Origin of the sequence: Dyadobacter sp. CY327 (assembly GCF_021390415.1) — a bacterium.
Lineage (GTDB): Bacteria > Bacteroidota > Bacteroidia > Cytophagales > Spirosomataceae > Dyadobacter > Dyadobacter chenhuakuii.
On the sequence record NZ_JAJUXJ010000004.1, the window covers coordinates 288,357 to 462,335 of the forward strand.

The 173,979-nt window shown below is 45.9% G+C and carries 144 protein-coding genes, 1 other RNA gene, 3 pseudogenes and 1 riboswitch (1 of these 149 cut by a window edge); of the genes and pseudogenes, 75 read left to right on the top strand and 73 right to left on the bottom strand.

What is annotated here, in order from left to right; all coding sequences use genetic code 11:
• From ppk1 to LZG74_RS12945, 25 genes are all read right to left on the bottom strand, one after another.
• Window positions 1-906, bottom strand: partial view of a polyphosphate kinase 1 gene (gene ppk1 / locus LZG74_RS12825; RefSeq protein WP_233796970.1) — the beginning only. The gene continues 1,131 nt to the left of window position 1, outside the view; only the first 906 of its 2,037 coding nucleotides appear in the window; it begins with the start codon at window positions 904-906; its stop codon lies off the left edge, out of view.
• A gap of 3 nt (window positions 907-909) precedes the next feature.
• The gene (locus LZG74_RS12830) at window positions 910-2,139 is read right to left on the bottom strand and encodes a Pycsar system effector family protein (protein ID WP_233796971.1); all 1,230 of its coding nucleotides are present in this window, start codon (window positions 2,137-2,139) and stop codon (window positions 910-912) included.
• A 37-nt stretch (window positions 2,140-2,176) separates the two neighbouring features.
• Complete coding sequence (locus tag LZG74_RS12835; RefSeq protein WP_233796972.1) at window positions 2,177-4,573, bottom strand: GAF domain-containing protein; 2,397 nt, start codon at window positions 4,571-4,573, stop codon at window positions 2,177-2,179.
• An 83-nt stretch (window positions 4,574-4,656) separates the two neighbouring features.
• Window positions 4,657-5,943 (bottom strand): NAD(P)/FAD-dependent oxidoreductase, encoded by a 1,287-nt coding sequence (locus tag LZG74_RS12840; RefSeq protein ID WP_233796973.1) that lies wholly within the window; start codon window positions 5,941-5,943, stop codon window positions 4,657-4,659.
• Window positions 5,944-6,048: 105 nt separating this feature from the next.
• Window positions 6,049-6,780 carry an isoprenylcysteine carboxylmethyltransferase family protein gene (locus tag LZG74_RS12845; protein WP_233796974.1) on the bottom strand — a complete coding sequence of 244 codons (732 nt, stop codon included), beginning with the start codon at window positions 6,778-6,780 and terminating at the stop codon, window positions 6,049-6,051.
• Window positions 6,777-7,523 (bottom strand): carboxy-S-adenosyl-L-methionine synthase CmoA, encoded by a 747-nt coding sequence (gene cmoA / locus LZG74_RS12850; RefSeq protein ID WP_233796975.1) that lies wholly within the window; start codon window positions 7,521-7,523, stop codon window positions 6,777-6,779. Before cmoA ends, LZG74_RS12845 begins: the two co-directional genes overlap by 4 nt.
• A 157-nt stretch (window positions 7,524-7,680) precedes the next feature.
• Window positions 7,681-8,253: a DUF4833 domain-containing protein gene (locus LZG74_RS12855; protein WP_233796976.1), complete on the bottom strand. Its 573-nt coding sequence runs from the start codon at window positions 8,251-8,253 to the stop codon at window positions 7,681-7,683.
• A 15-nt stretch (window positions 8,254-8,268) separates the two neighbouring features.
• Window positions 8,269-9,177, bottom strand: coding sequence for a PfkB family carbohydrate kinase (locus LZG74_RS12860; protein WP_229204234.1), 909 nt, complete (start codon window positions 9,175-9,177; stop codon window positions 8,269-8,271).
• A 58-nt stretch (window positions 9,178-9,235) separates the two neighbouring features.
• Window positions 9,236-9,946, bottom strand: coding sequence for an HAD family hydrolase (locus LZG74_RS12865; protein ID WP_233796977.1), 711 nt, complete (start codon window positions 9,944-9,946; stop codon window positions 9,236-9,238).
• Between the two features lie 86 nt (window positions 9,947-10,032).
• On the bottom strand, window positions 10,033-11,046 hold the full coding sequence (locus LZG74_RS12870) for a lysylphosphatidylglycerol synthase transmembrane domain-containing protein (RefSeq protein WP_233796978.1): 1,014 nt from the start codon (window positions 11,044-11,046) through the stop codon (window positions 10,033-10,035).
• Window positions 11,027-11,992, bottom strand: a complete 966-nt coding sequence (locus LZG74_RS12875; RefSeq protein ID WP_233796979.1) for a CDP-alcohol phosphatidyltransferase family protein — start codon at window positions 11,990-11,992, stop codon at window positions 11,027-11,029. The genes LZG74_RS12870 and LZG74_RS12875 overlap by 20 nt, the downstream gene beginning before the upstream one ends.
• Window positions 11,992-12,861, bottom strand: coding sequence for a hypothetical protein (locus LZG74_RS12880; RefSeq protein ID WP_233796980.1), 870 nt, complete (start codon window positions 12,859-12,861; stop codon window positions 11,992-11,994). The genes LZG74_RS12875 and LZG74_RS12880 overlap by 1 nt, the downstream gene beginning before the upstream one ends.
• Window positions 12,862-12,926: 65 nt before the next feature.
• Complete coding sequence (locus LZG74_RS12885) at window positions 12,927-13,640, bottom strand: sugar phosphate nucleotidyltransferase (protein ID WP_233796981.1); 714 nt, start codon at window positions 13,638-13,640, stop codon at window positions 12,927-12,929.
• Between the two features lie 28 nt (window positions 13,641-13,668).
• Complete coding sequence (locus LZG74_RS12890; RefSeq protein ID WP_233796982.1) at window positions 13,669-16,239, bottom strand: DUF5686 and carboxypeptidase-like regulatory domain-containing protein; 2,571 nt, start codon at window positions 16,237-16,239, stop codon at window positions 13,669-13,671.
• Window positions 16,240-16,364: 125 nt separating this feature from the next.
• On the bottom strand, window positions 16,365-17,390 hold the full coding sequence (locus LZG74_RS12895; RefSeq protein WP_233796983.1) for an NAD(P)-dependent oxidoreductase: 1,026 nt from the start codon (window positions 17,388-17,390) through the stop codon (window positions 16,365-16,367).
• Window positions 17,387-18,508 carry a hypothetical protein gene (locus LZG74_RS12900; protein WP_233796984.1) on the bottom strand — a complete coding sequence of 374 codons (1,122 nt, stop codon included), beginning with the start codon at window positions 18,506-18,508 and terminating at the stop codon, window positions 17,387-17,389. The genes LZG74_RS12895 and LZG74_RS12900 overlap by 4 nt, the downstream gene beginning before the upstream one ends.
• On the bottom strand, window positions 18,505-19,710 hold the full coding sequence (gene spt / locus LZG74_RS12905; protein WP_233796985.1) for a serine palmitoyltransferase: 1,206 nt from the start codon (window positions 19,708-19,710) through the stop codon (window positions 18,505-18,507). The genes LZG74_RS12900 and spt overlap by 4 nt, the downstream gene beginning before the upstream one ends.
• A 448-nt stretch (window positions 19,711-20,158) precedes the next feature.
• Window positions 20,159-23,305, bottom strand: a complete 3,147-nt coding sequence (locus tag LZG74_RS12910; protein WP_233796986.1) for an efflux RND transporter permease subunit — start codon at window positions 23,303-23,305, stop codon at window positions 20,159-20,161.
• Window positions 23,306-23,326: 21 nt separating this feature from the next.
• Complete coding sequence (locus LZG74_RS12915) at window positions 23,327-24,376, bottom strand: efflux RND transporter periplasmic adaptor subunit (RefSeq protein WP_233796987.1); 1,050 nt, start codon at window positions 24,374-24,376, stop codon at window positions 23,327-23,329.
• Window positions 24,377-24,415: 39 nt separating this feature from the next.
• On the bottom strand, window positions 24,416-25,732 hold the full coding sequence (locus LZG74_RS12920; protein WP_233796988.1) for a TolC family protein: 1,317 nt from the start codon (window positions 25,730-25,732) through the stop codon (window positions 24,416-24,418).
• A gap of 63 nt (window positions 25,733-25,795) precedes the next feature.
• Window positions 25,796-26,407: a TetR/AcrR family transcriptional regulator gene (locus tag LZG74_RS12925; RefSeq protein WP_233796989.1), complete on the bottom strand. Its 612-nt coding sequence runs from the start codon at window positions 26,405-26,407 to the stop codon at window positions 25,796-25,798.
• Between the two features lie 157 nt (window positions 26,408-26,564).
• Window positions 26,565-27,794, bottom strand: coding sequence for an acetate/propionate family kinase (locus LZG74_RS12930; protein WP_233796990.1), 1,230 nt, complete (start codon window positions 27,792-27,794; stop codon window positions 26,565-26,567).
• Entirely contained in the window at window positions 27,791-29,884 is a 2,094-nt protein-coding gene (gene pta, locus LZG74_RS12935; RefSeq protein WP_233796991.1) for a phosphate acetyltransferase, read from the bottom strand. Before pta ends, LZG74_RS12930 begins: the two co-directional genes overlap by 4 nt.
• Before the next feature lie 53 nt (window positions 29,885-29,937).
• Entirely contained in the window at window positions 29,938-30,933 is a 996-nt protein-coding gene (locus LZG74_RS12940) for an FAD:protein FMN transferase (protein WP_233796992.1), read from the bottom strand.
• A gap of 171 nt (window positions 30,934-31,104) precedes the next feature.
• A complete protein-coding gene (locus tag LZG74_RS12945) occupies window positions 31,105-31,293 on the bottom strand; it encodes a hypothetical protein (protein WP_026631695.1) in 189 nt (62 codons plus the stop codon).
• A 224-nt stretch (window positions 31,294-31,517) separates the two neighbouring features.
• Between LZG74_RS12945 and LZG74_RS12950 the strand changes: the two genes are divergently transcribed.
• Entirely contained in the window at window positions 31,518-31,664 is a 147-nt protein-coding gene (locus tag LZG74_RS12950; protein WP_233796993.1) for a hypothetical protein, read from the top strand.
• Between the two features lie 53 nt (window positions 31,665-31,717).
• Complete coding sequence (locus LZG74_RS12955) at window positions 31,718-33,322, top strand: amidase (protein ID WP_233796994.1); 1,605 nt, start codon at window positions 31,718-31,720, stop codon at window positions 33,320-33,322.
• A gap of 18 nt (window positions 33,323-33,340) precedes the next feature.
• Here the strand turns inward: LZG74_RS12955 and LZG74_RS12960 are convergent, their stop codons facing one another.
• A complete protein-coding gene (locus LZG74_RS12960; protein WP_233796995.1) occupies window positions 33,341-34,798 on the bottom strand; it encodes a hypothetical protein in 1,458 nt (485 codons plus the stop codon).
• A gap of 274 nt (window positions 34,799-35,072) precedes the next feature.
• Here LZG74_RS12960 and LZG74_RS12965 point away from each other — a divergent pair, with 274 nt between their 5' ends.
• Window positions 35,073-36,785: a hypothetical protein gene (locus LZG74_RS12965; protein WP_233796996.1), complete on the top strand. Its 1,713-nt coding sequence runs from the start codon at window positions 35,073-35,075 to the stop codon at window positions 36,783-36,785.
• 150 nt (window positions 36,786-36,935) lie between these two features.
• Window positions 36,936-38,186 carry an asparagine synthetase B gene (locus tag LZG74_RS12970; protein ID WP_409014479.1) on the top strand — a complete coding sequence of 417 codons (1,251 nt, stop codon included), beginning with the start codon at window positions 36,936-36,938 and terminating at the stop codon, window positions 38,184-38,186.
• 40 nt (window positions 38,187-38,226) lie between these two features.
• Here LZG74_RS12970 and LZG74_RS12975 read toward each other — a convergent pair whose 3' ends face one another.
• Window positions 38,227-38,751 (bottom strand): GNAT family N-acetyltransferase, encoded by a 525-nt coding sequence (locus LZG74_RS12975; RefSeq protein WP_233796998.1) that lies wholly within the window; start codon window positions 38,749-38,751, stop codon window positions 38,227-38,229.
• A 122-nt stretch (window positions 38,752-38,873) separates the two neighbouring features.
• Between LZG74_RS12975 and LZG74_RS12980 the strand changes: the two genes are divergently transcribed.
• Both LZG74_RS12980 and LZG74_RS12985 read left to right on the top strand, forming a co-directional pair.
• Entirely contained in the window at window positions 38,874-39,086 is a 213-nt protein-coding gene (locus LZG74_RS12980) for a DUF2281 domain-containing protein (protein ID WP_233796999.1), read from the top strand.
• Window positions 39,086-39,481, top strand: a complete 396-nt coding sequence (locus LZG74_RS12985) for a type II toxin-antitoxin system VapC family toxin (RefSeq protein WP_233797000.1) — start codon at window positions 39,086-39,088, stop codon at window positions 39,479-39,481. The genes LZG74_RS12980 and LZG74_RS12985 overlap by 1 nt, the downstream gene beginning before the upstream one ends.
• 11 nt (window positions 39,482-39,492) lie before the next feature.
• Here the strand turns inward: LZG74_RS12985 and lpxB are convergent, their stop codons facing one another.
• Together lpxB and LZG74_RS12995 are read right to left on the bottom strand one after the other, a co-directional pair.
• Window positions 39,493-40,602, bottom strand: a complete 1,110-nt coding sequence (lpxB, locus tag LZG74_RS12990) for a lipid-A-disaccharide synthase (RefSeq protein ID WP_233797001.1) — start codon at window positions 40,600-40,602, stop codon at window positions 39,493-39,495.
• 20 nt (window positions 40,603-40,622) lie between these two features.
• Window positions 40,623-41,042, bottom strand: coding sequence for a 6-carboxytetrahydropterin synthase (locus LZG74_RS12995; protein ID WP_233797002.1), 420 nt, complete (start codon window positions 41,040-41,042; stop codon window positions 40,623-40,625).
• Between the two features lie 104 nt (window positions 41,043-41,146).
• Between LZG74_RS12995 and rfaD the strand changes: the two genes are divergently transcribed.
• From rfaD to LZG74_RS13010, 3 genes are all read left to right on the top strand, one after another.
• Complete coding sequence (rfaD, locus tag LZG74_RS13000; protein ID WP_233797003.1) at window positions 41,147-42,112, top strand: ADP-glyceromanno-heptose 6-epimerase; 966 nt, start codon at window positions 41,147-41,149, stop codon at window positions 42,110-42,112.
• Between the two features lie 95 nt (window positions 42,113-42,207).
• Window positions 42,208-43,659 (top strand): Fe-S cluster assembly protein SufB, encoded by a 1,452-nt coding sequence (gene sufB / locus LZG74_RS13005; RefSeq protein ID WP_026631702.1) that lies wholly within the window; start codon window positions 42,208-42,210, stop codon window positions 43,657-43,659.
• A gap of 107 nt (window positions 43,660-43,766) precedes the next feature.
• Window positions 43,767-46,037, top strand: a complete 2,271-nt coding sequence (locus LZG74_RS13010) for a cation:proton antiporter (RefSeq protein ID WP_233797004.1) — start codon at window positions 43,767-43,769, stop codon at window positions 46,035-46,037.
• A gap of 5 nt (window positions 46,038-46,042) precedes the next feature.
• Here LZG74_RS13010 and LZG74_RS13015 read toward each other — a convergent pair whose 3' ends face one another.
• Window positions 46,043-46,939, bottom strand: coding sequence for a 1-aminocyclopropane-1-carboxylate deaminase/D-cysteine desulfhydrase (locus LZG74_RS13015; RefSeq protein ID WP_233797005.1), 897 nt, complete (start codon window positions 46,937-46,939; stop codon window positions 46,043-46,045).
• A gap of 40 nt (window positions 46,940-46,979) precedes the next feature.
• Here LZG74_RS13015 and LZG74_RS13020 point away from each other — a divergent pair, with 40 nt between their 5' ends.
• The gene (locus LZG74_RS13020; RefSeq protein WP_233797006.1) at window positions 46,980-48,011 is read left to right on the top strand and encodes an RluA family pseudouridine synthase; all 1,032 of its coding nucleotides are present in this window, start codon (window positions 46,980-46,982) and stop codon (window positions 48,009-48,011) included.
• A gap of 47 nt (window positions 48,012-48,058) precedes the next feature.
• Complete coding sequence (locus LZG74_RS13025; protein ID WP_233797007.1) at window positions 48,059-48,502, top strand: GNAT family N-acetyltransferase; 444 nt, start codon at window positions 48,059-48,061, stop codon at window positions 48,500-48,502.
• 2 nt (window positions 48,503-48,504) lie between these two features.
• On the opposite strand, the gene trmD is transcribed toward LZG74_RS13025, so the two are convergent.
• The 10 genes from trmD to fabG form a co-directional block, all read right to left on the bottom strand.
• The gene (trmD, locus tag LZG74_RS13030; RefSeq protein WP_233797105.1) at window positions 48,505-49,176 is read right to left on the bottom strand and encodes a tRNA (guanosine(37)-N1)-methyltransferase TrmD; all 672 of its coding nucleotides are present in this window, start codon (window positions 49,174-49,176) and stop codon (window positions 48,505-48,507) included.
• Entirely contained in the window at window positions 49,166-49,729 is a 564-nt protein-coding gene (gene rimM, locus LZG74_RS13035) for a ribosome maturation factor RimM (protein ID WP_233797008.1), read from the bottom strand. The genes trmD and rimM overlap by 11 nt, the downstream gene beginning before the upstream one ends.
• 88 nt (window positions 49,730-49,817) lie before the next feature.
• A complete protein-coding gene (locus LZG74_RS26400; RefSeq protein WP_233797009.1) occupies window positions 49,818-50,582 on the bottom strand; it encodes a 30S ribosomal protein S16 in 765 nt (254 codons plus the stop codon).
• A 141-nt stretch (window positions 50,583-50,723) separates the two neighbouring features.
• Window positions 50,724-52,244, bottom strand: a complete 1,521-nt coding sequence (locus LZG74_RS13045; protein WP_233797010.1) for an OmpA family protein — start codon at window positions 52,242-52,244, stop codon at window positions 50,724-50,726.
• A 55-nt stretch (window positions 52,245-52,299) separates the two neighbouring features.
• Window positions 52,300-52,707, bottom strand: an RNA gene (gene rnpB, locus LZG74_RS13050) — RNase P RNA component class A.
• Between the two features lie 108 nt (window positions 52,708-52,815).
• Window positions 52,816-54,156, bottom strand: coding sequence for a DUF4403 family protein (locus LZG74_RS13055; protein ID WP_233797011.1), 1,341 nt, complete (start codon window positions 54,154-54,156; stop codon window positions 52,816-52,818).
• A 94-nt stretch (window positions 54,157-54,250) separates the two neighbouring features.
• Window positions 54,251-55,234, bottom strand: coding sequence for a Smr/MutS family protein (locus tag LZG74_RS13060; RefSeq protein WP_233797012.1), 984 nt, complete (start codon window positions 55,232-55,234; stop codon window positions 54,251-54,253).
• A 58-nt stretch (window positions 55,235-55,292) separates the two neighbouring features.
• Entirely contained in the window at window positions 55,293-56,273 is a 981-nt protein-coding gene (locus tag LZG74_RS13065) for a DUF2279 domain-containing protein (RefSeq protein WP_233797013.1), read from the bottom strand.
• Window positions 56,260-58,335 (bottom strand): VWA domain-containing protein, encoded by a 2,076-nt coding sequence (locus LZG74_RS13070; RefSeq protein ID WP_233797014.1) that lies wholly within the window; start codon window positions 58,333-58,335, stop codon window positions 56,260-56,262. Before LZG74_RS13070 ends, LZG74_RS13065 begins: the two co-directional genes overlap by 14 nt.
• Before the next feature lie 26 nt (window positions 58,336-58,361).
• Window positions 58,362-59,108 (bottom strand): 3-oxoacyl-[acyl-carrier-protein] reductase, encoded by a 747-nt coding sequence (gene fabG, locus LZG74_RS13075; RefSeq protein WP_233797015.1) that lies wholly within the window; start codon window positions 59,106-59,108, stop codon window positions 58,362-58,364.
• A 146-nt stretch (window positions 59,109-59,254) separates the two neighbouring features.
• On the opposite strand from fabG, the gene LZG74_RS13080 reads away from it, so the two are divergent.
• The 4 genes from LZG74_RS13080 (at window position 59,255) to LZG74_RS13095 (ending at window position 63,874) form a co-directional block, all read left to right on the top strand.
• Window positions 59,255-59,968 (top strand): SDR family oxidoreductase, encoded by a 714-nt coding sequence (locus tag LZG74_RS13080; RefSeq protein ID WP_233797016.1) that lies wholly within the window; start codon window positions 59,255-59,257, stop codon window positions 59,966-59,968.
• Between the two features lie 192 nt (window positions 59,969-60,160).
• A complete protein-coding gene (locus tag LZG74_RS13085) occupies window positions 60,161-61,195 on the top strand; it encodes an isoaspartyl peptidase/L-asparaginase family protein (RefSeq protein WP_233797017.1) in 1,035 nt (344 codons plus the stop codon).
• 109 nt (window positions 61,196-61,304) lie between these two features.
• Entirely contained in the window at window positions 61,305-62,768 is a 1,464-nt protein-coding gene (locus tag LZG74_RS13090; RefSeq protein WP_233797018.1) for an alpha-L-fucosidase, read from the top strand.
• Between the two features lie 140 nt (window positions 62,769-62,908).
• A complete protein-coding gene (locus tag LZG74_RS13095; protein WP_233797019.1) occupies window positions 62,909-63,874 on the top strand; it encodes a sugar phosphate isomerase/epimerase in 966 nt (321 codons plus the stop codon).
• Between the two features lie 100 nt (window positions 63,875-63,974).
• Here LZG74_RS13095 and LZG74_RS13100 read toward each other — a convergent pair.
• From LZG74_RS13100 to LZG74_RS13110, 3 genes and pseudogenes are all read right to left on the bottom strand, one after another.
• Window positions 63,975-64,214: pseudogene (locus tag LZG74_RS13100) on the bottom strand (Txe/YoeB family addiction module toxin); the annotation flags it as partial.
• Between the two features lie 17 nt (window positions 64,215-64,231).
• On the bottom strand, window positions 64,232-64,438 hold the full coding sequence (locus tag LZG74_RS13105; protein WP_233797020.1) for a hypothetical protein: 207 nt from the start codon (window positions 64,436-64,438) through the stop codon (window positions 64,232-64,234).
• Window positions 64,439-64,505: 67 nt separating this feature from the next.
• Window positions 64,506-65,663 carry a substrate-binding domain-containing protein gene (locus tag LZG74_RS13110; RefSeq protein WP_409014477.1) on the bottom strand — a complete coding sequence of 386 codons (1,158 nt, stop codon included), beginning with the start codon at window positions 65,661-65,663 and terminating at the stop codon, window positions 64,506-64,508.
• Between the two features lie 361 nt (window positions 65,664-66,024).
• Here LZG74_RS13110 and LZG74_RS13115 point away from each other — a divergent pair, with 361 nt between their 5' ends.
• The 6 genes from LZG74_RS13115 to LZG74_RS13140 all read left to right on the top strand — a co-directional run bounded on the left by LZG74_RS13115 (window position 66,025) and on the right by LZG74_RS13140 (window position 78,048).
• Window positions 66,025-69,051, top strand: a complete 3,027-nt coding sequence (locus tag LZG74_RS13115; protein WP_233797022.1) for a TonB-dependent receptor — start codon at window positions 66,025-66,027, stop codon at window positions 69,049-69,051.
• 30 nt (window positions 69,052-69,081) lie between these two features.
• Window positions 69,082-70,575, top strand: coding sequence for a RagB/SusD family nutrient uptake outer membrane protein (locus tag LZG74_RS13120; RefSeq protein ID WP_233797023.1), 1,494 nt, complete (start codon window positions 69,082-69,084; stop codon window positions 70,573-70,575).
• A complete protein-coding gene (locus LZG74_RS13125) occupies window positions 70,575-71,507 on the top strand; it encodes a hypothetical protein (RefSeq protein ID WP_233797024.1) in 933 nt (310 codons plus the stop codon). The genes LZG74_RS13120 and LZG74_RS13125 overlap by 1 nt, the downstream gene beginning before the upstream one ends.
• A complete protein-coding gene (locus LZG74_RS13130; protein ID WP_233797025.1) occupies window positions 71,504-73,501 on the top strand; it encodes an FAD-dependent oxidoreductase in 1,998 nt (665 codons plus the stop codon). The genes LZG74_RS13125 and LZG74_RS13130 overlap by 4 nt, the downstream gene beginning before the upstream one ends.
• Window positions 73,502-73,651: 150 nt before the next feature.
• Complete coding sequence (locus LZG74_RS13135; protein WP_233797026.1) at window positions 73,652-76,219, top strand: glycerophosphoryl diester phosphodiesterase; 2,568 nt, start codon at window positions 73,652-73,654, stop codon at window positions 76,217-76,219.
• A gap of 107 nt (window positions 76,220-76,326) precedes the next feature.
• A complete protein-coding gene (locus LZG74_RS13140; protein ID WP_233797027.1) occupies window positions 76,327-78,048 on the top strand; it encodes a sodium:solute symporter family protein in 1,722 nt (573 codons plus the stop codon).
• Here the strand turns inward: LZG74_RS13140 and LZG74_RS13145 are convergent.
• Together LZG74_RS13145 and LZG74_RS13150 are read right to left on the bottom strand one after the other, a co-directional pair.
• Entirely contained in the window at window positions 78,005-78,415 is a 411-nt protein-coding gene (locus LZG74_RS13145; protein WP_233797028.1) for a putative toxin-antitoxin system toxin component, PIN family, read from the bottom strand. The genes LZG74_RS13140 and LZG74_RS13145 overlap by 44 nt on opposite strands.
• Window positions 78,412-78,648 carry a hypothetical protein gene (locus tag LZG74_RS13150; protein ID WP_233797029.1) on the bottom strand — a complete coding sequence of 79 codons (237 nt, stop codon included), beginning with the start codon at window positions 78,646-78,648 and terminating at the stop codon, window positions 78,412-78,414. The genes LZG74_RS13145 and LZG74_RS13150 overlap by 4 nt, the downstream gene beginning before the upstream one ends.
• Window positions 78,649-78,704: 56 nt before the next feature.
• Between LZG74_RS13150 and LZG74_RS13155 the strand changes: the two genes are divergently transcribed.
• The 9 genes from LZG74_RS13155 (at window position 78,705) to cobA (ending at window position 91,823) form a co-directional block, all read left to right on the top strand.
• A complete protein-coding gene (locus LZG74_RS13155) occupies window positions 78,705-80,732 on the top strand; it encodes a glycoside hydrolase family 2 protein (RefSeq protein ID WP_233797030.1) in 2,028 nt (675 codons plus the stop codon).
• 73 nt (window positions 80,733-80,805) lie between these two features.
• Window positions 80,806-83,082: an FAD-dependent oxidoreductase gene (locus LZG74_RS13160; protein ID WP_233797031.1), complete on the top strand. Its 2,277-nt coding sequence runs from the start codon at window positions 80,806-80,808 to the stop codon at window positions 83,080-83,082.
• Between the two features lie 180 nt (window positions 83,083-83,262).
• Window positions 83,263-84,381, top strand: a complete 1,119-nt coding sequence (locus LZG74_RS13165) for a sulfite exporter TauE/SafE family protein (RefSeq protein ID WP_233797032.1) — start codon at window positions 83,263-83,265, stop codon at window positions 84,379-84,381.
• An 80-nt stretch (window positions 84,382-84,461) separates the two neighbouring features.
• On the top strand, window positions 84,462-85,649 hold the full coding sequence (locus LZG74_RS13170) for a PLP-dependent aspartate aminotransferase family protein (RefSeq protein ID WP_233797033.1): 1,188 nt from the start codon (window positions 84,462-84,464) through the stop codon (window positions 85,647-85,649).
• Between the two features lie 24 nt (window positions 85,650-85,673).
• Entirely contained in the window at window positions 85,674-86,378 is a 705-nt protein-coding gene (locus tag LZG74_RS13175; RefSeq protein ID WP_233797034.1) for a phosphoadenylyl-sulfate reductase, read from the top strand.
• Window positions 86,379-86,440: 62 nt separating this feature from the next.
• Window positions 86,441-87,394 (top strand): sulfate adenylyltransferase subunit CysD, encoded by a 954-nt coding sequence (gene cysD, locus LZG74_RS13180; RefSeq protein ID WP_233797035.1) that lies wholly within the window; start codon window positions 86,441-86,443, stop codon window positions 87,392-87,394.
• Window positions 87,395-87,485: 91 nt separating this feature from the next.
• Complete coding sequence (locus LZG74_RS13185) at window positions 87,486-88,730, top strand: sulfate adenylyltransferase subunit 1 (protein WP_233797036.1); 1,245 nt, start codon at window positions 87,486-87,488, stop codon at window positions 88,728-88,730.
• Between the two features lie 14 nt (window positions 88,731-88,744).
• Window positions 88,745-90,973 (top strand): HEPN domain-containing protein, encoded by a 2,229-nt coding sequence (locus LZG74_RS13190; protein ID WP_233797037.1) that lies wholly within the window; start codon window positions 88,745-88,747, stop codon window positions 90,971-90,973.
• 79 nt (window positions 90,974-91,052) lie between these two features.
• Window positions 91,053-91,823 (top strand): uroporphyrinogen-III C-methyltransferase, encoded by a 771-nt coding sequence (gene cobA, locus LZG74_RS13195; protein WP_233797038.1) that lies wholly within the window; start codon window positions 91,053-91,055, stop codon window positions 91,821-91,823.
• Here cobA and LZG74_RS13200 read toward each other — a convergent pair.
• The gene (locus LZG74_RS13200; RefSeq protein WP_233797106.1) at window positions 91,820-92,116 is read right to left on the bottom strand and encodes a hypothetical protein; all 297 of its coding nucleotides are present in this window, start codon (window positions 92,114-92,116) and stop codon (window positions 91,820-91,822) included. The genes cobA and LZG74_RS13200 overlap by 4 nt on opposite strands.
• Window positions 92,117-92,269: 153 nt before the next feature.
• Between LZG74_RS13200 and LZG74_RS13205 the strand changes: the two genes are divergently transcribed.
• From LZG74_RS13205 to LZG74_RS13255, 11 genes are all read left to right on the top strand, one after another.
• Window positions 92,270-93,169, top strand: a complete 900-nt coding sequence (locus LZG74_RS13205; RefSeq protein ID WP_233797039.1) for a lysophospholipid acyltransferase family protein — start codon at window positions 92,270-92,272, stop codon at window positions 93,167-93,169.
• A 101-nt stretch (window positions 93,170-93,270) separates the two neighbouring features.
• A complete protein-coding gene (locus LZG74_RS13210; protein ID WP_233797040.1) occupies window positions 93,271-94,185 on the top strand; it encodes a lysophospholipid acyltransferase family protein in 915 nt (304 codons plus the stop codon).
• The gene (locus tag LZG74_RS13215; protein ID WP_233797041.1) at window positions 94,178-95,161 is read left to right on the top strand and encodes a glycosyltransferase family 9 protein; all 984 of its coding nucleotides are present in this window, start codon (window positions 94,178-94,180) and stop codon (window positions 95,159-95,161) included. The genes LZG74_RS13210 and LZG74_RS13215 overlap by 8 nt, the downstream gene beginning before the upstream one ends.
• Window positions 95,162-95,201: 40 nt before the next feature.
• Window positions 95,202-96,110, top strand: coding sequence for a carbon-nitrogen hydrolase (locus LZG74_RS13220; RefSeq protein WP_255699229.1), 909 nt, complete (start codon window positions 95,202-95,204; stop codon window positions 96,108-96,110).
• A 781-nt stretch (window positions 96,111-96,891) separates the two neighbouring features.
• The gene (locus tag LZG74_RS13225; protein WP_233797042.1) at window positions 96,892-100,050 is read left to right on the top strand and encodes a SusC/RagA family TonB-linked outer membrane protein; all 3,159 of its coding nucleotides are present in this window, start codon (window positions 96,892-96,894) and stop codon (window positions 100,048-100,050) included.
• 31 nt (window positions 100,051-100,081) lie between these two features.
• Window positions 100,082-101,560: a SusD/RagB family nutrient-binding outer membrane lipoprotein gene (locus tag LZG74_RS13230; RefSeq protein WP_233797043.1), complete on the top strand. Its 1,479-nt coding sequence runs from the start codon at window positions 100,082-100,084 to the stop codon at window positions 101,558-101,560.
• A 39-nt stretch (window positions 101,561-101,599) separates the two neighbouring features.
• Window positions 101,600-102,082, top strand: a complete 483-nt coding sequence (locus LZG74_RS13235) for a hypothetical protein (RefSeq protein ID WP_233797044.1) — start codon at window positions 101,600-101,602, stop codon at window positions 102,080-102,082.
• A gap of 106 nt (window positions 102,083-102,188) precedes the next feature.
• On the top strand, window positions 102,189-103,379 hold the full coding sequence (locus LZG74_RS13240; protein WP_026628192.1) for a histidinol-phosphate transaminase: 1,191 nt from the start codon (window positions 102,189-102,191) through the stop codon (window positions 103,377-103,379).
• A 193-nt stretch (window positions 103,380-103,572) separates the two neighbouring features.
• Window positions 103,573-104,667: a hypothetical protein gene (locus LZG74_RS13245; protein WP_233797045.1), complete on the top strand. Its 1,095-nt coding sequence runs from the start codon at window positions 103,573-103,575 to the stop codon at window positions 104,665-104,667.
• A 22-nt stretch (window positions 104,668-104,689) separates the two neighbouring features.
• Window positions 104,690-105,277, top strand: coding sequence for a hypothetical protein (locus tag LZG74_RS13250; protein WP_233797046.1), 588 nt, complete (start codon window positions 104,690-104,692; stop codon window positions 105,275-105,277).
• A 132-nt stretch (window positions 105,278-105,409) separates the two neighbouring features.
• Window positions 105,410-106,468 (top strand): agmatine/peptidylarginine deiminase, encoded by a 1,059-nt coding sequence (locus LZG74_RS13255; protein WP_233797047.1) that lies wholly within the window; start codon window positions 105,410-105,412, stop codon window positions 106,466-106,468.
• A gap of 145 nt (window positions 106,469-106,613) precedes the next feature.
• Here the strand turns inward: LZG74_RS13255 and LZG74_RS13260 are convergent, their stop codons facing one another.
• A complete protein-coding gene (locus tag LZG74_RS13260; RefSeq protein WP_233797048.1) occupies window positions 106,614-107,423 on the bottom strand; it encodes a glycoside hydrolase family 25 protein in 810 nt (269 codons plus the stop codon).
• A gap of 158 nt (window positions 107,424-107,581) precedes the next feature.
• On the opposite strand from LZG74_RS13260, the gene LZG74_RS13265 reads away from it, so the two are divergent.
• Complete coding sequence (locus LZG74_RS13265; RefSeq protein ID WP_233797049.1) at window positions 107,582-107,962, top strand: hypothetical protein; 381 nt, start codon at window positions 107,582-107,584, stop codon at window positions 107,960-107,962.
• An 85-nt stretch (window positions 107,963-108,047) separates the two neighbouring features.
• Here the strand turns inward: LZG74_RS13265 and leuS are convergent, their stop codons facing one another.
• A complete protein-coding gene (leuS, locus tag LZG74_RS13270) occupies window positions 108,048-110,855 on the bottom strand; it encodes a leucine--tRNA ligase (RefSeq protein ID WP_233797050.1) in 2,808 nt (935 codons plus the stop codon).
• 252 nt (window positions 110,856-111,107) lie between these two features.
• Here leuS and LZG74_RS13275 point away from each other — a divergent pair, with 252 nt between their 5' ends.
• The 3 genes from LZG74_RS13275 to LZG74_RS13285 all read left to right on the top strand — a co-directional run bounded on the left by LZG74_RS13275 (window position 111,108) and on the right by LZG74_RS13285 (window position 114,547).
• Window positions 111,108-111,776, top strand: coding sequence for a porin family protein (locus LZG74_RS13275; RefSeq protein ID WP_233797051.1), 669 nt, complete (start codon window positions 111,108-111,110; stop codon window positions 111,774-111,776).
• Between the two features lie 163 nt (window positions 111,777-111,939).
• The gene (locus LZG74_RS13280) at window positions 111,940-113,430 is read left to right on the top strand and encodes a helix-turn-helix domain-containing protein (RefSeq protein ID WP_233797052.1); all 1,491 of its coding nucleotides are present in this window, start codon (window positions 111,940-111,942) and stop codon (window positions 113,428-113,430) included.
• A 157-nt stretch (window positions 113,431-113,587) separates the two neighbouring features.
• The gene (locus tag LZG74_RS13285) at window positions 113,588-114,547 is read left to right on the top strand and encodes a sterol desaturase family protein (RefSeq protein WP_233797053.1); all 960 of its coding nucleotides are present in this window, start codon (window positions 113,588-113,590) and stop codon (window positions 114,545-114,547) included.
• Here the strand turns inward: LZG74_RS13285 and LZG74_RS13290 are convergent.
• Both LZG74_RS13290 and LZG74_RS13295 read right to left on the bottom strand, forming a co-directional pair.
• Entirely contained in the window at window positions 114,540-115,703 is a 1,164-nt protein-coding gene (locus tag LZG74_RS13290; RefSeq protein ID WP_233797054.1) for an acyl-CoA dehydrogenase family protein, read from the bottom strand. The genes LZG74_RS13285 and LZG74_RS13290 overlap by 8 nt on opposite strands.
• 14 nt (window positions 115,704-115,717) lie before the next feature.
• Complete coding sequence (locus LZG74_RS13295) at window positions 115,718-115,930, bottom strand: type II toxin-antitoxin system HicB family antitoxin (protein ID WP_233797055.1); 213 nt, start codon at window positions 115,928-115,930, stop codon at window positions 115,718-115,720.
• A gap of 350 nt (window positions 115,931-116,280) precedes the next feature.
• Between LZG74_RS13295 and LZG74_RS13300 the strand changes: the two genes are divergently transcribed.
• Window positions 116,281-116,718 (top strand): hypothetical protein, encoded by a 438-nt coding sequence (locus LZG74_RS13300; RefSeq protein ID WP_233797056.1) that lies wholly within the window; start codon window positions 116,281-116,283, stop codon window positions 116,716-116,718.
• A gap of 4 nt (window positions 116,719-116,722) precedes the next feature.
• Here LZG74_RS13300 and LZG74_RS13305 read toward each other — a convergent pair whose 3' ends face one another.
• Window positions 116,723-117,646 carry a sugar phosphate isomerase/epimerase gene (locus LZG74_RS13305; RefSeq protein ID WP_233797057.1) on the bottom strand — a complete coding sequence of 308 codons (924 nt, stop codon included), beginning with the start codon at window positions 117,644-117,646 and terminating at the stop codon, window positions 116,723-116,725.
• Between the two features lie 108 nt (window positions 117,647-117,754).
• On the opposite strand from LZG74_RS13305, the gene LZG74_RS13310 reads away from it, so the two are divergent.
• The 6 genes from LZG74_RS13310 (at window position 117,755) to LZG74_RS13335 (ending at window position 126,749) form a co-directional block, all read left to right on the top strand.
• Entirely contained in the window at window positions 117,755-119,341 is a 1,587-nt protein-coding gene (locus LZG74_RS13310) for an NAD(P)/FAD-dependent oxidoreductase (RefSeq protein WP_233797058.1), read from the top strand.
• Window positions 119,342-119,480: 139 nt separating this feature from the next.
• Complete coding sequence (locus tag LZG74_RS13315) at window positions 119,481-119,720, top strand: DUF2442 domain-containing protein (RefSeq protein WP_233797059.1); 240 nt, start codon at window positions 119,481-119,483, stop codon at window positions 119,718-119,720.
• Between the two features lie 30 nt (window positions 119,721-119,750).
• Window positions 119,751-120,404 (top strand): CoA pyrophosphatase, encoded by a 654-nt coding sequence (locus LZG74_RS13320; RefSeq protein WP_233797060.1) that lies wholly within the window; start codon window positions 119,751-119,753, stop codon window positions 120,402-120,404.
• A 169-nt stretch (window positions 120,405-120,573) separates the two neighbouring features.
• Window positions 120,574-123,402, top strand: a complete 2,829-nt coding sequence (locus tag LZG74_RS13325) for a DNA gyrase/topoisomerase IV subunit A (protein ID WP_233797061.1) — start codon at window positions 120,574-120,576, stop codon at window positions 123,400-123,402.
• Window positions 123,403-123,588: 186 nt separating this feature from the next.
• Window positions 123,589-124,182, top strand: coding sequence for a vancomycin high temperature exclusion protein (locus LZG74_RS13330; RefSeq protein ID WP_026628205.1), 594 nt, complete (start codon window positions 123,589-123,591; stop codon window positions 124,180-124,182).
• Window positions 124,179-126,749, top strand: coding sequence for a DUF5686 and carboxypeptidase-like regulatory domain-containing protein (locus tag LZG74_RS13335; protein WP_233797062.1), 2,571 nt, complete (start codon window positions 124,179-124,181; stop codon window positions 126,747-126,749). The genes LZG74_RS13330 and LZG74_RS13335 overlap by 4 nt, the downstream gene beginning before the upstream one ends.
• A gap of 4 nt (window positions 126,750-126,753) precedes the next feature.
• Here the strand turns inward: LZG74_RS13335 and LZG74_RS13340 are convergent, their stop codons facing one another.
• Together LZG74_RS13340 and LZG74_RS13345 are read right to left on the bottom strand one after the other, a co-directional pair.
• Window positions 126,754-127,734, bottom strand: coding sequence for an ABC transporter ATP-binding protein (locus LZG74_RS13340; protein WP_233797063.1), 981 nt, complete (start codon window positions 127,732-127,734; stop codon window positions 126,754-126,756).
• On the bottom strand, window positions 127,734-128,306 hold the full coding sequence (locus tag LZG74_RS13345) for a nitroreductase (RefSeq protein ID WP_233797064.1): 573 nt from the start codon (window positions 128,304-128,306) through the stop codon (window positions 127,734-127,736). Before LZG74_RS13345 ends, LZG74_RS13340 begins: the two co-directional genes overlap by 1 nt.
• 170 nt (window positions 128,307-128,476) lie before the next feature.
• Between LZG74_RS13345 and LZG74_RS13350 the strand changes: the two genes are divergently transcribed.
• Window positions 128,477-128,797, top strand: coding sequence for a heavy metal-binding domain-containing protein (locus LZG74_RS13350; RefSeq protein WP_233797065.1), 321 nt, complete (start codon window positions 128,477-128,479; stop codon window positions 128,795-128,797).
• A 349-nt stretch (window positions 128,798-129,146) separates the two neighbouring features.
• Here LZG74_RS13350 and LZG74_RS13355 read toward each other — a convergent pair whose 3' ends face one another.
• Complete coding sequence (locus LZG74_RS13355; RefSeq protein ID WP_233797066.1) at window positions 129,147-129,605, bottom strand: GNAT family N-acetyltransferase; 459 nt, start codon at window positions 129,603-129,605, stop codon at window positions 129,147-129,149.
• Window positions 129,606-129,705: 100 nt separating this feature from the next.
• Here LZG74_RS13355 and LZG74_RS13360 point away from each other — a divergent pair, with 100 nt between their 5' ends.
• Window positions 129,706-130,422 (top strand): YebC/PmpR family DNA-binding transcriptional regulator, encoded by a 717-nt coding sequence (locus tag LZG74_RS13360; RefSeq protein ID WP_233797067.1) that lies wholly within the window; start codon window positions 129,706-129,708, stop codon window positions 130,420-130,422.
• Window positions 130,423-130,425: 3 nt separating this feature from the next.
• Here the strand turns inward: LZG74_RS13360 and LZG74_RS13365 are convergent, their stop codons facing one another.
• Window positions 130,426-130,872 carry a transcription elongation factor gene (locus LZG74_RS13365; protein WP_233797068.1) on the bottom strand — a complete coding sequence of 149 codons (447 nt, stop codon included), beginning with the start codon at window positions 130,870-130,872 and terminating at the stop codon, window positions 130,426-130,428.
• Between the two features lie 161 nt (window positions 130,873-131,033).
• Between LZG74_RS13365 and LZG74_RS13370 the strand changes: the two genes are divergently transcribed.
• The 4 genes from LZG74_RS13370 to rlmB all read left to right on the top strand — a co-directional run bounded on the left by LZG74_RS13370 (window position 131,034) and on the right by rlmB (window position 135,068).
• Window positions 131,034-131,954, top strand: a complete 921-nt coding sequence (locus LZG74_RS13370) for an aspartate carbamoyltransferase catalytic subunit (protein WP_233797069.1) — start codon at window positions 131,034-131,036, stop codon at window positions 131,952-131,954.
• A gap of 121 nt (window positions 131,955-132,075) precedes the next feature.
• Window positions 132,076-132,966, top strand: coding sequence for an SDR family oxidoreductase (locus LZG74_RS13375; protein ID WP_233797070.1), 891 nt, complete (start codon window positions 132,076-132,078; stop codon window positions 132,964-132,966).
• 147 nt (window positions 132,967-133,113) lie between these two features.
• Window positions 133,114-134,319 carry a GWxTD domain-containing protein gene (locus LZG74_RS13380; protein WP_310589322.1) on the top strand — a complete coding sequence of 402 codons (1,206 nt, stop codon included), beginning with the start codon at window positions 133,114-133,116 and terminating at the stop codon, window positions 134,317-134,319.
• A complete protein-coding gene (gene rlmB / locus LZG74_RS13385; RefSeq protein ID WP_233797072.1) occupies window positions 134,295-135,068 on the top strand; it encodes a 23S rRNA (guanosine(2251)-2'-O)-methyltransferase RlmB in 774 nt (257 codons plus the stop codon). Before LZG74_RS13380 ends, rlmB begins: the two co-directional genes overlap by 25 nt.
• Window positions 135,069-135,397: 329 nt before the next feature.
• Here rlmB and mnmA read toward each other — a convergent pair whose 3' ends face one another.
• On the bottom strand, window positions 135,398-136,501 hold the full coding sequence (mnmA, locus tag LZG74_RS13390) for a tRNA 2-thiouridine(34) synthase MnmA (RefSeq protein ID WP_233797073.1): 1,104 nt from the start codon (window positions 136,499-136,501) through the stop codon (window positions 135,398-135,400).
• 131 nt (window positions 136,502-136,632) lie between these two features.
• Complete coding sequence (locus tag LZG74_RS13395; RefSeq protein ID WP_233797108.1) at window positions 136,633-137,676, bottom strand: hypothetical protein; 1,044 nt, start codon at window positions 137,674-137,676, stop codon at window positions 136,633-136,635.
• Window positions 137,677-137,732: 56 nt separating this feature from the next.
• Between LZG74_RS13395 and LZG74_RS13400 the strand changes: the two genes are divergently transcribed.
• From LZG74_RS13400 to LZG74_RS13420, 5 genes are all read left to right on the top strand, one after another.
• Window positions 137,733-138,323, top strand: a complete 591-nt coding sequence (locus tag LZG74_RS13400; RefSeq protein WP_233797074.1) for a molybdenum cofactor guanylyltransferase — start codon at window positions 137,733-137,735, stop codon at window positions 138,321-138,323.
• The gene (fdhD, locus tag LZG74_RS13405) at window positions 138,313-139,161 is read left to right on the top strand and encodes a formate dehydrogenase accessory sulfurtransferase FdhD (protein WP_233797075.1); all 849 of its coding nucleotides are present in this window, start codon (window positions 138,313-138,315) and stop codon (window positions 139,159-139,161) included. Before LZG74_RS13400 ends, fdhD begins: the two co-directional genes overlap by 11 nt.
• Window positions 139,158-139,526, top strand: coding sequence for a DUF7009 family protein (locus LZG74_RS13410; RefSeq protein WP_233797076.1), 369 nt, complete (start codon window positions 139,158-139,160; stop codon window positions 139,524-139,526). The genes fdhD and LZG74_RS13410 overlap by 4 nt, the downstream gene beginning before the upstream one ends.
• Window positions 139,527-139,528: 2 nt before the next feature.
• Entirely contained in the window at window positions 139,529-141,841 is a 2,313-nt protein-coding gene (locus tag LZG74_RS13415) for an FdhF/YdeP family oxidoreductase (protein WP_233797077.1), read from the top strand.
• A gap of 175 nt (window positions 141,842-142,016) precedes the next feature.
• A complete protein-coding gene (locus LZG74_RS13420) occupies window positions 142,017-142,787 on the top strand; it encodes a glycerophosphodiester phosphodiesterase family protein (RefSeq protein ID WP_233797078.1) in 771 nt (256 codons plus the stop codon).
• 97 nt (window positions 142,788-142,884) lie between these two features.
• On the opposite strand, the gene metX is transcribed toward LZG74_RS13420, so the two are convergent.
• A complete protein-coding gene (gene metX / locus LZG74_RS13425; RefSeq protein ID WP_233797079.1) occupies window positions 142,885-143,934 on the bottom strand; it encodes a homoserine O-acetyltransferase in 1,050 nt (349 codons plus the stop codon).
• A gap of 123 nt (window positions 143,935-144,057) precedes the next feature.
• Window positions 144,058-144,165, bottom strand: a riboswitch (SAM riboswitch).
• 139 nt (window positions 144,166-144,304) lie between these two features.
• Between metX and LZG74_RS13430 the strand changes: the two genes are divergently transcribed.
• The 3 genes from LZG74_RS13430 (at window position 144,305) to LZG74_RS13440 (ending at window position 147,713) form a co-directional block, all read left to right on the top strand.
• Entirely contained in the window at window positions 144,305-145,234 is a 930-nt protein-coding gene (locus LZG74_RS13430; protein WP_233797080.1) for a M20/M25/M40 family metallo-hydrolase, read from the top strand.
• Between the two features lie 10 nt (window positions 145,235-145,244).
• Window positions 145,245-146,795, top strand: a complete 1,551-nt coding sequence (treA, locus tag LZG74_RS13435) for an alpha,alpha-trehalase TreA (protein WP_233797081.1) — start codon at window positions 145,245-145,247, stop codon at window positions 146,793-146,795.
• A gap of 126 nt (window positions 146,796-146,921) precedes the next feature.
• Window positions 146,922-147,713: a PhzF family phenazine biosynthesis protein gene (locus LZG74_RS13440; RefSeq protein ID WP_233797082.1), complete on the top strand. Its 792-nt coding sequence runs from the start codon at window positions 146,922-146,924 to the stop codon at window positions 147,711-147,713.
• Here the strand turns inward: LZG74_RS13440 and LZG74_RS13445 are convergent.
• A complete protein-coding gene (locus tag LZG74_RS13445; RefSeq protein WP_233797083.1) occupies window positions 147,710-148,582 on the bottom strand; it encodes a DMT family transporter in 873 nt (290 codons plus the stop codon). The two genes, LZG74_RS13440 and LZG74_RS13445, sit on opposite strands and share 4 nt — an antisense overlap.
• Window positions 148,583-148,682: 100 nt before the next feature.
• Here LZG74_RS13445 and LZG74_RS13450 point away from each other — a divergent pair, with 100 nt between their 5' ends.
• Window positions 148,683-150,050 carry an OmpA family protein gene (locus LZG74_RS13450; RefSeq protein ID WP_233797084.1) on the top strand — a complete coding sequence of 456 codons (1,368 nt, stop codon included), beginning with the start codon at window positions 148,683-148,685 and terminating at the stop codon, window positions 150,048-150,050.
• Window positions 150,051-150,656: 606 nt separating this feature from the next.
• Here LZG74_RS13450 and pth read toward each other — a convergent pair.
• Window positions 150,657-151,217, bottom strand: coding sequence for an aminoacyl-tRNA hydrolase (gene pth, locus LZG74_RS13455; RefSeq protein WP_233797085.1), 561 nt, complete (start codon window positions 151,215-151,217; stop codon window positions 150,657-150,659).
• A 66-nt stretch (window positions 151,218-151,283) separates the two neighbouring features.
• On the opposite strand from pth, the gene pyrR reads away from it, so the two are divergent.
• The gene (gene pyrR, locus LZG74_RS13460) at window positions 151,284-151,823 is read left to right on the top strand and encodes a bifunctional pyr operon transcriptional regulator/uracil phosphoribosyltransferase PyrR (protein WP_026628231.1); all 540 of its coding nucleotides are present in this window, start codon (window positions 151,284-151,286) and stop codon (window positions 151,821-151,823) included.
• 8 nt (window positions 151,824-151,831) lie between these two features.
• On the opposite strand, the gene LZG74_RS13465 is transcribed toward pyrR, so the two are convergent.
• Window positions 151,832-153,382 carry a hypothetical protein gene (locus LZG74_RS13465; protein ID WP_233797086.1) on the bottom strand — a complete coding sequence of 517 codons (1,551 nt, stop codon included), beginning with the start codon at window positions 153,380-153,382 and terminating at the stop codon, window positions 151,832-151,834.
• Window positions 153,383-153,543: 161 nt separating this feature from the next.
• Here LZG74_RS13465 and argS point away from each other — a divergent pair, with 161 nt between their 5' ends.
• From argS to LZG74_RS13485, 4 genes are all read left to right on the top strand, one after another.
• Window positions 153,544-155,322, top strand: a complete 1,779-nt coding sequence (gene argS / locus LZG74_RS13470) for an arginine--tRNA ligase (protein ID WP_233797087.1) — start codon at window positions 153,544-153,546, stop codon at window positions 155,320-155,322.
• A 135-nt stretch (window positions 155,323-155,457) separates the two neighbouring features.
• Complete coding sequence (locus tag LZG74_RS13475) at window positions 155,458-156,015, top strand: glutathione peroxidase (RefSeq protein WP_233797088.1); 558 nt, start codon at window positions 155,458-155,460, stop codon at window positions 156,013-156,015.
• Window positions 156,016-156,087: 72 nt separating this feature from the next.
• Window positions 156,088-156,465 carry a DUF5618 family protein gene (locus LZG74_RS13480; protein ID WP_233797089.1) on the top strand — a complete coding sequence of 126 codons (378 nt, stop codon included), beginning with the start codon at window positions 156,088-156,090 and terminating at the stop codon, window positions 156,463-156,465.
• 23 nt (window positions 156,466-156,488) lie between these two features.
• Window positions 156,489-157,382, top strand: a complete 894-nt coding sequence (locus tag LZG74_RS13485) for a 1,4-dihydroxy-2-naphthoate polyprenyltransferase (RefSeq protein WP_233797090.1) — start codon at window positions 156,489-156,491, stop codon at window positions 157,380-157,382.
• 6 nt (window positions 157,383-157,388) lie between these two features.
• Here LZG74_RS13485 and LZG74_RS13490 read toward each other — a convergent pair whose 3' ends face one another.
• The 7 genes from LZG74_RS13490 to LZG74_RS13520 all read right to left on the bottom strand — a co-directional run bounded on the left by LZG74_RS13490 (window position 157,389) and on the right by LZG74_RS13520 (window position 166,228).
• Window positions 157,389-159,170 carry an SGNH/GDSL hydrolase family protein gene (locus tag LZG74_RS13490; protein WP_233797091.1) on the bottom strand — a complete coding sequence of 594 codons (1,782 nt, stop codon included), beginning with the start codon at window positions 159,168-159,170 and terminating at the stop codon, window positions 157,389-157,391.
• A 74-nt stretch (window positions 159,171-159,244) separates the two neighbouring features.
• On the bottom strand, window positions 159,245-159,694 hold the full coding sequence (locus LZG74_RS13495) for a DUF4920 domain-containing protein (RefSeq protein ID WP_233797092.1): 450 nt from the start codon (window positions 159,692-159,694) through the stop codon (window positions 159,245-159,247).
• A 28-nt stretch (window positions 159,695-159,722) separates the two neighbouring features.
• Window positions 159,723-163,175 carry a PKD domain-containing protein gene (locus LZG74_RS13500; RefSeq protein WP_233797093.1) on the bottom strand — a complete coding sequence of 1,151 codons (3,453 nt, stop codon included), beginning with the start codon at window positions 163,173-163,175 and terminating at the stop codon, window positions 159,723-159,725.
• 19 nt (window positions 163,176-163,194) lie between these two features.
• A complete protein-coding gene (locus LZG74_RS13505) occupies window positions 163,195-163,815 on the bottom strand; it encodes an ATP-binding cassette domain-containing protein (RefSeq protein WP_233797094.1) in 621 nt (206 codons plus the stop codon).
• Between the two features lie 41 nt (window positions 163,816-163,856).
• Window positions 163,857-164,756 carry a class A beta-lactamase, subclass A2 gene (gene bla, locus LZG74_RS13510; RefSeq protein ID WP_233797095.1) on the bottom strand — a complete coding sequence of 300 codons (900 nt, stop codon included), beginning with the start codon at window positions 164,754-164,756 and terminating at the stop codon, window positions 163,857-163,859.
• Between the two features lie 30 nt (window positions 164,757-164,786).
• Window positions 164,787-165,992 (bottom strand): hemolysin family protein, encoded by a 1,206-nt coding sequence (locus LZG74_RS13515; RefSeq protein WP_233797096.1) that lies wholly within the window; start codon window positions 165,990-165,992, stop codon window positions 164,787-164,789.
• A complete protein-coding gene (locus LZG74_RS13520; protein WP_233797097.1) occupies window positions 165,989-166,228 on the bottom strand; it encodes a hypothetical protein in 240 nt (79 codons plus the stop codon). The genes LZG74_RS13515 and LZG74_RS13520 overlap by 4 nt, the downstream gene beginning before the upstream one ends.
• Window positions 166,229-166,465: 237 nt before the next feature.
• Between LZG74_RS13520 and fbaA the strand changes: the two genes are divergently transcribed.
• Complete coding sequence (gene fbaA, locus LZG74_RS13525; protein WP_233797098.1) at window positions 166,466-167,545, top strand: class II fructose-bisphosphate aldolase; 1,080 nt, start codon at window positions 166,466-166,468, stop codon at window positions 167,543-167,545.
• An 83-nt stretch (window positions 167,546-167,628) separates the two neighbouring features.
• Here fbaA and LZG74_RS13530 read toward each other — a convergent pair whose 3' ends face one another.
• The 3 genes from LZG74_RS13530 to LZG74_RS13535 all read right to left on the bottom strand — a co-directional run bounded on the left by LZG74_RS13530 (window position 167,629) and on the right by LZG74_RS13535 (window position 170,607).
• Window positions 167,629-169,479, bottom strand: coding sequence for a gliding motility-associated C-terminal domain-containing protein (locus LZG74_RS13530; protein ID WP_233797099.1), 1,851 nt, complete (start codon window positions 169,477-169,479; stop codon window positions 167,629-167,631).
• Window positions 169,480-169,766: 287 nt separating this feature from the next.
• Complete coding sequence (locus LZG74_RS26545) at window positions 169,767-170,048, bottom strand: PIN domain-containing protein (protein WP_409014480.1); 282 nt, start codon at window positions 170,046-170,048, stop codon at window positions 169,767-169,769.
• Between the two features lie 295 nt (window positions 170,049-170,343).
• Window positions 170,344-170,607, bottom strand: coding sequence for a helix-turn-helix domain-containing protein (locus LZG74_RS13535; RefSeq protein WP_310589323.1), 264 nt, complete (start codon window positions 170,605-170,607; stop codon window positions 170,344-170,346).
• 39 nt (window positions 170,608-170,646) lie between these two features.
• Between LZG74_RS13535 and LZG74_RS13540 the strand changes: the two are divergent.
• Window positions 170,647-170,892 (top strand): annotated as a pseudogene (locus tag LZG74_RS13540) (class II fructose-bisphosphate aldolase); the annotation flags it as partial.
• A 64-nt stretch (window positions 170,893-170,956) separates the two neighbouring features.
• Here LZG74_RS13540 and LZG74_RS13545 read toward each other — a convergent pair.
• Complete coding sequence (locus tag LZG74_RS13545) at window positions 170,957-173,281, bottom strand: gliding motility-associated C-terminal domain-containing protein (protein ID WP_233797100.1); 2,325 nt, start codon at window positions 173,279-173,281, stop codon at window positions 170,957-170,959.
• Window positions 173,282-173,441: 160 nt separating this feature from the next.
• Entirely contained in the window at window positions 173,442-173,747 is a 306-nt protein-coding gene (locus LZG74_RS13550) for a helix-turn-helix domain-containing protein (RefSeq protein WP_233797101.1), read from the bottom strand.
• Between LZG74_RS13550 and LZG74_RS13555 the strand changes: the two are divergent.
• Window positions 173,741-173,979 (top strand): annotated as a pseudogene (locus tag LZG74_RS13555) (class II fructose-bisphosphate aldolase); the annotation flags it as partial. The gene LZG74_RS13550 and the pseudogene LZG74_RS13555 overlap by 7 nt on opposite strands.

Consider the following 173,979-nt stretch of genomic DNA (forward strand, 5'->3'; position numbering starts at 1 on the left):
AGGCCATTTGGGATATGTCTCGGCAGGCGGGCTTACCGGCAGCGACGCCAGATCTTTGAGATTATGATAACGGCCTCCCTGCACAACGGAAGCGCTTTTGAGATCAAAAAAAGAGATAATATTCTGCAAATGCCGCAGCGGCAGCCCTGGCTCGAACAGCAACCTCGTAGCAAAACCCAGCTCCCGCTTGATCAGTTGTTTTTCAAATTTTTCGGCAATGTCGTCCCCGTCTTCATCCATCATGTCCAGCTCGGCATCCCGCGTTACTTTAATGTTGAAAGATTGCATACTGATAGCTTCCGGAAAAAGACTTTTCAGGTTGCGCTTGATAATGTCCTCGAGGAAAATAATGTAATCCTGCTTCTCCCTTGTGATTTTAAGGAACCGGCTCAGGTTACCGGCAGGAATGTTGACCAGCGCAATCCGCTCCTTATCAGCCGAATATTGCAAAATAACTACGAGATATAGCTGATTGTTTTCGGGGAAAAACAATGTACTTTTTTCCAGGACAACAGGTTGTAAGAAACCCGCAACCTGCGCAAAGAAATAATCGTCGGCAACATTCGCAATGTCGCTAGGAATTCCATTCTTGTAGCAAAAATGTACGCCGAGTTGGCTCAGCGAAGGAATAACCGATTCGCTTAATATCCTTCCGAACTCGTCCTGCTGCTTGTTAATCATCGTCCCGGCTTTGCTGTAAGCATCCTCGTTGCGGTCCAGGATCTCCTTTTTTTGCAGGTAAGGCATCCGGACCCGGTAAAATTCGTCCAGGTTGGAAGAGAAAATCGAAAGGAACCGGATACGCTCCATCAACGGAACAGCCTCGTTGGCAGCCTCTTGCAAAACACGTCCATTAAAGGAAAGCCAGCTGATATCACGGTTGAAATAGCGGTACTTTTCCATCATTGATCAATGTTCAAAAAGTGCGGAGGCAAACACAAAAGCTATGACGGACACGACTATACCGAACATAAATACATTGTAAGCAATGCGCAGCAACCTGTATTTCCGGCCCAGCACAACGCCCTGGGAATATACATCCTTAGTTAAACTTCCATATAAAAACTCGCGGTCGTTCATCATGCGCTGCATGCCATTGGAATAATCATTATACGACATCCGGTAAAAATTCCCGAAAAACAGCAGGTTCACGTTTTTGGTATCAATATCCTCCTGTGTGAATGTGCCGTGCGGGATCGTCGGACGTGTGGAAAGGATTGAAAACACCATGGTGATCATGCAAATCGTCAGCAAAAGCATCGTAGGAATGATCAGGTAAGTGTTGTCTTCCAGTTTCCGGATGAGGACGCTTAGCAGGACGGAGATAATGATAGACGTGGTCGTGATCATGATATGAGCCTTATTATCAGCCATATCACTTAACCTTTGATGGTTATTGGAGCTGATCCGGAACATTGTTTCAATGCCTTTGTCGGGCCGGTCATTTTTTATCTTTCTGAGATCGGTGATTTCCGGTGCTGTTGCGGGAGTAAACGTATCGGCAACCGTTTCAGTAACCGGCTCTTCTACCGCAGGTAATGATTCCAGCTCCTTTTCTTTCAGCTTTTCAATGTTCTTGCGTTTTTGCTTATCCAGCACGTCACGGCAGTAATCGGTTTGGAATGTGTGCGATTCCAGCAATGCAATGGTGCTTTTGCGCCATTGAGCTTTGTCCATTTTTTTGCCGGCACGCTGCTCTGCTTCTTTCCTTACCAGCTTGTTCCAATCCGAAAATTCCGGCGTTCCGAAATGAAACAGGTCGGCGTCACAAACCACTTGTTGCAGGAAGTTTTTTGGATTTTGTGGCCATATGGTCGCCAGAATGCAGCCTTCCACTTCCGCAATGATGCTCTCATCCACTTCCTCCGACCGCAGAAGCTCGGCGGCAAGTGCAGCTCCGCGTTGCTCATGACCAGCCGCATCGCCGGTGCTGTAACCCGTATCATGGAACCAGGCCGCGGTAACGACAATGAATGTTTCCTTGTCCTCCAACCGGTAATGATTGGCTATTTTGACTGCATTGGATACAACGGCTTCGGTATGCACCAGGTTATGGTAACTGAGTTGCGCCAGTTCTTTGGTACCAAAAAAATGATGGACATAATGCCTCACCTTGTCAAGCCGATGGTTGTAATTCATAGAGGTTCAGAGTTTTATTACCGCATTCCTTATTGCATCAGAGCCACTCGGAGTCGAGGTTAACCCCCACCCTGAGCGCCTTCAATCCTGTAACGCCCTGCAATTCTTCCAGATCGAGAAATTCAAGGTCACTATTTAAAGTCTTTTTCTCCTGTAAATACCGGATATAACCGACATATTCTTCGGCAGATTTACTATTAAAATAAACCAGCGCTATTTTCCCGGGTTGTGTAAGGCGCTCGCCGGTCCCTTTGACGTGGACTTTGTCGATGCGTTTTTTAATAACCTGATAACGAATATTGTACGCACCTTCCACATCAAAACGTCTTTCATCGTCGCGGAAGCTGATATCAATGCTGCTGGAATGTATGAAAATCAACTGCGTGGTTTGCAGCGGTTTTTCCATCTGGGGAATCAGCGAATTTGTGATTTTCGAAATGGCTGCCATGGAAGTCAGCTGCCAGAGCCTGATGTTTTTAAGATACAGCTCGCTAAATTTCTTTTCAGGCTCTATCGACTGGCCTATATAGATATCGTATTCGATTCCATCCGTCCTGAACTTTTCAAAATAGCAGGGGTAAGATTGTTGAATTTCCTTTCTGAACAGGTCCAGATACAGGTTTACCGACGAGTTGACCGTTTGCATAGAAGCTTCAAGCGCACGCCTGTTCGAAAAAGCAGCACCGGTATGTTCGTCTGTTATCTCAAAATACTTGTCAATAACATCCACCAGTTCCTCATTGTCATCATCCGTCATACCGGAGGCCGATTGAAAAGCCCGGGCTTCCTTGAAATGCAGCAGGAAAGGATGTGCTTCGTATTCGAGGAAATCCCGCACACGCATTTCATCGCTGTCCGTGGAGTCACTGTTGATTTCTTCGATCCATTTTTTACATTTATAGATCATTTCATCGGCCAGCCCGAATCCCAGTTTCTGCTTTAATATCGTAAAGGTTTCTATCAATAAGTCAAATTGTAAGTGCAAATCATCCCGTAACGCTGCATTTCTTTCGAGTGTAGAATTTCTGATATCGATGGCCCCGTACAGCGGATACACATTCCTGAACTGGATATTTTCAATGGTTGGCGCAGGCAGGCTGAGGGATTTGTCACGCAAGTAATGCCACGCCGTTTCCCGGAACCGCCACTGCACCGCTGGCTGTAATGAAGTGAATTTCTCCCTGATCACATTGTCGATCTCTACATTGAATTCATCAATGTAATATTTCATCATTTGCCCGATGAACGGAAGCGCTGCATCCAGCCGCGCCAGCACGCGCTCATCGATCGCCTTCTGGGATTTGGAATACACTTCCAGCACACCGATGGCTTTACTATCATAATATACCGGCAGCAAGGCATATGATTCTACGCCATCAGCTTTGAGCGTGCGGATGAAATCCATCTTGCTTTCATCTTCCAGAGCCAGATTTCTCATAAACACCACCTTAGGGGCCTGAAAATACTGATTGGCCATAGACAAATACATGTCTTCGGCCTTATCATTTTCGAGCGCCGCGGTCATCAGCTTGCTGAAAAGCACGGTACTGCGGTCAAAAACCAGTTTTTTGTTTACCCGCAGCACGGGTAACAGGCCAAAATCAATGTCCGAATTACATGCCAGCATTTTCAGCGCATTGGTAATATTGCTGAAATAGGTGTTCGCGTCGTAGGATGCGCGATCCAGGATGGCACTTTTAATGTTATCAACGGCATGCTCTGCCGTTACATCCGTGAATGTAATAACGGAAAAGCCCTCAAACCGGAACATGGTAAGGGGAAGCAACTGGCTCAGGACATCTATTTCGCTGGATTCCTGCCACTCCTTCCGGATTTCTTCCACATCAATTTCAGGAAGGCTTCCCTTGGCATATACGTCTGCAAAACGGGTGTCCAGATTTGCACGGTAATATCGTTTCAGGCCGGTCTTGTCGTCGTTCAGCGCAATGATCAGGTCGTTTTCATGCATGGGCGGAAAATGATAAAGCCGTTCGAGGATGAACGAGTAAAGCTTTTTCATCTTCTGCTTCACATTGATCGCGGTTTTATCCGCGATCTCGCACCGGACGCAGCCGGAATTATCCGTCATCAGCTTATAAAAGCCTGATGTGCCGTAAAATACGACAGGGCTTACAGGCGTGCTCAGCGCCCAAAAAACTTCATCTTCGTTCGTAACGGGCGGCATCAGCATGCCATAGACCAAACTCAGTTCTTCCTTGAAATCCGCAATGTTGTTGAGATCAATGTCCGCGGAAAATGCCGGATTAGACCGAAGCCTGTCCAGCACCATGGAGAAGAATGTTTTTTTGACTGTTTGTTCCTGACCTGCTTTCTCTTCCAGGAAGTTTATAAAATTCCTGAATGAGACGGAAGAATCGATTTTCTGGAGACCGTATGGTGCATCTTGGATTACATCAATAATCTTCGGTTCCATTATTATTATTTTTAAAAAGCGCTCACTTACAGACGGTCGCCAAAAGTCCGCGTTTTTTGTTAAACTCCAATGTTAAATATTAATTACTCTTTCAAAACAGGCTCTGCAACCTTCTGAGTAACAGATGGCTTAATGATCATCCGCAGCGACTGGTCTTTGGTGAAATAAGCCACCATCCAGTTATACAGCGTCTTGATCCGGTTCCGGTGATTAATCAGCGAGACAAGGTGTATAAACAGCCAGGCAAGCCAGGCGATCACGCCTTTGAAATGCAGCTTAGGCGACGGCATGTCCACAACGGCCTTTGCGCGGCCTATAATGGCCATTGAGCCTTTATCGTGGTAAGTAAACGGTCTTAAAGCCTGATTTTCTGCTGCTCTTCTGAAATTTTGCGCCAACGCTTTACCTTGCTGAATGGCCACTTGCGCAACCTGCGGGTGCCCGTTTGGAAAGTTAGGGTCTGTTTGCTGCAAGCTGGCGTCTCCAATAGCGTAAATGTTATACGTCCCGACAAGCTTGTTATATGCATCCACCAGCATTCTCCTGCCACGCCCATAGGCTTCCGGGGGAATGCCTTCGAACACTTTGCCCGTCACACCTGCCGCCCATATCAATGTTTTCGCTTCAATGCATTCACCTTCACTGAAACACACCTTATCGTCAACAAAATCTGATACGTGGGTGTTCAGCTTTATCTTCACGCCGAGCTTTCTTAAAGCCTCGTAAGTATCTTTTTGAGAAGCAACGCTCATCGGGGAAAGCAATGCATCGCCGCCGTCGACCAGGTATATTTCGCTTCCTTTTCCGGCCAGTTCGGGGTATTCTTTTCTTAAAATGCCGTTACGCATCTCGGCGAACATCCCTGAGATTTCCACGCCCGTAGGCCCGCCACCGGCAATCACTACGGTGAGGAGCTTTCTGATTTCTTCCGGATCCTCGGAAATTGTAGCCTGCTCCATCTGCTGCAAGAGCCTGTTGCGCATGCCTATGGCATCCTCCACCGTTTTCATCGGCGTAGCATTGCGCTTGACATTCTCCATACCGAAAAAATTCGTTTCTGCGCCGGTGGCAAACACCAGGTAATCATATTCCAGCTCGCCGTTTGAAAGGATAATCTTGTTTTCGGTGGTTACCACGCTTTGCAGCTCACCCAACCGGAAGAAGAGATTTGGTTTTCCCCTGAAAAGCTTTCGGAAAGGGTAGCTGATGCTGGACGGCTCTAAAAACGCCGTGGCAACCTGATAAATCAGCGGCGGGAAGAAATTGTAATTGTTCTTATCGACAAGTGTTACTTCAAACTTATTGCTTTTGGCCAGATCAAGCGCCAGATTCACACCGGCAAATCCGCCACCTACGATTACAATTTTCATAATGCTTACTGTTTATTAGGGGGTATCGTTTTTAATTATTTGTGCCGCGCTGATCGGCAAACAGTCTGCAAGCTTACCCCAAGTAAGATTATCAAAAGAGGCACGCTAGGCCAGGCTGTCGGTCATTTTCCCCGATTTTTTCAAATATTTGATATAACCATAAACCAGGCCGAGAAAAACACCTATGCCTATGAAAAGTTTGATACGCGTATCGCTGTCCGGCGTCAGCTCGGGATATCTGAACAAAATGATGGCAGTGATCCCCATTAACCAGACGAACAACGTGTTATATTCCTTTAAAATCCATCGCTTATAATTAAAACGCATGTCATTGAATGTCTCCGACATGCCGCTGAAATTGATGATCCAGCGATTCACTTTCCTGCAATAATTGTCGAAATCAGCGCCAAACTTGTTGCGTAAAAAATTCTCTTCGGCCAGCACGATCGCCTGATATATGAACAAAAAAGACGGCATAACAATGCCCACATAAACCAAAGAATTTGACAAAATACCGACCCCCAGCAACATTAGGATATTTCCAACATAAAGCGGGTTTCTGCAATGCTTAAAAATGCCTTCTGTCACCAGCTTCTCCGCGTAAACCCTCCTGTCGCGTCCGCCGCGGATAATGTATGCAAGGCCAATCGTAATGCCCCGGATTATTTCACCAGAAAATGTCACTAACAGGCCCAGAATGATCGGAAACAAATAATACTTCTCTCCAAAATGCTCCGGCTTGAACAGCAAAGGTGAGGGTAAGAATAAAAGCAGGTAAAGAAAAATGAACAAAATGTTTCTGAACCTGAAAAAGAAATTGCCAATAGTGACCATCATTTTTTATAAGCGATTAGACCTGAAAAATTATACCATTTGAAGAAAGTTTCACAATCTCCAAAGCCCGTTTCCTTTAATAAAAGCAGGTTTTCAGACAGCTTATAAGGAATCAGAACATTTTCCAGGGCCTCCCTTTTCTGCGAAATTTCCATCTCGCTGTAATGGTTACGGCGCTTATAATTGTAATAATATTTGATAAAATCACGATTGAAAACCGTGCTCTCTGCCAGCACTTTTTCCACCAAAAGCAACACGCCGCCGGGATTAAGTCCCTCGTAAATGTTGCGCAATAACCGCTCTCTGTACAGCGGCCTCACGAATTGTAATGTAAGGCAGAGGATCACAACGGACGCATTCTTGATCGGCAGCTTTTCGTGTAAATCGCCTGTTAACAGCTCATAAGGACGGACAAAACCCGCTTCCTTTAACTTTACATCACATTTGTCCAGCATTTCTGTCGACTCGTCGATGCCGATAAACCGGATGTCCGAAGGAATGAGCTTGTCCACTTCAATCATTGTGGTGCCCGTAGAGCAGCCCAGATCGTAAACAGAACTTCCTTCTTTGGCGTGATCCGCCGCAATTTCACCCAACATGCGCTGCATCTCGTTATAGAACGGGACGGATCTGCTGACCATGTCGTCAAAAACTTTTACAACTGTTGTACCGAATTTAAAATCGGATACTTTGGTAATTTCATCTTCAAAAACATTGTCGCGCTCGGGATGCGGAGATTCGGTCATCGTTAGGTTTGCGTTATTTAGGTTCGCTATCAGTTAGCTCCAACAAATATCCTGCCATCGGGCAGGGAAAAAGCAATGGAGTGGAATTCAGCCATAAAAATGGTAAATAAAAAATAAATTCCATTCACTAACGTGCACTTGCCTAATATAAACCGCATCAAACCGGCTTAATCCGCTGCACTACCGTCTTGCCGGTAGCCGTCTCAGTTCCTTTGAGTTCAATATAAAGTACATTGGGCGACCAGAACGTTCCCCCGTCGATCCGGATAAAAACCCGGCTCAGGATGCATTCTTTCTTGTTGATATTTGCATAAACGTGATACTCGTTCTTGCTGTCTTTCCTCAAATAAAGCGGCAATTTTGAGTACGCCACGGACCGCAGCTCGTAAGTAGCATTTCCGATAGCCTTGGAATTAATTCCGTATGCAAATTTTCGTTGCAGGTAATTCAGATCCTTCTTCTCGCCGCCATCGGCGTACTTCATCCAGAACGCATCAACAGGATTCTTTTGACTTAACCGACCCTGTTCGTCCATGTTAAGGTGGTAAATAATTGTATTCGCATTGGGATCACGCTGAATGTAGAAAAGCAATCCCGGGATGTTCTTTGGTACTGGAAATTCATCGGGCTCCGCAACGGCTTCCTTTGAATATTTATTAGCAGAATAACTTCCTGAATACGAACACAGCAGCAGGCTCAAAGCCAGCATCATTCTAACTGCGTTTTTCATGACTATTGTTGAGTACTATTGATAAATTGCCTGGGCAATCATTTCACGGTCACATTCTCCATATTGAAGCACTTCTTCAACCATTGCGGCATTCCCCGAAAATGGCCCGGACGACTGGATCTTCAAAGTGGCCATCGCCGCTCCGAACTCACCCGCTTCCTGTACGCCTGCTCCCTGAATTCTTTTGCTCAGATAACCAGCCATATACGTATCCCCGCAGCCCGTAGCATCCACGATGGCTGTTGGCTTATAGGCCGGAATCCGGAAAAAATCATTGTCTACATAGATCAGTGAGCCTTTGCTGCCCAGTGTGATGATCACTTCTTTTACACCAAGGTCCGCCAGATATGCAGCGCCCTTGCGCACGTCGCTGGTGCCGGTCACCACTTCCATTTCAAACTCATTGGCTTTGAGGATCGAAACATGCGGAAGCGCTTCTTTTTTATCGGCCCAGTCTTTATACAAAACCTTCTGATCTTTTACATATCTTAAATAACCCTGAATGTCCAGTGAAACCGTGCCCTTAGCGGCCAGCGATTTCAAAAGGTCCACAGTGATATCATCCGAAAGCAAGGGCCCTAAATGAAATATCCTGGCCTCAATGTCAGGCATTTGCGTGGTGGTGAATGGCGCCGCCTTATGCAGCACATTCTGTTCGCGGTGATCCTGGTTGGCACTGTAGATATTTTCAAAATACACGGTAAACTCACTCGGCTGCGAGAAGATCTGGATGTTTTCATCCCTTAATGCAGATAAAATATGGTTCTCTTTCTCAGCCAGCGCCGTTACCAGCATATAGTCCACATCGAATTGGCGCAGAGCCTTCGAAAAGTAAAACGAAGTGCCGCCGGGCATGAATTTGACTGACTGGGCAGTTACCACTTTATCCAAAGTAATGTGCCCTATGGTACAAATGTCGTACATGTTTTTTTTCAATTTAATTTTATCAAGGCTTGTGTCGGTGCCCGATAAAAGTTGACAACTAGCCCAAATTTGTAATGCTGTCCGCTATCCGGGCAAAATCGGTAATCTCAGCATCCGCATCCGAAACTTTAAAATCCGTATCGGCCTCATCCCACCCTTTCACATTCAGCCAGATCGTTTTGCAGCCTAATGACTTGGCCGGCTGAATGTCTTTGGAATAAGAATCCCCGATCACCACACATTCCTGAGGAGACAGTGCCAGCTGATCAATGCCAAGCTGGTAAATTTGCGGGTTGGGCTTCCGGACGCCAACGACAGCAGATTCAACAACAGCCTGGAAATAATCCCTTATGCTGAAATCCTCCAAAACGTGATTGATGTTCCCGTAAAAATTGGAAACCATCACAAGCGGGTATTTTTGCGCCAATAGTGCCAAAACCGGCGCTGCTTTTTCAACATTAGTGCGCGCAAATTGGTTACATTCCGTGGCGATGAGCCTTATTGCCTCATCTTGAAGAACAAATCCTTTTTCTTTCAAAAAACTGAATTGCTGCTCCACTTTCAGAAACAACACATCATAAAACACGTGGTGCGGTTCAATGATCGGCTTGATCGCTAATGCTCTCTCGCCGAATTTATATGCCTCCGCAAATGCATCCCGGTCCACATTTACCTGGTTACGCTGGTAACTTTCCCACAAAACATTGGCCCAATGCAGGCCGTTGGTATCGATCGTACCGCCGTAATCAAATAAAATCCCTTTAATCATATTGTACTTTGGCTGTCGGCAACCGGCTTGGGCCTTTTTTTAAATTGATATATATTATTAATGACCCTAACCCGCTGAGGGCCCTTTCACTCAACTAATGCAGCTTCCTGCTTTACTTTCGACTTCTTGGTAATCAGGGCTAATCCAATGATAATCCAGACAATTTCACGGATCCGCATTACGATGCCAATAAAGATGCCTTGTGATGCTGCAAATCCTACGCTGCTGAGTGCCAGTGCCAGCCCGCCTTCCCTTGTGCCGAGTTGCATGGGGAAGAAGAATATCAGGTTGGCAAAGAGCGACGATCCTGAGCTGATGATCAGCGATTCCGACAGCGACATGCCTAATCCAATGGCGTGGGCCGTGAAAAAGATCTCTGCACAGCCGATGACCCTTGCTACGAATTCATAGAACAACGACAGGTAAAAAACGTTTCTCCTCTCGGCATATAAAATGCGGATCTGTTCATCGACCTCGTATAATGTCTCAGAGTTCTTTAATGCAAATGCCCTCGCCTTGGTTTTGACAATAGGTATCTTTTCCAGAAGCCGGAATGTGCTGACAGTAAATCCCTTTTTATAAACATTGATAAACCAGTAACCTAAAACCAGCCCCGTCACGAGCAGAATCCCACATCCGGCCAGCATGACATTGTTCAATGGCACAACGGCTACAATCAGAACAATGGAAACGAGCCAGAAAATGACGTGCGAAAACATGTGCATTAAGCTGTATAACAAAACCGAAGAAGTTGCTTTCTGAATCCCTAATGCAGGTTTCAGTTCTAAAATCCGGTAAGGTTCCCCGCCCAGCGCCACAAAGGGCGTAATATAGTTAATCGCATATCCCGAAACTGTCAGTTTCAAAACCGACCAGAACGAGAGATTGCTTTCAGGTAAATTCGGCTCGCGGATGATCGAACGAAAGGCAAGCGCATTCAGGATGTAGATCACCAGCCAGCTCCCGATCACGGGAATGAACCAGATGCCTGTCCTGCTGATATTTTCCCAAATCACAAGCGGTCCCGTGCCGTAGATCATATAACCTAACGACAAAATGCCGATCGCCATGAAGAGGGCTTTATACGCCTTGGAACTCATTCGTTTTTTCAGTCAAAATCTTTTGATAAAAATAACGGCTCACTTTCTCCTGGTTCACGATCATGTAAATCAGGATCGGGTTCAGGACAAACATATCGAAGAAGAAATAAATCCACGATTGGTCCAGAAACAGCCATAAGAACAGAAAAAGCACACGTGTGTTGAACTGAACAATGTTGGTATACTTCATCAAGGGCTTGTTATGCGCCCTGAAATCGGTTACCAGCGCTGTGGGCAAGCCATTTTTGTATTTTTCACGCACCAAAGTCAGGAGCTTTTGCAAATGGGGTGAGAAGCTTTCCTGCAACTTGGTGTAGTTCAGGTAAGTACGGGCGATGAATTTCATCCCAAAGTTCTTGCGCCAGGTAAGGCTGTCGTATTCTGCCTGCAAGTCGCGGCTGTTGTCGAGCTCGCTTCCCGATGTTCCTTTGATAAAGAACAAATGCACATTGCGATAGTAATCCGCCATTGCCGACTGGACCACATGTGACGCGCCCGCGAGCACACCCGGAACCCAAATCCACGCGCTCCAACCCTCATTCATGCTCCTGAGACAGATCGCAATGTGAATGGCAATGAACCAAAAATCACCAGCGGCCCCGTCCAGAATCCTTCCTAACCGGCTTTTATCATTCGTCATCCGCGCAAGTTGCCCGTCCGCACTGTCCAGCGAATTGGCAAAAACGAGCAGCAGCATCCCGATCACATTGATCCACAATTCCTGATAATAAAACAGGATCCCCGCCGCAACGCCGAAGAAAATACTGATAATCGTAACCGGATTGGGCCTCAACCCTATTTTGGCACAAAACAATGCGATCTGATAGCCGATCGGGCGGTAAAACCAAATGTCGATCTGCTCCTCTGTATCGTTGGATTTCAGTGAGCTTTCAAATGCGGATGGCGCTGGTTCGGGAGCGGCGTTGTGCTTTATAACTGGATCCATTAATTGCTTTTTGTAAATTTCTCGTATATAATGCTGGCAATGTGTCCGGCTGCTTTGTCACGGCATGGCGCGAAACTCGGCCAGTCGTTCAGATCAATAATGCGGAAACTGCCGTCTTTTCCTATAATGGCGTCACCGCCGTAAATATCTATTCCAACTGCTCCTGATGCGTCCGTAGCAACCTGCTGCAAACGTCCCGCATCAAAGGGATAATAAGCCGATGCGCTGTTAATGTTTTGGTATTCAACATATTTATGATGGTTGTTATCATAAGGATAAAACCAAAAGAAAAAGTCCGTCCCGCGCACGCCGTAAAATTTCACGAGGTCACCGATCAAATGTTTGCTGATCACCGCATCCGGAATGTCCCGCAATGCATATTCCCGCAAAATCTCCCTCGCTTCTTCACGCGAGGCTGCAAATGAAACGTCCTCTTTGTGTATCGCGTGAAAATCGCCTCTTTTGATCCAGTAACCTTTCCCTGTAATGGCATCAAAAACATCGTCGCCTGTGTAATCCGTTGGCACAATGTAGCTTTCGGCTACGGGAATGTTATTTTGGTTTAAAGCATTTGTCAGGTTCGTGCGAAAGCAATTTTCTATTCCGAATGCTGAGTTAATGACCTGTGCACCGTTTTCTTCCAACGCCTGCAATTTTTTAACCACTTCTTTCTGGCGGGCCATCGTGAAGATATGCCGCTCGGCGATATTTTCATTTTTCAAAAAATCGTCCTCAAAACTGATTCTCACTTTGCATCCCATTTTTTCTAATTCCTTTGCTGTCAAAGAAAAAATCGCATCGTCATTTCCAATGTGGTTAGGCGAGAACTTGCGGTTCCTCGGAACGCCTAAGATATTTAATTCACTCATTTACGCTGCGGCAGGCCAAACGCTCCTGCCTTTATTTGGTGTCGGTTACTCAATTAATTTTTCAATCAAACAGCTGCTTCCGGGCTCAAAAAAAGCTCGGCTGTTGCAATGTCCTGCACATGGTCCACGTCCACAATTTTGGAAAACGGATAGGCTTTCAGATGAATGTTGTTTTCCAGCAAACTGCGCTGAAAGTTCCGCATCCGGCTTACTCCGCCATTCACGGCATCATTGACCAGCGCAATAGCCTCTTTTCTCAAACAATAAATTCCGCCCGAGATGAAGCTTGTTTCCGTCGTATTTTTATCCGTGAAAGCGGTAATGTTCCCGGCCTCGTCAATAGTTACGTACAAAGGACTTTCGTCGTCGATGAATGTGGTTACAGCCATGAGGCCTCCCAATTCTTCATTTCCCGCAAATTCCTGAATGTAGGCTGTGAACTCTTCTTCTTTAAAAACAGTGTCTGTTGTCGTCAGGCAAATTTCTTTCAGTTCCGGGTCGCTGCCGAACAGTTCAAAAACACTGTGCAGCGAACTCGGTGTTGATTTTTTCACAATATGAATCGGCAATGTCAGGCTAAGCTCGTTCAAATGACTTTCCAGCACGGCTGATTCTTCATTGATAATGATCATGATTTTTTCAGCATCATTCCGCATGAAAATCCCTATCAGCCTGTCTATCAGCATTTCGCCATTCAGCGTCACCATGGGTTTTGGGAGTTTGAAACCCTCCTTTGCCAATCGTGATCCTTCTCCGGCCGCTATAATTGCGTAGTTCATATTATTGGTGTCTTTTTCTAAACCTCTCTTAAAAATCAAGCCTGAACCGTGCCCTTATCCCCCATTCTGAAACATTCGGATTGTCGAGATAGGTGAAACGTTTCACCAGATCGACGCGTAACAGCTTGAAAATGTTTGCTATACCCACGCTTCCCTCAATGTAAGGCTCGCGCGACAATGTGTAACTGATCGGCTTGCCGTTCTCATCTACGGGAAAGCGGAAAAGTGCAGGGTTATTGGCCGGGTTGTTTTCGTCCCTGAGCCCGCCCATAAGTCCTTTGAAGCTGAAAACTTCTCTCAGTTTCAGCTTTTTCAGCAACGGGATTTTATTAAATAAAAAGCCGTTCATATAATACTGCACATCCAGACTCGCATAATGATCGCTCACGAATTCCAGGAAGTTCATCAGGTTATAGCTGTTGAGCTGGTAAGCGTAAGTCTGGTTGGCACGGTGAATGGTAAGCAGCGGGAAAAGAACGTTTTTACCAAAAATGTAACTTCCCTCAGCCGTCACATCTGCATAACCAAATTGCGACAGGTAAACCCGTTTTGCAATGTTCGCTGAAACATTATGATAGCGGTTCTGACCTTCAAAAACGCCTTTCAAACCCGCATTATAGCGTACTGTGAAGATCGGATATTTGTTAATGATCGGCGTGCGATACAGTTTTCCCTGGTAATATTGCTCATGCGGCGCATAGCGTAATTCCAGGTTGGCTTCTGTGTTACTTAATCCGCCCACATTCTGCAATTCGCCTTCACTATTCAGTTTTTCGTATCTTAAAATTCCGGCTGGCGTCTGTCTCCAATTGGTAAAACCAATTTTGTAAGAAAAGCGGCTTTCAAACTCGCGGACATATTCGAGCTTGTACACATCATTGTAAAGCCAGCGGTTGTTGTCACCTCTTTTGAATGATAAAAGGAAGTTATCTTCCTGCACAAACTGCAAATCCTGGCCCGGAATCTTGGTGTCGCGCTGGTAACTGGCGCGGATGTAATTCAGCGGGAAATGGTAAACAGACTTGTTATTGAAAGAATAAGTGCCGCTCAGGAAATATTTCCATTTCTGGTCTTTAAAACCATAAGCCGCATAAGTTTCAATGTAAAAGCGCTTGCTGAAATCCGTGGTCGTGCGTCCGCCGAAACGAAGCCTGAAACCTTCCACGGGGTTGAAACTGTAAAACGTGTTCACCGGCCCCACTTCTACTTTGCCAAAAGACTTGTAACCTGACAATAATAGGGTGGCAATGTCCATCGTACGGCGGAAGGATGGAATCGTTTGCAGCGTGTCCACATTTCTGTAAATATTCAGCTCCATTTTTTCCAGCGGCAAATGTCTCGCGCCTGCCCAGAATGCTTCGCCCGTTTTTACGTCGGGATTGAATGCAACCTCCTCACTCGGCCCGCTGTAAACGCTGTCCGGGCGGGTTTGATTAACCGTGTAATTTTTGAAATTCACCACACGCTGCCCATAAAACCCGGCATTTTTCTCGCCTAAGGCGAATTCCATGCCCAATGTTGTCTTGGTCGGGTGATAGCGTCCGTCGGGTCCTTTTTCATATTCCAGACGTGCTTCGAGGTCACGCATGAAGTTGAGGTTAATGTCTTTATTAACCGTCAGATATGCATTTTGGACACCATAATTTCCGTCCAGTGTAATGTACAGCTTACCTTCAAAAAGCATATCTGTCTTGTTTCTTGGAACAAAACCCAGTTCAACAAGCCATGGCGTTTCGGTCTTGATCGTGTCGCGGATGAAGAATTTGTAGAATGTAGGCGCCGAATTTGCGATCGGGCTCAGCAATAGGTTGGTGGCGATGGAAATGTCATTTTCATACAAATTGACATCTTCATATAACCTGTTGAAATAGGCGCTCAAACCATCATTATCCACAAATTTCGCATCAAACTCTGCCCTTCTGTTGGCCAGCACCCATTGTTTTTTGGTATATGGATTTTTGCGGAAATAAATCTGCGAAAGCTTTTCCTGAATGTAAGCCGGCAGCATATTCTTTCCGCCCATGGCCGTAGAATCCTGATCTTCGAAAAGGAACTGATAATTTTTGAAAATACGTTTTTCCTTGAAATTGTCCGACAGGTTGCTCAGTGCGAAGGAGATCTTTTCGTACTGCTCATATTCCACAAAGTCATTGGCGGCCATTTTGTTCTGGTCCTTATGCGCAATCACTTCGCGGATCAGCTGAACAGCCGGGTTATCCTTGTTGCGGTAACGGCCTCTTCCCTTAATGGTCACTTCTTTGAGCATGGACGCATCCACAGCCAGTTTCACATTGATCACTTGCTCAATGCCGGGCGTGATGGGTTTTTCAACGCTGAGATATCCTACGTATGTGAACTTTACGGTTTTATATTCTTCACGCAATGTCATTGCGTATTTTCCGTCTGCGTCGGAGGCTGTTCCCATGGTCGTGCCAGGGATCAGGACGGATACGAAAGGCAATGTTTCGCCTGTTTTCGCGTCGGTAACGGTTCCTTTAATTGTCGTGGTGCTTTGCGCTATGGCAGTTCCGGAAAGGGTCTGTACGAGACAGAGGATCAGGGAAACTTTTAACCATACCGACTTACTTATTGTTTTCATTTGTGAACGTCATAACGTATTTTTCATGGATGCGTTTTTAATAAATCGTGCAGACTGCGGAGCCCGGAAGCCCGAAGGCCCGGACGCTCAAAACCCAGCACGATGATCAATCCGGCATTCGATTGCTAAAGCCACTTATTTTCTTTGTACCACATCAGGGTTTCCTGCATGCCCTGCCGTAAGTCGTATTGCGGCGCGTAGTGCAGGCTGTTTCTGGCTGCTTCAATGCTGCAGATCCAGTTTGAAGCCGTGAGCTCTTTGAGTTTTTCCTTGTTCAAAACCGGGGTTGCGGCGGTGAATCCGTAAACGAAGTCCAGGAAGCCGGCCATCAATTTTACCAAAGGCAATGGCAAATGTGCCCTGAAAATGTTCTTGCCGCTGATTTCCCGGAACCGGTCTGCGAATGCATAACGGTCGTAAGCTTGCCCGTCGGAAATGTTGTATACTGTTGTTTCGCGCTGGTTTTCCAGCATTGCAGCCATGGTGGCGGCCACAAGATCTTTGACATATACGAAGCTCAGCCGCTGCGGGCCCTTGCCTATATATGCATCCAATCCATTGTTCAGTGTTTTGAAAAGAATAAACAAATCCTTTTCACCGGGACCGTAAACGGCAGTCGGACGGATAATGGTTAACGGTAAGCCGCTCACCTGCGCGAGATATTGCTCGGCCAGCAACTTGCTTTTGCCATAATCGGTCACAGGAATGGGCAATGTTTCCTCTGTAATGGGCTGTTGCTCAGCATAAGCAAGCGGACCGATAGCAGCCAGGCTGCTCAGAAAAACAAAGCGTTTCAAAGGAATATTGGCTGACATTGCGGCCTGTGCCAGATGCAGAGAATATTCTGCATTGACTTTGTTGTAAACGGCCGTTTTTTTAGCCTTGGTCACTCCTGCTGCGTGGATAATGTAGGAATAGCCTCCATCTTCCAGTAATTCTGTTAAGGTATCCCTTGACTCAAAGTTCGTATTCACAAACGTCAGCGGGCCTTTCCCGGTTTTTCCCGAATCGCCTTGCAGCTTTTTCAGAAAGGTCAGGTCGCTGGAAGGCCTTACTGCTGCGTGCACTTCCATGCCTGCTTCCAGTGCTGCTTCTACCAGGTGAAACCCGATGAAACCGCTGGCCCCCGTTATGAATACTTTCTCTTTCATATTGCTTTTTCCAGCAGTCTGTACCGTTTGTACAGCTTGCCGTTGATCTGTTCAATGGCGTGGTTCATGAGATAATTGCCTTCCAGCATCCATGAACATTCGCCACCTGTGACTTTTGTGCCGTAAGTGTTTTTGATGATATGGCCGTATAAACAGGCTTCTATGCCCATTTTGCGGTAACCTTCAATCACACCCAATGTCAGCACGCGAATGCGGGTTATATTTTTTTTGCCAAACAGTAATTTAAAAATTCCGGTCGGCAGCAAACGTCCTTTTTTAATCTTGATCTGGATCTGGTTAATGTCGGGGATGCCCAACACGAAACCGACCAGCTTGTTATCCTTTTCTGCAACGAGACAAAAATTGGGATCAAGGACCAGTTTCAGGTCATTGGCCAGGTAATCGAATTCCTTTTCGGTCATCGGAACAAAGCCAAGGTTCTTGTCCCAGGCGCTGTTGTAAATTTCCCGGATCTTCACCACCTCGTTTTTGAAATCTTTCAGATTGATCTTGCGAATGGTGATCCCGCTCCTTTTGAGCCTTCCTTCCAGCGCTTCGATCATCCTTACCGACTTATCGTTCGCCTCGTTCACATTGATCTCGTAAGCAAGCAGGTCCGTCTTTTTCACAAGTCCTGTATTTTCGAGCAAAGGCACGTAATACGGCGGATTGTAAGGCATCATCGCCATCGGCGGCCGGTCGTAACCTTCTATCAGCAGGCCCACCGTATCATTGGTCGACAAATTCACCGGCCCGATCAGGTTATCCGCTCCTCTTTCCTTCACCCACTCAGCCGCCTGCCCGATGAGCAGATCGACCACTTCCTGGTCATCAATCGTGTCAAAAAATCCAAAAAAACCATCTTTTCTGCCTGTAAACGCATTATGATTGCGGTTATCAATCGCCGCAACCCTACCCACAATCTTATCTCCGTCGTACGCTAAAAACAGCTTAACCTCCGAATGTTCATAAAAGGGATGCTTCTTCGGAGAAAGCATATCTCTTTGCGCGATAAAGAGCTCGGGAACGTAATTGGGATTTTCCTTATATAATTCGTGGGGAAAATCAATGAACAGTTCCAGGTCTTTGGGAGAGTTTACGTGGGCAATGCGCTTCATAGTTTTGCGGTTACAGCTTCGGGACAGATCTGACGATATATTTTAGCCATTTTATCAACTGCTTCTTCAATCTGCCCAAAAGTGTGCGTCGCCATCAGCGAGAAACGGATAAGCGAATCTTCCGGACGAACCGCTGGTGAAACCACCGGGTTCACGAACACGCCATCTTCCTGCAACAGCTTGGTCATCAGGAATGTTTTCTCGTTATCGCGGATGTAAACCGGCAGGATCGGGCTTTCTGTTTTGCCCAGGTCGAAACCGTTTACCAGCAACAATTCTTTCGCATATCTTGTATTGGCCCAAAGGCGTTCAATGTGATGCGGCTCGGATTCAATGATGTCCAATGCTGCCAATGTGCTCCCTACGGCTGCCGGCGTCATACTCGCACTGAACATAAGGGACCGTGCGCGGTGTTTCAGGTAATCGATCGTGGCTGCATCGCCGGCAATAAAGCCGCCCAAAGAAGCAAGCGATTTGCTGAATGTTCCCATGATCAGATCAGTAGTCTCGGTCAGGCCGAAGTAGGAAGCTGTTCCTGCTCCGTTTTTGCCGATAACACCTAGGCTGTGTGCGTCATCCACCAAAACCGAAGCGTCAAACTCAGCTGCGATGGCATTCAATTCAGGAAGTTTAACGATATCGCCTTCCATGCTGAAAATTCCGTCCGTAGCGATCAGCTTCACGGCTTCTTCCGGCAAAAGGCTCAGTTTTTTCCTGAGGTCTTTCATATCATTGTGCGCATACTTGATCACTTTTGAGAAAGACAACCGGCAACCGTCAATGATGGAAGCATGGTCGCTTTCGTCCAGGATCAGGTAATCGTTACGGCCCGTAAGGCTTGACAATGCACCTAAATTCGCCTGGTAACCCGTGCTGAAAAGCACCGAAGCTTCTTTTCCGGTGTAAGCGGCCAGCCTTCTTTCCAGTTCCTCGTGAATGTCCAGCGTTCCGTTCAGGAATCGCGAACCGGCACATCCGCTTCCGTATTTCTGAACCGCTTTTTGCGACGATTCAATAATGTAAGGATGCGAGGTCAATCCCAGATAAGAATTGGATCCAAACATAAGGACCGGCTTACCATTGATGATCACTTCCGTATCCTGCCCGGATTCGATGGGGCGGAAATAGGGATAAAGACCTTTGGATCGAATGTTAGCCGCGTCTTTAAATTCGGCGATGCGCTTATTTAATTTTTTACCCATAAGTAATTAATGTCAGAATCAACAGCTTCTTTTAGTGGGGTGCCTGGTGGCTTTCAAGCCGAGGCTGTGGGGGTGATCAGAGCGATCAGTTGGTATTGTAGTGGTTATTTTCCATGCTAATTTTTTTAGAACTTGAGTTTGATAAAAATGTCAGTTTCAGTCGCCGCGGCCTTTAATTTCACTGTTCTTAAACTACACTCCGGCCGCAACATTTTACCGGAATTTATCTACTGGCATTCAAAGTTAAAAGGTAAACCCGATACCTGCCATACTAGTTCATCAAATTCCCTATTCATTTTGCATTTTACCGTTAACATGAAAAAAAACTTTTTGCACTTTTCATCCATTTAGCCCCTAAAACGCCAAGTTCTGACCAACTTGCCTTTCAGTTTTTCAAAATGGGGAACTTTATCAAACAGTAATTTTTTCATGTTAACGTTTATCCCAACTACGCTTCTTCCACCACTATACTTTTGGTTACCGCGCCCGACCGGAATTTAGCGGATGACCACTTTTCCGCCACTCTGTCGACCAGGTAATACATCATTGGCACGAGATAGATGGTTAAAAGCATTGAACTGGTCAGTCCGCCTATTAAAACCCATGCCAGCGAATTCTTCCATTCTGCCCCTGCGCCGGTTGCCGTTGCAATAGGCACCATACCGATCACCATCGCAATGGTCGTCATCAGAATCGGACGAAGACGCTCTTCTCCTGCGATCAGGATCGCTTCCCGGAACGGCACGCCCAGCTCTTTTTGCTGATTTGCAAAGTCGACGATCAGAATTGCATTTTTAACTACAAGCCCGATCAGCATCAGCATTCCCAAAAGGGCAAAAATACCGATGTTCGATGATGACAATGCAAGTGCCAGAAGCGCCCCGACAACGGCCACCGGAATCGAGAACAACACCACGAGCGGATAAACAAAACTGTCGTAAAGCAGCACCATGATAAAGTATACCAAAACCAACCCCGCCAGCATCGCCAGCCCCAGTGAACCAAAACCTTCGCTCTGGTTTTTTGCGTCGCCTCCCCATGTCAGAATAATGTCTGATGGAAGTGGCTTCTCTACTAACCCGGCTTGAATATTGCTCACCAATGTTCCCGATCCAATCCCTAATGTATTAGCGGTTACAGTTACGGATGAACGACGGTTCTTGCGCTCCACAATCGACGGTCCGTTGCTAAGACTCACGTTTGCGAATTCGGCCAGGCGCACCGGACGCTTCGCGGCGGGACTGTAAAAATTAATGTTTTTGACGTCATCCGGGTTTTTCCGGTCGAACGCGTCCAGCATGATGCGTATCTCGTAATCTTCACCGCCATCCCGGTATTTGGAATCGTCATTTCCCGCAAATGCATTCTGCATGGTCGCACCCACAGTCTGAATGTCCAGACCAAGCTTCGCCATTTTTTCGCGGTCAATTTCGACCCTTACTTCGGGGTTACCTGCCTCGACGGACACATTCACGTCGTTTGCGCCGGGTGTTTTTCTTAATCTGTTAGCCAAGTCATTGGCAGAAACCAGGATCTTATCCAGATCATCGCCGCTCAGGAAAATCTCGATCGGAGACGCGCCGGAGTTCACCATTCCCACAGCTGCGGAGTTGAATTCCACGCCTGCGAATTTTTGTTCCAATTCTTTCCGAACAGCAAGCATGTAATCCTCAGTCGGTTGTGCATTCTTGCGTTCTTCTGCGGGGATCAGTTCTACTGTCAATTCGGTTCTGTTCGTCTCGCCGCGGCCGGAGCTGTTCAAACCTGTGCTCGCTCCGCCAACATTAGCGAAGATCGTTTTCACTTCCGGTTTTTGTCTTAAATAATCCTCTATTTGTCTGGATGTGAGGTTATTCTGTTGCAATGAAGCACTTTTATCCAATTTCATGGTCAGCAGAAACTTACCCTGATCACCTTCGGCCACGAACTCTGAACCAATGATTCCCAGGCTCATTACCCAAACTGTCATTCCAAAAATCGCTATCAAAATCCCTGAAAACGCCAGCTTATGGCCAAGCACCCACTGCAAACTGCCGTGATACCATTTGGTCATCTTGGTAAGGCCTTTTTCAAACCATAACAAGAAAGCCTGTACGGGATTTTTAGGATCCAAATGTTCGATCCGCGCCATTTTGGAAGTCATCCAGGGCGTAAGCGTAAAACTTACCAGTAAGCTGACCATAGTCGCAAATGCAACTGTTAAGCTGAATTGACGAAGCAAATCGGCGATTACCGAGTTCACAAATGTGATCGGAACAAAAACCACCACAATTACCAGCGTAATCGCCAATGCCGCAAACCCAATTTCGGTAACCCCTTCAATGGTCGCATCCCAGCGGTTTTTGCCCATTTCGAGATGTCGCTGAATGTTTTCCAGGATTACAATCGAGTCATCGACCAAAATCCCGATCACCAGCGAAAGTGCCAGTAAAGTCATCAGGTTCAGCGAGTAACCCATCAAATACATAAAAAGGAAAGCCGCGATCAATGATGCCGGCACCGACACCATTACAATGAATGCATTCCGGAAACTGTGCAGGAACAACAGCATTACCGCAGCCACCAGGATTACCGCAATGATCAAGTCATGCGTTACGGCTTCCACGGATTCCAATGTAAAAATGCTGCTGTCGTACGCGATCGCAAATTTCACCTTGTCCTTTGCATTCGTTTTTTCAATCTCCGAAAGCTTCGCCTGAATGGATTTGCTGATCTCCACCGCATTGGCGTCCGATTGTTTTTTTACAAACAACCCGATCCCGTTGATGCCATTGTAACGGCTAATGCTTTCTGCGTCAGTAAGTCCGTCGGTAATGTTGGCAACGTCGCCCACGCGGATGGGACTGCCGGTTACTGGCGAGGTGATTACCAGATTTCTGATGTCGTCAATAGAAGTAAACTTTCCTGCGAGACGCAATGTCATGTTTTCGCTCGTGCTCTTTACTTTTCCGGTTGGAAAGTCGAGGTTAGCCTGATTAATCGCCTGGGTAACCTGCAAAAGCGATAAGCCGTAAAAATTCAGCTTGTCGTTGTTCACATTTACGCGGATTTCGCGCTGGTCGCCGCCGGTCATTGTAATTTCAGCAACGCCTTCGATCTGTGTTAGTATTGGCAGATATTTGTCTTCAACCTGCTGATAAAACACTTCATTCGGCAAGCTTGAAGTTGCGAGCAGCTGCATAATCGGCTGATCGCTGGGTGATATTTTCGATAAGGAAGGCGTTTCGGCGTCGTCCGGCAAGTCGCTGAGCATGTTGTTCACATCACGCTGCGCATCTTCCAGGGCTTTATCAATGTCCGTTCCGGCTTTGAATTCCACGATCACCAATGATGCGCTTTCCAGAGATTTGGAAGTCACTTCCTTAATGTTGTCCAATCCGGAAACAGCGTCTTCAATTTTCTTACTTACCTCCGATTCCACTTCCGTCGGCGCTGCGCCTGGGTAAACCGTTGTGATTGTGATCGTTGGGACGGAAAATTCCGGTAGCAGCATGTAATTCAGCTGCGTGTAGGAAACAAGCCCACCCAGGATCAGCACTGCGAACAGCACGATGATCATCGACGGACGTTTCAATATGGTTTGAATAAATTTCATGTTTTCTCTGGCTAATGAGTGTTATTGTGCAACAACAGAAGTTCCGTTTTGCAGATTAATCTGTCCGCTGGTCACGACTTTGTCGCCCGCTTTCAGTCCTTTTGTGATTTCATAAAATTCGTTGGTCGTGGCGCCGATGGCTACGTCGCGCAGGTTTGCTTTGCCGTTTTCAACCACGTAAACCTGTGGCTGTTTCGCTGAACCCGTAATTGCCTGGCGTGGCACGGCCAATGCCTCGCCTTTCACTTCGCCAGTGTTGGCGATGGAGCCATACATGCCTGCTTTCAATGGATTTTTCTGTGAATTCTGAACCGTGATCTCTACCGGATAATTGTGCGCATCATCGCCTTCTGCGCTTACCATGGTCACTTTCCCTTTGAAATCTACGTCAGGATAAACATCCGTTTTGATGCCGATCGTTTTGCCATTGCGAAACTCATTTACCGATTTTTCAGGAATGTTCACCACCAATTTCAGCAGGGAAATGTCTGTAATCTCGGCCATAGGCGTTCCTATGCTCACTACGGAGCCTTTTTCAACCATTTTGGCCGTCACAATCCCCGAGAAAGGAGCGATGATGCTGGTGTTGGCAACCTGTTTTTTCAATTGCTTGATCTGCGCTTCGGTGCTGCGAATGCTTAGTTGCGTTCTTTCCAGGTTTACCGCAGGAACCGCGTCGCCTTTTACGAGCACTTCGTAACGTTTCAAATCATTCTGATAACCTTCCAATGTAACCTGCGCGGCCTCGATCTGGTAACGCAATTGCTCGTCGTCCAGCTTGGCGATCAGTTGTCCGGCCTTTACGAATTGTCCTTCTTCAATGTTCAGACGAACGATTTCGCCGCCTGCCTGCGGACGGATCTCTACTTTGCGGTTGGGAGTAAAAGATCCCAAAAAGGATGCTTCCTGTGATAATCGCCGTATTTCTGCGACGGCAACTTTCACACCTACTTTGGGATCTGTATCGGGTATGTAAACTTTCTGTGCTGTCTTTTCTTTGTTGTCCAGCAATTTTGCCGCAGTAAGTCCAATGCCTGCAATCACGGCTAAAAATATAAGTAAACGTTTCATAATCTTGATGTTAATGTTTAGTACAGTAGTAGTTGAGTGTTATTTTTGAATGAGTGAGCCGGTCGCTTTTTTCCATTCCAGCTCAGCTTTCAGCAATTGGACAAGCGATGTGAGATAATTGCTTTGCGCGTCCAGGTTGCTGTTTTCAGCTTGAATTACATCTGTCAGCGAAACCGTTCCCTCCTTGAATTGCAGCTGGATCTGTTTGTAAACCCTGGATGCCAGCGCCACCTGGTCTTTCTTAGCATTAATGTTCCTTTGTTCGACGGCGAATTTGTTGCGCGCATTGGCTTCTTCCATGGCGATTGACTCTTTCACTTGCCTCAACTGCACATTCAATTTGTCATTATCAATCTGATTCTGAGTGCGTTTGGCGCGTCGGGCCATTCCGTCGAACACATTCCAGTTTAGCTGCAAACCAGCCCAGTAACCAGGCACATCCTGAAACGTTGAATTCTCGCCCCCTTTGGCATAGAACGCCATATTAGCGACTCCGTAGGCATTCACAGTGGGGATAAATCCAGACTTAATGTTCTTGTCCTGCAACTCATTCAGATCACGTTGCTTATTCAATAAGGCCACATCCGTGCGCCTTAATTCAGCATCCTGCGCTTGTGCAGGCAGCGAAACATCGCTAACGTTAACTGTTATACGCAACGAGTCGGTCTGTGGCGTGCCAGTGTAATATTTGAGAAGATTAACGAGCTGGCTGTAATTGTCTTTCAAAGTGGCCAGCTGCGTTTCTGTTGTAGTTTTGTTGATTAAAATCCGGTCAACATCCACGCGCTGGCCTAACTTATTCTGATAAAGGAGGTCTGAAACTTTGTGCATGCGGTCCAGCGAAATGAGGTTGCTATCTAAAAAAGCCATTTGCTGCACCACCGTAACGATATTGTAATAGGCATCCGTAACATTGTAAGCCACATCTTCTTTGGTTTTCACCGTGCTTAATGAAGTCAGCTCGCGATTGAGATTAGCTGCTTTCAAAGCATATTTTACAGACGGATTGTACAGATTCTGAGTCACTTGCGCTGTCGTTGACAAATTGTAAGGCAAACCGAACGCCAATGTGCTATACTGTCCTTCTGGCCCGCCAAATGCGCTTGCAGGCACGACCTGTCCTGGGATTTTGAAATAACGTCTGTAATCTCCGGAAACCGCGACATTAGGCAGTAAAGCAGATTTCACCTCGTCAATCCTTGCGTTTGTTTTCCGTTCTTCCAGCTGCGCCGACTGAATGGAAAAATCATTTTTCATGGCTAATTCTAAGAGTTGCGGCAGCGAATATTCCTGCGCTTTTGTGCTGCCTATCGCCACAAAAGACAATAGGGCTGCGATATGAAATTTTAATTTCATGGCTAATTTCAAGTAAATGTTTATTTTAAATGTTTGTTTAAACGGAGGGCAAAAAAATTTAGATTAACTGATTACCAAATAATTGCAAATCATTTCCTTAATGTGGTTTTTCTGAGTTTCTGCAAACTTTTCAAAATCTTCATCCGTCATATTGTAAAGCTTCTTGTGAATGGGTTTTCCCAGGAAAATAAATTCAACAGAGCATTTGATCAGCGGCAGCAAGTTTTCAAGTCTGAGCTCCCGGATCGTTCCATTCGCAATGCCCTCTTCCAGCTGGGTTGTAAAATAGGATTCCTGTAATTTTTTGAAAACCGACATGCCAGAGAACAAGCGGTCCGGTTCCTTGTGAATTTCATTCATGATAAAAATCACCAAATCAGGCTCATTTTTCATCATATTGAAATCGTTTTCGATCATCTCCGAAATCTTGCTCTTAATGTCAATCTTCTTATTGAGAATTTCGAGCGTGCTGTTAAAATACATATCCAGCACTTCACTGAAAATCTCAAGAAACAGCTTTTCCTTACTTCTGAAATAATAATTCGTCAATGCAATGTTCATATCAGCTTCGCGGGCAATGTCTCTCGACGTCGTTCCATCGAAACCTTTTTTAAGAAAAACCCTTCTTGCCGCCTCCTTAATCTTGTCCTCGCTTTTTTCTCCTATGCACTTCACTTGCTTGTCTTATTTAAGTTTCTGTCAGGTTATTCTAAACCGCACAATGTATTAATACAAACCAAAGGTCTGCAAAAAAATTCCTTCTCACAACTGTTTTAAATAAATAATTTAAACAACCATTTAAAACTATAATTTAAAACTAATATTTATCTGATTAATACAATTCCACCTGTTCACAAGGCGGCTCTTCGCTCAACAGCTCAAAACTTTGCCGGGCAATCTCAAACTCCTCATTTGTAGGCACAACCAGGATTTTCACCCGCGACTCTGCCGAACTTATTTCCTTAATCTCGGATGATTTGATGCGATTTGCTTCCTGATCGATTTTTAATCCCAAAAATTCCATATCCCTGCAAACACGCTCCCGCATCTGCGGATCATTCTCGCCTACGCCGGCTGTAAAGATGACTGCGTCGAGACCGTTCAATGTGGCGGCATAGGAACCAATGTATTTTTTAATCCGATAGGCATACATATCCGAGGCGAGTTCCGCATCATAATTGCCCATTTCCAGCAGTTTCCGCACATCGCGCATGTCGCTATGGCCCGTGAGCCCGAGCATTCCGGATTGTTTGTTTAATAAAATATCCATTTCGTCCGGCGTCCTGCGTTCCTGCCTTAGCAAATGCAGGATTACGGAAGGATCAATGTCGCCCGACCTTGTTCCCATGATCAATCCGCTCAAAGGCCCGAAACCCATGCTCGTATCCAGCGACTTGCCGCTATCCACGGCCGTAATGCTGCAACCATTTCCCAAGTGAATGCTGATAATCTTGGCATCCGGCTTGCCCATCCACGCCATCGCTGCAGCACTCACATATTTGTGGCTTGTGCCATGAAATCCGTAAGCGCGGATGCGCATCTCAGCGTAATATTTTTCGGGAATGGCGTAACGAAAGGCATATTCAGGCATGGATTGGTGAAATGCGGTGTCGAAAACGGCAACCTGCTTTGCGTTAGGAAATGTTTTTTCCGCAATTTCAATGCATTTGTAATTCACCGGATTATGCAGCGGCGCGAGCGAGAATAAGGAACGGATCTTTTCCTTCACCTCATCCGTCACCATTACAGCAGTTGTAAAATCCTCGCCACCATGCACCACGCGGTGTCCGACCACTTCTATTTCATTTATGTTTTCAATGATCCCGGTTTCGAAATCAGTGAGCAGCTGCACGACTTTTTGAAGGCCTTCCGCGTGATCTTTTACGAAGAATGTGCTTTCTGTCAGCTTCTCAACGCCGTCTTTCTGCACCTTATGCCGGATAAAGCAGTTTTCTTTTCCAATCCGCTCCACAATCCCTGCACTGAGCGGTTGCTGATCGGGCATTTTGAAAAACTGGTATTTCAGCGAGCTACTGCCCGAATTGATGATGAGAATGTTCATTCTTGCTGACATTGAATGGCGGTGATTACCACGGTGTTGAAAATATCGTCCACGGTGCAGCCGCGGCTCAGATCATTGATGGGCTTGTTCAATCCCTGCAACATCGGCCCGATCGCCAAAGCGCCCGTTTCACGCTGAACGGCCTTGTAGGTGTTGTTTCCGGTGTTCAAATCCGGGAAAATCAGCACGCTGGCTTTTCCGGCCACTTCGGAATTAGATAATTTCTGATTGCCCACAATCGGGTCCACAGCAGCGTCATACTGGATCGGCCCTTCGACTTTCAGCTGCGGCGCGCGCTGCTTCACGATGGCTGTCGCTTCCCGCACCCTTTCCACGTCCTCCCCTTCTCCCGACGTTCCCGACGAGTAAGACAACATGGCGATGCGCGGCTCAATGCCAAACCTGGCACTGCTTTCAGCAGAAGAAATGGCAATGTCGGCCAGCTGCGATGCCGTTGGATTCGGGTTAACGGCACAGTCGCCAAAGATCGCTACGCGGTCGGGCAGGCACATGAAGAAAATAGACGAGACGATGGAAACGCCCGGTTTTGTTTTGATAAACTGCAATGCCGGCCGGATCGTGTGCTGCGTCGTATGCACCGCACCCGACACCATTCCGTCTGCATGACCTTTGTAAACCATCATAGTCCCGAAGTAAGAGACGTCGGTCATCAGGTCGCGAGCCATTTCCTCGTTCACATTTTTATTCTTACGCAGCTCATAAAGTGTCTGCACGTAATCTTCATAATTTTCCGAGTTAGCCGGATTCACGATTTTGACCACATTCAGGTCCAGATCTATGCCTAGCCTTTTGATAGAAGCCGCAACTTCGTTCGGATCACCAAGAATCGTCAGATCAACCACATTCTGGCTGATTAACCTTGCAGCAGCGCGTAAAATCCGGTCGTCATTTCCTTCCGGCAGCACAATGTGTTTTTTCTGGCTTTTAGCCCATTTAACCAACTGATACTGAAACATATGCGGCGTGATTCCTTCGGGCTGGAATGTAATGATCTTGTCGTCCAGCACCTTCATATCTACATATTTTTCAAAAGTGTCGATAGCCAGCTCTATCTTCTTGGTGTTATCCGCAGTGATCCGCGAATGGATCGCGCCTATGGCCGTCGTCGTGCCGAATGTTCCTTGCTGCACTGCTATGATCGGAATCTGGGTCTGCAAACCTTCGATCAGCCGCATAACAGGCTCTTCCGGAACAGTGCCGGCCGTTAGGACAATGCCCGCGACTTTGGGATAATTGGTCGAAAGGTTGGCTTGCAAGGCACCTATCACAATGTCACCCCGGTCCCCCGGCGTAATGATCAGGACATTCTCTTTGATATGGTTTAAAAAATTGGGCAGCATCATTGCGCCCGTCACGTAATTATCCACCTGGCTGGAAAGCAAATGTTCGCCGAATAAAACTTTGGCATCCAGCGCATCCGTGATCTCGCGCATGGTCGGACTTTGCAGCGCCTTTTCCCAGGGAATGACGGTGAGCATAATGTCCGCTGGCAATTGCATCCGAAGCAACTCACGCACATCTTCCACCTGCTCGGCCTTCACGCGGTTGGCCACAATGCCCAGCACCTGCACTTCACGCGATTCGAAATTCCGGAGCACATTCAGCGCCGAGTTAATGATCTGCGCAGTAGATTTATTTTCACCATTAATGATCGTGAGCACAGGTGCGCCCAGATTCTTGGCAATGGCCGCATTGGATTCAAATTCAAAAGCAATCCCTTCGCCCAGAAAATCGCTTCCTTCAATGACCGTGAAATCATAATCCTCTTCCAGCTTTTTGAACTTGCTGATGATCGTGTTGATCATTTCGCCCCAGTTTTCCGATTCGGGATGCTGCAAAACTTCCTGACGGGTGAATGCAAATGTATCCTCGTAGGGAATAGGAAGCGAAAAATGGTTGATAATGGCTTCAATGTGCTTGTCTTTTCGCCCCGGCTCCTGCTGGGAAATAATGGGTTTAAAAAAACCGATCTTTTGCGTTTTGGACAAAAGCATATTCACCAGGCCCAATGCAATCACTGACTTCCCTGCATAAGGCTCGGCGGAAGCGATAAAAATGGTCTTTGTCATAAGGTGTAGCGGAAAAAGCGATAAGAGCTGTGCTTTGGGCAAAAGCTAAAAAATTATTCCAAGGTGTTCCATTCCGCCACTTGCTCCTCCTGCTTCTCCACCAGCCAAACCCTGCTTTCCGGAAACTGCGTTATCATTTGTTTGCTTTTCTCTATTCCCGCAACACTGAATGCCGTTGCGAGTGCGTCCGCCACCGTTCCGTCCGGTGAAATTACCGTGGTACGCACGTGAAACAGCAGCCCTATGCCCGTTTTTGGATCCACAATGTGCGAATACCGGATCCCGTTGTATTCCATATAGCGATATGTCGGACCGGACGTCGCCAGCGCGACATGGGACAAAGGCATTGTTTTGAGGGAATCGCTGCCATTTGAAATGGTAATGTTCCATCCTTTTGTTCCCGGCGGCGGATTGGTGAGGACTATTTTACCCCCCGCATCCATCATGATGGACTTAATATCAAAGCTTCTCAGGACTTTCACCGCTTCCTCGGCTGCAAACCCTTTACCTAACCCGCCAATGTCCAGCCGCATGCCTTTTTGTGTTAAAAGCACTTTTTTCCGTTTTGCATCAAGTTTTAATTTCTTATAGCCCGTTCTGGACATGGCGTCCCTGATAGCAGAATCCGCGGGGAAAATCCCTTTCCGAGTTGCATGGCGCCACATTTGAACCACTGGCCCCAATGTCGCGTCGAAAGCACCGTCTGTTTTTTCGCTGATATCCTGGCTGATGGCGAGAATGTTGAACAGTTCGTCGCTCACATGGACCCATTTACCGCTGCCTGACTGCGCCGAGAGCAAGTTTATTTCGCTTCCGTCGCGATAATCGCTTAATAGTTCATTCAGTTTTTCAATGCGTTTGAATGCTGCCTGTGCTGCGACCTTGGCTATGGAGTCGTTTTTTGCATAAAAAACCAGCTTGAAAGGAGATCCCATCATGCCTTTTTCGAAACTATACCGGCTTTCCTGGGCATTACAAAAGCTGGCTATTATACTCAATGCCAAAGCGATCGCCCATTTGTATTTGTTATCTGAAAACTTTACTGCCATTTACTTTGATATGATAAGCTGTATTTTGAATGTTCAAAAGTATTCGATTTGAGATAATAACTGCTTTTTACGGCCGAATGTTGCCATGCTGCCGTACCGCTTACACCATAAAAAAAGGGGTGCAGATCTGAATCCGCACCCCTTTTGGCTATTAATTATTTCAATATGCTATTATCCAAAGTAATCCGCCATGTGATTCCGGTCTGCATGCTGGTGCGGATGAGAGTCAATCGCGTCCTTAATCATCCCGGCGCCAATAAATGGCAGGGAAATGATGGTTGAAATGATCATCGCAACAAATAAGATCGTCGCGAACAGAAGCTTACCTGAGTAATATATGATGTTGGTGATGAAGTTCATAGCCGTTACTGTTTATGTGATATTTTTCAATGACAAAATTAAATAAATAACCATGCCAGCCTAATTTTATATGATAATTTTCTTATAAATTTAAACATTTAAGGGCTTTTAGGCAGTTTTGACTATGATAACAAGGCAATTTTTACAATGCTTGTCAAACACATTCGAGGCGCAAGAAAGTATAAGAATAATTTATTCTACAACATACACACCTATAACGCAACATGGCAAAATTTCTCGTCCTGTTTTTCAAGATCCTGTTCGCAGCGATCCTCGCGATTGCGACCATTATTACCGTTGTCATTTTGTCCCCCGCCTGGCTGATCTTCTGGATATGGAAGCAGTTGTCTGAAAAAATTCCGCGCAGCTAAACGAATGCTTCAAGGACTTTTTATATTGCAATCTACTGACGACGAATGCTCCTATGAAACGAAGAAACTTTGTGCGCCTCACATCTGCGGCAGGAATTACCCTGGCTGCATTTCCTCTTTTTAAATGTAATTCCGAGACGAGCAATAGGGAGCCACAGGATGAGGATTCATTTCAATTATCAGAAATGACGGTGGCACAAATGCAGGATGGAATGAAAAAAGGAACATTAACATCCCGCGCCATCACAAAAAGTTACCTGGATCAAATCGAATTACTGGACCGTAACGGCCCGAAAATCAATGCGGTGATCGAGGTGAATCCCGATGCGCTTGCGATTGCAGACGCAATGGACGCGGAGAGGAAGAAAGGAAATGTGCGAGGCCCTATGCACGGAATTCCTGTTTTAATCAAAGACAACATTGATACAAAGGACAAAATGCAGACAACGGCGGGCTCCATCGCGCTAGCCGGTAACATTGCATTATTGGACGCATTTGTCGTGCAGAAAATGCGTGAGGCGGGCGCGGTGATCCTTGGAAAGACCAATATGAGTGAGTGGGCAAATTTTCGCTCTACACGTTCGACGAGCGGATGGAGCAGCCGCGGCGGTCAAACCAAAAATCCATACATCCTGGACCGTTCGCCCTGCGGGTCGAGTTCCGGATCAGGAGCGGCTGTGGCTGCTAACCTCTGCGCAGTAGCTGTGGGCACGGAAACCAATGGCTCCATCGCCTGCCCGGCAGCCATGAACGGCGTTGTAGGCATCAAACCGACTGTGGGGCTCGTGAGCCAGACGGGCATTATCCCGATATCAGCAACGCAAGACACCGCCGGACCACTCGGCCGGACTGTTGCTGATGCGGCTATGCTGCTCGGAGCAATGGTCGGTGCCGATCCGGCCGAGCCCGAAGATACCCGCGTGGATTATGCGCTTTTTAAAGATTTCTCCTCATCGCTTGATGCCAATGGCTTGAAAGGCAAGCGCATTGGAATCGAAAAAGCATTTTTGAAACAGCACGAAGATGTAGATGCCCTTTTGAAAAAAGCGTTGGACCAGATGAAACAGAAAGGCGCTGTGATTGTGGAGGTCGATTATATGAAGGCTCAAAGTACGGATGGAGCTGAATCCATATTGTTGCAATACGAGTTCAAGGATGGACTGAATAAATATCTTTCTAAATCCAATGCGAAGATAAAGTCGCTCGAAGCGCTCATTGCATTCAACAAAGCAAATGCGGAGAAAGCAATGCCCTATTTTCAGCAGGAATTGCTTGAAATTTCCCAAACGAGAGGTGATCTTGAATCAAAAGAATATCAGGATGCCCGACAGAAAATATTGAATGTAAGAGTGGAATTAAACCGGCTTTTCGAATCCGAAAAACTGGATGCCTTATGTGGCCCGGCGACTGGCCCGGCCTGGTGTAATGACCTGGTAAATGGTGATTTCTGGACGGGATATGGCGGCTATGGACCCGCTGCTATCTCGGGATTTCCTTCTGTGACCGTTCCTATGGGTTCCGTGGACGAGCTTCCGATCGGGATCTCGTTTCTCGGAAAAGCTTATGGAGAAGCGGACCTGATCCGCATGGCCTATGCGTACGAGCAGGCCTCTAAAAACAGAATTGCCCCCAAGTTTTTGAAAACACTCGGGGGCTGAGATATGAGAAGGTTTGTGTTATCGTGCTAAATACAATTCGTAGATAGACCCTTTCTGGCCTAAAAACTGATTGGCTTCCTGCTGGGAATAAATGCTCAGGCCCAGCTCATAAAAATCTTCAAACTGATTGTAAGGATAAGGAGTGAATTTCACCTTGTCCGGGAAAAGCATGGACGTAACCACGTTCTCCTGCAAGGCACGCCGGATCTGCGACATAGGGACCACGAGGCCCAGCAAAAGAAATATCATTAAAGGATATGCCACTTTCTGCTTGTACCAATGTGGATGCTCTTTGATCCAGGTGGAAAAACCTTGCAGGATAAAAAGCGAAAGCAAAGTCAAAACCGGTGTATTTCCTCTCAGGAACCAGTCGTTCCATTTACCCATTCTCACCAGCGAAATCAGGATAAGGAGCGTAAACAATGCTACTATGATGTCCCGGTTGATGTTTTTATGAAGGTTCAGGATGAACACAATGCCGATCAGCACGCCCAGATCAATGACCACACCGAAGAAATAGTGAAATGCGATCTCGTTCAAAGGATTGAACTGCCATATAAAACCTGCTATAACCGAACTTTTACCAGACAAGAAATAGAAGAAAGTCGGGATGAAGATCAGGCCGGGAACGAGAATGTCAATCAGCACCTGACGTTGGAAAAATGCTTTGATATCCCTGCCATAACGCAGCAGGATAAGCATTGAGAAAATGATCACAAAAACGATCGAAGGGAAAATCCCCCAGATAAAAATGGCGATCACGGCCAGGAAGCTGCGTTCGGGCTTTTTCAAATACACATAGTCATGGAAGAGAATGGACGAAACAATGATGATCGGGATTAGCTGGTTAGGCGCCCATTGCGCCTGATAAAGCACGGGCCAGATTTCTGTGAAAAACGGGGGCACGTGATAATTGAGACCGATTAACCTCAAAGTAACCACTTTCACCAAATGCCCTATGCCTCCCAGCGAAAGGAACAGCACGAGCGACAGATAACTTTTTCCCGTAAAAATGAATATCCAGCAAAACCCAAGAAACAGCCCCAGAGAAGCCCACAGATAAAGCGCTATTCCAGATAATTCGCCCAGCATTTTAGAGATCAGCGCGGGAACCAGGAAAAAACCAAAATAATGACAAGCATAACGACCATTTGCCTTAAATAAAACCGGCCAGGAATGATTGAAGAGCGTGTAGTATTTTGAATTATGTGCCCAGTAATCAAATGCCTGGAAGCAAAATCCCCCTATCCCCGAGAATGCAATAATGAGCAAGGAAATAACGGATATCTGAACCAGCTGCTTGCTGCTGAGTTCGGCCAGATTGTTTTTTTCGAGGCGATAATTGTAAACGAATATACAGATGATCGCCAGCGCAAGCATAACCGACAAAGGCAACCGAAACCATCCCAGCGAAAAAATCAGGTTAGGCAAAAGAAGGTAGCCCAAACTTAAATTGCGTAGTAGCGTTGTTTTCATTTGAAATTTCCGGCAAACAAAATGTAAAAGATGGTGTGGAGAAGGCAAAAAGGCATATTAAAGCTCTCGAAAACTTCGGGCTTTTGAAAACGCAGTTAGCATACGGCAAACAAAACATTCTTACTAGTTGTAAAATCGGGATCAAATTTGTTCTAATTTTTATTCAAATCCAATGCATCCGGCACAAATATTGGAAATAATGTAGTATAAGTTCTATCAGCAAGTAACCCCTTCATTTCCGCTCCTTTTGAAGTCATAAGAACCATATCCTACAATGAACAGAAGAATATTTGTAAAAGGGGCGGCTGCTGGAATCTGCACATTACCCATCACCTCAGCGCTCGCATTCAGCACTGTAACCAAGAAGATACAAAAAATGCCGGAATGGTTGGATACGCTGGTAAAACAAAATGATGTCGGTGTAGAGGCAATCAGAAAATTGCAGATTAAGGATGCTGCAAATCCCGCATATGGTGGCCTGATGGACGCTTTTGACGTTGTTAATCCACACACCACATCCGCACTGATCCAGGCAGGCGGCAATGCAATCTCGACTTCAAACTCCCGCTTTTTTCAATCGCCGGAACTACTGGCTGATATGGACCTGGCAGCATTATATCTTGTCAAAACGCAGCATGCGGATGGAACCATTGATTTGCTTTCCACCAATTTTCATTCGACCCCGGATACAGGATTTCTCGTGAAGCGCCTCGCAACCGCATATACGCTCATTCAGAAATCAGGGACAAAAGGTTCTGAAAAAATGCTCGCAAACCTTAAAACCTTCCTGATCCGGGGCGGAAACGCATTGTCGGTCGGTGGGATCCACACGCCCAATCACAGATGGGTGGTGTGTGCGGCGCTGGCCAAGCTCAACTCGCTCTGGCCCGATCCCAAGTATGTGGCCCGGGCGGAAGAATGGCTCGGTGAACACATTGACATGGATCAGGATGGGCAATACAATGAAAAAAGCACTTTTATTTATTCCTCACTGACCGATCGGCTGCTTATCACGATTGCGAATGGCTTCAACAAACCGGAACTGCTGGACAACGTTCGGAAGAACCTGGATATGACGATGTTTTACGTTCATCCCAATGGCGAGATCGTCACTGATGCGTCAGGCCGGCAGGATAAGGCATTGATAGGGACATTGGAAAACTATTATTATCCTTATCGCTATCTGGCTTTGAAAGATCAAAACGGTGGTTATGCAGCAATGTGCCAGATGATCGAAAAGACGGCCGGACTTAAAATCGGCGGTTTCCTGGACTATTACCTCGCCGACCAGACATTATGGAAAGACTTGCCCGCTCCGAAGCCGCTGCCGGTTAACTATGTCAAAACTTTCCCAAATTCGGGCCTCGTCCGCATCCGCCGGGGCAACTGGGACAGCACATTGATCGCCAACAACCCTACCTGGTTTACATTCATGAAAGGAAATGCGGTTTTGCAGGGCGTGCGACTGGCCTCTTCGTTTTTTGGCAAAGGTCAGTTTCAGTCGGAGCAAATTGATGAGCAGGGAAAAACCTGGGAACTTATTCAGACATTGGAAGGACCTTATTACCAACCCTATCCCAAAGATTTTATTGCCAAAGACGGAGACTGGGAGAAAATGCCGCGCCTCTTCCGGCCTGTTAGTGAAGTGCAGACCCTGGAAACAAAAATCCTGATCAGCGAAACGGATGATGGCATGCAGATCGAGATCCAAACCTCCGGCACCGAACGCGTCCCTTTGGCTCTTGAACTTATTTTCAGGCCGGGCGGAACATTCACCGGGCTTACCCAGATTGAAAAAGCCAAAGATTCGTGGCTGCTGAAAGAAGGGACCGGGAGTTATAGCTTGAATGGTGACACCATTTCTTTTGAACCGGGAATTGGCTTGCACAAAAACATTGCATTACGCGGCGCGCTTCCGCCCGTGGAAGCGCCCACTGTGTTCCTGACCGGCTTTACGCCTTTCAAACATATCATCCGCTTTTCGTAACACCTTCTTTACTTTTAAAACCCAATTTTGATCTAAGAAAAAAATAACTAATTCACTTACTGGCAAGCATTTAATATCGTGATTATTCGTTAAATTTGATTTTACCCTCCCCTGTTTTCTGGCGCTGGAAATTTAACCTGTCACGTTATGATGAAGAGGTTTATAATACTCATTTTGGTGCTCGTCTCGCAAAACACCCTTGCGAATCAGATCCTGATCCCGATGGATCACACGCAGACAAATCACTTAAAGGCCTATGGCCTCGCGTACATGTTGCTGAATGGGGAAATTGACGTTGACTGGCTGCTTAACTACCGGGGCGGGGCTTTCAAAGTGGCTTACAGCAAGTCCATTGAGAATGAATGCAAGCTCCGCGCTGTTTCCTATGAAGTGCTATCCGAATCCGCCAGCGCGCAGATTGTGAGCCAGATCAGTGATCCGAACGTGAATATGGATCTGATCAAGCTGCATAAGGCCGCTAAAATCGCCGTTTATTCACCGATTAAAATCAGCCCGTCCGAGTTCGAGAATACGGATGCTGTTTTACTGGTTTTGAAATATGCCGAGATTCCTTTTGAGGTTATTTATGATGAAGAAATCCTGAAAGGCGACCTGCCGAAATACGACTGGCTGCATTTGCATCACGAAGATTTTACAGGGCAGTTTGGCAAAAGTCTGCGACGGACCACGCCAGCAGATGTGAAAGCGCAGGAATCCATCGCGAGCCGGTTTGGTTTTGCCAAAGTGCCGCAAATGAAGCTGGCCGTTGCAAAAGCAATAAAGGATTTCTGTGCAGGCGGCGGGTTCCTGTTTGCCATGTGCTCAGGCGCAGAGACTTTCGACATTGCATTAGCAGCCGAGGGCATTGATATTGTCGACAATATGGATGGCGACGGCGTGGATCCTGACGCGCAGTCCAGGCTCGATTTTGAAAAAACATTCGCATTCCAGAACTTCAAACTGGCGCTGGATGAATATGAAGGGATGACATTTTCCGACATCAATTCCTCCGCGGGAGGTTTTCGCAGCTGGGGTGAAGAAGGAGCATACTTTTCGTTATTTGATTTTTCTGCCAAATGGGACGTAATCCCTGCAATGCTCGTTCAGAATCATGAACATCTGATCAGGGAATTTATGGGTCAGACTTTTGCATTCTCAAAAAAAACCGTCAAACCCAGCGTACTCGTTATGGGAACAGCAGCTTCTTCGGATCGCTACATCTATGGCGAACTCGGCCGAGGACAATGGACATTCTATGGTGGTCACGATCCCGAAGGACGCGGCGGAGGCGGTCGCAGAATGCCCACCGACCTGAATCTTTATCCCAATTCGCCGGGTTACCGATTGATATTGAACAATGTTTTGTTCCCTTCGGCACGGAAGAAGAAGCGCAAAACCTGAGACCGGATAATCCCGGTATTATCAGGATCAGATTGACTTGCTACAATGCCAATTCCATTTTGATATCTGCGCGCTTAAAGTTGTGACCGGTTAGCGGCACTTCAACAAAACCCAGCTTCCTGTAAAGATTGATGCCTGCTGCTGAGCCTTTTTTGTTGGAATAAAGAATGATTTTTTGCGCTCCTAAATCGCGCGCTTTTTCAATGATCGCATTACCCAGCAGATCTCCAATTTTTTTGCCTCGCATTTCTTTCGAAACAGTCATTTTACTCATTTCCAACGTGCCCGGCTCGCCTTGTTTCAAGGCGCATGTCCCTACAACTTCGTTTTGGTAAAGCGCTATTAGTATGGCACCACCGTCTTTCAGGTAATAGCTCTCGGGATCGTCAAGGACTTTTTCATCCTCCGGCTCCACTTCATATGCTTCTGATATCCATGCATAATTCAAATCGTAAAATGCCTTTGCATGGGTGGGATTGTAATCTATGATTTTGATTGCCGAGTTGGCTTCTCCGTTGTTTGGATCCTGGTATTGATTGTCTAAGTGATATTCGGCTGGATTCATGGGGGTAATCTGTGGTTTGCTAAATAATTTATAAGGCCAACTTATAATGACAGATCGTGTCGTTTATATCCTAGAAATTACAAATTGCATTTATTATTTTTGATTGACAAAAAAAGGAAATCATGACAGAGAAAGCGATTTTATCAGAGATTCATTCCCTTCCGGAAAATTTGAGGCTCGAAGTAATGCAGTATATCTCATTTTTGAAGAACAAATATGTTAACGGCTCAGATCAACCTGTTCAGAAAAAAAGGGTGTTTGGCATGGCCAAGGGGAAATACGAAATGTCAGATGACTTCGACGAGCCGCTAGACGAGTTTAAACCTTACATGTAATGCAATATTTAATCGATACACACACATTCATCTGGTTTCTTAAAGGTTCTGAAAATTTAAGTAAATGTTCGAGAGAGATTATTGAAAATGAAGAGAACGAGATCTTTATCAGCATAGTAAGCCTGTGGGAAATTAGCATAAAGGTGGCATTAGGCAAGCTACAAATGACAGCTCCCTATGAGACTATACTTGCTGATATTTACCGAGCTGATATGGCAATTGTTTCGCTAGATTTTGCCCATACAGTGATGCAAAGCAGCCTTCCTTTTTATCATAAAGATCCCTTTGACCGCCTGATCGCTTCTCAGGCCTTGTCAGAAAAAATGGATCTTCTTAGTAATGATGCCATTTTCGATAATTATTTTGTCGGCAGCGAGATTGGACGAATCTGGTGATTTTGACATAGTCATTTCAAATATCCAACGATCAATCCACCCGCTCTGCCAGACGCCCCAGGCCCTCCTACTGTGTTTTGCAGCGTTTTGTAGTCCTGCATTTGATGTTGATGCTCGGCTCCGCCGGGTAGGATTTTCTTTAATTCGCTGACCAGCTGATTCTCGTTTAAGTCATCCTGGATCAACTCTCTAACCGCCTCTTTTTCCAAAATAAGATTGACCAATGAAATATAAGGCACGCGGATGAGGCGCTTGGCGATGGCATAGGAGAATGTGCTCGTTTTGTAACAAACCACTTCGGGAACACTGAATAAGGCGGTTTCCAGAGTTGCTGTGCCGGAAGTTACCAATGCAGCATCCGCAATGTTCAGCAAATCATAGGTGGATTCGTACACAATGATGGCGTTGTGAGCTGCAATGTATTTTTCATACAATGTTTGGGGCAAATTGCTTACGCCAGCAATGACGAATTGATGATCCGGGAAATGGGGCTGAACAGTCAGCATAATGTCCAGCATGCCGATGATTTCCTGCTGCCTGCTGCCTGGCAGTAATGCTATGACAGGCTTATCGTCTTCCAGATTGTTCTTTTGCTTAAAGTCAGGATCGGGCTTGAATGCTGCGATTGCGTCCATCAGCGGATTGCCGACGTAATCTACTTTGTAATCGAATTTTTTGTAAAAATCAATTTCAAAGGGAAAGATCACGAACATATGATCTACATTCTGTTTGATCTTTAATGCCCGCTTCTGATTCCAGGCCCACACTTTGGGAGAAATGTAATAGAAAACCTTCAAGCCTTTTGACTTCGCAAATGACGCAATGCGCAGGTTGAAGCCCGGGTAGTCGATCAGGATCAATGCATCCGGCTTGTATGCAAGGATATCGGCTTTACATTTTTTGAGAAAACCAGAAATTTTGTGCAGGTTGAGCGCAACTTCCAGGAAACCCATGAAAGCAGTGTCCTTGTAATGTGTGACCAATTCCATGCCCGAGGCCGCCATCATATCCCCTCCCCAGCCACGGAACTGCGCATCAGGATCATTCTCACGGATTCCACCAATGAGGTTGGAACCATGCAAATCTCCCGAACGCTCTCCGGCAATGAGGTAATATTTCATCTGGACTAGTCAGTTGGCGCTTATTCGCCGTAATACTCTACGAAATTCTTTGGCGTTTCAACCAGCTTAATGTAATGCAGCTTGGACTGCGGGGATGCGGCAGCGATGGCAGGCGCAAGGATATTCCATATTTCGGTTACAAAAATTTCACAGGAAGCCATTTTGCCCTGCATAAAATCAACATCCAAATTGAGATTTTTATGGTCCACTTTGTCCACCACTTTCTCTTTCACAATGTCACCCAGCACCTTTAAGTCGATCACGAATCCCGTGTCCGGATCCGGCTTTCCTTTTACAGTAACAATCAGCTCAAAATTGTGTCCGTGCCAGTTGTTGTTAGCACATGGCCCAAACACTTCCTGGTTTTTTTCCTCAGACCATGCCGGATTGAAAAGACGGTGGGCTGCGTTAAAATGCTCTTTTCTTGTTACGTAAATCATAAATCTTCTTCTCCCTTAATAAATAGGGTACAAAATTACATCTTGTATCCGTAGTTTTGCAGCTTAACAAGAGGATAATAATAAAAATCACATATATCTCTCCCATGATTATCGTAACAGGTGCAGCCGGATTCATTGGCAGCGGGCTTATCAGCCGACTAAATAAGGACGGTTTCAAAAGCATTATCGCAGTCGATGATTTTTCTAAAATCGAGAAAGCAGAAAATCTTGCAGGAAAAACAATTCAGGAAAAAGTGGAAAGAACTGCGCTTTTCGACTGGCTTGATCAAAACAACCGGGATGTTGAATTCATCTTTCACATCGGCGCACGGACTGATACGACAGAATTTGACAGGGATATTTTTGAGGAACTGAATGTGAGTTATTCCAAGCAGATTTGGGAGAAATGCGTTACTTACCAGATTCCGCTTGTATATGCTTCGTCAGCAGCCACTTACGGACTTGGCGAGCACGGTTACGATGATAACGAATCGACATTATCACAGCTTAAACCGCTGAATCCATATGGCGACTCTAAGAATGAGTTTGATATCTGGGCATTACAGCAAGAGAAAAAACCATTTTTCTGGGCAGGATTGAAGTTTTTCAATGTATATGGGCCGAATGAATATCACAAAGGAAGGATGGCTTCCGTGGTTATGCATGCCTTTAATCAGATCAATAAAACGGAGAAAATGAAGCTTTTCCGCTCGCATAACCCCGATTTCCAGGACGGCGAGCAAATGCGTGATTTTATTTATGTAAAAGACCTGATCGACGTTTGCATTTTCTTCATGCATCACCGCAAAAACTCCGGAATCTATAACCTTGGAAGCGGCCGCGCCCGGACATTCAAAGACCTGGTAACAAGCACATTCAATGCAATGGGCAAGCCGGTTGACATTTCGTATATAGACACGCCGGAAGATATCAGGGATAAATATCAGTATTTCACGCAGGCCAATATGAGCAAACTTCGCTCCATCGGTTTCACACGTCCTTTTACCTCATTGGAAGAAGGAATTGATGACTATGTGAAGAACTATCTTTCGACGGGAGCTTACCTATAAATCCGCATTTTGTGTATTTTTGATGTTCTCAATAAACTCAATCCCCGTTCTCTGTGTTACTATTAAACGAAACACAGTGTGATAATAATTAGACTATGAGCAAAGAAGATGAATTGTTGGAGGAAATCACCAGTTCGGAATACAAATATGGTTTTGTAACTGATATTGAAGCAGATGAAGCTCCTATGGGGCTGAATGATGATATTGTCAGGTTTATCTCAGCCAAAAAAAATGAACCGGAGTGGATGCTTGCGTGGCGTTTGAAAGCTTATCATTTGTGGCTTACTATGGCTGAACCCAAGTGGCCTAACGTACATTATCCAAAAATCGATTTTCAGGCAATCAAATATTATTCGGCGCCTAAAAAGAAAAAGCAGGTTGACAGTCTGGATGACATTGATCCGGAATTGCGCGACACTTTTGAGCGTCTGGGAATTTCTCTTAACGAGCAAAAAAGACTTTCAGGCGTTTCCATCGCGGTTGATGCCGTTATGGACTCTGAATCGGTTTTTACAACATTTAAAGAATCGCTGAAAGAAAAGGGAATTATATTTTGCTCCATCAGCGAGGCTATTCGTGAACATCCTGCATTGGTTCAGAAATATCTGGGATCGGTTGTTCCGCCGAAAGACAACTATTATGCAGCATTGAATTCTGCTGTATTCTCTGATGGTTCATTTGTTTACATTCCAAAAGGCGTTCGTTGCCCGATGGAGCTTTCCACTTACTTCCGTATCAATGCTGCGGGAACCGGACAGTTTGAGCGTACGCTGATTATCGGTGATGCTGATAGCCACGTAAGTTATCTGGAAGGCTGTACAGCGCCGATGCGTGATGAAAACCAGCTGCATGCGGCTGTTGTGGAAATCTTCGCACATGAGAATGCAAATGTCAAATATTCAACTGTTCAGAACTGGTATCCGGGCGATAAAGACGGAAAAGGCGGGATTTACAACTTTGTAACCAAGCGCGGTCTTTGTGACGGTGCTGGCTCAAAAATCTCATGGACGCAGGTCGAAACCGGTTCGGCGATCACGTGGAAATATCCTTCGGTGATCCTGAAAGGCGATAATTCAATTGGTGAATTTTACTCTGTTGCGGTTACTAATAACATGCAGCAAGCTGATACGGGGACGAAAATGATCCATATCGGTAAGAATACGAAAAGCCGTATCGTTTCAAAAGGTATTTCAGCCGGTAAGAGCCAGAATTCATACAGAGGACTCGTGCAGGTTTTCAAGAAAGCCGAAAAAGCCCGTAACTTCTCGCAATGTGATTCCCTGTTATTGGGTGACAAATGCGGGGCGCATACATTCCCATACATTGAAGTAAGCAACCCTTCCGCAACTGTGGAACACGAAGCAACCACTTCGAAGATCGGTGAAGACATTCTTTTTTACTGTAATCAACGCGGAATTCCTACCGAGCAGGCGGTTGCATTGATCGTTAACGGTTACGCAAAAGAAGTGCTGAACCAGCTTCCGATGGAGTTTGCAGTCGAAGCACAGAAATTACTGGAAATCAGTTTGGAAGGCAGCGTAGGTTGATGCTGTAACCCAAATTTTTATACGATTGCATTACAAAAGCCTTTGATACGTCAGAGGCTTTTTGTATTTTATTGACCTCAAGAAAATATTCGCCACTAAACCATTATATGACGCACGTTCCGCAACTGATTGTCGACCTTTCATTAATACTCACGATGGCGGGTATCATTACCCTTATTTTCAAAAAATTAAAACAGCCCATCGTTTTAGGTTACATATTGGCTGGATTGCTTGTAGGTCCTAATTTCAACTTATTTCCAACCATCACAGACATCAAAACCATTGAGATATGGGCTGAGATTGGTGTGATTTTCCTACTCTTCAACTTAGGTCTCGAATTTAGTTTTAAAAAACTGGTCAAGGTCGGTAATACAGCCGCTATAACGGGTTTGTTTGAAGTAGGAATGATGCTGGCCACCGGTTTTACAACGGGCCAGCTGCTGGGATGGAGCAAAACAGACAGTCTTTTTCTGGGTGGGATCATCGCGATTTCCTCCACCACGATCATATTCAGGGCTTTTGATGAACTAGGGTTAAAAACACAGAAATTCACCCGCGTCGTGCTGGGCATCCTGGTGATTGAGGATTTGACGGCAGTGCTGCTCATGGTGCTGCTTTCCACGCTTTCGATCAGTCAGCAATTTGCTGGAATGGAGCTTTTGCAATCCATTCTTAAATTGTTTTTCTTCCTGACATTATGGTTTTTGGGCGGCATATTTGTGTTTCCCACGCTTCTCAGGCGTTACAGAAAGCTAATGAACGACGAGAGCGTCCTTATCACCTCTGTGGCATTATGCTTTGGGATGGTTTTTCTGGTAACGCAGGCGGGCTTTTCGGCAGCGCTTGGCGCGTTCATCATGGGTTCGATCCTGGCTGAAACTACCCATGCCGAAAAGATCGAGCATTTGTTAAAACCGTTGAAAGATCTTTTTGGTGCTGTGTTCTTTATATCTGTCGGGATGCTGATTAATCCTGGCCTGCTGGTGGAATATGCATTGCCGACAGCCATACTGGTTTTGGTTGTGATTTTAGGTAAAACAACATTCGTTTCACTGGGCGCCATCATTTCGGGACAGCCACTCAAAAATTCATTGCAGTCCGGAATGAGCATGTCGCAGATCGGTGAATTTTCATTCATTATTGCCAACCTGGGACTTTCGCTGAGCGTAACAAGCAGTTTTCTTTATCCGATTGCGGTGGGGGTTTCTGTCATCACCACATTTACGACACCTTACATGATGAAAGCCTCCGAACCGCTTTCAGAATGGCTCGAAAAACGACTGCCGGAGCGGTGGAAACATTATCTGAACAGATATAGCACCAGCACCGAAACGATTGTCCAGACCACGCATTGGAACCAGATCCTGAAATCCTATTCACAAACGGTTATCCTAAATTCGGTGGTGATCATTGGGATTGTAATGGCCTCCTCGCGTCAGCTGGCGGATCAATTGCATACCAGGGTTCCGGAAACTTACATTACCAATGCTGTTTTGTTTGGCATTACATTTCTTTTAATTTCTCCATTCCTATGGGCGCTCATTTTCAAAAGATCCAATAGGAAAGCTTATTCAGCGATCTGGTTAAGCCGGAAATTCAGCCGCGGCCCGTTGCTGTTGCTGGAACTTTCGCGCGTGCTGATTGCTATTTTATTGATGGGTTTCCTGCTCAACTCCTTTTTTGCAACGCCCACCGCGCTGGCCGTTGCCGGCGGGATTATGATCCTGGGTTTTGCGATTTTTTATCAAAGATTACAAACCTTTTACACCCGCATTGAAGAGCGTTTTTTGCAAAATTTAAATGCAAGACAGCTGGAAGGAAGTGGAAAATCCAAAATGATATTGCTGCCCTGGGACGCACACTTTGCTTTTCTGGAAGTGAGTGCCGATTCCTCTCTTATTGGCAAAACTCTGCAGGAATTGAAGATCAGGGAAAATTTTGGGATCAATGTTGTGCTGATCGAGCGCGGCAGTAAAACGATTTATCTCCCCCGCCCTACCGAAGTGCTGTATCCCTGTGACCGCATCGAAGTCATCGGGACGGACGACCAGCTGGATATCTTCCGGGGGCACATTGAGGTGAGCACCAATGGGGACGTCTATATGGCGCACGAAGACAGCATTGTGCTGGAACGCGTGGAAGTGAGAAGCGAATATCAGATCCGTGGAAAAAGTATCCGAAGCAGTCAGATCAGGGAAAAAACGCGGGGGATGATTGTAGGGCTGGAACGGAACGGCGAGCGCATCCTAAACCCCGATTCGTCGATGATCATAGAGAATGATGATGTATTGTGGATCGCGGGAGAAAAAGATCTGATCAAAGAATTTGTCAGAACAAAATCGGCGAACAGCGACGAAGAAATCCCCGCCCTGTCCTGAATTGCCTACGCTTTAAGCAATCCCTGCAAGCCGCCCGTGTGCACGGCAACGATTGTAGTCCCTTTTGGAAAATGATTTTTTCGGATCAGATCAAAAAGTCCGAAGAACATTTTCGCCGTGTAAACCTGTTCGAGCTGGATGCCGAATTCGTCCTTGAAATTCTGCATGAACGCGATAAGCTCTGGGTTCCATTTGGCATAGCCTCCGAAATGGTAATCCGTAAAAAGCTGTAAACTTCCGGATGAATGTTGGTTGCTTACCAGCATGCTAATGTCATTTTTCAAAAATTCGCCGCCTTTTAATGCTGAAAAAGCAAGCACATTTGCGCCAGCAGATAGCAGTCCGGCTGCTGTTCCTCCGGTGCCCGCAGCAACGGCAAAGTAATCAGCGGTTTTAGCCAGTTGCACATTTACTTCCGGCACCATTTCCGCTATGCCCTGCAATGCTAATGTGGAAGTACCGCCTTCCGGGACTATAAAAGGATGACCAAATCTTTTGGCGAGATCCAGCAGATAATTATCCGAGCTCCTCAGCTTGTATTCCGACCGCGATACGCAATACAGCTGCATTCCTTGATCCTGGCAAAACAGCAATGTAGGCGAAAGCTTTTCTGCTAATTCTTCGCCCCTTACAACGCCGATTGTTTCAAAACCCAAAGCATTACCCGCAGCTGCAGTGGCATACAGGTGATTGGAAAACGCACCGCCGAATGTCAGAATGCGTGTATATCCCTGTCTGCTGGCTTCGAGCAAATTGTATTTCAGCTTCCGCCATTTGTTACCGGACACCGTCGGATGGATCAGGTCATCACGCTTGATGTACAACGTTATACCGGCAGCTTCCGTCATGACATTGGAAAGTCTCTCTATCGGGGTGGGGAGCGCGGCACTTATTAAATCCACTTATTTTGATAATTTTGTTTATAATAAATGACCATTTCGAATGTCCGAAGACCATATTGAGATTGCCTCAGAAGAAGATGATTTGTTTGAACATTACAGGATTGTTGCTGACAAAGGCCAGGGATTGATCAGGCTGGACAAATATCTTAGCTTACATGTCGCAAATGCTTCCCGGACAAAAATACAAAATGGAATTGATGCGGAAGCCGTAAAGGTGAATGGGCTGGTTACCAAAGCGAGTTATAAAGTAAAGCCGCTGGATGTCATTACCCTTTCCCTCCCAGAGCCGCCGCGCGATACGGAGATCATTCCCGAAAACATTCCGCTTGACATTATTTATGAAGATGAAGTGCTTCTGATTGTTAATAAGCCAACCGGCATGGTTGTTCACCCGGCATTTGGAAACTGGTCGGGAACGCTGATTAATGCATTGGTTTACCACTTTCAGCAACTGCCCACAGGTAGAAATGGCGAAGGACGGCCGGGATTGGTTCACCGAATTGATAAAGACACTTCGGGCCTGCTTGTTATTGCAAAAACTGAATTTGCAATGACGTTTTTAGCCAAACAGTTTTCGGATCACACCATTGAGCGGACCTACAATGCTTTGATTTGGGGAGAACCCAAGGAGCAATCAGGAACTATAACCGGAAACGTTGGGCGGAGTGCAAAAGATCGTCGTGTAATGGACGTCTTTACCGATGGAAGCCAGGGGAAGCATGCGATCACGCATTACAAGACGATCCAATCCTTCCACTACGTCACACTTGTTCAATGTAACCTTGAAACGGGCCGTACGCACCAGATCAGGGCGCATATGAAGCACATTGGCCATCCGATTTTTAATGACACCACTTATGGCGGCGACAAAATCCTGCGCGGCCCGTCAAATGGCAGTTATAAAGCCATGGTAACGAATCTTTTTGATCTGCTGCCTGGCCAGGCACTGCACGCAAAGTCCCTGGGATTTGTACATCCTGCCACAAGGCAATGGATGCAATTTGACACTGAACTTCCCGAAAACTTTCAGGCAATTCTAGAAAAGTGGGAAATCTATACGAACAATCAGTAGGAAATTGTATCTTCTAAACTCTTACTGGATATTTATAAAACCAAGCTATGACAATCTCAACCCGACCCGGAAACCTCGAAGACATCCCTGCAATTTTTGAATTGGTCAAAGAACTGGCGCTTTATGAACGGGCCCTGGATCAAGTTTCGAACAATGTCGAAAAAATGACCCGTGACTATAATGAAAAATTGTATGACTTCTTTGTGGCCGAATCGGATTCCAGGATCATTGGCATGTCGCTCTACTATTACCGGTATTCGACCTGGAAAGGGAAAAGATTATACATGGAAGACATTATCGTGACAGAAGATATGCGCGGGAATGGCATAGGCAAGATCCTGTTCGATGCGACCGTAGCAGCTGCCAAACAAACCGGCTGCACGGGCATGTTGTGGCAGGTGCTGGATTGGAATACGTCAGCCGTTGGATTTTACCGCAAGTACGGCACCAACTTCGACAATGAGTGGATCAATTGCAGCCTGGACTTTTAATGTTATAACAAATCCGGGCGCCGTTCCCTGGTGCGCTGAACGGATTGCTCATAGCGCCATTCTTCTATTTTAGCTTCATGTCCCGACATCAGGATCTCAGGAACCTTATGGCCTTCGAAGTCAGCTGGCCGCGTGTATACAGGCGGTGCAAGGAGGTTATCCTGGAAGGAGTCCGTTAATGCCGAAGTCTCATCATTAAGCACACCCGGAAGCAAGCGTATAATGGCATCGGAAAGGACAGCCGCGGCAAGTTCTCCGCCCGAAAGCACGTAATCTCCAATACTAACTTCTTTGGTGATAAACATATCCCGCACGCGCTGGTCCACCCCTTTGTAGTGGCCGCATAGCATAATAATGTTCCCTTTCAGAGAAAGCTGGTTCACCATAGGCTGTTGCATCAGCTCTCCATCCGGTGTGAGATAAATGATCTCGTCATAAGTCCGCTCCTCCTGCAAACCACGAATGCAACGTGCAATGGGCTCGATTTGCAAGACCATCCCGGCCCCTCCGCCAAATGCATAATCATCAATCGTCCGATGCTTATTAACCGAGTAATTGCGGATATCATGCACCATCACTTCCACAAAACCACCTTGTTGGGCACGTTTCAGGATAGAATGTGCAAAGAAGCTATCCAGCAGATTCGGAACGCATGTCAAAATATCAATCCGCATCGTCTGGCGTATTTTCAGAGTCAGAATTGTCAAGATAAACTTCCAGTAAACCCTCAGGCAAATTCACCATAAGTTGCTTATTCTCTTTATCCGCTCTTAGCACAATGTCAGCGGCAGTTGGAATAAGCACTTCTACGCCCTGATAATCCATTGCGATCAGGTCCTGGCCATTCAGGGAATACACTTCGCGCACGACACCAAGTGTCCCGGCAGTTTGATCTACAACCGTGAAGCCTTTGATTTCATGATAATAGAACTCCTTGTTACTCAGCTCTTCCAGCTCGTCAAGGGACAGATAAAGTGAGCTTCCGACAAGCGCCTGTGCCTTTTCTATCGTATTAATGTCCTCAAACTTCACAATCGCATTGGCCTGCTTCTGCAAGTTGAAGTTTTCGATAAAATAAGGGACAAGCTCTCCTTTGATTTCAACATAAATTGCGTCGAGATCTTCATATTCCTCGGGATAATCTACATCAAGGAAAATGACAACATTGCCCGCCGTTCCGTGCGTGCGGACGATATAACCTAATAAATAACAATTGTCTTGTGTCACCTGCTTATTAAATATTGGTGTAAGTATAAAACAATATGAGTCTGTACGGATCACCGACAGACTCATAAAGATTGTATTTTAACGCTAATTACTCAGCTTTTTTCTCTGCCGATTCATCCGTTGCAGGAGCTTCAGTTGATGCTGGTGCCTCAGCTTCAGGAGCTTCAACTGCTGGTGCCGCAGCCTCAGGAGTTTCAACTGGTGCTTCCGCAGCAGGTGTTTCAGCTGGTGCTTCCGCAACAGGTGATTCAGCTGGTGCAGCTGCCTCAGCTTCAGGAGCCTCAGTTACTGTTTCAGTAGCTGTTGTTTCCTCTGCAACTTCGTTAGAAACTTCTTCTGTCACTGTGTCAACAGCCGCATCTGCTTCCTCAACTTCAGGAGCTTCTTCAACAGGAGGCGCATTTTTCTTAGCGATTGCTTCCGCACGAGTCTGGCTTACCTTACGCTCAGCTTCAAGTCTGGCTTGTCTGTCAGAATCTTTCTTCTGAGACAACGTATCAGCAGCAGTTGCTTTACGGTCTGTTTTTGATCCTTTCCATTCTTCAAAACGTGAATCAGCAACTTCTTGCGTGATTGCACCTTTGATAACGCCTACTTGCAAGTGTTTTTTAAGCATTACACCTTCATGTTGCAAAATAGAACGTGCTGTATCCGTCGGTTGCGCACCTTTCAAAAGCCAATCAACTGCTTTATCTGATTCCAAAACGATGGAAGCTGGGTTTGTTCCCGGGTTATAGATACCCAATTTTTCGATGAAGCGACCATCACGTGGTGCTCTGGCATCTGCGACTACGATATCATAAATCGCCTTCTTCTTGCGTCCACGACGCGCCAACCTAATTTTAACTGCCATTATTGAATTTGTTATGATCGGGAACTCGTCCCTAAATTAAACAGGGTGCAAAGGTAAGAGAAATTACTGAATTCTCGAACAGCTTGCATAAAAAAAGGAAGGTAATCGCTTACCTTCCTTTTCAATATGTTTTAACTAATCCTAAGGGCGGAAACCAGCAGGATATGTTGAGCGGATCGTGTTATTAGGCAAGATCTTAATTTCAACGCGACGGTTAGACTGCAAGCCTTCAACTGTTGTGTTTTCAGCGATTGGGCGATACTCACCGTAATGTTCTACAATGATACGGCTAGGATCAGTAATTCCGGCACGGATCAGGAAGCGTTTCGCAGCATCAACACGACGACGTGAAAGTGATACGTTATACGCGTCAGAAGCACGAGCATCTGTGTGACCAACCAGAACGATGCGGCAGTTTGTACGCATGTTCAGAAGCTCAACTACTTTGCTCAAAGTTTCTTTTGAAGGATTGCGGATGATCGCTTTGTCAGTGTCGAATTCGATGTTGCTGAACAATGCTTCACACTCGTCTTTCGGCAAGTTGTTTTTGATTGCGTCTCTGATGATTTTGTCCAGATCCATTGCAACTCCACCACCTGAAACGATGCTTCCGATTGGTGTGTTTGGCTCTTTGTCGAATAGATCAGCTACACCGTCACCATCTGAATCTGTGTAAAGACGTGGATCAACTGGCTTAGGCATGTTTGCTTTTGCGATTGAATCTGCATCTTCCATTGTAGGATTGTAAGGAACAGGGATCAAAGACTGTGGATTTGCCCAACGCAAGTGGTAACGACCGCTTCCAGCATCATATTTGCCTTTTTTTGCCATTACTGCATTCTTACCAAGTTTGTAAGTCAATGCTATGGAAGCCATTCCCCATCCGTCATTTTTAGAATCGTCTTTTGCAAACGTCCAGATTCCAGTTTGAGTACGGTAATCGCTCAAACCGCCTACGGTTGCATCCAGTTTCTCAGTATTTACGTAATTGTAAGTAAAGTCTAGGCCTAGGTCAAATCTTGGGGTTAGTTCATAATGTACGGCTAGTCCGGCAGGTACAACCCATTCTCTTGTATATGTAGAACCATTGCGTTCCCATTTACCGGCTGTTTTAGAACTAGCGTCTGTGTTTGTAGAAACTTCGTAAGTGTTTCCGAAGAATTCACTTCGTGGGTTTGTGTTGGTAGCGGTCAAATCAGTGTGGTAGTAGATAATTCCAGCTCCCAAATGCGCGTCAACTTTCCATCTTCTCAATTTCTTGTAACCGAAAAGCAGTCTGTTAACATTAAGCGTTCCGTCGATTGTTACCTGAACGAAAGAAGGGCTGTTGAAGACCACATCGTAAGAATTGCCTGTGATGCGGCTCATGTGACCTTGTTTTGAGCCTTGCAGCTGGCCATTGTAACCAACGATCTGAACCCCAAAAAGCGGAGATAACTGCTTATTAATAGAAAGGCCCCAGCCTCCTGTCAATTTCTCATTATTACTCCTTTTGAAATCGTACTCTTTGATGTCACCGAAGAACTTGGTTATCCCCCCGTAACCTGTGATGGACCAGGTGTTCATCTTATTGGGCCCTTCGTACGTCCGGTTTTGGGCAAACGTATTCAAACTCAGTAGGGAAAAACAAATAAAAGCAACGTAAAGATTCTTTCTCTTCATGGGAAACACCAGTTATGTGATTCAAATATTCACTAATTAATTAACTCAATATAAGAAAAAAAATAAGCCTGTAAGCCGGATTCTGTTACTCTAAGCTGGCGAACCAGCATCAAGCTCCTACCATTTATCCAGGATTCCGGTCACCCGGAACCTCTAACGATCTACCCGTGTCAATGTCCCGAAAGACGGGGACGAGCAGCCCCACGGATTGACACCTATTTGACCTTTCAGCCCGTAAGGTTTACCGTGCCCCTTTGGTCACCCAAAGAGCGGTGGTCTCTTACTCCACCATTTCACCCTTACCTTGTCACATAAAAAACATGCCAGGGCGGTATAATTTCTGTGGCACTTGCTGTCAGCATTCCGTCTCCGGCCTGCTGCCTTCCTGTTAGGAAGTACGGTGCTCTCTGCTGCCCGGACTTTCCTCTCCGGCCGAAACCGCAGCGGTAGGTCAGCTTATTCCTTTCCTCTGACCACAAAGCTAAGAAATACTTTCTTTCGATCAGCAGTCAATATACTATTAAAAGTAAAAAATTATGATAATGACGCGGATTTTTACCGAATTTTTGTGTCAAATTCCCTTTAATCCATTGACCTTCAAATTAACATTTCCGTTCGCAAATACAACAGCATAAAGGTGTTCCGGTGTTAAATAAACCTTGTCAGGTGTAATATCCGTTAAGCTGCCTTTCAAAATGACACCCTCGGTTACTTTTAAATTGGACAGCGCCTTTTGAATCGTTTTTTTCGCATCGCTGATCTGTCCGCCCACCGGAAACACCATCTTTTTCTCCATCATCCTGCTAAACTGGCCCTGTAACAGCCAACCCGCCGTCTTAACAATCGAGTTTTTCGTATCCAAATCATAATCAAGACCTTTCAATGACAATTGCTGGCTTACAGGATCATAATGCGGCACGCCTTTCAGGTAAATATCACCATTTATACTGCCTTTCAGCCCTGCCTTGATCACCAGCTTTTCATTCTGACCATACATATCAATCGAAGTGACTTCTACATTGTACTGCCCGGCTAGGAAAGAAAATTTTTCGCCCGCAAACTTCGCCGTTGCCAGTCTCGCAGCTTCTTTATAAGACACGACACTGATCAGTCCGACTTTAAAATCCTCTGAAACCTTATTGACTATCTGCAAATTCGGTAACTTCAAAACCGCAGGAATAGCAGGCTTGGCCGCCGACGTAATCGTTTGCGTGTAACCTTTAATACCTATAACCGAGCGAAGAATACCATTCCTGGCCAGCAAAGGCGTCATCACAACGCCTGTCGGCACGATAGCCAGCCACGTATCAAATTCCTTCGACAGCAAAACAGGCTGCCTGGCAATGTTCCAGGCGAGTTCTGCATTCTTTTTGAGCTCAATGTTGCTGGCAACCTGTTCGTCAATTGCCTGTGTTATTTTTTCAAAATTTTTATTCAAAAGTCTGCTCGCCATGCTCTTGATCGGAATGTTAATGCCGGCAACTTTTACATTCGGGTCGCTTATCCAATCATAGCTATCCACATATGTTTCCGATTTGATCGCCCAGTTAGGTGAAATCTCCAACTTTGAGATCAGACGAATGCGTATGGAAAATTCTGTATCCTTATAACCCGACATAGTGATGCCCAGGGGACTGATTTTATAACCGGCGCTTACCCATATTTTAAGAGGGACTTCAAACAAAAATGAAGAATCAATTGCAACAACCTTTATAGGACTTATTTTCCAAACCTTCGCTTTCAGATTGTCATTATCCTCATCCTCATAGCTGTTATCCTCATAAATGAGTCCTTTGATCTTCGCATTGATCTGATTCTCAATCTCAGAAATCGGGATTTCTACCGGAACATTCAGCACCGAGAGGTGCTTTTCATTCTGGATCTCATTAACGGAGTACTTATATTCTTCCATGGGCGCTTTCGGGGAGGTGCTTTTAGAACGGCATTGCCAAATGCTGAGCGCAAATGCCATGATCAACAATACATTCAGGCAATTAGTGAGCCACTTATTTAATTTTGACGAGGGTTGCACCGTATCCGAATTTTTCTTTTTGAGCGTCTTTAAAATAATTAACATGCTGATTTTTGCCGAGTCTCCTGTGTAATTCGGTCCTCAAAACCCCGCTTCCGGCGCCATGAATGAATGTGATTTCCTCCATTCCGTTTGCAATCGCTGATTCAAGATTGCTTTCGAAAGCGGCCAGCTGCGTTTTAAGGATAGAGTCATTCGAAAGAGAGCCTACATGCTTGGTCAGCTTTTCAATATGCAGATCCACAACTTGCTCAGGCTTTTCCAGCACGGGCGTTTCCACCTTACCTCCTCCCATCAGGCTCGTTTTCAAATCGTTGGAAAGATTTTCAGGACTTGCATGTATTTCAGTTTTCAAATTTTCCTCATCGATCTGGTATACAAACGCATCCTTTCCTAACACAGGCGCCTTGCCTTTATTTTTGTAAAATGATTGCGCCCTGCATTTGATCCGTTTGGTTAAAGCCTGCGGCAAAGCATGGTTACCTTCCCTGTAATAGAGTATTTTAAACTCAAATACGGGCCAGGTTTCGAAGTCCTTCATAATCAGCTCCGACAATTTTTGCGCAGTCCGCGGCTGCAAGACACCACCAGCTAACCCTGTACTAACCTGCTCATTAACAGCAACAGCCGTAAAAGGCAACACCCAATCGGAGTTATTGATCAGATGCATCGTCACCGCCCTGTCATTTACGGCAACGAAAGCCAGGAAAATTCCTTTTTCCGCAAACGGCGCATTTCTGGGCACAATAACATCACTCTGCGATTTGATCTTTTTGGAATCCGGTTCTTTGACAAGTCGCTGGCTTTCAATGGGTGAAATAGTCACGATCTCATTGCGCAGCACGGGAATCCGGAAGCCGTCCTCAATTTCTATTTCCACAATGTTTCCGGGCAAAAAAGCGTAAATCACACCTTCTTCCCGTCCATGCACAAGCCTTACTTTATCTCCAATATTCATATTTAATCTGATTGAACTCAATGACGGCCCGTAAGGCCATATCCTTTAGCAACAATTGCTAAAAGTAAAACGGTTTAAAATCAATGCCTTTTTTGCTGAATTGCAATGCGGGCGCCGGGATTTTGATCGAATTAGCAAAAAAACCGATCGTCCGCACAAACTTACTTTTTGTTTTAATTTTTGTAAGATCAATGTCGAGGGACAAATAATATTGCCGGTAAGGGCGATAACCCCGCTCGATACTCTTCTCTTTTTCTGCCGAAACCATATCATGGATTCCGTAACCAATTGAAAGACAAAGCCAGGCAGGCCAGCCGCTATTTTTGAAGAATGTTCCGGGGCTTCCCGAAAACCAGTAAGTCTGACCATTATAGTCTTTCAGCCAGCTTTCAGAACGGGTGCTTCCCAGCAATTCCGGACGGACGCGCGCCAGGGAAGTATAATGAAAAGAAAATTTCGGCTGAATGCGCACTTCATCCCAAAGTGCGATTTGGCCTAAATATATAACTGACCCTGCAATGTTACCGACCATGTCACCGGGAGAGAAGCCGTAATCAGGCGAGAAGCCATCCAGAATTTCAATCGGCGTTTGGAAAATAATACCTGAAACGGCGCCGTAGACCAACATTTGGCGTTTTGAAATTCCTGTTTTTCTATACAACTCTGCGGTGTGCCGCGCAATCTGATATGATGTGTAAACGTGCCCCATTTTGTCCATTTGGAGCCACTCGCCCGTGTCGTCCTTAAATGTGAACTTGGTTAATGGGTTTTTATACCAGGATTTGCTCAGGCCGTAAATCGTTCCGAGATACAGTGCCGACTGCGCTGCAAAAATGCCACGTAACATCCGGTAATTTGGTCTCGCATCCGCCGGAACCGAATCTTTCGCAACGATTTTTAATGTATCAATCCGTGAAGAATCGGTTTGCCAATTGCCTTTTCGTAACGAATCCGTTTGGGCAGATACTGAATGAGAGAGGCAGATAGCCAGGATTAGCAGCAAGAAACATGATAAAAAACGCCTGTTAATATCCGCCATGGTATTTTCTTAGGCCCCATTCTGCGCCGAGAAGCAGGACCAGTAGGAAGAACAACCACTTCATATAAATGATCTCAACCATTTCTTCGCTGCTGTCGAGCCGGTCAGAAGGGCGGTTTTCTTTGAGTTTTGAAACAAAATCACTGAAAGTTGCGGGCGTAGTGAATGTTCCGCCCGAGCGGCTGGCAAGTTCGCGCAACATCCCGAAATCAGCCGTCGTATTGTTCAATTCAAGATCCGCATTGCTGATCACAAACTGCCCGGCCACTTTCTCCTGCCCGGAACGCAGCGATGTTGAAGCCGAAAATCGGTAAACACCGTCTGACAGCCCGCTTACATTGAAACGCGGATTTTCTTTGGAATGCGTGTAGGTGAATTGCCTGGTGACACCTTTTTCATTTGTGATATCGAGCTTCACTTCCTGCCCGTAAATCTGCTCGTAGATATCGTTGTAAATCTCAGTTTGAAAAGTAACCTGCTCACCAGCTTCAAATTCGTTGCGAACAGGGTAAACGCGAAATTTCCGCTTATCCTCTCTTACCGAAAGCACCTGGATCAGTTTCTGGAACAGGTTATCCACGACTTCCTGCTTATTCGTCTGCGCAAACTCTTCCTGCCGCCATTGCCATATCCCCTCTCCTGCCAGAACCGCTGTTTTTTGCCCACCATTTGTATTCAAAACCAACAGCGGCTTGCTGGTGTTTAATGTTCCTACTTTTTGGAATAAAATCGTTTCTGTTCCGGAGGAAATGTTATAATCGCCAAAGGGAACGGATAAAGGCGGAAGGCGCTCCAATAATTTGAGTTGCTCAGGATCAAAATTCAATTGCTGAAAAGCTGGATTAAAGCGTGCCGTGACCTTATCGATCTGATTATTGGACGTATTAATGATCAAAGAACGGTTCAATGAATTGGCGAGCGGCACCGCGGACTGGTTGCCCAGAATAAAGAAAAGCGGCGTTTTGGATTCTATGAAATTACGGACCTGCGCATTACCAAGCCCTAGCACATTAGGAATCTGATGTAAAATGATCAAATCATACGGCTTGGCAGTTGCAATGGGTGTGTTTGAAATAGACAAAATCTTCACGTCCAGCTCATAATTATCATTGGCTTCTACCAGGCTGCGAATGCTCTTAATGTCCGGATGGGGCGCCAAAGCCATCAGCAGAATTTTTTGTCTGCCGTCTATAATGTCTATATAAATGTCTTTTTTGTTGTTTCTCGGTGAAGTTTCACCGGCTATTCCGCCCAATTCCAATGTGTAATGCTGCACGCCTTTTTGGGTTGACGACGCCTTGAAATCAAATGCTTTAAAGAATGAAGGACGGTCCACCATAACCTGCTGGCTAGCAACCGTACGCCCGTTCTGCCTCAATGTGATCGTTGTGGATTTTCCGGCCAGGCCATTCGCAGCGATTTCGGCACGGATAGGGAATTCATTTCCAAGATAGGCGATCCGGTTGCTGACCACATCTTTGATCCGGATATCCAGATCGGGAACCGTGTCACCAACCGCCAATGTGTTCACTTTAAATGGATAACGGTTATAAGCAGGAGAAATCCCCTGATTAACAACCCCATCGGAAAGCAAAATAACATCCGTCAGGTTCCTTCCTTCAAAGTTGGTTTTCACCGTTTGCAGCATTTCAGACAAGTCTGTCTTCCTGGCATCAAAACGGATCGAATCCGGAACTGGTGAACGCGAATCTTTTTCCAATGTTTGCACACTCACCTCAAAACCAGACGATTCCAGATCAGCGACAGCGCCCGAAATCTGCTTCATCAATGCGGTTCCTGGTCCTTTGACAGACTCAGAATTGTCGATCGCAAAAACGATTTTAGCTTTATCAACAGAAGTTTCCGTCTTGCGAACCAGAGGCCCTAACAGCAGAAAGCAGATCATTCCAACCGCCAGTCCTCTTAATGATGCGAGCACATAATTCCATTTTTTACCCCAGGGCGCCGTCGGTTGGTAAAGCAGGAATGCATAAGCAGCGCCTGCCACCAGACAGAAGACAATAAACCAGTAAGGGGTTTGGAAAATGAGTTCGGACCGCATGTGTTAAATGTAACGAAAAAAACATGCTATGTCAACATACCGCCGTCCACTTGTAAAACCTGGCCGGTAATGTAGCGCGAAAGGTCAGAAGCAAGAAAAACGCAGGCATCGGCGACCTCTTCAGGCTGTCCTCCTCTTTTCATCGGAATCGACTGCTTCCATTCTTCCACTGCTTTGGAATCCACAGCATCCGTCATTTCCGTTTCAATAAATCCGGGAGCAACAGCATTCGAGCGAATGTTGCGTGAGCCTAGTTCCAGTGCGATGGATTTGGTAAAACCAATGATCCCGGCCTTGGAAGCAGCATAATTGGACTGCCCCGCATTACCACTGATCCCCACCACCGAAGTAATGTTGATGATGGAGCCCGTTCTGGCGCGCATCATGCTTTTAGTTGCTGCCTTCGTAAGATTAAAAACCGATTTCAGGTTAATCGTAATCACAGAATCCCATTGTTCCTCACTCATGCGCATTAGCAATCCGTCACGTGTAACGCCCGCATTGTTAATCAGCACGTCCAGTTTTCCAAAGTCAGCAAGGACATCTGTAACGAGCTGGTCCGCTGCCTGGAAATCCGACGCGTCCGATCGATAACCCTTCGCCCTTACACCGAACTGCTCCAGTTCTTTGGCCAGCGCCTCACCTTTTTCAACACTTGATAAGTAGGTAAATGCAACATCAGCCCCTTCCTGAGCCAGGCGTAAAGCAATGGAACGACCAATACCACGTGATGCTCCGGTTAACAACGCGACTTTATTTTCTACTAATTTCATAAATGGGAATAATTCTGTCAAAATGATTTTGGTCGACAAAAATAGGGTTTTAACAGGCACTGCCAAAAAAGAAACTACAGAAACCTTCTGACTTGTGACGCTGTTAACCCACTACATTTAGTTTTTGTTTATTTAAATTGAAAGTAATGGCAGAATCAATCAAGACAGCGCTGATAACAGGCGGCTCAAAGGGAATAGGTTACGGCATTGCAGAAGTGCTCATTAAAGAAGGCATCCGGGTAGCGGTCACCAGCCGTTCAAAAGAAAGCGCTGATAAAGCGGCCGCTTCATTGAACAAGATAAATGACGGGTTCGCAATCGGCATCGAGTCCGATGTCAGAAGTCTGGAATCCCAGCAAAAAGCGGTGGAAACCGTTATATCAAAATGGGGACAGCTTAATTATCTGATAGCCAATGCCGGCGTAGGACATTTCGCCCCTTTAAAAGACCTTACTGCCGATCAATGGCAGGAAACTATCGACATTAACCTGACCGGCGTATTTTTCAGTGCAAAAGCATCACTGGCAGCGCTGACAGAGACAAAAGGTTACTTTATCAACATTGCCAGCCTGGCCGGCACCAACTTTTTCGCAGGCGGAAGCGCATATAATGCCAGCAAGTTCGGACTGGTAGGGTTCTCGCAGGCCATGATGATGGACGTGAGAGATGCAGGTGTCAAAGTAACTACGATAATGCCAGGCTCCGTTGCAACCGAATTCGGAGACCATAAACCGTCCGAAAAAGATGCATGGAAAATCCAGCCGGAAGATATCGGACAAATCGTCTCCGATCTGATCAAAATGCCAGCCAGAACATTGCCTAGCAAAGTGGAAGTAAGACCTGCTATGCCACCTAAGTAGCAATCTGATTATCAAGTATAACGCCCGCCCGGAAGCACACAGCTTTTCGGGCGTTTTATATATAAAGTAGGCCTGAATTCACATTCAGCAAATTACATATCAGCATTCGCCAGTTTTGCAAAATAATGTTACTTTCATTGCCGGATGAAGCATAGGAATGTATATTTGAAAAAATTTTAAAAATACATCCTGATGACCCCTTCTCGCCGTTCATTTTTACGCCTTTCTGCCCTGGCTCTGCCCCTTGCGAGTGTTCAGAAACTATTTGCAAAAAGTGCAGCAAGAAAACCAATCGTGATTTCTACATGGGACAGCGGACAGATTTCCAACGCGGCAGCCTGGCCTGTGCTGGATAAAGGGGGACGAGCATTGGACGCAGTGGAACAAGCTGCCATCGCCATGGAAAATGAGGTCAATTGCTGCGTCGGACTCGGCGGTAATCCGGACCGGGACGGGTTTGTAACGCTGGATGCCAGCATTATGGATGAAAAAGCAAATTGCGGCTCAGTAGCATTCCTGGAAAGGATCAAACATCCGATTTCGGTAGCCCGGAAGCTCATGGAAACCACACCACACGTATTCCTAGCTGGCGTAGGCGCTCAGCAATTTGCAGTAGCGAATGGTTTTAAACTGGAATCGGCAGCGCTTTCTCCCGATGCAGACAAAACCTATAAAGAGTGGCTGAAAAAAGCCGAATACAAGCCCGTTATCAACATTGAACACCAGCAGTTGAAAGGTCAGAAAGGCCACGGCCCATTTGCCCCTCCCCGGCTCGAAGACGGCTCTTTTAACCATGATACAATGGGCACATTAGCCCTGGATAACAACGGCGACCTGTCGGGCATGTGCACAACCAGCGGAATGGGTTTCAAGATGCGCGGAAGGGTTGGCGACTCCCCTATTATCGGCGCCGGACTTTTTGTAGACAATGAAATAGGCGCTGCCACATCGTCCGGGCAGGGCGAAGAGGTGATCCGCGTATGTGGAACACACCTCGTTGTAGAGTTCATGCGCTCCGGCCTTTCACCGGAAGAAGCCTGCAAAAAAGCCATCGAACGCATCGTAAAGCCCAATCCCGAGCGTGCAAAAACTTTCCAGGTTGGCTTTCTGGCCATCAACAAGCAAGGTGAAGTAGGCGCTTATTCCGTGCAAAAAGGTTTCAACTATACAGTTACAGAAAAAGGCGGAAAAGGAGTGGTTATCAATGCGAAAAGCTATTTCCCGTGAGCTTAACGACATGAACATACTCAACAAAAATTAGTGATCTGTTTCAAAAAAACCGATCTTCACTTTTAGAATTCACCGGACGTTTTCTATTTAATTTTAATACAAAAAAATGATAAAACCCTTAGCCACACTTTTCCTGTTAACGGCATTAAATTCGTTTGCGCAAACTCCTCCGAAACCTTACGGCGCATTACCAGCCCCGAGGCAGGTTACATGGCATGAAACCGAAGTTTACGGCCTCATCCACTTTACTCCCACAACATTTGAAAACAAAGAATGGGGCTTCGGCGATGCAGATCCGAAAGCATTCAACCCTTCCGATTTTAACGCAGAGCAGATCATACTTGCTGCAAAAGCAGGAGGACTAAGAGGAATAGTGCTGGTGGCCAAGCACCACGACGGCTTTGCATTATGGCCTACCAAAACCACAGACTACAACATTACTAAGAGCCCGTTCCGCGGCGGCAAAGGCGATATGGTTAAAGAGGTTGCTGACGCGGCAAGAAAACATGGTCTAAAATTCGGCGTTTACTGTTCTCCGTGGGACCGTAATAATGCAAAATATGGCACTCCCGAATACATTGCCATTTACAGAGAACAGCTTCGTGAACTTTACACCAATTATGGTGAACTGTTTATGTCGTGGCACGATGGCGCTAACGGCGGCGACGGTTATTATGGCGGCGAACGGGAGAAACGGGCGATCGATAACACCACTTACTATCAGTGGGATTCCACATGGACCAACCTGACCCGTAAACTACAACCAACTGCGAACATATTCAGCGATATCGGCTGGGACGTTCGCTGGGCTGGAAATGAGGACGGCAGTGTAAACGAAACTTCCTGGGCAACGCTTACCCCGAAGCCTTCGGAAGGCCAGAATGTTGCAGTTCCGGGACAGGCAAATGCCACCGAAAACCCAGGGGGAACGAGAAATGGTAAATTCTGGATCCCGGCTGAATGTGATGTGCCGTTGCGCAAAGGATGGTTTTACCACCCCACAGAAAAGCCAAAAACACCCGAAAAGTTATTTGATCTGTATCTAAAAAGTGTGGGGCGCGGTGCGGCGCTGGATCTTGGCCTTGCTCCGGATACGCGGGGACAATTGCACGAGGATGATGTTGCAGCATTAAAATCGTTTGGTAACCATGTAAAAGAGACATTTGCAACAAACCTGATCGCAAGAGCAGGCTCCAAAGCTGTGAATGTGCGGGGTTACAACTCTATTTACAGCGCCAAAAACATTCTGGACGGAAAACCGGATACATACTGGGCAACCGACGATGATTTCAAAACTCCCGAGGTTGTCATTGACCTGAGCCAGCCCATTACGTTCGATATTATTACGTTACAAGAATTTATCAAGCTAGGACAGCGCATCGAAGAATTTGCGGTGGATAGCTGGGAAGGCAACGCATGGAAGGAAATCCATAAAGGAACGAGTGTTGGCGCTAAAAGAATTGTGAAACTTGCTACGCCTGTTACTACACAAAAAGTCAGACTTCGCATTACAAAATCGCCTGTCAGCATTGCGGTTAGCGAATTCGGCCTTTATAAAGATTCGGAATAGATCTATCTGAGAGACATTTCTCAGCCAATGTTATAACAAAACCCCTGACCGATTTGGACAAAGCAGGTTGATTATTTAACTTGCTTTGTCACAAATTTTTCAAATTTTAGTTATATAAACTATTCCTAAATCTTTACACCATGTCTCTTGATCTGAATACGAAAGGTGACGGCGAATCACGCCGGACCTGGTTGAAGACTGCTGCACTGGCAGGCGTCGCGGCTGTGGCGGGTAAACCCGTAAATGCTGTCACAACATCACCCGCAGCTTTGCCAGCAAGAAGAATCCCGATTGCCGTTTCAACCTATTCTTACTGGCATTTCGGGAAAGAGAAATATCCGGTTGAAAAAGTGATTGAAGACGCAGCCAAGCTGGGATTTGACGGTGTTGAGATTCTGCATCGCCAGATGGAAAACGAAACGGTTCCTTATATGAACAAGCTGAAAAGACTTGCTTTCGATAATGGCTTATCGCTTCCGCTGCTTTCTATTCACCAGAGTTTCGTGCAGCCCAAGGCCGAAGACCGTAAAAAAGACATCGAGCATACGCTCAAATGTATCGATATGGCTGTTCAAATGGGAATCCCGGCCATCCGGATGAACACAGGCAGCTGGCGGACTGCAAAGCGGGACGCCAAATATTATAAAGACGGCAAAGAACCACCGATTGAAGGTTACACCGACCAGGACGCCATTAAATGGTGCATCGATGCGATGGGCGAATGTCTCGTTGCTGCCGAAAAGGCTGGTGTAGTGCTCGCTATTGAAAACCACTGGGGCTTATCTTCCAACATTGATTATCTGCTCGAAATTTACAAGCCACTTGCTTCATCGCCTGCTATGGGTATGAATGTGGATACGGGAAATTTCGTCGGCGATCCCTATCCGCAGTTTGAGCGGTTGGCACCATACGCAACAATCGTTCAGGCGAAAACTTATTATGGAGGTGGGCATTATTACGACCTGGATCTGGACTATAAACGCATCGCAGACATTCTGCGCAAAGCCAATTTCAAAGGTTATATCTCTTTGGAAATGGAAGGAAAAGAAGATGCGGCCACAGCCGTGCCCAAAAGCCTGAAATTATTCAGGGAAGTGTTTAGTTAATCCCTGCAAGACAATCATAATTATAAAGTGCGGCTTCATTGGATCCGCACTTTTTTTGTGTTGCCACGGATACACTGCCGCGACGCATTCGTGGCAACAATCACTTTTCATAATGATACCGGCATTGTACAATCGTTATCGAATCTTTCTCTACTTTGTAAACCAGGCGATGCTCGTTCGTGATTCTTCTTGACCAATAACCCGAAAAATTTGACTTAAGTAATTCCGGCTTGCCCTTACCTTCAAAAGGGTGCCTCAAACATTCTTTTATAAGCTCGTTAATTTTTATAACGATTGCCTTATCGGTCCTTTGCCATTCAAGATAGTCCTCCCAAGCCTTGGCTCACCACGCGAGCATCAAGGTTCGATCAGATCACGATAAAAAATATTTCTGCCATTTTCGACATCATCAATGGCTTTCAGCAAGTAATCTCTGTTTACTGGATTACTCATCAGGTATTCCGTTGCGTCCATTTCGGCAACCGCTTTCTTCCGGGCCTTACGGCTCAAAAAGTTAAGAATAGTCCGTTTTTCTTTACTGGATGGCACCGCTAATCGTAGCATAGTGAAGATTTTTAAAGTTAGTATGTGTCATGGATTGAGTAATGGATTTCAAATATAAAGAAAAATCTTAAACCCCACACCGCCGCGAGGAGCCTCTTACGATCAGCTCAGTTTTTAAAATTTTCTTGTCTGGCAGGATAACATCCTCATCATCAACAAGCTGCAAAATCCAGTCTGCTGTGGTGCGGCCGATTTCGTGGGTGGGCTGGCGGATGGTGGTAAGGCCGGGGCCGATGTAGGCAGATTCCGGGTTGTCGCTGAAACCGACCACGCCGAGCTCATCGGGAATGCTGATCCCTTTTTCTTTTGCTATCAGCATAATTTCGATGGCCGCAGAGTCATTCACTGCGAAAATAGCATCCGGGCGATTGGCCAGATCGAGCAGATATTGTCCGTAAATCCTGGCCTTCTGCTGCGTCAGCATGCCCTGGATGATCATATGGTCTTCAATGATTTTGCCATGCTTTTCCATTGCGGCCCGATAACCTCTCAACCGCTCCTGGCTGACCAGTAAATTGAGCGGCCCGCCCAAATGCGCGATCCTTTCATAACCATTCATAATCAAATGCTCCACAGCCAGAAAAGAAGCTTCGAAATCATTCACAACCACTTTGGGCACGTTGATCTGCTCACAAACCCTGTTAAAAAGCACGAGCGGAATGCCCCGCTTTTCGAACACACCCAAATGTTCAAAATTGTTGGTTTCCTGGGTGAGCGATATCAGCAATCCATCAATGCGGTTGGCGAGCATTGCTTTTGTATTGGATATTTCAACCTGGTATGATTCGTTGCTTTGCATGATCGTCAGGTTATAACCCGCCCTGGTAAGCACTTCATGCGCGCCTATGATCACATTAGGGAAGAACGGATTGTGAAATTCCGGAACGATCATTCCAATTGTATTAGTCTTGCTTTTTACCAGGTTATAGGCAAGCTGATTGGGCTGGTAATCCAGCTGCAATGCCTTATCCAGCACAGCCTGCCGGGTTTCCGGATTAATGTCTGCATGCCCGTGTAAGGCGCGGGAAACGGTGGAGTTCGAAACCCCCAGCGATTTTGCAATGTCGATGATCGTGGTCTGATGCCGCTTGCGCTTGACAGCAGAAGGCAGAGACAAGTCCTTTTCCGAATGCGTAAAATAGTAGTTACAGGTTTTGCACAGATAGCGCTGTTTGCCCCTGACGTAACCTGCCTTCATAATGCTATCCACCTGTTCACACTTCACACATTTAACCATAAACTTTGCACTTTTTTAATAATCCGACCTTTTGAACAACAACTTGCCTCACACACTAATCCCACTTACAAAAATATAAAATTCTTATATTAAAAAGTCATAAAACCATATATCGGCAACGTCTTCGCAAACGTTGCCGATACTTTTAGTTTAATTCCCACATTTATTTGGGTCCTGAATGGCTTGATTTCACCTGCAGACGCATCTATATTTATGTTAAACGACCAATCAAAACGCAGAATGAATAAGTTTTTCAATAGCCATAATCAGCGCTGCTACATATCAATTGCATTTTGAATTGCATTATTCCCATTTGAACAATGTTGCCTTTAACCCTAATAATTAGTATATGAAGAGAAGAATACTTGAATCAATTTTGCTGATGGTCCTGCAATTGGGCTTGACGCATGCATTGCTGGCGCAGTCCGACATGGTGACGGGAAAAGTTACAGATGACAAAGGGGAAGGAATTCCCGGTGCCAGCGTAACGGTAAAAGGGACGCAGCAGGGAACATTAACAACCGTAGAAGGCACCTATGCCATTGAAGCTGCGGCAAATGCTACACTCGTCTTTTCATTTGTCGGGTATTTAAAGGAAGAAATTGCCATCAATAACCGCACGAGCATTGACATTAACCTAAAAACCGACACAAAGGCACTAGAAGAAGTGGTTGTAGTGGGTTACGGAACGCAGCGACGTGTAGAAACAACCGGTTCAATTGCATCCGTGAAGGCAGAAGATCTGGTGCAAACGCCCGTTGCAAACATTGCGCAAGGTTTACAAGCAAGAGTTTCAGGGATGCAGATCAACCAAAATTCCGGCGCTCCCGGCGGGAACATCAGTGTGCGGATCCGGGGAACCAACTCTATTAATGGTTCCTCCGAACCGCTGTATGTGATCGACGGGATCCAGATCTCCAACGGCGGCGGCATCACGGATGTAAGCCCGCTTTCTACCATTAACCCTAATGATATCGAGTCCGTTGAAGTCCTGAAAGACGCTTCTGCATCGGCTATATATGGCGCCAGGGCTGCTAATGGTGTTGTTTTGATCACGACAAAACGAGGTAAAAGCGGCAAAACCAATGTCACATTCGACAGCTACTACGGCACCCAGAAGGTAAACAAACAACTCGATGTATTGAATGCGTCCGAGTTTGCACAGCTCGAAAATGAAGTTTTCAAAAACAACTATTATCCCGATCCTGCTTCTCTGGGCGAAGGTGTGAATTGGCAGAACTACATCTTCCGTAAAGCACCGATCCAGAACCACCAGCTTTCGATCAATGGCGGAAATGAAAAAACACAACTCGCATTGTCACTTAACTATTTCGACCAGCAGGGAACATTCATCGGATCATCATTCAAGCGGTATTCGTATCGTTTGAACCTGGATCACAGGCTGAGCAAAAAGGTAAAGATCGGAACGAGCATTCTAGGAAGTTATTCTATTAATGATGGCATCCAGACGGGTGGTGAGAACATCGGGGACGGTGGCGCAGTGCTGTCTTCTGTTCTGGGAGCCGCAATTGGCGCACCGCCTACGCTGAAACCTTATCGCGAAGACGGTTCCATCTTCCCGTTCGGTGAGCAAGCCGGCGGTCAGTATCGCGAGGTTGTGAACCCGCTGAACTTTGCGGCAATGCTGATGAACAGGGACATTAAAAGAACGCTGGCCAATCTTTATGCCGAAGTGAATTTTGTCAAAGGACTTACCTATCGCGCTTCTTTCAACATTGACCAGCGCGGCGAATTGTTCAACGCTTACTCGCCCAGGTCGATCGTTAATAAAAGTGACCTGAATGATAATTCCGGGTCTGGCGCCAAAGGCAATGGCAATTTCCTGGCTTTGCTGCACGAGAGCATTTTAACCTACAATACAAATTTTGGAAAAAACCATTCATTAAAAGCCACAGCGGTTTTTGGAACGCAGCTCGAACAATCGAATTCCAATAATTTGAATGCAACCGGTTTCCCCAACGATGCCACGCAAAACGAAGCATTACAGCTTGCATTGACGCGGACAGTTAGCAGCAGCCGGAGCAGCCAGCGACTCGATTCTTATCTTGCCCGGATCAATTACGGTTTCAAAGACAAAATTTTCCTCGACCTCACAGCACGCGTGGACGGTTCGAGCAAGTTTGGGGCTAACCACAAATACGGCGTTTTCCCAGCCATTTCAGCAGCCTACCGTTTGATTGAAGAGCCATTTATCAAAGATTTAACCTGGTTATCTGACCTGAAACTGCGTGGAAGCTTCGGGATTACAGGAAATGCAGGCGGCATAAACCCTTACCAATCGCTTTCAACGGCCGCCTCAACGGGCAGTGATTATTTGATCAACCATACTTACGTGACCGGCATTAATCCTACCGGCATTGCAAATCCGGATTTGCGCTGGGAACGTTCGAAGCAGGCTAATTTAGGGATTGACGTGAGTTTGCTGAACAACCGCGTGAGCTTCATTGCCGATGTTTATCATAAGAAAACAGACGACCTGCTCTACATCAAAGGCCTGCCGTTAAGCGCGGGATATGGCTCGATAACGGGCAATTTTGCATCACTTGAAAACAAGGGGCTGGAACTCGCCCTGAATGCCCGGATCCTGGATGGAAAATTAAAATGGGACGTTTCGGCCAACACTACATTCAACCGCAACAAAGTACTGAACCTGGACGGCGGTGTTACTAATGAGCGCTTTGTTACCACGTACACGATTTTGTCTGTGGGACAGCCGCTTGGGATGTTCAAAACGTATGTTTTTGATGGTGTGAATCAAACAGGCGAAGCGATTCTTCCGGGTTATGACGGGCGCTTGGGCGGCCATAAGATCAAAGACGTGACGGGCGACAACCAGATCACGGCCGCCGATCAGGTTATTGTGGGTAATCCTAATCCGAAATTCATCTATGGTTTTTCAACCAACCTCGCCTTCAAAGGCTTTGACCTGGGCGTGTTTATCTCCGGATCGCAGGGCAATGATATTTACAATGCCAGCCGCTTATCATTCGAAAACCCGCTGGGTCAGCGCAACTTGCTGAAAGGCGTTGTGGACCGCTGGTCGCCTACAAATCCGAGCAATCAGTATGTGAGCGGCGCGCAAGGCGGAAGGCTTCCGATTTCAAATTATGTGGTTGAAGACGGCTCTTATATGCGCTGCAAAAACCTGACGCTGGGTTACACATTACCGCGTTTCAAGGGTGTGCAGGGCATTCGCCTGTATGTAAGCGCCAATAACCTGTTTACGATCACCGATTACAGCGGATACGATCCGGAGGTGAATACTTACGCAGGTTCCAACACGATCATCGGCGTTGACAACTTCGTTTATCCGCAATCCAGATCATTTCTGGGTGGTATTCAGGTAACATTCTAAATCCTCATCACTGATTCTAATTTTTGAAACATGAGAAAAGCATTAAAACTAAGTGCTACGCTGAGCATACTGGGAGCCTCCTTGCTGCTGCCATCCTGCGAGCTGAACGAAACGATATATTCGTCTATTTATACCGAAGATTTTTACAAAACCGCAGCCGACGCTGAAAAAGGACTCGTAGCAGTTTACGGCGCATTGGGCGGCCTCGGCGGCGCACCGACACTCACATTAGTTGCCGATTTCAGCGATGACCAAACTTACCCCCGCGGTGTGGTAGGTCGTAACACGTTGACAATGTTCACTTACGACGTCAACTACACGACCCAAAAAAGCAACAGCCGGGTAAATGAATCGCCCCAACAGATCTGGCAGTCGTGTTACAGCGGCATTGAAAAGGCCAACTGGGTAATTGCTAAAGTGCCGGGCGCAACAATGGACGAAGCTCGTAAAAAACAAGTTTTGGGCGAAGCATATTTCCTACGCGCATTCTATCATTGGGTCTTGACCAAAAATTTCGGCGACGTGCCAGTGAAGATCACGCCCAGCTACACCGAAGAGGAGGCATTGACTGCCAAAAGCCCGAAAGCAGATGTATACAAGCAAATTTACAGCGACCTTGACCAGGCCACGTCAGCGGGACTTCCATCTTTCCCGGCAGTTGTAAAAGGTCGTGCGTCGAACGAAGCTGCGCTTGCACTTTATGCGAAAGCAGCGCTATATAATGAGGATTATGCCACCGCGTTGGCAAAGGCGAAGCTGGTCATCGCATCTAATAAACATGCGTTGTTGCCCAATGTTCAGGACGTATACCGCTATGATAATGAGGATGCTGCGCGTTTGGAAAACATCTTTGCATATGAAGTTGATCCTGTTTCACCAGGATTGAGCCACCAGCTGGTAGGCCTTTGCGGCCCTCCGGGAAGCGCTGGACCCGAGTATGCCCGGACTTCGTTCGGATCCATGTTTGCTTACCAGTCTTTTTTCAATTCATTTGATCCAAAAGACAAACGCAGAACGCTTTTAGACACCAATTATATTGACAAAGCCGGAAAAACGGTGCCGCAAAGAAGCATTACCCCCATCACAACAGAGGGTGTTTTGATCAAAAAATACCAGGACCCCGTGTCGACCATTGGCCTGATTCCAAACATTCCGATCCTGCGCATGCCGGATGTCTACCTGATCGCCGCCGAAGCCGAAGCGCGGTTGAATGGTGCTACTGCTGCTGCCTATGAGTCGATTAACGTAGTACGCCAGCGCGCTGGCATGCCTGTTTTGAAAACTGGTTTGACCAAAGATGCATTTATAGAAGCCGTTTTGCAGGAACGCGCGTGGGAATTCTTTGCCGAAGGCGACCGCTGGTATGACCTTACCCGCACCGGAAAGTTTTTGACTGTTATTCCAAAAGCGGTAAACAGCGTATATCCGGTCAGAAATGTAACTGCAAAAAATCGCTATTTCCCGATTCCGCAGGATGAGATCAATGCGAATGCAAAGATTGAACAAAACCCGGACTGGAAGTAATGAAAAGCATATTGATCATTTTCCTGGTTGCCACGATCCATCATTTTTCTGCAAAAGGAAATGACAGGATCCGTGAATTTACGATCGTGCAAAATGACACGCTGACTTACACATTGAAACTCGCACTGGATGAGAAGGGGCAACCGCAGTATTTTTTCAGAAACATTTTCACGCCGGTTTGCTATACAAATGAATGCAAACCGGTGCATATCAACTTCTACTGGGATTTACTGGGTAATTATGAACGTTTCGATCTGCCCAAAAACAAAGTGCTGACCAAAGTGGATCACGACGAATTCAGGCAGGAAGATTATGACAAGTTGCAGGATATTCTGGCTCAGCCCAATTCCATTTTTGCCGATCTGAAAATGGAAGATCTGATCACAAAAGGCACCGATGACCTGTCCGATTCGGTTGATGCCAAGACAGGCGCAACATTGAAAACGATCAAAAATCATGTGATCGACGGCGCTGTTTACACCTGTTACACGCTTTGGAACATTGCATATGGAACGGTCGTTCCAGAAATGAAGAAGATCATTGAAACTTACCAGAGCGACGCCTTACTGCATCGCTTTCTGACGAGCAACAATTACCATTATCAATATTGGGCAATGGAAAAAGTGATGGATGCAAAAGGAAATGTTAAGAAAACTTTTGAGCCTGATATTGAGAAAGTGATTGATGGAAAAAATGTCTTCATCGCAAAAAATACATTGCAGCGCCTGAGCAGCGATTTTTTCTCAGGACAAAAAAGACAGAACTGGATCTGGCAAACCTATCAAAGGTCTCCATATGCCCTGCAAATATCGATTCTGAAAAAGCTGAACACCATTGCCCTCGACGAATCCCTAAAAAACAACCTGAAATCCGCGCTGGCCAAATCCAACGACGAACAAATATCCCTCATTAACAAAATCCTGAACCCATGAAAAACCCATATTTCGTCGGGTTGAAACCCGACGCTAGCAGTATTGGTCGTGCCGATGGCACTTTTTGCCTGTTGTTTGGATGGAAGTGGCTAGGCAGTGCGGTAGGCACTTTTTGTAGGCCTTCAAAACCGAATGTAGCAACCAGTGCCGTCGGCACCTTTTCATTTCATATCCCCGGACTTCAGTCCGGGGTATCCGCACCCATCTTCACACTGCTCCTAACGCTCCTAACCTTTTGCTCGTCAGCGCAAAATCATGTTTTTGTAGAAACAGAATCATTTGAGGACAAAGGTGGATGGGTGATTGACCAGCAGTCCTTTGTGGTGATGGGCTCATCCTACATTATGGCGCATGGAATGGGCAGGCCGGTGAAAGATGCTGCTACAACCGTCAAATTCGCAAAACCGGGAAAATACAAAATGTGGGTCCGTACCAAAGACTGGGCGCCCTTTCCGAAAGGGCCGGGGAAATTTGAGATCATTATCGACGGCAAGCAAGTTGGACCGGTTTTCGGTTCCAGCGGATCCGATGCCTGGAAATGGTATGACGGTGGCGAAACGGACATTAAAGCTGGCTCGGCGAAGTTGTCTATTAAAGATTTAACCGGCTTCAACGGCCGCTGCGACGCGATCCTGTTTACCGACGATTTAAAATTTACGCCTCCTAACGAATTTGAAGCATTAACGACATTCCGCAAGAAACTGCTGAACCTCACCGAAAAACCAGCCGAGGCAGGCCGATTTGATATGGTGGTGGTTGGCGGAGGAATTGCGGGAACCTGCGCGGCCATTTCAGCAGCCAGGATGGGACTAAAAGTTGCGCTGATCCAGGACAGGCCGGTCCTGGGCGGAAATAACAGCTCCGAAATCCGGGTGCATTTGATGGGCGATGTCGATAAAAACCATTATCCCAAACTTGGAAGGATTGTAAGAGAAATGGACAATGGCGATCCCGGAAACGGGAATCCGGATGCCAAAGAATATGGCGATGCTCGTAAAATTTCGATTGTAAAAGCAGAACCAAACATTTCACTATTCTTGAACACCCACGTTTATAAAGTTGAAAAAGAAAACGATATCATTACCGCAGTTGTAGGCCGCGACATTGCTACAAACAAGGAAATGCGCTTCACCGGCTCCTTCTTCTCTGACTGCACCGGCGACGGAACAATAGGCTATCTGGCCGGCGCAGAATTTAGAATGGGACGCGAAAGCAAGGCAGAAACGGGCGAATCGCTCGCTGCCGAAAAGGCCGATGATTTCACATTAGGAACATCCAATTTATGGGCCTCACTGGAACGTGACACAGTTTCGTCATTCCCCGAAACGCCCTGGGCCATCCAGTTTTCCGATGAATACCACATTGACGAACCCAAGGCTGACTGGCAGTGGGAAACAGGTTTTGGCAATTTCAACACCATTACCGACGCGGAGAAAATCCGTGATCATAACCTGCGCGCTATCTACGGAAACTGGTCTTATCTGAAAAAGAACAAAGCCGCGAAATATGCCAAACGGGAGCTTGCGTGGGTAGCTTACATTGGCGGAAAACGCGAATCGCGCCGCATTATCGGTGACCACATTCTGAATCAGATGGACATTCAGGAGGGCAAGTTCTATCCGGACGGCTCCGTAACGGCAACGTGGACCATTGATCTGCATTTCCCAGATGCTAAAAACAGCAAATACTTTGAAGGTCAGGAGTTTTTCGCGGGAACCAAACACATTAAAGTAGCGCCATACACCATTCCCTATCGCTGCCTTTATTCCAAAAACATTCAAAATCTATTCGTCGCTGGCAGGAACATCAGCACCACGCACGTGGCATTCGGCAGCACGCGGGTCATGCGCACCTGTGGAATGATGGGAGAAGTGGTAGGTTTTGCTGCCTATTTAACTACAAAATATAAAACAACGCCCAGAGGAGTTTACCAGGATCATTTACCCGAACTAATGGCCATTCTAAAAGGTGAAACCCCTGCGCCTCAGCCTTGATAAGAAAAATAGCTTGCTGTTTTTTTCCGGTTAGAAAAATGAAGAAAGTATATGAAGCCGCAAAAGGCGCTTTTGACCCAACAAAATGGGCAGTCAAAGCCTTCTTATCATCGCAGGAACCAAAGATTTTATTAATGAAATAAAGTAACAATGAAATTATACTTTGCCATTTTTCTGTGTTTAGGATCAATCAATTATGTTTTAGGTCAGGGCAAAACGCCTGTCAGCCTTGCGAATGATCACATTAGCATTCAGTTTAAAAACGACAGCAAAAACTGGTCGATCAATAAAATACTGGTAAAAAAAGATGGCAAATGGATTGAAGGGCTGACGCCTTCCGGAGAATACACGCTGCTTTACGCGGAGACGAAACCTTCCGACGAACCGGCCGAAACGTTTGAAAAAACGACTGGCGGAACATTCCCCGAAGACAACTACCATTATCAGGAACGCCAATGGAAAGAAAGCACCACGGCAGTTTCACTGAATAAGGCCGGGCAGGTTTTTAGCTTTTTACCAGCGGATCTTTCGGCAAAAAAAAATGAGCTGGAATTCACGAAAGAAACCGAAGTAGCGACGGTTAAAGCGACCTGGAAATTAGATCCCGATTATCCCACGGACATTCAGGTTACCATGCGGCTTATCCCAAAAAAGAAGGGTTATTTTTCACTGGCAACACCCACCCTGGCTTTTGTCACTCCAAACCAAATGTCCTGGGCATCTGTACCGGGCTATTTTCAGGGTAATTATATACAGCGTAATTTCGCCCTCGCCTATGCTTATGGACACGGAATTCCGGATCGTCCGGTGGTTTATCGCGAACGCTGCGCAACAACATTAAGCCCGCTGATCAGCACAAAAAACGGAATTACATTGTCGGTTATTCCCAATCCGGGACTCGCGCGAGATCCCTGGGCAAACGATAAAGTCTCACAAACGGACTGGCACCTTGGGCTGTCGCACATGAACCGGAAATCGCAGCTCTCACCTACATTATACTATCCGGTTTTGGGCGAACCAAAATCAGAACTAAATGCTGGTGAAGAGATTACCTACTCATTCCGTTACAGCCTCATCGCCGGCGACTGGTTCCAGGCGATCAAGCATGCGGCAAACGACATTTACAAATTCCACGAAACATTAAGCCTCCGCCAAAGCAAGCAGGCCCTCACCGACCGCATCGAAAAAATGCACCATTATCTCACGGATCCGAAAACGTCGCTTTGGAACATTGAAGAATACGAAGGCAAGCAGATCGGCGCACAATCTTACCTTGGCGGCGTGGTCGGCTCTAACAAAGACGCCATGAAAAACGCCGATTACGGCGCTATGTGGATGCTGGCCAATGCAACCAACGATCCTGAATTGAAGGAAAAGGTTTTGCCGCCTGCATTAAATTTCAAATTAGTACAGCAAGAGACCAATAAAGGCTTCTTTGAGGGAGCCATCGAAGGGCAATATTATTTAGCCAAAAGCAAAAAATTCGTCGAAGAATGGGGTGAAGTCGTGGAACCTATCGCACTGACATATTATGTGTTACTGGACATGGGGAATATGCTTTTGTTCGAGCCGGAGAATGGTGAATTAAGGGAAAAATTGCGCTTAGGAGCTGATAAATTACTCAAATGGCAAAACACAGACGGCAGCTGGGCCGTAGCCTACGACAGGAAAAATGAGCAGGAATTATTCAAAGACATTCAAGATGTGAGACCCACATTCTACGGAATGATCGTTGCCTACCGCATTTTAAAAGATGAAAAATACCTGAAAGCCGCACAAAAAGGTGCGAATTGGTTTGTAAAAAATGCCGTCGAAACCGGCTCGTTCCTGGGTGTGTGCGGCGATGCGCGCTATGCTCCCGATTTTGCTACCGGACAATCGGCTCAGGCTCTATTGGATCTTTATGATTTGACCAAAAATAAAAAATACCAGGATGCGGCAGTTACCTGTGCAAAAATCTATACTGCTTCAATCTATACGCATCCTATTGCTAATAGGAACATTAAGCAAGTCAATGGGAACAGTAGGGAAGACTGGGAAATCAGTCAGACGGGTTTGAGCTTCGAACATGGCGGCATTTTCGGTTCGGCAACACGCCTTGGCCCTATTCAGCTGGCCAGTCATGCAGGGCTTTTCATAAGAATGCATCAATTAACCGGCGAGCAAATCTTCGCCGACATGGCCCGGTCCGCCGCCATCGGACGCGACGCATTCGTAGACAGCAAAACCAGCGTCGCATCCTACTACTGGCAAGCCATGAACAAAGGTGCGGGGCCTTACCCCCACCACGCCTGGTGGCAAATCGGCTGGATCACGGATTATTTACTCTCAGAAGTAGCACTGAGGTCCAATGGAAAAATTGAATTCCCAAGAGGCTTCGTCGCTCCAAAAGTAGGCCCGCACCAAACATATGGCTTCGAACCAGGGACAGTTTATGGCGATAAAGCCAGGCTTGTGATCCTGGAAGGATTCGCTGTGGCCGACAAACCTGCTATTGACGTGATCACGGCAAGGTCGACTTCAAAAAATAGCATTTACGTAACATTGCTGAATAACAGCCCTGTGGCGACTGAGTTTGCTTTGAAACTTGATGAAAGTAAGCTTGGCGACTTGAAAGAGATAGCTGGGATGAAATGGAAAGAATCTGACGAATTGGTAACTATTAAAAAAATTACAATTCCAGCATTTGGTCTGAGAACCTTGGAGGTAAAAAACTAGCCTATGCCTGTCACCCTGAGCGGCCCGGTCCGCTCAGGGTGACAAGTAAAAGTGATGAGGACAATCCAACGCCCTTCAAAAAGTAAAAAAAGCATTAACCTTAATTCATGAACAACACCATTGATACTGCCGTCATCCTAGTCTTTTCCGCATTCGTGATGGGCATTGGGATGTTATTTGCGCGAACGGGACGGAATTTAAAATCTTTTTTTGCCGGAGGAGAGGCGGTTCCCTGGTTTATCGGGGGGCTGTCCTTATTCATGAGTTTTTTCTCGGCCGGGACATTCGTGGCCTGGGGTTCCATCGCCTACAAACACGGCTGGGTCGCCATCACCATCCAATGGACCATGTGCATAGGCGCATTGATCACCGCCCTTTACCTGGCACCACGCTGGAAAAGAACGGGCGCATTAACCGCCGCCGAATTCATCCGCGAGCGCCTGGGCTTGCCCGTGCAGAAAACTTACATTTTCATCTTCACATTGGTTTCCGTGTTTATCAAAGGCTCTGTTTTGTATCCCGTTGCCAAACTTGTTAGTGCTTCGCTGGACTTGCCTTTGGTGCCTTGTACGATTGGATTGGGGCTTTTTATGATTGCTTATACGGCAGTCGGCGGGCTTTGGGCAGTGATGGTGACGGACATTCTGCAATTTGTAGTTCTATCCGCAGCGGTCTTCATTTTGCTTCCCCTATCCTTTGATAAAGTCGGCGGCTGGGAAGGTTTCAGCAAGGCCGTTCCCGACGATTTTTTCAATCTCTTAAATGGCGAATACACTATCGGTTTCGTAGCCGCATTTGTCATTTACCATATTTGCTACATCGGCGGAAACTGGACTATGGTGCAGCGCTACACGAGCGTCGACAGCGAAAAATCGGCTAAAAAAGTCGCTTTTCTCTTTGCTGGCTTGTATTTGATCAGTCCGGTGATATGGATGTTTCCGCCTATGATATACAAGGCTATCAACCCAACATTAACGGGCCTGGATACAGAAAATGCCTATTTAATGATCTGTAAAATGGTGTTGCCGCCCGGCTTGCTGGGGCTAATGCTGACCGGCATGTATTTCTCTACATCCGCAAGCGCAAACACCGCATTGAACGTCGTCTCCGCCGTTTTCACCAATGACATTTACAAAGGAATGGTCAACCCAAAGGCCTCCGACAAGCAGCTCATCCGGGTTGCCCGCGGCTCTTCCTGGTTTTTTGGTTTGGGAATGATCGGCATCGCCTTGCTGGTTCCTGCAGCCGGTGGCATCGTGGAAGTGGTTTTAAGCATTTCCGCTATCTCCGGCGGCCCGCTTCTCGCACCGCCGCTCTGGGCCTTATTTTCCAAAAGACTCAACAGCACAGTTACTTTATGGGTCACCGGCATCGGCCTTTCTGTCAATCTCTTCTTTAAAATCCTAGCGCCCATCTTACTGGATTTTAAACTATCCAGAGGCATGGAAACGATCGTCGGCGTCGGCCTTCCCTTGCTCCTTTTATTAGCCTACGAACTCTGGGCAAGCTCCAAAGACATCATCGCCAAAGAATATCTGACTTACCTGGAAACCAAAGAACAAAAGCGCATCGACGCCCTGGAAGTCAACGAAGAAGAAGCCATAGAAATCAAACGCCAAAACCGCTTTGGCTTGCAAGTAATCGCCGGCGCATTGCTTTTTACGGCAATAATGCTCTTCATATTAAGTGTAATGACCACTTCCGGGACGTTGATAACGGCGGTTGTAGCAACGGTAGTGCTGTTTTCATCAGCAATTCCGTTTGTGGCCTCCCGGCGGGTTAATGTTATTGAGGTTTCAACAATTCGAGAAAATCATCCGCACGAATGACCGATAATTTAGGAAACTCTATGTTTTTGAGAATATTAAAATGGCGGTCTTCCGAAACCAGATGGTCGGCGCCAGCGACTAACGCGCAGTCAACATATTTGTTATCGTCCTCATCGTTATGCATTAATCCCCATTCAAAAAAAGTGGTTTGTAATGTACAGTTATCGAGCGACAAAATGAGCTTGATAACATTGTCAGCTATTTCGTGTGAGGTCTTTTCACCAATCTTTTCGTGGTATTCAAGCAGAATATCATTGCTCACCACAATTTCAAAATTGCCGAATTTCAAAGCATCAAAGATAGGCCGGTATCTGGATTTGACAGGAAGGGAAATCAGCAGAACATTCGTATCGAGAATTACTTTCATTTGGAAGTCTTACTGCGAAGATGCTCTGATTTCCAGGTTTCGACGGTCTGCTCATTCCAGTTATTTTGCTCCCAAAGCTGGTCCATTTCTGAATCTATTCTTTGGGCGAAATAATCAGCCAGCATTTTTCGGATGTCGCCCAACTCCTTCTCGGAAACACTATATGGATAGAGCTTCAAAAGTTCGATTTGAATATTGCTTAATCGGCTCGGAACGATCTGTGTTGCTGCCATGGGTGATCTGTTTTTACAAAAATAACCTATTCTCTTGAATTCTTTCAACGCTCATTATGAACTATAAATTTCAAAAACTCCTCATCATCATTACCTGCCTCATCTGGCAATCTGCTTCTGCACAGTTCAAAATCCGGGAGCCAAATGCGATTCCTTTGCATGGGGAGTGGCTTTTTGCGATGGATCCTGCTGAGATGGGATTGAAGGGGAAATGGTATATGGACAAGCTGGCGGAGAGTAACCGGCTGGACAAGGTGACGGTGCCGCATTGCTTTTCTTCGGATCCGCGCTTTGAACATTATACCGGAACGGCCTGGTATAGAAAGACTTTTGCCTGGAAACCAGTTGCCGGAAAGCGTGTGATCCTGCATTTTGATGCGGCTTATTATAAGACGAATGTTTGGCTTAATAATGAGAAAGTCGGTGCGCATGAGGGCGGTTATACGCCGTTCAGCTTCGATGTGACGGATTTGTTGAAAGATGGCGATAACCTGCTGGCGGTTTCGGTTAATAATGATACGTGGAAACCGGGCACGATTCCGGGTGCGAAGGACAATGGCAACATCAATGATCCTTTCATGGGCTGGCTGAATTACGGTGGTTTGGTGCGTCCCGTTTACCTGACCATCGAGCCCGAAGTGTATGCCGAAAACCTGAAAATAGATGCCCTACCGGACCTGGCAAAGGGCAATGCAACTTTGAAAACCAGGATCAGAATCCGCAATGCTTCTAAGGCTGCCGCGTCGCCGAAGGTCAGTTATAAAGTTTTGTTTGATGGAAAAGTGATTCCCGTAAATGTGAAAGGCAAGTCGGGGAGCATTCCGGCTGGGCAAACGGGTTTTATAGAAGCCGAAGCCACATTAACGGCTGTGCAGGTGAAGTTGTGGGATCTGGATGAGCCGAATTTATATCAGCTTAAAGTGGCTGTGGGCGAAGACTCGATCGCTGCGCATTTTGGAATAAGAAAAGTGGAAGTAAAGAAAGCACAGCTGCTTTTGAATGGCAAATCTATTCGCGTTGGCGGCGGCAACCGGGTTGTGGATTATCCGGGACTCGGCTCCGTGGAGCCCGATTGGCTGATTGAAAAAGACTTCAAACTGATGAAGGAAGCCGGCATGGAATTCCAGCGCTTGACGCACTACACGCCTTCCGAATATTTCTATGACCTGGCCGACAAACACGGGATGCTCATCATTACGGAGGCCGGAAACTGGCAGCTTACGCCCAATCAAATGGACAATGATTCGATGCGGGCGAAGTTCAAATCACAGTTTACCGAAATGGCGGAAAGAGACTGGAACCACCCGAGCGTAATCGCTTATAGTGTTGGTAATGAGTATCTTTCCGAGCAGCCTGCGGGACAAAAGTGGACAAAGGATATGATCGAATTTGCCAGATCCCTTGATCCCACACGGCTCTACACATTCGCTTCCATGCGCCTCAATATTTTACCCAAAAAACCGGAAGATGAGGCCAGTCAATACGTGGATTTCATCTCGACCAACACTTACGGAAACCACGCCAAAGTCCTGGACCACATTCATTCGCTCTATCCCGACAAGCCAATCTTGGTAAGCGAATGGGGCGTGCGGGCGGATGCGAAAGACGAAGCATTTCAGGCGCAACACATTACGGATCTGATGGTTGAGTTCCGCAAGCGACCTTATGTTGTGGGCACTTCCTGGTGGACTTATAATGATTACCAAAGCCGCCATCATGGGACGAATGCAAACGGCTATCGCCCCTGGGGCATCGTCGGCCCCGACCGCTCATTCCGAGCTGCTTACCGCGTTCATCAAAATGAATATTCACCGGTTACCATAGAAAAAGTAGGTTTCAAAGCAGGCGGACAAGGTCAGCATTTGCTAACCGTCCGTCTGACCGCCCGCGGCGATTTTCCAGCAAGAACGATCAAAGGTTATAAGCTGAAAGCCAACGGCCGGACCATTGATTTACCGGAAATAAAGCCGGGCGAAGCAAAGGAAATCGACATTCCGGTCGCTGGTTTTGATAAGACACTGCACATTAATATCTCGAAACCGACCGGTTTTACCAGCATAGAAACAGACATTGAATTGAAATAATTATAAAACGCGCTCTGGTTTTGCAACGGCTCCGGTTTTTGCAAATGCAGAGTGGAGCTAATGACCTTACAAAATGATACGCGAAGAAGCATCTGAGAAAAGAGCACCCAAAACCATTGCATCGGCGGCAGATCTGGTGATTGTAGGAGGAGGACTAACGGGCACTTGTGCGGCGATTACGGCGGCTAGGGCTGGCGTGAAGGTGACATTGATCCAGGACAGGCCGGTTTTGGGCGGCAATTGTTCGAGCGAAGTGCGGCTCTGGATCCTCGGCGCAACCTCGCACATGGGCAACAACAACCGCTGGGCCCGCGAAGGCGGCGTGATCGACGAGATCATGCTCGAAAATATTTACCGAAATCCGGATGGTAACCCACTGATTTTCGACACAGTTTTGCTGGAAAAGGTCATTGAAGAAACGAACATTACATTGCTGCTGAACACTGCAGTCTATGATTTGGACAAAAATACAGAGACTGAAACCATCACGGCCGTCCACGCATTTTGCTCTCAAAACAGCACTAAATACACGGTTACCGCACCGCTTTTCTGCGATGCCTCCGGGGATGGGATTGTCGGGTTCCTTTCAGGTGCGGCATTTCGGATGGGCGCGGAATCCATGGAAGAATTTGGCGAAAAATTTGCGCCGGATAAGGCTTATGGCGAGTTGCTGGGGCATTCTATGTATTTCTATTCCAAGGACATAGGCCGTCCTGTGAAGTTCATTCCGCCTTCGTATGCATTGCAGGACATTACGGAGATCCCGCGTTACAAGACATTCAATCCGAAAGATTTTGGCTGTCGGCTATGGTGGCTGGAATATGGCGGGAGACTTGATACTGTGCATGATACGGAGAAAATCAAGTGGGAATTATGGAAGGTTGTTTATGGTGCCTGGAACTACATTAAGAATTCAGGTGCATTTCCTGAATCTGAAAATATGACATTGGAATGGGTCGGCACGATTCCGGGGAAACGCGAAAGCCGGCGTTTTGAAGGGGATTATTTGTTAAAACAGCAGGACATTGTAGAGCAAACTGCCTTTCCGGACACGGTCGGTTTTGGTGGTTGGAGCCTGGACCTGCATCCCGCCGATGGCGTTTACAGTGATCAATCGGGTTGTAATCAATGGCATAGCAAAGGCGTTTACAGCATTCCCTATCGCTGTTTTTATAGCAAAAACATCAATAATCTCTTCATCGCAGGCCGCATTATCAGCGCCACGCACGTAGCATTTGCGTCCACCCGCGTGATGGCCACCAGCGCAATGGGCGGTCAGGCGGTCGCCGTCGCGGCTGCGCTTGCGAAAAAATATAACTGCTCGCCACGTGAGGTGGGTGAACAGCATTTGAAAGAATTGCAATTGGAGTTATGGCGAGCAGGTCAATATTTGCCACAAACTGACATTGCTGATTCAGAAAATCTGGTCGAGAAAGCAATTGAGATAAGCGCTTCCTCCAGTTTGAAATTAAAAGATCTTCCGGGCTCGGATCATTGGGCGGTTATCGAACATTCGGTCGCGCAATTGTTGCCTGTTCAGGGGAAAATGCCATCCGTAACCGTTTGGGTGGAAGCATCGGCCGACACTGAACTGGTGGTTGAATTAAGAAAAAGCAGCAAGGCATTTAACCACACGCCGGATGTTACGCTCGAAACAAAGTCTTTTGAATTGAATGTTGGAAAACATGAAATTCAGCTCTACTGGTCGGCTCTTTTTGAAGATGCTGGTTATGCTTTTGTTTCATTTATCAAAAACCCGAACATTAAAATCCAATATAGCGAAAAACGCGTAACGGGCTTATTGACTGTCTTTAATGCAACCAATCCGGCTGTTTCAAACTACGGAAAACAAGAGCCGATGGAAGACATTGGCGTGGACACATTCGAATTCTGGTGCCCGCAGCGCAGGCCGGAAGGCCGCAATCTGGCATTCAGTCTCAGCGAACCGATTGCCCTTTTTGAACCTGAAAATTTGAAAAATATTCACAACCGCCCCATCGCCAGTCCGAATGCATGGGTTGCCGACTTCAATGATGCCGAACCGGTGGTCACCATCCGCTGGGAAGCGCCGGTGAACATTCAAAAAATCGACATTTGTTTCGACACCGATTTTGACCATCCCATGGAAAATGTCATTTACGTGCATCCCGAAACGGTTATGCCCTTTTGCGCAACAGATATTGAAATTTGTAATGATCAGGATGAAATCGTGGGCGAAATCCATGATAATCACCTTTCCCACCGAACCATTTCCCTCAACCAGCCTATCCAAACCCGGTTTTTGAAAATAAAAGTGACGAATGCCAACCCGCAAACGGCCGCCGCTTTATTCCAGATCCGCTGCTATTGATCTCCGCCGGGAGATTTTTGTTCTTTGAAAACTAATAATTTGATCTTAAATTTGGCACCCGAAATAGCAAACATTTGTTTGCTATTTTATTGCTTGATTACTCTATAATAATAGTATACTACATAGACTTTGAAGGAAGCGGCGGATTTTACACCCTCATCGGATAAAAATTGGGAATCTTTGGATGTAGCCTACATCGCAAGTGGTGATCCTGAGGAAGATCGGCGCCTGGCGACTCTCGCCCGGGCAAAGGGTCAGGTGGTTTTCCTGCGCGATCTTCCTGATGAATCCGATGTTCGTTTTAATGCTTCATCTAATGTTGCTTTGCCAATTGAAGCTGAGCACAAACCAACAAGGAATAATACAAAAACGCCGCTGACTTGGGAAACCATACAGCAGAAAATTTGGGCGGCCACCATTCGTAAAAGAACACGCACCGAAGTTGCTGTTAACATCTTCTCCGCGATAGCGTTAATGGTCCTCGGTCACCTGCTTTTCACCTTCTTCACTTACGACCGCCTGACTGTTCTCTGGAACGAACTCGAATTGAGTGAAGGTTTCTTTTATTATGTTTTGGGCGGTTTCGTGGCGCAGATGATCGACGGCGCATTGGGCATGGCCTATGGCGTTACGGCAGCTACATTTCTGCTCACATTGGGCGTTCCGCCTTCGGCTGTGAGCGCGAGCGTGCACACTTCTGAAATATTTACCAGCGGGGTTTCGGGCTATATGCACTTGAAATTCGGGAATGTGAACAGCAAGCTTTTCAAAAAAATCCTTTTTCCTGGCGTTTTAGGCGCTATTACGGGTGCTTACCTCCTATCTTCTTTTGAAAAATACATTTACGTTATCAAGCCTTTAGTGGCTGTTTATACATTGATTCTGGGAATTCTTATCATCCAGAAAGCGTTAAAGAAGCGAGTTGAAAAGAAGCCAATGACCAAGATCGGCTGGCTGGCGATGGCAGGCGGAACGCTCGATTCGATCGGCGGCGGCGGCTGGGGACCTATTGTAACATCTACATTGATCGCCCGCGGACGTCACCCGAAATACACCATTGGATCGGTCAACCTGGCGGAGTTTTTTGTTTCACTCGCAAGTTCAGTTACTTTCATCAGCCTCATCGGATTTTCGCATTGGCAGGTCGTGCTCGGGCTCATATTGGGTGGTATGGCCGCTGCCCCGATCGCCGCAAACTTATCCAGAAAACTACCGATCAAAACCATGATGATAATGGTTGGAACCGTGATTATTATTGTGAGTTTGAGGATCATTTATATGGTGCTGAGCGGTTTATAAAAGACATTTTCTAAATGAGCGCACTTAGTTTTTATATTAAAACAAAAAAGGCTGAAAGTAACAGCCAATGAATTCGAATCATGAAAAAACAAACCAAAGCGATACGCACGCAGACGCCGAAAACCAAGTATCGCGAGCATTCAACTCCATTGTTCCTGACAAGCAGCTTCACATTTGAAAGTGCGGAACAAGGAAAAGCACTTTTTGAGGAAACCGAAGAAGGCAACATTTATAGCCGCTTTTCAAATCCTACCGTGCAGGAATTTGTTGATAAGGTTTGTCTTTTGGAAGATTGTGAAGATGGCGTTGCAACCGCAACGGGTATGGCAGCTGTTTTTGCAAGTATGGCTGCATTACTCAAAACCGGCGATCACATTATCGCCAGCCGTGCACTGTTCGGCTCTGCGCATCAGGTAATTACGCAGATTTTGAGCAAATGGGGCATCACATACACTTACCTGGACGCGGATGCAAGCGAAGCGGATTGGGAAGCTGCGGTTCAGCCGAACTCCAAAATGGTTTACCTGGAAACGCCATCAAACCCAGGTCTGGATCTGGTCGATCTTGCAATGGTTGGAAAACTTTGCAAGAAGCATAACCTGATATTTAACGTTGACAACTGCTTTGCGTCACCAGCATTGCAAAATCCTGCGGAATACGGCGCCGATTTGATCGTCCATTCTGCTACAAAATATATGGACGGACAAGGCCGCGTTTTGGGTGGAATTGTTGTCGGTAAAAAAGAATATATCAAAGAGTTACGCTTTTTCTGCCGCCAGACAGGCCCATCCATGTCGCCATTTAATGCCTGGGTTTTGACTAAAAGTCTTGAAACATTGGGATTGCGAATGGACAGACATTGTTCAAACGCATTGGCGCTTGCAGAAGCTCTGGAAAAGCATCCGGACGTAAAGTCGGTAAGATATCCATTCCTGGAATCGCACCCGCAGCACGAACTGGCCAAGCAACAGATGTCAGCCGGTGGCGCCATTGTTACGATTGATCTGGAAGGTGGTTTTGAGCGTGTTTCCGCATTTATGGATGCACTGGAAATTGCTTCTCTATCATCAAACCTAGGCGATACAAGAACCATCGTAACCAACCCAAACACAACCACCCACGCCAAACTAAAACCGGAGGAGAAAAAAGCACTAGGCATCACCGAAGGCCTCATCCGCATTTCAGTAGGCCTGGAAGATATTGAAGATTTAATAGAGGACTTCACCAACGCCGTGGAGGTGTCGGTGAAAAGTGATATATTAGATTAAGTTAAGACGATTGCCATATTCACCATGAACGAAACAATAATATCTTCTTTAAACGCTGCCATTGAGGGCAAGAGTGAGACGGAGTCGCTGGCGATTCTGGCGGATCTTTTTCCTGGCGAGGTTGTGTTTTCGACTAGCCTGGGCTATGAAGATCAGGTTATTACAGATTTTATTTTAAAGAATAATCTGAACATTACGATTTTCACCCTGGATACGGGACGGCTTTTCAGCGAGACTTATATGACGCTGCAAAAGACGAATAATCGTTACGATACGAAGATCAAGGTTTACTATCCGCAAACAGATTCTGTGGAAACTTTGGTCAGCACGAAAGGACCTTTGAGTTTTTACGATTCGGTTGAAAACAGGAAGGAATGCTGCTTTATCCGCAAAGTGGAACCTTTGAACCGGGCTTTGAAAGGTGCAAAGATCTGGGTTACGGGCATCCGGGCAGAACAGTCAGGAAACCGACATGATATGCCGCAGCTGGAATTGGACGAGGCGCACCAGTTGGTGAAGTTTCATCCGATTTTGCATTGGTCATTTGAAGAGGTAAAAGGGTATGTTAAATCGAATGGCATTCCTTATAACCCATTGCATGACAAAGGCTTCGTGAGCATTGGCTGCGCGCCTTGCACCCGTGCGATCCAGGAAGGCGAAGATTTCCGCGCCGGACGTTGGTGGTGGGAAGATGAATCGAAAAAAGAATGTGGCTTGCACGCGAAGTAATCTGCAGAATGCCATAAACGGGCAGTATTAGCCGATTTTATAGAAAAACAATTATTCAGAATATGTCAATTTCAGTTAAAGAAGTGTCGGATATCAGCGATCAGGAAGCGCGACGCAAGTCACCCGATTATCTGGACCAGTTGGAGGCCGAGGCGATTTACATTATGCGTGAGGTCGCAGGCCAGTTCGAGCGCCCTGCATTGTTGTTTTCAGGTGGAAAAGATTCTATCACATTGGTAAGACTGGCTCAAAAGGCCTTTGCGCCTGGAAAAATCCCCTTTCCACTGGTGCACGTTGATACCGGACATAATTTCATTGAAGCGATAAATTACCGCGACGAACTGGCCGAACAGATCGGCGCAAAACTGGTTGTTCGCTATGTGGAAGATACCATTAAGGCAAAAGGTTTGAAAGAACAAACCGGCAAGAATGCAAGCCGTAACTGGCTGCAAACCTTCACTTTGCTGGATACAATTGAGGAATTTGAATTCGATGCCTGCATTGGCGGTGCGCGTCGCGATGAAGAGAAAGCACGTGCGAAAGAGCGTATTTTCTCATTCCGTGATGAATTTGGTCAATGGGATCCGAAACGTCAGCGGCCTGAACTTTGGAATTTGTTCAATGGCAGAATCCATAAAGGTGAAAACGTGCGCGTTTTCCCGATTTCTAACTGGACAGAATTAGACGTTTGGGCATATCTGAAAAGAGAAAACATCACATTACCATCCATTTATTTCGCTCACGAGCGTGAATTAATTTTGAGAGATGGCAAATTGCTGAACAACACCCCTGTTATCGAAAAAGACGAATACGACCAGATTGTCACGCGTCAGGTTCGTTTCAGAACGGTTGGTGATATGACCTGTACGGCGGCTGTGGAGTCGAGTGCTGCGACGTTGGACGAGGTTATTGCTGAGATTACTGTTTCCAGGATTAGTGAGAGAGGTGAGACGCGGATCGATGATCAGCAGACGGAAGCGGCGATGGAAGATAGGAAAAAGGGGGGGTACTTCTGAGTTAGCTTTGGTGGACGCCCTTCGGCTCCGCTCAGGGTGACAGTAGCTGTCATTCACTCATTCGCTCATTCAATCATTCAACATTAATATTGTGGATTTACTAAGATTTATAACAGCAGGTTCCGTGGACGATGGCAAGAGCACGTTGATCGGACGCTTGCTTTACGATACAAAAAATATATTGGCGGATCAGATGGAGGCCATTGAGCGGGCGAGTAAGAGCCGCAATGTGGGGGAAATTGATCTGGCGTTGCTTACGGACGGCCTTCGTTCGGAGCGTGAGCAGGGCATTACTATTGATGTGGCTTACAAATATTTCCAGACACCCAACCGCAAGTTTATCAGCATTGATGCGCCGGGACACATTCAGTATACCAGAAATATGGTTACAGGTGCTTCTAACGCAGATCTGGCGATCATTCTTGTCGATGCGCGTCACGGCGTTGTTGAACAAACCCGTCGCCATTCTTTAATTGCTTCCATGCTTGGCATTCCGCATGTGATTGTGGCGATTAACAAAATGGATTTGGTTGGCAATTCGGAAGATGCGTTTTTGGAGATTGCGAAATCTTACCAGGAACTGGCTTCGAAATTGAATATCAAAGACCTGACATTGATTCCGGTTAGCGCCTTGAATGGCGATAACATTGTCGACAGATCGGTGAACATGCCCTGGTATACAGGCGAAACATTGCTTTCTGTTTTGGAAAATGTAAATGTTTTGAAAGATCAGAATCAGGACGACGGCCGTTTCTCGGTTCAATATGTGATCCGCCCGCAGACGGAAGAATTGCACGATTACCGCGGATATGCGGGACGTGTGCAAAGCGGAACATTTAAAAAAGGCGATTTGATCAAAGTTTTGCCTTCGGAAACCGAATCCAGGATTGCTAAAATCGAATTTGGCGGAAACGAAATTGAAGAGGCCTCTGTTTTAGAATCTGTGACGATCTTGCTGGAAGACGACGTGGACATCAGCCGTGGCGACACCATCGTTTCTGTTACCAATTCACCGATTGTGAGCCAGGATATTGAGGCGCTCGTGTGTTGGATGGACGATAAGAAGACTTTGAAAGCGGGCAATAAATATGTGTTGCAGCACGGAACAGCGAGATCAAGATGTTCTATCCGCGACATTGAATACCAAATTGACATTAATTCCTACGAAAAGCTGGATGAGGTTGATAGCCTGAAACTGAACGACGTTGCCAGAATTGTATTAAGAACAGCACAACCCATCGCCTACGACCCATATCAGAAAAACCGCGCTAACGGCGCAGCGATCCTGATCGACGAAACGTCAAATGTGACCGTAGGAGCTTGCATGATCGAATAAAAGAAATTATCACCATGAGCGAAATATTGATTTCTGACAAAGTATCCGCTGTTGCGAAGCGAGATATCATTGATTTGAACCAAAAAATCAATGCATTTAACACGGGCGAAACACCCGAGGAAGCATTCCGTAAGTTCAGGCTTACACGCGGAGTTTACGGCCAGCGCCAGCCGGGCGTTCAAATGATCCGTATCAAGCTGCCTTACGGTCGCATTACGGCGGACCAGCTTGTCAGGATCGCGGACACTTCCGACAAATTTGCAACAGGTAACCTGCACGCAACCACGCGCCAGGACATTCAGCTGCACTTTGTAAAACTTTCCGATTCGCCGCAATTGTGGGCTGATCTTGAAGACGCAGGCATTACATTAAAAGAAGCTTGCGGAAACACAATCCGTAACGTAACGGCGTCTTCGATCGCCGGAATCGACCCGGATGAACCATTCGATGTGACGCCGATCACGCATTCCATATTCAGCTATTTCCTCCGTAACCCGATCAATCAGGATATGGGACGGAAGTTTAAGATTGCCGTTTCATCTTCCGAAAAAGATTCAGCATTGGCATTCATTCACGACGTCGGGCTTATTGCTAAAATGGGCGTGAACGAAGCGGGCGAAACGGTGAAAGGTTTCAAAGTGCTGATTGGCGGCGGATTAGGCGCGCAGCCTTTTTCTGCACAAACGGCTTTTGAATTCCTCGAAGAAGATAAAGTAATTCCTTTTATTGAAGCATTGCTCCGCGTTTTTGACCGATATGGAGAGCGCGTGCGTCGTCATAAGGCGCGTATGAAGTTTCTTTTGGCTGACATCGGTTTGGAAGAAATGATGGCCAGGGTTGAGGAACAACGCGTTGCTGTTAAAAATAAAATCTTTACAATTCCAGAAGATTTGTTTGGAACTAAGGAAATGGAATCAATCACTTTCGCACCGCGTCCGTCTTTGACAGAAGCAGAAATCCTGAACATTGCTTCTCAAAGCATTGAAGCGGAAAAGCTTGATATTTTCACAAAATGGCTGAGAACCAACACTTTCGAGCAAAAACAAAAAGGCTGGTATGCGGTGCAGTTGCGCGTTCTTTTGGGCGATATGCATTCGGATACGGCACGTCAGCTTGCGGATCTGGTTCGTCAATATGCTGCGGATGACATTCGTGTGACGGTTAATCAGGGTTATATTCTTCGTTTTGTAAAAGGAGAAGATCTGGTCGCACTTTATCATGAATTGGCAAAATTGGGACTTGCAGCGCCTGGTTTTGACAGCACGATGGACATTACAACTTGCCCGGGAACGGACACTTGTAACCTGGCTATTTCAAGCAGTTATGGAATTACGCGCGTGCTGGAAGATGTAATGCGTGACGAATTCCCTGAAATGATTTACAATCAGGACATTAAGATCAAAATAAGCGGATGTATGAATGGCTGCGGCCAGCATAATGCGTCCAACATCGGTTTCCACGGAAGCTCTATCAAAAACGGCAAGCTGGTTCTTCCCGCATTGCAGGTTTTGCTGGGCGGTGGATTCACTGGTGACGGCATCGGTTTGATCGGCGATAAAGTGATCAAAGTTCCGACGAAACGCGGCCCTGAGGCGCTACGCACGATTTTCAATGATTTTGAAGCCAATGCATATGATGGCGAATATTTTAACCAATATTACCAGCGTCAGACCAAAAATTACTTCTTCCAATTGCTGAAACCGATTGCAGACCTCACCACTTTGCAAGACGATGATTACCGCGACTGGGACCACGACGAATTGTTCAAAACAGAAATCGGGGTTGGAGAATGTGCGAGTGTGCTGGTGGACCTTGTGGCTACGACGATCACAGAAGGACAGGAAAAATTGAATCTTGCCAAAGAAAACTACGAATCAGGAATCTGGGCGGATGCGATCTACCATGCTTATAATGTGTTGATCACCGGCGCGAAAGGTTTGTTAATGACCAAAGACGTGACTTTGAACACGCAGTATGGCATCGTAAATGACTTTGAAACGCATTTCGGACAGGATTTCAAATACGAAACACCCGCTGAATTTGCTCGCGAAGACAAAGCCGAAGCACCATTCCGTTCATTGGCATTCAGCATCAATCATTTCGAGCCTACACAGGAATTTGCAACTTACTTCCTGAGCAAAGCAGAAGAATTCCTGAATTTCGTTCGCAATACACGTGAATCACAATTGGTTGAAACGGGCGAGCCTGTTTTGCAAGAATTGTCATTCGGAAAAGATAGTTAAAATGGCTGTTGATTTTCGGCTTACAGGAATCGAACATTAGTTTGATCACTGTAAGCCGAAAGCCAAGCCGTCCAAAGATATGAAACTTACACTCATCGGTGCCGGGCCGGGCGATCCGGATCTGATCACCTTGAAAGGGGTTAAAACGTTACGAAAAGCCAAAGTGGTTTTGTACGACTCCCTCGCCCACCCTTCCCTTCTTGATTATTGTCCTGAAAACTGCGTTAAAATTCTGGTCGGCAAGCGTTTTGGTAAAACCAGCTGTACCCAGGACGACATCAATGCGTTGATCGTTGAGAATGCGCGTATTTACGGAGAAGTTGTCCGTTTGAAAGGCGGCGATTCATTCATTTTCGGTCGGGGTTATGAAGAGGTTGTTTATGCTGCACAATTCGGCATTGAATCAGAAATTATTCCCGGCATTTCCAGCAGTTATGCAGCTCCGGCATTAGCTGGCATTCCTTTGACTTCGAGAGGATTAAGTGAAAGCTTTTGGGTCATTACCGGCACAACAAAACAGCATGCGCTTTCCAATGATGTACATTTGGCCGCACAATCCACGGCAACCGTCGTGATCCTGATGGGCTTGCATAAGCTGAACGAAATTGTTTCTATTTATTCAAACCTGAACAAATCGGACGAGGCCATTTCCATCATTCAAAACGGCACATTAGCAAATCAAAAGGTCGTTACAGGCAAGATCAGCAACATTGCGGCATTGGCACAAGTGAGTGAAATTGCTTCTCCGGCTGTAATTGTGATTGGAAAAGTGGCTGCATTGCCCGATTTGAGCTATAAGCACATTGAACAACTGATGCAACAAGGATCTGTTGCGAGTGAAGCGAATTAGAGCAGGCTCAGAATCCAGTTGAAATCGATCCCACTCCCCTTTCCTTTAAATTCCAGGAAGTAAATAATCCCTGCCAGCACGACATAGCTGATAAACAGCCACTTCTTTTTCATCTCATATTGATCGTGATGATGAAAATAATCGTATACCATAGAAGCGGTGAAGCCGAAGATCATTAATGCGAATGACAAAAGGCCGCAATCCTGGCGGTAATGTTTGAAAGTATGCAATGCAGGCGCGCCGAGAACGAGATACATCAGCCACATGCCGAATCCCATCCGATACAAATACATGCTCAGGCGACGATCATTCTTTATGTCAAATATTCCCTCCAAGACGTCGTTATTGAACTGGTTTTGAAACAGTGAATGTAACAAATTGCACGTACAAAAACCAGGATTTCATATAGATATAATATATACGTATTATTGCACTAAAATGTCTGCATGCAATTATTTGTCTCAAAATTTCTTTTTTTTATCCTAAATCAGGTTTCGAAGCTTTCCTGGAAAAACGCTTTCCGGCTTTCCGATTTTCTGCGCTGGTCTATTTTTAGCGTCGGCCGTTATCGCCGGGATGTGATCCGCGAAAATTTAAGAAACAGTTTTCCAGACAAAACGGATGCAGAGTTATCCCGCATAGCAAAAGATTTTCAGCTCCATTTTACAGATTTAATTGTTGAAACGCTCAAATTCCGCACGGCCAGCCCGGAATGTGTGCGCGAGCGGCTGCAAGGCGACATCAGCATTATGGACAAGTTTTATAATGATAAAACGAACATTATCTATCTGATGGGCCACCGCGGCAACTGGGAGCTTGCCAATCTATTTTCATCGCTTTGCTTCACACACGAATGCATTGTGGTTTACCGGCCATTGCAGAATGAGGCTTCGGATCAATGGTTTAGGGATCTCAGGACGCGTTTTGGTGCGAAACTGGTTCCTATGGATTGTATTGTTAAAGAGTTACAGAAGCCGCGAGATAAACCTTACGTCGTCGTGCTAGCAAATGATCAATCCCCTAATCCTAAAACTGCATTCTGGACCAGATTCCTGCACCAGGACACGGGCGTTTTCCGGGGCGTTGAGACCATTGCGCGGCGTTACAACCTCACGGTTCTTTATGCCGATTTCAGCAAAGTTGCCAACAAGCGCGGTTACTATCAGGTGGCTATTTCAACGATTACGGGATGTCCTAAGGAGGTGAAAAACAATGAAATTTTAGAAAAACAGCTTCGCATTTTGGAAAATGATATTCAATGTCAGCCGCATAACTGGCTTTGGAGCCATCGTCGCTGGAAACATAAGCGTCCCGCTTGCCTGAAGCCAGAGCAGACTTTGAACTGATTCCCCTTCCATTTTTTGATTGCTAAGTCTCCGAAAAGTGACATTTTCCGGAACTATTTCTTTTGCAGAATTGCTTTTTCATTGCAATAGAATACAATGCAATGAAAACACTTTCCACCCGACTATTGCTGTTCATGCTTACAGCGATCTCGAAGCTTTCGTGGAAAAAATTATATAAGCTTTCCGATATTTTCCGCTTTCTCATTTTTGACATTGGCCATTACAGAAAGCAGGTTATTTTCTCCAATCTCAAAAACAGTTTCCCTACTTACAGCGACGACACCATTGCCTGCATCGCGCGCCGTTATTACCGCAATTTCACCGACATTGTCTTTGAAACCATCAAGTTAAGGTCCATTTCTAAGAATGATCTGCTCGGCCGGTTTGAGTTGGAGACCGAATTGCTGGATCATTATTATGCGCAGCAGAAAAACGTCGTGGTCGTTTCCGGGCATCTGGGAAATTGGGAAATGCTCAACTTATTTGCTTCTGCCAAATTATCCTACCAAATTGTGGTCGTTTACCACGAGCTGGCCAACGAGATCTTTGAGGACTGGTTTAAGAAAGTAAGGACCAAGTTCGGGACGGAAATGGTGCCGATGAAAGAAGCGATGGTCCGGGCGATGGCGCCAAGGGAAAAACCGTTTCTTTTTGTGCTGGTCAATGATCAGTCACCAAGCCCGGATAAGGCTTACTGGACCAGTTTCCTGAACCAGGACACCGGGATTTTCAGAGGCGGCGAGCTGATTGCGAAGCGCCTGAATGCGCCGGTTTTGTACATGGGCATTTTACGGGATGAGCAAAAACGGGGACATTACCGATCCTATTTCAAGCTGATCACAGAAAATCCGAAGAAAGAGCCGACGAACAACATTCTGCAAAGTCAGATCGAATATCTGGAAGAAGATATTAAGCGCCAGCCCGATAACTGGCTTTGGAGCCACAGACGATGGAAACATGCGAGGCCTCAAAATCTGTTGCCATTTCAATTACGACAAGAAATAAAAAGTGAATAAACCTGTTAAAGTCCTTATCCTGCGTTTTTCTTCCATTGGTGACATTGTGCTTACCACGCCGGTGATAAGGTGTTTGAAACAACAGGCTAATGTTGAAATTCACTATTTTACCAAATCAAAATTCGAATTTCTCCTTACCGACAATCCATATGTCGATAAAATCTGGCTGCTCGATAAGGACATTAACCCTATCCTGAAACAGCTCAAAGCAGAACATTTCGATTACATCATTGACCTGCACGCAAACATCCGGACGTTGCGCATTAAGCTGGCATTGGGCGTTAAGGCATTTAGTTTTGATAAATTAAATGTGCTGAAATGGCTGCGGACCACATTCAAGGTCGATTATTTGCCGGATATTCACATTGTCGACCGATATATGGACACCTTAGGCGCATTCAATGTGATGAATGAAGGGCAAGGGCTGGATTATTTCATTCCCTATAAAGACAATGTGGAAACCAGCTGGCTTCCTATGACGCACCAACAAGCATTTGTCGCTTATGCCATTGGCGGACAGCATAATACAAAAAAGTTACCAGTTCCGAGAATGATCGAGCTTTGCAGAAAAATTAATTTCCCTACCGTGCTTTTAGGCGGGAAAGAAGATTTTGAAGCAGGAGAAGAAATCCGGAAAGCTGTTGGCGACGAGTTAATCCTGAATGCTTGCGGAAAATACAATTTCAATCAATCGGCATCATTGATACAAAAATCGCTGATCGTGTTCTCACATGACACGGGATTGATGCACGTGGCTGCTGCATTTAAGAAAAAAGTGTATTCAATTTGGGGAAATACGATTCCGGGCTTTGGGATGTATCCTTACAAAACGGCATTTGAAGTTTTAGAAAACAACAACCTCAAATGCAGACCCTGCTCCAAGATCGGTTATAAAGCTTGTCCGCAAAAACATTTCAAATGCATGAACGAGCTGTCCTTCGACTTCCCGATCAAAGAACTACCCGGGGACAATTAATGTTAAAATAGCTGAACATTCAGATCACAAACGACCATTCATGAATAAAAAGGTAAACATTGGCATCGTCCAGATGAGCTGCACGGAAGACGTGGAAGCGAATTTCCAGAAAGCTGTGCAGGGCATCCGGGATGCTGCGGCGAAGGGCGCCAACATTGTATGTCTTCAAGAACTTTTCCGCTCGCTGTATTTCTGCGATGTGGAAGATCATAAAAATTTCCTCCTGGCCGAGCCGATTCCTGGTCCTTCCACGGAGTCGTTAAGTTCGTTGGCGAAGGAACTCGGCGTGGTGATCATTGCCTCCCTTTTTGAAAAACGGGCACATGGTTTGTATCATAACACCACGGCGGTTCTGGATGCGGACGGCGCTTATCTGGGCAAATACAGGAAAATGCACATTCCGGATGATCCGGGTTATTACGAGAAATTTTATTTCACACCCGGTGATGCAGCCATGGGCGAGTCCGTGGGTGAAGCTGGTGACAAAGATGGTTACCGCGTTTTTGATACAAAATTTGCAAAGATCGGTGTGCTCATTTGCTGGGATCAATGGTATCCCGAAGCAGCCCGCATTACGAGCTTGATGGGCGCTGAAATTTTGTTTTATCCAACGGCGATCGGCTGGGACACCAACGAAACTGACCCGGTTATTAATGAAGAGCAATATGGCGCGTGGCAAACCATTCAGCGCGGCCATGCCGTTGCGAATGGCGTTTACGTCGTTGCTGTTAACCGGACAGGCCGCGAAGTGGACCAGCAATTCTGGGGCGGATCATTCATCGCCAACCCGCAAGGCCGCTTGCTTTATCTCGCGCCGCACGAAGAGGAAGTAACGCATGTAGAAGAACTCGACTTGCAAAAGCTGGATTTTTACAGAACAACCTGGCCATTCCTGCGAGACCGCCGCATTGATTCCTACAAGCCAATCCTGAAACGCTATATCGACTAGCAGTTACCAATTAATATAATTATTCTTAGATAAATAAAAAGAGGACTTCCTAACGGGAGCCCTCTTTTTGCATTTTTGCAATATTTCCCAGACTAAGTTCAAAAATCAACATTTGTAACCGCAATTTTATTTAAAATAATAACATCAGGTTCATAATAATCTCAATTATAGACAATTATTTGTCTGAATTTAAAATTTAAGTCTAGCAGATAAATAGAGATTCTGTGGAAACGGGAAATTTAAACTTAATATAAAATTATTACCAAAACATTTTATAACCGTTTTAAATGACCAATTTTTATTGCAAAAAACTTCAATAATTAAGTTTATTCTCTTGCATTATTTCACATTGTCAGTATATTTGAGAAGTCGTTAAACGAATGACTGAACTTCTTAAAAGCAGATGTATTCCAGCCGCACATGAATATATCTGTCTGTATCAGGAGGAAGATTGAATAGATCCGGCTGCGATAACCAAACGCATCCGGCAGGTTCTATCCAGGTACAATATAATTTTTTCAATAACAGGTTTACCAGGAACACCGTGGACAGGCAAATGTCTGCGCTAGGATTGCTTTGTTTTTGCCTAAGCGCGAAATGCTGTCTGTCCTCGATTTAAGAGGGTATTGCTTTCCGGAAAAGCAGTTTTGCAAGCTTATGGCTGTGTTGTTCTGTCCACGCGAAAGTGTGTGCGGCGCACGGCAACGTGGACACCACACAGCCATAACTTTTTTCTACTCCGATTACTGATACCTAACAACAATTTAACTCATCTTCTCCCATGCGTAAAGTTCTACTCTTATTATTATGGGCCTCTCTTACTGCTCCGCTTGCCTACGCTCAGGTGCGTCAGATCAGCGGGAAAATTACAGCAGCAGACGATGGCCTCGGACTTGCAGGCGCCTCTATCATATTCAAAGGAACCAATGTGGGTTCAAATGCAGATGCAGACGGAAAATTCAGTTTCTCTGTCCCGGGTGACGGAATTCTTGTGGTTTCTTATGTTGGTTTCTTAATTAAAGAACTGCCCATCGGCAACCAGACCCAATTTGACATAAAACTTGACGCCGATACACGCCAGCTTGCCGAAGTGGTGGTTACTGCTTTTGGTATAGAACGTGAGAAAAAAGCATTGGGCTACACAGTCCAGGAAGTAAAAGGAAGCTCACTAACAGAATCGCGGTCCACGAATGTGGCCAATGCATTATCGGGAAAAATTGCCGGTGTGCGTGTACAATCCAATGGCGGCCCGGGCAGCAGCTCGACCATCCAGATCCGCGGATCTTCTTCGGTTTCAGGCAATAATCAGCCGCTGATCGTCATCGACGGTGTTCCTATGGAACAAACTGCCAACAAAACACTGGGTGGCGGAATTTCAGAAGTTAACCCGGACAACATTAAAGAAATGTCTGTGCTTAAAGGCCCTAATGCAGCTGCATTGTACGGATCTCGCGCAGCCAATGGGGTTATTTTGATCACAACAAAAAACGGACAAGGAACAAAAGGATTGGGTGTTGAAGTAAATTCAAACATTACATTCGAACGTCCCTGGATCAAACCGGATTTCCAAAACACATACGGCGGCGGAAGCGGTTACCGGACCTGGTATAATGACGGATGGAGCTCCTCTATCACGGATCCTGCGCAAATCGCACAATACAGAGCTGTTTATGACGCAAGATATCCTCTCGCTGGCTCAGAGGGAACGGATGAAAGCTGGGGAGCACCTATGGATGGCCGTATGGTGAGACAGTGGTGGACTGGTGACGATGTTGCACCACTGACTCCTCAGCCTAATAACTGGGAAGAATACTGGCAGACAGGCCGCACGATTACTAACTCGGTGGCACTTTCAGGTGGAAACGACAAAGGCTATTTCCGTTTGGGACTGAGCCGGGTGGATCAGAAAGGGATCATGTATTACAATGATTTCCACAGAAATAACTTCCGCATTAACTCGGGATATAATCTGACGAAAAACATCAGCGTAACATTATCAGGAGAGTATATCAAATCGGGCTCCGACAACCGCAGCTATGCAGCTGGTCAGGAGTTTATCTGGTCTCACCGGTCAGTTTCATGGGATCAGCTCCGCAATTACGAACAATATGCTGATGTGCATAACCAGAAAGCCGGCGACACAGATCCAGCAAACTGGCAGCATACATTCTTCACAAACCCTTATTTTTCTCAGCTAAAAATGCCTTCCGGCAATGAGAAAGACAGGTTGCTAGGGAACATTGCTTTGAACTACAAAATCCTGCCTTCCCTTTCCTTAATGCTTCGCTCAGGAACGGATTACTGGTCAGATACGCGTATCAATGTGACCAACTTCCTTCGCGTTCGTAATGGTACAAGAACGCCGGGACGGTTCAACGAGGAAGTGCTTCGCAGCCAGGAAACTAACACGGATTTCATGCTGACTTACAATAAAAACATTACAAGTGATTTTGGCGTGAATGTCCAGCTGGGCGGAATCCAGCGTAAAAATTATTACAAGAGAAATTACTTTGCTGTGGGTGAAATGGTTGTGGACGGCCTTTATAACGCAGGAAACTCTGTACCGAGCGCCAACACCATTGAAAGTAAAATCGAAGAATCGGAAACACAAAGCTTGTTCGGAACGGCGAACTTCTCGTGGAGAGACGGCCTGTTTCTTGACCTTACTGCCAGAAATGACTGGTCAAGCACATTGCCTTCCAATGCACGCTCCTACTTCTATCCCTCGGCTTCTTTGAGCGCTGTGGTTACGGAATTGTTTGATGTGAAAAGCAATGTCCTCTCGTTTGGCAAGATCCGCGCGAGTTATGCCCAGGTTGGAAACGACGCCCTGCCTTATCAGCTTGCCCAAACATTCACAGCGAGCGGTTCATGGAATGGAGCAGTGCCTAAGTTCGCTGAGAACATTCAGATCGCTAACGCTAACCTGAAACCAGAGATCACAACTGGTCTTGAACTAGGTGCTGACCTGCGTTTCTTCAAAGGAAAAGTGGGATTGGATGTGACCTATTACGACCAGACTACAAAAGACCAGATCCTGGGTGTTGAGATTTCAAAAGCAAGTGGTTATGACAAGAGAATCCTGAATGCAGGAAAGATCACCAACAAAGGCGTTGAAGTAACATTGTCCGGAACGCCTGTCAAATTGTCGAATGGTTTCAGCTGGGAAGTTTCTTTGAACTATGCCCGTAACCGCAACAAAGTGGTGGAGCTGGCAGAAGGACTGACGACCTACACATTGGCCACACAACGCGGCATGACCTCAGAAGCACGTGTTGGGGAATCTTACGGAACATTCTACGGTGTGGGATTCCAGAAATCACCGGACGGACAAACAGTTTACGGAGCAAACGGCTTACCGGTTACAGCTTCCAATCAAAAACTGGGTAATGTTCAACCCGACTGGATCGGCGGAATGCTTAACACATTCAACTATAAGGGCTTCTCTCTAAGTGCATTGGTTGATGTGCGCATCGGCGGAGACATTTATGACGAAGGAACAGGAACAGCGCGCTGGACAGGTCAGTATGCAGAAACTGCATTGGGCCGTGAAGAAGGTGTGATTGGCAAAGGCGTTCGGGAAGTTACGGGAGCGGATGGGTCTAAATCCTACATTCCTAATGACATTATCGTAACAGCAAACCAATTGTACGGTTACAGCAATCCGCGTAACTATCACGAATCAGCGATTTTTGATGCGAGTTATGTAAAGCTGCGCGAGGTCTCCCTGGGCTACAGTATCAGCCCTTCATTTCTGAAAAGAATCAAAATTCAGTCTGCAAAGCTTTCAGTAGTAGGACGTAACGTGTGGATGATCTTCAAAAATACACCGCACATTGATCCTGAAATTGATGCAAAAGGAGCCAACGGACAAGGTTTCGGTTACGGCGAGCTGCCTAGCTCACGCAGCGTGGGTATGAACCTGTCATTGTCATTCTGATCCAGTTAACTGACCTTAAAGAATCTGAAAAATGAGAAATATATTAAATCATAAAACCATTTGGATGACGGCGCTTGCAGGGATTCTTACTGCATCGAGCTGCACCAAAGATTTTGATGAAATGAATACAAGTCCGAACAGCCCCACGGCCATTGGACCACAGTATTTGCTTCCTACCGGCATTGAAACCGCCATCGACCGTTACTGGGGGCACCGCACCCGTTTCGAACGGATCAACATCGATGCAGCCGAGCTTTATGTGCAGCATTTGACGCGTAATATTTATTCCAATGAAGGCGATGACTACACGGTTTCACCTGCATTGGTTGCCAATAACTGGAAAGGATTTTACAACGATTCGCAACTCAATTTCCAACGCATCATTACGATGAGCGGCGAAGGATCGGCCAATCCGCACTCCAACTATGAAGGCGTCGCATTAGTAATGCGCACCTGGGTATTCTCCTTACTGACAGACCTTTACGGAGCTATTCCCTACAACGATGCGATCAATGGAACAGCAGATTCGCCTGTTTACACGCCAAAATACGACGCTATGGAAGTGGTTTACGCAGGAATGCTGAACGACCTGAAAATGGCCAACGAAAAACTGGTTGTAGGCGGCCCGGCCGTTGCGGGTGACATTATGTATGGAGGTGATATCCTGAAATGGAAAAAATTCGCAAATTCGTTGCGCCTTCGCCTTGCGAACCGTCAGGCTGCGAAAAAACCTGCTGAGTCCAAAGCCATTATGACCGAGATCGTAAGCGACGCGAAAAAATTCCCGATTTTCACCAGCAACGCAGACAATGCTCAGCTGAACTGCACGGCGGTTCTGCCTAGTAACAACGAGTGGAACCAGGTGATGAAGCAGGATGGCCGCACCGACTGGAACATCAGCAAAACGCTGGCTGACAAGATGAATGCACTGGACGACAGCCGCATCAAGGTGTATGCCAACCCAAACAAAGACGGCAAATACGAAGGCCACCCAAACGGCCTGCCTGACGCGATCGCCACCACTTACCTGGCAACCAGCTCCACCATTGGCGACGCATTTACCAAAATGGATGCCCCGGAGGTAATCATGACATTTGCCGAATTGAATTTTATTCTGGCCGAAGCAGCATTGGACGGCGAGATCACTGGCAGCCCTAAGACATATTTTGATGCTGGCATCGCCGCTTCATTTGCACAATATGGCTTAACACCCCCTGCATCATTCATTACCAAACTCGGCGCCGTGACGCGGGAAAAAGTATTGGAGCAAAAGTGGGTAGCATTGTTTGCACAGGGTGTTGAAGCCTGGGCAGAATGGCGCAGAACCGGAATCCCGGTGTTTCCGGCACCAGACCCGCGCGCAGTGTTGCAAAACGGAGGCATCCTGCCCACCCGCTTCCCCTATCCGAACTCGGAATATTCACTGAATGCTGAGTCGGTAAAAGCAGGAGAAGGCCTGAACGGCGGCCCTAATGACATGAAAACCAAGCTTTGGTGGGTAGAAAAGTAATCGGGTTATCATCCAAAAAACGCATTTAGAATCGAGATTATGAAAAATATCAAGACATACATTCCCGCTCTTTGCCTCGCGCTTACGCTTTCGCTGGGGATGACCTCGTGCAAAGAAGAAGATCCGTTCCTGGACGTAGACGTGGCACCCGTGCTGGTGGACATTGTTGGCGCAGCATTCGGCGCGCCCATTGCCAGCGAGCCCACCGTGGGTTACCAATTAACTGCACCCAAGCTTACCCTTTCGGCCAGGTTACTGGAACTCGACAAGACCAACATTCTTGACCATACCAAAGGCATTGATTCCATTCCCGTTCCAAATGTCGCGATCAAAATAACATTGCGCTCGGGAGCCGTTCTGGGTGAGGTCACTTCCAATGCACAGGGCCTTGTAACGATCGATAAAACCTGGGCCGAACTGGGCGTACCAACACCCAAGGCAGGCGCGGTTACCAAAATTTCCTGGACGGGATCTTATAAAGGAATTGCGTTCACGAGGTTTTCTCAAATTCAAGCTAACTAACTCAAAATAAGCATAGTGTACAGGTAATTTTTTAATTATTCTGTATATTGTATCAAGGAATTTACCACAAATATTTATCGTCACATCTTTTCTAACCAATACAACAATGACTCAAAAAATGGACCGTCGAAATCTGTTAAAATCCGGTTTAATGGCAATCGGAGGAATGACTTTGGCACCGCATCTGAGCATGGGTGCATTCTCCAACACGCCGCTTAGTCTGGACCCTGAGAACCGCATTTTCCGCAGCCCAATGGTAAGAGAACATTTCTTGCCAAATGACTTCAAAGCACCGAAGATCATTGCGAAACTGAACTCCAATGAGAACCCATACGGGCCTCCTATGTCGGCGCAAAAAGCCGTTGCTGATTCTGTGAAGAACGGAAACCGGTATGCATGGAAAGAAATGTATGATCTGATTGATAAAATTGCCAAAAAAGAAGGCGTTCCGGCGGACCACATTATGATGGGACCGGGATCATCGGATCTTTTGGAAAAAGTGGCTTTGGTAACATTTATGAACGGAAAAGGAAACATTGTTTCTGCCGATCCTTGCTATATGTCGCTTGTTCAGGTGGCCAAATCCGTTGGTGCAACCTGGAAACCCGTTCCCTGCACAGCCGACTGGTCACACGACCTGAAAGCCATGGAAGCGGCGATCGACAGCGAAACAAAACTGGTTTACGTTTGTAATCCAAACAACCCAACCGGCGCTATCACAAAAGGTCAGGATCTGGTGGATTTCTGCTCACGCGTTTCGGAAAAAGTGCCTGTATTTGTAGATGAGGCTTACATTGAGCTTGCTGTTGGTGCGGATACGAAAAGCATGGTTTCGCTTTTATCGCAAAAGAAAAATGTAATCGTAGCCCGCACGTTCTCCAAAATCATGGGAATGGCCGGAATCCGCGTAGGTTACATGGTGGCACTACCTACTTACCTGGCAACGATCAATAAGATCACGCGTGGTGGAATGGGCATTTCTTACACGTCCATTTTCGCAGCGTCTGCAAGCATGGACGACAGCGCATTCCAGGACAACACCCGCAAACTGAACCACGAAGCGAAACTGTATCTATACGAAAACCTGGATAAACTGGGATACAAATACATTCCTTCTTACACCAACTTCGTGTTATTCCCGATCAGCATCACCGGTAAGGAACTTCTCACCAAGATGAGCGAAAAAGGAGTTGCCGTAAGGTCATTCGACATCCAAAACAAGCCCTGGTGCCGCGTCAGTATCGGAACGATGGATGAGATGAAATCCTTCGTCGGCGCGCTGAACCAGCTGAGCTAACATTGTGCACGTGCCTTCGACCGCCCGGCGGCCCGGTCCGCTCAGGCTGACAAGCTTGTCAAAGTGACCGTAGCGGGCCGCCCGGCGGCCGAAGGCTATAACACCGAATATGTTTAAAATCGGCTGTCACACTGAGCGGACCGGGCTACCGGGCGGCCGAAGTGCCCATTGACCATTCAAATTATTTTTGATCATGAGTGATGCATTGCAAAAAACTATAACACTCTTATTATTAATTGGTTTGGGCCTTCTTTTGAAGTCCAAATTCAAAAACAAAGACCAGACAAATGGGATTAAGGAGATCATTTTGTCCGTTGCATTGCCGTCGACGATCTTTATTTCTTTGATGAAGATTGATATTGATTCCTCCATGATCATCATTCCGGTGGTGACGCTGGTTTTCAATTTCTTAATGTTTTTCTCGGCACCGCTCGCATTCTCATTGTTTGGTATTGAAAAAAACAGCCCGACGGGCAGGACGTTAATGATGCTCATCCCTTCACTCGCTCCCGGCCTGTCGTGTTTTCCGTTTATTGCGGAGTTTCTGGGCGAAAAAAGCCTTGCTATCGCTGCATTAGCAGATGTGGGAAATAAGTTTTTCGTGCTGATATCCCTGTACATTCTCGCGATGAACATGTTTTTGAAAAACAGTGATGATAAGGAGACAAAAATGGGTGGAAAGCTGAAAAGCCTGTTTGTGAGCATGTTCCAGGAGCCTATTAACATTCTGATTTTCCTCGCGATCATACTTTTGAGCGTGGGCATAAATTACAGCAGCCTGCCGTTTGTGGTTACTGAAATTTTCGACAAAACCAGCGCGATGATGACACCATTGGTTTTGCTGTTCATTGGTCTGGCTGTACAGCTTAAAGAGGGGAAAAAACGCATTGTAGCAAGCATTTTGTTCTTCCGCGCAGGCATTACCATGATTATCAGCGCAGGCATGATCTACGTATTGCACATTACGGACCTTTCCCTGATCCTGCTTGCCATCGTAATCCCGTTAAGTGCAGCCAGTTTCTGGCCGCTGGCGCATATTTCAGCGTTTAATTTGAGGGAAGATGCGAAAGGTTTGCCGAAAGAAAAAAGAACATTTGACCTGGAACTGGCTGTATTGCTTCTGGCATTCTCCCTGCCATTTTCCACCATTCTGATCCTCGCTATTCTTTCGTCCGGCTCTTTCTTTGCGCATACATCTACGCTGCTTACCTCCGGGATGATCTTTATTGTTCTGGGCGCACTGCCTAATGCTTTAAGTAAAGTTTTCGTCAAAGTTTCCAAAGCCTGATTTTCAATTGAAACTTACATTTATGCATAAGTTCGTCATTACGTCTGTCCTTGCCATCTTATCATTGAACCTGGTTGCCCAAACCAATATGACAACCGCTGACAATGTCAAGTCAGAAGTGACCATTAAAGTATCCAAAAAGAGCAAAAGACATAAATACTTTTCGGACAATGCGCCGGTTACAATGGCGGACGGAAGTGTGAAATCGATTGCAGATGTAAAGGTGGGTGAGCATGTTAAAACCTGCAAGGGAGGCAAAAGCATGGCTACGCAGGTGCGACAAATTGATGTGTATAACAAACCTGACTTTTCGTTAACGGCCATTTACCTGCGCCCTGCCGAAGGAATTGCCAACTATGATCCTAAAATGATCCCCGCCCTGCTGCTGGAAGCAACGCCCAACCACCGTGTTCAGACCAGCAAAGGAAAGAAGCGGTTAAAACAACTTAGCAAGAATGACATTCTTTACCATTACGAACCTTCCACAGGCATTGTGTCATCCTGGAAAGTGGGTGCTGTAAAGCAAAATGCGCGCATTGTTTCAAAGGCGTATAACCTGGAAACAGAAGACGGCACTTACCTGGTAGACAATGTAATGGTTGCACAGTAACGTTTATTTACTCAATGATCTGAGCGGGATGCAGGCAACTGCGTCCCGCTTTTTGTTATACATTATCGCTTTGCAATTGCCAGTCACCAAAACCTTTCCGACCTTTGCACTCTAAAATGACTTCATATTATTGTGCCTGATATAAACACTTCATCGACGCCAGGGGAACTTGGTTTTACATTTCCAGCCGAATGGTTTCCGCACCGCGCCACCTGGCTTACATTTCCGCATAATGAAGCTTCCTGGCAGGGTGAAAGGCTTGCTAAGATGCGTCCGCAATATCTGGCGTTTATCAAGGCCATCAGCCAGGGTGAAAATGTGGGGATCATTGCCAATGATGAAAATCTGAAAGCATTTATTTCCAAAGAGCTGGACCGGACCGGTGTTGCCCTTTCTAAAATTGAATTTGTAATAAAACCCACCAATGATGCATGGTGCCGGGATCACGGGCCATCATTCGTCATCAATGAGCAAACAAAACAGAAGGCGATCGTGGACTGGGGACATAATGCATGGGGAGGCAAATATCCGCCCTATGACGATGATAACCGCACACCGAAAGCCATCGCTGACTATTTAAATCTGCCTGTTTTCAATCCCGGCATCATTATGGAAGGCGGCGCCGTGGAATTTAACGGGGCAGGAAGTTTGCTGACGAGTAGATCGTGCTTACTAAACCTGAATAGAAATCCGCACTTGAATCAAAGCCAGATCGAGGAAACGTTGTGCCAATATTACGGCGTCCAGCAGATTCTGTGGGTGGAAGGCGGCATTGTAGGCGACGACACCGACGGGCACATTGACGACACCACGCGTTTCATTAATGAAGACACCGTCATTGCCTGCGTTGAGCATGATCCCAATGATGAGAACTTTGAAATATTGCAAACCAATCTGCAAATGTTGAAAAACATGCGCTTGTTGAATGGTAAGCAACTGAATATCATTGAAATCCCAATGCCCAAAGCCGTCATCATCGACGGTTTCCGGACGCCTGGTTCCTATGCCAACTTCCTGATCTGCAATGCCGGCGTTATCACCCCGGTTTTCAACAATCCCAATGACCAGGTTGCCATAGACATTCTGGAAAAAGCATTTCCCAAGCTAAAGATCATCCCGCTTGAAGCCACTGAGATCATCTGGGGACAAGGAAGCTTCCACTGTCTAAGCCAGCAGGAACCGCTGTTGTAGGCACTCCTCCCCTCGGACTAAAGTCCGAGGCAAAACCAACAGCCGCTGACGCGGCTCATCAGCAAGTCACTAAGCCGCGTCAGCGGCGACCCATCGCTACCCCCAGGTTTCAACCTGGGGAGAGGGAAGATCCCAGGCGCATCACTCACGGCGAAGCATTCGCCAGATCCGCCCACTCCTCAGGCTCGTGCAGGAACACATTATAATCCACAAAACCTCGGATCCCATCGGCCCAGCCTTTTTCGCTGTGCTGCCAGAAGAGCACGTGCGCGTCTGCGGCGAGGTCGTCCAGGTGCGTGCGGGAATAACCGGCCAGCCAGAGCGGATAATCATCGAAGTTTCCGGCAATGTATTTTTTGTAAAAATATTCATTGACGTAAATGATCGGTTTCACGCCGTAATGCGCTTCAATTTGTTGCAGCCAGTTTTTTACACCTTTAATGATGATATCGTCCGGCTTTCGGGCGTGTGTTTCCAGGTCCAGGACAGGCGGCAGATCGCCCGGCTCCATCCGCACCTGGCCGATGAAGTTTTGGACCTGCCGGTCGGACATTACCCTTGGATTATAGAAATGATAAGCGCCGCGGCGCATCCCTACGCGTTTTGCTTCGGCCCAATTGCGCTTGAATTGCCGGTCTAGATGCGTGGCGCCTTCCGTAGCCTTGATGTATACGAAATCAATCCCTACATTTTCAGAACGCGTTTTTTTCAGCTTATCCCAATTGATTTTTGCATTGTGGTGCGACACGTCGATGCCATGAATGGCGTAGCGGAGCGGCAGCTTGATCCCAAACTTGGCGACGAACTCCCACTGATTCACATCCTTCTTATCTTTCCACCAGATGAGCGCGCCAATCAGAATAATCACCCCGGCAATAATCGCCCAGCCCTTAGCAGGCAACGGTTTCAAATAATTCACTTTGGCCGCCGAAGCCTTAACTTTCCTTTTCGCCATAAGCCGCAAAAGTACAAAAGATCGTTATTTGATCTATCCTACCGCTCAATTTCCTATTCAACCACTCATGTACTATGCTATGCATAGTACCTGTCATCGCCGTATGTTTGTCATGTTCAAACGGAACCACAAGAGCCAAACTTTAAATTCTATTAGCCATGAAAACTTCATTCAGAACCTTCGCATTAGCCATTGCTTTCACCGCTTCCTTCGCTTTCAGTTCTTTCGCAGAGGATAAGGAGACCAAAAAAGTTACCGGATTTGGAACAGGCATATTCGTTGCCAAAAATCACAAGCTGTTCGTAAGCGTTGATAAATACAATGATGCAAACGCAATCATTCTGGTGACGGACAAAAAAGGAAAAACCATCTACCGCGAGCAATTGGGTAAAAAAGTTGACAAAATCAGAAAAGTATACGATTTGAACGACCTGCCTGCCGGAGATTACAACATTGAAATTTTCAGCGACGGCGAAAAGGTAACCAAAACCATTTCAGTGAGCGAGCCACACATTCAACGCTCGATCAGCCTTCGCTAAGCACAAAGAAAATTTTAGCCAGAAAAATAAAAGAAAGGGCCTCTGTTTCGCAACAGTGGCCCTTTCGCATTTATAAATCTGAATATTAAATCACAACATTCACAATCCGCTTTGGGACCACGATCACTTTCTTCGGAGCCTTACCTTCCATCCAGCGCTGAACCGTTTCGTCTGCCAAAACCTCCCGCTCAATATCGGAGACGGGCGTGTCCAATGCGAATGTGAGTGAAGCCCTCACTTTACCATTGATCTGGATCGGATACTCGAACACAGAGTCGGTAACGTGCTGCAACTCCCACTTCGGAAACGTTGCTTTTGAAACCATTCCTTTCTCATTGCCGAGCAGATCCCACAATTCTTCACTGATATGCGGCGCATAAGGAGAAAGTAAAACGACAAGCTCCTGCAAAACTGCTTTGCTCTGACATTTAATCGCTCCCAATTCATTGACACAAACCATAAAAGCACTCACGGCAGTGTTGAACGAGAAGTTTTCAATATCCTCTTCGATTTTCTTGATCGTCTTATGCAGGATTTTCAGCTCCTCGGGTTTGGCTGGAATGTCTTTTACCATCCACTGCCCTGCATCATTATAGAACAATCGCCAAAGCTTGCGGATAAAGCGATACGTCCCGTCTATTCCATTGGTATTCCAGGGCTTAGCCTGCTCCAATGGCCCTAAAAACATTTCATACAAACGCAATGTGTCCGCGCCATAACGCTCCACAATGTCATCGGGATTCACGACATTAAACTTGGATTTGGACATTTTCTCCACTTCCACTCCGCACACATATTTGCCATCTTCCAGGATGAATGTTGGATTTTCACCCACAATATCTTTGCGTGATGCTTTAAATTTTTCAACATCCAAAACATCATTTTCCACGATATTGACATCCACATGCAGCGCCGAAACCTCATATTCCGAACGCAAACCTGCGCTTACAAAAACGGGGCTGCTGTAATCATCGCCTTTTACCCGATACACAAAGTTGCTGCGTCCCTGGATCATCCCCTGGTTGATCAGCTTTTTAAACGGCTCTTCCTCAGGTACAAACCCACGGTCTTTCATGAATTTGTTCCAAAAACGGCTGTATAGCAAATGTCCGGTTGCATGCTCGGTGCCGCCAATGTACAGATCCACATCGCGCCAGTAATCGATGGCTTCCTTGGAAGCGAATTCTTCCTGGTTTTTGGGATCCATATAGCGATACCAATACCAACTGCTTCCCGCCCAGCCCGGCATGGTGCTTAGTTCGTAACCACTGCCCGAGCCATGCGCCCAATCCCGTGCGCGGCCCAAAGGCGGCTCGCCATTCTCTGTTGGCAGATATTTGTCAACTTCCGGCAGGTTCAGTGGCAACTCGCCATTTTCTAATAAGTAAGGAAGCGGCTGTCCGGTGCTGTCACTTTTATAAAAAACAGGCACAGGCTCGCCCCAGTAACGCTGACGGCTGAAAACCGCGTCGCGCAGACGATAATTGATCTTCCCTTTTCCAACTCCTTTTTCTTCAAGCCAGTTGATCAAAACTTTGTTGGCTTCGTGAAAAGTAAGGCCATTAATGATGCCCGAATTGATATAATGTCCTTCCTTGGTTGAATCTGCCTGCGTTTCGATTTCTTTTTGCGAATCTAGAATCGGAATGATCGGCAAATTGAAATGCTGTGCAAAATTCCAGTCGCGCTGGTCGCCGGATGGAACTGCCATGACAGCGCCCGTTCCGTAACCTGCCAGCACGTAATCGGCTATATAAACAGGGATTTTCTCATCATTAAAAGGATTTACTGCATAAGCGCCTGTGAATGCACCGGAAACCGTCTTCACGTCAGACATTCTATCACGCTCGGACTTCTTTTTAGTCGTGGCAATGTATGCATCAATGTCACCGCGCTGCCCGGGCGTAGTAATGATATCAACAAGCTCATGCTCAGGCGCGAGCACCATGAACGTAACGCCGTAAATGGTGTCAACGCGGGTGGTGAAAACTTCAATATTCTGCTCATGGCCATCGATGCCGAATTTTACAAGCGCTCCTACCGACCTTCCGATCCAGTTGCGCTGCTGCTCTTTCAGCGATTCGGTCCAGTCAACCGTGTCCAAACCGTCGATTAGCCGTTGTGCATAGGCAGTAATGCGCATCATCCACTGACGCATTAGTTTCTGAACCACAGGAAACCCGCCTCTTTCTGAAACGCCGTCCTTCACCTCATCATTGGAAAGCACCGAACCAAGTCCTGCACACCAGTTTACCGTCGCATCCGCAACATAGGTAAGCCTGTATTTTAATGTCAGTTTATACTGATCTTCTTCTGACCAGCTATTCCATTCTTCGGCTGTAAAAATGGGCGTATCCTCATCACAAGGCGCATTAACACCTTTATTTCCACTTTTTTCAAAAATAGAGATCAATGACTCGATAGGCTCTGCCTTACCAGAATCGTTGTTATACCAGCTTTTGAAAAGCTCGGTGAAGATCCATTGCGTCCATTTGTAATAATCAGGTTCGGACGTGCGCACTTCACGTTTCCAGTCGTAGCTGAAACCCAGATTTTTTAACTGCTCAATGTATCGCGTAATGTTCTGCTCCGTTGTGATGGCGGGATGCTGGCCCGTTTGGATCGCATATTGCTCGGCCGGAAGGCCAAAGCTGTCGAATCCCATCGGGTGCAGCACATTGAAGCCTTTCAGCCTTTTATAACGGGAATAAATATCGGACGCAATGTATCCCAGCGGATGCCCCACGTGCAATCCGGCTCCCGAAGGATAAGGGAACATATCCAAAACATAATATTTGGGAAGCTCCGATTGGTTTTCAACCTGAAATGTGCCGTGGCTCTCCCAATATTGCTGCCACTTTTGTTCTATTTCCCGATGACTGTAATCACTCATAACTGTCTCTATATTTCCTTATTACGATAGAGGCTGACTTTCTGCCTTGCCAAATTTCCAAACTGAGCGCAAAAATAGCGTTTTTGATTGTAATAAGGTTTACACCGTACCACATTAGGTTGCCGACTGCCCGCTGATCCGGCTCTTGTAGAAACTAATGCCCATTTCAGGTGAAATTTCAGATCAGGCCTCCGGGCACAGGTTTTTAAGATTTTTTATTAAGTCAATTATATCTACTAACCAGAAATCAACATGAAAAATTTTATGATTGCGCTGTGCTTGATGACGATAAGCTACGCGGCGACAGCTCAATACGACCCGGCTTTCAGATTCGGTGTTAAAGCCGGAGCTAACCTGTCGAACATCAATGGAAGCAATGACCTGACACTGTCTTCGGGCAATAATCCGTTCAATTTCAAAGACAACGACAACCGATCACTGGGTTTTGTGGGAGGTGTATTTTTCCGTTTTGGTAAATCATTTTATATCCAGCCTGAGATTTTGCTATCACAAAAAGGAGGCCGCTTTAATGTATATGAAGACGGTGTGCAGGATTCAAATGGGAAGGTTGATGTTCGTTTTTCAAACCTGGATGTGCCTATTTTGTTTGGTGTGAGAGTGGCAAAGTTCTTCCGCATCAATGTTGGCCCGATGGCTTCTCTGAGATTATCCAATAATGGTAAAATTGGCGATTCATTTGATGTCATCACAGGCGAAAACTCAGCTGAATTCAAGAACAGGCTAGCTTATGGTTATCAAGCGGGTGTAGGATTTGATTTTGGCAGATTAAGTTTGGATGTGCGTTACGAAGGAAATTTCACAGATATTGTGAAAGTTGAATTTGACAATGCAACCACTGCTTCGCAATTTGGCAAAAAGAGCAATTTGTTCCAGGCAACGCTTGGCTTTGCAATTTTTTGATCCGAAACAATAAAGCATAACAAACGGGACCGTCGCTACGACGTGTCCCGTTTTTGTTTTGATATATTACCGGTGAATCTTGCAGCTATTTCTACTTTTACATTTCTTTAATTAAATTGCCTGTAAACGAAATCGTACATTACAGGCCGATTCTATCAGCGCAGTGGCAATAAATACAGATAATGTAAGGTTGGTTTTCGGGTTGAAGCTCAAACAGCTCCGACTGGATAAAGGATTGTCACTCAATGAGCTGTCTCAAAAATCGGGGTTGTCGATTTCGTACATTAACGAAATTGAAAAAGGCAAGAAATACCCGAAGTCCGACAAGATTATTGCCCTGGCGTCTGCCATGGATGTGGACTACGACACGCTCGTTTCCCTCAAACTCACCAAACGCCTCGAACCCATTTCGGACCTGCTGAGCTCGAATGTGCTCACAGAGCTCCCGCTCGAACTTTTCGGCATTGATCCCGCTAACCTGCTTGAAATTCTTTCCGATGCCCCGGCCAAAATCAGCGCATTTGTAGGCACGCTGATCGAGATTGCGCGGAATTATAATATGTCGATTGAGAAATTCTATTTCTCGGCATTGCGGACTTACCAGGAAATGCACGACAATTATTTTGAAGACATTGAGCTGGAAGCAGAACGTTTTTTAACTGAAAACAATGTTGATCAAGAGCAAATCCTGAATGAAAATGATTTGGCCGAAATCCTGAAATCGCGCTTCAATTATTCGATCGAAAATATTAATGAAAAGGCCAATCCTGAGTTTTCCAGCGTTCGTTCCCTGACGATCACAAATCCGAACGGCAATCGCTTGTTGATCAATAATCATCTCACCTCCGTGCAGCGGGCGTTTATCTTCGGCCGGGAGATCGGTTATTTGTATTTAAATCTGAAAAACAGGCTGCATACTACGGCATTGGTGGAAGCGGAATCGTTTGAACAATTGCTGAATAACTTCAAAGCATCCTACTTTTCAAGCGCCATTATTATCAAGAGAAGCTTGCTGGTGCCTGCAGTGGCAGCGGTTTTTGAACAAAAAAGGTGGCAGCCGCAGCAGCTTATTGACCTCATTCACCGGTTCAACACCACGCCGGAATCATTTTGTTACAGGTTAAGCAATATTCTGCCGCGCTATTTTGGTATTAACCAGATCTTTTTCTCGCGGTTCAATAATTTCGTCGGTCAGAATATTTTCGATATGACCAAGGAAATGCACATTTCCCGGAAGCATTATCCGCACACCGTGAAAGACGAACATTATTGCCGGCGCTGGGTTGCACTGACGATTCTGAATGATTTGGGAGACATTATCAAGCGAAAAGAGCAGCCCGGAATCCTTTGCAAAGCACAAAAATCGACTTACCTAGATACGCGGGATGAATATCTGGTGATCAGTTTTGCATTGCCTATGTCCCCAACTCCGGGCCTTAATGTGAGCGTTTCTATGGGCATTTACCTGGATGAGCCGACCAGGGAAAAATTACAGTTCCTGGACGATCCTTATTTGGTTGCCCGGGAAGTAAACCAAACCTGCGAACGCTGCTCGCTCTTCGACTGCCGGGAAAGGATCGCCGCACCGACTATTCTCCAAAAACGGCACAAAAACGAAGAATTAAGGAAAGCATTGAAGCGGATGATCAACTAAAATCGAGACATATAGGGGTTTAGGCGCAGTTGAATGTCTCATCAGGGAGGTGATTAAAAGTTGATTAAATGCTGGATTAGAAATATCTTAGAATTTATCTTCGCAAACCTTACCACCACGTTCCGATTTATCTTTGTGAATATTTGACACCATTGCTATGCCTGGCACATATGAGTTTGAAGATTTTCTTTTAAAAGTCTCCACTCCGTTTTATCTGTTGCTGATCTGCGTCGAAATTTTCCTGACTTACCGTCCCTCGCACCACCACGACAGCCCGCGCGCTTCCTATAATTTTAAAGATTCTCTTACCAACGCATCCTTAATGCTCCTCAACGGCGGCGTTGACCTGTTATTCAGAACGGCCTATGTGGGCGTGCTGATCTGGTTTTACAACATGGGCGCGGGAACGAGCATTACCAATCCAATTTTTTACTGGTTCAGCCTTTTCCTGCTGGAAGACCTCGCGTTTTACACATTACATTATGTGGATCATCACAGCCGGTTATTTTGGGCCGTGCATGTGACGCATCATTCGTCTGAGCATTTCAACCTGACGACCGGTTTCCGCTCTTCCGTTTTCCAGCCGCTTTACCGCTTCGTGTATTTCATTCCGCTGGCGCTAATCGGCTTTAATCCCGCCGACATCATCATTATGTACTCGCTCACGCAGATTTACGGCATCATTGTGCACACGGAATATGTGGGCAAACTGGGCTGGCTTGAATACATTTTCGTAACCCCTTCCCATCATCGTGTCCACCACGCGAGTAATGTGCAGTATCTGGACAAAAACATGGGCATGTGCCTCATTATCTGGGACCGAATTTTCGGCACATTCCAAGAAGAGTTGGAGACCGTCCCGCCCGTTTACGGATTGACCAAACCCATTGAAAACACAACGCTGGCCCACACCGTTTTGCACGAATGGAAGGAAATAGGAAACGATTTTAAACAGAACACAAACCTGCGGACGAAGCTTAATTACCTGATCAAAGCGCCAGGCTGGTCTCACGACGGTTCAAGACAAACCACAAAGAACCTGCAAACACATCTCGCAGAACAAACTAAGCCAGAACCATTTATAAGAACTGACGGCCAGCAACCAACGGCTATTTAAACGCCGGGATCCCCGTTATTTCGGCACCCAGGATTAACAAATGAATGTCATGCGTGCCTTCATAAGTGATTACTGATTCCAGGTTCATCATATGCCGCATGACGGGATATTCGCCGGAAATCCCCATCGCACCCAAGATCTGGCGACATTCCCGGGCCACATTCAGCGCCATAGCCACATTGTTACGCTTCGCCATGGAAATCTGAGTTGTTGTGGCTCTGCCGTCATTCATTAATGTACCGAGTCGCCAGGCCAGGAGCTGCGCTTTGGTAATTTCCGTCAGCATTTCCGCTAACTTTTTTTGTGTCAATTGAAATGCGCCAATCGGTTTATCAAACTGAATGCGTTCCGCAGCATATTTTACAGCCGTTTCATAGCAATCCATCGCAGCGCCAATAACGCCCCAGGCAATGCCATAACGCGCTTTATCCAGACATTGCAGCGGCGCTTTCAGTCCGGACGCATTGGGAAAAATATTTTTTTTGGGAATAAATACTTGATCGAAAACCAGCTCACCCGTCGCGCTCGCCCTTAATGACCATTTGTTGTGAATTTCGGGTGTAGTAAAGCCCGCCATTCCGCGCTCCACGATCAATCCACGCACCTTTCCTTCCTCATCCCTCGCCCAAACAACCCCTATATCAGCAAACGGAGCATTGGAAATCCACATTTTGGCACCATTAAGGAAATAACCATTTCCCGTTTTCGAAATCCGGGTCTTCATTCCAGCCGGGTTGGAGCCATGATCCGGCTCGGTCAATCCGAAACAGCCAACCAGTTCGCCACTGGCGAGTCCAGAAAGATATTTTTGTTTTTGTTCCTCAGATCCAAATTCATAAATAGGCCACATAACGAGCGAACTCTGCACTGAAATCGTCGACCGCATGCCCGAATCGCCCCTTTCGATTTCCTGGCACATTAGGCCATAACTAATGTAATCCAGCCCGCCACCGCCGTATTCAGCAGGAATAGTAGGACCAAAAACACCAAGCTCGCCAAACTTTTTGATCAGATGCAACGGAAATTCCGCCTTCTGCGCGTAGTTTTCAATGATGGGTTTAATTTCCCTGTCGGAAAAGTCTCTGACGCTGCTCGCAATGAGTTGCTGCTCATGAGTTAAAAGGTCATTGATGTTGTAGAAATCTGGGGTTAACATGCTGCGAAAGTCAATTAAGCATACATCAACTTGCCTTTGGGCTTCGGAATTTCTCGCCCGAGCGTTTTGGCAGTTTCAATCCATTGATCGATTACAATCTGCACATTCAGCAGCGCCTCATTTTGCGTAGAGCCATCCGCCATGCAGCCAGGCAATTCAGGAACTTCCACGACAAATGTGTTGTCCTCTTCACTCCAATACATGATTAACTCGTATTTGCTATTCATAACTTACAAGTTTGTATTTCAAAACAATCCCTCTTACCTGTTTCACCTGATACGATTTAGCCTTACTACCATCAGGTTGGATATTTACAATTTCCACAATATTTCCTTATAAAAATTCTGTGGCTGCCTCCCATCGTCTTTTCGGTGAAACCCAGGTTTATCAAAATTAATCTCAGATCATCGAAACTAAACTTGCTATCGGCAGATCCTGAAAGCAACTTTAACATCAGCTTATGAAATTTCCCATTCTAAAATTTTTATAGTGTGATGATACTTTGCCCAATATAACGTTTACAACCAATATTGCAGAAAAAGCATCTTAGAAGTTGAAACCTCATTTCGCAAACCTTATGAAAATTCGCTACGCTATTTTACTTATAATGCTCTTTACCAACATCCTTTCCTGTAAAAACAAGGAGGACAAAGTTGTTGAGGACATATTTCAGGCGACGAACGATGGCTTGATCGGGAAGTGGAAAATGGTGGAAATCTTGTATGATCCGGGAGATGGTAGTGGAGTATTCCATAAAGTGTCAGAAGATTTATCCACCATTGTAGAGTTTAAGACCAATGGTGATTTTAAAGAAACCCGGGGATCTCTTTCTTCCTATGCCAATCCATTTACCAAATATAGAATCGTGAGCGACGGCCTGATCGAGCTCAGCGGCGCTTCGAACAGTGCTTCTGCCATACTTAACTGGACTTACACGGATCTTACGAGTACAACCGTTACATTCGACTTCGGCTGCAAAGAACGGTGCGCTGGGAAGTTTGTTGCGATCAAATAGGAAGCTATTTCAACCAATCTTTAAATATCTCAGCGCTATAAGCTAGGTCCTTCCGGTGCGCCTCAACAGCATTCATTGTTTTCGGCGACGTTTTTTCAAGACATTGTTCTAAAACCAAATGAGGCGTCACATTCATGGACTGTAAAGTGCTGACCAGGCGGCGATAATCAATGTCTCCGTCGCTGAATGCTTCCTGCCAGACTCCTTCTTTGGATTGGCGCAGATGTAGCTCGACAATTCGTTTTCCATACAATTTTACAATATCAAAAAGTGCAATCTGCGAATTGCCGGAGCCGCGGTAAACCCAGTGAACATCCAGGCAAAGCGACACATTCTTCGGATCCGTGGCTAGCAGCATATGATGAAATTCCCGCGCAGCCGCACGCAGCTCCACATCATGCGTATGGTAAGCGAGCGTCATACCGCGTTTTTTCAGTTCGGCACCTAGTTTATCGAGGTTTTTTGCCTGTTCTGTCAGTTGAGCATCACTCTTATTTTCGGAACCACCCCATTGCAGCGGGTTTGGATTTGTGACGATGATCTTCGTATCAGCCGGTTTCAGTGCATCCGCAATCGCCAGCACAGACTCAATGGATTTGTTCGCTTCTCCCGCATTATGCAGCGAGCTGTTGACATAAACCGACGGCATTACAAGCTGATATTTTTTCAAAACTGGCAGCAACTTGGCAACTTCGCCGGCTTGTGTAAATGCTGGCTCATATGCTTTCAGCTCGGTTGAAGCAAATTCTTCCAGCAATGCGTCCAGATCCGCACCCCATTCTTTCCCCTCGCGGGCATAGAAAGTAATCCATGAATATTGGTTGCAGGAAATAGGAAAAGCAGGGGCCATGCTTTCTGTTTCGGGCAAAAAAGCAGTGCCGGCCGAGACAGCCAGCGAATTCATAAATGTTCTCCGATCCATGGTCATGACACAAAGCTGTTTAGCAAGTTCAGGTAATTTTTATCAAAGATGAAAACAGAAGAATATTACCGTCTTGCTTACCTTTGCAGCCTTAAAGGCTAAATCCCTTTCCCAATGCACCAAACGCTTCAACTGACCCTGGCGCCCGAAATCGCGCTGGACGACGAGAATTTTCGTCAGCATATCATTAAAAAATTGGGGCTGCGTCACAACGACACGCCCATTATCCGCAAAACCCGCCAATCCATCGATGCCCGCAGCCGGCAAGTGAAAGTGAATGTGCAGGCAGAAGTTTATGTCAATGAAACCCCGCCTTCGCTGATCGGCTTCCAACTGGATTATCCCGACGTAAGTGAAAAGCCCCAGGCATTGATTATTGGCTGCGGCCCGGCAGGCATGTTCGCCGCATTGCGGTTGATTGAGCTGGGTATCAAGCCGGTGATCTTTGAAAGGGGAAAAGATGTGCGCGCCAGACGCCGCGACCTGGCTGCTATTAATAAGGAGCACATTGTTAACCCTGAATCCAATTATTGCTTTGGTGAAGGCGGTGCCGGGACTTATTCTGATGGAAAGCTGTATACGCGTTCCAACAAGCGCGGTGACATTCGCCGGGTGCTGGAAATTTTCGTAGGCCACGGAGCCAGTGAGCAGATCCTCATCGACACACACCCGCACATTGGCACCAACAAGCTTCCAGTTGTCGTTTCCGAAATGCGTGAAAGCATATTGAAAGCGGGCGGCGAAATTCATTTTGACACAAAAGTAACCGACCTCATCATTGCCGAAGGTGAGTTAAAGGGCGTTATTACTGATGGTAATAAGGAACATTTGGGCATTGGCGTCATCCTGGCAACGGGACATTCGGCCAGGGACATTTACGAGCTGCTGGATGCGAAAAAGATCCTCATCGAGAGCAAATCATTTGCGATGGGCGTTCGTATTGAGCACCCGCAAAACACCATTGATAAGATCCAGTATCATTGCGAGAAAGACCGTGGGCCTTACTTACCGGCTGCTTCATATAGTCTGGTAACTCAAACGCGCTACAAAGGCATTCAGCGAGGCGTTTTCTCCTTTTGCATGTGTCCGGGCGGGTTCATTGTGCCTGCGGCGACGGCTTCCGGGGAAGTGGTCGTAAATGGCATGTCGCCTTCCCGCCGTGATTCGCCATATGCCAATTCGGGCATTGTGGTTTCGATCGAAGAGCATGATCTTTTGCCGTATAAAGAATTCGGTGCATTGGCTGGCTTGCAATATCAGAAGGAGATTGAGCAGGCAGCTTGCCAGTTTGCCGGTGCCACACAAACCGCTCCGGCTCAGCTGGCTGTGGATTTTGTAAAAGGAAAAGTTTCTTCGCAATTGCGTGACACATCTTACCAGCCGGGCTTGCAGTCTGTTGACCTGCGGGAGGTTCTGCCAGCTGAAATTGCCTTTCCACTCAGCGAAGCACTTTCTGATTTTGGGCAAAAAATGAGAGGTTATATGTCTGGTGACGCGCAGTTGATTGGCGTTGAAAGCCGGACTTCCTCCCCCGTGCGTATCCCCCGCGAACAGGAAACTTGCGAGCATCCCCAGCTGAAAGGCTTGTTCCCTTGCGGCGAAGGAGCCGGTTACGCCGGTGGCATCATGTCGGCCGCCATGGACGGCGAACGCTGCGCCCAGCAACTCGCAAAATTATACGCCAACAAGAAAATCCAATAACTTCGGTATCCGTCGTTGTATTGTTATATTTGCATCAATGACGTTTGGAAGAAATTCCGTATCACACACTATTTTATGCCAGAGATTTTCAGAATGTTGGGGATGAAGTTTTTCTTTCATTTTCTAACTATTGAATGATATGAAAATTAAAAACGTATGGTTCGACGACTCGAATATTTATGTTGTTACGGAAAGCGGACATACCATTGGCAATCCACTTGAATGGTTTGCCAGGCTTAAAAATGCAAGCAAGGAACAACGCCAAAATTTTGAGATCGGCCCTGAGGGCAACAGCCTGCACTGGGAAGAAATTGACGAAGACCTGAGCCTGGAAAGTCTTTTCGATTTCAAGCGCGAGCTGCATTATGCCAAAATCTGACACCAACACTCTACTCAACAACCTGCCTCTATGGCCACTTTGGGATCTTTTTCCTTGTTTGTTAATGCACTCACTCAAAAACTGAAATATCCGCTGCCGGGGGAATCAGCGCACCGGATCATGCAGGCTTCTTCAAAGCTCCGATTGACTTTCAAACCCAACGCCCGCACCCGAAAAAGCGCCGTTCTGGTTTTATTTTATCCTTATAAAGAAGAAATCTATTTCCCACTGATCCTTCGCCCAGCCTACGACGGCGTACATTCCGGACAAGTGGCATTCCCTGGCGGACGATTTGAAAATACAGACGAAAACCTGATCCGCACCGCCTTGCGCGAAGCGCAGGAAGAAATCGGCTTACGCTTAAATGATGTCAAAATCCTGGGCGTTCTTACCGAATTATTTATCCCGGCGAGTAACTTTTATGTTCTCCCTGTGATTGCCGCAATGCCTTACCGCCCCGACTTTTATCCCGACCCGCGGGAGGTGGAAGATATTTTTGAGATCAAATTAGAAGAAATTTCTGATATTGAAATTATCGGTTCCAGCGACATACAAGTCCGTGGCGAACAGGTTCATGCACCGCATTATATGGTGCAGGGATACAAAATCTGGGGTGCCACAGCGATGATGATCAGTGAGCTTTTGACTGTTCTGAACGCGCCGGAAGGTGACCAGGAAAGCTAGAAATTACCGCTTTATTTGCTATATTAGCAGGTAATTCAAATCGATCTTCCGGTCAAGTCTGCGCTGTTCCGTCTTTCTGGAATAGCTTAGCGCTGTATCCCGAACCGGCTGATAACGATTGCCTTACAAATATTTACTGAGTACTTAAAACCTGGTTCCTCCTTCATTTATGGACAAAAACGGAGCTACGCCTGACGTAGAAGATAGCGGATTGCACGATAAACTGCCCATTTCGGGACTATATGAAAGTTGGTTTCTTGATTATGCATCTTATGTAATTCTGGAACGCGCGGTTCCAGCCGTAGAAGATGGCCTTAAACCCGTTCAAAGGCGCATTATGCACGCGTTGAACGAGATGGACGATGGCCGTTTCAATAAAGTCGCCAATGTGGTGGGTTCTTCCATGCAATATCACCCGCACGGCGACGCATCCATTTACGACGCCATTGTAAACATTGGCCAGAAAGAATTGCTTTTTGACACCCAGGGAAACTGGGGAGATATCCGCACGGGCGACGGGGCTGCTGCGGCGCGTTATATAGAAGTCCGTTTGTCGCGCTTTGCAAAGGAAATTGTTTTCAACGACGATACAACCGAATGGCAGCTTTCCTATGACGGCCGTAAGCGCGAGCCGGTAACATTGCCCGTTAAATTTCCGCTGCTCCTTTCCCTGGGCGTTGAAGGAATTGCGGTAGGCTTATCTACCAAAATTCTCCCGCACAACTTCTGCGAGCTGATCGAAGCGTCGATTAGCATTCTGCAAGGTAAGGAAGCTACCATTTACCCCGACTTCCTGACCGGCGGGCAAATTGACATTTCAAATTACAATGATGGTCACAGAGGCGGAAAAGTAAGGGTTAGGGCCAGAATTGAGGAAGAGGATAAGAAAATGCTTGTTATCCGCGATATTCCGTTCGGGACTACGACGACTTCCATCATTGATTCCATCATTAAGGCCAATGATACGGGGAAAATCAAGATCCGGAAAGTGGTCGATAACACGGCTGCGGAGGTTGAGATCCAGGTGCATCTGGCACCGGGTGTATCGCCCGACATTACGATGGACGCGCTTTATGCATTCACCGAATGTGAAGTTTCCATTTCGCCCAATGCGTGTATCATCATCGCCGACAAGCCGCATTTTGTTGGGGTAACCGAAATTTTAAAATACAACACGGGCCAGACGGTTCATTTGCTGCAACGCGAGCTTGAAATCAAGCGGTTAGCATTGCTGGAAAAGATCCTGTATGGTTCTTTGGAAAAAATATTCATTGAAAACCGCATTTACCGGGACATTGAAGAATGCGAAACTTTCGAGGCGGTAATCCGGACCATTGACAAAGGACTTGAACCCTACAAGCCGCAATTTTACCGAGAAATAACGGACGAAGACATTGTAGAGCTGACCGAGATCAAGATCAAGCGTATTTCAAAATACGATGGTTACAAGGCGGATGAGTTGATGAAAAAGTGGCAGGAAGAATTGGCTGAAACCGAGGATAACCTGGTGCATATCACCCGTTTTGCCATTGAATATTACAAAGACCTGCTCAAAAAATACGGCAAAGGACGTGGCCGCAAAACCGAAATCCGGGCATTCAACCAGATTTCGGCGAACATTGTAGCAGCCAACAACCAAAAATTATATGTAAACCGAGCCGAAGGTTTTATCGGTTACGGGCTCAAAAAAGACGAATTCGTAACAGACTGCTCGGACATTGACGACATTATCGTTTTCAAATCCGACGGGAGATGTTTGGTTACGAAAATCCAGGAAAAGGTTTTCGTTGGAAAAGACATTATTCACTGTGCGGTTTTTGTCAAAAACGATGAGCGGATGGTTTATAACCTCGTGTATCTGGATGGCAAAACGGGCGTTTCCTACATTAAAAGATGCCAGATCACCGCAGTCACCCGCGATCGTGAGTACGACCTTACACAGGGCACGCCAAAATCCAAGATCACTTATTTCACAGCGAATGAAAACGGTGAAGCTGAAATCATTGCGGTGAGTTTATCGGCTCAGAGCAAAGCAAAAGTGAAACAGTTTGACTTCAATTTTGCAGATTTGCTGATCAAGAACCGCAGTGCAATGGGAAACATTCTGACGAAATATCCTGTCAGGAAAATCATATTGAAACAGGCCGGCCGCTCCACATTAGGCGGCGTCGATATGTGGTTCGATCCGATTATCGGACGCCTGAACCGCGATGAAAGAGGAGAATACCTAGGCAACTTCGGTCCCTCCGACAGCATTCTGGTTATTTATAAAGAAGGGTCTTACGAGCTTACGAACTTTGACCTGACCAATCATTACGTCTCTAATGAAGTGGTGTTGGTCAAAAAGTTTGATCCGAAAATGGCTATCACCGCATTGTACTATGACGGCGGCCAGAAAAACCATTTCATCAAACGATTTAACATTGAGACTTCGACGCGGGACAAGAAATTCTTGTTTATCAGCGATGCCAAAAACAGCAAGTTACTGCTAGCCAGCACGGATAAGCGCCCGAGATTGGAAGTTATCTTACCCAAAACAGCCACCAGGGAGCAATCAAAAGAAGAATATGTGATTGAAGAAATGGTCGATGTGCGCGGCTGGCGGGCGATGGGAAATAAGCTTCCTAACGACAAGTTCAAGGACGTTCGCTGGCTGGAACCGCTGCCGGAACCTGAGGAAGAAGCAGTTATAGCAGAAGTTGCCAATGAGGAGGTCTCGGATGAAGACAGTGCTACTGAGGACGTCGGGGGTGAGCAGATTGCCAGTGAGGAAGTTGCAGATGAGGACATTAAGGAAGCGGAAGCTGCCGAACAAGAAGATAATGCGGGAGATATTTCGCCAGCGGACGATAAGGCAAAACCAGAGACGGACGACTCAAAATCTGAGACTGGCGAAGACGCAAAATCAGTGATTGGCGAAGACGCAAAGTCTGATACAAAGCCAAAAAAAGAGCCTAAAAAACGGAAGGATGAGAAAAACCAGCTGGGGCTTTTTTAAGTGATTTATCAAAAAAATAAAAAGAAAGTCAGCAACGAAGAACGCTGCCCGATGCGTACGGTCTACTAGTATAACATCGTGTACAAAAGACCGGAATATTACAAAGAGTTGGTACATTAGAAGACAACTTCAAGTATACGAGTGAAAAATTTGATTAAAACCATATTACTCTTATTATTTGCGTGCATGGTTTTTATCTTGCTTTGTAACCTCTGGGTGGTGTATAATACAAGGCAGTACAATTATTTTTCAATCGAAAACCTGCCTTCCAATGACGTCGCGTTGGTGCTAGGGACAAGCAAGAAATCCGAGAAGGGGAAGGAAAATCTTTTTTTCAAATACCGGATGGAGGCGACCGCCCGGTTGTTTAAAGAGGGTAAAATCAAGTACATTATTCTGAGCGGAAACAATGATTCCCAATACTATAATGAACCGCTTGATATGCAAAGAGCGTTACTGAACCTGGGAATACCTGAGAACGTCATGACACTGGATTATGCAGGGTTCAGGACATTTGATTCGATCATTCGTTGCAAAGAGGTTTTTAATCAAGACAACTTCACGATCATTTCACAAAATTTCCATAATGCAAGGGCACTATATATCGCTCATAATGAAGGAATTAATGCCATATCATTTGCAGCGCAGGATGTGCCGGACGGATATTCGCTCCGTACATTGGTGCGCGAGTATCTGGCAAGACCGAAGGCTGTTCTGGACGTTCATATATTGCGTCCCGCGGCAGATGTTACCTCAAACAATGAGATAAGAAAAAAATGAGAAATTGGAATGAGGGAAATGATTCGGCACACGCACCGGTCCAGACATATAGCTTGAAAAAAACATTACTTTGCCTGCTCCTATTTGCATTAGTTTGTACTACCAACTCTTTCTCGCAGACCACTTACACGATCAAAGGAAAGATAACGGACGCGACCACCGGTGACGCCATTCCTTTTGCTAATGTTGGCATAAAAGCCTCGCTTGCAGGCGCTACAACTAATTTCGATGGCTTTTATCAAATCACTTTCACCCCTCCCGCGGACTCGGTCATTGTTACCTATGTAGGCTATGAGAGCAAAAGCAAACCGATCAAACCCGACCTCACTGAGCAAACCATTGACATACAACTTTCTCCGGGAACATTGCAGCTGAAAGAAGTCAGGATATTTGCCGGGGAAAATCCTGCTTATGCCATTATACGTAAAATTGTTGCAGGAAAAGACAAAAACAACACAGACCAACTGGACGCTTACGAGTATGAAAGCTATAATAAGATCCAGATTGACATTGATAACCTGTCTGACAAATTCAGGAACAGGAAGTCTGTCAAAAAGATGACGCATATCGTTGATAAATATGATGAGGTGAAGGGGGAAAACGGTGAGACAATCATTCCAATTTTCATATCCGAATCAGTATCAGACGTTTATTATCGCCGTAATCCGAAGAAAAAGAAGGAGATCATTAATAAAACCAAAGTCTCCGGCGTAGGCCTCACCGACGGGAGCCTCGTCTCGCAGTTGATCGGATCGTCCTTTCAGCAATATAACTTTTATAATAACTGGCTGAATATCTTAGACAAAGACTTTGTTTCCCCCATTGCCGACAGCTGGAAAGTTTACTATGAATATTATCTGTCCGACAGTGTAAAAAACGGCGACCAGTATGATTACCAGATTGATTTTGAGCCTAAACACGAGCAGGACCTGGCATTCACAGGGTCGTTTTGGGTGGATGGCGAAACATATGCGCTGACACAAATGGACGTAAGTGTGGGCAAGCGCGCAAATTTAAATTTCATTGAAAAGATCAAGGTTCAGCAGTCCTACGAGTTTTTTGAAGAGCAAAACGAATGGGTAACGTCGAAAACGCGGGTGCTGATTGATGTAGATGAGCCTACGAAGCAGACTGCCGGCATGTTGTTGAAGTTTTATTCAGCAAATTCAAAATACAAGATCAACAGCCCGCACGATCCCAAATTTTACGACACGGCCATTGAGCTGAAAGAGGATTACATGCAGCATGACTCGGCTTATTGGCAAAAAAGTCGCCCGGAATCACTGAGTGCGAACGAGTTGCTTTCTTTCCAGCTTGTGGATTCACTGAAAATGCTGCCGGTGGTGAAAACTTACACCGAAATCCTGAATATCCTGGTAAACGGCTACAAGCGCATCGACAAATGGAACATTGACATTGGTCCTTATTTGTATTTGTATGCCAATAATAAGGTTGAAGGCCACCGGTTCAGGTTGGGTTTCAAAACGGATCCCGGATTCAGCAGGAAGTGGATTTTCAGCGGTTATGGTGCTTACGGAACGAAAGATAAGGCTTTCAAATACGGCGCGGGGATGGATTACATTATCGACCGGCAACCCTGGACGATGGCTGGCATCAGTTATTCCAAAGATCTGGAACGGCTTGGTGTTTCTGCGGAGACGATCGGGCCTAACACATTGTTCGGGGCATTTTCACGCTTCGGCGCTTTCCGCAGGGCTTATTGGCAGGAAGACATTTCTGCCTATTTCAAAAGGGAATTGGTGAAAGGATTAACCGGGAGCATCCAGATCCGCCACCGTGATTTCAGGCCGTTATTTCCTTTTACCTATAAAACAAATCCTGGGGCTGGCATTGAATCTCCGGTGAAAAGCACATTTGATATCACTGAGATAAACCTGGAAACGCGCCTCGCGAGCAAGGAGACTTTTTTGCAAAATGATAATGAGCGCATCAGCATGGGGAACGGCAATTCGCCCGCCTTTACATTGCGTTACACATTGGGAATCAAGAACTTCCTGGGTGGAGACTTTAATTATAATAAATTTTCCTTCAACATTAAGCAGAGTTTCCGCTTTGGTGTTATCGGCCGCACTTATTACAATGTAACGTTCGGCCTCATTCCTTCCACATTGCCTTACCCATTGCTTTATACGCCGCTAGGAAACGAGTCGCTGTTTTATGTGGACAATGCTTTTAACCTTATGAGATACTTCGAATTCATGAGCGACCGCTATGTTGCATTGCGCGTGGAGCACAATTTCGAAGGCTTTTTATTGAACAGAATTCCCGCTATCCGCAAGCTGAAACTGCGCATGCTGGCAACAGGAAGGGTTTTCTATGGCAGCGTTTCGGATGCAAACTTGTCACTTTCGACAACGACGGATGAGTCGGGGAATGAAATTCAGGCATTTAATAAACTCAAAGACAGGCCTTACATTGAGCTTGGCTATGGCATTGACAATATTTTCAAAGCAGGCCGTATTGACTTTGTGCACAGACTCACTTACCTCAGCAATCCGAATGTGACGCCATTTGCAGTGAAGATTTCGTTCTGGTTTAGCCTGTAAGCGGTCAGATGCGTTTCAGATCTTTGGATGCATAAGTTAAATGCACCACCTGCCCTACTTCCATGTCCATTCTGTTTCTGTAAAAGGATAATTGCTCCTTCTTGGCATTAACACAACGGATTTCCCAATGATTTCCGTGGAACCGGATCGCCTCCACGTTCCCCTGCCATCTGCTCTTTTCCGGATTTTTTGTAGGCTTTATTTTCTCCGGGCGGATATAAAATTGCTTGGAATTTACATCGCCGGCGAGCCAGTTTATATCACCTGTCAGCTCAGCTACATAACTATCAACCGGCTGGTTATAAACCTCTTGTGGTGTTCCCGTCTGAATAATTTTGCCTTCGCGGAGCACCGCGATCCGGTCCGACCAAGCCAGGGCATCTGCGGCTTCGTGCGTAACGAACACACACGACATTCTCTGCTCTTTGCGCATGGTTTCAATGGCGCTGGCCAGCACGCGGCGGTTATGGTTGTCCAGGTGCGCAAATGGCTCGTCGAGAAGCAAAACATCCGGCTGCTCAGCCAATGCTTTTGCAATCGCAGTCCGCTGTTTCTCACCGCCGGACAGCAGCTTGGCTTTTTGACTTTTTACAGATTCCAAACCCGTGATGGAAAGCAGTTCCGCAACCTTTTCCTTTCTATAATCTGCATTATAAAATCGCAGCGAGTACGCAATGTTCTCCTCAACGGTTTGATTAGGGAAAAGCTCAAATTCCTGGTGGATGAGCTTGATGGATTCGTGGCCGGGAATGAGCTCGCCGCTCACCGGTTTTAATTGCTCTTCTTTGAAAAAGACTTTACCTTCCTCCGCATCCTGAAAACGTCCCAGGATACGGAGTAAGGTGCTTTTACCCGACCCGCTTTCGCCCAATATACCAAGCCATTCGCCCGCATTGAGCTGTAAATCAATGTCGGACAGAACCGGCTTTACGCCAAAGCTTTTCGTAACGGATTGCGCGCGCAGGGTAATTTTGTCTTTCTTCATTATGCCCAGGTAATCTTGTTTTCCATAGGCGTGCGACGGGCCGGCGCTTCCGGTGCATCGTGGTAACCCATGAAATACAATCCAAGACATTTTTGATTTTCGGGGATGCCAGCAAACTTGGCCAGAAGGTCGAGCACACCCGGGCTGCTCCAATAAGAACCAATGCCATAAGCTGTTGCTGTAAGCCACATATTTTGCACTGCGCAAGCCACAGAAGCAGTTTCTTCCCATTCCGGAAGCTTATCCGGATGCAGTTCGGCACAGATCAGCACCACCACATTGGATTTAAGCACTTTCTCGCCTGCTGCGTCATATCTTGCCTGCGAAAATGATTCGGGAGGCGTCACTGTGCGATATCTTTCCGTGAAAAATCCTGCAAGCTTGTTCAGGCTTTCGCCTTTATAAACTACAAAACGCCAGGGCTCTGTCAATTTATGGGTTGGGGCGTAATTGGCATTTTCAAGGATCGTCATCAGGACGTCTTCGGGAATGTCTTTTTCGATATAACTGGGCGGAAAAATACTGCGTCGGTTACGGATTACCTGATTAACTGCCTCAACTGTTTGTTCCATTGCAATAAAATTTACTTCTGATTTGTCAAAAAAACAAAGCTAGCAATCTGTAAGTAAAATTTACCAACATCGTGCACAACTTTGCCGTTAAACAATTAATTTGGGCGGCTCCTTGGTGAAATCCGCTAAATTGGCCTCAATAAATTTCACTTCAACCAACCTGACACAAGATGCTTGTTACTACTACTCCGAATATTGAAGGCAAAAAAATCATTAAGTACATTGGTTTGGTAAATGGTGAAGCCATTATCGGCGCCAACTTTTTCAAAGATTTTCTGGCCGGGATCCGGGATGTGGTAGGCGGTCGCTCGGGCTCTTATGAGCAGGGCCTGCGGGAGGCTAAAAGCATTGCTATTCGTGAAATGATGGATCAGGCGCAAAGATTAGGCGCTAATGCGGTGATTGGTGTCGACATTGATCTGGAAACCATTGGTGGAAACAGCTCTATGCTGATGGTAAGCGCAAACGGCACCGCAGTTTGCTTTGAGTAACGAGTAGGAACAAAAAAATGGCCTACCGCATTACAGTAGGCCATTCCACGTAAACCCTCCTCTATCAGTGTTCGTCAAAAATGTTATTGGGTGTCTGACAGGGCGTCAGTCCCAGGCAACAATTTGCTTGACTGAATACTAATAACTAAAATTCTGTGCCAAATTATCAAACAAAAGCAAACAGACAAAAATTTATCAAAGTTTTTTTAGATTTATGTAGATTACTTACTACAAAAAATCGGAATGATACAGTTATTTAAACCTATCTGAACAATCCTAAAACGCGTTGCTGTTTAATTATTCGTCAAATCCGGGAATTCATTCCCCAATCTTTTCACCACCTCTATTTTCAGCGTATCTGACGCGTCATTTCGATGTGTTCAATGTTGTCTTCCAGGTAAATTTCGCTGGATTGCACGAAGCCGAAGGAGCTGTAGAACTTCTTTAAATACAACTGTGCCCCGATCCGTATGACGCTTTTGCCATACAAAAATTCCACCTTTTTTATTGACTCATTCAGCAGTTCGATGCCATAACCCTTTCCTCTTCCCTTAGCAGCAACCGCAATCCTGCCAATGGATGGATACTCGTACGAAACGCCGGGTGGCAAAATGCGAGCGAAAGCCATAAGCTGCCCATCCGCATAGCCCGACAAATGATGTGACTTCTGATCCTTACCGTCTGTATCCAGATAATTACATCTTTGCTCGACTACAAACACCTCATTTCGCAATCGTAGAATGCTGTAAAGTTCGTTTGTATCAAGCTCCTCAAAAGTTTTGAATTTCCAGGCTAATTTTAAATCCATTTGTGACAGTTGTTCTTGAAAGAATATATTTTTACCTGAATTAAATCGTCTTTCATAAATTTGCAGCGAATTAACTACATAACATTTTACAAAGCTAAGCATGGGAAGAGCTTACGAATATAGAAAAGCGCGGATGTTCAAGCGTTGGGACAAAATGGCCAAAACCTTCACGAGGATTGGAAAAGATATTGTCCTTGCTGTAAAAAGCGGAACCGCTGATCCTAATACAAACGCAAGGCTCAGGGTTCTTTTACAAAACGCCAGGGCTGCCAACATGCCCAAAGACACCGTAGAAAGGGCTATCAAACGCGCTACGTCAAAAGACCAGGAGGATTACAAAGAAATGGTGTACGAAGGTTACGGCCCGCATGGCGTCGCGATCCTCGTGGAAAGCACAACCGACAATCCAACAAGAACGGTGGCGAATGTGCGGAGCTATTTCAATAAGCTGGGCGGAAGTCTCGGTACAATGGGCATGCTGGATTTCATTTTTGACCGGAAATGTATTTTTAAGATCAAAAATGCAGGTGGTAAAGATCTGGAAGAGTTCGAATTTGAATTGATCGACGTGGGCGGTGAAGAGGTTTTTTTAGATGAAGAAACCAACCTTATCAACATTTACGGAGAGTTCACGGCATTCGGCGCTTTGCAGCATTATCTGGAAGAAAACGGTTACGAAATCGTAGAAGCGGATTTTGAACGCATCCCAAATGATACCAAAAAGCTGACCGACGATGAAGTTGCGGAAGTTGAAAAGCTGATTGAGAAGATCGAGGACGACGATGACGTGCAGCGCGTTTACCACAACATGGGTTAATGCTTAATGCAAGGCGATAATCTTGTGTTGTCGTTTCATAAATTCAAATTGGTCGCCGGGTCCTTTTCCCAGCAGCGACGCGCCAACCGGCGATGAAGAAGAGACTGCTATCACGGTCTCTTCTTCTATTTTTACTGCTCCCAGGCTCACAGCAATCAAAAACCAGCCCGCGCTGGTTTCGAGCAATGATCCTACTGCTGCCCGTACTGCAACTTCATTATCGTGTATTTTTTCCAGAACCAATCTTTCCAGCCGCACCTGCTCGTATTGCCTGGCGTGCATATTCCTATCCAGTTGCCCCATGGACCGGGAAGTTTCGTATTTATCCCCCATTGAGCTTTTCCCCTGATCATTCGCCGACGATTGCGCAGCTTCCATCGCGTTCCAAGCCACCATCATCCGCTCTTCCAGAAGTGATTTTAGATAAGTTATTAATGCTGCCTTATTCATTCTGATCCGATTTTTTAAGCTTTCTTCTTCACCGGAAAATCCCCGGTAATGTGCCAAAGATAGTCAGCTGCGATGAAGAAATAGGAAGGGGAAATTTCCAAATGCGTTTTCGCGTTGCCGGGTTCCTTATTATCTTTGCCAAACTTTCTTGAATACCAGCAATGACAAAACTTTCGGTCCGGCACTTACTTGGAATTAAAAACCTGAACGAGAATGACATTCAAACCATTTTAGACACAGCAACTCAGTTCAAGGACGTCATTAACCGGCCCATCAAGAAAGTCCCATCGCTTCGGGACATTACCATAGCAAACGTTTTTTTCGAAAATTCCACCCGTACGAGGCTCTCTTTTGAGCTAGCCGAAAAGCGTCTTTCTGCGGATGTGGTAAATTTTTCTGCTTCCGATAGTTCGGTCAAGAAGGGCGAAACACTGCTCGATACGGTCAATAACATCCTGGCTATGAAAGTGGATATGATCGTCATGCGTCATAGCAGCCCTGGAGCTCCCCATTATCTTTCCACACGTATCCCTGCCAATGTTGTCAATGCAGGTGACGGCACGCACGAGCATCCTACACAGGCCTTGCTGGATGCATTTTCCATGCGTGAAAAGCTGGGCGACCTGGCCGGAAGGAAAATTGCCATTATCGGCGACATTACACATTCGCGTGTGGCGCTTTCCAATATTTTTTGTTTGCAAAAACTAGGAGCAGAAGTGATGGTTTGCGGACCTTCCACTTTGATCCCCAAGCATTTGGATGAATTGGGCGTTAAGATCGGCCACAATGTGCGTGAAGCATTGGAATGGTGTGACGTGGCCAATGTGCTCCGCATTCAGCTTGAACGTCAGCAGATCAAGTATTTCCCGTCGTTAAGGGAATATTCACTTTATTACGGCATTAATAAAGCCATGCTGGACAGCCTGAACAAAGAAATTGTTCTCATGCACCCGGGCCCGATCAACCGCGGCGTTGAGCTTTCCTCAGACGCGGCCGATTCCAGCCATTCTATCATTCTGAACCAGGTCGAAAACGGTGTTGCGGTGCGGATGGCGGTGCTTTATCTGCTTGCCCAGCAATAGCCAACTTCCCGGTTCCTCCATTTTCCTGCCGCATATTGTGCACGCGAATATATTCCCGCGTGTAAGGGACTATTTTTAGATAAAATTTTACCTTTACCAGCATCCACAAAAACCGATTCTGATGATTCACACGGAAGGAATGCTGCGCAACGATGCACTGAAAGGCAAAACCATTATTGTTACCGGCGGCGGAACTGGCTTAGGCAAATCCATGGCCACTTACTTTTTGAAGCTCGGCGCCAACATTGTGATTTGCAGCAGACGGCTCGAAGTGCTTGAAAAAACCGCGAAAGAACTCGAAGAGAGCACGGGAGGCAATGTTCTCGCTGTGGAATGTGACGTCCGCAAAAACGAGCAGATCGAAAATGTGATTGCAAAAGCCATTGAGAAGTTTGGCAGCGTAAATGGCCTGGTCAATAATTCAGCAGGAAATTTTATCAGTCCTACCGAACGACTTTCCTACAAGGCAGTGGATGTGGTGGTAGACATTGTTTTACGCGGGACCTACTATTTCACGCTCGCTTTGGGCAAATACTGGATTGACAACAACATTAAAGGAACGGTTCTCAATATTTCAACAACGTATGCCTGGACCGGTTCGGGCTGGGTTGTGCCCTCCGCGATGGCGAAAGCAGGTGTGCTGGCCATGACCAAATCACTGGCTTTCGAATGGGCGGATCACGGCATCAGGCTCAATGCCATTGCACCCGGACCATTTCCTACCAAAGGAGCCTGGGAGCGCCTGTTTCCGGAAGAATTAGCCAAGAAATTCTCCTTTGAAAGCCGCATTCCGCTGGAACGCGTAGGCGATCATCAGGAACTGGCCAATCTCGCAGCTTACTTAATGTCTGATTTTTCGGCCTATATGACGGGCGAAGTCATTACACTGGACGGAGGTGAAGTGCTGGCTGCCGGGCAGTTCAATTTCCTGAAAGAAGTCACTGATGATCAGTGGGATGCAATTGAAGATCAGATTAAAAATGCCAACCGGAACAGCAAGAAACCAGAATAAAAATTTTCTTACCGTTTTATTGGGTAATTTTACCTGTTCGTTCGTTATTTGACAAATGATGAAAACATGTACATGAGAACTATTTTAAGCTTTTATATCTGTGTTTTAACTGCCTCGTTGCTAGCTGGATGCGCGTCCAACAAGCCGATGAAGCAATTGCCCGAAGCCCAGGTCCGCCCCTCTCAGCAATCTGCGCCGGTTAACGAAGAACTCTCCCTGATTGCGATTCAAAGTAAATATCTGATAAAAGACAGCACACAGGCGAAAGTTTACCTTTACGTGGATGCTTTCAAAGGCAAAAACCCCATCGCTCCTGCCGACTTCATTCGCTTATATAACCTCAATTACGTCATTTACTCAGATTACGGAACGAGAGATCGCCTTGGTTATGGCAATGTAAAGCTGGATTCGTCCAATGTTTCCCAGATCGGACAGAAGATAGTGATCTCCTACGATCTTAAAAGCCCGGATAAGGAATATGGTGTTTTGCTAAGTGAAATAAGTCAGACAGGAACATTGAAGAAAGTCCTTAATGATCTCACAATCAGGTTCAAAAAACAGGGCGTCAACGAGACATACGGCATTTACACAGCTAACAGCAATCAGCCGTTGCAAAGGCACTACATCAATTCAAACGAGCCATTTACATTAAAAAAGGCATCCGGCGGAAGTGAGCAATTGCAAGTTTTTTACTACAATCACGATTTTGAAGCGGCCGGGTCACCGATGAACATTGCTGCAAAGAATGTTGCCAAGTCGCTTGAAGTGGACAGCTCGTTTACGATCAATTCTGACCAGCAGATTACGTTTACGAAGGAAGGTCTCTATAACATTTTTGCAGATACAACACAATCTGAAGGCTTAGGCATACTCGTTGTCAATGAGCGCTTTCCCAAGATGACACGTCCGCGAAACCTGCTCGGGCCGTTGCTTTACATGAGCACAAACAATGAGATCAACGAAATCAAAAAAGCAGAAGATTACAAAAAAGCACTGGATAAATATTGGCTGACATTGATGAACGGAAATGCGCCTTTGGCACAGCAATCCATTCGTTCGTTTTATGGTCGGGTTGAAGAAGCAAACCAGCTTTTTACTACATACAAAGAAGGGTGGAAAACCGATAAAGGCATGATCTATATCGTGTTAGGGCCGCCGGATAAAGTTCAGCGCAGCAAAGATCGGGAAGTATGGACATACGATCAACGCGGGAATGCGCAGAACGTCAATTTTACATTTAACAGAAAAAACAATCAATTCGTGGATGATCATTATGAACTGGTTCGGTACGCCGAATACCAGCCTATTTGGTATCCAGTTGTAGAAGCATGGAGAAACGGCAGTATACGGTAAGAAAACCCGCCCCAAGACAGTCCCAGGCCGACATGGTTTTTGGTACGCAATCAGTATTGGAAACCCTTCGCTCAGGCAAGGAAATAGAACGATTATTCATTCAGAGAGAGTTTGGACTTGCTGAAATTGAGAAACTCGCAAAGGAACTAGGCGTTCCCTTTCAGCGGGTTCCGGTTGAAAAACTTAACCGCGTAACCCGAAAAAATCACCAGGGCGTTATCGCTTTCGTGTCCCCGATCCAGTATATGCCCCTTCACAACGTGCTCACGCAGGTGTATGAGGAAGGCAAAACACCATTATTGCTTCTTTTAGACAGAATCACAGACGTAAGAAACTTCGGGGCTATCGCAAGGACCGCTGAATGTGCTGGCGTACAGGCGCTTATTGTACCCACAAAAGGTGGCGCGCAGATCAATGCGGATGCAATGAAAACGTCATCCGGTGCATTGAACTTCCTGCCCGTGTGCCGTGAGCCCAACCTTTACGAGACATTACAATATCTCCGCAACAGCGGTTTGCAGATCATTGCCTGTACTGAAAAAACAGAGAAATCACTCTATGAAATTGATTTCTCAATCCCTACGGTCATCATCATGGGTTCAGAGGAAGATGGGATTTCAAAAGAATTCATCCAGCTAGCAGATTCCGGAGCAAGGATTCCGCTAAACGGACAAGTAGAGTCGCTGAATGTTTCTGTGGCTAGTTCGATTGTCCTTTATGAGGCTGTGAGGCAGCGGATTAAAATCTGATAGCAGAATTTGTATAAAAGGAAATTTGTTTATATTTGCATAACACCTGAACCGGCATTGGATTGCATCTCCTCTAAGCACGTCAGGTGTTTTTTTATTCCAAAGTCTCCCAGCGTATTGATTCTGTGATTGAATATAGGAAGAATTGATTCTGGACGGTCATCTGAATATTGATATAAGCAACCTTCCCGCCTTTACTCTTTCTTTTGCTAATCGCCTGAGGGCGTTTAAATCCATCTGTAAGGTTCAATTGATAATGAAACTATGCAGAGGAACTATTGAGTAAAACAAAAAACTGTAAGATGTAGAAACACTTAATGTAGCATTCACTACTGCCGAAAACTCTTCATAATCCACCCACCACCAACCACATCATCTCCTTCATAAAACACAGCAGCTTGCCCTGGTGCGATGCCGTTTACACCGTCGTGGAAGCGGGCGATGATTTTGTCTGGTTCGATTTGCTCGATAATGGCAGGGGTTCCGTCGTGCTTGTAGCGCACTTTGGTGACCGTTTCCAATGGCTTTTCGAGTGAAGCGTATTTCTGCAAATTCAGTTTGCTAACGTACATTCCGTCCCTGAAAAGGTCGGGTAAGTCGCCTAGCACCACTTCGTTTGTCTCTTTTCTAATCTCGGTAACGAATGCGGGTTTGCCCAATGCAATGCCCAGGCCCTTACGCTGGCCGACGGTATAGAATGGATAACCTTCGTGTTTTCCCACAATTGTGCCGTCTTCAAAAACGAAATTTCCACCTGCGACTTCGGCTTCTAATCCAGGAATTCTTCTTTTCAAAAATCCTCTGTAATCATTATCAGGCACAAAGCAGATTTCATAGCTTTCCGATTTGTTGACCAGATCAATAAAGCCCCTTTCCCGGGCCATTTCCCGGATTTCTGATTTGTGCAGATAACCCAATGGCAATTTTGTGCGGGCAAGGCTTTCCTGCGAAACACCCCATAGCACGTAGCTTTGATCCTTCCAGCTGTCAATGCCTTTGGAAACATAGTGACGGCCGTCATTGAACTGCATATTGGCATAATGTCCCGTTGCAATGTGCTCGCAATCCAGGCGATCTGCACGTTTGAGCAAAGCATCCCATTTAATGTGCGTGTTGCACAAAACACACGGATTAGGCGTGCGGCCTTCCAGATATTCGCCTGTAAAATGATCGATTACATAATCGCCGAATTCAGCGCGTATGTCCAGGATGTAATGTGGGAAACCCAGTTCGACTGCGATAGTTCGCGCGTCGTTGATGGAATCGAGGGAGCAGCAGCCGGTTTCTTTCTTGGTGCCGCCGCTACTGGCATAATCCCAGGTTTTCATGGTCATGCCGATGACCTCGTAACCTTGTTCGTGTAACATAACAGCTGCAAGAGAGCTGTCGATGCCGCCACTCATGGCGACCAAAATACGTCCGTGTTTGCTCATTCCGCGAATCTGCGAAGGTTGAATGCCTTCCGATTTTGTTTAAGTTGAAATTTTTTAACAGCTATTCAGCCAACATTTGTTCCTTATAAAATGCAAAGGTAAGATTTATAATCCGCAGGCCCGCAATTTCACTAAGCATTCACCTGCCGGATGACATTCTTTATATTCAATTCAATAATGTCGGTCATGCTTTCACACCGATGATATTGATTGTCCGAATAATGCTTGAACAGTCCTTCGCGAAGCTGGTGAATGTTGTCGATGGTTGAAATGTTGTCCTTGATCGAAACGTCGCGAAGTTCTTTGAGGCGGTATCTTTCGCTTCGGGCCTGGTACATGATCGACGATTGCTCTTCCTGCTGATATTGCAGCACGGTTTTATCGGTCAGATATTCCATGGCGAGCTCCACATATGGCCGGTTTTCTTTGAAAAACTGGGGCATATACACTTTGATGTTGCCTTCATAAAATTGCTGGTCAAAGTCGATGGCGCGGAGACGGAACTGGAAATCGTCGAAATCCGGGGTGATTTGCATGACAAAATTGTAGGAACGCATGTCCCCAAGCAGCGTGATCATGCAGCGCTCGTTGAATTTCACGAATTCTTTGGCAATCCGGATCGGGTTATAATCGGGCTCGCGTAAACGTGTCCTGGCAAATTCATCACCGGGAATGCCCGCGATGTGCTCTTCGATCAGACTATCGCCATCCACCAGATAATTGACCTGATTTGGAGAAAAAATTTCCTCCAGCTCCAAGCCGTAAATCCTGGATGCGTCGGCTTTCTTGACATAAAAATAATCGTAAATGTCATTCAGCCGGTTTACAATCTTGATTCTGAACGGATTGGAATTTCCGAATTTGCAATAATCAATGCGGTCGATGTATTTGTGCTCAACAATGCGCAGGTTACCGGATGCTTTCAGCATGGCGTAAGCTTTTTTTAGGCCGTTATGCAACCGGTCGATTTCATGAGGTGGATAAAGCGGACTTTCCCACAGGGTATCCTTGCCATTTTTATCCATGACCGGAAAAGACTCATAGAAATTGAGCAGGTCAACATAGCCCACCGGCAACTTTGCATCGCGCTGGTAAAATCGCAGATATTTCCGCAGCTCCGCGCTGACGGGATAAATTGGCTTCTTCTTTAAAATTTTTACATCACCATGTTCCATAGAGGAAGTTAACATTTTATAATGATTAAATTAGACGAGACTTTCGTTATAGAATTATGGCATTATACGGTTTGGCAGTTTGTGGCGGGAAAAGTTTGCGAATGGGCACGGACAAAAGCCAGCTGCGATATTTTGGCATTCCGCAGGCCGATCGTGTGATTAGTCTCCTTTCACCGCTGTGTGACGCAGTCTTTATTTCCTGCAACCGCACACAATCTTCGATTTTTGAAAATAAAAAAACACTGGCCGACTTACCTGAATATGAAGAGATTGGCCCGATGGCCGCTTTACTTTCAGCATTTAAAACTTACCCGAATGCAGACTTTCTGATAGCAGGCTGTGACTATCCTTTCCTTACAGCGAATGCTCTTTCCGACTTTTTATCCGCTATCCAAAAGGGCACTATTGCCGCGGCTTTTTACAATTCCGAAGAAAAATATGAGCCGTTACTGGCTTGGTATGCGCAGGATGCGGCGCCGCTTCTACTCGAACGTTTCGAGCGCGGACATCACAGTCTGCAGCATTTTTTGGGGGAAATTAATGCTGAAAAATACATTCCAGTATCAGAAAAAGTAATGCTCAGTGTCGATTCTCCTGAGGCTTATGATCAGGTTAAAGCGGCTCTCAATGTTCATCATGAAAATTAATCAAATGGAAATCAGCGCAATAGCGCAGCAGCGCATAAGGGTGATAACCAGCAGCGGCAGCAAGAATGCGGAAGACGACCTGGCTGTGGAAGAACCGCTGGAAATTCAGCTCTCCTACATTGAATCCGGAAAAAAGATCAAAAAAAGTATTTCTGTAACGATGCGGACGCCGGGCAGTGACGATGAGCTGGCGGTTGGTTTTCTGTTTACGGAAGGCATTGTTGCAGAAAAAAGCCAGGTTAAGGCGGCTGCAAGTGATATTTTTGACGAAAATAAAGTGATTGTCAATCTGGCCGATGCATTTGTGCCCGTGATTAATTCGCTGGAAAGGAATTTTTACACCACATCCAGTTGCGGAGTTTGCGGGAAAGCCAGCATTGATGCAATCAAGACGGTTTCGGCGTATCAAATTGATGATAACACGTTGCTGGTGAGCAAGAAAGTTATCTTCTCATTGAAAGATCAGCTGAATGTGCAGCAAAGTATTTTTGAAACCACTGGCGGACTGCATGCCTCGGCGCTTTTTGATGTTAACGGACATTTTATTGCCTTGCGGGAGGATGTAGGCAGGCATAATGCACTGGACAAACTGATTGGAAATGCGCTGCTAAACAACCTGCTCCCGCTTGCCGACAAAATCCTGCTTCTGAGCGGACGGGCAAGTTTCGAATTGATCCAAAAAGCGGGGATGGCTGGCATTCAGGTGGTGGCCGCCATTGGCGCGCCGTCCAGCCTGGCTGTAAAACTGGCCGAAGAAAGCAACATAACGCTGATTGGTTTTTTAAAAAATGACAAGTTCAATATTTACTCAGGTTTCGAAAGAATTTCAGAATTATGAAAATACGCATTCAACGCAATTCTGTGCGTTATAGATTGAGCAGGAGTGATATCCAAAAACTCAGTACAGAAGGTTATCTCGAAGAAGTCACGCCATTTGGTGATTCTCTTTTTATTTATGGCGTAAAAAAATCCGCTGACGTCTCCGAACTCACCGCAGATTTCCAGAATGGTAAGATCTTGTTACACATTCCCGAACAACTGACCGACGGCTGGGCGGACAATAATGTGGTAGGTTATGACGGAGAAATGTTGTTTGGCAACAATGGCAGCTTGAAATTACTGATTGAGAAAGATTTCAAATGTCTGGATAATGTTACTGAGGATCAATCGGATAATTATGAAAACCCCGCAAAAACCTGTTAACCATGCCCAATGACCAGCGTAATGTTCCCGGGGCTGAAAATCCCGATAAATTAACCGGCCTCAAAAAAACGGAGATCAAAAAAGTGGCGGCCGGCATTCCGGCTGTTGTTTCCAGTTTTCAGAAAACCATTAGCGAGGCAGGTGTGCAGCGTGGCATGAAAGCGCTTTTTAACCTGAATAAAAAAGGTGGTTTCGACTGCCCAAGCTGCGCATGGCCCGATCCGGACGATGAGCGCTCGGGCATTGCAGAATATTGTGAAAATGGCGCGAGGGCGGTTGCCGAGGAAGCAACATTGAAGAAACTGGACGCGACATTCTTTGCTCAGAATTCGGTGGAAGCATTAGGAAAGCTGTCTGATTATGAAATTGGCGGTAAAGGCCGGATTGCTGCGCCAATGTTTCTACCGCCAGGCGGGAAGTTTTATCAGCCCATTTCCTGGAAAGCTGCTTTTGAAAAAATTGCATTGGAACTGAACCGGTTGGCGTCGCCAGACGAGGCCGTTTTCTACACTTCCGGCCGGACAAGCAATGAAGCCGCCTTCCTATATCAGCTTTTTGTACGCGAATTTGGCACCAATAACCTGCCCGATTGCAGTAATATGTGCCACGAAAGCAGCGGCGTTGCTTTGGGGGAATCGCTGGGCATCGGGAAGGGCTCCGTGAAACTCGATGATTTTTACGAAGCTGAGGTCATTATGATTTTAGGACAAAATCCGGGGACCAATCATCCGCGCATGCTTACCGCATTGCAAAAGGCGAAAGCGAATGGCGCGACGATCATTTCAATTAATCCTTTGCCTGAAACGGGTTTGATGGGTTTCAATAATCCGCAGACAGTTCAGGGAATTTTAGGGGCTAATCCCGCACTGACCGACATTTTCCTGCAAGTCAAAATCAATGGTGACCTGGCATTGCTGAAAGCCATCGAAATACTGCTGCTTAAAGAAGAGGAACGCAATCCGGGAATGGTCTTCGACAGAAATTTCATAGCAAATAATACAGCAGGTTACAGCGACTTCATCCAGCATCTGAAAGAATTGGATGCACAGGAACTCGCACGCATCAGCGGCATCTCGCTAGGCCAGATTCAGCAGGTTGCGGACGTTTTGGCCGGGAAAAGCAAGATTATCGCGTGTTGGGCGATGGGCCTGACGCAGCACAAGAATGCAGTGGACACGATCAAAGAAATTGTAAACCTGCTGTTGCTGAAAGGCAGCATTGGCAAACCGGGTGCGGGCACATGCCCTGTACGCGGCCATAGCAATGTGCAAGGCGACCGGACGATGGGAATTTTTGAGAAGCCAACGGACCAGTTCCTGGATTCCATCGAGCGCAACTTTCATTTTTCTCCTCCCAGAAAACACGGATTCGACGTGGTAGAGTCCATTAAGGCCATGCATGAAGGCAGTGCCAAGGTATTTTTTGCGATGGGAGGCAACTTTCTGAGTGCTACACCGGATACAAGATTCACAGCCGAAGCGCTCAGCAAATGCCGCCTGACAGTACACGTTTCGACCAAGCTGAACCGGAGCCATCTGGTAACGGGTGAACAAGCGCTGATCCTTCCCTGCCTGGGAAGAAGCGATATGGACATGCATAAGGATGAAAGCAGGTTTATTTCCTGTGAAAATTCAATGGGCGTAATTCAGCTTTCCATGGGCGTTTTGCCGCCGGTTTCAGATCAGTTACTGAGCGAGCCGGTGATCATTTGCAGGCTGGCGAAAGCTGTTCTGGGCCGGAAAAGCCAGATTAACTGGGACATTTACGCCGAAGATTATGACGTAATCCGCGCTGACATTGAAAGGACAATTCCAGGCTTTGATAACTATAATGAGCGCGTCCGCGTGCCAGGCGGTTTTTATTTACCTAATTGCAACCGGGACGGGTATTTTGACACATTGTCTGAAAAAGCGCATTTCAACATCGGCAAGCTATTTGATCCCGAACTGAAAGAGGATGAGCTGATGATGATGACCATCCGCAGCCACGACCAGTTCAACACAACGATTTATGGCCTGAATGATCGTTATCGAGGCATTCACAACGAGCGGCGCGTGATTTTGATGAACGAAAATGACATCACAAAACGGGATTTAAAAAGCGGCGATCTGGTGGATTTGTATAACCATTATGACGGCATTGAGCGGGTTGCGTACAAGTTTGTCGTAGTCCCCTACCCGATTCCGGAAGGTTGCACAGCCACTTATTTTCCCGAAACGAACGTCCTCGTTCCCATTAACAGCGTGGCAGACAAAAGCAACACGCCAACTTCCAAACTGGTTATTCTCACAATTCGCAAGCATTTAAGCGCATGAGCCATCAAAACGGAGTTTAAAAAGATTCGACTTGGAGGATGATGCTTTTTGAAACTTAACATTGAGCTAACACCGCTGACCGAAACTAGCTTTAATTTTCGAATCTGCTTTGGACCATGGTTCAGGGTAAATTCAGGTTAATGTGTTCTTTTTATATAAGTCCAAAATTAAAAAAATGAAAAAATTCTTATCCATTGTTGCAGTTGGTTGGCTTAGTCTGACCGCTTTTGAAGGCATGTCTCAAAATAAAAACAAAGTTATAGCGCACCGTGGGGCGTGGAAAAATACCGGCGTAACCGAAAATTCTATTGGTGCATTGGAGCATGCCATCAAACTGGGCTGCTATGGTAGTGAATTTGATGTGCACATGTCGGCAGATTCGGTCATTTATGTGCTTCATGACCATTCGATTAAAGGAACGCATATTGAAAAAACCAATTCCCAGGAGCTTTCCCAGATCAAATTAGAGGATGGAACGGCATTGCCAACATTGGAAGCTTACCTGAAAGCGGGCGCAAAACAGAAGAAAACACGCCTGATCCTGGAAATCAAAACTTCTTCGATGGGCAAAGAACGCTCGCTAGCACTGGCTACCAAATGTGTGGAAATGGTAAAAAAATTGAAAGTGGAAGGCATTACGGATTACATTGCCTTTGATTTTGATGTTTGTAAAAAAGTAAAAGAACTGGCTCCGAAAGCACACGTGGAATATCTGAACGGAGACAAAACGCCGGATGAAATTCAAGCCGCAGGACTGGATGGCATCGATTACAACCAGAATGTGTTGAAGAAAAAGCCAGAATACATTGCGGATATCAGAGATAAAAAACTGACAACCAATGTCTGGACGGTGAATGACGAAGAATCTATGAAATGGTTTCTTGAAAAAGGCGTCGATTACATCACTACAAACGAGCCGGAATTGCTTTTGAAAATAACAAAATAGCATGACTATAACGCAAAAAGCGCCGCCCGGAGAAACCTCTGAGCGGCGCTTTTTTATGTCTTAATGTTCCCTAAGTCTTAATGTTAGATACTAATGTTCAGATCTTTGCGGTTTGCAATTTGCCATTCGTTTCCTGCCACGCCCTGATCACTTGGGTAAGCTGCTTATATTCAATAAGAAAGCCATCGTGGCCATATAACGAATCGATTTCCTGGAAAACAGCGTCCGGAATGTGCCTCGCCAGGAATTGTTGCTCGGATAATGGGAACAGCAAATCGGATTTTATGCCTAATACTAATGTTTTGGCCTTAACCAATCCCAATGCGTGCACAATTCCGCCGCGGTTCCTGCCAACATTGTGAGAATCCATGATCTTGGAAAGCACCCAGTAAGAATAGGCATTAAACCGCTTCACAAACTTATCGCCCTGGTATTGCTGGTAGGACGATGCCCGGAAATCATCGATCTGATCCGGATTATCACGCGCCTGAGTAAAATTATAGGTGTCGTAATTTCTGTATGATAGCAATGCAATGGATCGCGCGGCCCGCATGCCCATGCTTCCGGCCTCGTCCGTGCCATCATTAAAAGTTGGGTCCGCCTCAATCGCCATCCGCTGCGACTCGTTAAAAGCAATGCCCCACGGCGAATGCAGTGCATTGGAGGCGATCAGGATCAGTTCTTCGAAAAGATCGGGCACTTCCACCGCCCATTCGAGCGCTTGCTGGCCACCCAGGGAACCGCCAATGCAAAGCTTTATCTTCTTGATTTCCAGTTCCTGCCGCAGCAGATCCATAGCACCAACCACATCACGAACTGTGATAGTCGGAAATGATCTGTAAAAAGGTTTATGCGTCCGGGGATTAATGCTCAGCGGGCCCGTAGAGCCATAAGCCGAACCCAGGACATTCACGCAAACGATGAAATATTTGGCTGGGTCAAAAAACTTATCGTCCCCTACCAGGCCATCCCACCACTCGGCCGCGTTGGAGCTGCCCGTTAATGCATGACAAATCCAGACAATGTTGTTGTTTTCAGCATTCTGCGTTCCATAAGTGGTGTATGACAGTTCGAAGCCTGGCAATTCACCGCCCATTTCCAGCGCGTAGGCGTAAGGATATTTAAATGTTTTTTGTTCCGCTTGCATAGTGCCAGAGCACAGGTTTTAATTCAAAAATTTAACAGACTGTCCCGTGGAATGCACAGGGCAGATGCGAGAATAAAGCCATCCGGCTTACGGAAATTTCTAACTGTAAGTTCACGCGAATTGAGTTTATATCTCCTAATAACTTAGGTGGGAATTAGCACCTTTCTCCATTGTGGTAGCAGGTTGCCAGAGGTTCATTGAGCCCATTCTCTCGCCTCTTCTTTATAAATCAATCGCACACAAGGTGAAGCAACTGACTTGATCCTGCAATATTAAGCGCAGATGCCTGAAAATGCAAACAAAAGCACAAATTCTATTTTGCAGGGCATCCAGGGAGGTTTATCTTTGCCCATCCATGATACTGCGTTCGATGAAAAATTACTTGTTCTTCTTTTGTTTTGTTTGCCAAAGTGCCTTTGCCCAACTGCCCGCTCCCGACCAACTTTCCAAACACGTTTACAAGCTTGCATCCGACAAAATGCAGGGCCGCGGAACCGGAAGCAAGGAAAACCAAAAAGCGGCCGGATATGTAGCTGCTCAATTCAAAAAACACAAGCTGCAACCGAAGGGGACCAACGGATTTTACCAACCATTTACGGCCAAAGTGCGGCGCGTGGTTGTTACCGACAGTCTGCGCGAGACGAATAATGTCATCGGCTTTCTGGATAATGGAGCTGCAAATACCATTGTCATTGGCGCTCATTTTGATCACCTGGGGCTGGGCAGACAAGGAAGCTCGAAAGCAGAAAAGCCGGAAGGGCAAATTCACAACGGGGCCGATGATAATGCTTCGGGCGTGGCAGGCTTGCTGGAACTTGCGCGATATTTTTCCAAAAATGATGTCAAAGAACCCTATAACTTTCTCTTTATAGCATTTGGTGCCGAAGAGCTGGGGCTGCTGGGATCGCGTCATTTTGTTAACAATCCTACATTACCATTGGAAAAAATCAATTTCATGACTAATATGGACATGATTGGCCGGTATGATGCCAGCCGCGGCGTTGGGATCGGCGGTTACGGGACCAGTGATGCCTGGCCGGATATATTTAAAGATGTGAAAAGCGATACCAAGTTTTTTACGGACAAGGCCGGAAGCGGCGGCTCGGATCATGGGTCTTTTTATGCCAAAAAAATTCCGGTGCTTTTCTTTCACACAGGCGGCCACGACGACTATCACAAGCCTACGGACGATCCGGAAAAAATCGATTATAATGCAGCTGCCGGCATTCTGCGCATTCATATACAACTCATTGAGAATGCGATGAAACTGCCTAAGCTGACATTCACCACTGTTATATAACCACTCACATTTGTACGGATTCATAGCACCCGCTTTCACGTATGGTTCACCGCATGTTTCACCAGAGGACTTGTATGGGACGCTGTTTCGTGATATCCAGCACAGCCATATTTTTGAAGATTCCAAAACTTTCGCCGACGCGATTCCGCTGGAAGACCCGGTTCTGATCATTGAAAGATATCACCAGGAACAGGACCGGCCCGGATTCGACTTGCAAGCTTTTATCAGTCAGAACTTTCGAATGCCTGCACATATCAAGTCTACTTTTGAGGCCGATAAGAGCTCGTCAACGTCGGAAAACATTGGCAGATTATGGGAGGTGCTCACGCGCCAGCCCGAAAACCAGGAACGTGGCGGCTCCCTGATCCCGCTTCCCTTTCCTTATGTGGTGCCGGGCGGGCGTTTTCGCGAGATTTATTATTGGGACAGCTATTTTACAATGCTTGGCCTGAAAGAATCCGGACGAACGGATCTGATCGAGAGTATGGTCAATAATTTTGCCTATCTCATTGATAGTTTCGGATACATTCCCACAGCCAACCGCACTTATTATCTCACGAGGTCCCAGCCACCGTTCTTTTCCCTTATGGTCCGGCTATACAGTGACATTGCCGGAAATGAAATCCTGAAACGCTATTTGCCTCAACTGCAAAAAGAATATGATTACTGGATGCAGAACGACGGTCCGTCGCACGAGCCATTTACCGCACACCGGCGCCTCGTAAAACTTCCCAATGGCGCGTTACTGAACCGTTACTGGGATGACAAGGCCACGCCCCGCCCGGAGTCCTACCGCGAAGACGTGGAACTGGGCAATGAGGCGCGCGACCGGTTTGGAACGCCTCCGGAAGCAACTTTCAGGCATATCAGAGCTGCCGCCGAGTCGGGATGGGATTTTAGCAGCCGGTGGTTTGCAGACGAAAACGACTTTGCGAGCATTCATACCACAGACATTATCCCCGTTGACCTAAACTGCCTCATGCACCACCTTGAAAAAGCGCTGGCGGAAGCATATCTGTTGCATAACAACACTAAAATGCACCTGCAATATGAAGAAAAGGCACGTTTGAGGGCAGCAGCCATACAGACTTATTTCTGGGACAGCTCGCGGAATTTTTTCATGGATTATGATTTCAAGAAGCAGGATTTCACGAAAGCTGTCACATTAGCGGGCACATTTCCTTTGTATTTCAAACTGGCCACCAAGTCGCAATCACATTATATGCGTGGTTATATCCGGCTCAACTTTATGCGCTCCGGCGGACTGTTGACCACCACGATCAAGTCGGGGCAGCAATGGGATGCACCTAATGGCTGGGCGCCGCTGCAATGGATCACTTACAAAGGCTTGCGCAATTATAATTTCCACCGGACCGCGGACGAGCTGTGCGCGGAATGGCTCACGCTGGTCGATAAGGAGTTTAAGCATTCGGGCAAATTACTCGAAAAATACAATGTTTCAGACACCAATCTGATCGCCGGAGGAGGTGAGTATGAAGTTCAGGAAGGATTTGGCTGGACCAATGGCGTTTATCTCCGTATGAAAAACCATAAGAGCTAGTTACATATAAACCAGTGTCGAATTTATTATCTGATTCGAATAATAATATTGAAAATTTCCAGAGACAACTTCTTCTAATCGAGAATATTTTTAATACCTTGGTATTGTTAACCCCATTTTTTGAACATGAAACTATCCATATATCAGATCGATGCGTTTACTGATAAACTCTTTTGTGGAAACCCTGCTGCGATTGTCCCTCTCAATGAGTGGCTTCCGGATGAAACAATGCTCAACATCGCTGCTGAAAACAACCTGGCAGAAACTGCATTCTACGTTCCTAATGAAAATGGCTTTCATATCCGCTGGTTTACGCCTTCAGTTGAGGTTGATCTTTGCGGCCACGCAACATTGGCTGCTGCATATGTGATTTTTAATATTCAAGGTTACGAAGGCAAATCGATCCGTTTTGAGTCGCGCAGCGGCGAACTGCAAGTGGATTGCAAAGAAGATTGGCTTACATTAAATTTTCCCGTTGACCTGTATCACATCGCCGTGCCGCCTCCTGCATTAGTGGAAGGCCTTTTGGACACGACCATGTTGGAAGTATATAAAGGAAAAACAGACTATATGGTGGTTTTGGAATCCGAAGAGGTGCTTAAAAACCTGGATTTCGACATCATAGTATTATCAACCATTCCGGCACGCGGCATTATCGTAACGGCTGCCGGTGAGGATGTTGACTTCGTTTCACGCTTTTTCGCTCCGCAATCCGGCATAGATGAAGACCCCGTAACCGGTTCTGCACATACAACATTAATCCCTTACTGGGCAGAAAAACTCGATAAAACAACACTGACCGCCAAACAACTTTCAAAGCGCGGCGGATACCTTAAATGCGAGCTGGACGGCGACCGCGTACACATCGGCGGCCAGGCGAGGCTGTATTTGAAGGGAGAGATATTGATTGATGATTAACTCATCAGCTTCCGCCTCTGCCCCGCATATAATCCACCGATTACCAGCACAGTTCCGACTATTGTATAAATCGTTACCGGCTCGTCCATAAGCCACCAGGCGAAGAAGAAGCCGAAAAGTGGGCATAGGAAGAGCCATAGGGAAGCTTTTACTGTGTCAATTCTGAGTAAGTAAAACCAGCAGATCAGTCCGATGATGGAAACGGCCAGGCTTAGCCAGAGCACCGGAAACCAGAATGTTCCGTCCCAGACAGTGGTTGAAAAATCACTGAAAAGCAATGTTACCGGAAGCAAAAAGACGCCCCCCAGGAAAACCTGCCACCCATTGATCAGCAAATTGGGCAGCTCCCACTGAACCGTAGCATAGTAAACACTGGCTGCGGAAACCGCTATCATGCTGATCAGCAGCAATGTTACCCCTCCTATTGTCGTATAACTATCTGCCAGTAACGGGTAAGTTGCCACGCCTACCCCTGCCATTCCCAGAATGATCCCTAACCATTCTTCCGTCCGCGGATGCCTTTTGAGCCACCAGGCGGATAACAGCACAATGATCAGCGGGTTAACAGAAACAGCCAGACTGCCGATTCCGGCAGCAGTAAATTTCATGGCGTACACGTAGAGGCCGAGATAAAGCGTTGTATTAAGGAAACCGAATAGCGCAAGCTGCTTCCATTCCTTTTTGTTTGGCATCCGGTAAGACGGATCTTTGCTGAGCAAATAGGAAAAAGACAACAATAAGATACCAGCAATAAAGAAGCGAACGTTTGCCAATATTAACGGAGCAGCTGACCGGACTCCAAATTTGGTAGCCACAGATGCAGACGACCATAGAATGGAAAAGAGAATGCCAATACCAATGTTTTTCACGCTTTCAAAGAATTATGCTCCAAAAATACACGATGCGTTTCGGCTTCACCCTGCACTTTTTATATTTTTGGGCATGATTGATAAAATTAATGCGAAGTGCATGCTGGTAATTCTTCTTACCGGACTTTGTTTTCCTTCCTTTTCGCAAAGTCAATGGACTTACGACTTCAACAATGGCCTTACTCCTATTGAAAATGCCGGCCCGTCCTTAAAAGTGCTCGGGCAGCCTGGAAAATATGTCAAGGAGAAAATTCCGGGTTCTGATGATTTGAGCAGGACCATTTATCAATTCGAAAAAAACAGTGGTTTACAGTTCAATAACGCGGAGGCCAAAGGTTTTCTGAGTAAATCTTTCACGGTTGAGGTCTATTTTAAAATGGATGAGCTCGACAGCTGGAAAAGGGTTCTCGATTTTAAAAACAGGAAAAGCGACTACGGCAGTTATATATACGACGGCAAGCTCAATTTTTATGATTTCGCGATCGGAGAAAAAGCGCCTGTACGTGCAAATCAGTATGTACATTATGTGTACTCACGCGATTTCGAGACCAAGATCATTAAAATGTACATCAATGGTCAATCGAAATTGGAGTTCAAAGATCCTGGAACGGAGGGAATGCTGGATAATGACCAGGTTCTTAATTTCTTCCAGGATGACCTCATCGCTAATCACGAATCCAGTGCCGGCTCCATTGTTCTTATCCGCGTGTACGACCGTGTAATGACGCCCGTTTTTGTAAGAAGAAGTTACCAGACGATCAGCAGGGCGCCCAAAGCAGCGGTGGCCGAAAAAGAGGAAGAAAAGCAACCCGAAGAGAAACCCGCTGTTAAAGAACCTGCAAAAAGAAACACTAATTTGGCCGTTGTAACGGGTCGTGTTTACGATGGAAAGAACTTGAAACCCGTGAATGATGCCGATGTAACGGTCCGCAAATCCAACTCGGATTCGCTGGTGGCGTCGACTAAAACGGTTAACGGGATCTATAACTTTGAACTACGGCCTTACGAAACATATCGCATTTCGGCCCAGGCAGAAGGCTTTCAACCCAAAAGTGTGTCGGTAAAAGTTTCAAACAGGTTTGAAGAGGTGAAGTCGCTGATCAGCCTCTCGGAATCGACTTACGATACACCGTTATCCACATTATATTTTACGCAAAGCACGGATGTGCTGGAAGATGATGCATTGCGAGGCCTTGATTCGCTTGTTTCTTATTTTCAGAAGCGGGATAATTTAAGGATTGTGCTGAAAGGCCATACCGACAACACAGGCGATTTTGCTAAGAACTTAGAATTGTCGAACATGCGCGTGGCTACTGTTAAAAGTTATCTGCTGGGAAAAGGAATTGACGAAAACCGGATTTCAGGCTCAGGTTATGGTTCGGCGCAGCCAAGCCGCATGAACCAGACAGAAGCATTAAAGAGATCAAACCGCAGGGTGGAAATTTGGGCAGAGCCTATAAAAAGATAAAGCCATCTCACTGAGACGGCTTTATACTGACTATTCCTAAACCCTTAACCTTTTCTTATCTTTTATATCTTTTGCGACTGACTTCGGCGTTTTTTACCGAAAAAATATATCAATGCAAGCGTATCTAAATCTCTTTTTTATATAAAGTAACAATGTTTTGAATAATACTCCAATTTCCTCACTAACTAATTACGGAAACATTTGGCCTATATACGAAGCAAACTAACTTTCAGATTTGCCGGCAAACATTGCTTTTTTACCTCTATTCGCCCTTCTTTAAACTTTTGCCCTATTAACTTGTAACTGAGCGACTAACAGAACTGCGATAATAAATGCAAAGGTAAAAACATTAATTTTATTTCCTTAGATTTATTCAATTTTTATTTCGGCGAACCGTGATACAAATATCTGGATTAGTTTCGAAATTACAAACATCCTCAAATCGCACCAACAGAATTATATTTGGAATTAACCTTCGTTTTAGAGGGATATTTTATTATTAAATCTTGTAAATTAAATTTTCACTTTATTAATAATTTGATAAATAACCAAATCACAGAATAAATACAAATCTTGAAATATTTATATATTCTTTATTTAGTACAATCATTGGTTATAATTATTCATTGTCGACTGTATTCCCAAAGTACAAAACGAAAGAACCATATCGCCAGCGTTATCCAAAAATATGGGCAGCTCGGTCATTTCTTCATTGGAAAAAGGTTTTAGCACATAATCTACTTGCCTTCCTCTCGGAAAATTATTTCCTATTCCAAACCGCAAACGGGGATATTTTGTCGACGCCAGCAGCTCCTCAATATTTTTTAGTCCATTATGCCCGCCATGGCTTCCCTTTGGCTTGATCCGCAACGTTCCGAATGGTAGTTGCAGTTCGTCGAGAATGACCAGCAGGTTTTCTTCCTGCACTTTAAACTGATCCATGTAATAGCGGATCGCTTTTCCGCTAAGGTTCATAAATGTTGTAGGCTTGATAAAATATATTTGTCTGCCTTTGTGCTTCCACTCCGCCACGAATGCGAGTTTTTCGAAAGAAAATTTAAAATCATGCTGCGCAGCCAGCCTGTCCAGCACCATAAATCCGACATTATGCCTGGTGAATGCGTACTCCGGACCTATATTTCCCAACCCGGCAATCAGATATTTCATTTGTTAAAAGTTTTTGATTTCATCTTCGAGCACTTAATTTAGGCTAAAATTCAGGGAATTTACATTATGCCCCAAAAACGATTAATACTAAGCAGCCCGCTGCTGGAAATCATGACCAGCCGGTTGTGCCAGGAACTGATTGAGAATCACCAGGATTTTGCCAACTCCGTGGTGATGGGACTGCAACCGCGGGGAATACATTTTGCCGAACGCATTATTGCCGAACTGAGAGAACGCACGGGAAAGGACATTCCAATGGGGCACCTGGATGCAACTTTCTATCGCGACGATTTTCGGAGACGCGAATCTCCGCTCCTACCCAATAAAACCAATGTCCCTTTTTTGATCGAAGGCAAAAGAGTGATCCTCATCGACGACGTGCTTTCAACCGGCCGCATGGTGCGGGCGGCGCTTGATGCTATGACGGCCTTTGGACGCCCCAAAACTGTAGAGCTAATGGTCCTGATCGACCGCCGCTACAACAGGGAGATCCCTATTGACCCGGATTATGTCGGCATGCAGGTAAGCACCGTGGAAAGTCAGCGCGTGCAGGTGGAATGGAAAGAACAAGGCTTTGAGGCAGACCATATCTGGATGGTCGATTAATATCAACATCAGCGTGGGCGAGATGCTTCTTCCTTCGTCGCTTTGCCGATGTCCTCTGTTTTGTAGGTTAATTTATTAATGTAAAAAACCTCACGCCCCTGCCCGATAGTGGATGTGCCCAGGCGCTGCATGCCGTAAGCGAGGAAATACTGTCCATACCAGGGAGATAGATAGCTATCTTCATTGTTAAGCACTTTTTCCTTTTCAGATTTGGCCGTGATCTTGAATTTTTCGCTTTCCACAACAACCTGGTTCCGGCTGATCACCTCTGTATGAATTTCACCTTCCTGCGGATAAGCTAATACAAAGTAGTCGTCAACCGGCGTCACCTGGACCATTTCCTGCAAATCGTAACTAGTTAAATCCTTGATTGTAATGGTGTTGTCCCACATAAATTTTCCATTCCTGTCGAACCCGCAGACAATGGCATGCGTATAACGGTAACCTTCCAGTGAGCGCGAAATGTAAGGCCGGGAAATGCCGCCGGTAATGATTGGGCTCGTTGACCTTTGATTGGGATAATAAACCTCCGCTACCAGCACAATTTCATTCTCTGTCTGGATCAGCTCATGAACCAGCAATCTGTAACGAAACTTGTTTTCCTTACCCATGCTTTTCCTCTTTCCGATGCGCTCCATCATTTTCGCACGGCGTTTGGGCTTCATGTAATTGAAGAAATTCTGCAATTCAGAAAACTCAATAAACTGCGGATCGCGCGGCTCATCATGCTCCACGTGCGTGACGTACAAGCCCTGTGAATACTGCGTGCAACCAACTGAATAATTGCCAATCAGATAAGAATCGTCTGCATTCAAAGGCACAATCTGGCCGGAGATAAAGCTATATCTGGGATCGCTTAATGTTGTCTTTTTCAATAGCTTGCCATCGTAATTGTATGTTTTGATTTCAAAAACGCAGTTTTTCTTCCGGTAAGCATAAGTAATTACATTAATATAGCCGTCAATTTCATTGATGTCGACATTGTTCAGCTCCGTATTTTTTTCAAAAAGCCCTGGTAAGACGCGCGTTGTGTGGTCAAAAAATGAATGGACGATAACCACCGGCCTTGACCTGTAATAACCCGAAACCAATGCTTTGCTTCCAATCACCTTGAACTGTTGCACGTCCACACCCGCTAAAAGATTTCCCTTATAAGTGTCGATAGAACCGTCGCCGTAATTGATCTGCATGAAGAGAAAACGGTCCGTATCCGGCTCAGCAAAAAGCCAGTAACCACTTTCTTCGCCTTTGTAAGCCATGACAGGAATATAGCGAAAATCGAGCTTGTAACTTGTCCGCCAGACCGCTTTTAATGTTGAGTCATACTTCACAAACTGCCATTGCTCATTCCGTGAATTGGACCATTCATTTCCCCTGATCACGGATAGCAAACCTTGCTCGCCCAGGCTAAAAACCTCGAACTGCTCCGTTGAAGTCGGGTTAGCGGGTATTTCCAGACGGTCGGACTGCTGCAATTGTGCGAAGGCACCGGCAACGGGAGTGATACACAAAAAGAGCATGTAGTAAATCCGGTGCCATTGCAAAGAATGGTTATTCATAACTTCTTCCTTCAGGGGTGTAACTCTCTTCAATATTTACCCTAATTTTGCATCAAAAAGGACAACATTGCTATTAATATTAAAAATTATTTTAATCAAATAAAAACTTTGGGAAATGTCATTCTGAATTAGAAGAAGCACTTCCATTGACCCCAACATTCATGACGATTGAAGCAATTCTGAAGGACGATATTCAAAAAGCAATCCAGAAGCATTTTGAAGTAACCATTGAAGACATCATTTTACAACCTACAAAAAAGGAATTTGAAGGATTTTACACTTTTGTTACTTTTCCGCTTACCAAGTCCATCCGTAAATCCCCCGCTGAAATGGGCCAGATCATCGGAACTGAGCTCGTAGCGCAATCTTCTGTTGTGGCCAACTTCAATGTGGTGCAAGGCTTCCTGAACATCAGCCTGAAAGACACAACTTGGCTGGAATTGTTTTCGAATGTTTTCAATGATCAGAATTTCGGAACATTCGCGCCAAACGGGCAATCCGTGATGGTCGAATTTTCCTCGCCGAACACAAATAAGCCACTCCACCTGGGACATTTGAGGAATAATTTCCTTGGTGATTCGCTATCTAAAATACTCAAAGCCAGCGGTTATGACGTTGTAAAAACATGTCTTGTCAACGACCGCGGCATTCACATCTGCAAATCCATGCTGGCTTACCGCGAGCTTGGCAACGGAGAAACGCCGGAATCGAGCGGGATCAAAGGTGACCATTTGGCTGGGAAATATTATGTGCTGTTTGACAAGGCATACAAAACGCAGATCAGGGAACTTGTAGAGCAGGGAATGTCGGAGGAGGAAGCTACGAAAAAGGCTCCCTGGATCCTGGAAGCGCAAAAATTGCTTTTGCTTTGGGAAAACAATGATCCCGAAACCGTTGCATTGTGGCATAAAATGAATGGCTGGGTTTACGAAGGTTTCCGCCAGACTTACGATAAAATCGGGGTTGGTTTTGATAAAACTTATTACGAATCAAACACTTACCTGCTAGGGAAGGACATTATTGAAGAAGGTTTACAGAATAATGTCTTCTACAGAAAGCCAGACAACTCCGTCTGGATCGACCTGACCGCGGAAGGACTGGACGAAAAACTGGTTTTGCGCGGCGACGGCACTTCGGTTTATATCACGCAGGATTTGGGCACCACGGAGCTGAAATACAGCGATTTCCACAACAACCGCTATTTATGGGTTGTAGGAAACGAGCAGGATTATCATTTCAAGGTCCTTTTCGCTATTCTGAAAAAACTCGGCCGTCCTTATGCGGATGGCTGCTATCACATTAGTTATGGCATGGTGGATCTGCCTTCCGGAAAAATGAAATCCCGCGAAGGCACCGTGGTTGACGCGGATGATCTGGTGGAACAAATGATCCAGACCGCCGCCAGCAGAACGCAGGAGCTCGGTAAAATCGATGATTTTGACAGTGCGGAAGCCAAGCAGCTTTATAATCAGCTCGCATTGGGTGCGTTAAAGTATTTTCTTTTAAAGGTTGATCCTAAGAAGCGAATGCTCTTCAACCCGGAAGAATCTATTGATTTTCAAGGACATACAGGACCATTTATTCAATATACATATGCCAGGATTCGGTCAATTATTAGAAAAGCGGAGCAGTCAGGCATCCAAGCAGTCATTCCGCCCGTAAGCTATACATTACATCCGGCGGAAAGGGAGTTGATCTTTGCATTGTCTCAATATCCGGTGCGTGTGCAGGCTGCCGCCAGTGAGTTCGCGCCTTCGGTGATTTCGCTGTATGCATTTGAGCTGGCGAAGGTCTATAATCAGTTCTATGCCGAAGTGTCTATTTTCTCTGATCCTAATGCAGATTCGGTCAAATTCCGCGTTGCATTATCAAGTGCTGTTGCTGAAACAATTCAGAAGGCTTTGGGGTTATTAGGGATAGAAGTTCCGGAGCGAATGTAGCGAGGCCGGGTGGTTAGGGAAGTTGTTTTGAAAAGCCGCTAAAATGTATCGAATATCCTGTATTTCACTTTTTAATTACATAATCTAACCAATAACCAGACTACAATTATGAGCTTATTAAAAACATTATTTATTATGATCACTAGTTTAATATCCGGCCTTTTCGCCGATAAGTCCGAGATTGCGACAAGACCTGCCCATGACGTTGTTGCTAAGCAAACGCTTTATGATTTCAAGGTTAAATCTCTGGTAGGAAATAAGACGGTTGACCTGAGCAAATACAAAGGCAAAAAAGTGGTGATCCTGAATGTTGCTTCCAAATGCGGCTATACCAAGCAATATGCAGATTGGGAAAAGTTCAACAAGGAGCACGGAGATAAAGTGGTTGTGTTGGGCTTCCCGGCAAACAACTTTGGTGGCCAGGAGCCAGGCACAAGTGAGGAAATCGCGACTTTCTGCTCGGCAACTTACGGCGTAACTTTTCCCATGTTTGAGAAGGTTTCTATTACAGGTGAGGATCAGGCGCCTATTTACAAATGGCTTACTACAAAGGATTTAAACGGCTGGAACGACAAAGCTCCAACCTGGAATTTCTGCAAATATGTAATAAATGAGAAAGGTGAGCTAACCAATTTCTTCGCCTCAAAAATCCTTCCGACTGACCCAGAGTTTCTGACAGCGGTTGGCATTTAAGAAAAGCTTTTTAACTTTCAGGCTGCAAATGTTGCAGCCTGAAATATTTTCACCACATACACATCATTAAGCATGAAAGACATTACCGAAGCTAAGCGCTACATCTCCAACGCAAAAGAGATTCTGAGAGAAAAAGCGATTAAGGAAAATGGTGTTTACAAGGATCGTAAATACGTAAAGATGGCTGGACACACTGCATATGCTGGCGTTTTGGTGGCATTAGATAGTGTTTTAGGAGAAAAAAAGACAAAGACCAGAAAAAGCGTTGAATGGTATCAAAAAGAATTATCAACGACTGACAAGAAAATCCTCTCCTATTTTCTGGCCGCTTATGACACGCTCCACTTGTCGATGAGTTACGACGGAAATTTGAGCGCGGGTGTTTCAACCGAAGGTCTCCAACTTGCAGAAAAAATTATTGACTGGGCGGAGCGCAAAACGCAAGCCTGACATTACCCTACTCTTATTAATCAATGAACCCCTGGATTGAAGCAGCCCGTCCCCGCACATTGCCTCTTGCACTTTCATGTATCTTAATGGGCTGTTTCCTGGCAGCTTCCACGGGAAGGTTCAGCTGGGCTGTTGCGGGATTAAGCGTTTTGACAACAATTTTACTGCAAGTGCTTTCCAATTTCGCCAATGATTACGGCGATGCTGTGAATGGAAAAGACACGGAATTACGTGAAGGACCAAGAAGGGCCGTTCATTCCGGGCACATTCAGGCTTCTACGATGTTGAAAGCCATCATTGTTTTTTCAATTCTGGCACTAATTTCAGGAATTTCGCTTCTGATCATCGCCCTGAAAGGCGCTCCTGCTAACGTTTTCTGGGTTTTTCTGGGGATTGGTATTGCGTGCATTATTGCTGCGATCACTTACACGGCAGGGAAGCGCCCTTATGGCTATGTGGGTTTTGGTGATTTGTCGGTTCTTATATTTTTTGGATGGGTGGGTGTGCTGGGAAGCAGTTATTTGCACACGCATGTTTGGGACTGGGGCCTGCTCCTTCCAGCTTCAAGCTGCGGACTTTTCGCCGTTGGTGTTCTCAATATCAACAACATTCGCGACATTGAATCTGATAAAGCGACGGGGAAAAACTCCATTCCCGTCCGCCTCGGACGGGAAAAAGCGATTGCTTATCACTGGACGATCCTGGTCATTGGAATGCTCTGCGTTTCAGTTTATACAGCCGAACACTTCTCTGGTTACACGAGCTTGATTTTCCTGCTTAGCTTTCCTTTATTTATCAAAAATGGCCTGGCAATTTCCAGGTTGAAAAAAGCCAGCGAGCTGGATCCCTATTTGAAACAAATGGCGCTTTCTACATTGCTATTTGTGATTCTGTTCGGCATAGGCGTTGTTTTGTGAGCCTTGTTATTTAACAAAGGGCTTGATCGCATCTCCCAGCATTTGATATCCTTTTGCATTCGGATGCAGTCCGTCGGAAAATAGTGATTCGTCGATTTTGCCGCCTTTTTGTAAAAACACTTTTCCCGGGTCCAGGAAATTAACATTGGCTTCTCCGGTCAGCTGCGCGAGTTTTTCATTGATTACAGCAACCCGTTCTTCCTGCTGACGCCTCGGATAAATTCCCAGCATAGTGATCTGTGCATCGGGTTGATGAAACTTGATTGCGTCAATGAGCATTCGCCAGGCTTCCACAACTTCCTCATCCGAATTCAAATGCAGGTTATTGGTGCCAATGTTGACAAAAATCTGCCTGGCAGCATAGCCGTGCAGCTCTCCGTGGTTAATACGCCAGAGCACATTCTCTATCCGATCCCAGCCATAGCCCATATTGCGGGCGTTTTTACCAAAAGTATTATCCCAGGAATCAGCTCCATTGGCCCGTGGACCTTTCGGTAAACCTCCCCAAAAATGCGTAATGGAGTTCCCGATAACGACAGTTGCCGGTGGATTCTTTTTGTTTAGATCCAAGATCTCCGCGTGCCGCGCTTCCCAATCGTAATTATTCGGCTCGCGCATTTGAATCACCGGTTGGGTTGTGGACGCTTCGCCTTTATATTCATGCAAAATCTGCCGCAAATGCTTCTCGTAACCTTCCGCATAACGCATCATACCAAGGTCATTAGGATGCGTTCCGTCCACCATAGTCTCGATATCCTGTCCGAAATCAGCTTTTGGAATAATATATAACTGTGTAATGCCCTCCGCTTTGAGCTGCGCAAACGCTTCTTTCAATGTTTCATTGACCTCACTGTAAAAATGCTTGCTTTGCGGGTTCATATCTTCATCCGTGTAACCGGCGTGCGATGCAAGGACTATGGGCGTCTTTGGATGCTTTTTGCGGAGTGTCCGCGTGGTGGCAAGGATCCTGTTTTTTACGTCTTCAATGGTGAGCCCAAGCTTGGAATCTGGCCTTATAGTAAGATTGGGGAGACAATCGAGCACAAATATCTTGGCATCAATTTCTGAAACAATGTTGACCACTTCTTCTTCAAGTCGACCGTTTCCGGAGAATCCGAGATTAATGAGTGGATGATCCAGCTTTCGGCCCAAAATTGCTGTCCAGGCCATTCCCGGGCGTGAAGCGCATGCGCCGTGTGCGATGGATGTGCCGTAAATGACGATGGGTTTATCTGGCCGGGTGGCGAGTGCTGTGAATTCCGTTCCATCCGGAGTGCCCACTTCCAGCCATTTTACACTGTTATATAAAGGGAGATAAAGTCTGTATTCCCGTCCTCTCTTGTGATAGGAATCATTGGGCTCCAAGCCTCTGAATGTGTAGGTTATGGTGTCGCCAAAGGCATATTTCCCGGCGCACCAGCGCCAGTCGCCGTCGCTGGAAATGGCGTAAAGATCCACTCCGCTTACACCCGTTGCAGGCATGTGCGGCAACGCGTGCTTTCCGTTCACGACATAGCGAATGCTTATTTCCGATGCATTCGCCCGAAATCGCAGCAGTAATCCGGCCGACTGGTTGGACAATCCCCAAACCTGCTCCCTAACCTGCTTCTCTGCACGCGCCGGCAACCGGTCATAAGGATTTTTCACTTCCTTCGGCCAAGCCTGACCTTCCAAAACGGAGAATGTTGCTGTTTGCGGATTCCACCAGTTTATTTTTGCGGTTTGGGCTAATGTAAAATGGAACGAGAGGATCAGCCCAACGCAGGCTATGGCGGTTTTGAACTTCATATAAAAAGAAAATGGACGCTTCTGAATATCTTCAAAAGTGCCCATTCGCAGGTTTCTTACTTCGATGATCGGAATTATTTCACGATCACGCCATCGGCAATAAAGGTCAGTTCATCCTTCGGCTCGGTGATTTTTGCGATCTCTTCCTGACTCTGGCCGGCGTCCTTTGCATAATGTTGCAAATGCTCCACCGGGATCGTTTTCTTTTGCGCCTGTCCCTCGAAAACGACCGTTTTGCCCGTTATGTCTTTTGGAACAAAAAATCCGTAATCCTTGAACATTACACGCATTGTTTCACCATTATCCAGCTTCACCGTCATCCAGCAGCCTTTAACCTGACAAACAGACTCCACCTCGCCGCTGACCTTCGCTGCCATTTCTTTTTTATCACCCATTTGCTTGGGCAAAGTGCTGGCTTTAATGGCCTTGCTCTCGGTAATTTCCTTGCCAAAATGGTTTTCGGTTTGCGCTTCTGCGGTCAACGCGCCGAAGGCGAACAGCATGAGCATCATTACTTTTTTCATGTTCGTTATGTGTTTAAGTGTAAGGTTATTATTCCAGAACTTCTACCCAGCCTTTGCAATGGTTGCCCTGCGGCGTGTCCACAACGTAAAAATAGGTCCCGTTACCAATGCCTTTTCCCCAATCATTTTTATAATCTGCCGTCTTGTAAACCGATTTCCCCCAGCGGTTAAACACTTCAAGCGAAGCCGGCAAAACGGGCACGATGAACAGATCATTCTTGCCATCCCCATTCGGCGTGATCACATTAGCTAATGTAAATGGCGGCGATGCAGTTATTTTTTTTGATGCCGTCAATGCGCATCCCGCACTGTTATAGGCAGTTAATGTGACTGTGTATTCACCCGGCGTTTCGTAAATATATTCATTAATCTCCGGATCCGTGATGGTGTTGCCCGTTCCCAGGTTCCATTCGTATCGCTGCGCATTTTTAGTTTGATTGGACAGCGAATAGCTGAAAGGTGCATTACAAGCCCCACCAGACTGATTTATTTCAAAAATAGGCTCATGCGCCCTATCCACCTTTACCGTAATCTCGCGCACCGGACTGCAACCGTCCGCATAAGTGCCTTCAATGGTGTAAGTGGTTGTTTTTTGCGGCTTCACCGTGACCGTTTTTCCAATAGTTTCTTCCAAGCCCTCTGTTGCCAGCCAGCGATATTTCGTCCCATCGCCCGAAACACTCAGCACAACCGTCGCTCCTGCACAAACTTCCACATCCGGCATATCAACGAAATCTGTCTTCTTATCAACCGAAACCTTCATTTTCTCGGTCACCTTACAGCCGCTTGCATTGCTTATTTCAACGGAAAATTCGGCGTCTTCCCGGATCGTTACGAGCGGCATAGCTATCGATTCATTGTCCATTCCGGTTGCCGGTGACCATTTATATTGTGTCCCCCCAGAAGCCCAGAGTTGTAACTTCGTGTTTTCACAAACCGTGGTATCCGCCTTAATCTTGCTATTCAGCGTTTCAACGATGATCTTCTTTTGCGCAACGTCCACGCGCTTGCAACTCAGCCGATTGTAAGCCTTTAATGTGACAGTGTATTCGCCAGGTTTTGTAAATGTATATTCCGATTGATTCTCTTCGCGTGAAAACGTGCTTCCGCCGACATCCCAGATGTAATCCACGCCGCCTTCGCTTGTGTTTACAAAAGATAAGGACAATGGCGCGCAGCCGCGCAGCACGTCTTTGGTGCTTCCGGAATAAACGTCGAAGTCAGCTTTCAGTCGGTCAATGTCTATTTTGAATGCTGCGTTGTTACAATTTTCGCTGTTGTTTGTCTTTGACCAGGCCTGAGGCGTTGCCGGAAAACCGCTTCCGCCGCACGCGCAGGTTGCATGATAGATCGTCCCGTTTTTATCAAACCGGCTCGTTCCGCCATCCACATGATCGCCTTGAACCTGGCCCGAACGGTCGCGGCTGCCAAAATAAGTGGCATATAGCAGCGATTTTGCGTTTTGTTCAAGAATGGCAATGTAAAAGTTATTTCCGTTGGTCAATGACTGGATCGCGTCGTCGGTAACGACCATATTATTGGTTGTGCTGTTTACATTATTGCCGGTGGACGAATTCACATTGCCGCCCCAGCCTGCCAGGTAAATGTTGCCACATTCGCTCACCAAAAATGCAGTCGGTGAAATGTCTGGAACGCCTCTTCCCGATCCTATAACCGTTGAAAAAATGGTTTTGGACAACGCGCCGTCCAGCGCATGTACAAATTGACCGCTCTTCGCATTTTGATAAACTCCCTTACTCACCGGATAAGGACCATTCGTTAGTCCATAGACATACACATTGTTAGCCGCATCCAGATCCAGCAAATAAGCGCCATCCTGGTTCGCGGTGCCCAGGTAAGTGGTGCCCGCCAATTTGTCGTTAACATAACGCGCTACAAATCCATCTTCTGTTCCGTTCAATGCTTTTTGATAGGAGGACGCTGTGGTCGGCAGATTCTTGCTTTGGGTGATTCCGGCTACGTAAATGTCGCCAGCGGCCGAAACTTTCAGCGAATAAGCGGCATCCCACTCGTTTCCCCCTACAAATGTGCCCCATAGCAAATTATTTAGCCCCGCATTAAACTTTAAAACAACCCCATCCTGCACCCCTACGAATTTATCCTGCACAGGATTTTTCAGGGGAAAATTGGCCGAATTGGTTGAGGATACGATAAAGACATTATCTTCCCTATCAATGCCGATCTCACCTCTGAATGCGTCGCCGTAATTGCGGATTGTTGCCAGGTCGCTCATGCTTACGCCGTCGTTCCCGCTGCCGCCTGCGAAGGTGGAGGCTGCCAATTGTTTGCCGTCGGCGCTCATTTTAGCGACAAAGATGTCGCTGCCGTTATCAAGATCCAGCCCGGAAATGGGGATAACCTTTGTTCCGCCGCCAAATGTGGTTTGAAATGCGCCCGTTCTCGTTGGAAAGTTCTTGGAAGATGTTGTGCCTAAGATCAGCAATTCCTTTTTGCTGTTGACAATCAGGCTGCTTGGAATGTCGGTCTGGCTCCCGCCGAGGAATGTTGCGTAAATGAGTTTGCTGCCGTCCGGCGTGAATTTCATGATGGAAACGTCTACTAACCCTTCAAATTTGGTTTGAAAAGCACCGACTGTCGCCGGAAAATTGGCCCCAAAAACTGTCCCGCCGGAATACAAATTTCCTTCATCATCATACGTCGCCGTATGTCCCCAGTTGTCCGCAACGGAGCCTGAATAAGTGGAAAAGATCAATTCCGGATCAATAGTGAGCTTTTCAGATTTATTATAAGCTTTGGGAATGCTGAATGTGACCACATTATCGGCTGACAAAAGAAATTTCGAGGAAACTTCAGTTGTCCGCGCATTAACCTGCTGAAAGGAATAGGGTTCCGCTTCTTTAAACTGCCCGATGCTCGTTTTGACAACAATCTGGCCCGTTTCGTTCACGGAAACCTGCTCAGCACCATTGTATTTCATTCGGATTTGCGACGGATCAGCCTGCGGATGCACGATGAATTCATATTTGAGTTTGAATTGATGCAGGTAAACACGCATATCAATCCCCTCATAAATATTTTTATAAATCACCTCCTGAAAACCCTTCACATTACCCGCCCAATGCGCCTCTTCTTTGCCCAAAAAATAATTGAAACCCGTCTCAATGGGTGCATTAGCCGCATATTTGACATTTGCAGAAGCGCCCATAAACTGCACTTCTACACCATGCGCGGCAATGGATTTTTCAACTTCGCGCGCACCATTTAAAGCCACAGGCTTTTTTCCATGATTGGCGGAAACCTGGGCGGCATCATATAGTACGTAAACGAGTGATTGTTTTTTCAGAAACAGGAAGCCGCCGGGGATTTCGGTGCGGAACAAAATGTCGGATTCCCACTGGCCGCGGTTTTCAATAAAATGCATTCCGGCAGCCAGGCAGTTGCCTATAATGCAGGTTAAAAACAAGAAAATTAAGACGACTGGACGTAAATTTCTCCGCATATATGGCTCTGCTGTGTTTTTATTTGAACGCAGAAACTGAAATGATATTTTCACAAAATTCATATTCCTGCTTCACATTCGAGCCCAGCAGAACGAGCTGATTTTGTGTGTGATGCACGACGTGATCGAGATACCAATTGATGCCCGGGACATCCAGATTGGTCGTAGGTTCATCGAGAAAAATGACGGGAACATCTGACATAAAAGCCAGACCCAGCTTCACACGCTGTTTCATACCCGAGGAAAAGTGCCGGAGCGTCTTCCCGCTCGCATGCGGCAATTGTATAAAATCTTCAAAATCTTTGAATGAAATGCCGTTTTTAAATGCCTTGAATCTGCTGTGAAACTGGATCAGCTCGCGCAATGTAAACTCCTCGATCAGTTCGAGATAAGGCGCAGCGATCACCAGATGTTTGTACCAATGGTCGACTTCGATTTCCTTTCCCGATTGATCAATGTATCTGATCGTGCCCTCGGAAACGGGGACAATGCCCGTCAGCAATTGCAATAAAGTCGATTTTCCGCTGCCGTTGGGGCCTACAAATGTGTATTGCTGCCCAGCTGCCAGCTCAAATGTAGCATTACGGACAATCCATTCCTTGACAAATTTTTTACCTATTTTCTCAACTGATATCTGCACTTTTCAAAAACTTAGAATGATGAAGGCGGTTGGAAAACCTTCTATTTAGCCGCATAATGTTCATATGCCGCCTTCGAAATCTGCGCCATAACCGATTCGATCGCTTTCAGCTCGGCTGTGGAATTTGACATAAACAGTACGATAGCGAAGCTCTTTCCATTGGCCATTTTCACAATGCCGACATCATTAACAGCCGCCATCACGCCCTTATCGTTCGTACCCGAAGTGCCTGTTTTATGCGCCACAACGGCTTCTTTCGGCAATTGACCTTTAATCCGGTTGATGCCAGTGGGGCCATCGATCATGATCTTTGATAAAAAATCATGGCTGGATTTGGAAAGATTTATCCCTTTGTAAAAAATATCGAGCAGTTGCAGCATTGCTCCGGGCTTGCACCAGTTAGTATATTGCACATTCCAATCCTGCCCCATCTGCTCCTCGTTGGCAACAATCGCAATGTCTTTTACGCCTAAACTATGCACATAATCCTGAACGGGTTTTGTGCCGCCGGCCAGTTTGAAAAGAATGTCGCAGGCAATGTTATCACTCAACGAAACCATGCTGGCCAGCAAATCTGCAATGGTAAGATCGACATTTCCATCCGGAAATTTGTCGCGCAGCGGGCTGTAAGTTTTCAGTTGAACGTCCTCTTTCGTAAGGTGATACTTTTGATCCAATGCTAATTTCCCTTTATCCACCTGATCCAAAACCGCCATCGCGATAGGAAATTTGAAAGAGCTGAGCATGGGGAACTTGTGATCTGCATTTAAAAGCAATGTTTCGCTCCCTCCCAAATCCTTAACAGCAACACCCGCTATGCCGTCAATCTGCTTCGTAATGCTTTCCAGCTGACTCTTAAAATCGGACTTTTGCGCAAATATTATGTTTGGTAATACAAATAATGCCGGTAAAAGGATGCGCCGTAATGTCTTTACTTTCATGAATATGGATCAATTGCCTTTTGGAATCTGTTAACTTTTCTCGCTCTTCTTTTCCCTTTCTTCAATGGTCAATCTGACGAGCTCAATGCGCGTGTCCTGCATGGAAACCACCTGGAATGCGTAGGGCGGAATGCTTACGGTTTCGTTCACTTCGGGTAAGTCGCCAAAATTGTCAATTAACATACCTGCTAGTGTGTCGTAATCGCCTTCGGGAAGCTCCCAGCCGTATTTTTCGTTCAGATAATCGAGTTCGTGGCGTGCGCTGAGAATGTAGCTGTCATCGTCCAGTTTGCGCTCCGTCCAGTCTTCCGTGGAGTCATATTCATCCTGAATTTCCCCAAAAATCTGCTCCACCACATCTTCCACACTCACTAATCCCGAAGTTCCCCCAAACTCATCCACCACCAAAGCCAGACTTCTTCTTTCTTCCAAAAACCGCAGCATAAGGTCGCTCGCAGGCATTGCTTCCGGCACGATCAGAATGGGCGTGATAATGTTGCTGATCTCTTTTGGTTTCTTGAAAAGAGACAATGCGTGGCAGTAACCCAAAACTTCATCCACCGATTCACGGTGCACGATGATTTTGGAGTGACCGCTAGTCAAAAAAGCAGTCCGCAGGTCTTCAATGCTCGCGTTGACATTCACCGCCGAAATTTCAGTCCGCGGGATCATGCAATCGCGAATCCGCAAGTCTTTGAAATCCAACGCATTGATAAACATTCGTTCTTCAATGCTATGATCGTCAAAATCCGGATCGTCGGCAGAAGCGGCATCGTCGCGCAATGATGGCGACAGAATATTCTCCTTAACAAACGGCTCCACAACCCAGTAAAGCGGCGTGATGAACCATTCTGCAACGCGGACAGGGAACGCCGTAAGGTCCAGCGCCTTCGGAAATGCACGTCCGATTTTCACCCAACTGGAATAACTCGCCATCCAGACCACGATCAAAACAGCGAACATGCCGGCAATCAATGCGCCTTCATGAACGCCAAGATCGACCAAAAGAACCGGATAAAATGCCGCTATGGCCCAGAAACAGCCCAATGCAACGGTTAATAACCGGATCATGCGCAATATCCGGCGCCAGTATAATGTTTCGTAAACCTCTTCGGATTTTTCGTGGCGCAACGAATAACGGTCGATTGAAACATCCAGCAAAACAGAGCGCACAGCCCCGTAATAACCCGCCAGGATAAAAAAAACAACCGTCAGGCTCAGGAATAGCATGCTCATTTTTTCGAAATTTTAACCGGCTTTTCCTTCTTCTTATTCGCATTCATTTCAATTTCTTTTTTAGCTAATAATGAAGCCTTTAACCTGCTGAACTGGAACATTAGCAAGCACATAATGGCCAGCAAAAGCAGCCAGTAACTTTCAAACATGGTGGTCCTGCGGAATTCGAGGACCCACATTACAAAAAAGCCCAGTGCGAGGGCAATCAGGATCGTCCTGGTCAGTTTGGAATTCATCAATCAATCTTTCGTATCACAATCATGCAGCACATTGTCTGCCATTTCAACATTTTCAAAGATACGCAGATTGCGCCAAAACGATTATACATAGATTAATCTTCGTCACAAAGCATAATATACCGCGCATATTTCCTCCAAATTCTGTAAAATACCTAACTTGCAGGGATTCCCGCGCAGTTCATTTTTTATATCTGAATTGTAAAATTTATTCTTGAAAAAATATTCTTTATTACTATGAGCGAAACCACAAAACGCTTTGCGCCCGGTGTTGTAACCGGTGACAGAGTTAGCGAAATTTTCCGCCACGCCAACCAAAATAACTATGCCCTCCCGGCGGTTAACGTGGTAGGAACCAACTCAGTAAATGCAGTTCTGGAAACTGCCAAAGCGGTTAACAGCCCCGTTATCATTCAATTTTCGAATGGCGGTGCAATATTTTATGCTGGAAAAAGTCTTTCCAACACCAATCAGCAGGCTGCGATCGCAGGTGGAATTTCCGGTGCAATGCACGTGCACCAAATGGCAGCACTTTACGGCGTTCCCGTAATTTTGCACACCGACCACTGCGCCAAAAAATTGCTTCCATGGATCGACGGTCTTCTGGACGCAGGCGAACGTCATTTCGACCAGCACGGCATTCCATTGTACAGCTCACACATGCTGGACCTTTCGGAAGAACCGATTGAAGAGAACATTGAAATTTCAGCAAAATACTTCGAGCGCATGGCCAAAATCGGCATGACACTTGAAATCGAACTGGGTGTAACAGGCGGCGAAGAAGACGGCGTAGATAACAGCGACGTGGATAGCTCGAAACTTTATACACAGCCAGAAGAGGTTGCTTACGCTTACGAAGAGCTTTCTAAAATCTCTCCAAACTTCACCATTGCAGCAGCATTCGGAAATGTTCATGGCGTTTACAAACCAGGAAACGTGAAATTGGAGCCGAAAATCCTTCGCAACTCACAGCAATTTATCCAGGAGAAATTCGGAACTGCAGAATTGCCTGTAAACTTCGTATTCCACGGAGGATCAGGTTCTTCCCGCGAAGAAATCCGCGAAGCCATCGAATATGGTGCGATCAAAATGAACATCGACACTGATATGCAATGGTCAACCTGGGAAGGTCTTCTGAAATATTACAAAGAAAACGAAGGCTTCCTGCAAACGCAATTAGGTAACCCAAATGGCCCCGATTCGCCAAACAAAAAATACTACGACCCCCGCGTATGGCTACGCAAAGGCGAAGAAAGCATGATCCAACGCCTGAAAGTGGCGTTTGAAGATTTGAATTGCATTAATCAGCTAGGGTAATTTTTTAGCTGAGTTTTGATGGAATTGAAAAGCAACCTGTGAGGGTTGCTTTTTTTGTTACAATTCTCAACGCTTGATTCTTGCTAACGAATCAGCATCAAAGGTCCGCTTCTGGGCGGAAGCACTTCATTAAGTTTTATTTTATAATGATACACGCCCACTTGATTGGAAGCGCCATCGAATGGTTTAGCATAGCCTTTTGAGTGAAAGATCACATTGCCCCAACGGTTAAAAATTGTCACTTCTGCGTCCGGATATTTGTCAATGCCAATCAATTCCCATCTATCATTAATGCCATCCTGATTGGGCGTAAAGGCATCTGGAATGGATAGTTTGCTGCAATCTAAAACTGCAACTGTTTGTCTGGCAGTGACATTCGGACATGGCGACGGTGATAAAATGGAATAAGTAAGTTCATGCAATCCTATGCCTGCCTGGTTCGGATCAAACAAATTATTTACCACACCCGCGCCCTGAAATATCCCTCCCGCAGGCCTGCCAACCAATGTAATCCGTGCGTTTCCATTGTCACAATCATGCAGAACAGGTTCAAATTCAACTTTTACATTCGGATTGGAAGATTGCTCTATTTCAATTGTATCTGAGAGCAGCTTACATGTCGATGATTCAACAACCGCCCAGTAATTACCGGGCTCAGAAACTGTCAAAGAATTACTATTATTAGCAAGTAAGCTGTTGTCTCTAAACCAAATATAAGAATAGTGCAGATTTTTCGGTCCTACAAGAACCGTTTCGTTAGCTTGTTCGCAGGAAGTTGATGTGCTGTGTTTTTCTAGTTTGAATGACGAGTTGGTCTCTGCGACATAAGCTTTTGTCGATTCAATTGTTTTAGCGCACGGTCCAACGTTAAATACTTTAAATTCATATTCTCCCTCCTTAGTAACTTTTAGATTGCGATCTGTTGCACCCGGAATATCCACGCCATTTAACATCCATTGGCACTGACCGTCCAGCGTTGTTTTAGCATTTAGCACGACTGAACTTCCACTACAGATTGTGGTGCTAGTTACAGGCTTATCGTCCAAATAAACATTTTCATCAGCATCGGACGTAGCTGCGCAATCGATTACTTCCAACAGATATTCCCTTACAGCTTCACCAATTCGTCGACCATCCCTAAGCTCCTCTACGCAAACTGCGAAGACAAATAGCCCAATAGTTTTTGGAAAGACGGAAATCAGTCCGGTTTTAGGATCAATTGAAAGTTTTGGATTTCCCATTATGGCATTGGTTGCATTATACCCATTCTCCCAATTTAAAGGAGCGCCTGATCTTAAATGATATCCTAACGGATCAACTAAGGAGAACCTAAGTTTATCACCCTCTAAATCACTCGCTTCCACTTTATATTCAAATCTCTCGTTCTTGCAAATCAAAAGTTTGGGCAGCGCGCCAATTGTAGGTGTTGAATTGAAAAAAGGATAATTCAAGTACATGATTGGCGGAAACAGGGTTCTAAGTGTTGTGGAGTGAAGCTCAGGGCTTTGAAGATTTCCTATTGCCTCCTGACGGCAGCAGTCTATCCATTCAATATAATAGCCTTCAGGATCAGAATAAGATGGCGGATACATTTTAACATGGGCCTCATAATCTACATACCAGGTATGGTAGCCCGATTCACCAATACACGTCGCTTGCTTATAAACCTTCTTTTTACTAGATTTTTTTTGAAGCTTGAAAGACTCTACTTCTTTACCGTCTGACTTTCTTATCATCCTTACTTTCACTTCGTTTGCTAGAATCAGGCCATTTGACTCATACACATGAAGATTTAAAGAGATGGTATAGTCGACTATAGTGAAGCTATTTTTAATCTGTAAATACCCGCCGATGATGTTATTCCCAAGAACATTAGCCTGAGATAAAAACAAAAAAAATGTATAAGTGACAATTCGGAATTTATTACTAAACATCGCAATCCAATCTTAAGTTAGGATGCTAATGTCCCCTGTTTACACTGATGGAAACGATTTCAATTATTAGAAGGTGGATTCAAATTATTCAGCGGAAACAAGTTTTCTTAAATCACGAGGTGTTCGATAAACTTCCAACTGGCAAGGCAGGAGGGATTGTTTCAAATGAAACATAGTAGAATCAAAACTCCCGCAAAAAATCAGCCTTATTGATAATTGGAATACCTTGAAAAGGATGAAGTACTAAAAAATCTAGATAACCAGTTATGACGAATTAGTTGACACGGCTAGTTCAAAAAAATATTGTCTTTTGGATCCCTGCAATCCAAAACGATCGCTACGGTTTGGTGCAGAAAAACGGTGACAAACTTGTCAGCAAATTCCTCTCGTTCAGTTATAATGAAATATTTGTTGAATTTCGTGTGGAAAAGAACCTTCAAAAATTCACTCCAAGTCGAATATGAATAAATTAAAACCCCTAGATACAATGCTCGCTTTATTGCTGCCGCATTGGTAGAGCGAGGAGATAATGAGGCACTTATAAGTGTGTTCGTATCATGACAATCTATTTTTCATTAAGGATTTGTTCTAATATGTCGTCGTTAAAACCTCTTCCTTCTGACTTCATCCGCAAATTTTCAAAAAATAGCCAGATATCTTCAAGCTTCTTTTCAAAAATCACATTTAGAAAATAATCTAATTTCAAGAAATTTCATGACGTAGCTGAGGATCAGTATTCCGCCACTTTCTTGCTATGCCGTCTTCGACTTCAATTACTATGCGATCCATATCAGCGAAATCACTGTTTTAACAAAAAACTAAAACTAAGTGTTACAGTTAACTCTTAGCACCGGGCCAAATACCCTACAAACTCATAATAATGCGATTCCGATGCGCTAATCCCCAAGTTCGCAGCACTTCGATAACCGGCTTCAACGTATGCCCATACTCGGTTAATGTATATTCCACAACCACCGGGATTGAATCATAAACTGTCCTTTTTACAAGACAATTAGCTTCCCGGTCACGTAATTCCTTTGATAACATTTTATCGGTAATCCCGGGGATCTCTTTGGCGATTTGGGAAAAGCGTTTGTTGCCAAAGAGCAGGGAAATGATGATCTGCAGCTTCTATTTGCCGCTTAAAAGTTCCCAACACATCGCGGACGGACAAGCGCTATTAAAATGAACATTGGCACAGATATGCAATGGTCAACCTGGGAAGGTCTTCTGAAATATTACAAAGAAAACGAAGGCTTCCTGCAAACGCAATTGGGTAACCCAAATGGCCCCGATTCGCCAAACAAAAAATACTACGACCCCCGCGTATGGCTACGCAAAGGCGAAGAAAGCATGATCCAACGTCTGAAAGTGGCGTTTGAAGATTTGAATTGCATTAATCAGCTGGGGTAATTTTTTAGCTGAGTTTTGATGGAATTGAAAAGCAACCTGTGAGGGTTGCTTTTTTTGTGGGCTACTATTTTATTAGTAGCAACGCCCCAGTTTGGACTGGTAAATTATCTGCTAGCTTTATCTTGTACTCGTAAATTCCTGACATTTGAGACGTACCATCAAAAGGCTTTTTATATCCCTTTGAAAAGAATATAACGGTTCCCCATCTGTTAAAAATTGATACTTCTGCATTTGGGTACGATTCTATTCCCTTAATTTCCCAAAATTCATTAATACCATCATCGTTAGGTGTAAATGCCCCTGGAATGTAAATTTTGTTGCAAATTTTTACTACGATTTTACTTTTGGCGGCACAGCCAGTTTCGTTAGTTATAGTAATATCATATTCCCTATTAGATGCAATGTTGATCTTTGGCGACGAGCTTGCAGGATCATCTAAGCCGTCTACAGGATTCCAGCTAAATGAATAATTATTAGAATTTTGTATTTCAATAAGAGTACTCACATTCCTGTCAACACATATTTCCCTTGGAATGTAAGGTTTAGGAATATCATTGACGGTAACTAATTGTTTCAATGTGAGGTTGGGACAATTTCCTCCACGTTCAACAGTATAACTGATTTCATGGGTGCCAACACCTGCGAGATTTGGAAAAAAGGCGGTATTTACAACCCCTGGACCATAAAATTTACCTCCGATTGGGCTGGCTTCCAGTAAAATAGGTTGCTGGTCATCAACACACTTAGGATTTATTGCATCAAACGTTAAAATCGGGCTATCTGAATGTGCAATTGCAATTTCATTGGATGTCCGTGTGCATCCAGCCTCTTCTGCTTGTACGAAATACTTTCCAGCTTCTTTAACAAATCTAGAAGACTCGTGTCCGCTGAGTTGCTTTCCATCAACAAACCACTTGTAGTTTAAACTCTTGATTTCAATTACCCTGATCTCCATCGAATCTCCAGGGCAAAGAACATTCTTTCCGCTTGTCTCTAGGACCAGAGGTTTAGCAGTTTTTTTTGAGAAATCAATAACATCAGAAAGCATATTGCACTTTCCAACAACTTCAATGACAGCTCTGTATTTACCCGGCTCGGTTACAATTAAAGAATCATCATTGTCTATTAACAAGTTATTGCCATTGTACCATTTATACGTATACTGGTTGTTCCTGGGTGCAAAAAGAGTAACTTCATTTGCCTGCATACAAGAATCTATGTTCCCGCTAACCACCAACTTAAACTTCCCCTCCATTCGTTTAATTATAACGGTCTTCAACTTTGTCGGTTCAATGCAGCGGAATGGATGGAAAGCGTTAACCCAATATTCTCCTGGCTTGTCCACCTTGAAGCTAGAACCTGTGGCTCCAACGATTTTCTGACCGTCCCTGACCCACTGATAAGTCCAATCACCAATTAGTTTAGTAGCTAATAAAATTGACTCACCGTCGCATAAATATACTTCGGATACAGGCGTGTCGTTGGAATATATTTTTTTATCTACACAAGCCGATGGATTCAAAGAAAATTCCCTTATTACTTCACCAATCTTTTTTCCACTACGGAACTCCTCAACCTTGACAGCAAAAAAATATAAGCCTCCCAGAGGCTTTACCAGTATCCGGCCTGTCTCTTCATCAATGCTGAGGGGTGGAGTGCCAGGAACGGCATTTTGCAAATCAAACCCATTGATCCATTTTACTTGCTTATTGGGGGACAATTCGTCAAGGGGAGTAACAAGAGAAAACCTTAATTTGTCACCGTCTGGATCACTAGCGAATATCTGATCTTCATAAGCCACATTCTCACAAACTAGAAATTCCTTTATGTCGTCAATTGTCGGTGTCGAGTTGATGAATGGTAGGGACGAAAAATAAAGAGCAGGAAATGAGGTTTTCAGCGTCAGCACAGATGCACCCGGATTTTCTATTGTAAATATATTGACTTGACGACAACAATTGGTCCATAAAAGATAATAGCCATCAGAATCAGAATAGTCAGAAGCATCAACGATTATTTCTGTTTCAAAATTGATGTAACGAACAGTTTTCTCTATCACATTATTGCAAATATCAACCTCAGTACGCTCGTTGTGAAAGTCTGTTTTGTTAAGATTTAACGACCTAATTTCAACTTGATCACGCTTCCGTATGATTTTTACATTTACACTCGTGTCTTCGAATGTTCCGAATGATTCATCTACATCAAGATGAAGCCTTACACTATACTTATTCTCCGAGCTCTTTACATTCAACATTTGTAAATACCCTCCAATTACTATCTCATTCTTAAATAGCAATTTTTGGCTCTCCTCTAGACTCAACGCCCAACACTGGCTGCTCAATGAAATGACAAGCAGTAACCAAACCAAAGTGCTTTTAATATTCATTAACTTTCGACATAAATTTGTGACGACACAATTTTACATTGAAAGCTTAATATGGTCTGTTGCAATGATTCTCCGGTGGAAATGTTTTATTATACGAAATTCGGATTCACCCATTTATCATTTAATAAGTAGTCGGAATACATAAATCATTCAATCGTTTCTACAAATTCATTATCCGCTCCCTATGCGCCATTCCCCACTTCCTTAACACCTCAATTGCCGGCTTCAATGTATGCCCGTATTCGGTCAATGTATATTCCACAACCACCGGAATTGAATCATAAACTGTCCTTTTTACCAGGCAGTTAGCTTCCAGATCACGTAATTCCTTTGATAACATTTTATCCGTGATCCCGGGAATCTCTTTGGCGATTTGAGAAAAGCGTTTGTTGCCGAAGAGCAGGGAAATGATGATCTGCAGCTTCCATTTTCCACTTAACACTTCCAGGGCGTCGCGGACGGGCAAGCGCTATCAAAATGAACATTGACACTGATATGCAATGGTCAACCTGGGAAGGTCTTCTGAAATATTACAAAGAAAACGAAGGCTTCCTGCAAACGCAATTGGGTAACCCAAATGGCCCCGATTCGCCAAACAAAAAATACTACGACCCCCGCGTATGGCTACGCAAAGGCGAAGAAAGCATGATCCAACGTCTGAAAGTGGCGTTTGAAGATTTGAATTGCATTAACCAGCT

Bases quoted from the DNA above. Each gene is read 5' to 3' on its own strand.
- LZG74_RS12830 (WP_233796971.1), bottom strand. From the start codon at position 2,139: ATGAATTACAACCATCGGCTTGACAAGGTGAGGCATTATGTCCATCAT.
- LZG74_RS12835 (WP_233796972.1), bottom strand. From the start codon at position 4,573: ATGGAACCGAAGATTATTGATGTAATCCAAGATGCACCATACGGTCTC.
- LZG74_RS12840 (WP_233796973.1), bottom strand. From the start codon at position 5,943: ATGAAAATTGTAATCGTAGGTGGCGGATTTGCCGGTGTGAATCTGGCG.
- LZG74_RS12845 (WP_233796974.1), bottom strand. From the start codon at position 6,780: ATGATGGTCACTATTGGCAATTTCTTTTTCAGGTTCAGAAACATTTTG.
- cmoA (WP_233796975.1), bottom strand. From the start codon at position 7,523: ATGACCGAATCTCCGCATCCCGAGCGCGACAATGTTTTTGAAGATGAA.
- LZG74_RS12855 (WP_233796976.1), bottom strand. From the start codon at position 8,253: ATGAAAAACGCAGTTAGAATGATGCTGGCTTTGAGCCTGCTGCTGTGT.
- LZG74_RS12860 (WP_229204234.1), bottom strand. From the start codon at position 9,177: ATGTACGACATTTGTACCATAGGGCACATTACTTTGGATAAAGTGGTA.
- LZG74_RS12865 (WP_233796977.1), bottom strand. From the start codon at position 9,946: ATGATTAAAGGGATTTTATTTGATTACGGCGGTACGATCGATACCAAC.
- LZG74_RS12870 (WP_233796978.1), bottom strand. From the start codon at position 11,046: ATGAGTTCCAAGGCGTATAAAGCCCTCTTCATGGCGATCGGCATTTTG.
- LZG74_RS12875 (WP_233796979.1), bottom strand. From the start codon at position 11,992: ATGGATCCAGTTATAAAGCACAACGCCGCTCCCGAACCAGCGCCATCC.
- LZG74_RS12880 (WP_233796980.1), bottom strand. From the start codon at position 12,861: ATGAGTGAATTAAATATCTTAGGCGTTCCGAGGAACCGCAAGTTCTCG.
- LZG74_RS12885 (WP_233796981.1), bottom strand. From the start codon at position 13,640: ATGAACTACGCAATTATAGCGGCCGGAGAAGGATCACGATTGGCAAAG.
- LZG74_RS12890 (WP_233796982.1), bottom strand. From the start codon at position 16,239: ATGAAAACAATAAGTAAGTCGGTATGGTTAAAAGTTTCCCTGATCCTC.
- LZG74_RS12895 (WP_233796983.1), bottom strand. From the start codon at position 17,390: ATGAAAGAGAAAGTATTCATAACGGGGGCCAGCGGTTTCATCGGGTTT.
- LZG74_RS12900 (WP_233796984.1), bottom strand. From the start codon at position 18,508: ATGAAGCGCATTGCCCACGTAAACTCTCCCAAAGACCTGGAACTGTTC.
- spt (WP_233796985.1), bottom strand. From the start codon at position 19,710: ATGGGTAAAAAATTAAATAAGCGCATCGCCGAATTTAAAGACGCGGCT.
- LZG74_RS12910 (WP_233796986.1), bottom strand. From the start codon at position 23,305: ATGAAATTTATTCAAACCATATTGAAACGTCCGTCGATGATCATCGTG.
- LZG74_RS12915 (WP_233796987.1), bottom strand. From the start codon at position 24,376: ATGAAACGTTTACTTATATTTTTAGCCGTGATTGCAGGCATTGGACTT.
- LZG74_RS12920 (WP_233796988.1), bottom strand. From the start codon at position 25,732: ATGAAATTAAAATTTCATATCGCAGCCCTATTGTCTTTTGTGGCGATA.
- LZG74_RS12930 (WP_233796990.1), bottom strand. From the start codon at position 27,794: ATGAACATTCTCATCATCAATTCGGGCAGTAGCTCGCTGAAATACCAG.
- pta (WP_233796991.1), bottom strand. From the start codon at position 29,884: ATGACAAAGACCATTTTTATCGCTTCCGCCGAGCCTTATGCAGGGAAG.
- LZG74_RS12940 (WP_233796992.1), bottom strand. From the start codon at position 30,933: ATGGCAGTAAAGTTTTCAGATAACAAATACAAATGGGCGATCGCTTTG.
- LZG74_RS12945 (WP_026631695.1), bottom strand. From the start codon at position 31,293: ATGAACTTCATCACCAACATCATATATTACTCAGGTAAGCTTCTGTTC.
- LZG74_RS12950 (WP_233796993.1), top strand. From the start codon at position 31,518: ATGGCAAAATTTCTCGTCCTGTTTTTCAAGATCCTGTTCGCAGCGATC.
- LZG74_RS12955 (WP_233796994.1), top strand. From the start codon at position 31,718: ATGAAACGAAGAAACTTTGTGCGCCTCACATCTGCGGCAGGAATTACC.
- LZG74_RS12960 (WP_233796995.1), bottom strand. From the start codon at position 34,798: ATGAAAACAACGCTACTACGCAATTTAAGTTTGGGCTACCTTCTTTTG.
- LZG74_RS12965 (WP_233796996.1), top strand. From the start codon at position 35,073: ATGAACAGAAGAATATTTGTAAAAGGGGCGGCTGCTGGAATCTGCACA.
- LZG74_RS12970 (WP_409014479.1), top strand. From the start codon at position 36,936: ATGAAGAGGTTTATAATACTCATTTTGGTGCTCGTCTCGCAAAACACC.
- LZG74_RS12975 (WP_233796998.1), bottom strand. From the start codon at position 38,751: ATGAATCCAGCCGAATATCACTTAGACAATCAATACCAGGATCCAAAC.
- LZG74_RS12980 (WP_233796999.1), top strand. From the start codon at position 38,874: ATGACAGAGAAAGCGATTTTATCAGAGATTCATTCCCTTCCGGAAAAT.
- LZG74_RS12985 (WP_233797000.1), top strand. From the start codon at position 39,086: ATGCAATATTTAATCGATACACACACATTCATCTGGTTTCTTAAAGGT.
- lpxB (WP_233797001.1), bottom strand. From the start codon at position 40,602: ATGAAATATTACCTCATTGCCGGAGAGCGTTCGGGAGATTTGCATGGT.
- LZG74_RS12995 (WP_233797002.1), bottom strand. From the start codon at position 41,042: ATGATTTACGTAACAAGAAAAGAGCATTTTAACGCAGCCCACCGTCTT.
- rfaD (WP_233797003.1), top strand. From the start codon at position 41,147: ATGATTATCGTAACAGGTGCAGCCGGATTCATTGGCAGCGGGCTTATC.
- sufB (WP_026631702.1), top strand. From the start codon at position 42,208: ATGAGCAAAGAAGATGAATTGTTGGAGGAAATCACCAGTTCGGAATAC.
- LZG74_RS13010 (WP_233797004.1), top strand. From the start codon at position 43,767: ATGACGCACGTTCCGCAACTGATTGTCGACCTTTCATTAATACTCACG.
- LZG74_RS13020 (WP_233797006.1), top strand. From the start codon at position 46,980: ATGTCCGAAGACCATATTGAGATTGCCTCAGAAGAAGATGATTTGTTT.
- LZG74_RS13025 (WP_233797007.1), top strand. From the start codon at position 48,059: ATGACAATCTCAACCCGACCCGGAAACCTCGAAGACATCCCTGCAATT.
- trmD (WP_233797105.1), bottom strand. From the start codon at position 49,176: ATGCGGATTGATATTTTGACATGCGTTCCGAATCTGCTGGATAGCTTC.
- LZG74_RS26400 (WP_233797009.1), bottom strand. From the start codon at position 50,582: ATGGCAGTTAAAATTAGGTTGGCGCGTCGTGGACGCAAGAAGAAGGCG.
- LZG74_RS13045 (WP_233797010.1), bottom strand. From the start codon at position 52,244: ATGAAGAGAAAGAATCTTTACGTTGCTTTTATTTGTTTTTCCCTACTG.
- LZG74_RS13055 (WP_233797011.1), bottom strand. From the start codon at position 54,156: ATGGAAGAATATAAGTACTCCGTTAATGAGATCCAGAATGAAAAGCAC.
- LZG74_RS13060 (WP_233797012.1), bottom strand. From the start codon at position 55,234: ATGAATATTGGAGATAAAGTAAGGCTTGTGCATGGACGGGAAGAAGGT.
- LZG74_RS13065 (WP_233797013.1), bottom strand. From the start codon at position 56,273: ATGGCGGATATTAACAGGCGTTTTTTATCATGTTTCTTGCTGCTAATC.
- LZG74_RS13070 (WP_233797014.1), bottom strand. From the start codon at position 58,335: ATGCGGTCCGAACTCATTTTCCAAACCCCTTACTGGTTTATTGTCTTC.
- fabG (WP_233797015.1), bottom strand. From the start codon at position 59,108: ATGAAATTAGTAGAAAATAAAGTCGCGTTGTTAACCGGAGCATCACGT.
- LZG74_RS13080 (WP_233797016.1), top strand. From the start codon at position 59,255: ATGGCAGAATCAATCAAGACAGCGCTGATAACAGGCGGCTCAAAGGGA.
- LZG74_RS13085 (WP_233797017.1), top strand. From the start codon at position 60,161: ATGACCCCTTCTCGCCGTTCATTTTTACGCCTTTCTGCCCTGGCTCTG.
- LZG74_RS13090 (WP_233797018.1), top strand. From the start codon at position 61,305: ATGATAAAACCCTTAGCCACACTTTTCCTGTTAACGGCATTAAATTCG.
- LZG74_RS13095 (WP_233797019.1), top strand. From the start codon at position 62,909: ATGTCTCTTGATCTGAATACGAAAGGTGACGGCGAATCACGCCGGACC.
- LZG74_RS13105 (WP_233797020.1), bottom strand. From the start codon at position 64,438: ATGCTACGATTAGCGGTGCCATCCAGTAAAGAAAAACGGACTATTCTT.
- LZG74_RS13115 (WP_233797022.1), top strand. From the start codon at position 66,025: ATGAAGAGAAGAATACTTGAATCAATTTTGCTGATGGTCCTGCAATTG.
- LZG74_RS13120 (WP_233797023.1), top strand. From the start codon at position 69,082: ATGAGAAAAGCATTAAAACTAAGTGCTACGCTGAGCATACTGGGAGCC.
- LZG74_RS13125 (WP_233797024.1), top strand. From the start codon at position 70,575: ATGAAAAGCATATTGATCATTTTCCTGGTTGCCACGATCCATCATTTT.
- LZG74_RS13130 (WP_233797025.1), top strand. From the start codon at position 71,504: ATGAAAAACCCATATTTCGTCGGGTTGAAACCCGACGCTAGCAGTATT.
- LZG74_RS13135 (WP_233797026.1), top strand. From the start codon at position 73,652: ATGAAATTATACTTTGCCATTTTTCTGTGTTTAGGATCAATCAATTAT.
- LZG74_RS13140 (WP_233797027.1), top strand. From the start codon at position 76,327: ATGAACAACACCATTGATACTGCCGTCATCCTAGTCTTTTCCGCATTC.
- LZG74_RS13145 (WP_233797028.1), bottom strand. From the start codon at position 78,415: ATGAAAGTAATTCTCGATACGAATGTTCTGCTGATTTCCCTTCCTGTC.
- LZG74_RS13150 (WP_233797029.1), bottom strand. From the start codon at position 78,648: ATGGCAGCAACACAGATCGTTCCGAGCCGATTAAGCAATATTCAAATC.
- LZG74_RS13155 (WP_233797030.1), top strand. From the start codon at position 78,705: ATGAACTATAAATTTCAAAAACTCCTCATCATCATTACCTGCCTCATC.
- LZG74_RS13160 (WP_233797031.1), top strand. From the start codon at position 80,806: ATGATACGCGAAGAAGCATCTGAGAAAAGAGCACCCAAAACCATTGCA.
- LZG74_RS13170 (WP_233797033.1), top strand. From the start codon at position 84,462: ATGAAAAAACAAACCAAAGCGATACGCACGCAGACGCCGAAAACCAAG.
- LZG74_RS13175 (WP_233797034.1), top strand. From the start codon at position 85,674: ATGAACGAAACAATAATATCTTCTTTAAACGCTGCCATTGAGGGCAAG.
- cysD (WP_233797035.1), top strand. From the start codon at position 86,441: ATGTCAATTTCAGTTAAAGAAGTGTCGGATATCAGCGATCAGGAAGCG.
- LZG74_RS13190 (WP_233797037.1), top strand. From the start codon at position 88,745: ATGAGCGAAATATTGATTTCTGACAAAGTATCCGCTGTTGCGAAGCGA.
- cobA (WP_233797038.1), top strand. From the start codon at position 91,053: ATGAAACTTACACTCATCGGTGCCGGGCCGGGCGATCCGGATCTGATC.
- LZG74_RS13200 (WP_233797106.1), bottom strand. From the start codon at position 92,116: ATGTATTTGTATCGGATGGGATTCGGCATGTGGCTGATGTATCTCGTT.
- LZG74_RS13205 (WP_233797039.1), top strand. From the start codon at position 92,270: ATGCAATTATTTGTCTCAAAATTTCTTTTTTTTATCCTAAATCAGGTT.
- LZG74_RS13210 (WP_233797040.1), top strand. From the start codon at position 93,271: ATGAAAACACTTTCCACCCGACTATTGCTGTTCATGCTTACAGCGATC.
- LZG74_RS13220 (WP_255699229.1), top strand. From the start codon at position 95,202: ATGAATAAAAAGGTAAACATTGGCATCGTCCAGATGAGCTGCACGGAA.
- LZG74_RS13225 (WP_233797042.1), top strand. From the start codon at position 96,892: ATGCGTAAAGTTCTACTCTTATTATTATGGGCCTCTCTTACTGCTCCG.
- LZG74_RS13230 (WP_233797043.1), top strand. From the start codon at position 100,082: ATGAGAAATATATTAAATCATAAAACCATTTGGATGACGGCGCTTGCA.
- LZG74_RS13235 (WP_233797044.1), top strand. From the start codon at position 101,600: ATGAAAAATATCAAGACATACATTCCCGCTCTTTGCCTCGCGCTTACG.
- LZG74_RS13240 (WP_026628192.1), top strand. From the start codon at position 102,189: ATGACTCAAAAAATGGACCGTCGAAATCTGTTAAAATCCGGTTTAATG.
- LZG74_RS13245 (WP_233797045.1), top strand. From the start codon at position 103,573: ATGAGTGATGCATTGCAAAAAACTATAACACTCTTATTATTAATTGGT.
- LZG74_RS13250 (WP_233797046.1), top strand. From the start codon at position 104,690: ATGCATAAGTTCGTCATTACGTCTGTCCTTGCCATCTTATCATTGAAC.
- LZG74_RS13260 (WP_233797048.1), bottom strand. From the start codon at position 107,423: ATGGCGAAAAGGAAAGTTAAGGCTTCGGCGGCCAAAGTGAATTATTTG.
- LZG74_RS13265 (WP_233797049.1), top strand. From the start codon at position 107,582: ATGAAAACTTCATTCAGAACCTTCGCATTAGCCATTGCTTTCACCGCT.
- leuS (WP_233797050.1), bottom strand. From the start codon at position 110,855: ATGAGTGATTACAGTCATCGGGAAATAGAACAAAAGTGGCAGCAATAT.
- LZG74_RS13275 (WP_233797051.1), top strand. From the start codon at position 111,108: ATGAAAAATTTTATGATTGCGCTGTGCTTGATGACGATAAGCTACGCG.
- LZG74_RS13285 (WP_233797053.1), top strand. From the start codon at position 113,588: ATGCCTGGCACATATGAGTTTGAAGATTTTCTTTTAAAAGTCTCCACT.
- LZG74_RS13290 (WP_233797054.1), bottom strand. From the start codon at position 115,703: ATGTTAACCCCAGATTTCTACAACATCAATGACCTTTTAACTCATGAG.
- LZG74_RS13295 (WP_233797055.1), bottom strand. From the start codon at position 115,930: ATGAATAGCAAATACGAGTTAATCATGTATTGGAGTGAAGAGGACAAC.
- LZG74_RS13300 (WP_233797056.1), top strand. From the start codon at position 116,281: ATGAAAATTCGCTACGCTATTTTACTTATAATGCTCTTTACCAACATC.
- LZG74_RS13305 (WP_233797057.1), bottom strand. From the start codon at position 117,646: ATGACCATGGATCGGAGAACATTTATGAATTCGCTGGCTGTCTCGGCC.
- LZG74_RS13310 (WP_233797058.1), top strand. From the start codon at position 117,755: ATGCACCAAACGCTTCAACTGACCCTGGCGCCCGAAATCGCGCTGGAC.
- LZG74_RS13315 (WP_233797059.1), top strand. From the start codon at position 119,481: ATGAAAATTAAAAACGTATGGTTCGACGACTCGAATATTTATGTTGTT.
- LZG74_RS13320 (WP_233797060.1), top strand. From the start codon at position 119,751: ATGGCCACTTTGGGATCTTTTTCCTTGTTTGTTAATGCACTCACTCAA.
- LZG74_RS13325 (WP_233797061.1), top strand. From the start codon at position 120,574: ATGGACAAAAACGGAGCTACGCCTGACGTAGAAGATAGCGGATTGCAC.
- LZG74_RS13330 (WP_026628205.1), top strand. From the start codon at position 123,589: ATGGTTTTTATCTTGCTTTGTAACCTCTGGGTGGTGTATAATACAAGG.
- LZG74_RS13335 (WP_233797062.1), top strand. From the start codon at position 124,179: ATGAGAAATTGGAATGAGGGAAATGATTCGGCACACGCACCGGTCCAG.
- LZG74_RS13340 (WP_233797063.1), bottom strand. From the start codon at position 127,734: ATGAAGAAAGACAAAATTACCCTGCGCGCGCAATCCGTTACGAAAAGC.
- LZG74_RS13345 (WP_233797064.1), bottom strand. From the start codon at position 128,306: ATGGAACAAACAGTTGAGGCAGTTAATCAGGTAATCCGTAACCGACGC.
- LZG74_RS13350 (WP_233797065.1), top strand. From the start codon at position 128,477: ATGCTTGTTACTACTACTCCGAATATTGAAGGCAAAAAAATCATTAAG.
- LZG74_RS13355 (WP_233797066.1), bottom strand. From the start codon at position 129,605: ATGGATTTAAAATTAGCCTGGAAATTCAAAACTTTTGAGGAGCTTGAT.
- LZG74_RS13360 (WP_233797067.1), top strand. From the start codon at position 129,706: ATGGGAAGAGCTTACGAATATAGAAAAGCGCGGATGTTCAAGCGTTGG.
- LZG74_RS13365 (WP_233797068.1), bottom strand. From the start codon at position 130,872: ATGAATAAGGCAGCATTAATAACTTATCTAAAATCACTTCTGGAAGAG.
- LZG74_RS13370 (WP_233797069.1), top strand. From the start codon at position 131,034: ATGACAAAACTTTCGGTCCGGCACTTACTTGGAATTAAAAACCTGAAC.
- LZG74_RS13375 (WP_233797070.1), top strand. From the start codon at position 132,076: ATGATTCACACGGAAGGAATGCTGCGCAACGATGCACTGAAAGGCAAA.
- LZG74_RS13380 (WP_310589322.1), top strand. From the start codon at position 133,114: ATGAAGCAATTGCCCGAAGCCCAGGTCCGCCCCTCTCAGCAATCTGCG.
- rlmB (WP_233797072.1), top strand. From the start codon at position 134,295: ATGGAGAAACGGCAGTATACGGTAAGAAAACCCGCCCCAAGACAGTCC.
- mnmA (WP_233797073.1), bottom strand. From the start codon at position 136,501: ATGAGCAAACACGGACGTATTTTGGTCGCCATGAGTGGCGGCATCGAC.
- LZG74_RS13395 (WP_233797108.1), bottom strand. From the start codon at position 137,676: ATGGAACATGGTGATGTAAAAATTTTAAAGAAGAAGCCAATTTATCCC.
- LZG74_RS13400 (WP_233797074.1), top strand. From the start codon at position 137,733: ATGGCATTATACGGTTTGGCAGTTTGTGGCGGGAAAAGTTTGCGAATG.
- fdhD (WP_233797075.1), top strand. From the start codon at position 138,313: ATGAAAATTAATCAAATGGAAATCAGCGCAATAGCGCAGCAGCGCATA.
- LZG74_RS13410 (WP_233797076.1), top strand. From the start codon at position 139,158: ATGAAAATACGCATTCAACGCAATTCTGTGCGTTATAGATTGAGCAGG.
- LZG74_RS13415 (WP_233797077.1), top strand. From the start codon at position 139,529: ATGCCCAATGACCAGCGTAATGTTCCCGGGGCTGAAAATCCCGATAAA.
- LZG74_RS13420 (WP_233797078.1), top strand. From the start codon at position 142,017: ATGAAAAAATTCTTATCCATTGTTGCAGTTGGTTGGCTTAGTCTGACC.
- metX (WP_233797079.1), bottom strand. From the start codon at position 143,934: ATGCAAGCGGAACAAAAAACATTTAAATATCCTTACGCCTACGCGCTG.
- LZG74_RS13430 (WP_233797080.1), top strand. From the start codon at position 144,305: ATGAAAAATTACTTGTTCTTCTTTTGTTTTGTTTGCCAAAGTGCCTTT.
- LZG74_RS13440 (WP_233797082.1), top strand. From the start codon at position 146,922: ATGAAACTATCCATATATCAGATCGATGCGTTTACTGATAAACTCTTT.
- LZG74_RS13450 (WP_233797084.1), top strand. From the start codon at position 148,683: ATGCTGGTAATTCTTCTTACCGGACTTTGTTTTCCTTCCTTTTCGCAA.
- pth (WP_233797085.1), bottom strand. From the start codon at position 151,217: ATGAAATATCTGATTGCCGGGTTGGGAAATATAGGTCCGGAGTACGCA.
- pyrR (WP_026628231.1), top strand. From the start codon at position 151,284: ATGCCCCAAAAACGATTAATACTAAGCAGCCCGCTGCTGGAAATCATG.
- LZG74_RS13465 (WP_233797086.1), bottom strand. From the start codon at position 153,382: ATGAATAACCATTCTTTGCAATGGCACCGGATTTACTACATGCTCTTT.
- argS (WP_233797087.1), top strand. From the start codon at position 153,544: ATGACGATTGAAGCAATTCTGAAGGACGATATTCAAAAAGCAATCCAG.
- LZG74_RS13475 (WP_233797088.1), top strand. From the start codon at position 155,458: ATGATCACTAGTTTAATATCCGGCCTTTTCGCCGATAAGTCCGAGATT.
- LZG74_RS13480 (WP_233797089.1), top strand. From the start codon at position 156,088: ATGAAAGACATTACCGAAGCTAAGCGCTACATCTCCAACGCAAAAGAG.
- LZG74_RS13485 (WP_233797090.1), top strand. From the start codon at position 156,489: ATGAACCCCTGGATTGAAGCAGCCCGTCCCCGCACATTGCCTCTTGCA.
- LZG74_RS13490 (WP_233797091.1), bottom strand. From the start codon at position 159,170: ATGAAGTTCAAAACCGCCATAGCCTGCGTTGGGCTGATCCTCTCGTTC.
- LZG74_RS13495 (WP_233797092.1), bottom strand. From the start codon at position 159,694: ATGAAAAAAGTAATGATGCTCATGCTGTTCGCCTTCGGCGCGTTGACC.
- LZG74_RS13500 (WP_233797093.1), bottom strand. From the start codon at position 163,175: ATGCGGAGAAATTTACGTCCAGTCGTCTTAATTTTCTTGTTTTTAACC.
- bla (WP_233797095.1), bottom strand. From the start codon at position 164,756: ATGAAAGTAAAGACATTACGGCGCATCCTTTTACCGGCATTATTTGTA.
- LZG74_RS13515 (WP_233797096.1), bottom strand. From the start codon at position 165,992: ATGAGCATGCTATTCCTGAGCCTGACGGTTGTTTTTTTTATCCTGGCG.
- LZG74_RS13520 (WP_233797097.1), bottom strand. From the start codon at position 166,228: ATGAATTCCAAACTGACCAGGACGATCCTGATTGCCCTCGCACTGGGC.
- fbaA (WP_233797098.1), top strand. From the start codon at position 166,466: ATGAGCGAAACCACAAAACGCTTTGCGCCCGGTGTTGTAACCGGTGAC.
- LZG74_RS13530 (WP_233797099.1), bottom strand. From the start codon at position 169,479: ATGTTTAGTAATAAATTCCGAATTGTCACTTATACATTTTTTTTGTTT.
- LZG74_RS13545 (WP_233797100.1), bottom strand. From the start codon at position 173,281: ATGAATATTAAAAGCACTTTGGTTTGGTTACTGCTTGTCATTTCATTG.